Raw genomic sequence first — 226,582 nt, forward strand, 5'->3', positions numbered from 1 at the left:
AAATCAAGCTTTGGCTCTGCAGGAGCGGCTGGATCATTTCACGAATATCGAGGACTCGTTAAGCAAGACGATCATTGTCGCGCAGGAAGCGGCGGACGAAGTTCGCAACAACGCGAAGAAGGAAGCTCAGCTGATCTTGAAAGAAGCTGAGAAGAATGCCGACCGGATCATTAACGAATCGTTGACGCGTTCCCGTAAGGTCGCACTGGAGATCGAGGAGCTGAAGAAGCAAGCGTCGATCTACCGGACTCGCTTCCGGACGCTGCTGGAAGCTCAGCTGGAGCTGCTGAACAACGAAGGTTGGCAGAGCATGCAGTTCGACCAACAGAAGGAAGAAGCATAAGAAGATGGCGGTCCGGGCGGCTGTCGTATTGACTATGCCTACTGAATTCGTTATACTCCTGTTAAATGTATCTCAATAAAGCTATGACTGGAACGAGTAGGACGTGTGAGCAGTGTCAGCGAATTAGGGTTGTGGTGTGAGCCTAATCTCTGCAGCGTACCGAATATCCCCCAGGAGCGTCTCTTGAATGAAGTAGAGAGCAACGGGTCATGCCGTTACACATGATCGAGTGATTAAGCGAAGAGGATTGCGCCGCCGCGGGCAGCGTCCGTCCGATTGTTTAATAACGAGGGTGGTACCGCGAGCATAGTTTCTCGTCCCTTTGTGGGGATGAGAAGCTTTTTTTGTTTTCGGCCTCTTATATCCAAAGTTAAAGTCATTGAAGGTAAGAATGGAGTGGTTGGAATGGATTATGGCAAAACATTAAATTTATTGCAAACCGATTTTCCGATGCGAGGGAATCTTCCTCAGGCGGAGCCGAAAATTCAAGAGCGTTGGGAAGCCGAGGACATCTATGCCCAAGTGCAGGAGAGCCGCAAAGGCAGAACAAAGTTCATTCTGCATGACGGTCCTCCTTACGCCAACGGAGATATCCATATTGGACATGCGCTGAATAAAGTACTGAAAGATATCATCGTACGCTTCAAAACGCTGCAAGGCTATGATGCCCCGTATGTGCCGGGCTGGGATACGCACGGGCTGCCGATCGAGCAAGTGATCACCAACAGCGGGAAGGTCGACCGAAAGAAAATGACGGTGCCGGAATTCCGTGAGTATTGCAAAGAGTATGCGCTGCAATCGGTCGAGAAGCAAAAAAGCCAGTTCAAGCGTCTCGGTATTCGCGGCGACTGGAAAAACCCGTACATTACCCTGCAGCCGGAATATGAAGCCGGGCAAATTCGCGTCTTCGGGAAAATGGTGCAGAAGGGCTACGTCTACAAAGGGCTGAAGCCGGTTTATTGGTCTCCGTCTTCCGAGAGCGCGCTTGCCGAAGCGGAGATCGAGTATAAGGAGAAAACATCCTCGTCCATCTATGTCGCTTTCCCGGTCAAAGACGGTAAAGGCAAGCTTCCGCAAGATGCTGCCATCGTCATCTGGACGACAACGCCGTGGACGCTTCCCGCCAACCTGGGCATCTCCTTGCATCCGGAGTTCGACTATGTCGTCGTACAAGCCGGAGGCAAGAAATATGTGCTTGCCCAAGGCCTGCTGGCTGCGGCTGCCAAAGAAATCGGGTGGACGGATTATGAAGTGCTCTCCACCGTGAAAGGCAGTGAGCTGGAGTACGCAACGTGCCAGCATCCGTTCTATGACCGCGAGTCGCTCGTTATGGTAGGCGAGCATGTTACGCTCGAAGCCGGTACGGGCTGCGTACACACCGCGCCTGGACACGGGGAAGACGACTTCGCCATCGGCCAGCGCTACAATATCGGCGTGCTGTGCCCGGTGGACGATCAAGGTCATTTTACAGCGGAAGCTCCGGGCTTCGAAGGCTTGTTCTATGAGAAAGGCGGCAAGCTCGTCATCGAGAAGCTGCAGGAATTAGGCTTGCTGCTGAAAGCGGGCGAGATCCAGCACCAATACGCGCACGACTGGCGGACGAAGAAGCCTGTCATTTATCGCGCAACGGAGCAATGGTTCGCTTCGATCGATAAATTCAGACAAGAGATGCTGGATGAAATTAAGAAGGTCAAATGGACGCCGGAGTGGGGCGAAATCCGTTTGCACAACATGATCGCCGATCGCGGGGATTGGTGCATTTCGAGACAGCGCTCATGGGGCGTGCCGATTCCGATCTTCTACTGCCGCAGCTGCAATGAGCCGCTGGTCAATGAACAAACCATTGAGCACGTCGCCCAATTGTTCGAGCGCGAAGGCTCCAATGTATGGTTCATCCAAGATGAGAAGGACTTACTGCCGGCGGGAACTTCGTGCTCCAAATGCGGTCACGGTGAGTTCCGCAAAGAGACGGATATTATGGACGTGTGGTTCGATTCCGGCTCCAGCCATGTGGCGGTACTGGAATCCCGTCCCGAGCTGCAGTGGCCGGCTGATCTGTATCTGGAAGGCTCCGACCAATACCGCGGCTGGTTTAACTCCTCCTTGATTACAGGTGTCGCCACAAGAGAGCAATCGCCATACAAAGGCATTCTCAGTCACGGCTTCACACTCGACGGCGAAGGACGGAAAATGTCCAAGTCGATCGGGAATACGATTGATCCGAATGCAGTTTCCGGGAAACTGGGAGCGGATATTCTTCGTTTGTGGGTTTCCTCTGTGGATTATCAGTCCGATCACCGGATTTCGGACAATATTTTGAATCAGACAACGGAAGTGTACCGCAAGATTCGTAACACGCTGCGCTTCCTGCTCGGCAACTTAAGTCATTTCGATCCGGCTGCCGATCAAGTTGCCGCAGCGAATATGTCCGAGCTTGACCGTTACGCGCTGATTCGTTTGAACCGCATGATCGAGAAGGTCGTTAAAGCGTACGATGCGTATGAGTTCCACGTCGTGTACCAGACTATTCACCACTTCTGTGCGGTCGAGATGAGTTCGTTCTATTTGGATATCATCAAAGACCGACTGTATGCGAATGCGCCTCATGATGCCGCTCGCAAAGCTTCGCAAACCGTTCTGTACGCAACGTTAGTCGCCGTGACGAAATTGATTTCACCGATTCTCGCGCATACCACCGATGAAGTGTGGAAATACATTCCAGGAGTAGAGCTGAGCAGCGTTCAACTTGCCGAGCTTCCTGAAGCCAATACGAGCTTGTATAATGAGCAGTTGGAAACCAAATGGAACGGCTTCCTGGATATTCGTGACGAAGTGCTGAAAGCCCTTGAAGAGGCGCGTAAGGAGAAAGTCATCGGTAACTCGCTGGGTGCTGCCGTGCATCTGTATCCGAACGAAGCCGCATACAGCTTGCTGTCGCAGCTGGATCAGCTGGATCAGTTGTTCATTGTGTCCCAAGTCACCGTCCATCAGCCTGGAACAAGCGCACCGGAAGGAGCTTTCCAATCCAAGGATACGGCGATTGCCATCTCCGTGGCGGAAGGCGAGAAGTGCGAGCGCTGCTGGATAGTCACTCCAGAGGTTGGGCAAAGTAAAGAACATCCAACTCTGTGCGTCAGATGTAATGACGTGGTTACGGCTCACTACCACGAATAAAGAAAGAGCAAACGGGCTTTCGCTTTACAGCGGAGCTCGTTTGCCCTGTTTATTTTAGAGAGGCTCATCATCAAGATGGGAACGGTCATCCGGTTCGAGGAGCGGTTCGCCTTCATCGCTATGCATATAGTTCCGGTAGGCTTTGCTGCGTACGATCGTCACATGCTCGCCGTATAAATCGGTGGCAACGAAGCTTTCAAAGGACTCCACATAGCCTTCATGCTCATCGGCTTCGATGTACATCTCGTTGTAATTCTCAACGTTGGGATCTTCGGCGAAGGCCGGCGTATTGGATGTGCCCCAGCTTTCGACGATCTGCCATGCATCTTCACCGTCAAATTCAGTCTCGTCCTGACGTTCGTCCAAGCTCGTGCGACCAAACGGCGGATAAAGGACTCGTTCCTCCACAGGTCGGCGGATGGAGCGCTCCGGATCCGGGACATGCTCCAGGCAATAAAGGGTCGTCGGTATAGCCTGCAGCCGCTCGAACGGAATCGGGGTCTGGCAGAATACACAGTGGCCGTAATCCCCATTTTCCATATGGACCAAGGCTTCGTCTACTTGCTGCAAATGAAATTCGGCATGTTCATTCAGAGAGATATCTTTCTCACGTTCATAAATTTCGGTCGCCACATCCCCGGGATGATTATCGTACATCGAAAGTTCGCCTGTACCGTCCCTGAACGAATTGGCCAAGCCATAGTTGTCATTCGTGGCAAAATGTTTCTCGAGATCAACCTTTTCCTCCAACAGCTGCAAGTATAATTGTTTCAATTGTTGCTCGGTTAAATGACTCATCAGCTCAACAGCTCCCTTCTAACAGCTGATCCATACCGTTATAATGCCGTGAGGCTGCATTTTTTAGTGAGGTAATTCCTTGAAAATCAGGTACGCATAACTTTTAGGGGGAAAAGATTAATGAAATATTTGAAATACTACTTCTATGCGCTTATCGTTTTTATCTTGGATCAAGTGTCCAAATGGACGATTGTCAAACGGATTCCGCTAGGCGAGGAACGTTCCGTCATCGGGGAATTTTTCATGATCACTTCGCACAGGAACAAAGGTGCTGCCTTTGGCATTTTGCAAAACCAGCGCTGGTTCTTCATCATTATCACAACGTTCGTTCTGATTGGCATTGTCTGGTATATGCGCCGTACGGTACGTGAAAATAAAAAATTATTGACTTTTGCGCTCAGCTTGCTGCTTGGCGGTGCCATCGGCAATTTCGTTGACCGGGCATTATTCGGGGAAGTTGTGGATTTCCTTCAATTTACTTTCGATTTCAGCTTTTTCGGCAAAGATATTTATTACATCTATCCGATTTTCAATATTGCTGATTCCGCGATCGTGGTCGGGGTTATCCTGATTTTCCTGGATTCGCTCTTAGCTTGGAGACAAGAGAAAAAGGGAGGCGCCCATGAGCCTAAATCAGACCTCGTCTGAGCTATCATCCAATGAACCTGTCGAATGGACAGTTGAGAAGACGTACGCGGGAGAACGCATCGATAAATTCATCACGGAAGCCTTGGAGGAGGACGTATCCCGAACCTTGGTGCAGCAGTGGGTCAAAGACGGGCATGTTCAGGTGAACGGGAAAGGGATCAAGCCGAACTACAAGCTTGCCGAGCAGGACGTCATCACGCTGCAGATTCCCGATCCGCAAGGCGTTGAACTTCTCGCAGAGAACATCCCGCTGAACGTCGTATATGAGGATGCGGACGTCATCGTCATCAACAAGCCGCGGGGCTTGGTCGTGCATCCGGCTCCCGGACATTATTCGGGCACGCTGGTGAATGCGCTGATGTACCATTGCCGCGATTTGTCGGGAATCAACGGGGAGCTTCGGCCCGGAATCGTGCACCGGATCGATAAGGATACATCGGGACTCATTATGTCAGCCAAAAATGATAAAGCGCATGCCGGCTTGGCCGAGCAGTTGAAAGCTCATACGGTGAACCGCAAATATATCGCTTTGGTCCACGGGAAGCTCCAGCATGACCAAGGAACGATCGACGCACCGATCGGCCGGGACTCGCATGACCGCAAGATGTACACCGTAACGGAGAAAAACAGCAAGCATGCCGTGACGCATTTCGTCGTACTCGAACGGTTCGGCGATTTCACGCTGGTCGAGCTCAAGCTGGAAACGGGGAGAACGCATCAAATTCGCGTGCATATGAAATTCATCGGACACCCCTTGGTCGGCGACCCGATGTACGGCAAGAGCAAAGGCAATCTGATGGAAGGCCAGGCACTGCATGCCGCCATTCTGGGCTTCGAGCATCCGCGCACCGGAGAGTGGCTGCAGTTCGAAGCGCCGATTCCTGAAGATATGGCCAATTTGCTGCAGACGATTCGAACATCCTAGGATTCATTTGAGAGGGAGAGGAGTGAATCACTTGGAACATTTAATCAATCCACAAGTGAAAGATATACAGATTTCGGGCATCCGGAAAATTTCCAATCTGGTTGCCGCCATTCCAGGGGCGTTAACTTTGACGATCGGGCAGCCGGACTTCCCGACGCCGCGGCATATCATTGAAGCGGGGCAGAAGGCGCTGGATCAAAACAAAACCGTCTACACGCAAAATCCGGGCTTGTTGGAGCTGCGGGAGGCCGTTTCTCATTTTGTCAATGTGAAATATGGGCAAACGTACCGGGCGGCGGACGAAATTATCGTGACTGCCGGAGCCAGCCAGGCTGTCGACATCACGCTCCGTACGATTCTAACGCCGGGGGCGGAAGTGATACTGCCGGCTCCGATCTATCCGGGCTATGAGCCATTGATCCGGTTGGCGGGCGGAGTTCCTGTCTACGTGGACACGAGATCGAACGGTCTGAAATTAACCGCAGATTTGCTGGCACCCTATTTAACGGATAAGACGCGTTGTGTCATCTTATGTTATCCATCGAATCCTACAGGACAAGTTCTGACGCAGGAGGAGCTCACGGATCTGGCTCGCTTGTTGGAAGATCGGGAGCTGTTCGTGCTATCCGATGAAATCTACAGTGAGCTGGTCTATGGCGTCAAACATCACTCCATTGCGAACATGGGCAAGCTGCGGGAGCAAACGATCGTCATCAACGGATTATCCAAATCTCATGCCATGACAGGGTGGCGGATCGGCTTCACTATGGCGCCTGCGAGTATTACGCAGCATATGGTCAAGGTCCACCAATACAATGTGACCTGTGCCAGCTCTGTGAGCCAGTATGCAGCCTTGGAAGCTTTGACGGCCGGGATCGATGATGCGCTGCCGATGCGTAAAGAATATGAGGAGCGCCGCGACTACGTCTATAACCGATTGACGGCTATGGGCTTGGAGTTGGAAAAGCCTGACGGCGCATTCTATTTATTCCCGTCGATCGCCAAATTCGGCCTTCCGTCACAGGAGTTCGCCATGAGGCTGCTGGAGGAAGAACATGTTGCCGTAGTGCCAGGGGACGCCTTCACGTCCTATGGCGAAGGGTACATTCGAATTTCCTATGCGTATTCGCAAGAAGTGCTGGAAGAGTCGCTGAACCGGTTAGAACGTTTTATCGGCAAACTGGCATAAATGGTAAAAAACCTCCGAATCCACGTGGAACGTGGGATTGGAGGTTTTTTTGTTATTGATTCGATTTAAACGTCAGGTAATCAGTTATGGTATCGATAGCGACGTCAATGGCACGTTCATCCGGGTTCAGCTTCGCGTGGTGCAGGCCGTGAGGCGTATCGACGCCAAGCCAGAACATGAAGCCCGGAATCTGCTCCAAGAAGTAGCCGAAGTCTTCGCCGGTCATTGCTTCCGTGCACTCGACGAGCGTTACCTGATCCCGATCCTGCAGCCAGTCCATGAATTCGCGGGTCAATGCAGGCGTATTGAAGACCTGCATGTAATTCGAGCCGTAATCAATCGTGGCCTTGCAGTCAAATGAAGCCTCGATGCCGGCTGTGATCGCTTCGATCCGCTGCTTCACCTGCCGCATGGAGTCTGCGGACAAGGTGCGGATCGTGCCTTCCAGCCGCGCATTCTCCGCGATGATGTTCTGCTTCGTGCCGGCTTCCAGCTTGCCGATCGTGACGACGGCAGCGTCAAGCGGATTCACATTGCGCGAGACTATCGTCTGCAGCTGGCCGACCATTTGCGCCGCCGCGATGATCATATCGTTCGCGCGGTGCGGATACGCCGCGTGGCCACCCTTGCCGTGCAGATCGATGAATAGTTCGGACGTGTTCGCGAATAGAATCTCAGGCCGTGTCGCAATGGTGCCGACCGGGTATTCCGGGGCGATGTGCAGCGCCACCATCTGATCGGGCTTCCAGTCCTGGAATTCCTCGGCCCCGAGCATCGGCAGCGCGCCGCCGGGACCTTCCTCCGCAGGCTGAAACAACACAACCAGATCATCCTTCATCGGGTGATGAACAAAGTGCGATACGACGCCCATGCCGATCGCCATATGAAAATCATGCCCGCAGGCATGCATATAGCCGGGATGCTCGGAAGGAAACGGGAGTCCCGTATCCTCCGGAATCGGCAGCCCGTCCATATCAGCGCGGTAACCGAAGCGCTGCGAAGGATTCAAACCGCGGATATAGACAAGAATGCCGGTACGCCATGTGCGTATCGACATTCTATCTTGAGGCAACTTGCTTAACTCGTCAAGCAGCAGCTTCTGCGTTTTGAACTCCTGAAAGCCCGGCTCCGGGATTTGATGCAGCTTGCGCCGCAGTAGGGCAAAAGGGCTCAGCATCACGATCTCCTCCTGCGCCTCTTACAGCTTACGCAGATCCGCCAGGATTTCCGTTTTGGATTTTGTTTTGTCGTCGACTTTCTTAATTACACGGGCAGGAGCGCCTGCAACGACTGTGAAAGGCTCAACGTCTTGCGTTACGACAGCGCCTGCGGCAACGACGGAACCTTGTCCGATGCGTACGCCTTCGAGAACAACTGCATTCGCGCCGATAAGCACGTCATCTTCAACCACGCAAGGTTGAGCTGACGGAGGCTCGATAACGCCGGCAACAACTGCGCCTGCGCCGATGTGGCACATTTTGCCGATTTGGGCGCGGCCGCCAAGAACGGCGTTCATATCGATCATCGTGCCGTCGCCGACGGAAGCACCGATGTTGATGAGCGCACCCATCATGATGACGGCGTTATCGCCGATATGTACTTTATCACGAATAACGGCGCCCGGTTCGATACGCGCGTTGATCGGTTTCAGATCCAGCGTAGGGATTGCGGAGTTACGGCGGTCGGATTCAACGACATAATCAACCACTTTATCTTTATTCGCATCCAATACAGGCGCAATTTCGCTCCACTCGCCGAAAACGACGCCGCTTCCGCCGGAGATGAACGCTTGGCTGCCTTCGCCGAACGCAAGGCCGTCCAGGTTTCCTTTTACGTATACTTTGACAGGGGTTTTCTTTTTGCTGTCGCGGATAAATTGAATAATTTCCATCGTGTTCATTTCAGACATGGTGACATCTCCTTCAAAAATTTGATTGACTCTCCTATATTAGCAGAAAGCCAGCAGGAGAGCCAATATATTCACTACAAGTTTAGACAGCTTTCGTCGCAAATTGGCTGTTATACAGATCGGCGTAGAAGCCTCGCTGCTCCAGAAGCTGCTCATGCGTGCCCTGTTCGATGACGCTACCGTGATTCATCACCAGAATCAGATCGGCTTCCCGGATCGTCGAGAGGCGGTGCGCAATGACGAAGCTTGTGCGATTCTCCATCAAATGATTCATTGCACGCTGAATGGATACCTCAGTCCGCGTATCGACGGATGAGGTCGCTTCATCCAGAATGAGGATGGCCGGATCCGCCAGAATCGCCCTCGCGATAGTGAGCAGCTGCTTTTGGCCGTGGGATAGGTTGGAAGCTTCTTCATTCAAAATCGTATTGTAACCATCCGGCAGTGTGCGAATAAAATGGTCCGCATAAGCGGCGCGTGCCGCGTTCACGATCTCATCTTCCGTGGCGCCAGCACGACCGTAAGCAATATTGTCGCGAATCGTGCCATTGAACAGCCACGTATCTTGAAGCACCATGCCGAACAGCCCGCGGAGTTGACTCCGGGCCATGAGGCGCGAATCAATGCCGTCAATGGAAATGGTGCCTCCATTCAATTCATAGAAGCGCATCAGCAGGTTGACGATCGTTGTTTTGCCTGCGCCGGTCGGACCGACGATGGCAACCGTCTGCCCCGGCTTCACATCGATGTTCATATCCTCAATCAGCGGTGCGTCCGGCTTATAGGAGAAGGCGACATGGTCGAACCGCACATGTCCGCGAACCATTGCGGCGGGTTTCGCATGCGGCTCCTCCGGTACTTCTTCAGGCTCATCGAGCAGCTCGAAAATGCGTTCCGCTGCCGCGATGGTCGATTGAATGACGTTCGCAATGTTGGCCACCTGGGTAATCGGCATGCCGAACTGTCCGGAATATTGGATGAAAGCCAATATATCGCCGATTTTGATTGCGTTATGCGTGACCATGACCCCGCCGATCACACTGACCAGCACATACCCGATATTCCCGATGAAGGACATGAGGGGGAAGATCATGCCTGAGATGAACTGCGCTTTCCAGCCGGAATGATACAGCCGATCGTTGATTTCGTTGAATTTCTCGATGGATTGCTGCTCCCGGCCGAATGCCTTCACAATCGTGTGCCCGGTGTACATTTCCTCTACGTGGCCGTTCAATTCACCTAACGTTCTTTGTTGGCCGATGAAAAATTTCTGCGACTTGGAAGCGATCAGCTTCGTCCCCATGATGCTTAGCGGGAGAGTGATAATCGTAACCAGCGTTAGCAAAGGCGAGATCGTCAGCATCATGATAATGATCCCTACCAGAGTCACGATGGAGGTAATCAGCTGCGTCAAGCTCTGCTGCATGGTGGAGGAGATCGTGTCTACGTCGTTCGTAGCCCGGCTCATCGTGTCGCCGTGACTGCGGGCGTCGAAGAAAGATAAGGGTACCCGGGTCAACTTCTCGCTAATATCTTTGCGCAGATGGAAGACGATTTGCTGGGTTACGCCGACCATGATGCGCTGCTGGATGAACGTTAAGATGGAGCTGATCACATAGAGCGCAGCCAGGATCAGAACGATGTGAAGCAAAGCGTCGAAATCGATCTTGGCGCCGGGGATTCCTTTCAGCTTGGCCATGGAGCCTTCATAGAGCATGGTCGTTGCATTGCCCATGAGCTTCGGGCTGATGATACTGAATACGGTGCTTAACACGGCGGCGATAAATACCGACGTAATGGAAAATTTGTAAGGCTTCATGTAACCGGAGAGGCGGCGCAGTGTTCCTTTGAAATCTTTGGCTTTCTGGACGGGCATGCCCATAGCGCCCATGCCTCCGCGTCCGAAGTGCCCGGGGTTTACCCCTGGGGAGGAAGGCCGCTGGTTTCTGGATTGGTTGCTCATGCGATTTCCTCCTCTGACAGCTGGGAAGCTACGATTTCTTGATAAACGCTGCAAGATTGAAGCAGCTCCTCATGCGTGCCGATGCCGGCAATGCGGCCATCCTCGAGCACAATGATGCGGTTGGCATCAAGAATTGTACTGACGCGCTGCGCTACGATGATCTTCGTAGCTTGTTCCGTTTCGGCTTTCAAAGCCGCACGCAGCTTGGCGTCTGTTTTGAAATCAAGCGCGGAGAAGCTGTCATCGAAGACATAGATATCCGGTTTCCGTGCGAGCGCCCGGGCTATCGCCAACCGCTGCTTCTGGCCGCCGGATAAATTCGCTCCCCCTTGGCTGAGCACGGATTGATAGCCGTCTTTCAATTCGGCGATGAAGCCGGCGGCTTGTGCGGTCTCGGCGGCTTGCGCGATTTCGGCGTCCGTCGCCGACTCGCAGCCGAAACGGATGTTGTCGGCAACCGTGCCGGAGAATAGCGCCGCCTTCTGCGGCACATACCCGATGCGCTGCCGCAAGCTTTCGAGCGGCAGCTGCGGCAGCGGCTGCCCGTCGATCGTGATCGCACCTGTATCGACATCGTAGAAGCGAAGCAGCAGATGAATCAGCGTCGATTTGCCGGAGCCTGTGCCGCCGATAATGGCCGTCACCTCGCCAGGCTCGGCGCGGAACGAAATGTCGCGGATCGCCGGCTGCTCGGCGCCGGGGTAGCGGAAAGTAACATGATGAAACTCAATGGCTGCCGGTTGATGGAGAGCAGGACTTGGCGCGGCTTCCGCTTCAAGGATCGTAGATTGTAAGCCCAGAATCTCCAGAATACGAACCGAAGAAGCCGACGCTCTCGGAATCATCATGAAAATCATCGTCATCATGAACATAGAAAACATAATCTGCATCGCATACTGGATGAAGGCCATCAGGTCGCCGATCTGCATCTGATTCTGATCGATCCGTAACCCGCCGTACCATAGAATGACGACGATCCCCAGATTGAAAACGAGCATCATAATGGGCATCATCGTCGCCATCAGCGTATTCACTTTGATCGCCGTCTGCGTGTAATCCAGATTCGCTTTCTCGAACTTGCTTTTCTCATGACCTGAGCGGTTGAATGCCCGAATGACGCGAATGCCGGTCAAGTGCTCGCGAAGCACGAGATTGATGCCGTCGATTTTCACCTGCAAAACTTTAAATAAAGGAAGGCCTTTGCGCATAATGCCGATGATCGCAAGAATAAGGATAGGAATGACGGCGATCAGCACAAGCGCCAGATGGGTGTCCTTATAGGTCGCCATGATGACGCCGCCGATCAGCATCGTCGGTGCGCCGATGAACATCCGCATCATGACGATCACCTGCTGGACTTGCGCGATATCGTTCGTTGTCCTCGTGATGAGGGAGGAGGTGCCGAGCTTGTCAAACTCGTGGAGCGAGAAGCTTTCGACATGGCTGAACAGCTTGCGGCGCAGATCCCTGCCGAATCCTGTCGCTGTCTTGGCCAGCAAATAGCTGGCGACAATGACGCAGGCCATAGCGCCCATCGCTACGAGCAGCATGTATGCTCCATATAGGAGGATGTAGGGGACATCTCCTTTCAAGACACCGACATCGACGATGTCTGAGAGCAGCGTAGGGAGGTACAGCTGAGCCAGAGACTGTGCTAGCATTAGAACGATGATGGCTGCGACTGAGACTCTGTAAGGTTTCAATAGCCTGAAAAGTTTAAACATGAGTTCCTCCTTAGCGATTGTTGGGCAACAGGCTGCTTATTCTATTTATATGTAAATTATAACACATGGAAAAGTTTATACTCAAAAAATGTTGGAACTGATATTGACTTATCGTGTCGAAAATGGCATAATTCTTTTAATTACATATGTACCTTTAAAAACAGTCCAGAGAGGCTGGCAAGGTAGTCGATGAGTAAAGACGGGATACACAGGATCGCGGATTCAGTGTATGTACAAGTATAGGGGTGCGTGCATCCTTATGCCCCGCTTTGTATCTTCATGCACACTTAACTCCTTGCCGAATTTGGGCAAGGAGTTTTTTGGCTTCATACGACCAGCCGATGCTCACGCTGCAAGTTTTCCTACGAACAATTGTTAGGAGGCGAACCAATTGAACGAAACAGCCGAACACACGATTATCGACGAAATGGGAATTCGTCGGGCGCTAACGCGGATTGCGCATGAGATACTGGAAAAGAATAAGGGGGTAGAAAATTGTACCCTAATTGGGATTCGGACCCGCGGTATTTATTTGGCGAAACGTGTCGCCGAACGCATCAAGGAGATCGAGGGCGTGCCGGTTCCGGTCGGCGAGATCGACATTACCTCTTACCGGGATGACAGGGTAAAGGTGAAATCCGCGCTGAACGTTCAGGAAGGCGGACACATTCAGATTCAAGACCGCAAAATCATTCTTTTCGATGATGTGCTGTACACAGGGCGCACCGTGCGGGCTGCGATGGACGCTCTGATCGATCTGGGCAGACCGCAAATGATCCAGCTGGCCGTACTCGTAGACAGAGGGCATCGCGAGCTGCCGATCCGCCCCGACTATGTAGGCAAGAACGTGCCTACCTCCAAGAGCGAAAGCATTGAAGTGCTGCTAACGGAAATCGACAACAAGGACGGCGTCATTATACTTCAACAGAGGGGGAAACAGGAGTGAGCACAGTGAGTACACAAACGAAGCATTTTCTGGGATTGAAAGGTGTCAGCGCAGGGGAGATCACAAGCATTTTGGATCGGGCGGCCCACTGGGAGCAGTTTCCGACGAAGGTGACGAACCAGTTCCATGGCAAATTCGTGTCCAACCTGTTTTTTGAGAATAGTACAAGAACCCGGTTTTCCTTCGAACTGGCGCAAAAGCGTTTGGGAGCGGATGTGCTTAACTTCTCCGCTGCGGAGTCCAGCGTCCAGAAAGGCGAGTCCATCTACGACACGGTGCGGACGCTGGAATCGATGGGCATCGACGCAGGGGTCATCCGCCTGAAGCCGAACGGCGTTCTCCAGGAGCTCGCCGAGAAGATCCGCATCCCGCTCATCAACGCGGGCGACGGCAACAACGAGCATCCGACGCAAGCGCTGCTCGACTTCTATACGATGCGCAAGCAATTCGGCAGCATCAAAGGGCTGACAGTCTCCATCGTCGGAGACATCCTGCACAGCCGCGTGGCGCGCTCCAACCTGTGGGGACTGCTCACATTGGGAGCGAAAGTGCAGTTCTGCGCGCCAGCCAGCATGCAGGCTCCGGAACTGGCGGAGTTCGCGTCGTATGTCTCCTTCGACGAAGCGCTGAAAGCGGATGTCGTCATGATGCTGCGCGTGCAGCTTGAACGGCACGACACAGGCCTGCTTCGCTCAGCGGAAGAATACCGCGAGCAGTACGGTCTGACGGCGGAGCGGGCAAGCCGGATGGCGCCTCACGCGATCATCATGCACCCGGCGCCGGTTAACCGCAATGTCGAGCTCGATGACGAGCTGGTTGAACATGAGAAATCGAAAATTTTCACGCAAATCGCTCACGGTGTGCCGATTCGAATGGCCGTCATCGAACGAGCTCTATCATAGAACAGGGGGATTTCACCACAATGGGCATTTGGATTCTAAACGGACTTACCGTTGATGCAAATAACGTACAGGCCACAAAACACATTCTAGTTGAGAACGATAAAATCGCACAGGTTCTGGATGCTGCCGAAGTTGCGGCGCCGCAAACCGAAGGCCATGAAGTGATCGATGCGGCAGGCAAATTGGTAGCTCCGGGCTTCATCGATATGCATGTCCATTTGCGGGAGCCTGGCTTCGAACATAAAGAAAATATCGCGACGGGGACTCGCTCCGCGGCAAGAGGCGGTTTCACGACAATCGCCTGCATGCCGAATACGAGACCGGTAATCGATACGGTTGATACAGTGAATTACATATTGGATAAAGCGGCCACAGAAGGCGTGATCCGCGTACTGCCTTACGGCACGATCACGAAGAACGAGCTGGGCCGGGAATTGACGGACTTCGCCGGCCTGAAAGAAGCGGGCGTCATCGGCTACACGGATGACGGCGTCGGCGTACAAAGTGCGCAAATGATGAAGGATGCGATGGCGCTGGCTGCATCGATCGGCATGCCGATCATCGCGCACTGCGAGGATGATACGCTTGTCGTCGGAGCGCCGGTAACGGAAGGCTCCTTCTCCAAGAAGCATGGCTTGAAGGGGATCCCGAACGAGTCGGAGGCGATTCATGTTGGCCGCGACGTGCTGCTTGCGGAAGCGACGGGCGTTCATTACCATGTATGCCACGTCTCCACAGAGCAATCGGTGCGTCTGATCCGTCACGCGAAGCAGTTCGGAATTAAAGTGACCGCCGAGGTATGTCCGCACCATCTGGTGCTCTCGGACGAAGATATTCCAGGACTGGACGCGAACTGGAAGATGAACCCGCCGCTGCGCACGCCGCGCGATGTGCAAGCGGTCATCGAAGGACTGGAAGACGGCACGATCGACATCATCGTTACGGACCATGCCCCGCATTCGGAAGAAGAGAAGGCCAAAGGCATGATGCTTGCGCCATTCGGCATTCTCGGCTTCGAGACGGCTTTCTCCTTGCTGTACACGCAATTCGTGCTGACAGGCAAGTGGACGCTCGGATTCCTCGTTGACCGCATGACGAAGAAGCCGGCTGACGTATTCGGACTTCCATACGGAACTTTGGAGGTTGGCAGCGTTGCGGACATCACGATCGTCGATTTGGAGACGGAGCAAGAGGTTCGGAAAGAAGAGATCGTATCCCGCAGCAAAAATACGCCGTTCATCGGTTGGAAGCTGAAAGGCTGGCCGGTTGTCACGATCGCTTCGGGCAAGATCGTTTATTCATAAAATCGGCAAATCCAGTCTCTATACGGCGAGTGAATTTTCGTGTATATTTATACAAAAAGATAATTTTTTATGCAGTGCAAGTCTACAAATTGAGGACATGACACCTGCGGTTCGTGAGAATCGTTTGACAATAGTGAAGGAGCTGAACATACATGCAGGCAAGATTGTTGCTGGAAGACGGTACGCTTTTTACAGGAAAATCGTTCGGTAGTGAAGGAGAGTCCGTCGGCGAGGTCGTATTCAACACGGGGATTACAGGCTATCAGGAGGTTCTCTCGGATCCATCCTACTGCGGCCAAATCGTTACGATGACGTACCCGTTGGTGGGTAACTACGGTGTGATTCGGGACGATTTTGAATCCGTACGCCCATTCATTCATGGCTTCGTCGTGCGCGAGCATGAAGAAATCCCAAGTAACTGGAGAGCGCAATATACGCTGGGCTCCTTGCTGAAAGAATACGGCATCGTAGGTATCTCCGGGATTGACACGCGGATGCTGACTCGCAAAATCCGCCACCACGGCGTCATGAAAAGCTTGCTGACGACTTCCAATAAATCCGTTGCGGAATTGACGGAAATTTTGCGCGGCACGCCGCTTATGACAGACCAAGTTAGCCGCGTATCCACCAAAAGCGTGTACGGCGCGCCTGGACATAAAGAGCGCATCGTGCTCGTCGATTTCGGCGCGAAAAGCGGTATTATCCGCGATCTGAGCAAACGCGACTGCGACGTCGTCGTTGTGCCTCAAGATGCGACTGCGGAGCAAATCCGCCGCTTGGCACCGGACGGCGTGCTGCTGTCCAACGGCCCTGGGGATCCGAAAGACGTGCCTCACGCAGTTGAGATGATCAAAGGCCTGCTTGGCGACATCCCGTTGTTCGGGATTTGCTTGGGTCACCAGCTGTTCGCACTTGCTTGCGGCGCTGACACCGACAAATTGAAGTTCGGCCACCGCGGCGGCAATCACCCTGTGAAAGAACTGGCTACGGGCCGCTGCTACATCACCTCTCAGAACCATGGTTACACGGTGAAGGAAGAGTCCATCGTGGGTACCGAACTGGAAGTCACCCACATCAATAATAACGACCGTACCATCGAAGGCTTGAAACATAAGAAATTCCCTGCGTTCTCGGTTCAATACCATCCGGAAGCCGCGCCTGGACCTTTTGATTCCAGCTACTTGTTCGATGAATTCGTCGAGCTGATTCGTCAGCACAAACGCGATAACCCGCAGCAGCCGCGCCAAGCGCAAATGCTCGCTCAGTGGAAAGCGTCCACGGCAACGACATCTGTGAAGGAGGAACTGCTTTATGCCAAAAAATAATACACTCAAAAAGATCCTCGTTATCGGTTCCGGTCCGATCGTCATCGGGCAAGCCGCCGAATTCGACTACGCGGGAACACAAGCTTGCCAAGCATTGAAAGAAGAAGGCATGGAAGTCATCCTGATCAACTCCAACCCGGCGACGATCATGACGGACACGAACATGGCCGACAAAGTATATATCGAACCGATCACTCTTGAATTCGTAACACAAATCATTCGCCAAGAACGTCCTGACGGCTTGCTGCCGACACTAGGCGGTCAAACGGGTCTGAACATGGCTGTTGAGCTAGCGCGTGCAGGCGTGCTTGAAGCGGAGAACGTGAAGCTGCTGGGAACGCAGCTTACCGCGATCGAGAAAGCGGAAGACCGCGACCTGTTCAGAGATTTGATGAGAGAATTAGAACAGCCTGTGCCGGATAGCGTTATCGTCACGACGGTTGCTCAAGCGGTTGAATTCGCTAACGAAATCGGCTTCCCGATTATCGTTCGCCCGGCTTACACGCTCGGCGGTACTGGCGGCGGTATTTGTAACACTATGGAAGAGCTGACGGAAATCGTCGCTTCCGGACTTCGCTACAGCCCGATCGGACAATGTCTCGTTGAGCGCAGCATCGCCGGCATGAAAGAAGTCGAGTATGAGGTTATGCGTGACGCGAACGACAACTGTATCGTCGTGTGTAATATGGAGAACTTTGACCCGGTTGGCGTACATACGGGCGACAGTATCGTTGTAGCGCCGAGCCAAACGTTGTCGGACCGCGAGTATCAAATGCTGCGTTCCGCCTCCTTGAAAATCATTCGCGCCTTGAACATCGAAGGCGGTTGTAACGTACAATATGCGCTTGATCCGCACAGCTTCCAATACTATGTCATCGAGGTTAACCCGCGTGTAAGCCGCTCCTCGGCGCTTGCCTCCAAAGCGACGGGCTATCCGATTGCCAAAATGGCGGCTAAAATTGCCATCGGCTACACATTGGACGAAATCATGAATCCGGTAACCGGTCAAACGTATGCATGCTTCGAGCCTGCGCTTGATTATATCGTTTCGAAAATTCCGCGCTGGCCGTTCGATAAGTTTACAGCGGCTAACCGCAAGCTCGGCACACAAATGAAAGCGACTGGAGAAGTCATGGCGATCGGCCGTACGTTCGAAGAGTCCATTCATAAAGCGGTTCGTTCGTTGGAGATCGGCGTTCACCGTCTCTTCCTGAAAGAAACGGATCAGCTGGATAAAGAGACATTGGAACTGCGTCTGCAAAAGCCGGACGACGAGCGCCTGTTCTTGCTGGCTGAAGCGTACCGCAGAGGTTATACGGTAGAGCAGCTCCAGAGCTTGACGAAGATCGACTGGTGGTTCCTGAATAAGCTAGACGGCCTCATCAAGTTCGAGAAAGAGATTGCGGCTGGCGAACTGACTGCAGAACTGATCTTCGAGATTAAACGCAAAGGCTTTACAGACCGCGCCGTTGCCGAAATCCGCACACTTGCCGGATGCTCCAGCTTCATTAATGAAGCGGATGTCAGAGCGTTCCGTTTGAAACATAACATTAAGCCGGTTTACAAAATGGTTGATACTTGCGCAGCCGAATTCGAAGCCTCGACGCCGTACTACTACTCCACGTATGAGCAAGAAGATGAAGTAACGGAAACGACCAAAGAGAAAGTCGTCGTGCTCGGGTCCGGCCCGATCCGGATCGGACAAGGGATTGAATTCGACTACTCCACGGTGCACGCGGTATGGGCGATTCAGGCGGCAGGTTACGAAGCCGTTATTATCAACAACAACCCTGAAACTGTATCTACGGACTTCAACACATCCGACCGCTTGTATTTCGAGCCGCTCTTCTTCGAAGATGTGATGAACGTGATCGAACGCGAGAATCCGATTGGGGTTATCGTTCAGTTCGGCGGACAAACGGCGATTAACCTGGCAGCTCCGCTGGCCAAAGCCGGTGTTCGCATTCTGGGATCCGATCTGGAGAGCATCGATACGGCCGAGGATCGCAAGAAATTCGAAGCGCTGCTCAGCAAGCTGTCCATCGCTCAACCACCGGGCGGAACGGTAACATCGGTGAACGATGCTGTCGGAACAGCGGCCAAATTCGGCTATCCGGTTATCGTTCGTCCATCGTACGTCCTTGGCGGACGCGCAATGGAAATCGTCTACTCCGACCAAGAACTGCTTAGCTACATGGAGTATGCGGTCAAAATCAACCCGGAGCATCCGGTCCTCATTGACCGTTACATGCTGGGCAAAGAGGTAGAGGTTGACGCGATCTGTGACAAAGAAACCGTGCTGATTCCGGGCATCATGGAGCACGTTGAGCGTGCAGGGGTTCACTCCGGCGACTCCATCGCCGTCTACCCGCCGCAATCGATCTCCGATGCGATCAAAGCGCAAATCGTTGAAATCACAACGAAAATCGGTCTTGAACTGAACGTTGTGGGCTTGGTCAACATTCAGTTCGTTATTCATAACGATCAAGTGTACGTGATCGAGGTTAACCCGCGTTCTTCCCGTACAGTGCCGTTCTTGAGCAAAGTTACGAACATTCCGATGGCGAATGTGGCGACTCGCGTCATTATGGGGCAAAAGCTTGCCGACATGGGCTACCAAAGCGGTCTATGGCCGGAAGACAGCTATGTGTCGGTGAAAGTGCCGGTATTCTCCTTCGCGAAGCTGCGCCGCGTCGATACGACGCTTGGACCGGAAATGAAGTCGACGGGCGAGGTTATGGGCCGCGATACGAATTTCGCCAAGGCGCTCTACAAAGGTTTGATCGGTGCAGGCATGAAAATTCCTGCTGCAGGTTCCGTCGTCGTGACTGTGGCTGACAAAGATAAAGAAGAAGCGATTGAGATTCTCAAAGGCTTCTACCGTCTTGGATACAAAATTATCGCAACGGGCGGTACGGCGACAGCGATTCAAGAAGCTGGCCTGCCGGTAACCACGGTGCACAAGCTGAGCGAAGGTTCGCCGAACATTCTGGATCTGATCCGCAGCGGAGAAGCCCAGTTCGTCGTGAACACATTGACTAAAGGCAAAACGCCTGAACGCGACGGCTTCCGTATTCGCCGTGAAGCGGTGGAAAACGGTGTGGTATGTATGACATCGCTTGATACGGTAAGAGCGCTTGTGAATATGCTCGAAGCGATCAACTTCTCCTCCCGTGCAATGCCAGTACATGTCTAAGGAAGAGGTGACGGACTTGACAGTATTAACGCGTACGGATGTCGCCGGCCGTATCATGGTCGCGCTGGACTATGCGAATGCGGCAAGCGCCGAAGGGCTGCTCAAGCAGCTCGAGGGCATTCCTTGCTACGTGAAGGTGGGCATGCAGCTGTTCTATGCTGCAGGTCCCGGCTTCGTCTCCTCCCTGAAAGAGCGCGGCTATAAGGTGTTCCTGGACGTGAAGATGCATGACATCCCGAACACGGTCAAGGGCGGGGCGGAGAGCGTCACGCGCCTCGGTGTGGATCTGTTCAATGTCCATGCCGCCGGTGGCCAGGACATGATGGCTGCCGCCTTGGAAGGTGTGGACAAGGGGCTTGCCTCGGGCGCCGAACGCCCGATCGTTATCGGCGTGACACAGCTGACCAGCACGTCGCAGCAGGTGCTGAACGAAGAGATCGGCCTGACCGGAACGGTCGAGCAGGCCGTCCTTCGCTATGCCCGCCTGGCGCAAGCCGCGGGGCTGCAAGGCGTCGTCGCGTCACCGCTTGAGGTGACGGCGATCAAGGCGGCGTGCGGCGGCGCATTCGTCACCGTGACGCCGGGCATCCGTCCTGCGGGAGCGGATGTAGGCGACCAGTCGCGCATCATGACGCCTCCCGAGGCGTTCGCGCAGGGCACGGACTACGTCGTGATCGGGAGACCGATCACAGGCGCGGCAGATCCTAGAGCGGCGTTGGAATCGATTATCGATTCCGTCTTGTAGCGTCTTGTAGCACCTATCAAAGGAAGGAACGGTGGAAGTCTCATGAGTCAACAGCTTGAAACGATTGCGAAGCATGTGGCAGCTTCACTTTTAGATATCGGTGCGGTTGCGTTAAGACCGCAGCAGCCTTTTACTTGGACATCGGGCTTGAAATCTCCGATCTACTGCGATAACCGTCTGACGATGTCGCACCCTGCGATCCGCGAGGCGATTGCCGACGGTTTCGTCAGCCTGATTCAAGAGAAATTCCCGGATGCTGAAGTCGTTGCCGGCACGGCAACGGCAGGCATTCCTCATGCGGCTTGGGTGGCTCAGAAGCTGGGTCTGCCGATGATCTACATTCGCGACAAAGCGAAAGGCCACGGTAAAGAAAATCTGATCGAAGGCTCTGTGAAGCCGGGTCAGAAGGTTATCGTGATCGAAGATCTGATCTCGACAGGCGGCAGCTCTTTGAAAGCAGCCCTTGCTGTCAAAGAAGCCGGCGCCGCTGCGCTTGGCGTACTTGCGATTTTCTCTTATCAGCTGGATAAAGCAACGGATGCGTTTCAAGCGGCGGACATGCCGCTGCACACCCTCTCGAACTACTCCACATTGCTGGAAGTGGCGCTGGAGAAGGGGGCTATTCAGGAAGCGGATATGGCCTTGCTTCGTTCCTGGAGAGCGAATCCGGCCGAGTACGGCGTATAGGACTGAGCAGTCGATTCGTTGGTGTAGTCGAAGATTGACGAATCGTGCGGTATGAGCCTATACTGGTATTGTGCCAGGTGCAAACCTAACATCTGCGAACCGGCAAATGGCGCGAAAGCGGCAGACGCAAAGCTACAGGGGCTAACCGGCTTCGGCCGTATGCCAGCCAGCTACCGAACGATGAGGGGAGGAGCACGCGAATGAATATCAGCAGCAGCGTCTTCAACGCGATTAGCGGCGGAGATGCCTTGAAGCAAGCTGTTGGCATCCAACTGCTTAGCAAAATGAACGATATGCAGACTGCAGCAGTCAGTACGATGGTACAGGATTTTACCAAGTCCCAGCAGCTGGTTACCGCTTCAGCGGCGCCGCATTTGGGTGGCAACATCGACATCCGCATATAGATGGTTGAAAAGAAAGAAGCCCTACCTTTACGAGAAGGAGGGCTTCTTTTATTTGTGCAGCAGCGTCTTGGCGCAGCTGCGCAAGCAAGCTGTGCACCGGTTGGTTCATAGCGGTGCTTATGCCGGCTGCCGGCTAGCTCCGGCAAATACCCTCCGGGGTGGTTAAACATGCCGCCTCGCCGCTGCACGGTTAACCATGACGATGCAACAAACGGCCTACGGACCGCTGGCGATCCTCCGGCGGGCCGATGGCTACTCGTCTACGATATGACGAAAACCCTACGCCGGCAAACAACGAAATAATAACGAAATAACAACGAAGCAACCACGAGTCAATAACTACCCGCCGATGACCCGCCATCTCAGACGAGCTTAACTGGAAATTATCCCGTTAATTTCATCTTTTGAAAGCGGAATGCTGGAATAAAGGGATTTACTCCCTTTAAAATCTATGCTTGTCCATCAGGCCAGCGTTTTTGATGATAATTAACAGGAGAAATTCCAGTTACACTTCCACTTATAGGAGAAAGTATCGCCTAGCCGGCACTGCATCACTCAGGTCGGTTGCCAACGGTGTTGTAGCCATTCGAATGAGGAAATGGCGAGATGGAGGATGCATATCGTGTTCCGAGTGTGATTGTAAGCAGCTCCGGCTAATACCGACTAGTTTCAATAGCGTTCCGTCTAGCATCAAGTAGCACAAGTAGCTCCAATTAGTAGCATCTGGTTAGCACAATTATCACCATTTAGTATCAATTAGCGCCAAGTAGCATCATATACCACCAACCACCACCAACCAGCACCAACCCTCTCCGTGATACTGCCAATTCATCCCGCTAATGTTAGCTTCGGAAAGGGGAACACACGTATAAAGGGGAACTATTTTTCAGCGGAAGCCTAACGCTTTTCTTGCCTCCCGCTGCTAGGCTCACCTCAGCGCGGCGCTCTATTCACGCTGTCCTTGAGCCGCTGAATCTCAGACACGCCCTGCCGTCAGTAAGCCGATAAATGCCTGTAACGGCTGGGACATCCATTTCTTGGGATGGAGCAGCAGCTGAATGTCTAGTGACAATTGCTCATGCGTAAAAGAGAGCGAAGCCAGCTTGCCCAGCTCCAGCTCGGTTTGCACGGCAATTCTCGGCAGCAGCGCGAGACCTAGACCGTTCATCACGCAATGCTTGATCGTTTCCAGGTTGCCGAGCTCGAAACCGATGTGCAGCGGCACGCCGTGCTCTTTGAGCAGCTTCTCGAACATCCCCCGGTAAATACAGCTTTCTTCCGTAACGATAAATTCCGTTTGCTGAAGGTCACTTAAGCGGACTTGGTCCAGTTGGGTGAAAGGATGCTGCGTGGGTGCAACGAGGACCAGCGGTTCCTCGCGGATTTTCGTACAGGTCAGCAGGGGATCGGCGGGATAGCGGTCAAGGAGCAGCCCGATATCGTAATCGCCTTCTTTGACTTTCGAGATGAGAGACGACTCCGTATCTGGGTAGAGCTGGATGTTGAGGTGGGGATACTTTTGTTTCAAAGCTTGCAGAAAAGGGGGCAGGAAGTATGCTGCGAGCGAATTGATCGTCCCGATTGTCAATGTTCCGGCCGCTTGGCTTGTCAGCATTTCATGAGATTGATCGTACAAATCAAGCATTTGGGAAGCAAGCCTCAGCAGCGTTTCACCCGGTGCCGTCAGCCGCAGCTGGCGCCCATACCGCTCGAAGAGCGGAACGCCATACTCTCGCTCCAGCTTCTGGATCTGCATCGTTACGCTGGATTGTGCATAGCCCAGTTCTTCGCCGGCTTTGGTGAAGCTCTTTCTTCGGGCGACCTCTCGAAACGTTCGGAAATAGGTTAGATCCACCGGAGCCCCTCCGTTCATTATCAAAATTTTTGATGAGACTTATCATTTATTATAGCTAACTGTGATGTGATGTTCCATGCTAAAGTATGTTTACATCATATTTTTAACGGGGAGTGGGCGCATATGCTAAAAGAGCAAGATTTGCAAGGGATATATGTTCCGATTATTACACCATTTGATGAGGATGAAGAGGTGGATGCCGCTTCCTTTTATAATCATGCCTATCAATTGTTTCAAGATGAAGTTAATGGAATTGTGGTGAATGGCACGACTGGGGAATCGCCGACAATATCCAATGAAGAATTAGGAATCCTGTTCGCTTCTGCCCAGGCAGCCAGAGAAGCTGCACATGTGCAGGTGCCGCTCGTCGTAGGTACGGGGACGAATGAGACGCGCGGGACGGTGCGGAAGACCGAAGCGGCCGGCAAGCTGGGAGCAGATGCTGCTTTGGTGGTTGTGCCGTATTACAACAAGCCGAGCCAGCAGGGGGTCATCGAGCATTTTCGCCAGGTTGCTAGTGTGGGGGTGCCGGTTATTCTGTATGAGGTCCCGCATCGGACTGGAATAACCTTGGAGCTGGATACGGTTCGAGCGATCTTGGAGCTTGACGGCGTCATTGGGATGAAAGACAGCACGCCTAACACACATTTGGTAACCGAGCTTACCCGACTGGGATCCAAACCTGTACTTTGCGGGGAAGACTCGCTGCTGTATCCTGCGCTGCAATCCGGAGCCAAAGGCGCGATGAGCGCATCCGCCAACGTTGAGACGGAGCGGTTTGTCTCCTTGTACCGTCATTTTGTATCCGGTGAGTATGAGGAGAGCCGCCAACTATTTGAACAATTGCGACCGCTCGTTCGGCTGCTTTTCCAAGAGCCCAATCCGGCTCCGCTGAAATGGCTGCTCGAACAACAAGGCGTCATCGAATCCGCGGCGCTTCGGCTGCCTCTCCTGCCGGTGTCGCAAAGCTTACGCGAGAAGTTAGCCGACTTTGTCTAGAAGGGGGAAGTAGGAAGTATGACACGCACAAGAGTATATACGGGCTCGCCTTGGGAACCGCTCGTCGGTTACTGCAGGGCGATTCGAGTAGGGAACCGCATTGAGGTTGCCGGTACGACAGCTATGAAAGACGGCGAGGTTGTCGGGGTTGGGAATCCGTATGAACAAGCGCGGTTCGTTCTGCAGACGATTGAACAGGCGCTTCGGGAGCTTGGCGCCGGCATGTCGGATGTTATCCGCACGCGCATGTATGTCACGGATATTGCCTTATGGGAGGAGTTCGGCCGGGCACACGGCGAATTTTTCCGGGAGGTTCAGCCTGCGGCTACGATGGTCGAGGTGAAAGCTTTGATTGACCCGAGGTTGATGATCGAGATTGAGGCTGAGGCTCTGATAAGCGAATCATAAGCAAAAAGCGCTTCCCGCATGGACGCCGACAAACGTCGACCTCCAACTTGCGGAAAGCGCTTTTTGTTGTGAACAAGTTTAACCGACCCGTTTGCCGAGGATGATCAGATCGCGTTCGATCCCGTCCAGCTCGGCGATACCCGGCAGATGGGCCCAACTCTCGAAGCCGAACTTACGGAATAACGCCAGGCTCGGTTCATTGTGTCCGAATATAAATCCTAACAGCGTTTTGAGCCCAAGTCTAGGGCAAGCTTCAATAGCTCGCTCCATCAAATAGCGGCCGATGCCCTGTCCGCGGACGGACTCGTCGATATAAATGCTGACTTCCGCCGTGGCATTATAAGCCGGACGGCCATAGAACGATTGAAAGCTGAGCCACCCGCATATTCCGTTCTCATTCTCAAGCACCCATAGCGGTCTGAAATCCGCGGAATGCTCGTGAAACCAGTTTTCCCGGCTTCCCGCCGTCACCGGCTCCGTATCAGCGGTAACCATGCGTCCGGCGATCGTCGAATTATAAATGCGTACAATTTCCGCGAGGTCTTCCAAGCGCGCGTCGCGGAGCGTGAGCCGATCTGTGTTCATAGCGTTCAATCCATCCCCTTATGCTTGTTCATTCGATTCCGCGAGCTTCAGCCAGAAGCGGCAGATCGTTTCGGTTCCTTTATCCCAGTTGTCCAGATGGAAATGCTCGTTCGGCGCGTGGAGGTTTTCCCCTGGCAGACCGAAGCCCAGCAGAACGACGGGGGCATCGAGCACCCGGCCCAACACCTCAACGATCGGGATTGAACCACCGCTTCGGGTATAGACGGGCCAAGCTCCATATGTGTCTTCATAAGCGCTTGCGGCCGCGACCATCACCGGCTCGTCGATCGGAGTAATGAACGGATTGCCGCGGAGCTGGCGGTCCAGTGTTATTTTGACGCCCGGCAGCGATTGCGCATGGATATGCGCTTCGATCGCATCCATAATCTCATCGGGCTGCTGCGCTGCGACGAGGCGGCAGGCGATTTTGGCGGAGGCCCGGTTCGGAATGATCGGTTTGATGCCTTCCCCTTGAAATCCGCCGCTGACGGATGTAATTTCCAATGTCGGTCTGGACGTCGTCTGCTCATAGAACGAGAAGCCTTTCTCCCCGTATAAGACCGGCACGTCGAGATCGGCCCGCACTTTCTGCTCATCCGGCTCAACCTGTTTGAACGATTCGCGCTCTTTGTCGGAAAGCTCAATGACACGGTCGTAAAAGCCTTCGACCGCAACGCGGCCTTCGGCGTCGTGGAAAGAGCTCAGCAGCTTCGATAGGGCATGAATCGGATTCTGAACAGCGCCTCCGAACAAACCCGAATGCAGATCGCTGTTCGCGCCGTCAATCGTAATTTCAAAGGCGGCAAGCCCGCGCAGTCCGTACATCAACGCCGGTTTGCCAGGCCCATGCATCTGGGTATCGGACAGTGTGACCGCATCCGCTTTCAGCTTGTCTTGATATTTCTCGACGAAAGCGGGGAGGTGCTTGCTCGCGATTTCTTCTTCGCCCTCAATGCAGAACTTGACATTCACCGGCAAACTGCCGTGTGTACGCAGAAATGCTTCTACGGCTTTGACGTAAAGCAGCACTTGCCCTTTGTCGTCGGTGCTTCCTCTACCGAACAGCTTGCCGTCGCGAATCGTCGGTTCGAAGGGCGGCGTTTCCCAAAGCTCCAGAGGCTCCGGAGGCTGAACGTCATAATGCCCGTAGATGAGTACGGTCGGCTTTCCTTCCGCATGCAGCCAATCTCCGTAGACGACAGGGTGGCCTCCGGTCGGCATGATCTCAATATTTTCCAGACCTGCCGCTTTCATTGATGCTGCGACCCACTCCGCACAGCGCTCCATATCGGGCACGTGCTGCGTGACAGCGCTAATGCTCGGAATCCGCAGAAACTGCATGAGTTCCTCTATATGTTGATTCCTTTGCTTTTCCAAATAGCTTTTGACGGTATCGATCATATCTGTAATCTCCTTTTTTGCAGCCATCCTAAAAAAACTGCCATTCATAATTTCCCCAAAGTCCGGTAAATTCCTGCAATGAAATTAACAATTTGCGTGGAGTGAGTAGTTGCGGGTATGATGATGTAACGCTATATGTGAACATTGAAGGAAGCGAGGGAAGCTATCATGCAGGCGTTAATGAAGACGGACCGTATGTCGCTGCTGAAGTTCGACCGGTCCTCGGCTGGGCTCGTACTGGACTATGTGCTCCGCAATCGGGCTTTTCTGCAAGCATGGGAACCGGAGCGGAATGACGATTATTATACAGAAGAGTTTCAAGCGGATCTTTTGGACAAAGAATCCAAGCTCATCGTGGATGGACATTTATTCAAGGTGTGGATGCAATATGAGGGGGCGCTGATCGGCTCCATTGCCCTGAGCAATATTGTCCGCGGGGCGTTCCAATCCTGCCATCTGGGCTATCGGATGGACGAGCGGCTCGCGAATCGCGGTCTGATGACGGAAGGGGTAAGGGCTGTCATCTCCTATGCGTTCGACGTCATAAATTTGCACAGAATCGAAGCCAACATCATGCCTCGCAACGTCGCCTCGCTTATGGTTGTGAAGAAGCTGGGCTTCTACGAGGAAGGGCTGGCCTATAAATATTTGAAAATAAACGGCGTTTGGGAGGATCACCTTCATATGGTGCTTCGTAACGAGGCTATGGAATCGTAAGGGTAAGAGAACAGGACTGTCTTGGAAAGTCGGAAACGGCTTCCGGGATGGTCTTTTCTTTTTGGGAAAAATTAGGTAATAAGTTGGATGACACTATTTTACATTTAATAGTATATTTTAATAGATTCATGCAGAGATGTCTGGCTAAAAAACTTTCAGCAAATTTTCAGCTTCTTGTAACTTTTTTTGCAGATGCTCCGTCTTATTAATACAACATTCCATTATGGAAATGAAAGGAAGACTTGCCATATGGCGAAATGGTTTCGCAAACAAAGCCCTGCCGAAGGCGTAACGATCGAAGAGGAGCCGCCTGCTGCCGAGCAGTTTCCTTCGCGCTTTCCCTCGGATTCGCCACTGCTGACCGTTAAGGGCGTACATCGATCCTTCCAGGTTGGCGGTGAGCGGCTGGAGGTGCTGAAAGGCATCAACATGGAGCTAAGACCGCTTCAGCTCGTTATGCTCAAAGGGCGTTCAGGCTCAGGGAAAACGACGCTGTTGAATATGATCGGAGGACTTGATCAACCGAACGAAGGAGAGATCCAGTTCCTGAACCATGCGTTCCATCTGAACGGCGATGATGAGAGAACGCTTGTTCGGCGCAAGGAAATCGGGTTTATTTTTCAATCTTATGCGTTAATGCCGCTATTGTCCGCCTGGGAGAATGTGGAGCTTGCGCTTCGAATGGCCGGAGTTCCAAGATCCCAATGGAAAGAGCGGGTCGCGTACTGCCTTGATCTCGTGGGTTTAAGCAAGCGCATGCATCACCGTCCTTTCGAGCTGTCGGGAGGCGAGCAGCAGCGCGTAGCGATCGCGAAGGCGATTGCCCACAAGCCGGCTCTCATTCTGGCCGATGAGCCGACGGCTGAGCTGGACTCCCAGATGGGAGCGCAGATCATGTCCGTGTTCCGAAGTATGATCGCAACTGAGCAGGTTACGATCTGTATGACTACCCATGACCCTACAATTTTGGAGGTTGCCGATCATGTTTATGAAATGGTGGACGGTAAATTCGTCTCCTAGCTGGTTGAAACCAGCAGCTGCACTTATAGTATGTACAACTTTATTGTTCGCTACCGGCTGTTCACTGCTGCCCAAGGAGCAGGAGGAGGAGGCGCTTCCGACGATTAATCCGCCGAAGCTGTCCAAGAAGCCCGAATATACGGTCAAAACGGAAACGCTGGAAACGAAAGTGAGAGGAAGCGGGCGTTTGATGGCGCTGCAGGAAGAGAAGCTGTTTTTCTCGGAAGATATGAGTTCCAAGCGGATTAGCGCCATTCTGGTCAAGAACGGAGATGCCGTTGAGAAGGGGCAGCCTATTGCGGAACTGGACGTCTCGGACCTGGAGAGCGATTTGAAGCGTAAGAAGCTGGAGACGCGCAAGGATGAACTGACGATGATTGAGACGCTGCGCAAAGCTGACGAAATGACGCCGGAACAGGTGGAGCAGGCGAAGATTGATTTTGAACTGAAGCGGGAAGAGCTGACGAAGCTTGAGACGCAAGTCAGCAAATCGAAGCTTCTCGCCCCGTTCAGCGGAACGATCGTCAGCGTGACGGCGAAGAAGGGCGATACGGTGAAGACGGACGAATCCGTCGCAACATTAGCCGACCTGAACGAATTGACGGTAGCGGCAAGCATTTCCGCCGACGATGCGAAGAAGGTCGCCATCGGGATGGAGGCGCTCGTCGATATTAATTCTGCCGGACAGCACAAAGGGAAGGTCAAGCAGCTGCCTATCCCGCAAGCGGACGGCAACAATAACGGCGGTTTCCCGGGGGATGGACAAGGCGGGAGACAGGATTCGATCGATCAATATTTGGTCGTTCAGCTGGATGAGTTTCCCAAGGGGCTGAATCGAGGGACTCCGCTTAGCGTGACGATCATTACACAGCGCAAAGAGAATGCGACGACCATTCCGCTTGCGGCGCTGCGTTCGTACTCCGGCAGAAATTACGTGCAAGTCATCGACAATCAAGGCGTTAAGAAGGAAGTCGATGTGGAGATCGGCCAACAGACGTCCACGGATGTGGAGATTGTGAAGGGGCTTACCGCCGGGCAGAAAGTAGTTGGTCGCTGATGTCAATACCGATGCTTCGGTTTCTATTTCGGAAGATGTGGAATACACGCTGGCTGACGTTATCCACTTTGCTTGGTTTAATCATGGCGGTCGCCTTCACCACGAGCATCCCGATGTATGCGGACGGCTCCTTGAAGCGGGTCGTAGCCAAGTCGCTGGAAGAGAAGAGCAGCGGATTGCCGGCAGGCTCCTTGCTCATGAGGTACCAGGCAGTGGGGAACGAACGCGCAGGGTTGGAAGAGTTGAAGGACGTCAATGTCTACATAGGTGATGAAATTCCCAAGGAACTCGGCTTTCCCGTTCAAACTTATGCTCAAAGCTATACGATCAAGGGATCTCAGATGTCTCCTGCCGATCCGTCCAAGGTGGATCCCAGCAAACGGCGGCAGATGACCATCACGACATGGAGCGGGCTGAACGAGCATGTGGAATGGACTGTCGGCCAAATGGCCGGCAATCAAGTGCAAGGCGGCATCGTGGATACAGTCGTACTTGAAGAAGCCCTATACCGCAACGATTTGCATATCGGGGATGTATTCAACTATTCCGTTTCCGGCGCAGGAGGCAGCCAGCTGCTGAAGGTCAGGATCGTCGGCGCCTTCAAGCCGAAGGACGAAACGGACGCCTACTGGTTTCAAGGCTTCGAAGGGATGATTAATGCCCTTATCGTACCTGATGATGTTTTTATGAAAACCTTGTTGATGGAGAAGAAGATTCCGCTCCAGCTCGCCAACTGGTATTATGCCTTCGATTTGCGCAACATTCAAACGAGCCAATTGTCGCCGCTTGACCGTCAATTGGAGAGGCTGGATATCAATCTGTTCCAGAAGTTGAAAAATACGAAGGTCGATGTTTCCTTCAAGCCCATTTTGGCGGAATTTAAGGCGCAAAGCTTGCAGATGCAGATTTTGTTATTTACGCTGGCTGCGCCGATGATCGCCATGGTGTTCTACTACATCGTCATGAATGCCAGACAATCGCTCGACCGGCAGCGTGGCGTCATCGCTACGCTGCGAAGCAGGGGGGGAAGCACGAGGCAAATCATTGGGGTTTATTTCTTGGAAGGTCTGTTGCTGGGGATCGTCGCGCTCGTACTTGGACCGCTCTTGGGCTGGTTCATGGCGAAAAGTATCGGGTCGTCAAGCGGCTTCCTGACCTTCGTCGACCGCCAATCGATCCCGGTCGGCTTTACACCGGAAGCGATGCTCTACGGCGGGCTAGCCGTACTCATTGCCATACTGGCAAGTGTCATCCCGGCGATTCTGTTTGCCAAGTCGTCGATTGTTAACTATAAGCAGCTCCTGGCGCGCTCCGACCGGTCGCCGATTTGGCAGCGGTGGTTTCTCGACATTGTGCTGCTGGGAATCGTCGGCTACGGCTATTATTTATTCGATCAGCGTCAAATTCTGTCTGTGCAAACCGGTCTGACAACGGATCAGCTTCAAGTGCATCCGCTGCTGTTCTTCGTGCCGGCGCTCTCGATTTTCGCGCTCGGACTCTTTTTTCTGCGCGTTTTCCCTTGGCTGCTGCGTCTGTTCGGGTGGCTCGGCCGAAGATTCCTGCCTGTGCCGCTTTACTTGACGCTCGTGCAGCTATCTCGCTCGTCCAAGGCGTATTATCCCTTAATGCTGCTGCTTGTTCTCACTCTCGGACTCGGCGTCTATAATTCCTCGGCCGCACGCACGATTGATCTGAACTCGACGGAAAGGACGCTGTACCAATACGGAACCGATGTCGTCATGCAGACTGTCTGGGAGGGCTTCTCGGATGATTTGCCGAAAGATCCGAATGCAGGCGGCGGTACGCAGGGAGGAGGGAATCCCGGAGCAGGGGGGAATGGCGGAACCGGAAGTGGGCAAGGCGGTCAAGGCGGTCAAGGCGGTCAAGGTGGAGGCCAAGGCGGGGGAAATCCCGGCGAAGAGCCGCCTTCGAAGATCCGCTACGTCGAGCCGCCGTTCCAAATTTTCCGCGAGCTGGAAGGCGTTCAGGCGGCGGCCAGAGTGCTACAAACCAAAGGCAATGTCGTCGTTTCCGGCAAATCCACAGGCCAAGGCATGGTGATGGGAATCGACAATGTCGACTTTGCCCAAGTGGCCTGGTTCCGGCCGGATCTGTTCCCGGCGCAACCGCATCAATATTTGAATTTGCTGGGCAGCTATGAGCAAGCGGTTATTATTCCGGCCAATTATGCCAGCAAGTATGCGCTTAAGCCCGGAGATCTGCTGTCGATTACAATCAGTCAGCAGCCGGTGGAATTCGTCATCGTCGGCATATTGCCGTACTGGCCGAGTCAGTATCCCGATCAAATCCCTTTCTTCATTACGAATCTGGATTACGTGTACGATCAAGCCCCGATGGTTCCTTATGACGTATGGCTCAAAATGAAGCCGGACGCCAAGGTGGCACCGCTCATCACCGCTCTGCAAGCCAAAGGCATCGAGCTGGCTTCCGTGAAAGACGTACGGAACGAGCTTATCGTCCAGAAGAAGCTCCCGGCTAGGGGCGGGGTGTTCGGGATTCTTAGCTTGGGCTTTATCGTATCGGTCCTCGTTTCTTTGATCGGCTACATGCTGTATTGGTTCTTTAATTTATCAAGCCGTGTCGTCCAGTTCGGCGTGCTGCGCGCCATGGGGCTGTCCCGCAAACAGTTGACGGGAATGCTGCTGCTGGAGCAAATCTTTACCGCAGGCTTATCGATCGTATTAGGTATTGTCATCGGGAAGCTGACGAGTTACTTCTTCCTGCCTTTCCTGCAAACCTCGCAAAATGTGAAAACGCAGGTTCCGCCGTTCCGGGTCGTATTTGACTCCAAAGACACGTATCAGCTCTATTTCGTCGTAGCGTTCATGATGGCAACCGGGGCCTTACTGCTCTTTCTACATATTAGAAGGCTGCGCGTTCATCAAGCTGTGAAGCTCGGAGAGGAGAAATAGAATGATTACTTGCGAGGGTTTGGTCAAAATTTATAAATCCGACGAAGTCGAAGTTGTTGCTCTGCAAGGTCTCAACATTCAGGTCGATGCCGGTGAGCTGATGGCAATTATCGGGAATAGCGGAAGCGGCAAATCCACGCTGCTCAATATTCTCGGGGGGCTTGATCGTCCCTCCGCAGGACAGGTGCGTGTCGGTGATTGGGATTTGCTGAAAATTACCGATAAGCAATTGGTCGAATACAAGCGGAATACCGTAGGCTTTATCTGGCAGAATAACGCCCGCAATCTCGTCTCTTACTTGACGGCGCTGGAGAACGTGGAACTGCCGATGATGCTTAGCGGGAAATACGATCCCGCCTATGCCAAGCAGCTGCTGGAATGGGTCGGACTCGGCCACCGTCTGAATAATAAACTTCAAGAGCTGTCAGGCGGAGAGCAGCAGCGCGTGGCGATCGCCATCTCGCTTGCGAACCGGCCAAGGCTGCTCCTGGCGGACGAACCGACGGGTTCGGTTGATTCCAAAACAGCGGATATGATTCTCTCGATTTTCCAACGCTTGAACAAGGAATTAGGAGTAACGATCGTCATCGTTACGCATGATTTATCGATGGCCGGCAAAGTCGGCCGCGTGGTGGCCATCCGGGACGGCATGACAAGTTCCGAGTTCATCGCCAGAAGCCCGATGGCCGCCGGAAATGGTGGCAGCGACGGCGCAATGGCCCAAGAGGCGCATGAGGAATACGTTGTTCTGGATCGGGCCGGCCGTTTGCAAGTACCCAAAGCCTACCTGAACGCCTTGCAAATCGAAGACAAAGCTACAATGGAGTTTGACGGCGAGACCATCATGATCAGAGCGCCGAAAGTTCTGCCTGGGCATGAAGGAATGAAATTGAATTCACATGTTGATGGAGGTAAAACCAAATGAAATTAATTACACGTAAAATGCTGGCATCATCCCTGACGCTGGCGATGGTTGTGCCGCTGGCAGTGGCTTGTACGAAAAGCGAGAACACGGATGACAAACAGGAGCGGGTGTTGAAGATCGCGACCACGATGGGGTTCGGAGACGATGAATACTTCCGGCAGCAATTCACGGAAATCTTCGAATTCGCGAATCCGAACGTCAAGATCGAAGTGATTCCGACGATGGATGACAAATACCGGTACGGCGCTATGAAGGCGGGCGAGAAGATGCCGGATCCGATGGAGAAGCTGAAAGAGGTTATGCAGGGCGATAACCCGCCGGATGTCGTCATGGTCGGTTTCGAGCAGCTGCCGGATATTATTGAAAGCAACATGCTGACGCAATTGGATCCCATGATTACGAAAGATAAATTCGATACGACGGGCATCGTTCCGGCCGTTATCGACGGTCTTAAGAATGCGGGCGGCGGCAAGCTGTATGCGCTGGCACCTACATTCAGCTCATCTGCACTTATTTATAATAAGAAATTGTTCATGGATGCAGGCGTGGATTTCCCGAAGGACGGCATGACGTGGGATGAAGTTTTCGATCTGTCGAAACGGATTACGAAGGGGGAAGGCGACAGCCGGATTAACGGATTCTCGTTCTCCACGCAAGCGCAAGGCGATTTGTTCTATGGCATGCAGATGTATACGGCACCGCTCCAACTGAAAATGTATGACGATGCCGGCGAGAAGATGACGGTTGATACGGATCAATGGGAGAAGGTTTGGACGAGGATGGCTCAGCTCCAGAAAGATAATGTATTCCCGGAGCTTATCGATCCGCAAAAAGGGATGAACCGCAAGTTCGATCAAGAGAATCCTTTTGCCTATGACGATTTCATGTCCAGCCGTTTGGCCATGGGAATTATTAACTACGGCCAAATCCAGCAAATTACGAGCGCGAACAAGAACGCAGCCAGCTATAAAGGATACACGCCGATCGATTGGGATGTCGTAACAATTCCTTCCCATCCCGAGGCCAAAGGCGTTGGCGGATCCATTTATATGAACGGGATAATGGGGATTAATGCCAAAGCGCAGAACCCGGAAGACGCATGGAAATTTATCAAATTCATCAACGGTGACGATTGGGCCAAATTGAAATCACACAGCTCTTATAATTTGGTTGCACGGTCCAAGTATTTGAAGCCGAAAGACGGCGCGGAATTCCATATGGAAGCCTTCTATAACGTTACGCCTGTACCACCGGAAAATAATTTCAAGCTGTATCGCGATATGCCGAACATCTATCAGGTTCAAGAAATTGGCCGCCAGCAGTTCAACAATGTTCTCCAAGGCAAAACGACGGCCCGCGAAGCGCTCAAGCAATGGCAGACGCAGGGCGACGCGATGCTGAAACAAATGAAGGAAAATCCTGGCGAGCCGCCGAAACCGATGATGGAAGCTGTACCTGCCGGTTAAACGGTAACTTCCAGGCTAGTCACATTGATAAGGAGGCAATCTAGATCATGCACATCAAGTTCCGCAACAAATATGCAGCAACCGTTGCCTTATCCGCCACGCTGGCTTTCGGAGCCATAACCCCGGTCTGGGCTGACGGAAATCCGGTCGCTGTCACGCAGGCGATCGGCAAAGTGCCGATTACGAGCAGCAGTTATTTCGAACTGAAGCACATCCATGTCATGCCGGATCAAACAGGGAAAATCGCGACGTTCACGATAACGATTCATAACGAAGGCAGCAGCGAATTGCAGTTCATCGATTATTGGGCCAGACTGAGAAGCAAGTCGGGCAATCAATTCTCGGCACGCCTGCTTCCTGCCGACAAAGACAAGAACCGGGTCGCCCCCGGTTCTACGACAGATCTGACCTTCTATGCAACATTGAATGGCGACACGAAGCTGCAGGATCTTGTGGTACAGTTCATCAAATGGGACTTCAGCCAAACGAATTTCGAAAGAGTGCTTGGTGAAGTTGCCGTCCCGGACGACTTTACCGACGTCACGCCGGTAAACGGAGCGGCAGCCATTACCGTAGGCGGGGTGGATGTCCATGCATCCATTAAGAAATTCGTATCCAACAAAAATGAAAAATATCACGTTCCGACGGTGTACGTCACGCTGGAGAATGCCGGCAATCATACGGTTACCATACCGGCCTATTTGTTCTCGATACGAACACCGGAAGGATTGCTGTATCCCTTGGAAGCTAAGGGGCTGAAGGATTTGAAGATCAATCCGAAGGAGAGCAAGGAGATTCAGCTCTCCGGATCTATTCCGGTGGCGGTTGCCGCGGATGGTTGGCAGCTCGCGATCGCCGAGACGATCGCCGATCTGAAGCTGAATGTCGCTGTTGCCAACTTCCAGCTGCCGGCCGTTTCGTCACAGGATGGCGGATCGATCGGGAAGGAATACTCCTTCACGAACAAATCAGGGGTATACACAGCCCAGCTTGGCGGATTGCACCGGTTGCCTTGGGAGGATCAGGATCTGCTGACCGCTGATTTGGTCCTAAGCAACAAAGGTGACGAGTCGCTCCCGATTCCGAAATTGTCCGGCTATTTCTTGCTGGACGATGCGGTCAAAATCGATGCCAAGCTAATTCAAACCGCCAAGGTGATCGGATTAGGTGCGGGATCGAGTGTGAATTTGCAGCTCGCGGGCAAAGTGCCCTATACGTACGAATTTTCAGAAGTGAAGCTTGTCCTTCAGGAAAATGAGGGGGAAACGCCGACGACCGGAGAGACGGGAACGAGCGGAACGATGGCAACGGACGTACTGGAGTTCTCCTCACAGGCTGAGCTCCAATCGGTTCCTTTCGTCGGTCTCGGCCAGTCCTATTCCTCCACGGATGTCGGACGTAAAGCCAAGTATGCGATTCGCAGCGTATCCACTTATGAGGACAAAACAAGCGTCATGTACTCGGCCATGGTCGAGGTAACGAATCTCGAGAAGCGGTTTACGAATGCCGCCAAGCTTGTCGCGAATTTCCGTTCTGCAGACGGAACGGTATTTCCGGCTACGGTTGCAGAGGTGAAGAACAAGATCAGTCCGACAGGCAAGGCGCTGTTGAACGTCTGGGCTCCCGTACCGAAGGGGTTTTCCACGGAGAATTTGAATCTGCTCCTGGGCGAAGCGGTCACTGACGGCAAGCTGTCCGAAGGTGACAAGGCGGTCGCAGATTCTTATGTGAATCCAGTCGCTTACTGGCTGCCGAGCGAAAGCAAGAACGTGCTCACAACGTTGAAAAACGTGGAGCTGTTCCCCTACACGATCTCGATCGATAAAATCGGCACCAAAATTGAGGACGGCGTGTTCACGCTCAAGTTCAACTACGAGCTTACCAAAGAGAAGCTAACCGAAATCAATACGGAGGGCCATAATTTGCTGCTGGTATTCGAAGATGGCGGCGGCATCAAACGGTTCGAGAGAAAGTTCGATTTCAAAGACTTCGACGTCTATAACGGAGAGTCAACAGCCGACGAAGATACGAAAATCCGGCTAGGCCAGCGAGAAAACTTTAAAATTTCCATTTCGGATTCAGGACTTATTTTTCAATCCAAATTCCTTGAGAAATACACGTTAAGCATCTACGATGAGTTCCAGGGGCAGAGGAAGCTGCTTGCTTCCCAGAAGGCCGACTGGTTTATAACAACCGATTGATTCCACATCCGAGCGAAGGCATCTGCCTTCGCTTTTTTTGTTAGTAAAGTCACAGATAGTCATAACCATACAGATGCCGATATGACCAAAATATGACTGAAATATGACTTGATTCACCTGTTTTTATACACAGACCGATATATAATGAATCAGGGCCGAGAAAATACATAAAATTTTCAACGTTAGTTTATGTTTTGTTAAGAAATTCCAGTTATGATGGTTGAGGGCAGTAAGTTACAAGGTATTAAAGCTGGTGATAGGGGAGAAGTGAGAATGTCCAAGTTAACCGATTTTTCAATGAAAAATGTGGCAGCAATTTTCATCCTCATGCTGCTGTTAGTCGTGGGTGGGACGTATTCCACAACGACGCTCAAGGTAGAAAGTTTTCCAGATATTACTTTTCCGGTCGTCATTGTAAGTACTACATACGTAGCGCCTCCGAAGGATGTGCTGGAGGAAATTACGAAGCCGCTAGAGAAGGCTGTAGCCGGTCTAGACGGTCTTAAGACGCTAAGCTCGAGCTCCCAGGATAACTATTCGCAAATTGTTTTGGAGCTCGAGCAGGATAAGAAGCCTGAAGATGTGAAGAAAGACGTAGAGAGTTTGATCTCTAACGTCAAGCTCCCGCAGGGCTCTGAGAAGCCTAAGGTACTGACGGCGGGGTTCGCTTCCGAGCCGGTCTATTATTTGGCCGTATACGGGGATGAAGGCATGAATCAGGCGGAGCTCGACAACGCCTACAAGAACACAATTTTGCCGGGATTTAATGGGCTCAAAGGGGTTGACCATGTCGACTCCGTAGGTAATCAGGATGCAGTCCTTACGATTAAGCTGGATGCGCCTGCGATTAATAATTATGGCATGTCGCCGGCCGATGTCTCCCAATCGATTAAAGCTGCGCTTGTCTCCAGTCCTGCGGGTACGGTCGATTTCAACGGCAACTCGCAAATGGTTCGCGTAAAAGGCGAAATGGACACCATCTATAATTTGGACAATTTGAAAATTACGACACAAACGGGCGATACGCTGCTTCTCAAGCAAATCGCCAAGGTGGAAGCGATCAGCGAGTCGAAGTTTATTGCAAGGCTGGACGATAGACCGGCAATCGGCGTCCTGCTGTACAAAACGAAAGCGGCAAATGCCGTTGAATTCGCGGATAGCGCCGATGCGCTAATGGCCGAATGGTCGCAGTCGATGCCTGGCGTCAAATTCCACAAAATTTACAATTCCGCGAACGATATTAAAGATTCGATTCACGGCATGGTGCAAGAAGGCGGTTTGGGTGCCATTCTGGCATCTGTCATGATCCTGCTGTTCCTGCGTAATATTCGTATGACGTTGATCGTACTCGTGTCCATTCCATTATCCATCCTTGTCACCTTGTTGGTGATGGGGCCGCTCGGAATCTCCTTGAACATTATGACACTCGGCGGTATGGCGATTGCCGTCGGCCGGGTCGTAGACGATAGTATCGTCGTTATCGAGAACATATACAGCCAACTGCAAGTCGCACAGAAGCGCAACGAGTCGGTTATCAAATTGGCGACAAAGCAAGTTTCAAGCGCGATCACGTCCTCCACGATCACAACTGTCGGTGTATTCGGACCGATCGGTTTCGTAAGCGGGGTCGTAGGCGAAGTGTTCCGTCCTTTTGCCATTACGCTTGTCGTTGCCCTGCTTTCCTCCTTGATTGTTGCTTTAACTGTAATCCCGATGTTGGCGAAGCTGATGGTGCTTTCCAGCAAAAAGTTAACTCATCACGACGAGAATCATGTCGGACCGATGGGCGAGAGGTACAAAAAAGCGATCATTTGGTCTCTAAACAACCGCATCAAAACATTATTTATTGCAGCAGTAGCCCTTATTCTATCTATCGTTATCACTGTTCCGAACTTGGCGGTCGCGTTCATGCCGAACAGCGAATCCGTAAAGCAAGGCGCTATCGAAATCAAGATGCCGCGCGAAACATCGCTGGAAATGATGAACGAAAAGTCCAAAGAGCTCGAAAGAGAATTGAAAACCCATAAGGATGATAAAGGAAATCCGGCGTTCAAATATATTGAATCGTTAGTCGGATATAACCAAAGCAGTGACCGTTACGCGTACAGAGCGATGATGTTCTTCGAGCTTACCGAGGACACGAACGCGACGGAAGCCGTTAAGACGTATAAAGAAGATATGCTGAAATTAATGCCTCCCGGCTCCGAGGTCAACGTACAATTGTTCACCGGCGGACCTCCGACTTCAACGGGTGCGGACTTCTCCTACTCTTTGAAAGGCGACGATCAGCTCTATCTGAAGCAAGCCTCGCAGATGGTGAAAGAAAAGCTCAAAGAATTCCCTGAATTAACGGATATCAAAGACAGCTTGAGCGATTCGAAGACCGAAGTCGAGATTACCGTTGATCAAAATAAGGCGCGTTTGTACGCACTTTCCTCCGCGCAAATTTTGCAGGCCGTCAACTCCTGGATTGCCGAAGAAAAGCTGGGAGATTTGAAATTCAACAATGTGACCTATGCCACGAAGGTGATGCTGAACCCTATTTACAAAAACTCTGTAGATAAATTAGGCACCTTCCTGATCAAAACGCCGACAGGTCAAACCGTTCAATTAAACGAGATTGCCCGCATTCAACAAATCGAAGCACCGAACAGCATCAGCCGAGAGGACGAGGAGCAAATCGTCAGCGTCCGGGCCAAAATCGATAGCACGGATAAAGGCGGCGTGAGCCAAAAGGTTACAGCTGAGTTGGCGAAGCTGGAATTGCCGTCCGGCGTTTCCCGCGAAGTCAAAGGGGTTTCCGACGATATTAATAGAGGCTTCATGCAAATGTTCGTCGCTATCTTCGCTTCCATCTTTATCGTGTACATCGTCATGGTTATCGCCTTCGGGAACGCAAGAGCACCTCTTGCCATTCTATTCTCCCTGCCGCTTGCCGCAATCGGAGGCTTGCTGGGCTTGCTACTTACAGGAGAATCCATCAACGTTACCTCGCTCATCGGCTTCCTCATGCTGATCGGTATCGTCGTAACGAATGCGATCGTACTCGTAGACCGTGTGCAGCAGCTAAGGGAACAAAACTATTCGATCCGCGATGCGTTAATCGAGGCAGGGATTACCCGTCTACGACCGATTATTATGACGGCAGGCGCAACTATCATCGCGCTATTGCCATTAGGGCTCGGCTTATCCAAAGGCACCATTATCTCCAAAGGTTTGGCGGTCGTTGTTATCGGCGGTCTTACGACTTCAACTCTATTGACGCTCGTAATTGTGCCTATCATGTACGAAATCTTATTCAAGAAAAGAGAAGGCCGATGGTTCAAGCGAAAAGGCAAGTCGTCTTCCATCCAAACGGAAACGCCATCTGCGATTCAATAAGCTGAACAGGGGAAAAGGAGAAATCGAATATGAAACGTCAGTTGTTGACTATGAAGGAAAGTGCCAAATTCATCGGGATCGTCGCGCTTAGCGCGGCGATCGTCACCGGATGCACCGCATCTCCGGCAGCCAGCCCGTCGCCGACACCGGCCGCTGAGCAGGGCGTGAAAGTTGTGAAAACAGCGAAAATTGCAAAGCAAAAAATCGGTGAGCCTATCGAGCAGGTGGGGGATGTCGTATCGTCCGTCCTCCTGGACATCGTGCCGAAGACAGGCGGGGAAGTCATCGAAATCGTCAAGAAGCGCGGGGAGAAAGTAGAGAAGGGCGACGTCTTGTTCCGCTTGGATCCGACGGACGCACTGATTCAGAAGGACTTGAATGACGTGAGCATTCGAGGCGCGCAAAACGGTCTCAGCACGGCGAAACAAAATACGACCAACGGCATCGAGGATGCCAAAGACCGCGTTGCCAAAATGGAGACGGCCGTTAGCGATCTGGAGAAAGCCTACAATAAAGTGCGTAACGAGTATGATCTGGGTACGGCAACGAAATCGCAATTGGATCAAGCGGAGACGGCGCTTACGAATCAGAAGAAGGACCTGGCGAGTGCACAGAGATCGTTGAAAACATTGCAGGAAACAAACTCTTATGCCCAATTGGAAACGAGTCTGGAGTCGGCTCAAGTCAGCGCCCGCAATATTGAACGAACGTTAAGCAATTTGGAAGTAAAAGCTCCGGCGTCCGGCATTTTGACCGACTTGAATGTGACTGTCGGCCAGACGCTGGCACCAGGCGGCCGAGTAGGAGAAGTCCAGCAGACGAATCCTGTGAAAATCAAATCGCAATTGACGGAAGCTTCGGCCAGCCTGGTTCGCGGCAAAAGCGAATTAACGTTCTACATACCTGGGATGACGGACAAAGCTACCGCGAAAGTTACGTTTTTATCGGATGTCATCAACGGCCAATCCAAAGCTTACGACTTGGAGCTTGAAGTACCGAATCCGGATGGCAAGCTGAAGCCGGGCTCCAAAGCACAAGTTGAACTTACGAAAGACGATGAACAGATCGTTCCGGTTATTCCGAGTCTTAGTATCGTTCGCGAAGGCGGAGACAGCTATGTTTATATTGTTAACGGCGACACGGTTCAGAAGCGTAAGGTAGAGCTTGGAAGGTTAAATGAAACGAATCAGGAAGTCATCTCCGGGGTCAAAGAGGGCGAGATGCTCGTCATATCCGGACAGCACCAGCTGAAAGATCAAGACAAAATCAAGGTGAGCAACTAACACGAGCTCAAGGAGGCGTAAGACGTGAATAAGAAGATGAAGAAATCGTTGGCTACTATTGTACTATCCGCTGCACTTTTGACGACTGCCGCTATGCCGGCATGGGCCGCCGAAGATGTGAGTTCCGTTATTTCTACTGAAACAGCTGCGATACCCAGCTATTCGTTGACCAATCATGTTGAAGTGGAGATCAAAAGCATCCTAAACGATCATGAAACCGATACGACGAAGCTGGGGGCCGTCATCCGCGTTCGCAATACGAGCGGGAAAGTGACGCGAGTACCGGATTATGAATTGCGTGTTCGGATGAATGACGGGATTGAGTACACCTTGCAGCCAAGCGCCAAAAATCCGAAGTCGATCCAGCCCAAAAGCCAGCAGGAGCTGAGCTATATGACGACGGTTGAGCGCACCGATGACGCGGAATTAACGGATCTAAGCTTCGTTGATGTGGATTTAGAGGTTTATCCCAAGAAAGAAACGACGCTGTTAAGCGTTCCGGTTGACGCCGGACTGGTGTGGAGCGGCAGCGACAGTGAAATTACGAACTCATCCGCCTTGCTGAAATGGGGCGAGCCATTCAGCTTGCCGTCCTTGCATTCCCCACTAGGCTTCACTCCAGTCGATATCCACAAGGAAATTACCGCTAAAGGTGTTTCCAACGTTGTGCAAATTCAGGTCGTGAACCCGACCAAGGAACGTCAAACGGTTCCGAATTTCGGCATCGATGGTAAAACCGCAAGCTCCGTATATTCCGGCAGCCGCGCAGAAGCATCGGTTGTACTGGATCCGGGCGAGAAGAAGTACATCCATGTCGTCATCCCAACCGACCTCGAGACGGAATTCTCCAGCTTGAATGTGGTAACGCCGGAGAGCTTCTTCGCGGCAGGCCCGGACGGCAAGTTGTTTGAGGATACTTACCGGGTAGGGCGCATTAACATTCTGCTCCCGGCAGGTGCGGCAACACAGGGCGTCATCCCGGCGCCGGATTACACATTGGGTACGCCGGTCAAGCTTGATTCGACGAATAAATTCGTACCTTCGAATGTCGATGTATCGCTGGTCGAGCTGCATGTCACCAATAACGATGACGACGGTTTTAACACAGCAGTTGCGAAATTTAAATTGACGAACAACAGCGACCGCCCGATCCCGATCCCGGCGATCGCAACGGAGCTTGTGAGCAAAGACGGTTACGCGTATGGAGGCAGAAGACAGGCGTCAACAGCGCTCACCGTTGTTCCCAATGCTTCTTATATCGTGAGTTACTCCTACGCGCTTCCATCTTCGGAGACCGGAGAAGGCTTGAAAATGAACCTGTACAGCCAGCAAGCAAGCGGAGATACAACGTACAGATCGTTGCTGGCAACAGCGAAAGTACCGGTTCAGCCGAACGACTTCACAGCCAAAACCCTGAATGTGTACCCTTATGAGATTACGATCAAGAATTGGACGATTTCGGCGATATACATGGCTACACTGACCTATGATTATAAGCTGAAGCTGGATCTGGATATTAAGTCGGATAAGCAGGTGACGGCGGATAAGTACAACAGTAAGCTATCCTTCGAGCTGTTCGACAACATCGGCAATCCCGTCGGCAAAACGACGAGTGATCTATCCGGTGAGGGCCGATTGTACAACGGCACGAATACGATCGATCTTAATGCCAGAAGCGGCCAATTGGATTACCCGATCCAAATTAAGGTCTACGAGACTTTCACGAACGAGATGGGCGAGACCGTCAAACGCTTGCTGACAACGTTCAAACAATAAATCCATGAAGAAAGGAAGCCGCTTGGACCCGTGCCTGGAAGCACGGCCAGGCGGCTTCTTTACTTAGCTTTCGCGCATGACTCATAAGTCGGTTCTATTCTGGATAAGATAGGATTACCGATGTCAATATAAACGGAGTGATGGCAGTGAAATGGATATATTGGGCGAAATTATATGATTCCAAGTTTCAGGCGGGCTGTCTGGCGAAAAGGATGGAAGAAGATTGGTGGATCTATGGTTATGAATGCCCGCAGGAAGTGGAAGTATTCAAGTCCAAAAAAGGCCGTTTCGGCGTTCGTTACAACACGTAAGCAGCTGCAGCTGCACTAAAAATTAACGCTTGACTTACAGCTCGCCTCTAGTGTATATTTATTTTTGTCGCTGTTGAGCGGCAATGATGACGCGGGGTGGAGCAGCCCGGTAGCTCGTCGGGCTCATAACCCGAAGGCCGCAGGTTCAAATCCTGCCCCCGCAACCAAATTTTATTTGGGCCTATAGCTCAGTTGGTTAGAGCGGTCGGCTCATAACCGATTGGTCGGGGGTTCGAGTCCCTCTGGGCCCATAGTGTTGAAACCCTTGATAGGTAAGGGTTTTTTATTTTTAATTTACAATCCAACAAAGCCCCTCAACGACTCGGTGATTCCGAGCTGTTGAGGGGCTTTTTCGCGGATGATGGGGCGATTTCCATAGCGGGGGATTCAATGTATTCGCTTCGAGGTACACTACATTTGGATACGCAAATGAGTTGCAGCCCGTTTTAAGGAGGAACTAGATGATGGACGATAGCGAATTTAATCAAGTATTCGCTATAATGAAGGCGTCGTTTCCAGAAAGTGAACGTAGAACCTATACAGGGCAGAAGGAATTGTTATCTGAACCTTACTATCGACTTATTACTGAAAAAGACGGCAGCAACAAGATTATTGCTTTTGTGGCTGTATGGGAATTTCCTGCGTTTCGTTTTGTGGAGCATATTGCTGTTGATCCGGACGTACGGGGGAGCGGACTAGGAGGGCAATTAATGAAAGCGTTGCTCGAAGAGTCGCGGAAGCCTGTCCTATTGGAAGTAGAGCCGCCAGATACAGATTTGGCACAGCGGAGAGTGGACTTTTATAAACGATTGGGCTTTCAGTTGAATCATTTTGATTATGTGCAGCCGCCTCTGCAGACCGGTCAGCCGGATTTGCCGCTGAACATCATGAGCTACCCCGAACCTCTGACGGATGCGGTGTTCTCTGCATATAAAGATACTATGTATACGCATGTGTATAAGGTCAATTAACTGTATGCGGTTTGCCAGCAATTACAGTTCCGTGCTATGATTTCTTATAAATCATAACAACGTAAATTTGGAACATGTCCAAAAAGGAGCTTGCAATGTGCCGAAATATTAAGCCGCTTTTCAATTTCGATCCCGTTGTCACCGATGAGGAGATTCAAGCAGCCTCTTTGCAGTTCGTGCGTAAAATTTCAGGTTTCACCGCGCCGTCTAAAGTAAACGAGGAAGCATTCGATCTTGCGGTTCAAGAAATTACGCAGGCTGCCCGTAAGCTGATGGATTCCCTTGTGACGCCTGCGGAGCCGCGCAACCGGGAAGTGGAAATCGAGCGTGCGCGCGCAAGAAACGCCAAACGATTCGGGACCGTACAGAAGAAAAATTCGTAAGAGGATTGGCGCTTCCCTGCCTAGGTAAGCGCCTTTTTTAGTTACTATACATAAGTAATTAATCGGATGCAGTAGCGCTCTATTGTCTATGAGCATATGATGTATGAAACTAGTAGAAATTAGGTGATTGAAAGTGGCCAAAGGTTTTGATTGCTCAACGCCGTTAACAACTCAAACCGCTGCAGCTTTCGTCAGGGATGGCTACTTGTTTGTGGCCAGATATCTCGTTCCAAGCGGGTATAAGGCTTTAACGAAAGGCGAAGCGGAATTGATCAGCAACGCCGGATTACAGATCGTTTCGGTATACGAAACGACAGCGAACAGGGCGCTGGGCGGAAGGAGCGCAGGCTTGGCGGACGGGGCGGCGGCCGTTCAGGTAGCCCAACAAGTCGGCCAGCCGGAAGGCAGCTGTATTTATTTCGCTGTCGATTTTGACGCTACAAGCGCCCAGATGCCGACCGTTATCGCGTATATCCAGGCGGCCAGCGAAGCGACACCGCAATATACAACCGGCGTCTACGGATCGTATGCCGTGATGGAAGCTGTTAAGCAAGCGGGCGCATGCTCGCGCTTCTGGCAAACCTATGCGTGGAGCGGCGGTAAAAAATCTACATTCCTTAACCTTTATCAATATTTGAATGATGTCCCTGTCAACGGCATCCAGATCGATCATGATGAGTCGTATGGCAGTGAAGGCTGGTGGAATACGCTTGCGGCGCCAGAGCCTCCGACTTATGCATTGTCCGCTAAGGATGCCAATGCGATCATTCCGTTTCTGGCGGCAGGCTACGAAGCGACGTCGTCGGCTCCGGCCCGGGCGGAATTTCACCGGTTGGCCAACGAGCTTCGCAAATATTCCGGGCAGCCGGAACAATAAGAAAGCCCGGCAGCTCATCTCACTGAGCTGCCGGGCTTTCGTCATTGCAGTACCGCGCTGCGGATGTACCAGCGTGAATCGAGCGACGCTCGCTCAAGGCGGAACAGCACGCGCTTGACCTTGGCCGGCGTAGACGTCACGTCGACCGCGGTCTCGAGCTCCAGGAGCTGGGATACGTCCCGCTCCGGAAGCTTGGACAGGCGTCGCATGCTTCGCACATGCACCGCCTGCTCTTGCCCGGTGGTGACCTGCAGCAGCTGCAGGTCACCTTGGTTCGCCGCGCTGATCCAAACGTCGATCAGCGCCCAAGGCGAAAGCTTGCTGATGTAAGGCATCAGCAAGCCGGCGGCCCGGTGCACCATCACTTGGTGCGCCGGATCGGACGAGCGGGAGCCGTGCGTGACGCTCCCGAGGAAATGGATGCAGAAATGACCTTTGAAGTCATTCCCGGGAATACCGTCTCCGCCATGCGGCATACCGTGCATGGATCCTGCCAGCGTGCGGTCGCCGATCTTCACCAGGACCGCCTTGCGGTCCCAGCTCCAGGTACCGCCGTAGATGCTTTTGAGCGTCGCGGAATCCTCTTTGGTCAGCGGCTGCACATCCGCATGTGAGGAGCCTGCGCGGCGCTGGCCTTCGAAGCTAAGGCCGGATTCCACGTCGGTGATCGTGAATTTACTGTACTTGGGGATAACTTGACTCGCATCCTCCCATGGCAGTATTTCACCGTAATGCTTGGTTCGTATCGTTTGAACTTGCGCGCGCAGCGATTCCTGCATGCCGGTTGAAAGCGGTAGGAGCGACTTGGCCATAAGATCGACCAATTCCCCGTTGACGGTAACGCCATAGCGCAGCGTTTGGTCTTTATGCCGGTACACCAGCGTCGTATCCGGCGGCAGCGGGTCGGCATAAGGATAACCGGAGCGAGAATCTCTTTGAGCTTTCTCCAGCTCACGCTGCAATTTTTTATCTTCAAAAGCAGTTTCCGTTAGATAGGCGGCATGCGGGGAGGCTTTGACAATAAGCTGAAATGTGCTTGCCGGAACCGTCTCTTGATAAGCTTCCGCTCTCACCGATCGGCTTATGGAAGCGGACAACCCTGTCATCAGCAGGGTACTTACCAGGATAGCGGTCAATTTAAGGAGCAAGCGGGTAGATCGATTGTAGGGCATAGGCGAGCTTCCTCCTGAATGAATTTCAACTTGGGTTAGTTTACTTACCATAATCAAGTTTGTACTAATTGGGATAATTTTATGAACGTATTCGGAGGCATGCCGTCAAAGAACGATTGTGTTAAAATATAACAGGATAAGTAGAAGGAGGGACAGGGATGAGAGAACGTGCAGGCCAAGCATTCGAACTGAAGATCGGAGATGACCGAGTGATCCGGGGTGATTGGTACGAATCCGCCATTCAACCGGCTCGGGGGACCCTTGTGGTGTGTCATGGCTACAAAGGGTTTAAAAACTGGGGGATGTTCCCGCATGCGGCCCGCTCATTGGCAGAAAGCGTCGATGTAGTAGCGATCAATTTCTCACATAATGGCGTAGGCGCTGATTTGCTCGAATTTACGGAGCTGGAGAAGTTTGCCCGTGATACGTATTCCCGGGATCTTGAAGATTTGCAAACGGTCGTACAGGCAATTAGAAACCGGGAGGCGGGCGCAGAGAAACCAATATTGCTATTGGGTCACAGCCGGGGAGCGGGCGTATGTCTCATTCATGCACTTGACCATCCGGAACAAATCGCAGGTGTCATCTCGTGGAACGGCATTGCTTATGTCGATTTGCTGACGGAAGAGAATAAGGAAGAGATGCGCAGAACGGGAAGAACGTACACGCTGAATGGACGCACGAAGCAGAACATGCCGCTCAACCTGGAAATTCTTGAAGATATGGAGCATAACGGAGAGCGTTATGATATTGTCAACAGAATCAGCGGAGCAACGTTCCCGATTGCGCTTGTTCAAGGGACGGCGGACGGAGAACGGCTTATTCGCGGATCATCCGAACTGGTTCAGCGTAACCCCGATATCCGGTGGATTCGAATTCCGGATGGAAATCATACCTTTGGCGCCGTGCATCCATTTCAAGGTGAAACTTCGGCGCTTCAGCAAGCGATTCAAGAAACGCTTGGTGTAATACAGCAAATGTTGGGCCAAGGATAGCTGCTTGGCCATCTTATAGGGAAGGGGCGATTGACATGGCAACGACTTATTTTATTTCGGATCATCACTTTGGCCATAAGCATATCATTGACTTTGAGAACCGGCCGTTCGGGGATGCTGACGAGATGACGGCTGCGATGATCGCCAAATGGAATGCCGTCGTTCGTCCGGAGGACAAAGTGTTCCATCTGGGCGACTTTTCTTTCTTGAACAAAGAACGAACGCAAGCCATCGTATCCCAACTGAACGGATATAAAATCCTGATTCTTGGCAATCATGACCGCGGGAGGTCGCGAGCCTGGTGGCTGGATGCCGGATTCGACGAGGTCAGCGAATACCCGTTGATTTACAACCAATTTTTCATCCTCTCCCATGAGCCGATGTACATGAACAAACAGATGCCTTATGTCAACGTTCACGGCCATATTCATGGCCAGCGGTATGCAGGGATTCACTATTACAATGTTAGTGTCGAGCAACTGGATTACACGCCTATCTCGTTTGAGCAAATACGCGATTCGGTGGTGGCCGATGAGGAGCAGTCGTAATCCGATTCCTTATAGTAAGATAGCTGTTTTGTGAGAAGATTAACAACAAACTATATTTATCGGTAAGGAGAATTATTTAATGCCTCAGATGTCATCTTATAAGCTGCCGTGCGGATCCAAAAGTTTTTATCCTGAAAAGCTGGACTATTTAACGCGCAAAGGGAATTATATTTTGTTTGCCGCTTATTCATCCAAGAATAAGAAAGGTTATCTGATTTCTCCTAAGCAGAAAGGCGTTGAAATCGTTGTAGAAGGTCCGCCGCAGGATATTGTGAATCTATATGAGAGCCTTGGTCTTGAAGCAAATGAAATAAAAGAGGCGAATCACGTGTTTACTTATAAACAAGCGCAGTCGAAGGAAGAATTTGAACAAGCTTTTGAAAAGTTCGTTCGTTAAGAGTGAAGTAAAATCTAGGCCTGACTGTTAGCGTGCACCCCTTAGAATAGACATTGGAAAAACGACTGGTTAATCCAATGAATATATAAGGGGTTCTTTTTTCATGGGGATATTTGTTGTGTTAGATATGGAAATTTTGGAAACAATATTTTTATTGGTTGATAGAGGTGACATCGATGGATAATTATTCAAACAATAATAAATATCGACGCTACAAAGCACATGTCAGTACTTTCGGAACAACTCAGTTGCATTTTAAAAGCCCATATCTTGTTGCTTTTTGGTCAATAGCCTTCCCAGGTTTCGGGCACCTGCTGATGTCCAAATTTATTCGGGGAATGCTGTTATTTCTATGGGAACTTTATATTAATCAAACCACACATCTGAACGAAGCGATGGTCTATTCCTTTAATGGGGATATAGATTCAGCTAAAACCGTATTAAACTATTAGCTAATGTATTTATATATTCCTGTTTACCTCTTTGCTATTTTGGATAGTTATCGCACCGCGGTGGATACAAATAAAATTTATCTGCTGGCTAAAAGAGAAAACGCCCCGTTTAACACATATAGCATTGGAGCCCTAGAATATAATACCTGGATAAAAAGAACCCCCTGACCGCCTTATTAACTTCAATGACGATCCCAAGTATGGGACAACTGTATATGAACAGATTCATTATGGCTGCTTTTCATCTCGTGATGACCGTCATATTTATCCAGCAGTCGCATCTATTGGAGGGAGTTCACTATTTTAATTTTGGGTGATATTTCCAAATCTACAAGTGTATTAGACGCACAATGGTTTTTATATACGCCGTCCTTTTATTGTTTTGCCGTTTATGATGCTTATACGAACACAGTAGAAAATAACAAGCTATACGAAGATGAGCAAAGAAATTATTTGAGACAGCACTATCAACCAACGAACTTTAGGATCAAGGAAACAAGGTGAATTAGGTGCAGATCTTCGCGACTTTTGAGCATTCCACTTTCATTGAATTGGCGAGGGTTTATTCTGGAATGGGGGCCTATCTATTGGGGGCTGATAGGGGCAGGCTTCGTCGTCGGTATTCTAATTGACTTGTACATTTATAAAGTTTATAGAAAGAAGCAAAGAGTTTTAAAAGGTGAAAACTCAGAAGTCATCCTGATTATCAATTGCCATGAGAGTCAGGTGGAATGCATTGAAGGAATACTATGGGACCACTTGGCTCTTGGGTTAGCGAAAATAAAGCCATTCCATCCTCAACCGTCCTACCAAATGGAGTTTGAACAGAGGTATTTATTATAAGTATTGTTGAACATAAAGAAACCCGCAAAGCACAAGGCTTTGCGGGTTTCTCTGTGTTATGACCTGTAGTGGGCTCGAACCACTGACCCCCACCCTGTCAAGATGGTGCTCTCCCAGCTGAGCTAACAAGTCGTTTGGTGAAGATGTTTCTTAATATACCAAGTATTTTTGTGTTTGTCAACACATGCTTGCCATCTTTTTGTGGAGCTACTGACGCCAAAACCGGAAAATTTTAAAAATAAAATGAGGGGAACGGCGTCTCTTCTTGGATCTGGGGATGAAATCGTGTAAGCTCGAAGATGATTGTGCGTCCTCATTCCCTTTGCCTAGCAGCAGGGCGAGTTCTTCATTCGTTACACCTTGGGATATCATGCTAGCCGTCAACCTTTCTCGTTCAATCTTGAACCTACTATACCATAATCATCAACAGAGAGGATATAGGGCTTTCTTCTTATCCGGTTTTATGGTAACTTGATGTCATATGAGTTTGGGAGGATCAGAGCAATGACGAAACAACAGCATCGATGGAATTTACGTTTGAAAAGCAGCAATGTCTATTTAGGTACCGTCTATTTAGCGGACCCGCTTCCGGAAGTGGAAGATGTGATCATGATCGGAGATAAGAAATATACCATTCTCGAGTTGGGAAGCAATCGCGATGCCAGCGATGTGTTTGTCGAAGAGGTCAAGAAGAAATAGTGAAGAAAGCGCCAATTAGCGATCCTACCAGACCGCTAATGGCGCTTTTTTTGTTTCACGCGAGATGACGATTTTGAGAAAAGAAAAAGACTGATGCGCACTCTAAGGAGGATCGAGTGTCTCAGTCTTTTTGAGCTTGCTCCTACATCAAAGGATTAACGTTTGAAGCTGGAAAGTTGCTGTTCAGCGATTTGCACCAATCGCTTCGTGATGTTGCCGCCGATCGCGCCCGCATCACGCGTTGCCAAGTTACCGTTGTAACCAGTTGGGGAGAGAGGGACACCAATTTCCTGAGCGACTTCAAACTTCAGTTGATCCAATGCTGCTTTTGCTTGTTGCACGACTAAAGTGTTGTTTCTAGCCATTCAAAATCATCTCCTTTTTATTGGTACACCAGTATTATTTGAATGTTCAGATAATTTATGCATGCAATTAATTATTTTTTTTCAGGACAGGTTCATGCGAGAGTTCTCTCCTAAGCATGTTTTATTTTTCTATGAATATACATGAGGCGAAGCCATAAAAGCTCCTGATTGCTCAGCTGAGCTTGTGCTTGCCAGGTTTGACTTATGAAACTCTTAGGAGGAATCCGAATGAACCGGTCGGATGTGATTTTGGAACTGCAGCTCGTACCTGAATTGCTCAAACAAGCAGAGGCCATTTATGTGGATGCGGTATCCGAACTTAGCTGGGCTAAGCATCAACTGCTAGCCAAAGAATGCGAAGTTATTGGTGACGGTGTGGTCACAGGCAAAAACGAACAACAGCGTCAAGCGGAAATGTGGCCGTATACGAAAGAATTGCAGCAGCAAGTGCTGCGGATGGAAGACGCCGTCGAGCATGCTAAAGTTGAATTTCATTTTTACAAAAGGAAGCTGGAAAATCTGCAAATCATTGCGAAATTGATGACGATTCTATAAAGAGGGGTTGAACGCGATAAGAGTCTGCGATCGGAAGATTGCAGGCTTTTTGCTGTTTGTGTCCCCTACATGAAAAATTTGTTGAAATGATGCGGTTACAGTGAAGGCCAGTTGTGCATCCTAAGGGTAGATTATGTAAATGGGGGGACTACACCTAATGAAATCTTTAGCGATGGTAATGACGGTAAGTGTAGGAGTGTTCATGCTGACAGGCTGTCAAAGCGTGAAAAGCGCGGCAACGACGGAAGCGGCTGCACCTCCGGCACCACTTCAGGTGACTTTGATCGGATCCAATGGCCAAAATGTCGGAACAGCACAATTGACTTCTGTTCAGGAAGGGGTACAGATCGACCTGCAAGTAAGCGGGTTAGCTCCAGGCCCCCATGGTTTTCATATTCACGAGAAATCATTGTGCGAAGCGCCTACCTTCGAAACGGCAGGAGCTCATTTCAATCCTGTGAAAAGAGAGCACGGCTTCCTGAATCCGAAAGGCGCGCATGCCGGCGATTTGCCTAATCTGATCGTGGACGAGCAGGGGAACGGCCGACTGAGTACGGTCACCAAAGCGGTAACGCTTCTTCCAGACAAAATAAATTCGTTGTATAAACAGGGAGGCACTTCTCTGGTCATTCATGAGAAAGCGGATGACCTGAAGACAGATCCGTCCGGTAATTCTGGAAAACGAATTGCATGCGGTGTCGTGAAATAAAGGAAGGAGCATTCTTCACAACATGATCAAAACACAAGATCTCAAGCTGCAGATGGATGAACTTACGAAGCAAAATGATTTGATGCTTATCGAGCTCGAGCAGGTCAAGAAAATGTTGTTAAGCGGCACTCAGGGTTCGCAGCACGCGCAAGGCGGTCAGAGCCAGCAGCAGGATTCCGGTAACCAGCAGTCGCAGCAGGAGCAGCAGACGCAGGACCAACAGCCGCAGGCACATTCACAAAGCCAAGCGCAAGGCCAAGACCAGGGTCAAGGTCAGAGGCAAAGTCCGTCCCAAAGCGGGCCAAGCGGTCAGGCGGCTGGTCAAAGCGGCTCAGGCGGGCAGCAAGTATCGGATTTGGCGAATGAGCTGCTTAAGATCAAAGATCTCGTTGAAAAGCTGGAGCAGAAAACATCGCAATACGTCAGCAGTCAAACGAGCAACGGGACGTTGAATGAGAAGGATGCCGTCAACTTGGTTCTGACCTTGATGAATGGCATGGTGGATTGGGCCAGTGAATTCGTATCGTCCAAAGCCTCCTCCAATGGACAATTGCAATAAAAGCAAAAAGAGCTGCGCTATCGCAGCTCTTTTTATATTTTGTCGAAATTCGCACAGGAAAAAGCCAATTTAATGGGAATAGGTTTTATTGATTCTTTAGGGGATTCGACAATATGCACTTATTTACAGATGAAAGATAGACCGATAAAGTAAAGAGGAGCTTAACTTAAAGAGACAAACCGTGGATGAGGTGTAGGTGTTATGAGAGAAATCGATATTCACCACCTGTTGGATCAACTTGGTATCCCGCCGTACGAATGGCAGCGTTGTCTGGCTATGCCGTCTTCCCCTCTGACTATTTCACAATTCCCACACCTTCAAGCTTCATCTGAATGTTCACTCGAAATTCGAGTTCCGGATAGAGCCCCTGCCATGTCCGCCACTCCTCATCGACCGAGCCGAAATGATGCGCGCGATAATCCAGTCCGAAACCCATAGGATCGAGATTCGCTTTTTGGAATTTTTCCAAGAGGTGCTTGATTTTCGCTTCCGTGAATTCACTGACTTCTTTCTCGTAAGTCGCCACCTGATGGGGATCGAGCGAGCCTAATGCGGATTCCTCAATAACTCCTCTCAATCTGATGTTCATATCCACGTAAGGCGGTGCGTCCTTAGGGGTATAAACCCGAAATTTGGATTTGATGTTATCTACCGAAACGAAAAAATTCTCTTCGCCCCCAACAGATTCCAATTCTACCTTGTTGATCGTGGCATTCATAATATTGAACAGCCGGGACTCATCGGCGCTTATCGTCAGCTTAGCGTTCTCTTTATCAAATACAATCGCTTTGTTAATGATATATTGATTGGACGTTGATTGAACGATGGGTAGGATCGGGTCGAGACCCCATTCTTTTTTTTTGCGATAGAAATCAAATAAATACTCGGATACCACGTAACCGGACTCCACCCCCGTGTTGCCGAAGCTTAGAAGCAGGGAGTTACCCGGCAGGCGCTCATGAGAGATTTGGGTCGATAGCACATCTTTGGCCGAAGGCTGCCCGGCCGCTACCCAGGATACAAGCTGGATATCCCTGCGCCGGTTCAGCCAGTCCATTTGATTGATACCGTATTCCTTCAGGAACGACTGCCCGAAAATAATCACTTTGGCATGGCCGAAGTCGAGCTCTTTATCGACCTTTGATTTCAGGAAGCGTACGGCTTCCGTGATCGAATTGGCATCTTGCGAGATGACTTCGTACTTGGCTGATCCCAAATCGAGATTGTTCCCCGGGATAGCCAGCTTAAGCGTAATTTCGTATTTCATATCAGGCTGATTCGACTTGTCAATGCCGAGCGCAACGACGAAGAACCGCCTGTCGATATCTTTGAATCCGCAGCCGCCGCATAAGCAGATCACAATGAAGATACATAGCAATCTTGTCACATCGTTTTCCTCCTAGCGAGAATGAACATCGTCAGGACCAAGACGATTTCAGAGGCGAAACGCAGGTCTAAATAAAATGTCGCCATGTCGAATAAAGATTCGTCGTTGAATTTCAAGCCGAGCAGGAAGGTGGCCAAACCCATTACGGCGAGCGTCACCCAGGAAAATAACGTTTTCCTCTTTAGCCGCGGAAATAATTCCTTGCAGAATTCAAAGCCGACATGCCAATGAATGAACGCACCGGCTAAGGAGATATTCGTGTAAAGCAGGATGAAGATAAACAGTACTCTTTCTACTAATCCGAATTCAACGCGCATGGAATCCGAGGCAGATATCCAAGGGTACAGGTATGTATTCACCGCTATTGTGCCATGGTAGCCAATTGGGATTAGAAAGCTCGTCAGCAGAACGAAAGTGCCTATAATCGGGATTGACCACAGGAAAGGTATTTTTTTGTGTGGATGCAGCAGCCGGTTGAAAATAACCAGGTTCGTATATCCGGTGAAAATATATGTACCCGCCGAAAGAGTATCCCATGTGGGCATATTCCAAATGTGCGTGACGATTTCCATGCCGGCATCGTAATCCATATATGTGTTCGTAATCGCCTTATACAGGACCCAGCCGATAATGGGGACATTCGTCAAGATCAGAATCTCCATGCAGTATAGAACACTGTCTGAGCTCAAACGGGCAATGAGGCCGACGACAACGATGAAAGCAAACACGATATACATGGAGGAAACGTCGGGATTGATATATTTCTTCGTAATTTCGCTGAATGCAATGAGAGTTAATGCACCGGCGAGAAACCACATGTGGATGAAGTAGATCAAAATCGTGAGTCTTACCCAACCCGGCGCATGGTCTTTCAAAATTTCCGGCAAGCCTTGTTGGGGGAATTGGCGAATGGATTTAACGAAAACGTAAAGCAAGGTAAACCCGATCGGAACGGATAAGACGATCGACATCATGCTGCCTTCAAACCTGTGAGTAAGCAGTACGCGGGGGACGAAGATAACGATGTTAGCCAGCATATTGAGGAAAACCAAGTAATAAAAATACCGGACCACGCTGCAACCCCCTTGCTTCGAATCGACGACGACGCTACTTACGGTAAAAATAAAGACGCAAATAAGGAACTCCGAAGCTTCTTAGATGAGTCATGTAGGCAATCATGCTGATTAGCCCAAGAACGACACCGGTAATGCCGAGCACTGATGCCATCAGAATGAGCGGATACTTCATGATTCGCATAGCGAAGCTCATTGAATTAATCGGAACGACAAAGTTGGAGATCGCAACCGTGGACACGATGATAATCATGATGTTGGAGATCAACCCGGCTGAGGTCGCAGCCTGTCCCAGAATAAGGCCGCCGACGGTCGTAGCGGTCGAGCCGACGGACTTCGGGAGGCGGATGCTTGCTTCCAGAAGCAATTCCATCAAGATCAGCATGAGCAGTACTTCAACGTATGCAGGATAGGGTACGGATGCGCGGCTGCCTGCGATGGATAAGGCTAGCTGAACACGGAATATTTCCGGATTATAGGCGGTTAGCGCCACATAGGACGCAGGCAGCACAAGACTGAGAAAGAGTGCGAGATACCTTAAATACACGAGAAAATAGCTGACTAAAGACATCTGGTAATTATCATCCATCGACGAATAGAAGTCGAAGAAGACGACGGGCATGATGAGAACGAATGGCGTCCCTTCCAGCAGTAAGATAACTTTGCCTTGGGATAAATTCACAATGGTCCTGTCCGGACGTTCCGTGGACACGAAGATTGGGAAAATCGTGAATTTCTGTTTGGTCAGAAAAAGGTGAAGCTCATTCACGGACTGCAGCGTATCGACTTTAATCTCGTCGATGGTTTGCTTGATCCGCTCAAGCACCTCATGATCAACCTGCAGATCGTCGTACAGAAGACAGAGTCTCGTTTTGGACAAACGTCCGATTTCACGAGATTCCACCCGTAACGAGTTGGTTTGATAACGGACCCGGATCAGGTTGATATTCGTATCGATATGCTCGCTGAAGGAGGTTTGCGGTCCCTGAATCGTCGCTTCCACCTGCGCGTCGCTAAGGGCAGCGGCTTTGATCTGTGCGGCATGGAAGAGCACGAAACGGTCTTCGATCATGACGGCCACATAACCGGCTGTAATTTTGCTCAGCGCATCGACATTGGATGCCGGCTTGCCGCTGCGTGGAAAGGACAGCAAATAATTCTCATATTCGTGAAGACTTTTCATATGGAAGAAGGGACTTATAATTTCGTCGCGGATGATATTGTTGTCGCAAACATTGGATATGAATAAGATCTCAGCTTCCAGTTCAGCGGAACGCATCGTGCGATGCTCCAAATCATCGGAAGGACCTAATTTGTCGAGCAACCATTGTTTATTCCGGTTCATCGCATCCAAGGATATCCTTCCTTTCTAAGCAAAGTTTTCCTCTTAGTGTGTCACCGGAAACAGCGGGCTATCCATGATTTAGCAGAGTGGCGGTTAATTCTATACCGGATAGGGGTATGATTGGGAATGAACGGATTTTGTGAAAGACATTTATTTCCGGAAGGGGGTTATGACGAATCAAGAAGCGGGCGATCCGTTCCTTGGGGGAACGGACCCATACTTCCACGGTACGATCGATGGGATCGTATCGATAAGGATCGTCAATTTGCCGTAGGATTGAAGCGAATTCGCGAGGAATGCAGACGGAACCGCTGTTCTGGATAAAGTGGATGACAATTGGAATATGGCAAGTGTCTGGTCTATATGTTCGGGAGGCTTAGCACCTTCACGGCCGCTCTCCCGCCGCGGAGGGGGATTTGAAATTGATTTGCTTGGCGCAGTATTCAATGATTTCGCTTCTGCGGACGATGCCGATGAATTTATCGGAGTCGTCGACGATCGGCACGAAGTTTTGCACTTTGGCCAGATCAATGAGATCGACCATGTCCGCATGAATGTGAACGGGCTTGTTTCGAACGCGCAGCGGTACTTCCGACAGGAGGTGGCGATGGGCATTCTCGAAGGTCACGCCTGCGGCATTTTTCAGAAACCATAAGAGATCCCCTTCGGTCACCGTGCCGACATAATGGCCGTCGTCCGAAAGAATCGGCACTGCGGTATAGCGATGATATTCCATCCGTTCAAGTGTTTGGCGAAGCGTTGTTTGTAACGTGGTTGTAATAACCTCGGATTTGGGCAGTAAGAAAAAAGCGATATTCATGTATCGCACTCCTTTCGAAAAGCAACATCTCTATTGTATCAAAAATCGCGAATAGAATCTAAACCTATGAAGGATGCTACAGGTGAGGTGAGCGCGATGAATCGAGCTTTAACGACCGCTTTGTTAGGAATTGGCACGGCGCAAGTCATGAAAATTCCGCTTGGCTATATCACGACAAGGAAATGGGATTGGTCGCAAATGTTCCAAACCGGAGGCATGCCAAGCTCGCATTCGGCAGGCGTCTCGGCGCTTGCGACCTATATCGCCATGAGAAGAGGGCTGTCAGCCATCGATTTCGCCGTAAGCTCCGTCTTCGGCGCCGTTGTTATGTACGATGCGATGGGGATTCGACGGGCAGCAGGGGAAATTGCCGTAGAAGTGAACGATCTCGATGAGCAGGTCGAGCGTCTGGCGAAGCAGCATCCAGGTTTATACCATGCCCGGAGGCGCAAAGCGCTGAAGGAACGGCTGGGGCATTTGCCGCGGGAAGTAGCCGGTGGAGCACTGTTGGGGGTTGCGATTGGGGCTTGCAGCTACTGGTTGGAAAAACGGAAATGAACAATGGTTAATTGTGGACAACCTTTCTGGAATGCGTTAAGATCAAAGAATGGTCTTAGTAAGGGAGAAGGGAAGAAGTTCACATGGAAATCATTCGCGTTACGACAGCCGATCAGCTGCAAGATTGCTTCAAAGTTCGTTTCAACGTGTTCGTCGACGAGCAGCAGGTGCCAGAGCATTTGGAAATGGACGAGAAGGATGAATCTCCTGAAGCCTGTCATCATTTTCTCATTGTAGACGGAGATCAGCCGGTAGCTGCTGCCCGTTGGTACGAATACGAACCCCGCACCGCCAAAATGCAGCGTATTGCCGTGCTGAAATCATATAGAGGGCAGTCCCTCGGCAAGCAAATTTTGTTAGCTATGGAACAGCAGGCTCGCGAGTTGAACTGCACGTCTTCCGTGCTGGACGCGCAGTGTCACGCGGAAGGCTTTTATAACAAGTTAGGGTATCAGGTTATCTCCAAGGAACCGTTCTATGATGCCGGCATATTACACGTCAGAATGAAGAAGCCGCTGTAACCAGCGGCTTTTTTTTTTGCTATTGCGACATTTTATGACTGCTGCTCCACAGATAACGGGAAGGTCATGATGAACCGGGTGCCTGTGCCGAGCTCACTTTCGACTTCGAGCGTGCCCTGATGGTCTTGAACGATTTTATAGCATATGGATAGTCCGAGACCGGTTCCGGTCTCTTTGGTTGTGAAGAAGGGGTGAAATATTTTCTCCAGCTGATCGCTCGGAATGCCGGGGCCATTGTCGGCGATCACGATCGTCGCCCTTTTGGAATCGCTGCTTAACTGCATTTGGATGACCCCGTTTTCTTCCATGGCTTCGCAAGCGTTCTTGATTAAATTGAGCAGCAATTGAATCATCTTGTCCTGATCCATGAGCATATGGGCCCCGTCCCCGGAATCGACGTAATGGATCTGGTGCCCGAAACGGGTCGCTTCCGACTCCATCAGAGCTATGACCTTCAGCATGCATTCATGAAGCGAATGTATCCGGAAATCGATGCTGTGCGGCTTCGAGAACTGCAGGAATTCCGCGGTCAAGTCGCTCATTCGGTTGATTTCATCCATAATGAGGCCGTACCAGTTCTCGATATTGTAACCGTTTGCTTTGGAAATTTGTAGAAATCCTTTGACTGTCGTCAGGGGATTGCGGATTTCATGCGCCATGCCGGACGCCAGCTCGCCGATAACTTTCAGTTTATCCGACCGCAGCATATGCTCTTCGCGTTTCAGCCAAGACTCGCGTTTCTTGATGAATAAGTTATGTTCGGCCATCAGGATCAGATCGTCCTTGTTGAGACCGTCCAGCGGGTAAGTAGCGATGCCGTAGGTGATCTGGATGCCGGTCAGCTTCGGCAGGTCGGAATCCAGCTTCAGCCTTAACGAGGCTGTCAAGCTCTGTTCCTGCACGAGCGGCATGACAACTGCGAATTCATCCCCGCCGTAACGAGCGATAAATAACGCTTCTTTGAATAATATTTGCAGAAGTTCGGCCATCTGTTTCAAAATAAAATTACCGGCTTGAAACCCGCGGCTCGTATTCATCGCTTTCAGATCCGTGCAATCGATCAGGATGAGCACGAGGCTTTGTTTCTGGCGGATAAGCTGTTCGAGCCGTCGATGCGATTCTTCGTAGTTGAAAAGGCCTGTGAGGGAATCCTGCTGGGAAATCAAGTAGCGTTCTTTCTTTAACCGGTCAGCTTGCTGGAGCGTGGAGAATGTCGTTTTGGTCAGCAGGGCGACCGTTGTGAAGTGCAGGACACTCTCCACCATATAGACCCAGAGCAGGTCATAGAAGCCTTTGATCAGGAACACGTTGCCAATGAAAATGAATGCGTAGGATGCAGTGAGCACCCACGATTTCTTGCGGTTTTCTTCCGTATAAATATCGTAGAAAAGCGTTAGTATGTAGAGGGGAAGGAGATAGCTCAAATGCCCGACATAATGCATACAACCGATAAGGAGCAGACGCAGCCAAGGCAGTGCGTTATGCTTGAACGGCAATCTGAGACTGATAATATAAAGCGAAAGAATGAGGAGCTGTAAAGGAAGGCTGATGCCCGTGTGTAAAATGTTGATATAAAGCATATATACAATTGCATAGGCACTAAGAATCCAATTGATAACCACCATATCATCTCCTGCATGTACCGATGTCCGTTTATACACCTCTGTGACATGTTCTCTGTCCGTTTACCAAATCCTGCTGAAGCCCGAAAAGATTAGGAAATAATCGCGGATAATCGCGAAAAAGAACCTAAGGGACTAGTCCCGAAGGTTCTGATGAAGTAGTTATGATTCCGGAAGCTCAAGAACCTCGTGCTGGCGAATAAATGTCATCCTGCCGGTCTTGCCGATGAACTCGTTCATGTTGTCGCTGTAATGCATAAGATATATGCGCTCTTGGACATGTTCAGGCAGTGTCAGCAGTTCCTCGAGTGTCGCATGAATAAATCCTTTGCCGCTTAATTGACAATCGTGCAAAATCGTATGACAATTGCGGTTGTCGACAACTTCCTGAAGGAGCAGATCTCTGTTGAAGCGGGTATCTGCGCTGTAAAATATTCGGCCGTTAATGAAAAGCGAATAATTAGGTTTCTCGGGGATATGGAGTGTAGGTATGTATTCGATCGTGAGCCCCGGACCGATTTCGTAAGGCTTATTTTCTTCTATAATAAGAACATGGAAGTAATCTTCAAGGGAGTTGAATCCGTCCGCGGGGTTATACATGCCGCCCTTCAACGTGTTCTCCCACAAAATATCGGCAATGGCCTTCGGGAGAAAGAGCTTTGTTTTCTTCCGGTTGCTCTCATATAATAATCGAAAGGCGATTTCTTCGAGCCCGCCGACATGGTCGGCATGTATATGCGAGATGACGATGCCGTCGATGTCGTCGGGCTTTATCTGAAGGTCGTGAAGCGATTTGGGCGTGGTGACGCCGCAATCGATGAGAACGTTCAACCCGTTTGAACGGACCAATGCGCTTGTATTATAAAATGTTTTGGCAAAGGCACTGCCGGTTCCCAACATTTGAATTTGCAAACTCATTCATCCGCCTCCATTTTTCGACAAAAAACATCTTTTTCTAATGTAGCACGGGAGCTTACCCATTTCAACTAAGTTTTCGTGAATAATTATCCATATAAGGGAAAAAGTGGTGACAATTCTAATGATATGGCTTATTCTTGCGGGATTTCTCTTTCTGATTCTTATCCTGTTAATAGGAGTTTCGACCTATGTAGGTTGGCAGCTGACTCATCCGAAACGCAAGCTCGTCGATGAGTCTCCGGAAACCTACGGCTTACGAGGGGAGGATGTATCCTTCCCGAGCCAATCCGCGGATGTCACGCTGGACGGGTGGTTCTTCCGTTCACCGGGCGCACCTGCGGGCAAGTCTGCGACGACGGTCATCATGGCTCACGGCTATGCCGGTACCCGGCTGGAGAAGGGGCTGCCTGCGTTAGCTTTGGCGAAGGCGATCGTGGACGGGGGCTACCACGTGCTGATGTTTGATTTCCGCAACTCCGGGAAGTCGGAAGGCCGTGTGACGACGGTCGGATATTTGGAGAAGCAGGATGTTCTTGGCGCCATCGCATGGGTGCATGCGAATGTCCCAAGCAAAGTTTGCTTATTAGGCTTCTCCATGGGCGGCAGTACGTCGCTCTTGGCCGCAGCGGAAGAGTCCTCCGTCCGGGGCGTTATCACCGACAGCGCATTCAGCCAGCTGAGTCCCTATCTGGAAGATAATTTGCCGGTCTGGTCGAAGCTGCCGAGATTCCCGTTCACTCCGCTCATCTTGAACATTCTGCCGAGATTGATCGGCGTTAATCCGCGTCAGGTCGATGCGCTGGCCGCCGTCGATCACATTTATCCGAGACCGATCCTGTTCATTCACAGCGAGGATGACGAGGCCATCCCGTGGTCGAACAGCGAGGGGATGTGGCGCCGGCATCCGGACACCTTCGAGCTGTGGCTGACGAAGAAAGCGGGACATGTGGGATCCTATCATTTGCAGCCGGAAGCTTACAAGAAGCGTGTTCTAGCTTTTTTATCAAAATTATAATTTCGACGCAACTCTTCCTGACCTTCGGAGTATAAAGATGCAGACACAAAGATTACTAACGAGAGCTGGAGGTTAATGAAGATGAAAGTAGTACAGCGGATATTTGCGTTGATGCTGGTGTTTTTCGTACTTAGCACGGCTGCAGTGGTAGCCTCATCGATATGGGGGGATTATAAGGGGTATAATATCGCTCGTCTCGTAGTGAACGATACGACGCAGGAATTCGGCGATTCCGACGTTCCGCCGCTCATTATGGACGGCAGCACCGTTCTGCCGCTGCGCGCCGTCAGCGATGCGCTGCAAGCTTTGGTGAAATGGGATAACGCCAACAAGACGGCGTACTTGTACAAACCGAACGTGCATTTATTCTTTACGACCGAGGTGCGCAAAGATTCCGCCATCGTTCCGTTCGGCGTCGTAGAACGAGGGAAACAAGCTGATTTCATCGTATTCGCACAGGTGGACAACTTGAAAACAAGCATTGATTCCGTGAGAGTATCCATTATCTCGCCAAGCGGCAAAAGCGTAGTTACGCCGGTGGTGAAAGCCATTACCGAATCCAAAGAATCGTTCTGGCTGAAAGTGCCGTTGTATGGCGTTTCTTTCGATGAGGCTGGAACGTACGTCGTGAAGTTTGCAATGAAGGCTGCAGGATCTAGCGATTATTCCGTCGTTTCCGAGAAGCAGATTCAATCCGAATAGGGTGGAAAACACAGGATCCGGTTTGACCTCTTTATATGAAAATGTTAGGATAATGACGTAACTAATTATTCGACGAAATGAGGTTCTGCCTGTGAGCGATGAGAAGCATGATCATGTACACGGCCCGGACTGTGACCACGATCACGAGCATGGGGAAGATGTTTTTATCGTAACGGACGAGAACGGTGTAGAGCACGAGATGGTTATGGTATATACCTTCCAATCTCAAGAGCAAGCATATGCTGTATTGCTCGATCGCAATGATCCTGAAGCTGACGGTGTTATTTTCCGTGTTGAAGAAGAAGGCGACGACGCCTACCTGGTCAACATTGAGAATGAAGAGGAATGGGAACGCGTAGTGACTATTTACAACGAAATCGTAGCTCAAGAGGGCGAAGAATAAGCACTATACATAAGGAAGGGCTGCCCCTTTAGTAGAATTTCTACTAGGGGGCAGCCCTTCGCTATTTCATTCATTTGCGCGGATTGAAATACATGATTCTGCCGTTGAATAGATGAAGTTCGGCCTTCAGCAGCTTCCCGAGGTACTTGCAGAACTCGTTGCCCTTACTCTTGTCGCCATGGGTAGCGTCGTCGGGTAGAACGACTTGAACGTAGTGCCGCTCTTCGTCTTGATGCTTCTCCGTGCCAACGCCAATCACCATATATTTGTACAGGGGATTGATGCCTTTCAGGTAGAACCACTTGCCTTCGCCCTCGGCCTTCGTCTCAATCGTATAAGGGAATCCGGCTTCGTCATATTCCCAGCCAAGCTGCTTGGCTGTCAGACTGAGCTGTTCTCGGTAATGCAAAAGCTTCTCCTTGATTTCATTCAAGGTGAGTGCGGTTACTGCGGAGCCTGTTACGAATTTAATATAAGCGCTTTGAGCCATTGCTTGTTCACCTCATTCGCTAAACATCACCAACATCATAGCATCATGTAAACGGTTTTACAATATATGCCTGCACGAAAACGGTCTAGAAAATCGCTTGCGTCTCCACGATCACTTTGACATTCTGCACGCTGCGGTCTTCAGGTCCTTTCACTGGCAGACCAACCTCCACATGCTCGACAATGTAGTCGATGAGCTCCTGGGTAATGACTTCACCGGGGAGCAGAATCGGAATGCCCGGCGGATAGACGTAAATAAACTCGGCGATGATGCGGTCCGCAGATTCCTTGAAAGGCAGCACTTCGGTTTCCCCGTAGAAAGCGTCCCGTGGCGTCAGCGTCAATTGCGGGATGGCCGGAACTTTAATGACGACCTCTTTGACTTCAGCGACGTCGTCGTTGATGTGCGACAGCTCGCGCAGAGCCGTCAGCAGAGTTTCGATGTTTTCCGGCGTATCGCCCGGTGTGATGAGGCACAGGATGTTGTACATGTCGCTCATCTCAACTTCGATATTGTAATGTTCGCGAAGCCAGTTCTCGACTTCGAAGCCTGTGACGCCGAGCTTGCGCACATGTACGCAAATTTTGGTCGGATCATAAGTGAAGGTTGCTTCCTCGCCCAGGATCTCCTCCCCGAAGCAGTACAAATTCGGAATTTCATTAATCTGTTTCCTTGTATACTGCGCCAGCGCGATGGTGCGCTCAGCCATTTCGTACCCGTTCAAGGCAAGATGACGGCGTGCCGTATCCAGCGAAGCGAGCAAAATGTATGACGTAGAAGTCGTTGTGAGCATGGAGATGATCGTCTGAATCCGCTTCGGGTTCACGCGGCTGCCTTTCACGTTCAGCACGGAGCTCTGCGTCATGGAACCGCCAAGTTTATGTACGCTGGTGGCCGCCATATCGGCGCCTGCTTCCATCGCGGACATCGGCAGTTTATCATGGAAATGAATCAACACGCCATGCGCTTCATCGACGAGCACAGGCATGTTATAGCTGTGAACGAGGTCGACGATCTCTTTGAGATTGGTACATACGCCATAATACGTCGGATTGATGACGAGAACCGCTTTGGCGTCAGGGTGCTTCTCAAGCGCTCTGCGCACAGACCGTGTCGGAATGCCGTGATCGATCCCCAGGTTCTTGTCGCGGGCCGGTTGAATGAAAACAGGCTTGGCGCCGACGAAAATGATCGCGGCAAGCACGGACTTATGTACATTCCTCGGAACGATAATTTTATCGCCTTCCGAGCATACCGTCATAATCATCGTCATGATTGCTCCGCTTGTCCCTTGCACCGAGAAAAACGTATAATCGGCGCCATAGGCGTCCGCAGCGAGCTTCTGGGCTTCCTCGATGACGCCCATCGGTTGATGGAGATCATCCAGCGGTGCTATATTGATGAGATCGATGGACAGGGCGTTGTCCCCGATAAAGGAACGGAACTCCGGGTCCATGCCGACCCCTTTTTTATGGCCAGGAATGTGGAACTGAATCGGATTTCTTTCTGCATGCTTCTGCAATGCATCGAACAGGGGGGTACGGGTATGATCCACCTGATTATCGCTTCCCTTCTCTCGTGGATTGCTTGTCGAAAGTTGCAACAAACAAAATGAGTATATCAAACTAGAGATTTCATGCAAGTTAATTTTTTAAAAAATAGTTTGTGCCAATTGCGGCAAAACTAACAGTACTTGCTAAAAAATGCCCGAATAAGGAGCAATCTGATGAAATGGATGCATAAATGGCAGGGTCAACGGATGTTTTCTCCGTTCGTCATCGAGCTGCTGGTCATTATGTTCATCGTGGAATTCGTGAAAGGCGCGCTGCTGATCACGATCTTACCGGTCTATATGAAAACCGGGCTGGGCGCATCGGCTTTCATTATCGGCTGGACGCTTGCCGCTCAATATATAGGAGACAATGTGCTGCGAACGCCTGTCGGTTGGATCATTGATAAGTTGGGTTACCGGACGACGATGCTGACGGGGGTGCTTCTGACCTTCATCTCCGTCATCATCATGGCGACGGCTTCTCAATATATATGGATGATTGCCGGCTGCGCGCTGCTCGGCTTCGGCACGGCTCCGCTGTGGCCCTGCGTGATTACGGGAACGACGGAAGTGGCGGGCGAAGAGGGCAAAGCGACGATTATGAGCGTCGTCTATATGGCTTGGCTGTCCGGTGTCGGACTGGGGCCGGTAGCGATTAATTTTTTCGTCGGCGAGAATGCGTACGGCACCGCCTTTCGGTTATTGATCGTCTGCATGACCGTGGTCGTGCTCGTGGCCTTAATGCTGCCGAGGAAGAAGGCGGCCGAGAAGGCGGCGGTGCATGGCGCTGCCCATAAAGAGCCGCTGTTGAAGCGGGTCTCCACCTATCTCCATGAAGTCAAGCGCTCGATATCGGTAAGTCCGCTCATGTTCCCGGCGATGTTCGCACAGACCTTCGCTTTAGGCATTTTGACGCCCATTCTCACCTTATATGCGAAAGATGTGCTTAAGCTTTCATCCTTAGAATACAGCATGTTCCTGGTGGCGGGCGGCGCCGTAACGGTCATTTGCTTGATTCCGATGGGCAAAATGGTGGACAGGCTCGGCATACGCCCGTTTCTGATCGCCGGCTTCGCGATGAGTGCAGCCGCACTGCTGCTGTTTACCTATACGGCGAGTATGGCCATGCTGTATGTATGGGTTGCCTTGCTCGGTATCGGCTACGCGTTCATTATTCCATCCTGGAACGCCCTTATTGCATCGGCGATTCCGCCGGAGAAGAGGGGGGCGGTGTGGGGCTTTTTCTTGACGATCGAGGGACTTGGCATGATTATCGGGCCGATCGTATCCGGCAAATTGTGGGATGTATATGGGTATCATGCACCTTTCCTGATGAGCGGGGCCGTCTTGATCGGGCTGCTTGTTCTTCAAATGTTCATTTCCATCCCCAAAAAAGGTGTGGTACGATAAGGGAAAATGTTTGATTTGGAGGCTCGCAAGCATCATGAAAAAACAGATCGGGATCATCATGCTGTTATTGATGACCATTTTCGTTGGCTTCGGTATTATTATCCCCGTATTGCCCGAGGTGGTGAAAGGGGCCGGTTCCGAGTATCATAACGCTTTGCTGTTATCGGTCTACTCAGCGGCTTCTTTCCTTATGTCGCCGATATGGGGGGCTGTCTCGGACCGCATCGGACGCAGGCCGATTATCTTAATTGGACTACTCGGATTCAGCGTCAGCTTCCTCATTTTCGGCTTCGCTGACGGTCATCTCTGGATTATGTATGTGTCACGGATTCTTGGCGGGCTTTTCTCGGGTGCCGCAACCGCCTGTGCCGTCGCTTATGTCGCGGACATTACAACGGCTGAGAACCGCACGAAGGGCATGGGCATGGTCGGCATGTCCATTGGCTTGGGGTTCATCTTCGGCCCGGCCATTGGGGGCATTCTAAGCCGCTGGGGGACGTACTTACCGTTCTTCGCCGCCTCGGCGCTGGCTTTCGCTTCATTCCTGTTCGCTTTCGTCATCTTGAAGGAATCGTTAGCGCCGGAGAAGAGGTCTTCCGTGAAGGAGAAAGCCCCTTCGAGATGGACCGCTTTCTCCGGTGCATCCAAGTATTTGTACGTGCTTTCCTTCTTCGTCTCGTTCACGCTGGCCGGATTGGAAGCGACGCTGCAATACTATCAGATGGACAAGATCGGCGCAACGCCGTTTGATATCGGCATGATGTTCCTCGCCAGCGGCATCGTCGGCGCCCTCATCCAGGGCGGTGTCGTCCGCCGTCTGGTGAAGCAAGGCGCCGAGCAACGGGTGATCGGCATCGGGCTCGTGCTGTCGGCAGCAGGCTTCTTCCTGCTGCTGTACTCCAGCAGCGTGGTGACCGCTGCGATTTACTTGTCCGTGTTCGGCGCGGGCAACGCGCTGATTCGCCCTTGTGTGACGTCGCTGATTACTCAGCGGACGAAGGTCGGCCAGGGCGTGGCAACAGGCCTCAGCTCCTCCATGGACAGTCTGGGCCGCATCGCCGGCCCGCTGCTCGGAGGAGCGGTGTTCGCCATCGCGCATTCGCTGCCATTTATTATCGGCGGCGTGCTGTGCCTGGCCGCCATTCTGCTGCTGCAGCGCTTCGTACTCGTCGACCGCCAGACGCGGAGCCAGCAGCAAACGGCATAATAGAAAGCTGTACACGGATCTTTCCCAAGGGGAAGCCAAGTGTACAGCTTTTTTTTTTTGGCCTTTGCGCGGCCGCCGCACCGGTCCTACTCCCCCGGCGCCGAAACAACAAAAGACTGCCCCGCCGTCATCTCAGATGACAGCGGAGCAGTCTTTCGCGCAATTACTTCGCTTTCGCGTCTTTCTTGTGATCCACCCACTTCTCGATGGAAGGGGTTAGCTGATCTTTAATGGACGCGACAAGCTTGTCCTTGGAGATGCCTTTCGCTTGAGCGATTTCTGCCAGCGATTTGCCTGAGCGCAGCTGGGCGTGCAGCTCGTCCTTGCTTAAACCGAGCGTTTGGGCCAGCTTGTCGGTGTCCGGCTTCAAACCGAACCGGTGCCCTTTGCCTTTGGCATGGCCGTCGAGCAGATTCTTCTCGTTGAGGATGAATTTCAAGTGCTCGCCGAGCTTCTGCTTCATATGCTCGCCTTGGTCGGCCGTCAGCTTGCCGTCTTTCACGGCGGCATCGATCTTGCCGGTCCGGAGCTGCTGGAGCTTGGCCGTCAAATCCGCTTCGCTCACGCCTTTGTCAGCGGCCGCTTCCACGATGCTTTTGCCGCTCTTGAGCGATTTGACGAGCACATCCTTCTCCACGCCGATCACGGTGGCGGATTCCTCGATGATCGGCCATTTGCGGCCGTGATGGCCGCCGGCTTTCTCATCTCCTTGCTGGACGGAGACGATCTCCTCCGGATCGAGAGACGGCTCCTGCGCGGAGACGGATAGCGAAGGAAGCACGCTTGCGCCCAGAATGAACGAGAGGGCCGTCGTGGTTACGAGAAACTTTTTCATAGAAGACTGTTTCATCTAGGTAGGACCTCCTTTCCCGGTAAATGGGAATTACAGGATATAGTCTGCGCAGGAGGCCTTCATTTTAGTTTAAATAAAGCTTAGTTTTACATAAAAATTTCCTTAATTTTACTTAGGTTGCATCTACAGCCAGTTGATACAGCGGAATGAGCTTCTCGAAGGTTGTCTTGACCAATTCTTCGAACTCGGCGGGCTTAGCCAGTACCTTGTCTTGGACATACAAGTTGCGGCCGATCAACAGCTCCGCTTTCTTCACGTCGCGGAAACGGGTTAGCGCCTCCGTCCAGCCGGTAGTGTCCAATTCCGCCACAGGGGTGACGTCTTTCTTCATATGGTCGAACGAAAGGACGAAATCGGACGGAATCTCCTTCCGGATACGATCGATTTGATTCATGTAGGCGGTGGCGATATTGCTTTTGTTCGGAAGCTCGTAAATCAGAGCCAGCCAAACGAAGACGCGGTCATCGAACAGGCCGACCTGAAAGTGGGGAACTTGCTTGTAGCCCCGTTTGTTCGGGCAAATAGCCATCCACGTATCGACCGGCGGATTAATTTTGCGGCGCAAATGTTTGGCGATGTGCAAGAACATCTCGGTTCCGGTGTGAAGGGAGAGATCCTGGGTCAAGGAATCGCCCAGTGCTTTGAATTTAGGCTGGATGCGTTCGCGGATCGCTTCCATCCGGCCATCCAGACCTTCTATCGCAAAGGTATCGAAATCATGCTGGGTAAACCCGGTAAAACTCATGGTTAATATGCCTCATTTCACTTGCGTTTTTCAATTATTGTAGTTTAATTCAGTGATCCCTGCAACGATTTACAAGTTTCGCAGGAAAATAGTAGGAATAAGGTCTCATTTTGTCTAAAAAAGCAGGAAAAAATAGGACTTTGCCGAAATGAATGAACATGCAGATATAGAGAAGAGAGGAGAGATTCCGCATTGAAAATGAAAAAAGGGTTCAAAATCTCAATCCTGGGCGTTTTGATGGGTACCTGTTTTACAGCCGGCGTCTATGCGCAGGATGTGCTTGAACGCGTAGACGCCTATTTAAGAAAAGACTTTCATGTTGTCGTAGCGGGACAGCAGGTCAATCTGGCCAATCCGCCGCTCATCTACAACAATGCAAGCTATCTGCCGGTCAAAGAGCTGGGAACCTATCTGGGCGCCGTGGTGAATTGGCAGGACAGCACCAAAACGATTTATATCAATCCCCGCGTCAGTTCGCTGCAGCCTTCCGAAGGAAACGAAACGAATTACACGGACATTGTCTTTCAATATCCTTATGTGCAATATTTTGACTATCTCGGAGGCACGTATCCGGTCTTGACGAATTCGACGGAGACCACGTATTACAGGCTGGCGGATGTGGAGCGCATGGGCGTGAAGACGGCAGGCCTGCGCAAAGCGAAGGAGAAGTATACGGAGGAAGTTTACGTTAGCGAGGAAGAGTTGAAGAAGGTTTGGGGGAGCCAGCCGCCGCAACTGTCGTATTCGAATTACGGCACAGTTCCTGTGACTGGCGAGAAGGATCCTGCCATACTGAAAACACTTCAGAACTATGTCGAAGACTTCCGGTTCTATGAAATCGATAAAGTGCCGTATATGACAAGCCCGATTGTCATCGATGCGCTGCCAGAACTTCATACATATAGTTATTTGTTCGTTGAGAACGGGCATTATTACCGGACGACCCTGAGGCTGACCGAGGTCACCAACAACAATAACAGTAATAATGAGCCCACCTACGTTGTAGGAAGCTCATCCAAAGAGGATATTCAAGTAGAGAAAATCCGTAATTAACGAAGTCAGCTGCCTGAACGGGATTGTTTCTTCAGATAAAAAATGGCGATCTGCGTCCGGTCCCGCAAATTCAGCTTGCTCAAAATTTCGGTGATATAATTTTTAACCGTCCCTTCGCTCAGGAACAATTCCTGGGCGATTTCTTTGTTGGACAAGCCTTCGGCGATTTTCTCGACAACGGCTTGTTCGCTCGCCGTAAGCCCGTACTCGCGCAGAGGCGCCGGCGCCGGAACGTGGGGGGGAGGGCTTGGCGAGATGAAGGTTGTCAATTTCTTGGCGATGTCGGGATGGATGAGGAGATTGCCCTGATCGACGGTTTTGATGCCCTGAATAATCCGGTCCGGTGAAATGTTTTTCAGCAGATAACCGCTGGCTCCGGCCCGCAGTGCCTGGACGATAAACTCATCGTCGTCGAATGTAGTTAGGATCAGGATCGATACTTCAGGCTTCGCTTGTTTGATTTTCAGCGTACCCTGCACACCGTCGCAAACGGGCATGCGAATGTCCATGAGGACCACATCGACTTGCGCTCCGCTCTGTACATAGGCAAGGGCTTCATCGCCATGCGTGCAGGTGCCGACTACCGTGATCTCTTCGTCCAGTCCGATAATTAATTTCAAGCTTTCGCGAATGAATGGATCGTCGTCCGTAATCAGGACATGAATCATGCTGGTTCATTCCTCTCTGTTAATCGTTTAAGTTTGGCGGAAAGTCGGGAGAATCGTCGTCACGGTGAAAGGCAAGGAATTGCTGCTCACGAGCAGCTGACCGCCGATCACTTTGCTGCGCTCCTCCATGCCGCTCATGCCGAGTCCTTTGGCGGTTTGGCCGGAAGGGAGGCCGCCGTTGTTGGACACGCTCATCGTGACTTGCTTGCGTTCATAAGTTAATTGAATCCAGACGGTAGTCGCCCCGCCGTGACGAATCGCATTCGTGATGGCTTCTTGGGCGTTCCGGTAAAGAATGAAAGCGAGACTCGGGTACAGCACATAAGGCAAGCCTTGGACGTCAACCTCGACGGTAATGCCGTTATCCTTCGTCAATCCTTCGATCAGCCGGCTGAGGGTGAACGATTGCATCGAATCGTCGTCAGGCTTCAATTTGCGTACCGTCGCCCGCAGAAGCTCCATACTGTCGGTTAATTGATCCCGAACGGAGGTTAACATCTCCATACCTTTGTCCATCTGGGTCGGCATAATTCTCAGCCCGGCTTCCATCATCATTTTCAGCCGGATCAATTGATGCCCGAGATCGTCGTGAATGTCACGGGAGATACGGTTCCGCTCATCCATCTGCGCGATATTTTCCACCTGCTTGGCATAGTCGAGCAACTGCATGCGAGCTTCATCGAGCTCATAATGCTGTTTGCGAAGCTGGTCGTATAGAAGCTCGATATCGACTTTATTGCGCTCGATACGGTGCATATGAACGAGCAGCAAGGCGAGAGCCAGGAAGAAGAGATTCGCCATCACATAATCGGCGCCGGATTGACCTTGCAGGCTAAGGTTCAGCAGAACGAGCTGCAAGCCCATGAACGGTCTGCGGTAGCTGGGATGAGCAGCAGGTTGATAGGACAGAAGCGTAGAGAGAAAAGTAACGAACAGCAAGCCGTCGAACGTATAAGTCATCCAAGCGCCGTACCCGATTTCGATCAGCAGCATCCATACGGCCCTTCTCAGAATAGTTCTGCGCAGTTGAGCGATCCACAGGAACAGAAGCACATAGAACACGTAAGCCCCGACGGACGAATAATCTTCCAAATACATCGAGGCAATGCCTGGAACGATTATGAATAAGTAGCGGGTTATTGGAAGTAATTGGATCAAGGGTTTTCCATCCTTTGCTAGCTTGTATCCAAATTATAGCACAGCCTGCCGGCGGGTTTACATGCCCCAAATGACGTTATGACTTAAGTCACCTTGGCATCATGACGAAATCTACCTGCAGCGGCTGTTCGCCGGATGTACAATGAAGGTAATCGAACGTTCCAGCGTAAAGGAGAGAACCCAATGAGCTTCGTTCAAATCAAGAATGTAGTCAAAAAATACAGCAATCAAGTGTCTGTCGATCATTTGAATTTAACGATACAGGAAGGCGAAATATTCGGCTTGCTAGGTCCTAACGGTGCGGGGAAAAGCACGACGATCAAGATGCTGAGCGGACTGCTCAGAATGGATAGCGGCGAAATGACGGTAGACGGCCTGTCGGTGGCCAAAGATACGATTGAAGTGAAGCGGCTGATCGGTCTGGTGCCGCAAGATATCGCCATATTCGGCAATTTGAGCGCACGTGAGAATGTTACCTTTTTCGCCAAGCTTTATGGACTTAGAGGCAATCTGCTCCATAGCCGGGTGAAGGAGGCGCTGGATTTCGTCGGACTATCGGACCGGGCGCGCGATAAGCCGAGCTCCTTCTCCGGCGGCATGAAACGGAGGCTTAATATTGCCTGCGCCATTATGCATCATCCCAAACTGATCATCATGGATGAGCCAACGGTGGGCATTGATCCGCAATCCAGGAACCACATTCTGGAATCGGTAAGAGCTCTGAACCGGATGGGCTCCACGATCATTTATACTTCGCATTACATGGAGGAGGTGGCTGCAATCTCGACGCGGGTCGGCATTATGGACCGCGGCCATCTCATCGCATGCGGGACGCAGGAGGAATTGCGCGGCAAAGTGGCGCAAGATAACAAAATAATGCTGCAAGTCGCCAACTTGACCGAAGAAGCGGTGATAGAGCTGCGCGACCATCCGCGGATTAAGCAGGTCACGGCCGAAGATCAGGCGCTCGAGCTGTTGGTCGGCGCGTCTCAAGCGTATTTGCAGGACATTTTGTTCATTCTTTCCAAGCATCAGGTCAAAATCCAATCGCTCGTCCAGGTGGAGCCGGATTTGGAAGCTTTATTCCTGTCACTTACCGGCAGAACGCTGCGAGACTAGGGAGGTGGACACATGCAGATTTGGATCATTGCCAAATATGAAGTGATACGTATGATGCGCATGAAGTATGTTATGGCGATTCAGTTCGCCATGCCGCTGCTGCTTATCTTCATCCTGGGTTCAGCGTTGTCGGGTGCTTTCAAAGTGGAGGACCGCACGATTCAGCCGGTGAAAGTGGATCTCGTTCAAGGAGACTCCGGCGTGCTGAAGTCGGCGTTCGAGAGTTTCCTAAGCGCTCCTCAGGTAAGCCAGATGATTCATACGACGGAGGTTCGATCCCGCGACGAAGCGGTCAACAGGCTGCAAACGGGTGAATCCGAGTTTGCGCTGGTTATTCCCGCCAATTTCAGCTCGCAGGTGATTTCCGGGCAAGAAGCGGCGTGGGAAATGATTCTAGGCAATCAATACGAACAGAATTTGACGGCACAACTGGTGCTTCGGTCCTTCATAGACAATGTGAACCGTAAGCAAGCGGCTTCAATGACTTCAAGCCCGGAGGCACAGCAGTTAATTCAGAGCGAAGCCTCGCCGGCAAGCGGCTCCCATGTGCGGTTAGGCAAGCTTGCGTCAACCAATTCCAACTACACGGCCATGCAATATTATGCAGCTTCGATGCTGGTTATGTTTTTACTGTACTCCGGTTTGTCCACTGCGATGACGCTGCACGGCGAACGGGAGAATCATACGCTTTCCCGGTTGAATGCCATGCCGATGCAGCCCTACAACATCTTGCTGGGCAAAGTGCTCGGCAATGCCTTTATCGCAGGCTGCCAAGCAGCCATCATCGTGACGGCAACCGTTCTTTTCTATGATGTCGATTGGGGGGCGTCCTATCCGCTGCTGGCACTCGTTTGTTTCAGCGTTATCATTGCATCGATGTGTCTGGCCGTGCTCATCGCTACGTACGCCAGATCGTCTAAAGCGATCTCAACGATTTTCCAAATGTTAATTCTTGTGATGTCATTTCTCAGCGGAGGCTTCGCGCCGCTTCCCGAGGGACTGCTCAGCCGCCTGGGCGACTTCACGTTGAACTACTGGGCGATGCAAAGCATGCTTCGCATCATGCTGGGCAGTAATATGGCCGTTCTAATCCAGCACCTCTCGGTGATGGGTTGGATCAGCGCAGGGCTGCTGCTCGTTACGATTGCCGTTTACCGAAAGGCGGGTTACCATGAATAGTTTCATTATCGCTTATCATATGTTGAGAAGAACGCTCTTGCAGAAACGGGGCATATTGATGTATCTGATCATTCCGGCAGGTGTCGTATCGCTCATTATCGGCATCATGGGACAGCAGCAGGAGCACCGGGTAGATATCGCTTATGTGAATATGGATAAGGGGACGCTTGGCGCGCATCTGGTTCAAGAAATAACGATGCTGCCGGACTACAAGCTCAAGGTGACGGCTGCCGATGCGGAAGTGAAAGAAGCTGTGACGAGACAGCAGGTGAACGGCGCATTCGTCATACCGGAGAACTTCAGCGCAGTGCTGCTGCAAGGGGGATCGCCGGAGGTGGATATGTATCAATTAAGCGTCAGCGAAGCGACCGCAACGCTGCAGATCTCGCTGAACAGCCTTCTATCCGGGTATCAGGAAACAGTCGATTTGCACCGCAAGCTTGGATTGCAGGATCGGCCGTTAGAAGAGGCCGTCGTGCAGACGCTGCTCCAGACCGAGAAGCATCAAGTAAGAGCGAACGTGACGGACTACGACCTGTACGTGAATCCGAACATGCATATCGTGATCGGTTTTATGCTGATATTCATGATGGGGATTATTAACAATACCATCTCGGTAGTTATGGAAGACCGCCGCATGCATACGATGGCGAGGACATTCGCAGCGCCCGTGCGCTCCATTGAAATCGTGCTCGGCAATTTTATGGGAAGCTTCCTGGTCGGCACGCTGCAGGTGCTCGCCATTCTTCTGTTCACAAGATACGTGACTCATTATGATTACGGATTGCCTCTCATCTCCCAATTCATTATGCTGGAGTTTTTCTTATTGGCGAGCATGGGGATTGCCAGTGCCATTGCGGGTTTGGTGAAGAGCGCTACGAACATGGGGATGATCAACTCGCTTGTCGTCACCCCGACTTGCATGCTGGGGGGATGCTTTTGGCCGATAGCGCTTATGCCGGATTGGATGCAGAAAATCGCCCTTTTTGTCCCGCAAACTTGGGTGATCGATGCGATTCAGCGCATGGCCGCCGGACAGCACTTATCCCAGATGTGGATGCATATGGGGGTACTCGCCTTGTTCGCCCTCATTCTGCTGGGGCTCGGGGCGGCCATCTTGAAGCCGGAAGAAACGGAAACGGCGTAGAACGAATAAAGAGCTGCCGGCAAGTTGCCGGCAGCTCTTCCATATTTGAAGTGAATTAGATAACGAAAGCGCTAGATATAATAACCAACAAGATAAAGAGAACTAGAATTGCTGCTGCAGAGTTATAACCACCAGCTGCGTAACCCATGCGAAATCACCCTTTCGTTTATTAATTCTGTTCATTTGTCTTACAGAGATAGCATATGAGGCAGACCCGTGGATGGAATGGGCTGCAAGGCTTGTTCACCAGTGATTGTGCTCCTGTACCTATGTGCGAATGTTTGGCGCAAAATGTGATACAATGGGTGGATGCCGGTATGTCTGCACATGCAGGAGGAAATCAGGGGTTACGAAGGAGAGAGAGCGATGGCCGTTACGGCGAACGAAATTGCGGAATGGATGCTGGAGCAGTTGCAATCGGCCGGCATTTTGTATCAGAAGGAAGCGGTTGACTATATCCGGCGTCATTATGGGGAATCCTTCATCTATGTCGGGGAGAACGGGAACGAGTCGATCTCCAAAGAAGTCAAGAAATTGTTCAAGAAATTGCACGGCGGAAGAGCAGCTTGGGAGCGTGACGGTTTTTTCTGGGGATGGCATTAAGCGGGAATCGGGACAACCGCCGAAGCCTTCCGTATGCGCTTATGGGCCGGTGCCGCGGTCAAACAGGCATCGGCTTTTTTTGTACGTTTTTCCTTAAAAAAATGTCAATAATCCAAGTTGCTAAAACATAGAATTCATAATAAGATAAGGATAAGAAGATAAGTTGTCTGAATATTTAAACAAAATCAAAGCACCAATTATGGAGGGGATTGCCGTGAGTAAGAGTCATGAAGTGGAGTACTGCAACCTAGAGTTACGATTTGATCGCCGGCTAATCCGGAACTTCATTAAAGCGCTCATTCAGGAAGGTTATTCTCTGTATTGGAACGAAAGCGAGCTGCAGTTCATCATTTCCATACGTACCGGACGCAAGCTGATCAAGCTCAAATTCGAACGTATCGGTGAAAAGTATAAAATTGTGGGCAATTATTCCTTCAAGGACGAGAAGCTCGCGGAAATGATGGAGAAACTGATCGGCGACACACGCGGTCATGCCGTAGTGAAAAGATTCAAGGATCGGCAAATTCTCATTGAGAATATTATGTTCGGGGAAATTATCCGCATGGTCGAGATCAGCGGCATCGAACATAAAGTGCTGTATCAGAAGGAGCCTGCCGTGACAGTAGAAGAAGTCATGCAAGCGCTGCGATCCAAGCGAACCGATGAGCGAATTCCGATTTTGCGTATGGAGCTCGATTATGAGCTGGCCACCCTGCACGATGCAATCGCATCGGGGGATGCCAAGGCGATCATGGAATGCAAACAGAAGCTCATGGAAATGCGTCAAGAAATGCTCTTATTGGAGATGTGAGAATGAAAAGTGGATTTGACTGAGAAGAGAGCCTGTATGTAATACATACGGACTCTCTTTTGCATTTTAGTGGAAAGAATGGCCGCTCAGCCGCGGTGGGAATGAGAATTGCAAACTCGCACAAAAGACTATTGTTAACGTGTGCATCATTGTGATATGCTTCATTTAGAGGTGAAGGTATGAGCGTAACCATTAAGGACATAGCCAAGCTTGCAGGCGTATCTCATACGACCGTTTCCCGGGCGCTCAACAACAGTCCGCTTATTCAAGAGGAAACGAAGGAACGCATCCGTCAGATTGCCAAGCAGATGGATTATACGCCGAATTATAGTGCCAAGAGCTTAGTGCTCGACCGTTCGTATAATTTGGGGCTCTTCTTTACCACACTGAGTAAAGGTACTTCCGCGGGCTTCTTCTATGAAGCGATTCGCGGCGTCAACTCGGTGATCCAGGACAGATATCAGCTTATAGTCAAAGGGATTGACGACTACACGAGCTTCCAATCCATTACGCGCAAAAGCTTTGACGGTATTATCGTCGTTTCGCAAAGCGATGACGATCAGTCGATTATCGAGCATATTGCCGGTAAAGGGATTCCGCTTGTTGTGCTGAACAGGCCCGTATCCACAGCCGGGGTGCTGAACGTCCTTTCCGACGAAGAGCAGGGAGCTTTCCTGGCCAGCTCGTATTTAATCGAGCAAGGCCATAAACGCATCGCTTTGATCGAAGGGCGCAAGGGCTTTAAATCCGCCCAGAACCGCAAGGACGGCTTTGAACGCGCGATGCGGCACTACGGAGTGACGATACCGGAGTCATACCGGTTCCCGGGCTTGTACGACCTCGAGAGCGGCCATCATGCGATGCAGCAGTTTCTGAAGCTGGCCAAGCCGCCGACTGCGGTCTTCAGCTGCAACGACGAAATGGCGCTCGGCGCGATCAAAGCGATATCCGAAGCCGGCCTGCAGGTGCCCGCCGATATTTCGGTCGTAGGCTTCGACGACACGGTCTTCGCCGCTTATGTGACGCCTGCACTCACAACGGTGCGCAGGCCGATTGAACAAATTAGTAAAGAAGGCGCTATCCGGCTCCTCGACAACATCGAGAACAAACACCACGAAACCGAGCAGGTGCTCCTCAAGACGGAGCTAATCGTGCGGGAGTCCGTGAAGCAGCTGTCCATATAAAGAAAGAGGGAATAGTCGATGAGCATTTTGAGAGAGCTGTTAAATGATATTCCGATTCCGCAAATGGTCAAAATTCGCCAGAAATTCGACCGTACGATTCTGGAAAATCCGGAGCAGGAGCTGGCGGATAAGCTGGCCAGCAGCGGCGTCATGGAAACCATTCTTCCCGGCCAGCAGGTTGCCGTTGCCGTAGGAAGCCGCGGAATCGCCAACATCGCCGGATTCACCAAAACGACGATCGATGCGATCAAAGCCAGAGGCGCATTCCCATTCATCGTGCCTTGCATGGGAAGCCATGGCGGCGCTACGGCGGAAGGGCAAACGGAAGTGCTGCTGCACTTCGGTATTACGGAAGCGACGATGGGCGCACCGATCCGTTCTTCGATGGAAGTCGTGAAGATCGACGAGCTGCCGAACGGCTTGCCTGTGTATGTCGACCGCATCGCCTCCGAAGCGGATGCCATCGTTGTTATCAATCGCGTGAAGCCGCATACGGCATTCCGCGGACGCATCGAAAGCGGCATCATGAAAATGATCGCGATCGGGCTTGGCAAGCAGAAGGGCGCTGAAGCCTGCCATCAGTTGGGCTTCAAATATATGGCGGAGAACGTGCCGGCCATGGCGAATCTCATGATTAAGAAGCTGCCGATCGTATTCGGCGTAGCGCTGGTCGAGAATGCTTACGACGAGACGTGCCGCGTCGAAGTGCTGCCTGCAGCCGAGATCGAAGAGCGTGAGGAGCAGCTGCTGGTGGAGGCCAAAGCCCGCCTGCCGAAAATTTTGTTCGATGAGATCGACGTGCTTGTCATCGATTATATCGGCAAAAACATTAGCGGCGACGGCATGGATCCGAACGTGACGGGTCGTTACCCGACACCTTACGCGCATGGAGGTCCTGACGTCGCGAAGATGGTCGTTCTGGATTTGACTCCGGAAACGAAGGGGAATGCGAATGGCGTCGGTACCGCCGACTTCACAACGCAGCGCCTCGTGGACAAAACGAATCTGGAATTCACCTATGCCAACGGACTCACGTCTACGGTGTGTGCGCCTACGAAGATCGCGACGACGCTCGAGAACGATTTCTACGCGATCAAAGCCGCGGTGAAAACGTGCAACATTCTCGATTATACCAAATGCAAATTGGTTCGCATTCAAGATACGCTGCACCTTGGCGAAATCGAAATATCCATCAACTTATTGGACGCAGCGCGAGTTCATCCGGATATTGAAATTTTGTCAGAGCCTTATGATCTTTCATTTAACGCAGAGGGGAATATTAGCAAATGACCGACAAGTTAAGTGCCGTTAAGCCTTACATCGTTGCGGCTGACATCGGTACAACAAGCACGAAGACGCTCGTTATTTCGCGCGAAGGGAAAGTGGTGGCGTCTCATTCCATCGAGTATCCGCTCTTCACCCCCGCAGCGGATCGGGCCGAGCAGGACCCGCAAGAAATTCTTGACGCTGTCGTGCATGGCATCGGCGCGGTCGTAGCGAAGGCGGGCATCACCGCCGAGCAAGTGCTTTGCGTCTCGTTCAGCTCGGCTATGCACAGCCTGATCGCTGTCGACAGGGATGCGCGGCCGCTCACGGCTTGCATCACATGGGCGGATAACCGCAGCTCCAAATATGCGGATGAATTGAAGCGCAGCGGCCTCGGCCAGCAAATTTATTCGCGAACGGGCACTCCGATTCATCCGATGTCGCCGCTGCTGAAGCTGATGTGGTTCCGCGATAATGAGCCGCAACTGATGAAGGAAGCCTACAAGTTCGTTGGCATCAAGGAGTTCGTATTCGCCAAATTGTTCGGCCGCTTCGTGATCGATCATTCCTTGGCTAGTGCGACAGGCTTGTTCAATTTGGAGAACCTGAATTGGGACGAGGAAGCGCTCTTGCATGCAGGCGTTACGCCGGATCAGCTGTCCGAGCTTGTTCCTACTACATACCGCGTGGAAGGCCTGAGCGCCGATGATGCCGCTGCGATGGGCTTGGCCCAAGACACGCCGTTCATCGTCGGTGCGTCCGACGGCGTGCTCGCCAACCTGGGCGTCGGCGCTTTCGAGCCGGGCGTCGTGGCCGTCACGATCGGCACGAGCGGCGCGGTGCGCAGCGTTGTCGACAAGCCGCAGACGGACCCGGAAGGCAAGCTGTTCTGCTACGCGCTTACCGAGAAGTTCTGGGTGGTCGGCGGACCGATCAACAACGGCGGCATCGTCTTCCGTTGGGTTCGCGATCAGATCGCGACCGCGGAAGCCGAGGAAGCCCGCCAGAAAGGCATGGATCCCTATGACCATCTGACGGCCTTGGCTTCGGAAGTGAACGCAGGCTCGGACGGGCTGCTGTTTCTGCCGCTCTTATCCGGCGAGCGGGCGCCTTACTGGAACGCGAATGCGCGAGGCGTCTACTTCGGACTGTCGCTCAGCCACCAGAAGAAGCATATGATTCGCGCAGCGCTGGAAGGCGTCATGTTCTCCATTCAAGCCGTCGCTACATCGCTTGAGCGGATCATGGGGCCGGCGGAAGTGATTCGCGCCTCCGGCGGCTTCGCCAGAAGCGAGTTCTGGCGTCAAATGATGACGGATATGCTGGGCACTTCCGTTACCGTGCCGGACTCGATCGAAAGCTCCGGCATCGGGGCCGCATTGCTTGGTTTGCTGGCGATGGGCGAGATTGACGATTTGTCCCACGCGCACAATTGGATTCAGGTTGGAACGGCTCACGAGGTGAACGAAAGCAATTATCGCATCTATCAACAATTGACATCTATTTATACAAGCGTATATCATCAGTTAAAAGATCAATTCGATGCGATAACCGCCTTCCAAGGACAGCACCTTCGGAGCCCTCAATCATAAATTAGCTTTGGCGCCTTACGGCGTAAGTTCCGAGCACAAATGACAGAGGGGATGAAGACAATGAATTTATTCGATCTTACGGGGAAAACAGCAGTAATTATCGGCGGTAACAGCACACTGGGCGGCTCCATGGCGATTGCACTCGCAGGTCACGGAGCGAAGGTTGCCATTGTCGGCCGCAATCAGGAGAAAAGCGAACAAGTTCGCCGCGAAATCGAGGCGATTGGCGGCGAAGCGCAAACGTTCCAAGCCGACGCGACCAAACGCGAGGATTTGGAGCTAGTTCTGAAAGACGTGCTTGCTTGGTCTGGCAGCGCAGATATCCTGATGAACTGCCCGGGCAAAAATAGTGCGACTCCTTTCTTTGACATTTCCATGGAAGAATGGGATTCTATTATGGAGGTCAATCTGAAAAGCGTCGTGCTAGCCTGCCAAGTGTTCGGGAAGTATATGGTTGAGAGAGGCGAAGGCGGAAGCATTATCAATATTTCGTCCGTTTCGTCCGATCCGCCGCTTTCCCGTGTATTCACTTACTCCGCTTCGAAAGCGGCCGTCAATAACATCACACAGAACTTGGCGCGCGAATTCGCTCCGAGCCGAGTGCGTGTGAATGCGATCATCCCTGGATTTTTCCCGGCTGAGCAGAATCGTAAGATTTTGTCGCCTGAACGGATCGAGTCCATTATGCGTCATACGCCAATGAATCGGTTCGGTGAGGCATCCGAGCTTCAGGGGGCTGCTGTATTCCTTGCTTCGGAACAAGCATCCAGCTTTGTAACAGGTTCCGTTTTAAGAGTGGATGGCGGTTTCGGCGCGATGACGATTTAAATTATATATTAATCGGAAGGGTGTATGAGAGACGTGTCTAAACAACAAATTGGTGTAGTCGGACTTGCGGTTATGGGGAAAAACTTGGCATTGAACATCGAGAGCAGAGGTTTCACTGTATCCGTATTTAACCGTTCAGCCGAAAAAACAAAAGAGCTTCTGCAAGAAGCCCCAGGCAAAAATCTAGTAGGTACATACAGTGTGGAAGAATTCGTACAATCGCTTGAAGTTCCGCGCAAAATTTTGATCATGGTCAAAGCGGGCGGTCCAACGGACGATACGATCAACCAATTGCTGCCGTACCTTGAAAAAGGCGACATTCTGATCGACGGAGGCAACGCATACTTCCCTGATACGCAGCGCCGTAACAAAGAGCTGGAAGCTCACGGCATCCGCTTCGTAGGCACAGGCGTATCCGGCGGCGAAGAAGGCGCGCTGAAAGGCCCTTCGATTATGCCAGGCGGCCAAGAATCCGCTTATAAACTTGTGGAGCCGATCCTGACGGCGATCTCCGCCAAAGTCGGCGACGATGCATGCTGCACCTACATCGGACCGGACGGTGCCGGCCACTACGTCAAAATGGTGCACAACGGCATCGAGTACGGCGACATGCAGTTGATTTGCGAAGCTTACCAATTGCTGAAAGACGTTCTGAACGTCAGTACAGAAGAGCTTCATGAGATTTTCACCGAGTGGAATAACGGCGAGCTTGACAGCTACCTGATCGAGATTACGCGCGATATTTTCACGAAGTATGATGCAGAAACAGGCAAACCGATGGTTGACGTTATTCTGGATTCCGCCGGCCAAAAGGGCACAGGAAAATGGACCAGCCAAAGCGCTCTGGACCTCGGCGTACCGCTTTCCATCATTACGGAATCCGTATTCTCCCGTTTCATCTCCGCGATGAAGGAAGAACGCGTAGCGGCAAGCAAAGTGCTCAAAGGACCTGCTGCTCCAGCCTATACAGGCGATCGCAAAGCATTCATTGAAGCTGTTCGCCAAGCGCTGTATGCAAGCAAAATTTGCTCCTACGCACAAGGCTTCGCACAAATGAGAGCTGCATCTGACGAATACCAATGGGATCTGAAATACGGCAACATCGCGATGATCTTCCGCGGCGGCTGCATTATTCGTGCAAGATTCCTGCAAAATATTAAGGATGCGTATGACAGCAATCCGGGACTTAAAAACCTGCTGCTAGATTCTTACTTCCAGAGCGTTGTTGAAAACTATCAACAATCCTGGAGACAAGTCGTATCCGAAGCTGTTACACGCGGTATTGCAGTGCCAGCCTTCGCATCCGCGCTTGCCTACTACGACAGCTACCGTACGGAAAGATTGCCGGCTAACCTGCTGCAAGCGCAGCGCGATTATTTCGGCGCTCACACGTTCCAACGTGTGGACAAAGAAGGTTCCTTCCACTTCAACTGGATGGAAAACTAAGCGGACAGGGGCTTATGCCTCTTCCTGCAAACCGTATGCCGCTTCGCGCAGCCACATTTTCAGACGGTCGGCTTCCTGATCGAAGCCGCCCCGCCAATGGATGAGCATAAGCGAGACTTCGGCAAAATAACGGAAATTTTTCAACAATCGTGGTTGAGCAAGGCCCTGCATGCGCGGGTCTTCTTCAGCCACTTTTTTCTTAATAAACTCCAGAATCCATACAACGTCCTCTTTGCACAGGATATAACTAGGGTGTAAGATTTGCTCCAGCTTGCCCTGTGTGCGGTTGGAATAGGCAACAGTTGGGTTCAAAGCTTCATCTCTCCTTGTCGGCATAGGTTCTCTCTTAGAATCTTAACTGTTTGAGTTGGAATTTATTCACACTACTATATGATTTTTTGGCTGATTGTATTCATGGTGTAGCAGCTATGGTATGATGTTGGGAAAGTTTGTATGAACAGCATATGAGAAAAGGGGATTAAAGTGACAACAAGCAATCTTATACTTGTAGGCTTCATGGGAACGGGCAAGTCGACGGTCGGGAAGAAGCTCGCCGAGCGTTTGGGCTGGACCTTCTTGGATTCGGATGCCGTGCTTGAAGAAGAGCAGCGGACGAGCATCGCGGAGTTGTTCCGATTGCATGGGGAGGCGCATTTCCGGACTTTGGAGACGGAGACGCTGGAACGGGTGCTTCTGCAGACCGGACAGGTCGTTGCGACCGGCGGCGGGGCTGTGCTGGCGGAAGCGAACCGGAGCTGCATGCTGCGATGCGGCTACGTCGTTGCGCTGAAAGCAACGCCCGAGGCGATCATTCATCGCGTAAGCAGCGATACGAGCCGCCCGCTTTTGCAAGGCGATCTGGAAGAACGCGTTCACACGCTGCTTGAACAGCGGAAATCAGCTTATGATTTTGCGCATGCCGTCATCGACACGTCCGACTTGACTGCGGAAGAGATTGTGGAGCGGATCATGAAGGAAGCGGGTCTATAAGGGAGGGGACAAGCTTTAAGCTTAGTCCTCCCAATCGAGCATCCCGCCGGTCATGTTCTTGAGACCTGTGTAGCCCTGCGCCTCCAGGAAGCTTAGCGCACGTCCGCTGCGGTTGCCGCTGCGGCAAACCATGATGACTTCGCCTTCCTGCGGAATCTCGCTCATTCGCTCCGGCAATTGGCCAAGCGGGATATGAATGGCGCCCGGGATCATGCCGGCTGCGACTTCTTCATCTTCGCGAACGTCGATGATCGTCAGTTTCTCGCCGCTGCTTAGTCTTTCTTTGACGACGGATGGTAATATCGTATTCACGTGCAGACCTCCTAGTATGTAATAAACTGAGGGTAGAAGCCCCATTACCAATCATGATAGAAACATTAAGTCCGGATGTCAAACACGGTACGAAACAGGAGTTGGATTCAATGCTTTATATCGGCATAGCCGGGATATTCGGCGCGCTCGCCCGATTCGGAATATCGCTTATATGGAATCCGGTATCACCGGCGCTCTTTCCGTGGGGGACGCTGATCTGCAATCTGGCCGGTTGTTTCCTGCTCGGCTACTTGGCCTATACCAAGGGGTCCCTGCTGCCCGTGAAGCTGCAATTGCCGGTTACAACAGGGTTTATCGGGTCATTCACAACATTCTCAACGTTCAGTTATGAGACGATTGCCATGGTGAAGCACGGCTATTGGCTGCTAGCGTTCTTGTATGTGTTCGTGAGCCTATGGGCAGGCCTCGGTCTGACTTGGCTTGGCGTCCGGCTTGCCGAGGGGAATGGGAAGGGAGCTATGTCCTCATGACAGCTTGGTTAGGCCCCATGTGTCTCGTCGGTTTGGGAGGCTTCTTCGGAGCGGTCAGCCGTTACGGGATCGGCAGTTATATGTCCAAACGGTTCCCAAGTTCTATTCCGTATGGTACACTGACTATAAATCTTTTGGGTTGTTTTCTGCTAGGAATACTTATGAAATATCATGCTTTCGATAACTGGAAGCTGCTCATCGGCACAGGCTTCATGGGCGCATTCACGACATTCTCGACATTCAATCTGGAATGTGTGAAGCAGCTGCGCGCAGGGCAATGGCAAGCCTATCTCATCTATACCATGCTTAGTTACACCGGTGGAATTCTACTATGCTTCATCGGTTATTACATATAAACATTTGTGAAGGAGATATTAACCACATGAAAGCCATCGTGCAACCAACCTCCCGCCTACAAGGAGAAATCAACGCGCTATCCTCCAAAAACTACACAACCCGCTACTTGCTGATCGGGGCGCTTGCGAATGGGACAAGCACCATTTATTATCCCGCACACAGTGAAGATAGCGACGCTATGAGACGCTGCGTACGCGATCTGGGAGCCATTATCGAAGAGGACGATGAGAAAATTGTCATTACCGGATTCGGGAAACATCCGAAGCACGTTTCCGAATTAAACGTTGGCAATGCCGGCGCTGTCCTTCGCTTCTTGATGTCCACAGCCGCTTTCCTGCCGGAAGTCACCTTCGTCAATACGTATCCGGAGTCGCTGGGCAAGCGTCCGCATGACGATTTAATCGAAACTTTGGGACAAATGGGTGTCGAGGTACAACATTCTAACGGCCGTTTGCCGATAACTATTAAAGGCGGACAACCTCGCGGCGGCAAACTGACCGTATCGGGCAACGTGAGCTCCCAATTCTTGAGCTCCTTGTTATTCATGACGCCGCTGCTGGAAGAAGATACGGAGATTCAAGTATTGCACGATTTGAAATCCAAAATTATTGTAGGCCAGACGCTGGAAGTGTTGGAGCAAGCGGGCATCGTCGTGCATGCCAGCGAAGATTTGATGCATTACCGCATTCCAGGCGGCCAATCGTACCAAGCCAAGGAGTACGTTATCCAAGGGGATTACCCGGGCTCTGCGGCGATTCTTGCGGCTGCGGCTGTTACGAACTCCGATGTTCGCGTACTCCGCCTGGAAGAGAACAGCAAGCAGGGCGAGAAGGCCTGCGTGGATGTTCTGCGCGCGATGGGAGTTAATTTGACCCACGATAACGGTGTCGTTCACGTCAAAGGCAATCAGAAGCTGGTTGCCGGCGAATTCGACGGCGACCACTTCACGGACGCTGTGCTTGCCATGGTAGCGGCTGCCGTATTCGCGGAAGGAACTTCGCGCTTCTATAATGTCGAGAATTTACGCTACAAGGAATGCGACCGAATCACAGATTATTTGAACGAGCTGCGGAAAGCCGGCGCTGATGTGGAAGAGCGGCAAAGTGAAATCATTGTTCACGGCAAACCGAATGGTGTACCGGGCGGTGTCGAGATCAATGCGCACTTCGATCATCGTGTCATTATGGCTTTAACCGTCGTCGGTCTTCGCTCCGAGAAAGGTTTGACGATTCGCGATGCGCATCACGTCGCCAAATCTTACCCGCAGTATTTCGACCATTTGCGTTCGATCGGTGCCCAGGTTGAGCTTGTAGCGGAGTAGAACGGATCCAATACAACGATAACGAACGGGTGAGTCAGCATGAGGATTATTTGGCAGGGTTTAAAGGTGACGTTTGGATTATTCCTCGTTGCCGGTCTGGTGTTCGCAAGCTCCGTGTTCGCTGTATTGCTGTATGCCAAAGCGAGCGGCAAAGAGCCGGCTTTGTTCGCGGCACGCAGCAAGACTGTGTTGGCCCAGGAGGCGGAACCGGTACCAACAGCGGTGGTGGCTACGCCACAACCGACGATCCAGACAAAAAAATCGGCAATGATTGATGCACCCGTTTTTGCTCAGCTGCCCGAACTGCCGGCAGGCTGTGAAATTACGAGCTTAACGATGCTCTTGCATTATTACGGCATTGCCAAAACCAAGATGGAGCTTGTTGCCGAGATGCCTAAGGACACGACGCCGATCAAGCTGAATAGCGACGGGTCACCCGCCTTCTGGGGCAATCCGAACACGGGATTCGTCGGCGATGTGACGCGGAAGCTGAGGGGCTTCGGAATCTATCATGCGGGGTTATTTCCACTGCTGAAGTCCTATATTCCCGAAGCGATCGACATTACCGGTGAGGATTTCGAGCTGTTCGAACAACAAATTGCCAGGGGATTGCCTGTCATCGTTTGGACAACAATCGATTATAATATCCCTTATAAATGGGTTACATGGGATACCCCGATCGGTCCGATCCAAACGACCTATGCGGAGCATGCGGTATTAATGGTCGGATATGATGAGAATCATGTATACTTAAATGATCCGTTAAGCGGGAAAAAGCAAGTTCAGGTAAACAAAGCTCAGTTTATCGACAGCTGGTCCGCGATGGGGAAGCAAGGCCTCACATACTTGAACAAATAGGAGGTACGTCCATGACTTTTGAGAATCCGTCAAGAGAACACATCAAGGAACTATTGGCGAATGCAGGCAATATTGCCGTCGTAGGTTTGTCCGATAAGCCGGACCGCACGTCGTATATGGTGGCCGCCGCTATGCAGAGCCGAGGCTATCGAATTATTCCCGTCAATCCGAATGCGACGGAGATTCTGGGCGAGAAATGCTACGCCTCGTTATCGGATATTCCTGAACCTGTCGATATCGTCAATGTATTCCGGCGTGCAGACCAAGTGGTTCCTATCGCAGAGGAAGCCGTCAAAATTAAAGCGAAGGTGTTCTGGCTGCAATTGGATATCGTGAATGAAGAAGCAGGCCGCATCGCCAGCGAGGCAGGCTTGGAAGTCATCATGGATCGCTGCATCAAAGTGGAAGACGCCATCCTTAACCCTCGGAACAACTAAGTAACGGCATCGCAAAAACCGCTATTCCCTTGCCTTCACGGCTGGAGAATAGCGGTTTTTTTAATGAGGAAAGTGCGGATCGCGTTAAGCCTTCAATACGTCGTGATCGACATAACGCGCGCCATTCAACTCGCTGATCACATTAATGGCCACCTTGGCGCCGTCTCCGGCTGTGACAATGGTATGCATGGAAACCCCGGCAATCGTGCCCGCAGCCCATACGCCTTTAAGGCTTGTGTTGCCCTGTGCATCGGCATCGACGACGGTTTTGATGCGCGGCTCCGTGCCGGGTTTGGTTTGAATGCCCGAAGCCTCCGCCAAATCTGCGGATAAACCTGTTGCAAGGATGACATACTTACCTTCATATGTACCATTTTCCGCCGTCACTTGGAAACCGTCTCCGGCCTGGTCCAGCTTCGTAGCTCTGTCTTGAACGAATTCAGCGCCGAACTTTGTTGCTTGCTTCTTGCCGGTTTCGACCAAATCAGGACCGGTAATACCTTCCACTCCATAGTGGTTCTCTATCCATGCCCGCTTCGTAACGCTATGGTCACTGTCGATGACCAGCGTCTTTTTCCCTGCTTTGGCCGTGAATAAAGCCGCGCTTGCTCCTGCAGGACCTGCTCCGATAATAATGATATCATATGCCATTTCGGTGTTCCTCCTAGTAAGAGTATGGGTACCAGAAAATTATGGCATAACGGCTGTACTTAGTCAACTTATGTGTATAGAAAGTATGTTAAAGAAAAAATAATAAATTACGTTCAAGCGGAGAGAATAAAAGAGGCTCCAAAAGAAGCCCAACATAGAAAAACTTTGAAGGAGGATTTACACATGTATAACAGCTTCAACAACAATTACGGCGCATCTAACTTTAACAGCACTCCGAACACACAGACATCGCAATACCAAGCTCAGAAACAATTCCAACCATCAAGCTATGTACAATCTTTCTACAATCAGCCAAATCCAGCACAAAGCACGCAAAGCTTCAATCAAAGCTTCAATCAAGGAATGGCTTCGACAGAGTCCTATCATACTGCGAACTATCGCGGAAATCAGCCGGGACATGATGCATACTTGCGCAGTGACTCGACGACTCCGTCCGCATATCAACCATCCAGCTTCCAAAATGCTTACTCTACTTATAATAGCGGAAGAAGCAATCAATTCGCATCCACCCAATACCAACCAATCAGCTACACAGCTATGAATCAACAGCCTTTCTCCACAAGCCAATACAGCAGCTCCTCGGCGCAATCGTTCAATCAACAGCCTTTCGGACAAACGGCGGTTTCTCCAAATGCGTACCACACGGCTAACTACCGCGGCAATCAACCGGGACATGACGCTTATCTGCGCAGCGATTCCACAACGACTTCTCAACAATCGTTCCAGCCTAGCTATGCTTCCCAGCAAAGCGCGCAAGGAATGAGCAGCTACCAGCCGCAGCAAAGCTTCTATCAACAAAACGCTCAAGCTTCGAACCAAGGGTTCGGCAGCATGGGCATGGGTATGGGCCAGCAGTTCGGATATTCTTCTTCCCACTAATCCAAGCTCAATTAGCCGCTTAAATAAGCAGGTCGATCCTCGACCTGCTTATTTTGTTTTGACAAACCGGCGAACAAGCTATACGATTTGATAAGAGAAACTTTTAGGAGGTAGCATACGTTTGAACTGGATGGGGAACTTACAACAGCTCGGCCGCTCCTTGATGCTGCCCACCATTGCATTACCAATAGCTGCTGTGCTGCTTCGTCTAGGGGACCTGCCTTGGGATGCGATTCACGCATCCGGCTTTGGGGATATGCTGCTGTTAGCCGGGAATACGGTCTTTGACTATATACCCATCATCTTCGCTGTCGGTGTGGCACTGGGGCTTACGGAGAGTGCCGGTATCGCCGGACTGTCTGCCATGCTGGGCTATTTCATGTTCACACGGCTCATCGAGCATGCTTTGGGCGCACAGTTCCAACTCGGCGTACCCGGCGGAATATTAATCGGTTTGCTCGCTGCGATTATTTATCATCGATGCAAAGAGATCAAGCTGCCGGAATATATCCAATTTTTCGGTGGTCCGCGAATGGTGCCGCTCATCATGGGACTTTGTACGCTGGTCGTGTCCTATATCATGATCGGTATTGGCCCGTACTTGGAAGTAGCGATGGGCAAGCTGTCGAATTGGCTGCTCGGGATGGGCGGCTTCGGCACATTCGTATACGGCATCGCCCATCGGTTGCTTGTGCCGTCGGGCTTGCATCATATCTTAAATAACTTTTTCTGGTTCCAAGTTGGGGCCTACGAAACCTCCAAAGGCCATATGGTTTACGGTGATCTGCCGCGCTACTTCGCCGGTGATCCCACAGCAGGCATGTATATGGCCGGCTTGTATCCGATCATGATGTTCGCGCTGCCCGCCATCGCTTTTGCCATTATCGGCGAAGCTCGGGAAGATTTGAAGCCGAAGATAAGAGCCACCTTTCTGACCGCGGCATTGGCCTCGTTCTTGACAGGGGTAACGGAGCCTATAGAATTCGCCTTTCTGTTCGTCGCTCCTTATTTATTCATCATTCACGCCATCCTATCCGGTGCGGCCATGTGGCTGGCTTACGAACTGCATATCCAGCATGGCTTCTCGTATTCGGCTGGCGCTATCGATTATGTCATCAACTTGCATTTATCACATAACGGCCTGCTGCTCATTCCGATTGGACTTGTGTACGGCCTCGTGTACTATTTCATGTTCCGCTGGGCGATCAGGCGGTTCCGAATTCCTACGCCTGGGCGGGAAGAAGGCTCATCCCTTGAGGAGTGGGCCGGCGATATCCCGTACCGCTCGCCTTTGATTCTGCAAGCGCTTGGCGGGAAAGACAATATTAAGAAGATCGAAGCCTGCATTACCCGATTGCGACTTACGCTTGTTAATGATCGTTTGATAGACATCACGGCATTACGACACTTAGGAGCTGCAGGCGTCATCCGTCTTGGAGGAGGCAATGTTCAGGTCGTGTTCGGAACATTCTCAGAGCTGATACGCGAAGAAATTATGAAAGTACTGCGCAAAGATATCCATGTCGTACTGTTCCAATCGCCTATGCAGGGCCGTATGATCCCGATCGAGGAAGTGCCTGACCGGATTTTTGCATCCCGCCTGGTAGGGAACGGCGTGGCTTTTATCCCTGAGAAAGGGGAGCTGCTCTCCCCGGTTGCAGGTACGATCATGCACATCTATCCGACGATGCATGCGCTTGGTATTTTGATGGACGAGGGCTTGGAAGTCTTGCTGCATATCGGTATCGATACGTCGAGCTTGCCCGGCAAATGCTTTAATGCGGTGGTGAAAGAAGGCGACCGCGTCGAGCCCGGGCAGCTGCTCGTGAAATTTAACTATAATAAAGTGAAAAAGTTTGCTTCTTCTATGGCGACACCTATGATTATTACAAATCCGGATCTTGTTAAGTCTTGGAGCTTCGCTCCGTTCAAAGCAGTGAAAAAAGGCCAAGGTTCTGTGATGTCCGTCGTCTTAAAGCCTACTAAATCTTCGGGGGGGATGAACGGATGATCAGAGGGATAGGTGCGTCTTCAGGCATTGCGATGGGTCAGGCTTTTGTCATACCTACCTGGGAGTGGGATTTCCCTGAAAAAATGATCGATGTGACCGACCTGGCATATGAATTCGAACGCTTGTATGACGGTATCAGATCTTCCAAAGACGAGCTGGAATTGATCAAGCAGGAAATTAAAGAAGTGGTGGGGCAGGATCAAGCCTACATCTTTGATGCCCACCTGGCGATTCTGGAAGATCCGATTTTCATGAATGAAATTCAAGGCATTATCGAGCTTCAGTATAAGGCGGCCGAAGTGGCTGTCAAAGAAGTGATCGATAAGTTTGTCGGCATGTTCAATATGATCGACGATGAGTATATGAAGGAACGGGCGCTGGACATCAAGGATGTTGGCAACCGGCTGCTCAAGCACCTGCTGGGCGATACGAGCTCGACCGTTCCTCCGATCGACCATCCGTACATTCTCGTCGCCAAGGAGCTGACACCTTCGCAGCTGGCCCATCTGGACCCGTCCAAAGTGCTCGGCCTCCTGACGATTCTGGGCGGCACGCATTCCCATGTTTCGATCATGGCGAGAGCGATGTCCGTGCCTTACGTGCTGGGCTTGGAAGGGAAGCTTCTGCGTCCTATTCAGAATGGCGATTTCTTGATTATTGACGGGCAAGAGGGCACACTTTATATTAATCCGGACAAAACGACGATCGAGAGGTATCAAGCACGCAAGAAGAATTGGCTTGAGTTCAAGGAGAGTCTGCAGGAAATCGCAGATGTCGCTCCGGTCACATTGGACAACAGCATCGTAAATTTACATGCGAATATCAATTCGGTCATGGAAATCGATCAGGTCGTGCGCAATGGCGCATCCGGCGTAGGGCTGTTCCGAACCGAATATTTATACATGGATCGAGATTCGCTTCCCGGGGAGGACGAGCAATTCGAGGTGTATCGTCACGCCGCTATGCAGCTTAAGGGCCGCCCGATCGTGATTCGCACCTTGGACATCGGCGGAGATAAGAAGCTGGACTATATGCCGCTGCCCAAAGAGGATAATCCGTTCCTCGGCTACAGGGCGATCCGGATTTCGTTAGACCGGAAAGACCTCTTTCTGACGCAGCTCAAAGCGATTCTGAGGGCCAGCCATTACGGGAATGTGAAAATCATGTATCCGATGGTCAGCTCGCTTGCCGAGGTACGTCAAGCCAAGGCGATGCTGGAGAAGGCCAAAGCCGAATTGAGCGCGCAAGGCATTCCATACAATGCCAACATTGAAGTAGGCTTGACGATTGAAGTGCCTGCGGCGGCGCTCATAGCGGATGTGCTTGCCAGCGAAGTCAACTTCATGAGTATCGGGACCAACGATCTCGTGCAATATGTGCTTGCCGTAGACAGGATGAACGAAACCATCGCGCACTTATATAATCCCTATCATCCAGCTGTCATCCGGCTGCTCAAGCACGTGATCGACGCGGCCAAAGGCGTAGGCATCCCTGTCGGGGTCTGCGGCGAAATGGCGGGAGACGTCCGCGCATTGCCGATCTGGTTGGGACTCGGCATTGAAGAGCTGAGCATTTCCGTCCATACACTTCTCCAAGTGAAGCACCGCTTACTAAGTAGTGATGCGAGACAGTGCAAGCTGCTGCTGAATGAAATCCTTGCTTGCAAAACGAGTGATGAAATCATAGAGCTGCTCACGCAAACGGAACAAACCGAACAAACCGAATCCATTGTAGGAGGTAATTAACATGGAATTGCAAGGCACAAAAGTGTTAGCTTTCGTAGATGAAGAATTTGAAGATTTGGAGATGTGGTACCCGGTGCTGCGCTTGCGCGAAGCGGGAGCTGTCGTCGATATCGTAGGCCCCAAAGCCAAGACGGTATATCATGGCAAATACGGCGTGCCAATTACGACGGACTACGCATTTGACGAAGTGAAGTCATCCGATTATATCGGATTGTATGTGCCGGGCGGGTGGGCGCCCGACAAGCTGCGCCGGTATCCGGATGTGCTGCGCCTGACCAAGGAGTTCCATGAAGCCGTGAAGCCGATTGCACAAATCTGCCATGCCGGCTGGGTGCTGATCTCGGCCAAAATTGTGAACGGCTACACGATGACGTCAACGCCGGGGATTCGCGATGACCTTGAGAATGCAGGCGCAACATGGGTCGATGAAGAAGTTGTGGTCGATCGCAACATCGTTTCCGGACGCCGTCCGCCGGACCTTCCGGCTTTCTCCAAAGTATTCGCAGATGAGCTGATCAAGTTCAATTCCAGACAGGCAAAGTAATCGTACACTTCCAATCGTGGCAAAAACTACTACTCTTCATACGGCAGGAAATCGTTTAAAATCGTAGAATACCTAAGTACAAGTAATACATGTACATGCCGCCTGCCAGTGAAGGAGTGTTAGAATGCAAAAGTATTGTAAGTGCGGACGCACGATGAACCTTCGTCTGCGTACGGTTATTTATCAAAGTAAAGTGGATATTGAGAATGTACCGATTTATTCATGTGAAGCATGCGGGCGGAGTGAGGTTGTTCCTCATGTGAAACCCGAGCTTACCGGACTCATCGGCAAGCTGGGGAGCAAGCCTGAGAAGCAACAGCTGTTCTTCCACGAGTTGTCGGAAGTGGCGTTTCTGCTGCTGAAGGTAACGGAGAAAGAACATATGAACGATTCCATGGAAAAGATTGTAGAAGAGCGTATTAATGAGCTTCTGGACATCTTGCTGTTGGCGCAATCGCTAGGGGACGAGCCATGGGCGGAAGAAATTCGCAAACGGTTGTCCCAAATTACACAGAGCGCAATATCGACATAAGTTACATAGGGCCAATCCGTTTCGGATTGGCTTTTGTACATCCTGCGTACGCTTTTTGAAAACAAATTGAAATTATTTTCAAAGTATTTTCATTTTTCGTTGCAAGATGGATTAATTTGTCGTATCATAACGGTAATATACTAGGCTCGCAGAATACTTTTGAAAATGGAGAGAGTAACCGTGACCGTAACCATTTATGATGTAGCTAGAGAAGCAGGCGTATCCATGGCAACCGTTTCCAGGGTGGTTAACAACAATCCGAACGTCAAGCCGCAAACACGTAAGAAAGTTTTTGAAGCCATTGAAAGGCTCGGTTACCGGCCGAATGCCGTAGCGAGAGGCTTGGCTAGCAAGAAGACGACAACCGTCGGCGTCGTGATTCCCGACATTTCCAACTCTATCTTCGCGGAAGTGGCGCGCGGGATTGAAGATATTGCCAACATGTACCACTACAATATTATTCTAAGCAACGCCGACAAGAAGAAAGAGAAAGAAATCCGCGTGATTAACACGCTGCTGGAGAAGCAAGTCGACGGGCTGCTCTTCATGGGCGGAGTCGTTACGGAAGATCATATCCAAGCATTCCGCACCTCCTCCGTTCCTGTCGTCTTGTGCGGAACGAAGGATGAGAACCATACGATGGCTTCTGTCGACATCGATCATGAGAAAGCTGCATTCGATGCCGTCAACGTGCTGATCGAAGCGGGGCACCGCGATATCGCCATGATCTCGGGAACGCTGCAGGATCCGGCGAACGGATTCGCTCGTTACCAGGGCTACAAGAAGGCGCTGGAAGCAGCCGGTATCGAGGTTCGCGACGAATATGTCCGAATCGGCAACTATCGTTACGAGTCCAGCGTGGAAGCCGTGAAATACTTCCTGGAGCTTACGCCTCGTCCGACGGCCATCTTCTCGGCAACCGACGAGATGGCGATCGGCGCTATTCATACGATTCAAGATAACGGCTTGAAAGTGCCGCAGGACATTGCCGTCATCTCCGTAGACAATATCCGCATGGCTTCCATGGTCAGACCGACACTAACGACCGTAGCCCAACCGATGTATGATATCGGAGCGGTGTCGATGCGTTTGCTGACCAAGCTGATGAACAAAGAATCGACGGACAATATGCAAGTGATTTTGCCGCATGAAGTGATCTACCGCAATTCCGTCTCGCAATAAACTGAAGCCTCTAGATGAGCGCATTCCGGGCAGGAATGGCCTTATCTAGAGGTTTTCTCCTGTATATACCTATCGAAATGAGGATTGATAACATGACATGGAAGAAACTGGCACTTATCGGTGCGATGAATGAAGAGATCGAGCTTTTGGTGGCGCATATGTCCGATGTTCGCGAAACGGTTAAGGCCGGAATTACGTTTCGGGAGGGAACGTATTACGGGAAGGAAGTCGTCGTGTGCCGCACGGGCGTCGGTAAGGTGAATGCCGCTGTCACCACCCAAATTCTCGTGGACAAATTCGGCGTTGAAGCGGTGATCTTCACGGGCGTAGCGGGAGCGCTGGCTCCGGAGCTCAATATCGGGGACTTGGTCGTCTCCACGGAATGCATGCAGCATGACATGGATGTGACACCGCTCGGCTTCGCAAGAGGGGTCATTCCTTATGAAGCCAAGTCAGTCTTCGAAGCGAACGGCAAGCTTGTAGAGCTCGCTGCAGCTGCAGGGGAGAAGCTGTTCCCAGGCAAAGTGAAGCAGGGGAAAGTGCTGTCGGGCGATCAATTTATCGCCAACCGCGAGGCGGTTGCCGATCTTCACGAGTCGCTCGGAGGCGTCTGTGTTGAGATGGAAGGAGCTTCGGTTGCGCAGGTTTGTTCCATGAATGACGTTCCTTACGTCGTGCTGCGCTCGATGTCTGACAAGGCCGATGGATCGGCTCATGTGAACTTCGCGGAATTTACGGTGCAAGCCTCGGAGAATTCCTACAAAATGGTGGAAGAAATCGTAAAGCAGCTGTAAGCCCAACAGCCCCAAAAAGCTCAGAAAACGCCTTGATGGCGGGTTCTGAGCTTTTTGGGCGATGGCTTATTTCAAATACATCATGGCAAGCTCTTTGGTCTGCCGGTTCTTCTCTGTAATAATCTGGCGCCTCGGAATAGGCGTCCAGGCATCCGCAGGGTCCAGCCAGGTGTCCGCCAGCTGGACCGGGCTCTTGCTCTGCCAGGCGTCCAGCCACGCCTGGGGCAGCGACAGCTGCGGCTGCGCCGTCAGCTGGGACAACACCGCCTGCTCGCTCATGACGAGCCAGAGCAGGCTCCAAGCGCGCGGTACGACACGCCAGATGTCGTACCCGCCGCCCCCGAGCGCCACCCAGCGCCCTTCGCACCAGGTGTGCGCAAGGGAGTGGATCAGCTCGGGCATAGCCTTGTACACGCGCATGGAGCAGTGCACATGCGCGAGCGGGTCGAACGCATGGGCGTCGCATCCATGCTGCGAGACGATCACGTCCGGCTGGAAGCGGGCGATCGTCTCGGTCAGCACCTCGCCGAAGCATTCCAGCCACGACTCGTCCTCGGTGTAAGGCTCCACCGGGACGTTAATGCTTGTCCCGAACGCATCGCCTTCGCCGCGTTCGTTCACGGCGCCCGTGCCGGGGAACAAATATTTCCCCGTCTCATGAATGGACAGCGTGCATACCTGGGGATCGGCGTAGAAGCTCCACTGTACGCCATCCCCATGATGCACATCCGTATCGACGTACAGCACTTTCGCGCCGTACGTCTCCTTGATATGCGCAATCGCCGCCGAAGCGTCGTTGTAGACGCAGAAGCCGGCGCCCTTGCTCTGCAGGGCGTGGTGCAGCCCGCCGCCGAGATGGAGCGCATGCGGGGCTTGGCCGGACATCACGAGGTCCGCTGCCGTGATGGAGCCCCCCACAATCTTCGCCGTGATGTCGTGCATCCCGGGGAAGAAGGGCGTGTCGTCGGTGTCGAGGCCGAAGCGCGCCGCTTCCTTGATCCAGCGCTCCTCCGGCACGTCTTGGCTAAGCGCTTTCACCGCTTCGATGTAAGCGGGTGCGTGGACCCGCAGCAGCTCGCGCTCCGCAGCCGGGCGAGGCGCTCGAAGCATGCTGTCATCCAGCGCTCCGGCTTTACGCAGCAGATCGACGGTCATGACCAGCCGATCCTGATTAAAAGGGTGCTGTTCATTAAATTTATACTGAATTTCTTCATCGTCATAGATGAAGACAGGACTCGCTGCTTGCTTGTTCATATCCCACATTCCCCCGAATGGGCTAACCCTCTTGCCTGAAGCCCTAGAAATCCTTTCGCCGCAGCGAACTTAGTACATGAAGCGCTGTTGAAACCGAATGCGGTCAAACTGCTCGACGGAAGCTAACGGCACTTGTTTGCCGATTCGCACCATAAGACAATTGGCCGGATGCGAGCAGATTTCCGGATCGTCGGTAGCGAACCAGATCATATCGACGCTTTTCATCAGTTTCTCCATCATTTGACGGTATTCCCAGACCGTGAGCTTGCTGTTCTCCAAGTCCCAGTGCCAGTAATACTCCGTGCTGAAGCAGATGACATTTTCCATTTGCTCCTCTTCAAAGGCGAGACGAATCATTTTCTTCCCCAGTCCCATCGAGCGATAATCATCCGCAACTTCAATCGCTCCGAGCTCGATCAAATCCTGCATGCGGCCTTGCGACCACCGCTCGATTTCATCGGGGTAATGAAAGGTGACATATCCGACGATCGTCGAACCGTCTCTGGCAATGATAATGCGGCCTTCCGGCAGCTCCGCAATTTCCACCAAGGCTTCATGCTGCTCCTTAGGTCTGCGGAAGGCGTCCAATTTGTGGTGCATGGTGAGAGCGCGCAGGCTCTCGGCTGAAACAGGACCTTCGACTATAAGTTCTGGCTGATCGGGAGCTCTCTGCAAGCGAATGGCGTGATAAATTTTGATATGCTGCATAGCCTTAGCTCTCCTTTTGAAAAACAGCATGATGAGTGATTCCTTCTTCGTTCGGTCATAGTCCCTTTATATCAAATTTTATTTGGAAATAAAAGCCGAACTAAACGTAGGCGAAAAAAATTCTGTGTGTTATAATAGAATGTGTCAAAAATCGATCACATTTTGCTCAAATACATCAGTAAAATGAAAGCGGTTTATCACGTGAGGAGGGTTTTACGAACATGGATCAAATGAAAGTTGAACTCGTTGAAGCTGTTGCTGCTAATCCTAACATGAAAAATTACGAAGAAACTCATGCAAACTTCGACTGGAAAGAAATCGAAAAGAACTTTTCGTGGTATGAAACGGGGAAGGTGAACATGGCTTATGAAGCCATCGACCGTCATGCCGAATCCGCTAAGAAGGATAAAATTGCCCTTTACTATAGCGACAATCAAAGAGAAGAAGCGATTACATATGGCGAAATGAAAGCGAAATCAAACCAATTCGGGAATGTGCTGCGCAATCTTGGCATCGGCAAAGGGGAGCGCGTGTTTATTTTCATGCCGCGTACGCCTGAGCTGTACTATGCCTTGTTGGGCACACTCAAAGTGGGCGCGGTCGTCGGTCCGCTGTTCGAAGCCTTCATGGAGACCGCTGTCAAAGACCGCTTGGAAGACAGTGCAGCCGTCGCGATTATTACAACGCCTAGCCTGCTGTCCCGCATTCCGGCGAGTGAGCTTCCGAACCTGAAGCACATTATCGTCGTAGGGGACAATGTGGAGCCTGCCGCAGGGCATGTCGATTACTACCAAGAGATGGAGAAAGCGTCCACCGATTTGGAGATTGAGTGGCTGGACCGCGAAGACGGGCTTATCATTCACTACACTTCGGGTTCCACGGGCAAGCCCAAAGGCGTGTTCCACGTGCAGAACGCGATGCTGCAGCATTACTATACAGGCAAAATTGTACTGGATCTGCAAGAGGACGATATTTATTGGTGTACGGCAGACCCGGGTTGGGTAACGGGTACCTCTTACGGCATCTTCGCCCCGTGGCTGAACGGAGCGACGAATGTCATCCGCGGAGGGCGCTTCAGTCCGCAAGATTGGTACAATACGCTGCAGAAATACAAAGTAACCGTATGGTACAGCGCACCGACTGCGTTCCGTATGCTGATGGGCGCCGGTGACGATGTGGTTGCCGGTTATGACCTGTCTTCGCTGCGCCATGTGCTCAGCGTAGGCGAGCCGTTGAATCCGGAAGTTGTTCGTTGGGGACTTAAAGTGTACAACCAGCGTATCCATGATACTTGGTGGATGACGGAAACGGGCGGACAGCTGATCTGTAACTATCCTTCCATGACGATCAAACCGGGATCCATGGGCCGTCCGATTCCGGGCGTGGAAGCTGCCATCATCGACGATGCGGGCAATGTGCTGCCTCCGAACCGGATGGGCAACTTGGCCATTAAGACGCCTTGGCCATCCATGATGCGCAAAATTTGGAACAATCCTGCCAAATATGAAGAGTACTTCCGTTTGACCGGCTGGTATGTATCCGGCGACTCGGCTTACATGGACGAAGAAGGCTACTTCTGGTTCCAGGGGCGCGTGGATGACGTCATTAACACCGCAGGCGAGCGGGTCGGCCCTTTCGAGGTGGAGAGCAAGCTGGTTGAGCACCCGGCAGTGGCGGAAGCAGGCGTCATCGGGAAGCCGGATCCGATGCGCGGCGAGATTATCAAAGCATTCATCGCCTTGCGTGAAGGGTTCACGCCATCGGACGAATTGAAGGCCGACATTTCCAAGTTTGTCAAAGAAGGGCTGTCCGCGCATGCGGCGCCGCGCGAAATTGAATTCAAAGACAAGCTGCCCAAAACGCGCAGCGGCAAAATCATGCGCCGCGTGCTTAAGGCTTGGGAGCTCAATTTGCCGACAGGCGATTTATCGACAATTGAAGATTAATGAGAAGAACCTAGCGGTGCGAACACCGCTAGGTTCTTTTTTTAATCGTTATAAGCAATAGCCGCAGAAGGTTTGGACTCGCCGGAATCGTTGACAGCCGTTACCTTGTAGTAACCGTTGTAGGCCGCTGCGTAGTAATGGAACTCTGCCGCGTTGTCGACGGTACCGAGCTTCGTATAGGTGCCTTTCTCTTTGCTGCTATAGTAGACATTGTATTTCTTGACTTTATCTTTGGACGCATTCGCTTTCCAAGTGAGCGTAATGCCTGCGCCATCCGCTTTGGCTTTGAGGCCGGTTGGCGCGGCCGGAGCGTCCTTGGCTGCCGTGCCCGGAGACTCTGACGGTCCGGCAGGCTCCTTCGTCGATTCCGGTACCGGTGTGCCTTCGCCGGAAGGGACGAACAAGGAGTCTAGCGAGCTGCCGTCTGTGTAGGAGGAACGGCTTGGTGCCGATTCTTTGCCGGCTACGTCGACGGCGGTTACATAGTAGCCCATCAAGCTTGCGGCTGGAATCGTATCGTTGAATTTCGCTTCGTCACCTGCCAGGACGACCTTGCCGCCCATCAGCTGGAACTTGCCGCGATTGTCGGAACGATAGATGCGGTAACCGACGAGATCCGCGCCGCTGCTTGGCTGGAAGGTGATCGTCACGTGCTCGCCGTTCTTCGAGACGGCGACGTTCGTAGGTGCCGCCGGCTCTTTGCCGTCGTCAGCCCGCGGGTCCATTTCGGACGGCGCATCGTCGTCATAGTCCGTCGGCTTGTAGTTGTCGATCGGCTTGCGGCTCTTCTCCGGAAGCTTGCTCATCGCATCCTGAATTTCTTTGAGCAGCTGGGAGATCGACTTCTGACGTTTGATGACCGTTTTCTCTTGGACGAAATCCGCCGGCGTGCCATCCTGCGCGATGTAATTCAATCCGTTATAAGAACTGATTTTCATAGGGACCAACACGTTGTCGACTTCCGTCGGCACATACTTCTTGTTGAAGATATCGGTCACTTGCAGGTTGGAGCTTGCCGTCAGCTCGCTCGGCAGCTTGCCGGACAAGCTGGAGACGGTGGCGGAGACGATTCCATCCGGCTTCGTGAACGTTTTGGCAGGGAAAAGCTCCGGCTTCTGCTCAATGGTCTTGTTCATGATCAAAGCCCAAATATCTTTGGCATGGTTCGTTTGCAGCGTCTTGGACGATAGCTTGTTAATCGGCTGATCGTAGCCGATCCAGACGCCGACCGTAATGTCAGGACTGAAGCCCATGAACCAGGCATCCGCATCATCCTGCGTGGAACCGGTTTTGCCGGAAATCTCGATCTTGCCGTATGATTTGTATTTCTTCATCAGATCCGTGGCCGTACCTTGGCTGATGACCGTTTTCATCATATCGGTAATCAGATAGGCGCTTTGCGGCGAGAAGACCTGGGTCGGCTTCTGATCGTGGGCATAGATCGTCTGGCCGTTCGAGTCTTTAATTTCGCGAATCATGAAGGTTTCGTTAAACACGCCCTTGTTCGGGATGGCTGCATACGCTCCGGTCAGCTCTCTGACGGACGTACCGCGGCTTAACCCGCCGATAACCCCTGTTTGTGCGTAGTAATCTTCTTTCTGAATCGATGTGATGCCGAGCTGTTTGGCGAAATCCCAAGCATCGTTGATTCCCACCTTATTCAAGAAGATATCAATGGCAGGAATATTGTAGGACTGGTTCAAAGCTTTTCGCGCGGTCATCAAGCCATGGAACTTGTGATCCCAGTTCTCCGGCAGGTGGAAGCCTTTGACGCCGTCTTTCAAAATGATCGGGATATCGTCCACGATGCTTGCCGGCTGAATGGCGCCTTTCTCAAGAGCCGGAATGTAGGCGGCGATCGGCTTCATGGTCGAGCCCGGCTGTCTGTACGCTTGCGTCGCATGGTTCAGCTGCTCCTTGAAGAAGTCGCGGCCTTCGATCATGCCTTTGATAGCGCCGGTCTTGGAATCGATCATGATCGCTCCGACCTGTTCGATCCCTTTCTTCGGATCGTCCGGTGCGAAATTCTTGTCGTTGTTCGAAATTTCGTGCATGGAATCGTAGATCGTCTTGTCGATCGTCGTATAGATCTGGTACCCGCCGCGCAGAAGCTGCGTATGTATACTTTTCAAAGCTTCGTTATATGCGGCTTGATTCTTCACCGGATCAAGTTCGGGCTTCTGAATTTTGAGTAAAATTTCAGCGGCTTCTTTCTCCGTTTCGATCATCAAATACGGGTAAGTCGTGTAGGCCTTCTGAGCGGCAGGCGGCATCGACGCTTTTAGATCGAATTTGAGTGCATCTTGATATTGTTCATTCGTTATTTTTTGTTCTTCCAACATTCGCTTCAGTACGAGCTGCTGACGGGTGACGGCTTTCTTGAAGCCTTCCTCATCGAACGCCGGCTTGCTTGTAAAGGCCGAATATTGCGAAGGGGATTGCGGCAGACCGGCCAGATAGGCGGCTTGGGCAACATTCAATTTGCTCAGATCGTCAATATCGAACAGCCCTTTGGCTGCGGCTTTGATGCCGTACAGGTTGTAGCCTGTCGCGCCGTTGCCGTAAGGAATTTTGTTGAGATAAGCGAGCAAAATTTCATCCTTCGACATGAGCCGCTCCATTCGGAGTGCAAGCAGCAATTCTCTTGCCTTGCGGCCGTCATCGCGGTCGAGGGTCAGGAATACCCGTCTGGCCAGCTGTTGGGTAATCGTGCTTCCGCCGGTTTGAACTTCTTCGTTCAGCAGCTTCTGCGTGACTGCGCGGTATAATCCGCGGAAATCGATCCCGTGATGTTTGTTGAAGTCCTTGTCTTCAATCGACAGAACGGCATCCAACAGCACTTGCGGGATGTCATCGAGCTGGGCAAGACGCCTGTCTTCTTCGGTTCTTAATTGTCCAATGACCGTATCGTCATTGAAGTAAGCGAATCCGGTGATGGCATTTTCCTGCATCTGCTGGCGAATCTCTTCTTCACTGCGAACCGGGTCTTTCTTGACGAGAGCGCTGACATATCCGAATGCGGCGAATCCACCTACAAGACCTGCCAGAAATGCGGAAATCAGCGTCCATTTTAGCGTAATCCATGTTACTTTGAGTGTTGTTCTCACCCATGGGCGATTCCATTTAGCGAAAAAATTGCGCATAAGTTCAGATATCCTCCTTACATGAACGCTAATAGTATACCATAATTGCCCTTCCTGCGGTAATGATGAACGAAGAATCCGTGCTTGCACCGTTTGACAATTCGCAGAAATTTGTGATATATATGGAATCAAATGCGGAGATGGATCAGCAGTAGGTAGCTTGCGGATGCTTTCAGAGAGCCGGTGGAAGGTGCGAACCGGTACCTGCAGGTTAGTGAATTACGGTCAGGAGCAGTAAGTGGGAATTTGCAGCCGAACGAGCTGCATTAGTAGTATTTACCGGTTAAGCCCCGTTATAGGCCACAGAGTGAAAATAGTCAGCCGTACAGATCCGATCTTCGGATATAGAGGTACGTAACTGCTGTTTTAATTAGGGTGGTACCGCGAGTCAAGTCTTCTCGTCCCTTGTGGATGAAAGGCTTTTTTGCGTTTACACGAGACAAGGAGATGGATGGACATGTCGATTTTGAAAGATTTGGAGTTTCGCGGCTTGCTGCATCAAATTACGGACCGCGAAGGTTTAGACAAGAAGCTTAGCGAAGAGCGGGTCGTGCTGTACTGCGGGTTCGATCCGACGGCGGACAGCCTGCATATCGGCAGCTTGCTGCCTATATTGACGCTGAGACGGTTTCAACAGGCCGGACATATTCCGCTGGCGCTCGTTGGGGGCGGCACAGGTCTGATTGGCGATCCGAGCGGCAAAGCGAACGAGCGAACGCTGAACGGTCCAGAGACGGTGCAAGCTTGGTCGCAAAGCATCAAAGAGCAGCTATCGCGCTTCCTGGACTTCTCGCCGGAGCTCGACAACAGCGCAGAGCTGGTGAATAACTACGATTGGCTCGGCTCGCTCAATGTGATCGAATTCCTGCGCGATGTAGGCAAAAACTTCACAGTGAACTACATGCTCGCCAAAGATTCGGTGGATTCCCGGATTTCCAAAGGAATATCGTTCACAGAATTCAGCTATATGATTCTGCAATCGTACGATTTCTTGAAGCTGAATGAAACGAAGAATTGCTCTCTGCAAATTGGTGGAAGCGATCAATGGGGCAATATTACCGCCGGTCTAGAGCTCATCGGCAAGACGACCGAGAACCGGGCTTACGGCGTCACGCTGCCTCTCGTTACCAAAAGCGACGGGCAAAAGTTCGGCAAAACGGAAGGCGGAGCGATCTGGCTCGATGCGAACAAAACGTCCCCTTATCAGTTCTACCAGTTCTGGTTGGGTACGGCGGATGCCGACGTTATTCGTTTCTTGAAGTATTTCACCTTCATCAGCCATGAAGAGATCGAGCGTCTGGAAACTGAAGTGCAGACACAGCCGGAGAAGCGGGAAGCGCAGAAGCTGCTTGCCCGTGAAGTGACGAAGCTGGTGCACGGCGGTGAGGCGCTGGAGAGCGCGCTGAACATTACGGCCGCCCTGTTCAGCGGTAATATTCAGGAGCTGTCCCGTCAAGAGATCGAGGAAGCTTTCAAAGATGTGCCTTCCTCGGTGATTGAGCAGGAGGATATCGCATTGGTGGATCTGCTTATTGCCGTCGGTGCAGCGCCATCCAAGCGTCAAGCCCGTCAAGATATCGAGAGCGGCGCGGTGACCGTCAACGGCGTCAAGGTAACGTCGCTTGAAGCGGCAGCCCAAGATCTAGGCAGGCTGGGGGAGACGTATCTCGTCATTCGCCGCGGCAAAAAGAACTATTACCTGGCGCAATTCAAATAGATACAAAAAAATAAACCCCTCAGGGAAATCCCTAAGGGGTTTGCTTTTATTAACGGCTGTAGAACTCGACGATTTGTTTCTCGTCAATTTCTTGTGGAAGCTCAGCGCGCTCTGGCAAACGGATGTATTTGCCTTCTACAGCTGCATCGTTGAACTCCAGGTAAGCTGGCAGGTGGTTACGGTTAGCAAGAGCTTCTTTCACTGCGGAAAGACCTTTGCTTCTTTCGCGAAGTGCAATCACGTCGCCAGTGGAAACGATGTAGGAAGCGATATCCACTTTCTTGCCGTTCACAGTCACGTGACCGTGGGAAACAAGTTGACGTGCGCCTGCACGGGAGTTGGAAAGACCAAGACGGTAAACCAGGTTGTCCAAACGGCTCTCAAGCAGAACCATGAAGTTTTCACCGGCAATACCTTTCAATTTGGAAGCTTTGTCGAACAAGTTGCGGAATTGCTTCTCGTTCAAACCGTACATGTGGCGAAGTTTTTGTTTTTCGTTTAATTGAACGCCATAGCCGCTCATTTTTTTGCGTTGTCCTGGGCCGTGTTGACCTGGAGGGAATGGGCGTTTCATGTCTTTGCCGTTACCGCTCAAGGAAATACCTACGCGGCGGCTTAATTTGAACTTAGGTCCTGTATAACGTGACATTTAGGAAAAACTCCTTCTTTTTACAAATAGTTTAGTAGAAAGCATCTAGATGTCAGGGTGAAGACAAGTGCCTGATTTTGCTAACGAATCATCATGTGTAATTCCCTGTCAAGAGTAGTTCAGCCGCTGTCTTGGCAGGAGCAAAAGCAGTGAGGGTGATCACAAATGGCATTCACCGTAATCTTGGTGTTACTCGACTTCTTATTTTATTAAAAACGACGGCAAGTGTCAAGTCTGAATCCATCGTCTGGAATTGAAAATGTCGTGCAATGCGGGCAGAAAAATAGTATGATTACGAAGTATACATTTTGTACTGGATCAATAGGACTACGTTTGGTAGTGAGGAGAGCCTATGAGTGAATCACTTCGTAGTATGAAACAGCATAGCCCGGCAGAGCACTTCGAAGCATTTATTCGGCAAGGACTTGTTCTTTCTAGCAACTTTTCCTATGAAGAATGGCATTGCCATCAAGCGCTTCAAGACGCCTTCGAGTATTGGATCTATGAGTTCGGACAAGCCATGCTTCCGCCGCGAACCGCGTTCTTAAGCGCAGGCAGCGATCTCCGCGTGATGAATGCCTGCTCGCATGATACCCCGTTCTTGGACGATTTATTGCAAACGGGTACATCATGGAGCTTCACGGACCGATTGGATAATCCGATTGCCCGCAGCGCTGAGATGCGGAGCCTGCAGACGATGTCCGGCGCGCAAATGGGATCCTCCCAGCTGCTGACAACGCAGGGAGCGGCCATACCGATCCTGAATCCGCATGGAAAGCCAATCGCTTTTTTGGGACTATTTTCCCAATTGCACGATGATATAGATGAGCTCGCTCAATTATTATATACATTATCCATTTCGTTTCACAGCTGTGTGCAGAGCATTGAAGACCGCCGCAGATACGATCTGCTGCTGCTCCAGCATCAACAGCGCGAGCTGGATTTCAAGAAGCACGATATTTTGTTCGAAGCTTCCAAGAAGCTTCATGCGAAGATTGACGTCGATTCCGTTTTGACGGAAGCCATCGAATGCTTATACCGGGTATACCCGCTTATGCAGGTGGATTTGCTGCTGTCACAAGATAATGACTCGACGAATTTGTCCGTGAAGCCGTTGAATTTTCAGAGTATTGAGAACGATATCTGTACCCGGGCTTTTATGGAAAGCACCGTGATCTTCGAGCCGACACCCGGCAGCGAAGGTCCCAGCACGGGCAAGGTAGCCGCTCCGTTATCGGGCAAACAAGGCGTTTACGGCGTGCTCTACATGCAATTCGAGCACGATCTGATCCATGCTTCCGATCTGCAATTCATCTCTTTGCTTGCGGATACGGCCGGCTCAGCCTTCGAGAATGCGAAGCTGTACGAGCAATCCAATCTGATGATCAACGAGCTGCGTTTAATTAACGAGATTACGAAGCAGCTGAATCAGAGCCTCAGGTTGAACGAAATTTTCAGCTCGGCCTCTGCGGAGCTGTTACACATTTTCGGTGCCGATTACAGCTGCATTCTGCAAACGAACAAAGATCAGAAGGACAAGCTGATCGTTCAAGCGACGAATTTGCCGGCTATTATTCATGAGTCCTTCGCTATGGATCAAGGCTTTTCCGGTCTGATCTACCGTACGAAAGAACCGGTTATCATCTCGGATTATTGGTCGAACAACAAAGTGAAGTCCAGGCTGATGCAGCTGACGAATTCGAGATCCTTGATCGGTTCGCCGATTCTGGTGAACGGAGAGGTGCAAGGTGTCATCCTCGTCGTCCACAGCAAGCCGAATTTCTTCTCCTACGATAATTACAAGCTGCTGCAGGTGCTTTCCGGGCATATCGGTCTGGCCATGACGAATGCGTCGCTGCATGCGGAAGTGAAGCGCATGGTTATTACGGATAATTTGACGGGGCTGTATGCCCGCCATTACTTGGATGAACAGGCTAATGCCCTGCAGAAGAAAGATTTCTGCGGCTCCCTGATTGTGGTGGATATCGATAATTTCAAACGGATCAACGATACGCACGGCCATCAGATCGGTGATGAAATCTTGATTCAGGTCTCCCAGATTATTAAGACCAGCATTCGGGACAGCGATATCGCGGCGAGATGGGGCGGAGAGGAGTTAGCCGTGTACTTGCCTCAAGTCGCCAAGGATCAGACCATTCGCATTGCCGAACGGATTCGCACGCGGGTGATGGAAGAGACCGACCCGCATGTGACGGTCTCCTGCGGTGTCTCCGATTGGAATTGGGAAGAGGACAAGATCAGCGTAGAATCCTTGTTCTACCGCGCCGATATGGCGCTATATCAAGCGAAGAATAATGGCCGTAACCAGATTCAGGTCGGTTAATAACGCATATAACCATTTGCCGGCAGGCAGGTGGTTTTTATTTTTCATATTTCGGAGGAAAGAGGGCATGCTAGATGCAGGTTCGTGCTACTTTTCTCTTCCTGTACTAACGGTAACATGTTACAATAGTTGGGTTAAGGGAAGGATGGTCGAAATTTGTCAGTGGTCAGAAAAAAGCGGATTCTCTCAATTTTATGTGTTCTTGTTTTACTTGCTGGGTTGATTTATTTCTTCTTCTATAACCCTATCGGCATTAAGCTGGCTCACAGCAATATGCGTCAACTGGCTGATCACTTGAGGGATCTGGGTTGGACAGGTAAAATCATCGGGATGGCCTTAATTTTCGGCCAAACGTTTTTTCCTTTTATCCCGTTTGTTCTTGTCGCAGGAACGAATGTCGCCATTTTCGGGATAGAGGTTGGATTTCTCGTGAATTATGTGATGTCCGTTCTGGGAGCCGTCGCTTCGTTTTATTTCGCCCGTTATTACGGACATGCCTGGGTCGAGAAGAAGCTGGAACGATTCCCGCTCGTTACGCAGTTCAGCCGCCGGATGGAACGCCGGGGATTCCTGTATGTGCTGTTAGGCAGGCTCATTCCGGTATTGCCTTCTTCGGCGATTAATTTCGCTGCAGGGCTGACGAGAATCAGGTTTACGCATTTCCTGTGGGGAACGGTGCTGGGGAAACTGCCGATTGTGTTCCTGGAGTCATTGATCGCCCATGATTTGTTTCATTTCCATAAGTACAAAGGGCGGCTGCTCATCCTCTTGGGCATTTTGATCGTGTTGATTTTCATTGGAAACGGGGTAAAGCGGGCGCTGGCGCCAAAGACCAAATAAAGCGCTCTCTTATTGGAGAATGAAGGAAATTTTCTAGTTGCGCTTTATCACCTATCCAAGTTATCATATAGAAAGCAAGGCGACTAACTCATATGCAAATAAATGGAGGAATGAAATATGCCAAGTGCTAACAATGCAGCAATTGTTGAAATTTCACAAACAGCTAATAAATTTAGATCATCCATCGTTCTCCAATACGATAATAAGTATATCGACGTGAAGAGTATCTTAGGCTTGTTCACAACGCTTTTGAGCTCAAGTACATATGATTTGCACGTTCATGGGCCGGATGCACAAGAAGCGAAAATCGCAATGGCTGAAGTTTTTGCTAAACACGAACTCGGGGTTAACGTTGTAGAAGACTAGTCCAACCTCCGGATGAAGGTACTCTCAGAATCTCTGAGGGTACCTTCTCTTGTATATTGGCGCAATTTCGCTTAATATAGATCATATAAGGACGGATGACTATGCGTATAGGGGGAAGTGGAATGTCTTCATCTGATCTATTGCTGGACATGAATCAAAAGGCGCTAAATCTTCTTCAAGAAGATGCAGATAAAATCGAGAAGCTGATCGAAGTACAGATGGAAAACTTGACGACGCGTCAATGCCCGCTGTATGAAGAAGTTCTAGATACGCAAATGTACGGTCTGTCTAGAGAGATTGATTTTGCCATTCGGGCGGGGCTCATCTCCGAGCTGCCGGGCAAACAAATCCTCAGCAAGCTTGAACGTAATCTTGCTCAGCTATATGAAGCGCTTAATAACAAAAAGTAACCCATCGCTGGGTTACTTTTTTTTGTGGATTGAAACGCTAGACGAGGAAGAACACGACGCCCAGGATGATGTAGACGACGAGCAGCAGCAGTCCTTCGTACCAATTCGTCGAACCGTCCTGCGTAATGGACTTCGTTATAAAGACGGCAACCCCGATTGCGGCGAGCTCGTATGTAGTGAAGACGATGTTCATCGGCGTGCCGCTGATGAAGAAGCTGGCAATGACCAGCACGGGAGCTACGAACAGCGCGATTTGCAGGGAGCTTCCGATGGCGATCTCGACGGCAGCGCCCATTTTGTTCTTCATGGCCATCATGACGGCAGCGCTGTGTTCGGCCGCGTTGCCGATGATCGCCACAAGGAAGGCCCCGACGAACAGCTCGGAGAATCCGAACTTATGCGTGACTTCCTCTAAGGTGCCGACCAGCCATTCGCTCGTAAAAGCCACCATCACCGTAGCCAGCACCAAGAACAGAATCGAAGTCGTTTTGGACCAGGCCGCTTCCCCGTGTTCGATGGCTTCATCGGACAGAATGCTTTTGTGCGTAATCATGGAGAAGATCAGCCATAGGATGTAGGCGGCTATGAGCAGAATGGCGACGATCATGCTCATGCTCGAAGTTTCTTTGGTCGTCAAACCCCCGGTGAAGATAGCGGGAATGAAGAGCGCAACGACACCGAGAATCATCAGGGAAGAGTTATGGGAAGCGAGCTTCACATTGAATGACTGCTCCTTGAACTTCAGTCCGCCTGCAAAAATACTGAGTCCCAGCACAAGCAGCAGGTTCCCGATGATCGCGCCGGTAAGGCTGGCTTTGACGATGTCATACAAGCCGTCCTTCACCAGGAAGAAGGCGATGATGAGCTCGGCTGCGTTGCCGAACGTGGCGTTCAGGAAGCCGCCTACACGCTCGCCTGCATAATGAGCTACGCTTTCCGTCGCTTTGCCCAAGAAGCCGGCAACAAATATAATCGCGATACAGGCAATGACGAATTGCCAGGTCGTGTTCACATGCATGTAATGCGCAATGGCCGTTGCCACAAAAGAAATGATTAAACCTGCGTAAAACAATTTACCCTTCAATGTACACCCTCCGACTCCTAAAGTATGGAAACCTTTTAACTTCTTCTTACTATACCCAGTTTGGCTTTTAAAGTAAATTCGATTTGGGCATTTCTTGCTTTCATGTATTGAACTTATTACAATAGATTTATACCTGAGCGGAGAGGCTTTGGGGCCCCGTTCAATGATCCTACGTTAGGAGTTGATACATATGGCTGAAGACAATCAAACCGGCTTAATTCGTATTTCTGATGATGTTGTATCCACCATAGCAGGTCTTGCAGCTCTGGAAACACCTGGCATCGCCGGTATGTCCGGCGGCATCTCCGAAGGCTTGGCGAAGCGTCTGAGCGGTAAGAACGTACAGCGCGGCGTCTCCGTCGAGGTGGGTCAAGTCGAAGCGGCGATCGATCTGCGCGTCATCGTAAACTACGGTTCACGCATTCAGGACGTTTGCAGGGATCTCCAGGAGAACGTGCGGGAAGCCGTTGAGAATATGACCGGATTAACGGTGGTCGAAGTGAATGTGAAGGTGGAAGGCGTTGCCTTCAAAGAAGACAACAACACCGAAGTGGACGATCCTCATCGCGTCAAATAAAAAAAAGACCCAATCGAATGCGAAGTCGATTAGGGTCTTTTTTTGGCAGGAGGCGCTTCTTTCTGCGATTGCTCCCGCGATATGCTGAGGATGACGCCCATGCTGATAAGCGATACCATCATGGAGGAACCGCCGGCCGATATGAAGGGCAGGGTTACCCCGGTAAGCGGGATCGTCCCTGTAACACCGCCGATGTTAATGAACGCCTGGAAAGCGAACATCACCATGATGCCGACGCCGGAGAGCATACCGAACATATCGGGGCAGCGCACCGCGATCAGAATTCCCCGCCAGATGAAGAAAATAAAGACCAGAATGAATAGGGAACTTCCGATGAAGCCTAACTCCTCGCCGATAATGGCGAAAATGAAGTCGTTGTGCGCTTCAGGCAAGTAATGCAGCTTCTGAATGCCTTGTCCGAAGCCTGCGCCGGTCAAGCCGCCGTGCCCGAACGCATACAGCGATTGCACCACCTGGTGCCCCGAGCCTTGCGGGTCCGAGAAAGGATCCATGAACGAGGTCAGCCGGTTAATCCGGTAGTTCGTGCTGTCCGATCCGCCCTTTAACATATAAAGGGACAGTCCGACGGCGGCCAGCGTAATTAGGCTTGTCCCCAGCAGGAAGATGTGCTTCAGATTCGAGCCTCCGACCATAATGACGATGGCGGAGCAAACGAATAGAATCATGCAGGAGCCTAAGTCCGGCTGGAGCATGATCAAGAAGCATACGAAGCCGACAATGATCAAAGCGGGAAGCAGTCCCTTTTTGAAATTGCGAAACTTCTCATCTTTGTTGCTGATGAGGGAAGCCAGATAGAGAATCACGATCAGCTTGGCAAATTCCGTTGGCTGGATGCCGAATTTGCCAAGTGTGAACCAGCTGGATGCTCCGTTCGCTTCGCTCGTAAAAATAACGAAGATCAAACCAAGCACGACAAGGAAGAAAGCAGGAATCACGAGCTTCTTCAGCTTCGTGTAATGGAGGTTCATGCAAAAGAACATGCCGACCGTTCCAATGAACACCGCGATGAGCTGCTTTTTCGTGAAGGCCCACGGATCTCCGTAATAGGCGCTTGTCATTGAACTTGCGCTGAAAACCATAGCGAGTCCGAAGCAAACAAGTGCAAAGGTTAGTAGAAGCAGCAGAAAATCCGGCGTTCCTCTTCGAGGTGGATTCATGCTGTATCCTCGCCTATTCGGCTAACGCTTGCTTCAATTGATCTAGTTTTTGTTTGGATAGTTTCATGACAGCATCCGGAACAGGGGAATTGTAATCCAACCCGTGCGGGAATGTTTCTCTTCCTATGTAAGCATCTTCTACAAACAAAATCGCATAAGGAGATTCCAGTTTGCCGCTTTCGACACGTGTGTTGACACGCAAGAAGTAGACGGATTTGCTTGCTTTATCTTCCATTTTGAAATCATAAGTAGCACGAGTGTATTCCCATTGCCAACGAACAAAACCGAGTTTCGTCGTTACTTCATCCAGATGAGCCAGATCGCTTTTCAAGCCTTTTAAGCCAGTTGCTTCAATAATCACTTATAACGCCTCCATATTGTACGTATGCATTCTTTATTCATGATAGTATGTTTCCAAAAGTTGTGCAAGTCGAGAAGGACTTCTAATTTCTAATATTTGATGGCACTTTGGAGATGAAACGGCAGCATTAATTTGGTAGAATAGGTTCAATAACCAAAGCAAGAACCAACAACGGGCGGAGGATTTACCATATGAACGAAATTCAAACGGACTTGCAAGCCATTTATGAAGAGATGGTCGCCTGGAGGCGCTACTTGCACCAGAACCCCGAGCTCTCCTTTCACGAATACCGGACGGCTGAATTCGTCGCGAATCATTTGCGCAGTTGGAATATTGAAGTTCGCACGGGCGTAGGCGGCAACGGTGTCGTAGGGCTGCTGCGCGGCAGCGGTGACGGACCTACGGTTGCGCTCCGGGCCGACATGGACGCTCTGCCGATCCAGGATGAGAAGAATTGCGCCTATGCGTCCAAGACCGCAGGCATTATGCATGCTTGCGGGCATGACGCCCACACATCGACACTGCTGGGCATTGCCAAGGTGGCAAGCCGGCACCGGACCAAGCTGAAAGGGAATTTGGTGTTTCTCTTCCAACATGCCGAAGAAATCACTCCGGGCGGCGCGGATGCCATGATTCAGAACGGGGCTCTGGAAGGTGTCGACGCTGTGTTTGGCGTACACCTGTGGACGCCGTTCCCGGTTGGCCATGTGTATGGCAGACCAGGTCCTTTCATGGCCGCTCCGGACGAGTTCTCGATTCAGATCCAAGGTAAAGGCGGTCACGGCGGCTTGCCCCACCAAACCGTTGACAGCATTTATGTCGCTTCGCAATTGGTTGTCAATCTGCAGTCCATCGTGAGCAGGCAAGTAGATCCGATTGAGCCGTGCGTCGTAAGCGTCGGTTCCTTCCACGCAGGCTCCAGCTTTAATGTCATAGCAGAGACGAGCGTGTTGAACGGCACGGTCCGAACGTTCAACGCCGAATTGCGGCAGGATGTGAAGCAGCGGTTCGAACGCATTGTACAAGCTACATGCGAGATGTACGGGGCTTCGTACCAATTGGATTATAAGCTGGGCTATCCCACTGTCGTGAACGACGCCCATGAAGCCGAGCGCTTTTTCAAAGTAGGCACTGCCTTGTTCGGCGCGGAAGCAACCCATGAATCTCCGCTTATTATGGCCGGAGAGGACTTCGCTTATTATTTGCATCATCGTCCGGGCTGCTATATGTTCGTTGGCGCCGGCAATGAGGAAGCGGGTATTATTTATCCTCATCACCATCCCAAATTCGATATCGATGAACGTTCGATGTTGAATGCCGCGAGATTGCTGCTCGGTATGGCTTTGGATTATATGGAATGAATGCCGTCCCTCCAATGGAGAATGCTAACCCTGTAACACAACTTCAAGGAGGGATTATGGACATGGCAGGCAAAACGGTTAGAGACATCATGAGCAAAGATTGTGTGACTGTCACGCTGCAGGATAACGTCTACGAGATCGCGGTCAAAATGAAACAGCACGACATCGGCTTCGTGGCTGTGGTTGAGGGCAAGAAGCTCATCGGGGTTGTAACCGACCGTGACCTCGTCGTCCGCGGCTATGCGGAGAAGCACTCGGGTTCAACGGCAGTGGATCAGGTGATTACGAAGGACATTGCCACCATTGATCCGAACACTTCGATTGAAGAAGCGGCTAAAATCATGGCGAAAGAACAGATCCGTCGATTGCCGGTCGTTGAGAACGGCGAGCTCGTCGGCATTGTCGCAATCGGCGACTTGGCGGTGCGCGGCAGCTTTGAGGACGAAGCCGGGGAAGCCTTGAGTAAGATATCGTCGGACAGAACGCCGGTCGGCGTCAGCTAGGGTTCCGTACTAAGGAGCTCTTGAGCCAGCCTTATAGCAAACAGCCCGTTGACATGATCAACGGGCTGTTTTGACGTTCTCTACTTTTTGGACGAGACAGCATTCATAATAAGCTCGGAGTAAGCCTCGGCCCCCTTGGTTGTTAAATGAACGCCATCATTCGCAAACCATTCCGATTGCTTCTCACTGTAAGAATACCAATCAACGAGTTTGACATTCGGATATGTTTTGCTTGCTTCAACCAACATGTTGTTTACTGCACTTTGCCATTTGCGGGGAACGCGCGTATTGATCAGAATGATATTTCGCTTCTCTCCGATTGCCGCAATCAGTTGTTCCAACTGACTGGACGTAAAGGATCCGTTCGTTCCGAGGTGAATGACGACAACGCCGCCAAGTTTCTTATTGGTTTTGATTTCTTCAACCAAATCGGCAGCTTGAGACATTTGTCTGCCCAATTTCCCGTCTACGAATATCCCGGCAATCTTTTTTTCCAGTACGGTTGCAGCACCAAGCATAACCGAATCGCCGATCGCTGTCACAGTTGGATTTAGCGTTCCTAATTTGCTCTCCGATGATGTTTTCGATGTGGCTATTGTTTTCTCATTATTGGTGAGATTGACATCTTTTGAAGCACCACCACCTGGAGCATTCTCATTCTCGGACTCAGCCGGTTGTATTACCTTTGGATCAGCTGTCTGGACAGCACTTGTCGAATCCGGCGGCAGCGTAACACCCGGCGTAGACGTTGGGACGGGACTTGTCGAGGCGGCGGAACGCTTAGCTTCAGGGGGTGGTGTCGGACTTGGTGCATTCAAGTCAGGTTGTGCTATAGGATTATGGGTGGTAACTTTATTGGCGAAATGAGCCGTTTGTGAAATAGTAGCTTCGGGCGAACTAACGGCAGGGCTGATGTTCTCTGGCTTTTTGGCAGAGGCGAGCGTTGTCGTCTCGACGGAAATTGCCGATTCTTTGGATAGAGCGGCTTCCTCCGTTGTAAACCTCGTGTATGTAATGGAGGCGCAGATAAGCATGAGAACGAGTAGCGCTAATCTAGCCCAGGGATGTCGAAACCATTGGGTCCATATGCGCCAGTTCCCGCTTCTGAAAGGAGTTTCGATTAGCGAATAGGACATCGCAGCAAGCAAAATACTAAGCGTCAATTGTAGAAATTGGAGCGTATAGTTACTAGGCGTATTAGGATCAACAGGATTCGTTAAAAGAATCACCGGAAAGTGCCAAAGATAGATGGAATAAGACCGTCTGCCGATCCAGAGCAAAGGTCTGAATCTCAATATTTTGCTCACGACGCCAGTTGGCCGGGCTGCTGCCATAATGACGAAGGCAGATATAATTGAAATCAGCAGCATGCCGCCGTAGTATAGCGATCGATCATATTCTTCTACCCAAATAAACATATAAATGAGGGCCATCAGTCCAATTGTGCCAGTTAGGTCTATCCATATTTGATTCCGTTTCTTCAATGAAGCAATTCCAGCGCTTGGGAATAGGATGGCGAGAGACACACCGATCAAGAGACCGAATGCTCTTGTGTCTGTCCCCAAATATACCCGGCTGGGGTCAGTGCCCGGCTCGTAAATCAGGACCATCGCGATAAAAGAGAGAATAGCGCCAACCAACGTTATGGAAAGAAGCTTTCCGCGGGTTGGGTTAATCAGCTTGCTCAAGATGACGAGTAATAGAGGCCACACGAGATAGAATTGCTCTTCAATCGCAAGTGACCAAAGATGTCCTAACGGGGACGGGGGGCCAAAGCTTTCGAAATATGAAACTTGATGAAAAATGTTATACCAATTGCTTGTATAGGTTATTGCTGCACCGAATTCTCCTAGATGGGCCTGTAACCGATGAAAGTCCGTAATCCCAAGATAGATGGCGGCAGCGGCTATCATCGACAACATGGCTGGGAGCAATCGCCGGGTTCGGCGTATCCAAAACCGGCCTAAACGGATTCTTTTGTGCTTTCTACGCTCTTCCAACAACATATCCATGATCAGGTAGCCAGATAGCACAAAAAATACGCTTACCCCCAAGAAACCTCCTGATGCCCACTCCCAGTTCAGATGGTAGCCGATGACGGCAAGAACCGCCAGTGCTCTTATTCCATCCAATCCATGCATATAATACCTTTGCTTATTGCTTTCCTGCATACTTCTTAGCTCCCCCGGTTGGTCTGTTCGAATTTGAACACTTTTTTAGACGCACCTGTATCTTGAGCAGTTCAAAACCTTTTGTTGAATTTTGGCGAAGCTTATCGTATGCGTAAAGTTGGTCCGTCAAAGCCTTCCCAGCTTTGCAATAATTGACGTTCCTCAAGGGCATATTGAATATCAGAGTAAGGTTGGGGGCAGCACGATACTGCTGATCGAACGGCCAGCCTTGGGCGAGTAGAACGGGACCGGGAAGCCGGTCCTTTACTTCGCTCACAGTTTGGCAACTGTCAAACTTCGCAATAAGGTGGTCAATCTGCGACAAGATGCGCAGCATGAAATATGCTACATTGGTAACGTGTTCAATAATTGTGAATCTGACAAGAAAAAGGTGAGGTTACATATGGAGAAAGTTAGAATCGGTATTATCGGCTTGGGCAATATGGGAACCGGACATGCCAAATACTTGGTGAACAACGAAGTAAAAGGCGGCCAGTTAACGGCAATTTGTGAATTTCGGGCAGACCGTTTGGAATGGGCGAAAGAAAACCTGGGCGAAGGGATTCAGCTGTTCGACGATCTTGATGCCTTCTTGAATTCAGGTGTCATTGACGCCGTATTGATTGCGACTCCTCACTATGATCACCCTGAAGTAGCGATCAAAGCATTCAAGGCTGGGCTTCACGTATTGTGCGAGAAACCGGCAGGCGTATACACGAAGCAAGTTCGTCAAATGAATGAGGCTGGCAAAGCATCCGGCAAAGTATTCAGTATGATGTATAATCAGCGTACGAATCCTTTATATAAAAAGCTGAAAGATCTTGTGGAATCCGGAGAGCTCGGCGAAATCCGCAGAACCAACTGGATCATTACGAACTGGTACAGATCCCAAAGCTACTACGATTCCGGCGGCTGGCGCGCAACATGGGCAGGCGAAGGCGGCGGTGTTTTGATCAACCAGGACCCGCATCAGCTTGACTTGTGGCAGTGGACGATCGATATGATGCCTAAGCGCGTTCGCGCCTTCTGTTATTTCGGTAAACACCGCAATATCGAAGTGGAGAACGATGTAACGGCATTCGTCGAGTATGAGAATGGCGCCACAGGCCTGTTCGTAACTTCCACAGCGGAAGCTCCGGGAACGAACCGTTTCGAAATCTCGGGGGATCGCGGTAAAGTCGTCATCGAGGACGGCAAATTGACTTTCTGGCGCCTGCGCGTTTCCGAGACGGAGTTCAACGAAACGTTTAAAGGCGGATTCGGGCAACCGGAATGCTGGAAAATTGAAATCCCGGTCGAGGGCAAGGAAACCGGCCACATGGGAATTACGCAAAACTTCGTCGATGCGATTCTGCACGGCAAGCCGCTTGTTGCTCCAGGTGAAGAAGGGATCAAAGGATTGATGCTGTCCAATGCCATGTTGTTATCCACATGGACTGACAATTGGGTGGATCTGCCGATTGACGAGGATCTGTTCGAGCAGCATTTGCAGGATCAAATCAAAAATTCCAAAGTGAATAAAGAAAATACTTTCCAAACCTTCGATGTTTCGACTTCAAGATAAGACGCTATAACTAAATGGACCCTTGTAACTGGCATGGGCAGGATGATGGAGGAATTCGGAAATGCAAAAAAGCGATGGTATGAATTATGCGCCAAAAGGGAAGCCGAACATCGTGGTGCAAAAAGGGGAATTCGTTTTCGCGGCGATTGCTCTGGACCACGGGCACATCTACGGGATGTGCAACGGATTGCTGGAAGCCGGCGCGGAGCTGAAGTGGGTATACGACCAGGATCCGGCGAAGGTTGCGGCATTCCTTGCGAAATACCCGCAAGCGAAGGCGGCCTCTTCGGAACAAGAAATTTTCGATGATGCGGAAGTCAAACTTATCGCGGCAGCCGCTGTTCCTTCCGAACGCGCAGCGCTTGGCATCCGGGCCATGGAGCATGGGAAAGATTACTTTACCGATAAAACGCCTTTCACTTCCTTGGACCAGCTTGCCGCTGCCAAAGCGAAAGTAAAGGAGACAGGCCGTAAATACGCCGTCTATTTCAGTGAGCGTCTGCACGTGGAGAGCGCCGTGTTCGCGGGGCAGCTGATCGAGGAAGGCGCGATCGGCCGCGTCGTTCAAGTGATCGGACTTGGGCCGCATCGCTTGGGGGCGGCAGGACGTCCGGACTGGTTCTTCAAGAAAGAGAAATACGGCGGTATTCTCTGCGATATCGGTTCTCATCAGATTGAACAGTTTCTGTTCTATACGGGCTGCAAGGACGCTACCGTTATGAGCAGCAAGGTAGCGAATTACCATGCGAAGGATTATCCGGAGCTGGAAGATTTCGGTGACGCTACATTGGTCGGCGACAACGGAGCGACGAACTACTTCCGTGTGGACTGGTTGACACCGGACGGCTTGGGAACTTGGGGCGACGGCCGCACGTTGATTCTTGGAACCGAAGGCTATATCGAGCTTCGGAAGTACATCGACATCGCGCGCGACCCGCAAGGCGACCAGCTGTATCTGGTGAATCAGCAGGGCGAGAAGCATTACAGCCTTCACGGGCAAGTGGGCTTCCCTTTCTTCGGCCAATTGATTCTGGATTGCATCAACCGGACGGAGAACGCCATGACGCAAGAGCATGCGTTCAAAGCGGCAGAACTGTGCCTGCTTGCTCAAGAAAAAGCAGTGCGCGTAGAATAATATTCGGGCAGTCCGGCGGTTATCGCCGGGCTGCCCGTTTTGCATTTCGCCCAAGGCATAACCGATTGATGCAGGTTTAAATACAGGCCTTTCCTTTCATACTAGTGTAAAGGAGGTGGCACGCCAATGAATATGGACCCAACCCGTCCGCTGATCGTTCAGAGCGATTCGTCGATACTGCTTGAAACGCATCATCCTGAATTTGAGTCCGTTCGCGGGATGTTATCCCGGTTCGCGGACCTGGTCAAAAGTCCGGAACACCTGCATACATACCGGATCACGCCGCTATCCCTATGGAATGCGGCTGCGGCCGGCATGCCGGTCGAGCAAATGACGGCATGTCTGCAGACCCATGCGAAATTCGGTGTTCCTCCATCCGTACTAGGCGGGATTCGCAAATACGCCGGGCGGTATGGGATGTTGAGTATGCGGAACGTCGGCGACGAACTGCATCTGGTTAGCGACGATACGGTTGTGCTGAATGAGATTCGGGCCTACGATTCCCTGAAAAAATATTTGACGGACACCCGCGGCGAGCGGGCTATTGCCATTTCACCGGCTAAGCGCGGATTGCTGAAGCAGGAGTTGACCAAGCTCGGTTATCCCGTTGAAGATTTGGCCGCTTACCGGAGCGGCGAGTTTCTGCCGATCCGCCTCCGGGATGAAGAAGCGGTGGATGAACCGTTTCAGCTGCGGGACTACCAGAAGAGCGCTGTGGATGCGTTTCACCGCATCGGGAACGGAGGCAGCGGAGTGCTGGTGCTTCCTTGCGGAGCCGGTAAGACGGTGATCGGCATCGCCGCGATGGCCAAGTGCAGCTGCGCCACCTTGATCCTGACATCCAATGTCACATCAGTAAAGCAGTGGAAGCGGGAAATTTTGAGTAAAACAGGGCTTGGCGAAGACCAAGTCGGCGAATATAGCGGCACGACCAAGGAGGTACGGCCCATCACGATAGCGACTTATCAGATCTTGACGCACCGCGGGAAGAAAGAAGACGAATTCGCGCATATGCGGCTGTTCAGTGAAAGAGAGTGGGGCCTCATCATTTATGATGAGGTGCATCTGCTCCCCGCTCCCGTCTTCCGGGCTACCGCCGACATTCAAGCGACCCGCAGGCTTGGCTTGACTGCGACCTTAATTCGCGAGGACGGCCGGGAGGACGACGTATTTTCACTGGTCGGACCGAAGAAATTCGATATGGCTTGGAAGGAGCTCGAGTCGCAGGGTTGGATCGCCAAGGTAACTTGCCAGGAAATACGGGTTCCGCTGTCGGAGAGCGATCGCGACCTGTACGGAGCTTCCGGGGCGAGGCAGCAGTTCCGCATTGCCGGAGAGAACGAAGGCAAGCTGGAAGTGATCGATCACCTGCGGCGCCTGCATGCGGGGGAACAGACGTTAATTATCGGCCAATATATCGACCAATTGGAGCGGATTGCTGCGCATACCGGGGCGCCGATGATCAGCGGCGGCATGCCGTACGAGCAGCGCGAAGAGCTGTATGCACAGTTCAAGAAGGGGCAGCTGCCGCTTCTCATCGTCTCTAAGGTGGCCAACTTCGCTGTCGATTTACCGGATGCCGCGGTGGCCATACAGGTGTCGGGCAGCTATGGCTCGCGCCAGGAAGAAGCACAGCGGTTAGGGCGCATTCTGCGTCCGAAAAGCAGCGGTGCCAATAGCGCCGTCTTTTATACGATCATTACGGAGGATACGAAGGAGCAGGATTTTGCCATGAAGCGGCAGTTGTTTCTGGTTGAACAAGGCTACGCATACCGGATCACACATTGGTGTTCGAACGACGCGGAGCGGGAGGGTGACTTGAATGAGGTATGAACAAATATGGGCGAAGATGCCGGAAAGCATGAAGCAGCAAATTTCGAGCCAGCCTTGGTGCGCCGCTTTCACCAAAGATGGTGTTCAGCTGGACGATTTGTTGACGGACCGCAGCTATTTGATTCATCTGCTTGCCCAGCTCTCCCAGAATGAGAGAAATACGCTCCGCCTGATCTTGTCTGTCTTCGGCTGTGAATCGTTCACGGCCGATGCGCTCGAGAGGCAGGCGAGCCTTCAGATGGCCGGCGCACAGGCGGCCGTCGGCTTGGTCGGTTTGCGAAGAGCCGGCGTCATTGCCGCATTTCGCAAATCGTGGGGGGAACAGCTGTATGCGCTGCCGGAGGATGCTTTCGACGTCTGGCAGGGGCTGTTATTTCCTTCCGTGAAGCTTCGCTCCAGGGATGAACGAGACGCTGGCGAGCTGGAGGAGCTGCTTGGCGGTGTTCATCTAACGCCTGCCGCCGATGATGAGCAGGAGAGAGCCGGTGCCGGCGCCGGCGCTCACCCGAGAGGGCTTGCGCAGCTCTTGTTCCATTTCCTCGTCGCCTGCTCGCAGCAGCCGTCTTTGCCGTTAACGAACAAGGGGACGCTCCATAAGAAGCAGCTGCTGAAGCTGACGGGGCATTTGAACCTCCCGCGGGACCTGCTGCGCAGCGCAGGAATCGCGTATGCGTTCAGAGACCAGTATGATGACGGGACGGCGCTTATGCTGGAGCTCGCGATCCGGATGGGCTTCTTAACAGGGAGCGGAGAGCGGCTCTATCTCCATGAAGAGGCGGTCAAGGCATGGCTTCGGCAAGATTACGCTACGCAGCAAAGCGATCTCTACACCATCTGGTGCCAGCTGCTCCTTCCGGCGCCGGTCTGGCTGCAGCATGCCATCGCTTGGGCGGAGAAAGCGGAGGGCGGCGCTTGGTATGAAGCGGACAGCATCGTTCGCTCGGTTGGGGAGTGCTGTTCCCGGAAAGAAGGGACGAACGCATATCCGTCTATTTATCAAGCGGTAATGATAACATACTTAGCGCCTTTATCCATTTTCCGGTTTCTTGAGCTTGCAAAGGACCGGGAGGAGAAGGTGTGGTTCCGATGGCTCATTACGCCGCGGAATGCCGGGAAGACTTCGATTGCTCAAGAGAAGCCCGGAGCCTCGTCGATTTATGTACAACCGGATTACGAAGTGCTGCTTCCGCCGGACGTACCGTTAAGCTTGGAGTGGGAGATCGCAGCGTTCGCCGATTTGAAGATGTCCGAGCAGATGCGTACGTACCGCATTTCCAAAGAAAGCTTTTACCGCGCCTGGGAAAACGGACGAAACACGGAAGAGATCATCCGATTGCTGCAGGAGCATGTGTATTACGATGTCCCCGAACCCGTGATTCTTACGCTGCGGCAATGGGGGGAACAGGCGGGCAAAGTGCGGATGGAAGATGTGACGCTGCTGCGCTGCAGGTCTGCGGATATTGCAGACGCGCTGCTCCGGAACGAGAAGTGTCGGCCGTTCTTAGGTGAACGCATCGGCGCAGCGGAATTCATCGTCCCGAAAGATCGGCTTGCCCAGCTCTCCAAGCATTTGGAACATATGGGCTACCATCCGAACGGCAGCCGCAGAAACAAAGAGGAGGAGTCGTCCGCCGCGGCCGGTCCTGCCTTGGCCTTGCAAACGCCGGGAATATGCTATACCCGAGACACGCTGCAGCTGTATGAGCTGGAGACGGAATTGCCGGAGCGCAGCGATGTGTATCCCGATATGGGATCGATCCCGGGTGCCTGGCTTCATGATTTCAGAGCGTACCACGGCTCTACGCGCAAAGAAATGATCCGCAAGGCGATCGAATGGAAGAGCTGTCTGCAGCTGAACAAGGAAGGCGAGAGCCGCCTTATCATTCCGCGCGGCCTTCGGGAGGAACGGTCGGGCTGGGTTCTGGACGGCTTGGAGGACTACCAAGAGATCTCCTTATCCGGCGAAGACTGGCAGGAAATGAAGCTGATTTTACCCGGGATTAACGATGAGGCGTAGCGGAAAGAGAAAAGGAAGAAACTCTCGAGGAACTGTGGTATAGTAGAGATGTTAGACGCACTCTTAGAGAGAAAGGATGTTGGACATAGGTATGTTACAGACAATGGATGCAGAAACAATCGATATGTCGGCCGTTCTTATGCAGGCCTATGACATGGGAGACATGATTAATTCCTCTGCTGAAGTGGCAGATTATTTATATTGGAAGAACGTTGTGGATAACAGCGCGGAAGTGAAACAGTTGAAGGCGGTCTTTGCCAGAAAGAAAGAAGCTTTCGAGGAATGCGAGCGCTTCGGGCATTATCACCCAAGCTATCACGAGGCGTTGGCTGCCGTGAACGAAATTCAGGACAAGCTGCATGCGGTTGAGGCCGTACGCAGATTCAAGGAAGCGGAGGAGCGGCTGGACGATCTCTTGTTCACCGTGTCGACGACGATCGCGCACGCCGTATCCGAGACGATCAAAGTGCCGAGCAATAACCCGCTTCCCACCGGAAAAGGCTGCTCGTCCGGCGGAAGCTGCAGCGGGAATTGCGGTTAATCGCCGCTATAACTGGAAATCGGGGCGGATGATTCCGACCTCGGTTCCTTGCCAGTTATGCACGGTTGGTGTGTGAAAGGAAGCCAGCAGGGCGGTTTCGGCGGCTGACAGCAGGTCCAACTGCTTCAGCGCTTCCACGACTGCGGGGTACAGCGCACGTTGGTTGCCGTCTTCGATCTTCAGCACGAAGCCTAAGTTCATCGCTGGAACGGTCAATGCGAATATGCCTTCGGCGCCCATTTTGCCGATGATCCGGCCATTCGTGACCTCGATTAATCGCGTGTCGAAGCGATCGCTTCCTGCGAGGAATTGAGGGTATTGGCGCACCGCGGCGACGATTCTCCGGCAAGCGTTTGCACGCGCTTCGGGCAGCGCTTCCGGGCTTCCGAGCCGGGCGTAAGCCAACGCGAGACGATCGATCTCCATGCCGAATACCGGCACGCCGCATCCGTCGACTCCGAGCTCCATGTCCGCTTTCGGGACGCCCGACATGGCGCAGACAGCCTCCAGCATGAGCTGCTGCACGGGATGGTGAATGCTCATGTATGTCTCCGGCTGTGCGCCCAGATGGGCGCACAGCGCCAGCATACCGGAGTGCTTGCCGGAGCAGTTGTTGTGCAGCGTCGTCGGGGCTTCGCCCCGCTCGCGCATCGCCTGGGCGGTAGGCGCGTGATAAGGCTCATGCGCACCGCACTGCAGGTGCGCATGGTGAAACCCGAGCTTGCCCAGAATGCCTTGGGCAGCGCTCACATGCTCGGCTTCCCCGTTGTGGGAAGCGCAGCATAACGCAATTTCGGCATCCCCGAGGCCGTAATGGTCCGCTGCGCCGGACTCGATGACCGGCAGCGCTTGAATCGGCTTCGCCGTCGAACGGGCGAAGGTTAGCAGCTTCGGGTCGCCTGCTGCGTGCAGCAGCGAGCCTCCGGTATTTACGACCGCGAGATGAACGCGGTGAATGCTTTCGGTAATGTTTCCGCGGAATACGCGGACGATGGTGTCAGAAGGCTTCATGCAGAGAGATCACTCCATACTAGGATTATTGAAAAGAGGTAGCAAGCATGATGATGATTGAGCGTAGCGGGTTAATCGTTTGGGTCAGCGACACGAAAGCCGCCAGAAACTTGGAGCGGTTCGGTTCTCTTCACTACATATCCAAGAAAATGAATTATGCAGTTCTTTATATACATGCCAGCAAAGTGGAAGAAACGACCCGCAGCTTGATGAAGCTTCCCTACGTGAAGAAAGTGGAGAAGTCGTACCGCAATGAAATCAAAACGGAATACAGTAGCAATATACCGGACAAAACTAGATTTTACACCCTTTGAGGCTGTAGTGCAAAACAAAGCTTCGCAAGAAGCTTTTTTTATTTTTTGAATTTTTAGAAAATAAGCATCTTTTTACGATCTCACAAATATTTATTAATAATTTTATATATTCTTCCAAAGGAAAAAAAGTTATAATCAAGTAAACTATAACTTACATACAGGTAGGGAATAGGTACACGGTCTCATTTTAGTAGGAGAGGGGTTGTGATCATGAAAGACAAGGTAATGGGGAGATGGAGTACTTATGAACCATTCTACGTACAGCTGGGCGATAAGAAAGTAGCGGATGTCGTGATCACGAATCATGCGAAGCTGAGATGGAGCGATCGTGTTTCCAGCGAAAACAATTCACTCGAGGAAATCTGTGCTTTTCTGTGGGAAAAGCTTAAAAACGGTAGCATCGTCCCCTATTATCGCAACGAGGAAGACGTCTATCTAATTGATGACGATTTGGTCGTCGTAGCCGAGTTTGCTCACTTGGAACATGAGACGGATCTGGTGGGCAATCCGCTGCATAAGATGATCATCGTCACTTTCCTCGGGAGAATGTCAGAGACGATGGAACTTCGCGATCTGAAATCGTATTATTCCTGGCTCAGACATTCGCGGCGGATGACGCTCATCAAGAACAGCCGCAAGCGTCGCTAAACCGGATAAGGGTATGGGAAGAGCGTGTCGACCTACGGCATGCTCTTTTTTAATGGCCGAATGGACTGTCTGCGTCCAATTTCATATAATGGAAGCAAAGAGAGGCGGGTATACATGGCACTTAATTTTCATCAACTCCACATTTTTTATACCGTTGCGGAGAAAGGCAGCTTCTCTCACGCAGCAGGAGCCCTTCATATGACGCAGCCTGCGGTCACGATGCAGGTCCAGTCCCTGGAGGATTATTTCGGTGTGAAGCTGTTTCACCGCAGCACCAAGAAGATCGAGCTGTCCGAAGCGGGACGGGCACTCTTGCCGTTCGCCAAGAACAGCATAGAGCTTATTCGGGAAACGGATGTCGCGATGTCCAAGTTTACCAAAATGATCGAAGGCCGGCTGCAGCTTGGGGCCAGTCTGACGATGGGCGAATACATTTTGCCCCGCCTTCTGGGGCCCTTCAGCAAGGACTATCCGAATATCTCCGTATCCATGAAGGTGATGAACACGACGCAAATTCTCGATGAGGTTCTTGGCCATCAGCTGAACTTCGGGCTTGTCGAGGCGCCGATTCACCATCCGGATGTTCATACGGAAGCGATTCTGAGCGATGAACTGAAGCTGATCGTTCCCGCGAATCACCCGTTAGCCGATCTGGACGTCGTCTCGTTGGACGAAGTGTTGAAATATCCTTTCGTGCTTCGCGAGCAGGGCTCGGGGACAAGACGAGTCATGGAAGAAGAGTTTGCCCGCTGCAATATGGACTGCTCCTCGATGAAGATCGTGATGGAGCTCGGTTCCACAGGGGCGATCAAATCGGCCGTTGAAGCGGGGCTCGGCATCTCGATCCTGTCGCAATCATCGGTTAAACACGAAGTGACTTTAGGACTGTTTAAAGTGAAGACGATCGAGAACATCAGATTCGAGCGCAGCTTCTATGCCATCTATTTGAATTCTACGCTGCTGCCGATCTCGGCGGTAAGTTTTATGACCTTTTTGCGGCAAGAGGATTTGGGCCGTTTTCTTTAATATGAGGTGAAGAAGGGGGAACAAGCATGGCAGTCAGAATGGAAGCGGACTTGCATACGCATACGACGGCTTCGGACGGGACGCAGCGTCCTGCTGCTAACGTCCGGATGGCTTACGAGGCGGGTCTGGGAGCAATTGCGATAACCGATCACGACACGGTCTCCGGGGTAGCGGAGGCGCTGGCGGAAGGCTTGAAGCTCGGGATCGAAGTCGTGCCCGGGGTTGAGATATCGACGGTTGGGGGCGGTCAGGACATCCATGTGCTGGGGTACTACATTCGCATCGATGACGAGCTGTTTCTTCAGCGGCTGGAATCGCTGCGGGATACGAGAAACACGCGCAACGAAATGATCATTGAGCGCCTGCGGCAGCTGGGGATAGAGATCACGATGGAGGAAGTGCTGAAGGAGGTTGCCAATGTCAAGAGCAAAGGCGACACCGTAGGACGACCGCATATCGCTTCGGTGCTCCTGAACAAAGGGTACGTAGCTTCGATCAGTGAGGCATTCGACAAGTATTTGGCGACGGGGGCGGCTGCTTATGCCAATCCGCCGCGGATTAAGCCGGAAACGGCCATTCAGTGGATTCATGACGCAGGAGGCAAGGCGGTTCTGGCCCATCCCGGCATTTATCACAACGATGCGCTCGTAGAGGAGATCGCCGGACAAGGCTTGGACGGCATTGAGGTGTATCATTCCGACCATACGCCGGACGATGAGGCCAGGTACCTGTTGCTAGCTGAGCGCTCCGGCCTTCTCATCACGGCCGGCTCGGATTTCCACGGCGAACGGGGCGGAGTTGTCTTCCACGCGCCGATTGGCGCTAGGCGAATCGGGACCGATGTCTTGGCTGCCCTGAAGAAAGAGGAGGAGCAGCGCCCTTGAGACACATTCGCAAAGCAATTATTCCGGCTGCCGGGCTAGGTACACGGTTCCTGCCGGCTACGAAAGCGCAGCCCAAAGAAATGCTGCCCATCGTCGATAAACCGGCGATTCAATATATCGTCGAAGAAGCCATCGAATCCGGTATTGAGGATATCATCATTGTCACGGGCCGCAACAAACGGGCGATCGAAGATCATTTCGACAAATCCGTTGAGCTGGAGATGATGCTCGAGGAGAAAGGCAGCACGCAGCTGCTCGAAATCGTGCAGTCGGTCTCGAATTTGGCCGACGTGCATTACATTCGGCAGAAGCAGCCCTTAGGGCTGGGTCACGCCATCCTGTGCGCCCGCAAATTTATCGGCGATGAGCCGTTCGCGGTGCTGCTCGGGGACGACATTCTGCAATCGTCCCCGCCGGGACTGCGGCAGATGATGGACATCTACGAACAGACCGAATCGTCCGTTATCGCCGTGCAGGAAGTCCCGTGGGAGGACGTCAGCAAGTACGGGATCGTCTCACCGGCTACGAGCCGCGGCAGCTACCGCTTGATTGAAGATCTGGTGGAGAAGCCCGACCGCGATCAAGCGCCTTCGAACTTGGCCGTTATCGGACGCTACATCATCATGCCGGAGATTTTCGGCATTTTGGAACGTCAGGAGCCCGGCCGCGGCGGCGAAATCCAGTTGACGGACGCGCTTCGCGTACTGAACCGGGAGCAGCAAATGGCCGCCTATCTGATGCAGGCGAACCGTTACGATGTCGGCGATAAGCTGGGCTACATCGAAGCGACGATCGAGCTCGCCTTGCAGCGTCCCGATTTGCAGCACCAAGTGAAAGAGTACTTGTTAGCGCTAGTTCGCAAGCTGGAAGCGGGCGAATGAAAGAAGAACCTGGTCCCCCTATGGAGGGGGCCAGGTTCTTTGGTTTATTTGATCGTTACTTTCATCTGTTTGATTTCGTGCTCGTCCGGCGTCACGAACAACGTCTTCTGATTGACATAAATCACGAAGCCGGGCTTGGAGCCGTTCGGTTTATGGACGTGCTTAATCGCGGTGTAATCGACGGGCACTTGACTGGAATGCTTCGCCTGACTGAAGTACGCGGCCAATTGGGCGGCTTCGAGCAGTGTGGTCTCGGTGTAGCCGTCGCCCCGAATCACGACATGGGAGCCGGGAATATCTTTCGTATGCAGCCAGGTGTCGGAGGCGGAGGCGAGCCGGTTCGTCAAGTATTCGTTTTGCGTATTATTTTTGCCGACATAGATCGGAATTTGTTCGCTGGACATATAACAGGCTAGCAATGGCTTATCTTTTTTCTTCTTCTTGCGCTGTTTCTTGTTACGGTCGCGGATGTAGCCCTGTTCCATAAGCTCGTCGCGGATCTCTTCGATATCGGGCAACGAGGCGACGCTCAGCTGCTGCAGGAGGGCGTTCAAATAAGCGATTTCCTGATGCGTCTGCGCGATCTGCTCTTCGACGATGGCCGTGCTGTTTTTCATTTTCGTATACTTTTTGAAATAGCGCTGCGCATTCTCCGAAGGATTCAGGAGAGGGTCCAGCGCGATGGTGATCGGAGCCTGCTCTTCATCGTAGTAATTGATCGTTTGGATTTCGCGGTCGCCTTTTTTGATAGCATGGAGGGAGGCTGTCAGCAGTTCGCCGAGAATCCGGTATTTATCGGCATCTTTGGATTCGCGGGCGGTTTCTTCCAGCTTCTCCAGTTTCTTGATATTTTTGTTAAGCTCGTTCTGCAGGAAACGGAGCAAATCCGCCACCCGCTGCTTGACGGTGTCTCTCTCGGCCTTATCGCCATAGAACATCTCCAGACAGGCGCTCGGCGTCGGGTACGAGGTCGTCTGACCCTTCATGTGGGTGAGCGGCGTCATGGCAAAAAATAATTTGCCCGTCCCATCCTGCTCGATAATAACGGGCTCGTACCGATGGAGGCGGATCGCCGTCATGACGCCTTCGAAAGCACCCCACAAAGCTTGCAGATCCGCATCGTGTCCGGCTGCTTCCAGGCGGCTCCGGTGGACGATTTCCTTGGCGATGAGGGGGCTTAGTCCGCTGAAGGCTGCGACAAGCTTCTGCTCGGGCTTCTCCGCCGGGACATCGCCGGATTCGTTCTCCATCGCCGCCCGGAACGCCATTTCGTCCGCTTCCAGCGGATTTTGCTTGTCTTGCGCAGGCGGCGCGACATATTTACTTCCCGGCATTACAATCCGGTACGAGGAAATCGCCGGGGTTACATGATGAATCCCGTCCAGAATCGTATCCGTCGCCGGATCGAGCAGAATGATATTGCTGTGTCTACCCATAATTTCCACAATAATCTGCTTGAGGCTCATATCGCCCAATTCATCGCGATGGCGAATATGCAAGCGAATCATCCGCTCCATGCCGATTTGCTCTACGGCTTCGATCACCCCGTTCTCACAGTGCTTGCGAAGCAGCATGCAGAACATGGGGGCGTCGAGCGGGTTGAGCGAGGCTTGCTCGGTGAGCTGCACGCGGGGATACGTAGGATTCGCAGAGAGCAGCAGCTTAACATTTTGCCCTTGTGCGCGGATTTGAAAAATAACGTCATTCTCGCTTGGTTGATGAATTTTATTAATGCGGCCTCCCACGCACGCTTGCAATTCATGAACGACAGCATGCAGGACCAGTCCGTCTAAAGCCATGATTATGACAACTCCATTCTAGGTTGAAAACTTTGCTAATCTCTATGATGCCATACTTTTCATAAAAACTTAAGCGTTAGTCGGCGGGAAAGATGATTTCAGGGATATTTTCCGGCTTGTCTGAATACATTTACGTATGAGTGGGAGGTAAGATCAAGTGGAAGCGGGAGGGAGAAGGGCGGATGAGTCAGAAGAAGTGGTACCAGTTGTCATCGGAAGAAGTCTTGCAGCAACAGCAGGTGGACATGCAGCAAGGATTGCCCTGGGAAGAAGCCTGGAAGCGGCAGGGAGAAGCAGGTCGCAATGAACTAACGGAAGGGAATCGCGTTTCTCCGATTACACTGCTATTAAATCAATTTAAGGATTTCATGGTGCTGGTCTTGTTGGGGGCTACCCTCATTTCCGGCTTGCTGGGCGAATATTTAGATGCGATTACGATTGTGATCATCATCTTGATGAACGGCATCCTCGGTTTTACCCAGGAATTCCGCGCCGAGCGCTCTCTGCGCGCGCTGAAGGAGCTGTCGGCCCCGAATGCGAACGTATGGAGAGAGGGGGCCATTCATCAAATACCTGCCCGCGATTTGGTGCCGGGCGACATTATTGCACTGGAGAGCGGCGACCGCGTGCCGGCCGATGTCCGCTTCCTCGAAACCAATGGCCTCTATGTGGAAGAGTCCGCCTTGACGGGCGAGTCCGTACCTGTCGGCAAGCTAACGTCGGTCATTCCGCATGACGAGGTGCCGCTCGGGGATCAGCGCAATATCGGCTTCATGGGCACGATGGTTTCGCAAGGGACGGCCAAAGCCGTCGTCGTACGGATCGGGATGGACACCGAGATGGGCAAAATCGCCGATTTGATTCAAAATACGGAATCGATGGAAACGCCGCTGCAGCACCGTTTGGAGCAGCTTGGGAAGATTTTGATTATCGTCGCTATCGCCTTGACCGTTCTCGTCGTCGTCGCCGGCATTATGCATGGACAACCGCCTTATGCGATGTTCCTCGCCGGTGTCAGCCTGGCCGTCGCAGCGATTCCCGAAGGCCTGCCGGCCATCGTGACGATCGCGCTTGCGCTCGGTGTGCAGCGAATGATCAAACGCAAGGCAATCGTCAGGAAGCTGCCTTCTGTCGAGACGTTAGGCTGCGCCTCGGTCATATGCTCGGACAAGACAGGCACGCTCACGCAAAACAAAATGACCGTAACCCACCTCTGGGTCGGCGGCGACGTGCTCGAAGTGACGGGGGACGGCTATGTCCCGGTCGGGGATATCCAGATCGGCGGACAAAGCACGGATCCGCTCAAAAACCCTTCACTAACGAGACTGCTGCAAGTGTCGGTGCTGTGCAATAACGCAACGCTGTACGAGGAAATACAGGAAACGAAACGGAAGAAGGGCAAAGAAGCCAAGGACAGCGCCGCTTCCGTCTGGAACATTAAAGGGGATCCGACCGAGGGAGCTCTGGTCGTGCTCAGTGCGAAGAGCGGGATTACGCATGAGTCGCTGAGTGATAAATACAAGCGAATCGCGGAATTTCCATTTGACTCCGATCGCAAGCGGATGTCCGTGCTCGTGGCCACGGAGAACGGGCGCATGGCCTGCACGAAGGGAGCCCCGGACGTGCTGCTGGAGCACTGCAGCTATATTCTCTGGGACGGCAAGGTGATTCCGTTCACATCAACGTTGAAGCAGAAGGTGCTGGCGGCCAACGAAGGAATGGCCAGATCCGCGCTTCGGGTGCTCGGTATCGCTTATAAGGAGCTGAAAAGCACCGACCGGTACGAAGGCCATGAAGATGTGGAAACGGGGCTAATCTTCATCGGGTTGACCGGCATGATCGATCCGCCTCGCAAAGAAGTGCGCGAAGCTATTACGAAATGCCGCAAAGCAGGCATCAAAACCGTCATGATCACGGGCGACCATCAGACGACCGCGGAAGCGATCGCCAAGCAGCTTGGCATGATTCCCGGCACGGGGGCGAGCCTCAGCGGGCAGCAGCTCGGCGCGATGTCGGACGAGGAGCTCGATGCCAAGGTTAACGATACGTACGTCTATGCCCGTGTGTCACCGGAACATAAGCTGCGCATTGTCAAGGCGCTTCAGCGCAAGGGACATGTCGTTGCGATGACGGGCGACGGGGTGAACGATGCCCCTGCGATTAAAGCGGCGGATATCGGCATCGCCATGGGCATTACGGGGACCGACGTCTCCAAGGAGGCTTCATCGTTGATTCTTAGCGATGACAATTTCTCCACGATCGTTGCGGCGATCGAAGAGGGCCGGGGAATTTATGAGAACATCCGCAAATTCATCCGTTATTTGCTGGCTTCCAATGTCGGGGAGATTATGACGATGTTTATCGCGATGATGGCGGGACTGCCGCTGCCGCTTGTGCCGATCCAGATCCTGTGGGTCAACCTGGTCACCGACGGTCTGCCTGCCATGGCGCTCGGTGTAGATCAGGCGGAGAAGGATTTGATGCAGCATAAGCCGCGTTCGGCCAAAGAGAACATTTTCGCAAGACGGCTCGGCTGGAAAATCATCTCCCGGGGCATTCTCATCGGCGTGTGCACGTTGGCCGCGTTCTGGCTCGTCCTGCGCAACGATCCGTCGGATGCCGCTACCTTGCTTAAGGCGCAGAGCGTAGCGTTCGCTACACTCGTTATGGCACAGCTCATCCACGTGTTCGACTGCCGCAGCTCGCGTTCGATCTTCCACCGCAATCCGCTGCAAAACAAATACCTTGTTCTAGCGGTGCTGTCCTCGCTCGTGCTGATGCTGGCCGTTATGTACGTGGAAGCTCTGCAGCCGATCTTCAAGACAGTTCCTCTCGGCTGGAAGGATTGGATTCTCGTGCTCGTCGCAGCGGGCATCCCGACCTTCTTCATGGGGCTGGGCTCTGTGCTCTCGCCGAAGCGTACGAAAGGTTCAGGTTCAGGGGCCCGTCCTGTTTCTTATTCATCGAAAGCCAGTTTCAGATAAGTTTGGAGCATAGGGCTGTCCTTACAGGTCTGTTCGACCTGGGGACGGCCTTTTGTTCTGTTTGGGGAAATGGAGTATGCTATTTAGCCTTGATTCAGTTACTTTGGGGGTTGGAGGGAAATAGGATACGCTATTTTGCCGAATTTAGACAGAATAAAAGCAGCGTAGGAGGAATAAAGCACTGTATTTCCGTTTGGGTTCTGAATTGGACTCATTTAGCTTAAATAGCGCACCTCATTTCCGCTTCATGTTTTGCAATTGCTCGATGGACCGGAGCAGCTGTTTGCGGCTTGTTTCTATAAGCACTCTCCCATTGGTTCAGGAAATGCTGCAGGCCAAATGAGTGGGTTCGTTAAGGGCCTCGGCGGCAGCCTCCAAATAAGGCGATAATCGGTGATCGACGCAAAGAACAGGCGAAAGGGCTATGCATTCGCGCATTTTTACGCTATGATAATGGCTAAAACACACATTTGGAGTGCTGAAAACAATGAAATTTACGAAATTGCATGGTCTAGGCAACGATTTTATTGTGATTGCCGGCGAACAAGAGCTGCCGGCCGGTGTGGATCAGCTTGCGATCCGGCTGTGCAATCGCTTTTTCGGCATCGGCGCCGACGGCTTAGTATATATTCTTCCATCCGAGCAAGCCGATTTCAAAATGCGCATCATTAACTCCGACGGGTCCGAGGCTGAGCAGTGCGGCAATGCGATCCGCTGCGTATCCAAATATGTCTACGATCACAAGCTGACAGATCAGACCGAAATTACCGTCGAGACGCTCGGTGCCGGCGTGCAGAAAGTGCAGCTGAACGTGCAGGACGGCAAAGTCGCCACGGTGCGTGTCGATATGGGGCAGCCCATTTTACGCGGTCTCGAGGTTCCTACGACGATAGACGAAGATCAAGTAATCAACCATCCGATCGAAGTGGATGGGCAAGAGTTCCGCTTCACGGCCGTTTCCATGGGGAACCCGCACTGCGTCATTTATGTGGACGATGCCGTCAATTTCGATTTGGCGGTATGGGGACCGAAGCTGGAAGTGCATCCGATGTTTCCGCGCAAAATCAATGTGGAGTTCGCCACGGTGAACGGCCGCACGCATACCGATATGCGCGTGTGGGAGCGGGGGGCGGGTCCGACGCTGGCTTGCGGAACAGGCGCTTGCGCTACGCTCGTATCCTCCGTCTTGAACGGGCTTACCGACCGTCAGGCGACGGTTTCGCTGAAGGGCGGGGATCTGTTCATCGAATGGAACGAACAAGATAACCACGTCTATATGACGGGGCCGGCGGAAGAAGTGTATCAGGGGACATTTTAATAGAGTCTATCAAAATTTTTGATAAACGGTTTCTTAATATCTCCCTTCATTTGTGATACAGTATAACTACATTTTGGAGTAAACGGGGAGATAACGATGAAACTGGATCTTCGAGCGGCGCTGCAGCGGGAAATTATAACCGGTGACGGCGCGATGGGGACTTATTTATATCAAATGGGCTTTCCGGTCGGCATTTCATATGAAGAGCTGAATTTGCTCAGACCGGAAACGGTTGCTGACGTGCACCGCCGTTATTATGAGGCCGGTGCTCGTCTTATTGAAACGAACACGTTTTCGGCCAATCGCGAGAAATTGTCGAAATACGGGCTCGAAGGCGATGTCGAAGCGATTAACCGCGCAGGCGTAGAGCTTGCCCGCAAGGCTGTCGGCGACGGCGCTTATGTCGTTGGAGCGATCGGCTCGATTCGTGCCGGCAAGCGCAAGAACGTGCGCACCGCTGATGTCGAAGCGTCGCTGCGGGAGCAGATTGGCATCCTGCTGGATTCGCCCGTGGACGGATTGTTGCTGGAGACGTTCTACGATCTGGAGGAGCTGCAGCTGGCGCTGCGCATCATTCGCAGCATGAGCGGGCTGCCGGTCATCTGCCAGTTCGCGAACGAAGGGACAGGCAGCACGCAGGACGGCGTGCCGCTGCAGGAAGCGTTCCTGCGGCTGCAGGATGACGGCGCCGACGTCATCGGCTTCAACTGCCGCGTCGGCCCGAACGGGATTCTCCGCTCGATGGAGAAGCTGACGCCGCTCGCCGGCGTGCCGTTCTCGGCGTTCCCCAACGCCGGGCTGCCCGACTACGTCGACGGGCAGTATACGTATGCGGCGACGCCGCAGTATTTCGCCGAAAGCGCGCTGCGCTTCGCCGATCTGGGCGCGCGCATCATCGGCGGCTGCTGCGGCACGACGCCGGAGCACATCGCCGCCGTCGCGCAGGCGCTGCAGGGCTACGTGCCGGCAGAGCCCGGCACAGCGGCACCCGCGCGTGCGCGCGTGCTCGAGCCGGCTCCGGCCAAGCCTGCGCCGCCGGCCGGCAAACCTTCGCTGCTGGAGATTGTGAAGCAGCGCAAAACCGTCATCGTCGAGCTGGATCCCCCACGGGATCTCGACATCGAGAAATTCCTGCAGGGCTCGAAGGCCCTGCAAGACGCGCATGTCGACGCCATTACGATGGCCGACAATTCGCTCGCGGTGACACGCATGAGCAACCTGGCGCTCGGGTACCTGGTTCAGGATAAGCTTGGCGCGCGTCCGCTCATTCACATCGCGTGCCGCGACCGCAACATGATCGGGACGCAGTCCCATCTCATGGGGCTTCACGCACTGGGCATCGACCATGTGCTGGCCGTGACCGGCGATCCCGCCAAATTCGGCGATCTTCCGGGGTCCAGCTCGGTGTACGATTTGACCTCATTCGAAATTATCCGGATGATCAAACAGCTGAACGAAGGCATCGCGTTCTCCGGCAAGCCGCTGAAGCAGAAGGCGAACTTCGTGGTCGGAGCTGCGTTCAATCCGAATGTCAAGCATTTGGATAAAGCGGTTCAACGGCTGGAACGCAAAATCGAAGCCGGCGCCGATTACATCATGACTCAGCCGGTTTACGATGCTAAACTGATCGAACAAATTTATGAAGCGACCAAGCATCTGGATATACCGGTCTTTATCGGTATTGCGCCTTTGGCCAGCGGCGGGAACGCGGAGTATTTGCATAATGAAGTTCCGGGAATCCGGCTGTCCGACGAAGTGCGGGCGCGCATGAACGGCTTGAAGGGGCCGGAAGGCCGGGCGATGGGCGTGGAAATCGCCAAGGAGCTGCTGGATGCGGCGATGCCTTACTTCAACGGCATCTATCTCATGACGCCTTTCTTGGCGTACGAAATGTGCGTAGACCTGACAAAGTATGTGTGGGAAAAGTCGAATCGCCATGATTTCCACTTGTACCCACTTTCAAAATGAATTAAAATAGGGTAATGGATGTGATAAGGATGATTTGCAGTATGACCGGATTCGGACAAGCGAATCGTTCTTTTGCCGGGTACAATGTGTTTATCGATGTGAAATCGGTCAATCATAGGTATAGTGAAGTGTCGATTCGAATGCCCAAGGAATGGGCGGTCTTTGAAGACGCTTTGAAGAAAACGGTGCTGCAAGCTGTGAGAAGAGGACGCGTGGACGTCTTCGTCACAGCGGAACGTGAAGCGGCTTCCGCCAAGAGCGTGACGGTGGATTTTGCTATGGCAGATGCGTATTTGCAGGCTGCGGAGCAATTGAAGGAACGCTACGGGTACGCCGAGCAGATCGGGCTCAAAGATTTATTGACGCTTCCTGATCTCGTTCAAATGAAAGAATTACGCAAGGAGCCTGATGAAGCGATTCAGCAGGAATTGTGCGCCTGCTTGCAGGAGGCCGTTGGCCAATTATCCGATATGCGGCTGCGCGAAGGCGCGTTTCTGGAGCAAGACATTCGCGAGCGTTTGACCGAGCTGAAGAGGCTCCATACGGAACTGGAAGCTTTGGCTCCCGGTGTCGTTCTGGAGTATGCCGCGAAGCTGACGGCCCGGATTCAGTCGCTTCTGCAGGAGCAAGCGCCTGTGGATGAGCAGCGACTTGCCTCAGAGATTGCGATTTTCGCAGACCGTTCCAATGTGGATGAAGAACTGACTCGTCTTAAGAGTCATTTCGGGCAATGCCATCAAGTGCTTGCAGAGAAAGAGCCTGTCGGACGAAAGCTGGACTTCCTGATTCAAGAGATGAACCGCGAAGTGAACACGATCGGATCCAAATCGAATCACTCGGAGCTGACGGCTAGAGTGATCACGATGAAAGCAGAGCTTGAGAAGATGCGCGAACAAATACAGAATATCGAGTGAAGCGGCATGGAGCTTCGCGAGGAGGAAGCCCTTAATGGCTATCAAATTAATTAACATCGGGTTCGGCAACATCGTATCGGCGAACCGCATTATCTCGATTGTGAGTCCGGAGTCGGCTCCGATCAAGAGGATCATTCAAGAGGCACGTGACCGTCACATGCTGATTGACGCTACGTACGGCAGAAGAACCCGTGCCGTTATTATTACGGATAGCGATCACGTGATTTTATCGGCAGTACAGCCAGAGACGGTAGCACATAGACTTTCCAACAAGGACGATGATCATGACGAGTAATACGAACACTCTTGAGCGCGAGAGAGGTATTCTGATTGTTTTATCCGGTCCTTCCGGCGTCGGCAAGGGGACTGTGTGCGCTGCGCTGCGCAAGTGCGCGCCGGAGATCGTGTATTCCGTTTCGGCTACAACCCGCTCTCCTCGTCAAGGGGAAGTTGAGGGCGTGAACTACTTCTTCAAAACGCGCGAGCAATTCCAGCAGATGATTGACACGGATGAAGTGCTGGAGTGGGCGGAATACGTAGGGAATTTCTACGGGACGCCCAGACGTTTTGTGGAGGAGACGCTGCGCTCCGGCCAAGACGTGATCTTGGAGATTGAAGTGCAGGGTGCTTTGCAAGTGAAACAAAAGTTTTCCGAAGGTGTGTTTATTTTCTTGCTGCCGCCTTCGCTGGATGAGCTGGAGAACCGGATTGTCACGCGTGGTACGGAGACGGATGAAGTGATTCGCAGCCGCATGTCGGTGGCGATTGACGAAATCCGCTTGATGGAACACTATGATTATGCTATTGTGAACGATCATGTGGAAACGGCATGCTCCAAGATTCAAGCGATTTTGACGGCAGAGCACTGCAAGAAAGAACGCATGTATCCCAAAATCGTACAATGGATAGATGAGGTGAAATAAAATGTTATATCCTTCAATCGATAAACTTCTGGATATCGTTGACAGCAAGTATTCTTTGGTTGTCGCTGCTTCCAAAAGAGCAAGATCGCTGCGCGACGGCGCGAAGTCGGATTTGAAAGGCCAGAAAGCTCATAAACATGTGGGTTTGGCACTGGAAGAGCTATATGGCCACTACATCGGCTACGAGAAGATCGAGCCAGCCGAACTTGAGAAAAAGAAAGAGACAGAAACAGAGTCGGAGATATAAAATGCTTACCCAACAACCCTTTGTGGTTGTTATTTTTTTCTCGGCATAGGTGCTGGAAAGGGGGATTGCTCATGAGTGCTTTAAAGGGTAAAACGATTGTACTGGGCGTATGCGGGGGGATCGCCGCTTACAAGGCCGCTGCGCTGACGAGCAAGCTGACGCAGGCCGGCGCGACCGTGCGCGTCATTATGACGGCTTCCGCCGTTCAATTCGTAGCGCCGTTAACGTTCCAAACGCTGTCGCGCCATCATGTATTCGTGGATACGTTCGATGAGAAAGATCCGTCCGTTGTGTCCCATATCAACTTGGCGGACAGCGCCGACCTGGTGCTGATCGCTCCGGCAACGGCCAACACGCTCGGCAAGCTGGCGCTGGGACTCGGTGACGACATGCTCAGCACGACGCTGCTCGCAACGACGGCGCCGATCTGGGTTGCCCCGGCGATGAACGTCCATATGTACGAGAATCCGGCCGTGCAGCATAATTTGCAGACGCTGCTTAACCGAGGCGTGCGTTTCATTGAGCCTGGCGAAGGCCAATTGGCTTGCGGCTATGTCGGGAAAGGCCGGCTGGCTGAGCCTGAGGAGATATTGGCTGCGGTGGAGCGCCATTTCCAGGGAGAGCCAGGCCGTCTCGCCGGCAAGCGGGTGCTCGTGACCGCCGGAGGCACTGTCGAGCGAATCGACCCGGTCCGCTATATTACGAACGATTCTTCGGGCAAAATGGGCTATGCCATCGCCGAGGAGGCTGCCCGTATGGGGGCGGCCGTTACGCTCGTGTCGGGACCTAGCGCTCTGCCTGTTCCTTGCGGCGTAGAACGCGTTTCCGTACAGTCCGCGCTGGATATGCGCGAGGCGGTGCTGGCCCGTTTCGACCAAAGCGAGCTTGTGATCAAAGCGGCAGCGGTCGCCGACTACCGTCCGGCCGCTCCGTCTGAACAGAAGATCAAGAAGAAGTCCGACTCGCTCACGCTGGAGCTGATCAAAAATCCGGATATTTTACAGGAGCTCGGCACGCTCAAAAAACATCAGCTCGTCATCGGCTTTGCTGCGGAAACGGAGCGCCTGGACGAGTATGCGCTGGAGAAACTAATCCGCAAAAACGCCGATCTCATCGTCGGCAACGACGTGTCCCAGGAAGGGGCGGGCTTTAGCGGCGATACGAATGCCGTGCGTATTTTTGACCGCCATGGCTTGGTAGAAGCGCTGCCTGTTCAGAGCAAGAGAGATGTGGCGCGCAGGCTGCTCGAGCTGGCGGCGGACCGGATGCAGGCAGCAGCGAGGGAGTCCTGATGTACGCCAAGGTCATTGTCGATGTCCCTGCGAAGCAAACGAACCGGGCGTTCGACTATGAAGTTCCTCCGGCTCTAAGGAAGTGGGTGGAGGTTGGCAGCCGTGTCGGCGTGCCTTTCGGCCCGCGGGTGCTGCAAGGTTTCGTTGTCGAATTGCATGAGAATACGCAGCTCGATGCCAAACGGGTTAAGCCGATTCAGAATGTCATGGATCTCGTGCCGCCTCTGACGGAGGAGCTTGTGAAGCTGGGCAGATGGATAAGCGCCATGTACCTGTGTCACGAAGTCACGGCGATTCAGGCGATGCTGCCGGCTGCGCTCAAAGCGAAGTACGAGCGGGCGATCGAGGTTGCGGATGAACCCGGGGACCAGTCGCTGCTGGATATGCCGGATCTCCAGTCGATTCTCTCCTTTGTCCGAAGCAAAGGGACGGTCCCCATGGAAGCCCTGATGGAGCGCTTCGCTGCCGATGGAGCGCTGATCAAGCAGCTGCTGAGCGCGGGCATTTTAACGGAGGTACAAGTCGTCAAAGACCGCATGAGCACGAAGAAGGCGCTGACGGTCTTTCCTCCTCCGGGAGGCGAGGGGCTGGAGCAAGCGTTGTCCGAGCTGCCGGCGCGGGCTCATAAACAGCAGGATGTGCTGCGGTATTTGCTGGAGCATCCCCATGCCATCCGGCTGACCGAGCTGATGGAAGCGGTGGAAGTCGGTGCCTCGACGGTCAAAAGCTTGGCCGACCGCGGGTGGATCCAGCTGCGCGAAGTCGAAGTGATGCGCGACCCCTATGCGGGTCGTGCTTTTGTGAAGACGCAGCCGCTGCCTCTGACGGAGGAACAGAGCGGGGTTTTCGCGGAAATCCGGGGTGCTGTCGCAGACAGCCGGCACGAGGTGTTTCTGCTGCACGGTGTGACGGGGAGCGGGAAAACCGAAGTCTATTTGCAATCCATTCAACAATGTCTCGATATGGGGAAGGAAGCGATCGTCCTCGTTCCGGAGATTTCGTTGACGCCGCAAATGGTGGAGCGGTTCAAAGGGCGTTTCGGCGATCAGGTGGCCGTTCTGCACAGCCGGCTGTCGAACGGAGAGCGTTACGACGAGTGGCGTAAAATTACACGCAAGCAAGTGAAGGTTGTCATCGGCGCGCGTTCGGCGATTTTTGCTCCTTTTACACAAATCGGACTTATCATTATTGATGAAGAGCATGAATCCTCCTACAAACAGGAAGAAAGTCCCAAATATCATACGCGTGACGTAGCGGTGAAGCGTGCGAGCATGCAGGGGGCCGTCGTCGTGCTCGGTTCCGCAACGCCGTCGCTGGAGAGTCTGGAACGAACGAGAAGACGCCGCGACCGTCCTGTCCCCCCTTACAAACTGCTTACGATGAAGGAACGCGTGGCCAGCAGGCCGATGCCGCCGGTTGCGATTGTCGACATGCGGGAGGAGCTGAAGAGCGGCAATCGCTCGATGTTCAGCACTGCGCTGTATAAAGCGATTGAAGATCGGTTACACAAGAAAGAACAGATTGTTTTGCTGCTGAACCGACGCGGGTACGCAACGTTCGTCATGTGCCGTACGTGCGGCTACGTGGCGGCATGCCCGCATTGCGACATCTCGCTCACGTATCACCAAAGCTCGCGCATGCTGCGCTGTCATTATTGCGGCTATGCGGAGCGCGAGGTGACCGAGTGCCCCAGCTGCCAGTCCAAGCATATTCGTCATTTCGGAACGGGCACGCAGCGCGTGGAGGAAGAGCTGGGCAAAATTTTCCCCGGCATCCGCGTCATTCGGATGGATGTGGATACGACGACGGAGAAAGGCTCGCATGAGAAATGGCTGACGATGTTTCGCGAGAAGCAGGCGGACGTGCTGCTCGGCACGCAGATGGTGGCCAAAGGGCTTGATTTTCCCGACGTGACATTGGTCGGGGTGATCGCAGCGGATACGGTGCTGAATATCCCGGATTTCCGCTCGGCGGAACGGACGTTTCAGCTGCTGACCCAAGTGGCCGGAAGGGCCGGACGGCACGAGAAGCAGGGGGAAGTGTATGTCCAGACGTATACGCCCGAGCATTACAGCGTGCAGTATGCGAGCCACCACGACTACATCGCCTTCGCCAATCATGAGCTTGATGTGCGGGCCAATTTGGGCTATCCGCCGTACCAACGGCTCATTTTGGTTACTTTCTCCCATGAGCAGGTGCCGCTTCTGGTTCGTTTCGCGGAAGCCTTCGTCACCAGGCTCAAAGAAATTGCACAAGAATATGCTATGAAGGAAATGGACCTGTTCGCGGACGCGGTTTCCATGAACAACGACTTCCAGATGGACGTGCTGGGCCCTGTGGCATCGCCTATTTCCCGAATCAAAGATAGATATCGATTCCAATGCGTGGTAAAATATCGGGGGGAAGATCAGGCGGCAGACATTGTCCGGCGAACGGTAGCGTGGTTCGAAGAGCGCTCGGCGAAAGAGAAACTGCAGATCAGCGTCGATGTTGATCCGCAATATTTGATGTAAGTACCCAAATAGAGAAGACTTCAAAAGGTAGGTGCACGTTATGGCTATTCGTATTATTGTGAAAGATCCAGACCCTGTGCTGCGCGAGAAAGCGATCACAGTTACCAAATTCAATTCCAATCTGCATAAATTGCTTGACGATATGGCAGACACGATGTATGAGGCTGAGGGCGTTGGCCTGGCTGCTCCGCAAATCGGTATTTTGAAGCGGGTCATCGTGATGGACTGCGGCGAAGAACACGGCGGTCTGATCGAAATGGTCAATCCGGAAATCGTCACTTCGAGCGGCGAACAAACAGGACCGGAAGGCTGTCTGAGCATTCCGGGGCTTCGCGGCGATGTGACGCGTCCGATGCATGTGACCGCCAAAGGGCAGGACCGTAACGGCAATCCGATCGAGGTGACGGGCACCGAGCTGCTGGCTCGCTGCATTTTCCATGAAATCGACCATTTGAACGGGATTCTGTTTACGGATTTGGCTACCAAAACCTACACTAGCGATGAAGAGGAAGATTCGGAGTGAACATCATTTTCATGGGCACACCGGATTTTGCCGTACCTTCCTTACGAGCGCTGCTGGAGGAGGGCTATAACGTGACGACCGTCGTCACGCAGCCGGACCGGCCGAAAGGCCGCAAGCGCGTGCTGACGCCTCCGCCGGTGAAGGTGGAAGCCGAGAAGCACGGCATTCCGGTGCTGCAGCCGGAGAAGCTGCGTCAGGCGGATTCCGTCGAGGTGCTGCGCGGACTGCAGCCGGACTTGATCGTGACGGCCGCTTACGGCCAGATTCTACCGAAGGCTGTGCTGGATTTGCCGGCGCATGGCTGCATTAACATCCATGCGTCTCTGCTGCCCAAGTACCGCGGCGGCGCTCCGATTCATCACGCCGTGCTGCGCGGTGAATCGGTAACGGGCGTCACCATTATGTACATGGCCACAGGCTTGGATACGGGCGACATGATCTCCAAAGTCGAGCTTCCGATTGAGGATACCGATACGACAGGCACGCTGTTCGAGAAGCTGAGCATTGCGGGCGCCGACCTGCTGAAGCGCACGCTGCCGGATCTGCTGGCAGGGCGTATTCAGGCGGTTCCGCAAAATGAAGCCGAGGCGATCTATTCGCCGAATATTCGCCGGGAGGACGAGCTGATCGATTGGTCGCGTTCGGCCGTCGAGATTTGGAACCAAGTTCGCGGCTTGAATCCGTTCCCTGGCGCTTATACGCTGTGGAACGGCGAAGTCATGAAGGTTTGGGCCAGCGCCAATCCGCGGCATACGGCCGAACCGAGAAGCCGCAGCTTCGCCGGGTCTCCCGCTCCGGGAACGGTGCTGGGCAGCAGCGAGCAAGGTATTGAGGTTATGACTGGTGAAGGTACGCTGTGGCTGACGGAAATTCAGCCTGCCGGCAAGAAAGCGATGCCTGTCTCCGAGTTTGTTCGCGGGGTGCAGATTGCGCCCGGCACGGCATTCGGCAGTGCGAAGGAAGCCACTACTTAACATAAATGAGGTATTCGATTTGTCAACGCACAAACCAACACGTCCTAAGCAAGGACCTGCTAAAGTACAGAGGGCCGGTAAGCCCTCCTCATCCCAACCATCCGGAGGCGCTGCGAAGAGCAGCGCCGTTAAGCTTTCCGCCCGCGATGCGGCGCTGGACGTCCTGATTCGGGTCGAAGAGAATCAAGCGTACAGCAATTTGCTGCTCAATCAGGTCTTGCAGAAGCATGCGCTTGAACGGGCCGATGCGGGCCTGGCTACGGAGCTTGTGTACGGTACGATCGGACGCTTAAATACGATCGATTTCTTTCTCGAGCGCTTCGTCAGCAAGGGGCTTGCGAAGCTGGAGCCATGGGTCCGATGCTTGCTGCGGTTGAGCTTCTACCAGCTGCATTATTTGGACCGTATCCCGGATCACGCCGTCGTGAGCGAAGCGGTGAACATCGCGAAGCGCCGCGGCCATCAAGGGATCTCGGGCATGGTTAACGGCGTGCTGCGCGCCATCCTACGCAGCAAAGCGGAGCTGCAGCTTCCGGCTGCGCTCGGCGACGTGAAGCGCATCGCGCTGGGCCACTCCCATCCGGAGTGGCTCGTGCGCAGGTGGATCCGCCAGCTCGGCCCGGAGCTGACGGAACAGATCTGTGCGGCGAACAATAGGCCGCCGCACGTGAGCATTCGCGCGAACGCGAGGCGGCGCAGCCGTCTGGAGCTGCTGGAGCAGCTCCAGGGCAGCGGTCTCAGCGCGGAAGCGTCGAAGCTGGCCCCGGCCGGCATCGTGGTGCAGGGGGCCGGGAATATGGCGTTGTCCCCCGGCTTTATGGCGGGGGACTTCTCGATTCAAGACGAGAGCTCGATGCTCGTCGCCGAAGCTTTGGAGCCGCGTCCGGGCATGAGCGTGCTGGACTGCTGCGCCGCCCCCGGCGGCAAGACGGCTCACATCGCCGAGAAGATGGACGATACGGGCCGCATCTGGGCGTGCGATCTGCACGAGCACAAGCAGCAGCTGATCGCAGATCAGGCGCAGCGGCTGGGACTGTCGTCCATTCAGACGCTGGTCATGGACGCTGCGAAGCTGGACGAGCACTTCGCGGCGGAGTCGTTCGACCGCATTCTGCTGGATGCGCCGTGCTCGGGCCTCGGGGTTATTCGCCGCAAGCCCGATCTGAAGTGGGCGAAGCAGGAAGCGGAGATCGAGGCGATCAGCGAGCTGCAGTATGCGATTCTCAGCCGGGTGCACCGGCTGCTGAAGCCAGGGGGCGTGCTGGTTTACAGCACGTGCACGATTGAGCATGCCGAGAACGCCGGCATGGTCGAGCGCTTCCTCGCGGAGCACAGCGAGTTCGCGCTTGAGCCGCTGCCGGCGGATGCTTTCGCGAGCGTGGATCCCGCTGCGGCGCTATCCGGCATGGTGCAAATACTGCCGCAGCAGTTTCACTCGGACGGATTCTTCATCGCCCGGCTGCGCAAACGCGGTTAGCGGCGCGTATTCTTGGCGAAGCTCTAACCGAGGGGGATGTGTGTTCGGCCCCGCTTTGTGCTAAAATAGATAAGATTAGCTGAAAATATCGATTAAATAACAACAGGTTGTGATAAAACGTGTCTAATAAGCCTTACTTGAAAGACAAACCATTTGTATATGATTTGAATTGGGACGAGTGGCAGACTTGGGTCAAAGAGAACGGCGAGTCCTCGTTCCGGGCCGGCCAAATTTTTGACTGGCTGTACATCAAGCGCGTATTCAGCTTCGATGAGATGACCAATCTGCCGAAGGCGCTTCGCGACAAGCTCAAAAGCCAGTTCGAGTTCGTCACGCTGTCCGAGATTGCCAAGTACCAGTCGCAGGACGGAACGGTCAAGTTTCTGTTCGAACTCGAGGACAAGAATGCGATCGAAACGGTTGTCATGAAGCATAACTACGGCAACAGTATCTGTGTCACAACACAGGTCGGCTGCCGTGTGGGCTGCACATTTTGCGCCTCCACACTCGGCGGGTTGAAGCGGGATCTGCGTCCCGGGGAAATTGTCGCTCAGGTCGTCAAAGCCCAGAAGCTGCTGGATGAGACGGAGGAGCGCATTTCTTCGATCGTCATCATGGGCATCGGCGAGCCGTTCGAGAATTATGAAGCGACGATGAATTTCTTGCGCGTCATGATTCATCCGAAGGGGCTTAACATCGGCCAGCGTCATATTACCGTATCGACGAGCGGCATTGTGCCGAACATTTATAAGTTTGCCGATGAGAATTTGCAGGTGAATTTGGCTATTTCGATTCATGCGCCGAACGATACGCTGCGCTCGAAGCTGATGCCGGTCAATCGCAGATTCCCTTTTGCCGATTTGATCGAAGCTTGCAAATATTACATTGCCAAAACCGGCAGACGCATCACGTTCGAATACGCCCTTATGGGGGAAGTGAACGATCAGGCCGAGCATGCGGAAGAGTTGGCGAAAGTGCTGAAAGACATGCCTCTTAGCCACGTAAACCTGATTCCTGTGAATTTCGTTGCCGAACGGGATTTCAAACGTACGCCAAGAGATGATATTTTCACCTTCCAACGTATTCTTGAGAAGGCCAAAATCAATGCTACCATACGCCGTGAACAAGGCAGCGACATTGCTGCCGCCTGCGGACAACTGCGCGCGAAGCATATGGAGAGCAAGTCATGAGGTGAATCAGGATGAAGATGGTAAGCCGCACCGATATCGGTAAAGTCCGCCAAGTGAACGAGGATCGCGCCGCCATTTGGCACGAGCTGAACGGCCTCTTTCTAGCTATTGTGGCCGACGGCATGGGAGGCCATCAAGCCGGCGATATTGCCAGCCAAATGGCTGTCGATATCGTCGGCAGTGAGCTCCAATCCATCCATTGGGGAATGCCTGTGGAGGCTTGCAAGCAGGTGCTGAAGGAAGCGATCGAGAAGGCGAACGAGCAAATTTACGCGTTTGCCTCCGAGAAGGAGAATTATCACGGCATGGGAACGACCGTTGTTGCTGTGATTGCCTCCCAAGAGCTTCTGATCATCGGTCATATCGGCGACAGCCGGGCTTATAAAATTGCCGGGGAGTCGATCACCCAGCTGACGGAAGATCATTCGCTCGTTTATGAGCTTGTGAAGACCGGGCAAATTACGCTGGAAGAGGCCGAACATCACCCGCGGCGCAATTGGATTACGCGTGCACTCGGAACGGAACCGGGCGTCGAGGTGGACTTGTATGAGTATGCTTGGCGGCCCGGAGACACCATTCTTATTTGCACCGACGGTTTAAGCGGACTGGTGGACTCCGGCGACATTCTGCGCATCATCAAATCGTATGATGAGCTGGAAAGCGCGGCGGAGAAGCTCATCCAAAGCGCGCTGGATAAGGGCGGAGACGATAACGTTACGGTCGTTTTACTTGGGCACGATTCGGATTCGGACGAGAAAAGGGGTGATGGGAATTGATCGGTAGGAAGCTTGGAGGCCGCTATGAAATCTTGGAGCGCATAGGCGGAGGCGGCATGGCTTTAGTTTATAAAGGGCATGATCTTTTATTGAATCGTAAAGTGGCTGTGAAGGTGCTGCGCTCGCAGTACGTGCATGACGAAGAGTTCATTCGTCGTTTCCGCAGAGAAGCTCAATCAGCCGCTTCACTTTCTCATCCTAATGTCGTCAGTATTTATGACGTGGGACAAGAAGAAGACGTGCACTATATCGTAATGGAATACATAGAAGGCACTACGTTGAATGATTTGATCAAGGAGAGGGCGCCTCTGCAGGTGGAGGATGCGGTTCATTACGCCAGTCAGATTGCGGACGCGCTCGATCATGCGCACCACAATGAAATCATTCACCGCGATATTAAGCCGCACAACATACTGATCGGCAAAAACGGGCGCGTGAAAGTGACCGATTTCGGCATTGCCCGCGCCGCGACCTCTTCGACCATTACGCAAACGGGCTCCGTTGTCGGTTCCGTGCATTATTTCTCGCCGGAGCATGCCAAAGGAACGAATACGGGCGAGAAGTCGGACTTGTACTCCTTGGGCATCGTCATGTACCAAATGCTGACGGCCCGCTTGCCTTTCCTCGGCGAAAGCCCGATATCCGTAGCGCTCAAGCATTTGCAGGAAGACGTGGAAGAGCCGCGCAAGGTCAATCCGCTCATCCCGCAGAGTGTCGAGAACATCATCCTGAAAGCAATGCGCAAAAAGCCCGAGGAACGCTACCAGTCCGCGAAGCAAATGATGGCGGATCTCGATACGTGCCTGAATCCCGACCGCAGGAACGAGGCTAAGGTAGCCTTCTGGGATGCCGACGGGATGGACGAAGAGCGCACCTTGGTGATGCCGGCCATTCGGGCGGACCAATTGAGCGCGAAGTTCGACGACGATGAGGATGAGCCCGAGAAGCCGGCGTGGCGCGAGGAGCCTGCTCCCAAGAAGAAGGGCTGGGTGAAGCCGGTCGTATGGATCGTTATTTTGCTGATCGTTCTGGGCTTCATGTGGTACCTGGTCGGTTATGTGAAAAGCATGTTCGCCGTCGAAACGGTCGAGGTTCCCGATGTCGTGAACATGACGCTGACGGATGCGCAGGCTAAGCTGACGGCTGCCAAGCTGGGCTATACGGTAGAAATCGATGCCGAAAGCAAGGCGCCTAAGGATCAGGTCATTCGTCAGAATCCCAGCGGAATGCGGATGAACGTCGGTACGAAGGTGACGCTGTACGTCAGCAAGGGCGCTCCCAAAATCAAGATGGAGAGCTATATCGGACAACAGCTGAAGGACGCCAAGCTGAAGCTGCAGGCACTCGGCATCAATGAAACGCAGATTACGATTACGCAGGAGACGACGGATGATCCGCCGGATACGATTCTGAAGCAGACGCCTTTAGTCGGCGAAGAATTCGAAGCCGAGAAGGCGGCGATTACGTTCACCGTGAGCAAGGCGAAAGAAACGTTCAAGATGCCGGATCTCGTCGGCTTGACGGAAGCGGAAGCGAAGACGCAGATTACGAAGCTGAATCTGAAGATTCCTGCGAACGGGATTACGCGTGAGAGAAGCTACAAGGTGGCCAAAGGGAAGGTCATCAAGCAGTTTCCTTATGACAAAAATACCGATGTATCCGTCGGATCGGAGATTTCCTTGATCATCAGCGACGGCTTGCCGGAAGATGCCGGTCAAATGACGGTGACCATTCCTGTGAAGCCGACGGTAGAAGGTAAGGATTCCGAGTTCAAGATTATCGTCAGCGATGCCCAGTACGAAAATTTCGAATACAAAACGGAGAAAGTCACGAAACCGCAAAATCTGGATGTGAAGGTCATCGTCTCTCCGGATAAGAAAGCAGTTATCTTGATCAAAGAAGGGGATAACTTGGTTAACTCCATTACGCGCACGTATCAGGATTATTTGGATCAGAAGAACGGGAAGGTATCGCCAAGTCCTTCCGTATCGCCTTCTGCATCGCCTAAACAACAGAACACCGGACCGGCGATTCCGGTCGGAGGCAATGGCAACGGGCAAGCCGGCGGGGCCGCCTCGAAGCCGCCAAGTGGAGGCACAAATTAATGCCGCAAGGAACGATAGTTAAAGCATTGAGCGGATATTACTATGTGCTGCCTGAAGGGGCGGAGCTTCAAGAGGCGAATATGGTTACTTGCCGCGGCAGGGGCGTGTTCAAGAACAGGAAGATCACTCCCCTCGTCGGGGACCGGGTCATGTATGAGGAGACGGAGAACGGCGAAGGGACGGTGACCGAAATCATGCCCCGTACTTCGGAGCTGATTCGTCCGCCTATTGCGAATGTGAATGTTGTTGTACTCGTATTCTCGGTGACAGAGCCCGTCTTGAATTTGCAGCTCATGGATAAGTTTCTTGTTCATATCGAGCATACAGGCATTGACGTGCTGCTGTGCTTCACCAAGAGCGACCTGCTGACGGAAAGCAGTGATGCACCGGGGGCCAAAGAGATGACCGTTTCGGAGCTGGACCGTATTCAGACGCTGTACGAGAATATCGGCTATACCGTGCTGAAGACGAGCTCTAGGCGTCAGGAGGGCGTGGAAGTGATTGCGCAGCATCTTGAGGGTACGGTCAGCGTGTTCGCCGGGCAGTCCGGCGTCGGCAAGTCTTCCTTGCTCAACGAAATGATCAGCGGCCGCAATCTGGAGACGAACGAGATTTCCCATCGTCTGGGCCGCGGCAAGCATACGACGCGCCATGTCGAGCTGCTGCCGCTCCATAACGGCGGTCTCGTCGCCGATACGCCGGGCTTCAGCCAGCTGGACTTCATGGAAGTTGAAGCGGAGGGGCTGAGCGCCTGCTTCAGGGAGTTCGCCGCTGTAGCCGAGGGCTGCAAGTTCAGAGGCTGTCTGCATCTGCATGAGCCGAATTGCAAGGTGCGCGATGCGGTTGCCGAAGGCACCATCGCCGCGTCGCGTTATGATCACTATTTGTTATTTTTGGGGGAAATCAAGGATCGGAAGAGGAGGTATTAGAGAACGAATGGTATACGTAGCACCTTCTATTTTATCAGCCAACTTCGCACAGCTCGGCGAAGAGATCAAAGATGTCGAGCGGGGCGGAGCGGATTGGATCCATGTCGATGTCATGGACGGCCATTTCGTGCCGAATATCACAATTGGTCCGCTAGTCGTTGAAGCGATACGTCCGGTGACGAAACTGCCGCTGGACGTTCATTTGATGATCGAGCAGCCTGACCGCTATATCCCGGAATTCGCCAAAGCGGGGGCGGATCTGATCTCCGTCCATGTAGAGGCTTGCACGCATCTGCATCGGACTCTTGATCTCATCAAGCAGAGCGGCGTCAAAGCAGGAGTTGTCCTTAACCCGGCAACTCCGATCTCTTTGATCGAGCATGTGCTGGATGAGCATCTGGATTTGGTACTGATCATGACCGTCAATCCCGGCTTCGGGGGACAAGCCTTCATTCCCGGCATGCTGAGCAAGATTCGCGCCTTGCGCGAGCAGGCGAACGCGAAGGGATTAACCGGGCTGCATATCGAAGTGGACGGCGGCATTAACGAAGTGACGGCTCGTCAAGTGATGGAAGCCGGCGCCGACGTGCTGGTTGCAGGCAATGCCGTATTCGGGCAAGCCGACCGCGCTGACGCCATCCGCCGCATTCGCGGATAAGGGGAGCGGGACATGAGAATTCTCTGGCTGTTCACGTACAGTATCGTGTGTGCCCTGCTGCTGACGTTTTTCTCCAATATTCATGATTTCACGAAGTATATTTTCTCACTCGGGGCGCTGTACTTGGGGATGCGTTTCTTCCGCAGGTTTGAGGGAATCGGGTTCCGCATTTGGTTCATTGCGATTGCGGTGGTCTTATATTTCATTTTCAGCTTAATTTACGCCCTCTACACACAGATGGGTATAACCGCACCCTAGGTGCATACATATAGTTACAAGAGCATTGCGCTCTTGTAGCTTTTTTTGCTTTCTGGAAGCAATCGATGAGAAAGTAAAATAGAAGGCACTTTTTCACGGGCGGGGCATATACTGTTGTAATGATGTTAGTGCTCACGAAGTCGAAGTCAGTCTTCGGGGATACGTCCGTCTACTGACCAAACTCTAAGGAGGGGTAGAGAATGAAGTTCTACACAATCAAGCTACCGAAATTTTTGGGTGGATTCGTGAAGGCTGTACTGAATACGTTCAGTAAAAACTAGTAAAGCAAACATACGAAGTCCATATCCCAGAAATGCAAAAAAAGCACCGGTAAGGTGCTTTTTGTCTGTGTACATAGAAAAGAATAAGTATCCGAAATTAAACGCGAGCCACTTTACCGGATTTCAACGCACGAGCACTTACGTAAACCCGTTTTGGTTTGCCATCAACGAGGATGCGAACCTTTTGAACGTTAACTCCCCAAGTACGCTTGTTTTTATTGTTAGCGTGGGACACGTGATTTCCTGATTTAGGACTTTTACCTGTAACGAAACATTTGCGGGACATGTTTGACACCTCCTTCGGCAGTATACAAAGCAGCCTGGGTGGCAAGCCTAAGCTTGACATAATATAGACTTTGCTTCTTGCGTTTCTTGTATTAACCAGCAAAAACACACTTAGATATAATAGCATAGCGTAAGCAGCAGAGTCAACGAATTACCTTCTTTTTTGCCGTTTATTTATTTATTATGTTATAGTACAATGAAGATTAGCCCACATTCCAAATACATAGTAAGTGACGACTGAAGTCGACTTGAAGGAGTTGTTAGATGATGCCAATTGAACTCACAACCGAGTATGGAAAAGTGTATATTACGAATGAAGTGATTTCAACACTGGCGGGATCCGCTGCATTAGATTGTTATGGACTTGTTGGCATGGCAACGAGAAAACAATTGAAAGACGGAATAGCCGAGCTGTTGGGCCGGGACAATTTGAGCCGCGGTGTCGAGGTTCGTCGCGAGAACGGACGTCTCGAAATTGATCTTTATATTATTGTCAGCTATGGAACCAAAATATCCGTGGTTGCAGGTAATGTCCAAACGAAAGTCAAATATGTGTTAAACGAAGTCGTAGGACTTCAAGTCGACGATGTGAACATCTTTGTTCAAGGCGTTCGAGTAGCCAAATAAGAGCCTGATATCCAGGAAGGGGAATCACTTTGAGTAAGCGCTTTATTTCAATAAATGGAAATGACTTCACTGCCATGGTCTTGGCGGGTGCGGATAACCTTCGCAGAAATGTAGACAAGGTTAATGGATTGAACGTTTTCCCTGTACCCGACGGAGATACTGGCACCAACATGAATTTAACACTCACCGCAGGTTGTGAGGAACTGAAAAAGAAGCCATCCTCTCATATTGGGAAAGCAGCTGATGCATTGTCCAAAGGGCTACTGATGGGCGCCAGGGGCAACTCTGGGGTTATTCTGTCCCAGCTGTTCCGCGGTTTCGCGAAGCATGTGCACGATTTCGAGCAGGTGAATGCGCAGCAATTCGCGGCTGCGCTGCAGCAAGGGGTAGAGACAGCGTACAAAGCTGTCGTGAAACCGGTCGAAGGCACGATCCTGACGGTATCGAAAGAAGCGGCCAAACACGCGGTGCAGTACAGACGCGGAGGCGACCTGCTTGATCTTATGCAGGAGGTTCTGGGTAAAGCGAAGGAAGCGCTCGCCAGAACGCCTGAGCAGCTTGCTGTGCTGAAGCAGGTAGGCGTGGTCGATGCGGGCGGACAAGGGCTTGTCTGTGTGTACGAAGGCTTTGTGGCGGCGCTAAGCGGAGGTCTGGTGCAAGTGGAAGACGACTATGCCACGATGGATACAAGACTGGATACGGTCTCCGTCGTTCCGGGCATGAATCTGGCCAAAGAAGTGCACGCCCATCTCCCGGCACAGGCGCATATCGCGACGGAAGATATCGAATTCGGCTATTGCACGGAATTTATGCTGACCATTCAGCCTGGCAAGGTGAAGGGCCAGGTGTTCGACGAGAGCAAGTTCCGCGAGCAGCTCGGCAAGCTGGGGGATTCCCTGTTGGTCGTTGCCGATGACGAACTGGTGAAAGTGCATATTCATGCCGAATACCCTGGGGAAGTCATGAACCAAGCGATGAATTACGGCGCTCTGAGCCGGATCAAAATTGAAAATATGCGCGATCAGCATTCACATATATTGGAAGATATGACGGTGGAAGGTTTTGAAGCGGCTGCTCCCGATGCAGCTGCCGCTGCACCGGTTCCGAGTAAGCCGTACGGCTTCGTAGCGGTCGCTCTGGGCGACGGGATTACAGACATTTTGTCGAGCGTAGGCGTTGATGTCGTCCTATCCGGCGGACAGACGATGAATCCGAGCACGGAAGATATCGTGAATGCGGTGAATCGTATCGAGGCCGAGACGATCTATGTGCTGCCGAATAACTCTAACATCATTTTGGCCGCGCAGCAGGCCGCTGATCTGGTCGACAAGACCTTGATTGTCATTCCGTCGAAGTCGATTCCGCAAGGACTTGCCGCCATTCTGGCCTTCCAGGAGAAAGCGGATGCCAAGACGAACACGGAAGCGATGAACGAATCCCTCCGCCGTGTGAAATCCGGCCAAGTGACTTACGCTGTGCGGGATACGAGCATGGACGGCATCGACATCAAGCAGGGGCATTTTATCGGTATCCAGGATGGCCGGATCGTGTCTTCCCAGCCGAGTCTGATGGATGCGTGCAAGAAGCTGCTCGAAGAAATGATCGACGAAAGCAGCGAAATCGTCACGATCCTGACCGGCGAGGATGCCAAAGAGGAAGAAACGGAGGAGCTGGAGGCATTCATCCAGGCGATCTATCCCCAGATTGAAGTAGAGCTTCATCCGGGCGGACAGCCATTATATGCGTACCTGTTCTCCGTCGAATAAATCATCCCGCAGTGAATTCTAAACGGGAATTGGAGTGAGCCCTGTTGACAAACATTCGTATTGTAACGGACAGCACGGCCGACATACCGGCGGCACTTCGCCAAGAATTGAATATTGAGATGGTGCCGCTCAAGATTCATTTTGGCGATGAGCAATTTCTAGATGCGGTGACGATGCGGTCCGAAGATTTCTATGGGAAGCTGACCTCGTCGCCGCACTTCCCCCGAACCTCGCAGCCGTCTCCTGCTGAGTTTCTGGAATTGTATCAAGGCTTGCTCGAAGAGCCCGATACCGAAATCATTTCGATTCATTTATCCTCCGCTCTCAGCGGAACGTATCAGTCGGCCCTGCTGGCCTCCACGATGCTGGAGGAGCATGCGGGCAAGGTGCATGTGTACGACTCCCGATCGGCGTCCTACGGCATCGGTGCGCTGGTTGCTGCGGCTGCGAAAGCGGCCAAAGCCGGCCACAGCGCAGCTGAGATCATCGAGCTCGTACGAACGATGAGAGAGAACTTTTACATATACTTCCTTGTGGATACACTCGAATTTCTGCAAAAAGGCGGAAGAATCGGCAAAGCGTCGGCACTCTTCGGATCGCTGCTGAATATCAAGCCTATTCTCTCGATCGATGGAGAAGGGGAGGTAGCCGCCGTCGATAAGGTTCGAGGGCAGAAGAAAGCGATCGCCCGCATTCTGGAGCTGCTGGCGGCGGATGTGCCGGATCGGACCATCCCGCAGCTACACATTGCACATGCAAACAATTTGGAAGGCGCGGAGCTGCTGCGAGAAGCCATTATGCAGCAATTTAATGTGCAGCAGGTGGACTATATTATACTGGGGCCCGTTATCGGCGCACACGCCGGACCTGGCACCATCGCAGCGTTCGTCAGTACGGTATAAGCGATGGATCTGAATCAAGTTTTAGTACGCGAAGTCCATGGAGTTGGCGCTCAGAAGGCACTTGAGCTTAACGCCATGGGCATTTTTACGGTTATGGATTTGCTGGAATATGTGCCGTTCCGGTATGAGGATTATACCGTTCGTGATATCGCCAGCGTGAAGGACGGCGACCGCGTTACGGTGAAGGGCTTCATCATCGGGGAGCCGGTGCTGCAGCGCTACAGCGGCAAATCGCGGCTATCCTGCAAGGTGATGGTCGACGATTTTCTGCTGACGGCGGTGTGGTTTAACCGCCACTTTTTGAAGGACCGCTTGCGGCCGCAGCAGGAGATCATATTGACCGGCAAATGGGACGCCAAGCGGAGGCAAATGAGCGTGTCCGACTCGGAGTTCCCCGGACAAGGGGATTCCAATACCGGCACCATCCAGCCGGTTTATTCGGTTGCAGGCACCCTTACGCAGAAGTGGATGCGTAAGGTTATCCAGCAGGCGCTGACGCAGTACGGCGCCATGATCAGTGAAGTGCTGCCGGCTTCGCTGACCGGCAAGTACGGGTTTATGCCGCGCAGCAAGGCGCTAGCCATTATCCACACGCCGAGCGGCGTGGAGGAAGGCAAGCAGGCGCGCAGGCGCATGGTTTACGAGGAGCTGTTCTTGTTCCAGCTCAAGCTGCAGGCTTACCGCGCCGTGACGCGCAGCCGCGCGGACGGGGTGAAACAGCAGGTGGACCTGCCTGCTGTACGCGCCTTCGTGCGCGCTCTGCCCTTCCAGCTGACGGAGTCGCAGAAGAAGGTCGTAGGCGAGATCCTGCACGATATGCAGGAGCCGTACAGCATGAACCGGCTGCTGCAGGGAGACGTCGGTGCAGGGAAGACCGTCGTCGCGGCCATCGGCCTGTATGCGACGGTCAAGGCCGGCTACCAAGGCGCGCTGATGGTGCCGACGGAAATCTTGGCCGAGCAGCACAAGCGCTCGCTCGACAAGCTCTTTGAGCCCTACGGGCTGCAGGTTGCGCTGCTGACCGGCAGCTCGACGGACCGCCAGCGGCGGGACCTGCTCGCGTCCTTGCAGATGGGGCTGATTGACGTGCTTGTCGGCACGCATGCCCTCATCCAGGAGGACGTCTTCTTCCGCCAGCTGGGGCTCGTCGTGACGGATGAGCAGCACCGCTTCGGGGTGAACCAGCGCAGCATATTGCGGCGCAAGGGCATGAACCCCGATGTGCTGACGATGACGGCGACGCCGATCCCGCGAACGCTGGCGATTACAGCCTTCGGCGACATGGATGTTTCAACGCTGCGCGAGCTGCCCAAAGGCCGGAAGCCGATCAAGACGTACGCCGTCCAGCACGCCATGCTGGAGCGTGTGCTCGGCTTCATCCAGCGCGAGGTTGCCGCAGGGCGGCAGGCGTACGTCATCTGTCCGCTCATCGAAGAGTCGGACAAGCTGGACGTGCAGAATGCCATCGACGTCCACATTCAGCTGCAGCAGCATTTTCCGCAGATGCGGATCGGCCTGCTGCACGGAAGGATGAGCGCGCAGGAGAAGGAAGCGGTCATGCTCGCCTTCAAAGAAGGGAACGTGGATACGCTCGTATCGACCACGGTCATCGAGGTTGGCGTGGACGTGCCGAACGCCACGCTGATGGTCATCTACGACGCCGACCGCTTCGGGCTGTCGCAGCTGCACCAGCTGCGCGGACGCGTCGGGCGCGGCGAGCATCAGTCCTTCTGCGTGCTGATCGCCGACCCGAAGACCGAGGTCGGCAAGGAGCGCATGAAGGCGATGACCGACACGGTCGACGGCTTCGAAATCGCCCGGCGCGATCTGGAGCTGCGCGGGCCGGGGGACTTCTTCGGCACGAAGCAGAGCGGGCTCCCGGAGTTTCGCATCGCCGATATGATGGCGGACTTCGAGGTCATGGAGGAGGCCCGCGACGATGCCGCCGAGCTCGTGGGCGACTCTTCGTTCTGGACCGGCGCTTCTTTCATGCCGCTGCGGACCTTTTTGCAGAGCGCCCATATTTTTGATAGCGAAGTGTTGGATTAGCAGCGTGTATCCTTGGAAACGAGGTGGTCTCATTTGACATATTTTTTAATTTATTTATTGCTGATGAACATCGTCACCTTCATCGAAATGGGGCACGACAAGGGGCAAGCCAAGAAAGGCGGCCGCAGAGTGCCTGAGAAGCGTTTGTTTCTGTTTGCCGCACTGGGCGGCGGAATCGGCGGATGGCTCGGCATGCGGGTATGGCGGCATAAGACGAAGCACACGTCCTTTGTGATCGGCATGCCGCTGCTTGTCGCGCTGAATTGCATTTGCGTCATTCTCATCGCCATTTATATGTAGTCAAGATTGTGTTCGTTCCCTCATAGGATAGAAGCATGACGGGATATCGGAGGTACGAACATGAGCTATCAGCACTATCAGTACTATGGCATCGATCCTGCGCTCGTTGAGCGAGTTAAGTTCAAATTGAAAAATCCGCAGGTCAAGGAGCGCATCAAAATGCTGCTGCAGGGCGTGACGAAGGCTGATTTGCAAAATCGCGCCAAAGTAACGCGCCTTATCGGGCTGGCAGCCGGAATTTTCGGCGAGAAGCTGACCGGAAGTCAAACGAATCAAATTTTGGAATTCATTCTATCCCAAAAAATCGATCCTTCCAATACCTTTCATTTGATCAAACTATGGTCCATGTTTCGATAAGCCAGTCTCCCAAAGCACCGCTAGCAGGGTTAAACAACCCGGTTAGGTGGTGTTTTTTATTTCCAGAAAAAATTGCTTGCATAACGAATACATGTTCGGTATATAATAAATAACACGAATATATGTTCGCATATGGTGGTGACAAATATGAGTGCTCATGCAAGAGTCGAGACAGAAGAGGATGTTCAAATCATCAAGGAATACACGCTGCTGCCCATTTTGCTCGATATGCTGGCAAGAGATATGGAGGAGCTCAAGGTTTATAAGGACAAAATTGTGTATAATCATATTCTTTTTTACCTCAGAGAGGTGGAGAACGCCATTTACCCTCAATTACAACACATCAAGAGCATGATGAAGAAAAGGGATATTAAAGTGATTCATACCGAAACGAATGCATTAGGTATTAACGTTGAGTATAAAGTCCGAGGCTATATCCATCATTTCACGATGCTGCGCAGCTTGGTCAAGGCCGAACTGATGACTATGCTGATGAATATGCGGGGGGGATTACGGTGAGCAAAGGAAAGGAGCGAACGATACTCCTGGCGGACTGTCAGAGCTTCTACGCAAGCGTAGAGAAGGCCGATCATCCGGGTTGTAGGGATAAGCCGGTGGCGGTCGCAGGCGACCCTGCCATGAGATCTGGCATCATTCTAGCTGCTTGTCCCATTGCCAAATCGTATGGAGTTTCCACGGCCGAACGGCTGGGTGAGGCGCTGAAGAAGTGCCCGGATCTGGTTGTGATGCGTCCGCGGATGCAGCATTATATTGACGTTTCACTTATGATTACCAAAATATACGAAGAATTTACCGATCTCGTCGAAGTTTTCAGTATCGATGAGCAATTTCTTGACGTTACGGCTAGCCTGCCTATATTCGGAGATCCGGATACGATAGCCCAAACCATTCAGCGCAAGGTGCTGCAGCAAACGGGCGTGAAGGTACGCATCGGCATCAGCTCCAATAAAATACTGGCCAAAATCGCCACCGACATCTGGGCCAAGAAAAACGCTACCGGCATATATACGCTGCGCCCTCCGGCCGTAGAAGCGAACATGTGGGAGCAGCCTGTAAGCAAAATGTTCGGCGTCGGTTCGCGAATGACCGCACATTTCGCCAGACTGGGCATGTACACGATCGGCGATGTGGCAAGAACGCCGCTTCCGGTGCTCAAGGATAAGTTCCGCGCGCGCTTCGGCAAACAGTCGGATATACATGCCGAGGTGATGTGGCGTACGGCGAACGGCTTGGACGATAGTCCGGTCACGCCCGGCACGTTCGATACGCCTCCGAAGTCCATCGGTCATATGATGACGCTGCCGAGGGACTACGCGGAGTCTTCCGAGGTAGATACGATCCTTCTCGAGCTAACCGAGGAAGTTTGCCGGGACTGCCGGCGCAAGGGATACATGGCGTCGATCGTTACCGTCAGCTGCATGTGCAGCCCGTTTGACGCCCCGACAGGCTTCTCGCGGCAGATGAAGATGCCGGATCCGACGAATCATACCGGCACCGTATTTCAAGCCGTCAAGAAGCTTTTCTACAAATTCTGGGACACGATGCCTGTCCGCCGCGCCGGTGTGATGCTAAGTCAGTTCGTCAACGACGATACGTATCAGCTTACGCTTTTTGAGGATCAGATTAAGGCGCGGGCGCTTGAGAAGGTAACGGACAGCATCAAGGACCGATTCGGGAATTCGGCGATTGTCCGCGCCTCCTCGCTCACAGCAGCCGGTCAGGCACAGAACAGAGCGCTCAAAATCGGGGGGCACTATAAATGAGCAAGAAACTGGAAAAGAACGGCTTGTGGGAATCAAGCAGGATGATGCTGCCCCAGCACCGCGAAGCGCTGCAAAACCAGCGCAGCGACCGTCATGCTCCGGCGAATCGTCCTACGGCGGAGGATATTGGCATTATGCGCGATTATGTACTGCTGCCCTTCATGCACGGGATGATCAAAAGAAAAGCCGATGAGATCGGGCGATCCGCCGAAACGCTCAGACAGCTGTATTCGCGTGTCACTTACCTGCTCGCAGCCCAAATTCAAGCCGATTTCAGCGAAACGAAAACGAAAATGATGCAAAGAAGCATTCAATTATTCGAAGAGGAGAAGAATGACCGCGCCATTCACTACCGGTACATTTGTCGCGGACACGAAGACGCGCTGATCATTGCCAAAGATTACATGCGCGCCGAAATGAGCGTGCGAACGGCCCGCTATATCGATCAACTAGTCGCTAGCGTGTACAAAAAGACAGACAATCCCGTCACGTAGACCGCAATAGGATCAGGAACAAACAGATGTTGCAGCCGGCAGCCCGATGGAGACCTCCATCGGGCTGTGCGAATTGACGGGAGTATTACTTTTTCTCATAATGGAGGAGAGAGTTACAAGTGGACTTAAAGAACTATCAGGCAGAGGATGTGCGGCCATGTGCGGACGTTATACCATAACCGTAACGTTAGAGGAGCTAATGCTGCGGTATGATACTTATTACAAATATCCAGCGAGATACAGTCCCAAATACAACGTGGCGCCTGGGCAGCAGGTCATGGCTATCGTCCATGACGGAGAGAAGAACAAGCTGGGCGAGCTGCGCTGGGGGCTTGTTCCAGAATGGGCGAAAGACGAGAAGCTGGGCTACCAGATGCTGAATGCGCGGGCCGAAACAATTGCGGACAAGCCGGCTTTCCGCAAGCCGTTTGAGCGCAAGCGCTGTCTCATTCCGGCAGACTCCTTCTACGATTGGAAAGGAACAGGCAAGCATAAGCAGCCGATGCGCATCATGCTGCGCAGCAAGGAAGTTTTTAGCATGGCGGGGTTGTACGATACATGGACCTCTCCGGAGGGCAAGCGCATATCGACATGTACGGTGATTACGACGGCAGCCAATGAAATGATGGCGGATATTCATGAGCGGATGCCGGTTATTTTGCCGAGGGAAGCGGAATCGGTTTGGCTCGACCGCAGCATAACGAATCCGGAGACGCTGCTTCCGCTGCTGAAGCCGTATTCTTCCGATGAAATGTTCGCCTACCCCGTTTCGAGCCGGGTAGGCAATGTGCGCAACGACGATGAATTGTGCATCGAGCCGCTAAGTCTGCTGCTGTAGGCGGAATCGTAACAAAGAATAGGAGATTGACATGAGCATACGCGCGCTTCTTAGCATCACACTTATACTGGCCATTGTACTCGGCCTCAACGGTTACATTGGCTGGCACGGTCAAGTTTTTCTGTCGAATCAACTCGGTCATTTCTTTCATGCCGGATGGTATTGGCCTGTTTTCTGGGTCGTTGCCTTATCGTATTTGCTGGCATGGGCAGGCTCCAAAGCGCTGCCGGCGGCCGCATCCAGAGTATTGAAAATAATCGGTTCCTATTGGTTCGCCATTATGCAGTTCGGTTTTTTGCTGCTGCCATTAACTGACCTGGCGGCAGGAGTGCTCCATCTGGCAGGCGTGTCATCTCAGACCTACATTCCGTTCCTGGGATGGTTGGCCATAGCAATTATGGTACTTCTCATGCTGCGAGGTTCTTACAATGCACGGAGTCCTATCCTGAGGAAGTATGAGATTACCGTTCCCAAACAAGCGGGAGACTGGAACCAACTGCGTGTCGCCGTTGCATCGGACATCCACTTGGGTTCCATAGTCGGCAACCGCCATCTGCGCAAATTAGTAAAGCATGTGAACAGCTTAAAGCCCGATTTAATTCTTCTGCCTGGGGATGTCATTGATGATGATATTAGGCCGTTTATCCGTTATGATATGGGTACGACCATGCGGGAGCTTCAAGCTCCGCTTGGCATTTATGCCGTACTCGGCAATCATGAATACATAGGCGGCCACATACCTGCTTTTGTGGAACAAATGAACCGAATCGGCATACGCGTGCTCATGGACGAAGTCGTCCATATTCAGGATCGGATGTACATCGCCGGCCGAAAAGACAAGGCGTCCGAGCGAATGGCCGGAGGACGTAAAGAACTGAAGGAACTGCTGACGGGAACAGACCCGGATCAGCCTATTATTGTGCTGGACCATCAACCTTACCATTTGGATAAGGCGGAACAAGCCGGAGCGGATGTCATGCTGTCAGGGCACACCCATCGAGGGCAAATCGCGCCGAACCATTTTATAACAGGAAGGCTTTTTGAGCTTGATTGGGGTTACCTGCGCAAGGGGAGGCTGCATGCGATCGTCTCCTCCGGCTTCGGTACGTGGGGGCCACCGATCCGGCTAGGCAGCCGTTCGGAAATTATTGAGTTAGTCATTCATTTCAAAAGCAACGAGAAAGAAGAGGAGTAGTCGACATGCAAGAAGCAGACAAAAAAACAATTACCCCAACAGAACTGGCAGCCGCCATGCTGCAGTTTACGATGAAAAGCATTGAAAATAGCTGGGATACAATGAAGCCGGCCGCTGCCGCCTATTTGGAAGACCCTGTACTTACGCAGGAAAAAGAAGATGAGCTTATCAAAGAGATTTACATAGCGGCTTTAGCCTTGGAAATTTACTGCATCCCGTATGCATTCGACGAAGGCATCGCTCGCCTCGTAAGCCTGGGGATGGGGGAGGTTATGGCTTCAAGCAACTTGTCCGAGCATCGCTTATCGGAATCCGTCAGTCAACACTATCTTCCGCGCTTGGAAACCGTAAGCTTATCGTCTCCTGCCGATCTCGCTTTAGCCCTGGCCCAAGAAGCGGCAAGTATTTTGTATGACCGATTAGAGCTTCCGCTCAAACCGGCGGAACCGACGAACAGCTTGCTGTGGGTGAAGCTATTTCCTTTTCTCGTTCAGCACGTCGGGAAATGGCCGATTCTATCCACCAATTTCGAAGTTACGACAGAGCGGAGGTAGAGACATTTGGTTGCAACTAAAAGAGTTACCGTGTATATATTATCCGGCTTCCTCGGCAGCGGTAAAACGACCTTATTAACAAGAGCGATCGACCACTTCACCGAAGCGGGACGCAAGCCCGCCGTCATCATGAATGAAATCGGCGAGGTGAATTTGGACGGTCAGCTGCTGGCCGGTGAAGTACCGATGTCTGAGCTGCTGGGTGGCTGCATTTGCTGCTCGAGCCGGGGCGATTTGGCGACAGCTCTCAATGAGCTAGTAACCGAAGAGCGGCCCGACATAATTTTCATCGAGTCTACGGGCATCGCGAACCCGATGGAAATTATCGATGAAGTGACAGACGCTTCCCTGATCATACCTGTAGAGCTCAGAGCGCTTATCACCGTAGTCGATGCCCCTCACCTGCTGGAGCTAAGCCGGACTAGCCGAGGCAAGACTTACCGCCTCATGCAAGACCAAATCCGTACAGCCAACCTGCTGCTCCTGAACAAAACGGATTTGCTGGACAGCCAAGCACTTCAGGAAGTGGATGCCCTTGTGCGTGAGTGGAATCCGTATGCGACCGTTAACTTTACAGTCTTTAGTCAAATCGAAATGAGCCTGCTTGAAGAACTGGAGAACGAGACGATCCCTGCTCCTTCTGATCGACAGTCAACAGTCGATGCAGAGCATGCGCACGATCACGGCCACGGTCACGACCATACCCACGATGACCATAGCCATGACCATGACCATGACCATGACCATGACCATAACCATAACCATAATAACGACCACGACCACGACCATAATCATCACCACCACCAGTCCCACAGTCATGTAATGGCGTATACGCACTTTTTTGAACGGGCTGTAGATAGCAATGCCTTCGAGGAGTTTGTCAGCAAGCTTCCTCAAGAAGTATACCGCGCAAAAGGTATTCTCAGCTTTACCGATACGTCAAGCCGCTTCCTATTCCAATATGCGTACAAGGAAATGGATTTCGTTAAAATTACACCTAAGGGCGAGGTACCTGACGTCGCCGTATTCATTGGAGAAAATTTCTCCAAGGACGCCGTACGCTCAGCATTGCTCCAATTGGAAGCTATGACAGAAACGGCTGCCCAATAAATATTCAAATGAATCCCGGCTTGAAGCCGTGGATTCTTTTTGATTTGCTGCTAAGGAGGTCTCCGCTTGACGTCATGTAACCTCCGGTTCTTCGGCCTTCAGGGCACTATCCCGATGACTCAGAATGAGAGCAGGCGTACCAGAGGTATAGAGCAGACGTACCAGAGGTAGAGAGCTAATGCATCAGAGGCAGAAAGCTGACGTACCGGAGGTTGAGAGCTAACGCACCAGAAGCAGAGAGCTGACGCACTAGAGGCGTAGAAGTGAAATGCAGACCGAATCTTCTTAGCACAAAAATATTGTGTGAATTGCGAGCTGCCTTGGTCGCTACGAAGTAGCATGCTATACCGACATGGAAGGTATGTTTCAGGTCAAAGTAAAGTACACAAAACAGGTTGGAGACTTAGTCTGGTAATGGCAAAGAGGCAAAGAGACGTACTTCTCATGAAAGCGGCGGTGACGGCTGGAAAGGCTGGGGCAGTCCGCTGGAGAGGGCGGGTTTGAGCGCCACCATGTTTTGCGCTACAACGCGTCCAGGATTCGCGCATAAGCGGGTCAAGTGCTGAAAGATGGGAAGATGCTGCAAGGAGAGATTGATTTTGAAGCAGAATTCATCCAAATACAGTTGGAGATGTTTCCTGCCGATACCATGAAAAGTGTCATTAATGAACTTACCTGCCTGAGCAGCATATGCAAGGAGATGTCTGAAACGCTTGGGGTGAAAACGCCCGGTAACAAACTCTACGTTAGCTGCAGTTGACTCGATATGTTGTTTGGAGAAAGCTGTGGCTGCGGCTCGTTGAAGCATTTTGTTACGAACATGCAAAGTGGATACGAGTTTGATTTTGAGATAGGAGGTTTCGCCTTGATCGTTAAGTGAGGAGCCTGCCAAGAGGAAGTGTTGGCTGGGATGGTTGCGAAAATAAGGATTATAGGGTCTTCCGTAGACTGCCGTATTTACTTGGGTGGTACCGGAAAGTAAAATGCTTTGGTCCGCTATATGAATGGCTTGACGAATTTTGTGCAGGATGAGCCAGGCCGTTTTGTACGTCACACGAATGATCCGGGAGAGTGCGACGGCGTTAATGCCTTGTTCTGTTCGAGATACCAAGAAAATAGCCGTTAGCCATTTATGTAAAGAAGTGCGACTTCCTGCCATGATGGTGCCGGCGGTTAGAGAGGTTTGATGGCGGCAACGAAGACACTCGAAAAGAGGAAGCCGACGCGTACGAATCAAATACTCTTGTGTATGAGAGCAATGAGGACAAACGAACCCTGAAGGCCATTTCATATGGTAGAAGAAATCGATGCAAGATTCTTCGGTGGGGAATTGCTGCTGAAGCTGCTCAAGGGTACAAATGGAAGAAAGTTGGAATAGATTGTCCAAGAAGACACCTCCTGGAAGGAACGTTTGTTCTTGTTTATAGTATATCGAACATGTGTTCCTTGTGCAACTGTTTTTTTGTGACAGAGTGGAGCGGAGAAGGCTTGGAAGATGCATGGCGGAGTCTGTACATAGTGACTGAGCTAAAGGGATAGTGCTAAGAAGGGGGACTGAAAGAGATTATGCTCCCGCTCGACTACACCAATTTATGTAAAAAATGATAATAAATAGTTAAAATTCAAGTGAGAAGCGTGGCTCGCCACTTGACGCAGGTGGTCGATTTGCTGCACTATGAGAGTAGAACATTTTATGACAGAGGGGTAATGCAAGTGGGCACTCATACGCACACGATTGACGAGATGCTAAAGGCCATGGCCCAGCAAGGCTGGAGAATTACCGAGCAGCGCAGAAGTTTGGCGACATTATTCGCGGAATCCGGAAGTTATTTATCGCCGAAAGACGTTTATGAATACATGAAAGTCAAATATCCGGGTGTGAGTTTTGATACGGTTTATCGGAACCTTCGTTTGTTGAGTGAAATGGGCGTTCTTGAACAGTTTCATTTGGCAGATGGTTTGAAGTTCAAAGCCAGCTGTTTAAACCATCATCATCATCATATGATCTGTGTGAGCTGCGAGAAGACGGTGACTTTCGAGTTTTGCCCGATGAAGATGGTCAAGGATTTGCCGGAGAGCTTTGAGATTCAGAGCCACCGTTTCGAAATATTCGGCTATTGTGCTGACTGCAAGAAGTCCGCGTCAACTGAGCCGCTACAACATTAAGAAGTCGTGGAACTTTAGGTTCCGCGGCTTTTTTAATTGGCAAAACGATAAAATGAATATAATCATTCGTTCCATTGCGATAAAGATCCGAGGTGTTATAATGGAACCATCATCTTGAAGAATTCGGAGGTATCCTTAGACGATGTGGATCATGTAGCCTAACTCTTCTGCTCTAACGAAAATATTTTCGTTTACAAGCAGACTCTACGTGCATTTGGGTAGAGCGAGTGGGATACGTATGTCTAAAGGATAAGACTCCATCCGGAGGCTTCTTTGCGCATACTTTATTCATGACTTGTTCTTCCTGACCGTAGGCTCTGGCTTACGGTTTTTTTTTGATTTGTGTAAAAAAAGGAGAGATGAGTCTATGACTTTACTTATAAAAGCAATGAATGTGAAGAAGGAGTTTGCCGGGAGGCTCTTATTTGAAGATGTGGGCTTTGAAGTGAGTGCCGGCGAACGAATAACGATTTATGGGCGCAACGGTGTGGGCAAAACGACTCTGCTTCGCGTACTGGCCGGCAAGCTGGAACCCGAGAAAGGAAACGTGGAACGGAGGCTGCCACTGGAGCAGTGGGGAAGGATGGGCCAACTGTCGGAGGAGGATGAGGAGAAGATCACCCTTGTTTATGTGGAGGAGGGCAGTCCGGAGCATAGCGCGGCGAAACGCAGATTGAAGGAGCTGGAGACATGCATGCAGGATGTATCGGCTGCGGAAATGGAAGACGTGTTCGCTGCCTATGAAGAGGCGGCGGAGCGGTATATGCAGCTGGACGGCTACCGCTGGGAAGTTCAGGTGGAACGCAAGCTGTTGGAGCTCGGACTCGGCCGTGAGCTGTGGGAACAGCCGCTTGGCCAGTTGAGCGGCGGACAGAAGACGCGCACTCAACTGGCTCGTCTGATGGTGCTGGAGCCGCAGCTGCTACTGCTCGACGAGCCGACGAATCATCTCGACGCGGCCTCGCTGGAATGGCTCGAGGCCTGGCTCCGCGCCTATCCAGGTACGGTCGTCTTCGTTTCGCATGACCGCCACTTCATGGACCGGGTGGCGACCTCTCTTGTTGAGCTGACGTCAACCGGCAGTCGTAAGTTCCGGGGCGGGTACACGGATTATACCCGCCAGAAAGAGCTGGAGCTGCGAACGCAGGAGCAGCTTTACAGGAAGCAGCAGCGCATGTGCGAGCAGCTGGAGGAGAGCATACGCACGTATCGGCAGTGGTTTCACAAAGGCGAGAAAAGCGCCAGCAAGGCGGAAGTGCCGATACAGCGCGTTTATTTCCAAGCCCGGGCGGGCACGCATGTTTCGCGAATGAACGCGAAAATGAAGGAGCTCGAGCGCTTGGAAGCGGACCGCGTGGAGAAGCCGCGGGAAGCGGCCCAGCTGAAAGTGAAGCTGGGGGCAAGTGAATTCGCGGCGCACTCCCTAGTGCGCCTGGAGCGGGTCGCTTTCGGTTACGGCGACCGCGAGCTGTTCGCTGAGCTGAACCTCAGCGTTGATCGTGGTGACCGTTTGGCCGTGCTCGGCCCGAACGGTACCGGCAAAACGACGCTGCTGAAGCTGCTCGTCGGCGAGCTGCAGCCCGCTGCCGGTCAGGTGCGGCAGCATCCGCAAGCGTCAATCGGTTACTTCTCGCAAGAGCTCGAGCATCTCGATGACGGAGTAACCTTGCTGGACAGCATGTTGGCGCTGCCAGGCATGACGCAAACCGAGGCCCGCACGATTCTGGGCTGCTTCCTCTTCTCCGGTGAGGAGGTGCGCAAGCGCATCGGTGATCTGAGCATGGGCGAGCGCTGCCGGCTCGCCTTCCTCAAGCTGCTCTTCAGCGGCGCCAACTTGCTGGTGCTGGATGAGCCGACGAATTATTTGGATATCGATTCGCGGGAACGAATTGAACAGGCGCTACTGAACTACTCCGGCGCCATGGTCATTGTCTCGCACGACCGCTACTTCATTCGCAAGGTGGCGGCGAAGCTCCTGTGGCTAAGTGCGGAGCGCAGCCCGACGTTCTTCGACGGCACTTACGATGAGTATGCGGAAGCGAGTCAGCGAAGCGAACGCACGCCGGAGCAGCTTGCGCGGGCGAACGAAAGGCGGCAGCTGGAACTGACGCTCGCTCAGCTAATAAGTGAGGGCGAATGGAGCGCTGAGCAGGCAGCCGCTCAATTGCAGCAAATCCGAGTGATCAAGTCCAAGCTCGCGGAGCTGCAAGAATAAGCAAATAAGCCGGGGCGTACCAAGGGTACGCTTCCGGCTTATTTGCTTTTGGCTACATGCAGCAGTTCAGGCACGGTGACGAACGTGTAGCCGGCTGCTTTGAGCTTGGCGATCATTGGGGCGATGGCCTGCACGGTACCCGACAAATCCTGACTCTCCGCTCCTCCGGAGTGCTGCAGGATAATCGAACCCGGCTTCGTTTGCTGCATGATGTTCTGCAGCACCTGATCGGCATTCAGCGACTTCCAATCGAGTGAATCGACATTCCAATTCACGATCAAATAATGATGATCAGCCACCCATCTGACTTGCTCCTCATTGATAGCGCCGTAGGGCGGACGAATTAATTTGGGGGCATAGCCGATGAGGCCCTGCAGTACATTCTCGGTATTCATAATTTGGCCTTGAAACTTGTCCACAGAGAGTGTCGGCAAATTGGCATGGCTGTAGGAGTGATTGCCAATGACATGGCCTTCCCGGGCTATGCGTCTCACGACATCCGGATGAGTGTTGGCTTGGGACCCCAGAACAAAAAATGTCGCTTTCACTTGGCTTGCTTTCAGCGCATCAAGCACCTTGGGAGTGAAACGGGTATCCGGTCCGTCATCGAAAGTAAGGGCAACCTTCTTCTCTTGGCTGGAGCCGCGCAGTTTGAAGGTGTCCGGGTATTTCGCAACCAATTGTGAAAGGGTCAGCTTTTTCTGAGATATGCGGACTTGGCCTTGATTTTTTTGGACGGGTACAGACGGTTTCTTGGATGATTCGGGATGCGCTGATTTCTTAGATGCTTTGGGCGTCGGACTTGGTGTAGCTGCCGTCGGCGCTGATTTTGGCAAGGCTGTTGCCGCAGGTGAAAGTGTTAATGTCGGTATAAGTGTTGGCACGGGTGTTTCTGATGGACTTGCCGGCGGTTCTGTGTCAAAGACGCTTTCATCGTTGCTTGACGATGCAGATAGCTCTTGATCATCTGCATGTGTGTGCTGTACAGAATGCTGATCGTGATATGGCTTGCTTTTGGGCACAGCGCAGCCGGCCGTTAGCAGGCATGCGATGGCAGCAGACCAAACCCATTTGGTCATGGCAATTCCCCTCCGAGCATTGTGAATATGCTCTATTTTCTGTTAAGAAGGGGCATCCTATCCTGTGAAATAAAGGAAAGCTAGGCTTGGCATGAACTATTTCGTGCCGCCGACCGTCATTACATATACCAAAAGCCGACAGGAAAGGGGTGAGGATATGATTACGCTGTTGAACAACAGAAAGCTGGTGATTATGATCATCGTGTTACTGTGTGCAGGCTGCTTTCATGAAACATCCTCAACACCTTCACCAGGCGGCAAGAAATCGCTGCAAGACAAACAAGCAACGGAGTTTGCGGTCGTTCCAGGAGAAACCATACAAATTCATGATAAAAACGGATCACAAAGAACCGCTACAAGCGCTCCAGCTAAAGGAATTGTTTTCGTTGATGAACTCCATGGTTACGGATGGGGTTCCCCGGAAAATGGGACATCGCCGTTCATGCGGACGAGCGATGGCGGAATGAATTGGTTGCATGAGCGTGGGGTGCCGGATGCAAAGTCAACCGCGTCGATTAGTTTTCTGGACGCGCGAATCGGTTGGATGCTCACCAGCGAGTTCGCGGGTATGCAATCGGAACTTCGTTTAACGGCCGACGGCGGCCGGACTTGGGAAGTGATCGCTAAGAATTTGCCGGGTTTAGAGGGAAGTACAAATACGGCATTTTTTCGTTTTTTTGATCGTCAGAAGGGATTGATTGCTGTACAGAGCGATAAAGGGGTTGTGTTGCTCCGTACCCAAGATGGAGGAATTACTTGGCTGGCGTCAAATCGCATTGCGCTCCCCGGAGAGGGTTTGATGACGTTCCTTTCACCCAATGAGGGGTGGTTGATTAGTAAGCGCAAAGAGTTGGCGACGCTTTATCATATGCGGGATGGAGAAACGTGGGAGGAAGCGGGGGGAATCTCCACCGCCTTGGCTCCACAGGCCATCTCGTTCGCAGATGCCGAACACGGATTCATGATCCTGCAATCGAATCTGGTGAGCCCTGAGAAGCCGTGGGAGAGGCTGCTGCTTCGTACGGTGGATGGCGGCATAACGTGGAGCCAGCATGCTTTCCCCGCCGCGTTCCTTCCGGCCGATGCTGGTGTACAGCTCAGTTTTCTTACCTCTTCGATCGGATGGCTCTGGGATGCAAAGCATGTGTGGCGATCGAAAGACGGAGGTTTGAGCTGGCAGATGCTCGAGCCTTAACTAAGAAATGATTTTCTGATAGGTGACAATATCGAGAAACTTGCCCCATTTGAAGCCGACCTCGCGGAAATGCGCGCATTGACTATAGCCATTCTTGGAGAACATATGAATACTCGGCTTGTTTTCCGCGCAAATTGTTGAGATGAGAGAGTGGAAGCCGTGCTCCTTGGCAAATGCTTCAATAAACTGGATGGCGGCTGAGCCGACACCTCTGCCAACGCAAGACGGCTGCAAATAAATGGTTACTTCGCCGGTAGTCGAATAAGCTTGCTTTTTCTTATGCGGCATCACTTGCACGTAACCTTGCAGCTCGTCGTCGTCGTCCAAAGTAATGACGTAGGTTTGAAACCGAGGATTTGTGTGGACAACGCTTTCCGTGAATTCGCTAAGCTCAACGGGTTCGGTGTGGAATGAAGCGGTGGAGTTCATCACGAAATAGTTATATATGTCCATTAAGGCAGGAATATCGGAAGATTCCAACGGTTTAAAATGAATGGTAGACATGATAGACTCCTTCTCTTTGGATTTCAAATAGACATCTAGCGGCTTTCCATGTATCTTAAATATAATATCTTAGTATGAATAGAAGATAAAGTGTGATGAAGCACAGGAAATTAGGGGGAGTCGCATGTCGGGCAATTCAAGCTACATCCTGGTAATCGTCGTCGGCATTATTTTACTCGCGGGACTCACATTCATGAATCTACGCAAAATTAGCAAATCTACTGCCGATTTGACACAACTGAAAAGAAGAACGCTGCTATGGAGCGAAATCTCACTCGCGCTGTTCGTCATGCAGTTCTTTTTCCGCGATCGGCAGGGTGGTTTCCTGATCTTCTTCGGGATTCTGACGCTCTTCACAGGCGCTCACTATCTCGGGGTTTTGTATTATTCGAAGAAAAGAAAAAATGATTAAGCGAAGAGACTTCCTCTCTCAGCGGTTCGTTCATTCGAATGCTGGACGGAAGTCTCTTTTGTATTTGGGCTTAGTCGTTGTTCCAACTGGTTGGTTGTGTTTTGGGCGCTCTTAGCTTGTGGTACCATTTTCTCTTCTTCTTCTGTTCAAGTAAAGTCTTCAGCTGGATCATAAGAAGTTTGGCTCTGTCCTCGTCGGCGTATTTGCCGCGCAGGCGTTCATAAATCGTAGGATCTTGCATCGGAATTTCATACCTTCTTTTCTGACTGTAAGATGAATGTGAATAAAAAAAAGGGAATGTATGTTCTTGTCTGCTAGTATAACACACTTAACAATGAGATGCGAATAAAAATATTCCTGTTTTCGGTAAGCGCTTGGATCCGTCCCTTGGGATTATGCAAGATATCGGATTTCGCGTAGTGTATCAAAGAAATACCTCAAGCATTAGCGGCGTCGTGCTGCGGCAGCGCAATCGTTAATAATGCTTACTCAGGATAAATTTGATTCTTCTCAAATAAATTCCGAACCTGATCGGCCATAAATTGTGTGGAATGCGGCATTTGATGACGGATCCACCACTCCACAATGCCAATGAAAGCGGAGGCCATGAATTGAGCTTTTAACTCACTGTCGACATCGGGCTTGTTGTCGTGTCTTTTCATTTTCATCATCAGGTTGACGGAGATAAAATTGAGCAATTGTTCCCGGAATAGAAAGACTCTTTGATTGGAAAACATAGCAGAGAAAAATGGGAAATTGTCGCGAAAAAAATCAAAAACCGGTTTGGGGTCATGGACCATCCCTTGACTAACCGTATCAGTCTCCCGATTCTTGCACAATGAGATCAACTCATTGATGTGATCTTCAATACATGTGTCCAAGAGGTCATATTTGTCTTTGTAATGCAGATAAACGGTGCCGCGGTTCACATTGGCACGCTCGGCAATCTCATTGATGGTGATTTGCTCAAAATCCTTTTCCGAAAAAAGCGCTAGAAACGCCTTCGTAATAGATTGCTTGGTTCGCAGAATGCGGCGGTCGGTTTTAACAATGCTGTCCATTCCTTCAATACCTATCAAAGGCGTTCTATACGGCATCGCCGCGGTACTGCCAACCATGCGGGAGCAGCAGTCCGGTCACATCATTAACCTGTCCTCTACATCGGGTTATCAGGTGTCACCGACATCCGCCGTATACGCGGCCACCAAATTCGCAGTTAGAGCCATCTCGGAAGGATTGCGTCTGGAAGAGTCTGCGACCTCGGGTATCCGATCTACTGTGATTGCTCCAGGTTTGACGAACACCGAAATTTTTGACAGCATAACCAGCCCGGAAGTGCAGACAATAGCCAGTCAGCTAAGCGGCAAAGGGATTTCTCCTTTCAGTATAGCTAGAGCTATCGCGTTTGCTATTAATGAACCTGATGACACGTTAATCAGCGAGATTATGGTTAGGCCGGCTGCTTTGTAAGTATTTATAAAACAAAACAGAAGAGTGTAAATGCCTAAAGAGTCGCGTAATGCGGCTCTTTTGTAAGTGATGAGAAGTCTTTTGGAAAGTGTGCAAGCGATCTCTAAAGGACTTTTAAAATCATGTGAAGAATAGAAATATTTGTAACTATAAATTGAACGAGGTGGTTTGGTGGAATTAATTGTGATGGTTATCATTATGTTTGTTATTTTTTCTTTAATCGGTATGTACAGCAAGGATAAACGCAGAAGAAGTCATTATAGCCATCATCACAATGATAGCTCCAATTTCCTTCAGAATTCTTCGGATGATTCGAACCGACATCAACAACATCATCATCATAACCAACATCATAACCATCATGATCATAACCATCACAGCAGCCCCCATGATCATCATGGCAATGATTCCTCCAGTGGGGGCGGGAGTGATAGCGGGAGCGGCAGCAGCGATTAAACATGTGAGCCAATCTGGCTCTCTTTTCTATTTGATTTGTGGAAAGTTCAATCTAACGGCCATTTTCAACAATTAATTACCATCCAAATCCGCGCGGCATGTCTCTGGTGTTGTATCTACCTTAATACGGTCATTGAAATCTTTAACTTCATCAGTAATTGCTAAAGTATCCTTCGTTGTATGCTGATTAAGCTCATTGGTTATATCCATAGATGTTTGCTTGTCCGATTGAGTCATCTTGTTCACATCTCCGACCTTTTGATATTTGGCATAAAACCGTTGAAAACCTTTTAGCTGCTGACCAGCTATTTGTCCAATTTTCTGATACCGCCACCAAGAGACTGCATTGCATGTAGCGAGATTTCTATTTCTGGCTGTAAAGGTATTACTGTTTGCCATCTTGGTGTAGTCCTATCGTGTGGAGTGAACGGGATTCTTATGTATTTAAAATATTGCACTGTAATAGCTAACACTAAAGCGAACAGTGAAAAAACTTGGCTGCAAGTATGGTGCTGCTTGAGTGAATAATGGAAAGGAGACGTACGACATATTCGCACGCCTCCGTATAAACTATTTGTGATTATATCCTCCTTGCCAGTTACCATGATGCCCTTGGTGGTAGTGACCATGCGAGCCTCCGCCATGGTGGCCATGCCACTGACCACCATGCCAACCGTGATATGGGTAGTGGTGCGGGTGGTATTGCGGATATGGAATGGGATAAATGATAACTGGCTGATGGTGCATATGCGGATGATACATGTGCGGATGTTGATGATAAGGATTATAATTATAGCTTTGGTTGTAACTCATTGAATAATCTCCTCCTAATTCTGATACATCAACCTATGCGGAGTTTTTATAATCGGATGCTTGACTTTAACTCTTTGGGCGTGGCAAATCGAAAAGCCTATTGTTTCAGTTGTTCGGAAATATGAAACCTTTTGGCGGACGTTATCCTGGTATGGAATAAGGCTAAATAGCAAATCGCCAAACATTTTATGTTTGACGATTCTCTTAAAGATATTACATACTGCTTGTCCAAGGGGACATATGATTGGTTATTGAAAATGAAAAGACCAATTTTACTCTATAACTTCGGAGCAATATGCAAAAACTTTTGACATGACATCTCTTTCATATTCATTTTTTACATAAAAGCAGTGACGTTTCCAATCTAGAAGTCGGAGAGCTCCGTCAATATCACCAGCCATTGTATCATTAAACGCGGCCTCAACCTGTTCCATAGAAGGTACTCGTTGATGTTTACGGTAAAAACCAATAATTTTTGACAATTCACTGCTCTTGAACTTCATCGATTAAAAAGTATGCCTCCATATTTCTGTCAAAAACAACGATTTGGTCATTTATATCATAATCCATATCATTCACTTCTAAATGACTCAACGTTTTTTCTTCGCTTGTCTCCTTATGTCTAACTCTGTATTCCATAAATGTCACCACCCCTAAATGATAAATTCCTCAAAAACTGGAAGCCGCATGGTACCAGAGCTATACCAATCCCTGAATTTAACCTTGCACCTCACCACTGGCTTGATAAAAACGTATTCTTTGCTCTCACCGCATTTAAAAGAATGAAATATGGGCATCATGGATTCCCGGGCAGACTGGGTTATTCCAAGCTCCATGGTGCCGATCTGGCGAATACGTTCACCCTCTGGATAGCCGAGCAGCCATGAACTTTCTTTCTTGCTGTAACCGGTTATGTATACCACTTCTTTTTGGTAGTTAATAACCTTCTGCCATGACCAGGATCGTACGCCCTTCTCATATTTCGAGTCTTTTTTCTTTATCACAATACCTTCAAGTCCATGCTGACATACGATTTTGAAAAATTCCTTTGCACTTCCTTTAATGGGCCGAACAATTCTATAATGTTCCGTCTCTTGAAGTGTCTCTTCAAGCAGCTGCTTGCGCCGAATTAATGGTAATCCAGTTACGTCTATGCCTCGGTGGTATAGAATGTCAAAAGCCATGAATACAACTGGTTTGCGCTTCTTGCTCGACCGGAAGCCTGAATTTGTTGCTTCGAAGTCCGCTCTTCCATGTTCATCCAGTACAACAATCTCTCCATCGAGAATAGTCCCTTTAGGAATCGGCGGATGATGGAGCTCCGGATATTTTGCAGTTGCATTCGTGTTCTTTGTGTAAAGGTTAAACTCATCCATATTCGATACAATCAATCGAATGCCATCCCACTTCAATTCGGCGAAAGTGGAACTACCATCAAACGGATCGTTGTTCTTGGCATATTGGAGAAGCATTGGAGGAATAAACATTTTCTTCATCACCTAAAATAATGGTACCACCCCAGAACTAATTGTGACTATTGGGATTTAAAGGGAAGTCTTTTGCGCCAACAATGATCGATTCCAGAACAATTATTGATAAAACAATCGTTGATAGGGTAAGAAGAGAATACGAGGGAGTTGTATTTCAAACAGAAATAAAGCGAAGAAATAGAATCAAGGAGTTTTCTATTACAGGCATACAGGAATACAGTAATACGGATACATCGGCACTTAGGAATTATAGAAATTTTGTCGAGGAGCTGGAGCGGCGTGTCCAAGCGTGATGCGATTGATCAGTTATTAGGAAAACGGTGTAGTCAAGGAATACAGGAAACTGTAAATACAGGAATACAGAAACCTGTGAATAAGAAAAAAGCAACATTTGATTTCAACGATCACGGTCGAATAGGCCTGTGGGGATTTGTTCATTTTAGCGGACACCGGGCGCAATCTTAATGCTCTTTCTAAAACCAATCCCCATAAGTTACTCCTCCGATATTTATTAATGATATATAAAAGTTAGTAAACCAATGCAGGGTACGATGAGCATATTATACCATCGTACTAGGTCTAAAGATACAAAATATTACTTTAAAGGTCGAATTTAGTATGATAGAATGTACATCTAATACAAAATAGGTGGGGGCTTCCATGTCACAACAGAAATGGTATCAAACAACTTGGTTTTTAGTTTTATTATGCTTAATTGCACCATACATCGGAATTTTCATTCTGATGAAGAGAACAAAGAACAAACTCCTTCTTGGCTGTGTAACTGTCTGGGCCTTAATTATTATCATTAGTACTTTTACTAATAAGAAAGAGGAGATTAAGCCTTTAACTGCAAGTACTACAGTCCTGGAGTCATCTGATGCGAAAAAGAAAGATGAATTAATAGCAAAGCAAGCTGCAGAAATTGCAGCCTTAAAAAAAGCTAAAGAGAGTCCTGCTACACAAGCAGCAACTACTATACAGCCAGCCGCCTCCCCAGCAGCAGAAACGAATAAATACATAACTGCAAAAGTGACAAAGGTTGTAGATGGAGACACAATTGATGTATTGATTGGGGACAAAAAGGAAACAGTTCGTTTTGTCTTAGTAGATACACCTGAAACTAAGCATCCCTCTAAACCAGTGGAACCTTTTGGTCCGGAGGCATCCAAGTTTACAACCGAATTACTTGATGGTAGAGAGGTTAAGCTTGAGAAAGATGTTTCAGAACGTGATACTTTTGGCCGTTTGCTAATGTATGTTTGGCTAGATGATAAGATGGTAAATGAGTTGCTTTTAGAGAAAGGATTAGCTCGAGTAGCAGTTTATCAACCAGATGTGAAGTACATAGACCACTTTAGGGAGATTCAAAAAAAAGCACAGCAAGCAGGGATTGGTATATGGAGTATAGAAAACTACGCCAAAGATGATGGATATCACCCAGAAGTAGTTAAGAAAGCAGAAGAACCTGTGAAGGAAGCACCAAAAGAAACACAGCCTACAAAAGCACCAGCAACTAACTCAAATGTGAGTTATCCTAACTGCTCCGCAGTTAAAGCGGCAGGCAAAGCCCCACTTCATCGCGGTGACCCTGGGTACAGCAGTAAGTTAGACCGAGATAATGACGGCGTGGCATGTGAATAGGATAGCAACATAAAAGGGGAATATTGTATGGGGAAATTTTCGAAATTTATATTAAGTTTAATCATTACAACATTGCTAGTATCTCCTTCTAAGTCTTTTGCTGCTGAGGAACCAGTAAGTGTTTTCGTCAATGGAGTTCAAATGAATTTCAATCAATTGCCGGTAGTTGATGAAGGAACAACACTTGTACAATTACGTCCAATATTTGAGAAAATAGGACTTACGATTGGATGGGATGAAAGCACACAAACAATAACTGGAACGGCTCAAGGGATAAAAATCGTTTTAAAGATTGATGACACCAATGCAATTGTGAATGAGAAAAATACTGTATTAGAAAAGACCGCAAGAATTATCAATGGAGATACTTTTGTTCCACTTCGATTTATAGGTGAAAGTTGCAATGGGGTTGTAACGTGGGATGAGAAAACAAATCGAGTAAACATTGTCATGGATAAAATTATGACACTTACAGACCCTTTTAAAGAATATCTCTGGGGTACTTCTATTGAAACAATAAAATCCAAAAACAGTCATTTAGAAATGTTAGTAGATTTTGATTATGTTGTAGGTTACGAAAATTATTCATTGTTTGATTTACCTGCAACTGTTTATTATCACTTTAAAGATGGAAAGCTCTGGCAGATTGCTTATAGGATTACTGACAAGGAATCGTCTTTTGAGTACTTTACAAAATTAAGACAAGAATTAGGTCAAGCTTATGGCAATCCTAAGTCAGAAGGATCTGCATTTACGAGTGAGAAAGCAGGACAGGCAATCAGCGAACAATTAAAAGGAAAGAGTAAGGATGAAGCTAATCAAATTATTTACAATGGAATAACTAATGGTGATATGTTTATAGGGGCAGATTGGGTAAGAGATGATTATATAGTTAATATGATGCTAAGTAATAGTGGGACAACTAAGAAGGATAAAACATTTATAGATATTTCAATTCGTAAGAATGGCATAGAATTTACTGGTTCTAAATAAATAAAAAGCCGCGAAAAGTGCGGCTTTTTTTCATTCTTTATATCACCATAAACTCACAATTCTCCTACCCTCCAGCCATTTTCACACATATCTCACAATGAGATTCAATGCCCCCACCTTCAAATATCTGTTCAAGGATCCCTTTAGTATTTCTTTGGTTAATGAAAGTTACCTTTTGGTGAATTTTCGTAAAGATCTGCTTCAACTTGAATCTTTTCAGACAATGTTTTATCCGTGACAAATTCTAACCCAATAATAGAGCTAGGCAGCATCTAAACAATGATCGTAAATCCAGTTAGTTAACCATTATAAAAAATATTAAAATGAATCTCTTCTTCATCGCGTTTTCTGAGTTCGTTAATAACTGAACTGACAGTATTAATCTCGGTTTCCCCGAACCCACTTTCAATCAACGAACCTATGTTTTTTAGAAATAATTCCACTTCACTGGCTTCTAGGCGGATCGACGCAACCCAATTCTCATCAAATTCATTGTGATTTCCATTTAACAAACTAGGTTGGGAATATCACTTTAAGGAATAAGGCCTATTTGGACTGCTATTCTATCTATTGCTTCTTGTACGGTAGACGGAGGAGGGGCTACCCAATTTGCTGGATTGCCAGGTGTATATGCTAATCTGAAAGCGTCATCCACTCTAATTAAAGTTGTACCAGTTTATCTGTTTGGATATAACATTTCTAACCTTTGTGCAGAATGGGCAAAAGAGAAACCAAATGACCATGAACAGCGTCAAAATGAATACTTAGTTACTTGTACATTTCTTTTATTTTTTTGAAAAACCAGAGATAGAACCAATATGAAATTAAAAGTGTGAAGGTTATAGAGATGAAACTCAAATACCATGTCCAATTTACATATTTAATTAATTCTGTGTGCTTTTCTAGAACGACTTCAATTATTGTTATCACCGTTGGGAAGCTTAATGTGTATATGGATTTAACTAACCATGACTTTTGTTTAGGGAAATGCACATTAAAAATAGCGCTCACAGCAGGGAAGATAAAAAACTCAAATGTAAAACTTGCTTTGTAGGCCATTTCTAGAATACCGACTGGGTATTCGATTAGCCCACCTTGAACAACTAAGGCTCCAAATAACCAGGTTGGTACTTGCATAAATAAAAAACTTAGAATTGCTTGTAGCAGGGTTTTCCGGTTAATAAATATTATCAGTAGAATGGCAGTAACGATCCATGCAGACCAAAGTATTATCATATCCATGAGAATGACCATCCATATTTTTAATACATTCATTATTATCCGAAATACAAAACTTTAATCCAGCACATTGAGGGACATAAAGAGTAGGCACAGTTTTAAAATAAAAAGATCCCCCGACTCCTAGCCAGAATCACGGGATATCAAACATATGTTCCTGTCACTTATATTAACACACTATGGAGGTGTGAGGGAATGGGACGAAATGATTTATCTGATGCTTACAAACAAACGGCCGCCATGCTGAGAAAGTTATCTGCAGAGAAAACAAATAAGATTAAAGAAATTGAGCAGCAAGAGGATATTCTTATTAAACAAGATGAGCTTTCAATACTACAGGCTGACAGGCGGGTAATTAATGAAATGGTATCTGATTGTGAGTGGACGATCGAGTGGCTAGAGACTGGGCGTCAGCCCGGTAATAAAAGAGGGATTGAGCGGCGATCAGCGTGAGAAGTTAATGGATCCAGTCCGAATGCAGGCTTACACAACGCAGAGTTCTGCAGGCAGTCCGGTCAACCTTTCTAACTGGCAGAGGTTTCAGATTGAGGATGCGTTATCTAGGTTAAGTGCTATGTGCTAGCTCATGGGGAGTGCTTCTCGTTCAGTGAGATTGCTGGGATGATTGGAATTAGTAAGGGAAGTGTGGAGGTTTATGTGACACGGGCTCAGAAGAAAATTTCAGACGATTTAAATAACAGCCTATTCCTTGTGGGATAGGCTGTTATTTATTCCATTGGTCCGCAGTGATATGACAATCGTTAAGGGTGAGAAGCGCTGGTGAGCAGCTAAGGAGGCAGGATTCACTGAACTTACCTGTGTCATTGTAGAATCAAGCGATGAAGAGGCTAAGCTCCCAAGCTTGCAGATGTTCAGAAGCTCATGGATGGCGTCAAAGCGGCGCTTGTTGTTACTGACCCGCCGTATAATGTGGCGGTGGAAAGTGACTCGGCCAAGTTGGCCGCAGATGGTCGAGGTACAATTATGAATGACGATATGCCCGCTGAGGAGTTTGCGGGCTTTTTAAATTCTGTATTTAATTGCTATGCCTCAGTTATGGACCCGAAGGCAGCTATCTATGTGTTCCATCCTTCTTCCTATCAAAGGGAGTTTGAAAACGCGATGAATGCGGCCGGCATCGTTGTTAGGTCCCAATATATTTGGTCAAAGAACGCTGCTTCCTTTGGTTGGTCACAGTATCATGAGTTAACAGGGATAGAGCCAATTCTTTTAGTTCGAGCAGAAGCTGCATAATTTTCGTGCTAATCATTGGATTAACGGGTAGAGTGTGCTGACAACTGGGGCTGTATGGGTGTTTTAAGATATACCGTCGGATTCCATCGACCGGCTATGAGCTATATTTGAAGCGAAACGACTATGTAAACAACATATGGAATAATGGATAATAAATAATAAAAATGCCGGGGAGCCCCCGGCATTCATTTATCCGATAACTACAAACGAAGAGACACCGGCGGGTACGAACCGGACCCGGAATAATGTTCCGTCGTTTCTGAAAATTCGGAGGATAAAAGGCCTGTTGGTCGGTGTGCGAACGGCAAAGAAAACCGCTGTGCCAAAACGATCGAAATTGACCGCTTGAACGAAAGTTCCATTCGTACGCCGGAGTACTGCAAAAAATCCGGTCGTATTAAAAGGTACTCCATTGAAGTTAGCCCAAATGACTGTAAACCGGGTGAGAGTTTGAGTAGGTTTCACAGAGCGGAATCTCGTGAGAGGCACTTTTTTGTAATTCCCCTTCAATGTTTGGGGAGGACGTATTGCCATTTTGAATCAACCCCTTCGTTATGATTAGATATTTAATGCAAGTAGGGGAGATTAGGACAGTGCGAATGCCTATTAAATTTGGCGGTCTTTTTTATTCTTAATCAATGCAAAAAAGGAGGATTCGCTAACGTCCTCCTCTGCCACCGGACAAAAGTCTGCTGCAAACGGCTCCCTTTTTCCTATGAAATATGCTTCTTTGATTTTGGTGATTTTGGAAAAATAAAGGTTAGTGGGGACTAATAGTAAAATAGTCCCAAAATCAACAAGAAGGGGCAAATTGATTTGGACCTTGCTAGCTTGACAGAAGAAATTGAGACACTTAGACAACAATTGGTTCATATGTATTTGGAGGGTATCTCAATGAATAGTGATGTAATCGTATGCAAGTCACAGGAGCTCGATATACTATTAAATGAGTTTCGTAGTAGATTTAAATAAACAAATTCTATAAAAATTTGATTAAGTGTTCTTAGTACTATTTTCGTTCGCATACACTTCTGTCTATAATACATGTAGACAAAGGAGGGCGATTTATAACTATGAATTGCTATTTCTGTGTTCAATGTAAACAAATTCATATTAATAATTATTCCGATCAAGAGATGATCTTTAAATCGGGCTTCCACTACGTGAATTCAAATTTATATTATGCTGGCTTTTGTAATAATCAAATTACCTTTTCTGTCCATATCATACAAGAACAATTGAGAAGCAACTCATTCCATTCGGGGTGAGTTTTTTTATTTAAAAAAGAAGGCCGCGCAAACGTCCTTCTCCCACATTGGAACACTCCAAGTGAGATCATATATGTTTTCTATGATATAAATAAGAGGCGGTATTATGAGTGGACTAGGGTTGAGCCGGTTCTTTTAGTTCGATCTGAGGCTGCGTAATGTTGCGCAAACATTAAACTAGTGAGCGTGATGGATTGTATAATTTTCATAAATAATGGAATACCAAATAAAGGGGTGAAGTCATGACAAGTATTCTAAAAGCTGTAAATAGTCTAATTAAAACATTTATTGATGATGAGCCAAAACCACCGTTACATGTAGGTGAGGTTATGGACCTTTGGAAATACCTTGTGTTTATCGAGGAAGCAATTGTTCTTGAACAAATTGGAAGGAATACTACAACCGACTCAGATTTGATTTCTTTACTTACTGATGCCATTGATATGTGCAGCACACATTCCAACCGGATTAAGAAATTTATGGAGGAAGAGGGAGTGCCAATACCTCCTTTACCTGAAGATAAAACGAAATCAAGCCCAAATGCTGTCCCAATGGGTGCGAAAATGACTGATGATGAAATAGCGAATATTCTTTCGGCAAAATTGCTTTTGGCATTTAAAGAATGTGCAAGAAGCATGACTGAAACATATCGGAATGATATAGGACTTAAGTGGGCTGGTTTTATGCTCGAACATGCGAAGTTTGGTGCGGAATTGAAAACAACAATGAGGAAGCGAGGTTGGATTAAGGTCCCACCTCAATATTTTCCGCCAGGGCTACCTACAGAAATTAATTAGATACAAAGTAAGCCTTATACGTTTTAGTTAAAGAGGAAAGCTGTTCATTAATAATATAAGTCGCCTATTTGGCGGTTTTTTTGATGTCATAAATAAAAGAAGGACGCGCTAACGTTTTTCTAGTCCCCGGAATATTCCCAGTGAGATCCTGTATTCTGTGATGTTATTAAGAAGAGATTTTATGAGTGGTCTGGTATAGAGTCGGTGCTTCTAGTTCGAGCGGAGGCTGCGTAGTTTTCGTGCTACCAAAGAATAAATAAATTTTGTCCTAAACGCATAGTCCGTACTTGTCTGTTCAACATATGATGGCAAGAATAACTATGATGATTAGAAGGAAGAGTGACCAGTATGAAAACTTTACATCGGTCCAAAAGTAAACACAGACGCGTGGATAAAGGACCAAAAGCATTATTTGGTGCGTCGGCTACTATTTCAGCACAAGCACAAGCTAACTTAGGAACACCGGTATACGTAGTCCTTAAAGATGGGTCTTTCTATTATGGCATTCTGAAAGAAATTGGAGCCGATCAAGTCATTCTTCAAGGATTCAAAGGAAATCAAAAGATTTCTAAGAAAAAAAGGAATTCTAAGGTGCATATCTCTGGTTTAGGTGGCTTGGGTAACATGCTTGGGCTGTTAGGTGGCGGGGGGCTTGGAGGATTGCTTGGAGGAGGTTTATCTGGTGGATTGTTTGGTGGGCTTGGTCAAGGTGCAGCTACTAACACTGCTGGGGTAGGCGGTTTATTTAGCAACTTGGGCAGCTTTATGAAGCTTGGGATGGGTGTCATTTCGTTTATCACGCCATTAATGAAAAATTTCTCAATTTAAGTGCTTAGCTGCTACCTGAATTTAGGAATCGCTTTTTTTATGCGATTACATTCTCTCAGATGTAAAAAGCATAAATTACGATACATTTTTGTGTTCCTCAGCGCTTACCTTCGATGGTATACGTCCATCATCACATCAGCTTTTGTATGGTAATTCCTTAATTCCATAAAAAGAACAACGAGAAAAAACGGCCGCAAAGTAAAATACGGGCAGTTTTTTCTCGTTGTTCTTACTATAAAAGAAGTCACCCTTAATCTTAATCTCAGGGTGACTTCTTTATGGTAATTGAAGGTGACACATGACATGAGTAGCCTGCTGGGGCTCAATATATAAGATTCAAGTTTTAAAATAATGCGTGGGCACATAACGGGAATTTGCGGTAATTATTTTTGGGTGTTATAAAAAGGTATTTAACCCGGTATTGAATGAGCCGAACACTGTTCGATTTAATTGCTCGGGTATTTTGAAAAATGCAGATCGGGTATCCAGTGGTACAAATTCATAAGCACATACATAGCTGCCGTCACCGACTTCCGAATTCTTTATTATAAATGCTGGCCATCTAAACACTCAATATGGTACATTCGTCCAATCACTCACTAGTTAAAGAACATAATCTATACCGTAATGAAAAATCACGACCGAGGGGAATGAGTACACATGGGAGCAGTAGGTTATGGTGGTAGTTGTGCAGGTTATGGTAATAACGCAGCAGCTATTTTGGTTCTTTTTATTCTTTTAGTTATCATCACATCAGCTTTTGTATGGTAATTTCTTAATCTAACTGAGAACAACAAAAACGGTCCTATCGCGAACAGATGCGAACACAGGCCGTTTTTTCTCGTTGATAATCCTTAATATTAACGGGCTGCAGAGAAAATGGGGTAACTTCCTTTGTGTTCGCTAACGCTGAATGTTAGTTAAATAACATGCATAAAGGAAGCCTCTTTGCGTAACAGCGCAAAAATCATTGCAGTGAAGGTACACTTTTTTTCGTTTTTCTAATTTTTCAATTGTAATAATATATATAACACATTACTGATTAATTTAGGGGGAAAAGTCAATTGTAAACTTCGCTGACCTACAACATTTCTTTAATATCCGATGATCGCCAGGGCTAAATCGAGAGGTGATTATGTTGAAAACAACAGGAATTGTACGCAAAATAGACCAATTAGGACGTATTGTTTTGCCGATTGAACTAAGGAAAATAATGAATATTGATAATAATGATTTATTAGATGTTTTTCATGATGAGAAAGAATAACAATAAAGCGATATGCCCCAGCTTGTGCATTTTGTGATAGTACTAACGAGAATGTTTATTTCAAAGGGAAATTTCAACCAAGGGACGCAGAACGTTAGCGTTCAATAAATGCAGCGGAGTGAATTTGGCGTTTTTTTATTCTTAACCATAGCAAAAAAGAAGGACGAACTAACGTCCTCCATAGCTACCGGAACACTCCCGGTGAGATCATGTAGTTTTCTATGATATTCTAAATAAGAAGTGGTACTTTGAGTGGACTGGGGTTGAGCCGGTTCTTTTAGTTCGGGTAGAGACTGCATAAATTTGTTGCTAAACCATTGAACGAACGGAAGCTTATAAAGTCATGTATAAATACAGTGTATTTTTGGAAACATATGTCTCAAAAAGGTTTGTAATGGTGGATAGATGAACAACTATACAAATGACAATACTGCTAGAAGATATAAGGCGCATGTTAGTGTCATGGGAACAACTCAACTACATTTAAGAAATCCTTATATTATTGCCTGGTGGTCCGCAGCGTTTCCGGGATTCGGGCACATGTTATTATCAAAGTATCTTAGGGGGTATGCATTATTTATTTGGGAAGTTGCTGTTAACATCAATGCTCATGTAAACTCATCAATGATTTATTCATTTCAAGGAAATATACACATGGCTAAAGAGGTATTAAATACAAGGTGGCTTATTATGTATATTCCTGTTTACCTTTTTGCTATATGGGACAGTTATCGGACTACAGTAGATATGAACAGGGTTTATATTTTAGCCGAACGCGAGGAACATCGTTATAATTCATTTTCATTAGGCGCTTTAGAAATTAACTACTTGGACAAAAGAAATCCGCTTGTTTCTGTTATGTGGTCAATGTTTATCCCAGGCTTAGGACAGCTCTACATTCATAGGATTTTAACTGCTCTTTTTGTCATTGCTTGGTTAGTTGCATTTTTTTATTACTCGCATATTCAGGAAGCTATTGTACTCCTGTTTTTAGGAAAAGTTCAAGATGCTACTTCTGTTTTAAATCCAGAATGGCTCCTTTTTATTCCTTCGCACTACGGATTCGCTATTTATGATGCATACATGAATACTGTTGAGAATAACAAACTTTTCGAGAAAGACATAAGGAATCATTTAACCGAAAATTATCATTCCAAGAATTTCAAAATACTAAAAAGACAAAAAGTGAAGTGATATCTTTGCAACTGTTTTCAACCTTTGAAACCCATGGATTTTTAGAATTGGCAGTTTTAACGTTAGAAAAGAAAGGGATTCCAAAAGAAAGTATTTTTGCTGTTCCCCTGGATAATAGAGCAGAAGACCGTAAAATTTTTGATACCCTTCATCGCTCAGATGGTACAAGCCTTGTTGACATCGGCATGGGGTTAGCTACTGCATTTTCAGTCATTGGAGCGAGTATTGGATTTAAATTGGCGTGGGGACCAATCTATTGGGGACTGATCGGTGCGTTTGTTGGATTTGTTCTTGGTTTTGCTATTCGTCTGTCTATGGAACTGGTGATAAAGAAAAAGAGAAGACTTCTAAAGGACAAACATTCTGAAATCATTTTAATTATTGATTGTGAAGACACACAAGCTGAATTAATTGAGAATATCCTTTGGAGTCACTTTGCCTTAGGAGTAGCGAAAGTACAAGTTTAATAGAACACAGGCTTGAAATTTACAAGATAAATAAACAGGGCTAAGTGTATTCCGCTCACTTGGTACGATTTTGTCTAGGGACGTTAGCTCAATAACAAATATGAGAACGCCTTTTGTTTTATTTAAGTTCATAAATAAAAGAAGGACGCTCTAACGTCCTCCTTAGGTACCGGAACACTCCCGGTGAGATCATGTTTGCCGTTGCAGAAGGTGCCATCTATGAGAACTGGCGTGAAGAAGAGTTTGAGTGGCGTGACATTGCGAAGCTGCCAGGTTATAAAGCCATATTTGGTCTGGATTTTGGTTACACGAATGATCCGAGCGCTTTTGCCTTGGTCCATAAGGACTTGAAGCGAATCTATATCTTTGATGAACACTACGAGGGGGCTCTGACCAATGACAAGATCGCAGAGATCATCAAGAAGAAAGGCTTCTCGAAAGAAAAGATTATTGCGGATTCTTCGGAGCCTAAGTCCATCGACGAGATTAGGGGTTATGGGATTAATCGGATCCGGGCTGCTGAGAAGGGACCGGACAGTGTGATAAACGGTATTTCGTATCTTCAGCAGTATGAGATTATTGTGCACAAATTTAAATGTCCAAATGTCAGTGTGGAACTGTCCAGTTATGTTTGGGACCAGGACAAGACCGGGCGCTTCTTAAACAGGCCGATTGATGATTTTAACCATGCTATGGATGCTCTGCGCTATGCCATGGAACAGATCCGAAAAGGATCGGGTATTTCTTTTGATTAATTATAGCGAAGTGAGTGAGAATTGACTCCAGAAATGCAGACTATTGCAGCCATTCTCCGAGCCGGCGCCGCGTCTGCCATGAGTATTGAGGAAATTATCCATCAGGAAGTCAGCGATTGGCAGAGAGATCCGTTACGAAAGTTGATGTTAATCGGCCAGCAATACTACGGATTGGATAACGAAGTATTAAAATATAAATGACCATCGGGGAAGGCGGCGCCTCAATCGAAGCCAACAACCTGGCTAACAATAAACTACCGCACGGGTTCATTCGAAAGCTCGTTGATCAGAAGGTAGGCTATCTGCTTAGTAAGGCACTCAGCATTCAAACTGAAAATACAGCCTATGAAGACTTGTTAAAGGATTTCTTTAATAAGTCTTTTTTGCGCCTATTGCAGTCTGTTGGCCGTGAGGCAATAAACAAAGGAAAAGCTTGGGTTCATATCTACTATAGTCCAACCGGCAAGCTATCTCTTAAAAGAATTCCTTCTGAGGAGTGTATTCCTCTCTGGCGCGATGCTGCACATACGGAGCTCGATGCACTTATACGTGTTTATGAGGTTGAAGTGTACGAAGGTAAAACCAAGAAGGTCATCAAGAAGATTGAGTTTTGGGACACAGCAGGCGTGAAGAGATTCGTTCTTGATGGGGTAGGCATGACACCTGATATTGAAGCCGGCGATAGTGGTACCCACTTCACACTCGTTGAAGGAGAAGACAAACAAGTTCCTTTGAATTGGGAAAGGGTGCCATTTGTCTGCTTCAAATATCATGAGGACGAGCTAACGCTAGTGAAATTCGTTCAGGCTTTGGTGGATGACTACGATCGAAAGAAAAGTGATAATTCCAATAATCTAGACGACTTACCAAACAGTGTCTATGTTATCAAGAACTATGATGGACAGGATCTAGGCGAGTTCCGGCGTAATCTTTCGGTGTTTCGTGCGGTTAAGGTAATGGATGATGGCGCCGTAGAAACACAATCTTTAGACATCGATACCGAAGCCTACAAGACTCATCAAGAAATGAACCGTAAGGATATTTACGAATTCGGACGCGGCGTCGATACGCAGTCTGACAAGTTTGGAAACAGCCCTAGTGGAATTGCCTTAAAGTTTCTTTATCAGGATTTGGACCTGGACGCTAACGATATTGAAACGGAATTTCAGGCGAGCCTCGAGCAGCTGCGATGGTTTATTGACACTCACCTTGCTAATAGTGGTTTGGGGGACTTCTCCGAGGAGTCGGTTGATTTCATTTTAAACCGTGACATTCTCATCAATGAAATGGATACCATCACTAATGCGAAGAACAGCGTAGGTGTGATTTCAGAAGAGACCATTGTAGCTAATCATCCATGGGTGACGAATGCTCAGGACGAAATGAAGAGATTGGAATCCGATCGGATGAAAGCAATGGATGATCTTGCCTATGAAGCAGTTCAAGACGGTATTCTCCGATGGTCTAGAGCATAAGAACGCCTTGATTGGGCGATTTTGGGCAATGAAGGCTGCCGTACTAGCAGCATCGTCTATTGAGGAAGTTGAGGGGATTGTATGGTGAATTTACAACCATGTGATGTGATATTCGTCAAACGTCGTCGTGATCCAACTTTAGAAGATAGATTAATCGGTAAGCTTGTCAAATGGGCTACGAAGAGTGAATACTCTCACGTAGCCTATTTAGTTTGTCCGGGCGTCACTTTTGAAGTTAACCCATGTCAGCGTGCAGGTTATGGTTCGCTTTATGAGTATGCAGAATTCGAAGTAAAACGACTTATGTTTAGCCAGGCAGTACGAGATAGAATTTTCTCAGAAGAATCCGAGAAACCGAAGGAAGTAAATATGAATGGGGAGAGGTGTTCGCGCTTCTGTTAAGAAAGAGGCTAGGGATACCGGTATTTTACGATAAATTCAAAAACATTCGAATGTGCTGAGGAATTATCTAAAGCGGTCTACGAAGAAACTGGTATCCGAATAATTGATCAATCAACAGGGGACTGAGTCCTCAGGATTTATGGGATTCGCTGTTTTTAGAAAAAGTGAGAAGTGAGTTGGAGGTAGTAAGTACAGAGAATTGATACACCCGACATCCAGATTTACATCAAACTAGCTTATTGAAGATAGAAAGAGGGTAAATATATGTCTATTAAATTTATTCTAACCAATATTACATCTGCAGCATTTGGTGCAACCGGTAAGGAATCAGTTTTTGGGAGTGTTGTTGCCGCCGCTGGTACGTTTATTGCTGCTGCAATGGGGGGGGGGGATATTGCGATCCACCTCCTCGTTTATTTAATGATTGCTGATTATGTGTCCGGGGTTCTGGGAGCTATTAAAGGAAAAAAAGTTAACAGCGATATCATGTTTTGGGGGGGGGCGTAAAGGGATTGTTCTGCTTGTTGTATTTTTAGTAGTACTGCTAGATCAGTTTATTGGTGGAGATGCACCGATTTTCAGAACTTTGGCCATTTATTTTTATGCTGGTCGTGAAAGGTTATCTCTTATTGAGAACTTTGGTACACTAGGTGTTCCATGGCCGCCAGCTTTCCAAAACATGCTTGAGCAATTAAAACAGAAAGGCGATGGTCAGAAATGACCAAACAAAGTTTTATTGAGCAAATTGCACCTGCAGCAGTTGAAGACATGATAAAAACTGGTGTACTTGCAAGTATTACTATTGCACAAGCTTGCCTGGAAAGTGCATGGGGCCAATCGGCCCCTGGCAATAATTTGTTTGGAATTAAGGGCAGTGGCACTACTCAAACCACACAAGAGTTTATTAATGGCAAATGGGTTAGCATTGAGACTGGTTTCCGTGTATACAATGACTGGATTGGTAGCATAGAAGATCATTCTGAATTTCTCTTGCAAAATTCTCGATATCGGAAGTCGGGTTTCTTCGATTGTTGTACTAAAGGCGATTATGCCGAGGCGGCACGTGCATTACAGTCTGCTGGATATGCCACTGATCCGCAGTATGCAGTGAAATTAATCAGGATTATTGAGGGTAACAACCTTAACAATTACGATCAGGAGGCTGATTCTATGTTAGAAATTATTAAAGGGCTACAAGATCAAATTTTAGACTTGCAAGGCCAATGCCTAACGCTTTTAAATACGGCTGAAGCACATATCGAAAAAATCAACGTTCTCGAGGATCAACATTGCATGCCGGTTCCAGACTGGGTAAAGCCTGCCGTTGATGCCGCTGTAAGATGCAACTTAATTGATTCTCCGGACGGTCGGAGCCACGATTTTTATAGCCTTCTGACCGTGTTCCACCGCAAAGGAATTATCTAAAATAAGCCCTCGTTCCAATTACAGGAGCGAGGACTTAATTTCTACTACAACCATTAGTGTCCCAATGTAACCCTCGGGACACCATCCATTTCATTCCTTGTTATTAAACTCATAGTGACATGGGATATTTTACCCAAAATGGGCAAACTATATAGAAATCAAGTTCACTTCATGTCAGGGGGGATTCATTCATGATTCAAAAGAATTTGCCCTTTGCGCTCGTCATGATGACTTTATTGATGTCAGTCGGTCTAATGAATCACGTTCAAATGGTCCCTTTAATATTGGAGACGGTACAAAGGGACGCTTGGATCAGTATCGTAATATTGACTGTACCCATCTGCTTATTCATGATTCCGGTTTACTATATCTGTAAAAAAACAAGCGGACGTAACATACAAGACTGGATTAAGGTCAACTACGGCTTCATACCGTCCCTTCTTTTTCGGAGTTCATGGATTGTATATTTTACTTTTTTTGTCTTCGTCGCGGCCAAAGATACGGTCATGTGGACGCATGTCTCCTACTTACCACACACCCCTGTGCTTGTTATCGCACTATTCTTATGTGGTGTATCCGCGATTGTCAGCGTTTTTGGTGTACGCATTATTATGATTGCATGTGGCATTTTTTTGCCGACCGTGTCTTTGCTTGGTTTCTACATTTCCTTTGCGAACATTCCGCATAAGGATTACTCCAGTATTTTTCCCGTCCTTGAAAATGGTTGGAGTCCTATTCTGAAAGGGCTGATTTATGTAGGCGGCGGATTGTCGGAGTTGGTCATCATCATATTTCTAAATCAGCAAGCTTCAAAAAAATCATTTTTTTATTATTTTTTACTTGCTCTTCTGTTAGTCTGCCTGGCTTTTGGTCCGACTTTAGGCTCGATCAGTGAGTTTGGTCCATTGGAGGCTGCCAAACAACGATATCCATCTTTTGAAGAATGGCGCCTTCTACGTATTGGGCATTTTATCGAGCATATGGATTACTTGTCTATTTATCAATGGATCACTGGCGCATCCGTTCGAATTTCACTTGGCATCTGTCTAATCCTCGATCTTGCTAATTTGAATAAACGGCAAACTCGAGCATTAGCCGCTTCATTGATTGGTATAGGATTCATATTGGCTAACCTACTACATATCAGTGATTATGAATTTTTGTTATTTTTACGGCATTGGTATTTTCCAGCGGTATTACTATTCCATTTGCTGATCGTCGTGATACTGCTCGGTCTTATCGCTCTACGGAGACAAAAGAACGTAACAACATAGTCTAAAAAAGGTGGTACACCTATGCTGAAGTCAGACAAGATCACCATCGGTTCTTTAGAAGAGTACTCCATCAGGCAGCTGTTCAAAAACAGCCACGATGTTCAAATCGATAACGTACTGATGAATTTTCGTCATTCATCGCATAGCGTGATTTTAATCTACTGCAACGGCATAGCTGATTCCAAGCAAATCAATAATTATGTCCTGCTTCATCTGGAGGGCATGATAGAACTTCATCCGGACGAACAATCTCTCGAGTGCTTCGGTCCTTTACGATTGAAAAAGCTGAATGGGAATGACAACGTTGATACCCTAACAGCTGATGTTTTTACTGGAACCTTAATTATTTATTTAGAAAAATCACAAACCTTTTATTCTCTGGAAATCGCCAATGCTCCGAAACGTAATCCTGAGGAATCCGCATCCGAGGTTTCAGTAAAAGGGCCGCGTGACGGTTTTACAGAAGACTTGGCAACCAACGTCGCCTTGGTTCGACGCAGAATTAAATCAGCCACAATGTGTGTTGAATATTTCACTGTCGGCAGAAGAAGTCAAACCAAAGTGGCATTACTGTATGTAAATGATATTGCAAATGCCGATTTAATCCAAGAAGCTAAAGAACGTCTTTGTAAAATTGATGTGGATGTGCTGCATAATAGCAGTCAATTGGAGGTCATGCTTGCTGATAGTTCGATTTCTTTATTTCCGCTAATCGACTACATCGGGCGTCCGGATTATGTTACTGAAAACTTAATGGTCGGTCGGTTTGTTTTTTTAGCTGATGGCTCCCCTAACGCCATCATTGCTCCTGTCACGTTTACCGAGATTCTCAAAACGCCAGAGGATCTCTATTTACCTTTTCAATTTGTTACCCTTGAAAGACTCCTTAGAATATTTGGTTTTTTTATAGGTACACTATTGCCGGGCTTCTGGATCGCATTGTCCGCCTTCAATATCGACCAGATCCCTTTCTCCCTAGTGGCTTCAGCAAAAATAAACAGGACTGGTCTTCCTATGCCATCCACGCTTGAAGCGTTTCTAGTGGTTAGCATTTTTGAAGTGTTCCGGGAAGCAGGCATTCGTTTACCTAAATCGGTCGGTCAGACGGTTGCCGTTGTCGGCGGGTTGATCATTGGGGACATGTCTGTAAAAGCCGGTCTTACCTCTCCAATCATGATCGTGGTCATATCGATATCTACCGTTGCATCGTTTATGCTGATCAACCAAAACTTAAATGGGACTGCCACCATTTTTAGATTTTATGTTCTTCTCATGTCCAGCTTTTTTGGCATATTTGGGTTTATCCTTTCCTTTATCTGCATTGTCTTTTATATGTCCGCCTTGGAGTCCTTCGGCATCCCTTACTTGTCACCATTGTCTCCACCGCTTTGGAAGGAATTGATTCCTGCTTTAGCGAGAAAACCACTATCTCAAATGAAAAAGAGACCAAGTTTTCTGCAACCAAAAGATTCCAACCGTCAAGGAGATGATGCTTCTTGAACTTCAGACGTATCGTTGTGTTGATTCTAGGCTGCAGCCTGATCCTCACCGGTTGTTGGGATCGAAGAGAGCTTCAAGATACCGTGTTCGTAGCTGCAATTGGCGTTGATTATAAAGACGGACAATATCTCGTATCTACCCAATTAATTAATTTCAGTGGGGTTGCCAAGCGTGGGACGGGAAAAAATGCTGGAGAAAGCACATGGATAGGTACGGCATCCGGTAGTAATCCCTTTATCGCTTTTCAAAATTTAAATCAAATGACATCCCAGCAACAGTTATATTTAGGACAGGTGACAGCTCTTGTCTTAACCGGCCGTGCGCTTAAACAAGATGTAGAGGGCATTCTGGAAGCATTATATCGTTATCGGGAGCTTCGTTATACTGTCTGGTTATTTGGGACCGAGGAGCCCATCACGCCATTGTTTGGTTCAGATGCTCTACTTGGGCTCTCGCCTGAGCTGACCGTCATCCATAATCCTAAACCCGCTGCCGCCAAAGTAGCACGAACTCGGCCGGTTTCTGTGAGACAATTCCTTAAGGCTTATAGAGAGCCTGGGGAAACGGCGTTTATTCCCTCTCTATCAATACATAACAAGTGGGAGACAAAAGAAAAACCGATACCTGTAGCCTATATCGATGGACTCTATGCTTTTTATCAAAAAAAGTTCAAAAGTAAATTTCTGCTTTCTGATGTAGAAGGAATTCGTTGGATGAACAAACCTTCAGATGAGGTCCTGCTGCAGGTGAATGGACAGAAATTTCAAGCGACGTGTATGGTGAGAAGTATTCATCATAGCGTGAAGTGGATTTATGCGGAAGGAGAGCTTCAATTTATTCTGGATTTAAAAATAAAAGCCAGCATGGAAATGGGTAATGGTCAGTTCTCCAGAGAAGAACTGAGGGCGGCTGCTGACAAAACGATACGAAATGAAATCATGGAAACCTTTCAACTGGGTAAAATATCCAACACTGATTTGCTGAATTTGGGGAAGGAAATGTATAAATACGATCTTCGCCTATGGCGAGAAGTTTACCGTTCACCAGAAGTCAAACCTGCATTGAAGGTGAATATCCAATTGTTCCTAGAGCATTCGGGAACTTATAAGGCGGGATAATATGGTAAATCGTACAAATTGACAATATCCAGCCAGGTTGGATAAGTGAAAACGACTTTAAGCAAAACTAGGGACGTTATCCAGTAAACAAGGAGCAGACAGCCAAGGAGGTAGAGACCTGGATTTAGAAAATGATTGGCAATGGAAGCTACTTGGAAATGCTTTGGATAGTCTTTATAGAAAGGGATTGATCTCAGATTACTTATTGGCTGAAAAAGCATATACTCGGAGGTTGGCACATTCTTAGCTTACTTGGTTAAATACAGTTGTATTCGCACGACAAGATTGTATTGAAGTGTAGTGATAAAAAGCCTTCCGTCTTAAGACGGAAGGCTTTTATTGTATTCTTAAGCTATTCTGCTCTAAGTACCGCTAGTTCGAAAGACTTGTCTGAATATAAGTTCTAGTTGTTGATCTATTGGTTGTCATACACCATGAACACGCGGTTCAACATGCGTTACTTCTAAAACTTCTCCAGTTTCAATGTTAATAACAGCCTTATACCCGGTCCACTCTTCAATTATTTCAAGGTACTTTGTTTTTGGAGTCTCCGCAAGATTGAAATTATCAACTCTAAAGGCAGTTTTGACTGTGTAATCTTTTATGAAAGTATTCCTAGTAAGTGCTCCCCAATAATGGATCCCGGTATCCAGGAAAACAATTTCTACGTTTGCATCAAATTCCAAGTCATCATTTGGTGTAACTTCACCACTTAAGAATACACGATATTCATCAAAGCTAATTTTAGAAATTTTAAATAAAGCGTCGTAGCGATCATATTTAAATTCTAATGGTTTTGATAATGTTATTTCTCTCTTTTCTAGCATCTCTAGCTTCGGTAAAGTTGTTTTTGTAGGTGTAGGTTCAAGTGGAAAAGATTGATATTTTTGATCAATTGATCTACGGTAATCAAATCTATCTGGAATACCTGGTGCATAATTTGAGAGGCTAATAACTTTAATTATGTAAGAACCATAATTAATTTCTTTTTCTAATTTTTCTGGAGTATCAGCAAAGCCCTGTTGGTAAACCATCCTATAGTCTCCCATTGCCGCCTCGTGCCGATCACTTCCCTCGATTTTAAAATAAAGAAATTCTTTTCCGACTGTTCCAACTCTATTTAGGCGATCGCCCAAAAGAGTTACTTTTAATTCAGGAGTTTCATAAACGATGACATTTCGTTTATTATATATATCCAATTCAATTGAAACGGAGTAATCATTCGCGTTCCAACCAACATTTGCACCAAATGCTTCACTCACAAAGCGTAGTGGTACATATGTAGAATCATTAATGATTTGTGGCGCAACTTCTAACTCGTATTTATTTCCATTAACTAAAGCCAAGTTTTGTCCAATTTTCAACTCTACTTTTACGCTTTTATCTACATTAAATGCTGAGACCTCTTGTGTTTCACCGTTCCAAGAAACTTCAGCTAAGAGAGCCTCAAAGATACTTCGTAATGGAATTAAAGTGTTTCCATCCTGAAATTCCTCAAAGACCGGCAGTATCTCTCGATTAATATTTTATTAATTGGCTGGACATCCTTTATATAGGGAGTGTGAAAATTCACATGAAACTTAAACTGATCATATGCCTACTAACAATGATTGTGTTTACAGGGTGCAATCAAATAAAAATGCAAGAGTCTCCAACGCAAAAAGATGACGAAGATGTTCGAAATACCCCAAAACCTACTTCGTCAAAAGAAAGATCATCATCAGAAGATTCGGGAAATACATCAACCAAAGATGATTCTACACCTGAAGCTCCTTCATCTGAACCAGATTCAGATTCACCTTATCCAAAGCCCTGGTAACAACCCAGGTAATAATGGCTCAGTCAAGCTTAGTTAAAGTTAATTATGTTAATTCACAATTTTGATACTCGTCTGTACCAACAAGGCAAAAACGACTGACCATTTATGCATAATGTCGCCCACGATACTTGTGAATCATTATGGAAATAAATAGAAAAATTGGAAGTATAAAAGCAATTGCAACTTCCGTATATCCAAATATACTTAACCATTTTTCCAGTTTATCGAGTGTGGAAGGTAGGACGATTAGAACCGTTAAAGCGAGAAGTCCTAATAGAAGCATAGGCCATCGGATCTTATTGGAAGTTGGCAAAAGCCATTTCATGGTTTCAACGGCAGACCAGCTGTATAGAACACTTGTGATGAGAACACGAAATAAAATTAGCGTATAGACAAGGTCATCAATTCGTTTTACAAACGGAAGCTCTACGTACGATAGTAAATTAAGAACTGGATACTTTAAATGTTGCAGTTGATGGAAACTAAAAAAACTAAAGCAAATGAGAGCAACTAAAATATAAGAAAAGGTAGTAATTGCATTCCCAATGAAATAAGCACGCATTAAGTGAGTTTTTTTATTAACATAAGGAAAAAGAAGTAAACATAGTTCATAACCTAGAAAAGCTACATATATATCAAGACAACCTTTGAAGGAGTGATCGGCTTCTTTAAACCAAAAAGTTGTCATTCTCGAGATATCTAGATATTGAGCGTTAAAAGTAATGAGTGTGACATTAACAGCAATAGTAACAGCAAGTGGGAGAATAACAAAATTTGAGATGCTAAGTATACCCTTGAGGATCAATAAGAAAGCAAGGAATTCAAAAACCAGATATAGATAGGCTGTATGAATTACCGGAAAGGTTAGTGATTGAAGAATTAGAATATACTCTTTGCTTATCATGCAGCCCAGTCCCCCCAAAATCAGGACTAGCGCAGTAAACAAGGGAACTAGAATAAATTTAGGGAAAGTCGATTGTGCAATTTCAAATAACGAGAGGCATTGGCTATTGCGATGTACAATGGCGATCAAAAGTAAGTTGAGCATGGAAATACCAGAACAAATCAGCAAGGCGGCCCAGCCATTAGTACCAATGTTCTCGGAAAGAAGGCGCGGTAGGCTGAAAGCGATCACACCTGTTTGAGTGAAGGAAGCCATCCAGATTGTCTGAAAATAAGGTAGCTTTCCAGTCATGGTGATTTTTCTCTCCTCTATGATTGAATTTTTTGGAAACTGTTTTTTGAATTTAGATAATCCATTGACACGCGCTCGGATGATCAAATCTAAACAATTACTGGACTTGACATGTGCATTAGGGAGGAGATCATGGTTCGTATGTAATGTCCGACATTTATGAAGGGACTATAATGTTTATTTGCACAGAATGTTAAAAGGTATTATGCAGTTTTTGCCAATCAACTATTCACTTTTGGTAAACAATGTTATCTTAAACGTAAACTAACACCTTGTCATTTATGTCATACATATGACACATGCTATCACTGCAAGATTCTAGTCTAAGCCCTTTACCAAGATCAACCACTGAAAAATTAAATTCCAATATGTGATGAATCATTATGCAGAAGAGGTGGGTTGGTTGAGGGAAGTTGTTAGGAAATGCACGAACCTAACGAAAGCCCGACGGCATCCTCGGGCTTTAATTTTTATTTTATATAATGAAAGCAAAATTTTAATAGCTCAAAGAAGTCATCGGATAAGCTAGCTGGTATGTAGGAATTTCCAGGAGGGTAATTGGAGTCAGGCGAATCTTTAGAAGAGTGACGTAGGAGACTTGTTTGGTGAAAGTACATATCATTATGAAATCATGACGATATAAGATGGGTAACAACTGACGAATTGAAAAGTTTTGATTTTGCTACTGCAGATGTACCTTTCGTAAACAAATTAATGAGTTTGAAGTAGAAGCAGTAAAAAGAAACTTCATGGTAGAAAAATTTAAGTTTCAAGTTTGCGTTCGTATTTTGTTCGCATATAATATCCTCGAGGTGAAATTTATGCTTCCAGATATAGAACGAAAAGTTTTAGCCATACTTAGAAATTTCACCGCCATGCAAAGACGTCTTCCTACATTTAAAGAACTAAGTGTTAAAACAGGTAAGCATGAAAGTGAAATACGGTACATTCTTAACCAGTTGCAAGTATCCGGGTATATTGAATGGGATGGAGTTGGTGCTCGCAGTATTCTTATCCTTAAGGGATGGGTTGACCCACCGCCTTCAAATAATGGTTCCTTTATTGGGAAGTATTAAGATGTTTTATTTGAGTGATAAAAAACGGAAAAATAAAAAGACTTCATTGCACCATAAGGAGGATAGGTGACTAGAAGTCTTTTTTGCAAGTTTGCTTCTACATACTAAGATTAGCGTTGAAAGCCTTGGAGTTGCTGCTCAGCCATTTGCACTAATCTTTTTGTGATACCGCCACCAATAGAGCCTGCATCGCGTGTAGCGAGATTTCCATTGTATCCTTGTTGTAAAGGTATTCCCAACTGTTGAGCTACTTCAAATTTCATTTGATTTAAAGCTGCTTTTGCCTGAGGAACAACTAATGTGTTACTGTTTGCCATGGAAAATATCACTCCTTTTCTTGGTGTAAATATATCATGTGGAATGGAAGGAATTCTTATGCATTTAAAACCTCGAAATGATTAACGGCTAGGTTTGAATATAATCTTTATCATAATTTCAATTGTGAAGTTTTGACTTTAAGACGATTTTTTTTGTCTTGTTTTAATTTATTTGGTCAGCAAATGGTCACCAAGTGCAAAAATAGCTTGCTGTACTACATAGTTTTTACCCTCTGTTATACTCATTCAAACCCTTACCAGACAAGAATTACACGAAACTGTCCCATAAAATAATAACGACGGCCCTTTTACGGGCCGTCTCATGGGAGAAGAGAGCAAGAGCTTTTGTAATGTCCTGTTATAGTCCGGAAAAGCCTCGATACATAAGGGTTTTCGAAAATGGAGTAGGAATCAAAATGATGAATTTGGGGACGAAATGAAAAATTTCGTCCCCAAACCGTCCCCAACTTTTTGGGTTTCCAAACTGTACTAATCGCTGTTTTTATCAGTAAAGAATGAATCGAATTTGCTTGCCGCGGCTTGATCTGCAGACTGTATTGCATGTCCATAAACATTCATGGTTGTTGAAATATTGGAGTGGCCGAGCCGGTTGGAAATGATCTTGGCATGAACGCCTTGGTTAATAAGAAGAGTAGCAGAAGTATGGCGAAGGTCATGGAATCTTATGTATTTCATTTGGGGATACTTTCTAATAAAGCGACGCCACATATCTCCAGGAGTCTTCGTGTAAAATGGCTTACCATTCCAGCTGCTAAAAACAAAGAAGTGAGTACCGGCTGCCCATTGTTCTTCAAGTGCATCTCGATCGTTTTTACTTTGATCATAAAAACTTTTTAGTTCTTGAACTACAAAACTGGGTACCGAGACTTTCCGTATTGAATTTTTAGTTTTCGGCTCTTTGATGATTGGTTGTCCGTCTTTAAACATTGGAATCGATTGCTTAACATCGATAATGCCGTTTTCTAAATCTACATGCTTCCACTCAAGCCCCAAAAGTTCGCCGCAGCGTAGACCGGTTGTAAGTGCAAGGAGGATCAAAACCCGGAATAAAAGTTTTTCATCCGACAAGGCCTGAATTAACCATCGAACTTCCTCATCGTTGTAAACGTCCATCTCCTTTGATTTCTCTTTTGGCTTAGTTACTCCTTTGATTGGATTATCCTTAATAACTTTCCAATCAACTGCCTTTGAAAAAATGCTGCGGATAACACGGTAATTATAAACGATCGTGGAAGAGGAAAGAGTACCTTCGCCTTTAATGCGGTTCTCTGAATGTAATTTTTCTAAGTAATCGATGATGTGCATCGTTTTAATCTTGTTCATATGCAACTTTCCAAAATAGGGAAGAATCCGCTTATTGACATGGTAAAGATAATTCATGACTGTTTTTGCTTCTAAGTTCTTTTCGACGAACTTTGTTTTCCATTCTTGGACGAAAGACTCGAATGTTTGTTTCTCGGGGGCAATATACTCGCCAACTTCAAATTCAATTTGAAACTTGGCAAGCTCTGCTTTAGCTTCTTTCAAAGTAGAGACTCTTACCGTCTTGGATTTTTTAATTCGATTACCTAAAGAATCATAGCCGGCTTCAATAATTAATCGAAATGCATTTTTCCCTCGCTTCTCAATACTAGGCATGTCCTACCTCCATTCATAAAAAGGCTTTACATCCATTTGCATGATTTCTTCAATATCCCCCATTTGAATGATAAATTGCTCAATATCACTGTACTCGAACGTCAACCCCTCTTGATATTTCATCTTCTCTAAACGACGAACAACACTATGTATGTCTATCCCGAACTGATTAGGGCGCTCAGGATTCATCATTAGATCCTCTAAAAGAATAGAGACGCTCATTATATCCTCCGAGTAATCATCGGCTATCTTAGGACGAAATGGAGCTTCTAAAGGGATGAAGAGCTGGTTCTTATGCCAGGCTATTTTACCTTGGCCAAAAAAGATATTTAATTTATCTGGTACTGGGTGAAAATCTTCGGGATGTTCTGAATAATAAACCGATAACTTTGCCACTTTTATGCTCCTTCTAGTTGTTTTGGACCAAGCTCTGCCATTACACGCCTAACGTGGTCATCATCAATTGTAATTTTCATGTTAAGGCGACGAAGTAATGCTTCTTCATATTGTGCATTTTGTACTCGCATTTGAATTTGTGTTAATCGATTTTGAACAAATCTCTCGGAGAGACAGAACTCTTCTGCCATTACTTTTACAAGGAAAGACGGAGAGACATTCTTGAATTCTTCTAGTAGGTAGGATGGCATAGCTGCATAATGTTGAAAATGTTTAGCCTGAATTTCCTGGAGCTCTATAAATGATTTGGGCATAATTTCTTGTCGGCCGACATGCTGCAGCGGATGGCAAAGCTCGTGGAAAAACACTTCACGTCTCTGCATTTGATCCAGGAATCCATTTAGAAAGATGAAGGAGTACTCATCTTCTTTCCATTCTGCGAACGAAGGTCCGGAATAGGTTCGAATTTCTACATCAAAAATGGATGCTATGAGATCCAAATCCATATCAGAAGCGTACTCAATACCGATATTACGATACTCTTTTTCAAGCCATTTTTCGAGTTCAGTTGGTTTGTAAAGTGATAAGTCCATAAGCTACCTCCCATAGGTAGATGGTATCATGTTTCGTCATAAATAGGAATATATGTTCGTGAAATTGTCGAAAAAAGCAGAATTGCGAGTATTAATTAATGTTAATTCCCAATAAAAAAACTACTTCTAAAATTGAAGTAGTTTTTTTATTGGGAGTTACTAAGAGATTAATGAGAAAAGATATTCAGTTTTCTTCTTAAGATGAGCCGGAAGTGAATCTAAGAAGAATTTAGTGGCAGCGTTGTTTCCTATATTAGTTAGACTTTTTACTATTTCCTCTAATAGTTTATTTTGCTCATTATCTCTTGACCATAGTAAGCATATAGCGGCTTTTATTTATTTCATTTATCGTTAAGAAGTTACACTACTCTAAACTCACAATTCTCCTTCAAAAAATATCCTCCAGCCATCTTTACTGAAATCTCACAATGAGATTCAATGACCCCACCTTCAAATATTTGTTCAAGCTTCCCATTAACATTCCTTTGCTAAACAGCTACTTACGCTCTGTTATGTATTACAGCATCTAGGTGAGCATCGGTTGAAAGATGAAAACCAGCTTTGAACATAAAATACCCTCCATTTTAATCTTTGTTGTATTTTACTAATGAGTTTTCTTTTGGATAGTAAACATAGACAGGGAATGTAACAGATTTACGGTCAACAGGGAACTTAGACAAAATGTGTCGTTCACTATCAAACATATAGATGAAAAACAGGTCTTTAAGTTCTTCTTCAATAAGGATGACGGGTATTTTCTCGATTTTATAGGCCGGTATTCGTGGTCCATTAAACAACCTATATAAGAATCTATATATGTAAAATAAGAATACATAAAATACAAATAGTGCACCTAAAATGATAAGCAAATTTGAATATTGCTTTGTAACAAATAAGTTAACTAAATACTTTTGGCTTAAAGTTGTATTCAGTAAAGAAAGTAACATTAATGAAGCTAAATTTGCGAATAGAACAAAATTAATTATTTTTAATTGTATTCGTTTACCGAAAAGTGAAAATACCCAACATCCCAGGATGAACAAACTTGTAACTAACAGAAATGTAAAGTCCAGAATAATTAGCCAATTTTGAACGACAATTGATATTACTGAATAATCAATAATTAGGTTTAGAATATTTAAAGCAAAGACAAGGATTAATGAGACTGAAATGATCTCCAAGAAGTCATCCCAATCTCTATTGTTTTTCGGTGTTAGTAATATATCTATTACTGATTTGTTTGTTGTTGTAATGTTGAACCTTATTAATACTAGAATGACGGTGATTAGTGGGGCAACTTTCAATAAAATTTCAATTATACCTGACATATGAACTCTACTCCTATTATGGATATATTTGCCTTATTAGTTTAATATACCACAAGTCCTAGTTCTGAAGATACAAATTTTGTATATTCAGGTCGAATTTTCTGTGATAAAATTAATGGAATAAAAGTCCAGGAGATGTTAAATAGATGAATCGTGAAATTGAAAAAGCTATTGAAAATGACAAAATAATCTTTTTTATCGGATCAGGTTGTTCAAAAGTATTTGATTTTCCTGATTGGAAAGGGTTAGTGAAAAATATTCTTTTAGAATTAAGAAACGATAATCATCAGTATTATGATAGTTTGATAGCCGTACTTGAAAGTGGTGTTCTTAGTGAAATAGAGATTCTAGAGAAGATTAAAGCTGAAAAGCGACTAATATATGAAATTCTGGAAGATACATTCAAGAGCGATCGAATTGATGAGTCCAAATTAACTACACATAGAAAAATAGGTTCAATCACAAGTAAGATCATTACAACGAATTATGATGAGGCTTTAGAGATATCCACTAACTATAAAAAAATTGTATATGATAGCGAATATTTCGTTGCAAACATAGCTAATAAATCAGAATATATTTTAAAACTTCATGGTTGTATATCGCATGACCCAACAAATTGCATACTTTTTGAGGAAGATTACAAAGAATTATATGATTCCCCAAATGCAGCTGTTGAAAAATTGAGAACATTTATCGCAGATAAAACAATTATTTTTCTGGGGTTTAGTTTAAATGATCCTTATGTTAAGAAGCAATTTGAATTTATCCATAAAGTTTATAATGGTTTAAGTGGAAACCACTTTCTAATTTCAACAGATAATATCGATGAAAAACAAATAGGTGTTAAAGCTTTAAAAATTTCTGATTGGGGGGATGGTCTTAATTATTTATTAGATGAGATGATAGCAATAAAAGAAAAAAGTAGGGCATCTCAAGAAATAGTATCTACAATACAGACAGCGGAAATCCCAATTGTGAGTGAAGTGTTACATGTTGAGATAATAACTACACGAATAGCAGTATTATTTCCAGACCCAATAGATAGAGAAATTAATATAAACCTAGCAAAGGAACTAAAAGCCTTTCGCAATTTTGAGATAGATGTGGAGGTTCTTTATTTAAATTTGGAAAATCTTCGTTCATTAGAAGGTTTTAATTATATTTTTATTTTTACAAATACTATTTCCGGAAAATTAATCATAGAGGATCAATATTTAAAGACTAGACAAATGACACTTCAAGATCTCCAATCTCAAATTGGACAAAATGAAGTCAGTGGAATTTTTATTTTTACAGATAAACATGTGAAAAGTGAAGGTCTAAACACAGACTTCCCGATCATAGTAGTTAATAATTATGATCATGATATAAGTGCGTTCCTTTTTAAGGTATTTCAAAAGAAAAAATTTTCTGATACGAATTTTAGTGTGATTAATGAGGGGAATTTCAACTTAAATGGTTTAAAAAAGGGGAGACTTGCTGGTAAAATAAACGTCATTGATAATATCTCTGACTTTATTGATCCTAGAAGATTAACGAATTTTGTAGGTAGAAAGATAGATATTGAAGATATCGTAAGAAAGATTATTGATAATAATAATGAAGTTTTGACTGTAAAAGGTTCTGGGGGAATTGGTAAAACTACATTAATTAAAAAGATTTCATATGAGCTGCATTGCAGAAGGCTATTTCCAGATGGTGTCAATTTCATTGATTGTGAGTTTATTGAAGATTATCAAACATTTGAATATAAGGTTGCACAATGCTTTTTTATAGAGAGTACATTAGATTTGCAAGAACATATTAGACTTAACGAAATGTATAAACAATCTTTGATAATTTTTGATAATTTTGAAACCCTACTGTATAAAATAGAAACCGAACAAATGAAAGAGTTGGTATCTTTTATCTCTAATTACTCAAAAGTGATTATTACCTCTCGTGAATGGATCGATTTTGAATTTGAAATAAAGCACGAATTAAGATCGTTTACAACAGATGAGGCTATTGAACTTTTCAAGATTTACTTTAGCGGTACAGTAAAACAAAAGGAAGAGAAAATTCTAAGGGAAGAAATACTGGAGAAGTTACTAAATAATAATCCGCTAGCAATAAAATTAATTGCTAAGAATATGATTAAATCTAAAAACATGGAAGAAATTAAAGATGATCTTGAGAGAGATTTTTTTTATTTACTTAGTACAGGTGATAATGAGATATTCGAGAGTCCATCGGATAGAAATATAGAGAGATCAAAATCCTTATACCAATCTATATTTTACTCATATAATAAACTGAGTAGTAGTGAAAAATTAATTTTTGAATTACTATCACTTTTTCCTGATGGGATTCATTTGAAAAATTTGATGGTGTTTTTAAAGGAACCAAAAGTAAAAAAAGACTTAAATAGAATGAATGAGAGAGACGTTATTTCATTAGAAAATAAATCCCTTATAGAAATTAATGGTGGTTTTATTAAGTTGCAATCTATTATTGGTAAATTTGCCTCACATCAACTTAATAAGAGAACTGATGATGATTTGTCTAAGTATTACGAAAGAGCTTACGAGTTTAATGATTTTACTCTAGAAATACATTTTGAACTAAAGAAAAGATTACCCCAATCAAAGTTCATTGAAATTGTTGATGGTATGTCAGAAAACTACTCTGTCAGTTTGGAATATATCGACAAATTTGATGGTGATAAGGTTGATAAGATAATGTACTTAAGTTATTTATCAAGTTGTTTTATTTCAATTGAAAAGTATAAAAAATACATTGGCAGATTAAGCAATTTGAGAGAATATTTTAAAGATACGAAGAATGGTGAATTATTTATAGAAGTTCTATTAAATAAATTAAAATATTATGATGGAGACTTTAAGAATTCTTTTAAAAGGATACAAGAATTATTACCAATGAACGAATTGAGCAAGCTTGATTTAAATTCAAATGTCGATTGCGAAATCATTGATGATGCATTGGATATCTATGAAATGGAAGGATATGAGCTTCAAAGTAGTCAATTTGTTCTGGATAATTACCCCTTATATAAGAGTATTGATATTACACCAGCATTATTTAAATTAGGTGAGTTTAGGGCTTGTACTGAAATTTTCAATGATAGTATCCTGACTTTTTTCGATTTGGAAATAAAATACAACTTAAATCAATTATCTGAAGATGAATTAATTAATCATATCAATAAACAATATAAAAAAGAGTTTATAGAAATTGTGCAAAATAACTATATACTTTCTAAAATGGGTAAAAACAAACTTCAGAATATAAATAAATTAGTAGTTACAAATCCCTACACATATGGATTAAAAAAGCTAATGTTGGCTTTTGTTGAGGAGAACAATAGGAAAGCAAATGAATTATATCTTGAAGCAATAAATAGTTTGAAGCATATAAAATATTATTATCTTGAAGCTATATATTTTTATTGTAAGTTTTTAAAAAGTGAGGATATGACTGAATACGAATCCTGGATAGATCTAGGATATGATGAAGTAAAGAAACGAGGATACAAATTTTTAGTACACCAATATAAAAACTTAATTGATAATATAAATGAGGTTTATACAGAGAGTGACGTTTTACTTAGTACGGACTTTGATTATATATCCAAAGTCAGAATGTATGCAAAGAAAAAAAACTAAATATCGGTGCTATATAAATAAGACGACACTCAAAAAAGTGTCGTTTTAATTGTATTTCTTTCTCTCTAATCCCTTACTATAAGCCTCAACAGCAACCTGTGCTGCGGCAAGGCTAATTCCAGTTCTTCCTTAGTATTAAGTAATATCAATTATTAAAAGGTGATTCATTAAGTTATGTAGGTACAAGAGGAGTATGGTATATGATAAATCATTATAATCCATTTGAAGAAATGACATTTACATTTGACCGTTGTTTTTTATGTGGAACCTATCTAAAAGAAGATAATAGCACAGAAGAGCACGTATTTCCTAAATGGCTACAAAGAGAGTTTAATTTATGGAATAACACTCTCATGTTATTAAATAGGACACACATTCCTTATCGAAACTTAGTCGTGCCTTGTTGCAAAATATGTAATAACGAGCATCTTAATAAAAAAATAGAGAAGAAAGTAGAAATCGCTGTCAAAGGAGGCTATAAAAACTTTATTCAATTGGATGAAGAAGTCATTTTTAAATGGTTAGTAAAGTTATCATATGGAATGTTATTTAAAGAGTTGTCCTTAAGACAAGATTTGACGAATTATCAAAGTAGAAAGATCATTGAGCCGGATGAGCTAAAAAATTTTCGTTTGCTCTTCACTTTTTTACAGTCTATTAGATTTGAAACTGAATTTATTAATAAGGTTCCATGGAGCATTCTTATATTCAAGATTAAGAATTCTGACAACAAGCGTTTGTACAATGGGCAGGATTTAATCATGACTAATAATTATTTCTTACAAATGAACGATATTGGTATTATTTCTCATCTTCAAGATAATGGTCTTATGAAGGAACATTTTTTAGAATACCGGAGTGACTTTTTAGATATGGAACTACACCCAATTCAATTTAGAGAACTTTGTACTGAATTTCAATACAAGAGTTATTTGTTGAATAAGGCTCCTTTTTATACAATTTCATTACCTAAAGATGGGGAAGGAAAGATGCAAATTATTTCACATGATTTGTATGGAGATAGTTTATTTGACGATTGGGATATGAAGGAATTTTGCCAGTTGCTTGAGTACAATTGGAAACCCTGGGGAATAGAATTTAATGATATATATATCGATGATGAACATAAAATTACTTTCTTAAGAAATGAAGATGGTTCATTAAAATTCTTTTAGCAGGCAGGATTCGAACAAAAAGGATAATTTATTAACAATAAAAAATAACGACACAAGTCAATGTGTCGTTTATTTCTTCTTATTCAAACCTTTCCTATAAGCCTCTACAGCAGCCTGTGCCGCGGCGCGGGCTATCTCCAGTTCTTCCTCGGTGTAATGATCGGCACCACCGAAGAATGCGCGGCCAACACCTTCACTTGTTGTCGTTTCTGATCTTCCGAGTAGGTAATCAACACTTACTTCGAAGAAATCAGCAATTTTTTGTAGCGTTTCCATATCAGGGGTGCGGTTACTATTCTCATATCCAGAAATAGATACTTTGGTTACATTGATTTTTTGACCAAGTTGCTCTTGTGTCATGTTTTTTTGATTTCTTAAATATTTCAAGCGATTGGAAAACTCCATCACCATTACTCCTTTGTTGTTAACTAATTCAATTATAGGTTAGCTAATGGTTAACGTAAACTTAGTTAACTAATTAGGGATTTATCTCTTGACAGTTAACTAATAGTTAATTAATATAGAGTTAACAGTTAGTTAACTAGTGTGATTACTGAAAGGGGAGGGTGGAAATGCAAAGTAATACTTTAAAGCAATTAAGAGTAGAAAATGCTTTAACTTTACAGGATATGGCCACGAAAGTTGCTGTAAGTAAGCCTTATTATTGGCAAATAGAGAATGGTAAGCGTAGGCTATCATATGAACTAGCTGTTAAAATATCTGCAGTTCTAGGTAAGAAGCCAGATGAAATTTTTTTGGAATCAAAGTTAACTAAATCGGAACAAAAATCAACAAGTGCATAGTGGAATTAATACTTCCAAGAGTGAGGAGGTGATTATATGGACCAACAAGTCGAACGTAAAACCTTAACCGTTGACGAAATCGCTTCTTATTTAGGAGTGCACCGCGATTCCGTCTACACAATGGTTCGTAAAAAAGAAATTCCACACTTTAAAGTAGGAGCGCGCATCCTATTCCGAATGGAGACAATCGAGAGCTGGATGAAGCAGCAAGAAAGCCAAAATCATCGTTTCGCTCAATAAAACAAAATTCTTTGACCAAGAACGTTGTCAGTGACTACAGAGGAGAGGGGATGTTGCCGTAATAACCCTTTAATTTCATCTTAATTCGCTTATGTGCCACAATACCATACAATTTATGTGCTGATTTGCCACATTTATACGAAAGGTGGTGATAACAATCGCAATTGGAAAAGCAATTCAAGCGTTTCGAAGAGAAAAGAATTTAACTCAAGAAGAACTTGCAAATCAAATTCCAATTGATCGTACAACTCTTGCTCGCATTGAGAATGGAGAACGCCCATTACCAAGCAGCTTCGATACTGTTGTATCTGGTCTATCTTGGAAGTTGGCTCTTGAGATTGCTGATGAGCGAACGGGTGGATACATCTCCAATATCTTAGAGGATGTCCCAAATCTGGATTTGCATCCTGCTGCTCTTAAAGACTTGTTACTAAAGCAACTTGCAGAAGCAGGGACAGCATTGGAGAGGTTATCGATGTCAAAACACATTTCACCTGAAAAACGAAAAGAGAGTGCTGAAAGAGTTTGGCAAGAAATTAGAGACGTTATTGAGACTGCAAATGTCATGCAAGGAGTGCTTGAAGATGAGTTTGGCTTAGACCGCAAGCGCCTAATTCAAAAGCATGAAATGGAAATCAAAAAAGGTGCACGATGAACAGGAGGGGATAGATTGTCATTTATTCTTGTAAGTAAAAATGTTGGTACATATGCACATCTCAGCAAGTTGTATTCTTACCTTGAGGTGATGCAAATTCATCCGGGTTACTTCCATAAAGAAATAAGGCCGGCAGCTGAAGATTGGCTGCGTGGAGAGATCGAAGATATCGAGAAGGAGCTTTATGGAACAAAAGAAAAAGTAGCCACCGGCCAGGGTGACTACTCCAAAGTTACTTTTGAAAACAACATTGCTTTCAGTATACCTACTGAAGAGTTCCAATTCAAGGACTCATTTTTATAATCTATTAAACATTGTGAGGAGAAGTATTGAATGTTGAAAGCAACAGGAATTGTAAGAAGAGTAGATGAGCTTGGTCGTGTGGTAATTCCCATTGAGCTGCGACGGAATCTTGGAGTTGAGATTAAAGACCCGATTGAAATTTTCACGAACGGTGACAGCATCATTCTAAAGAAATATGCACCAGGTTGTGTGCTATGTACAAATATGGAGAACGTGAAGCCAGGTCCAGGCGGGAAGTTAATTTGCGCGAGCTGCATTAGAGAAATCCAATCTATCTAAATTACTGGAGGTTATTCAATTGAATAAACAATCGATCATTGAGCGTCTACTGGTGTTGCCGGAGCTGATTGCTGCCGCGGAGATTACGTTGATTGGAGCACAAAATAATCTAAATTCTGCTCGTAATGCACTAACGCACAGAGAGGATGGCCTTTACCTTGGAGTTTTTGAAGATGAGGGAATGGTCATCGATGGGAAAAATGCCGAGATTCGTAGTGCTCAGCTTCGTAGATTTTCTGTAATTGAGCGAAATGAGGTTGTCCGTACGGAGCATTTGGTTATGGAATCACGGTACCAACTGGATAAGCTGAAAACCGAGCTTAAGGCCCTGCAATCCATTGTGGATCTGCTAAAGGGGGCGGCTTAATTTGAACGAAGTCACTGTCATTCAGCCACAAACTACTGGTGGACACGCCGGTGGTGGGGCAATTATCGATTATGAATTCGGAAGCGCAACGGACTTACGGAAGAAGTTGGCCGATATGAAGCAAAAACTTAATCTAACTAAGGAATTTTTCCGTGAAGTCATGCAGGAGGGCGTTGACTATGGAATCATTCCTGGAACGGACAAGCCTACCTTGTTGAAACCTGGCGCTGAGGGGTTGTGTGAGTTCTATAACTTTGCTCCGACGATCGCAAGCAAAGTTGAAGATAAAAACTTTGAGACAGGTTATTACGGAGTGGATATTACAATTCGCTTAATCCACCGCGGTTCAGGTGCAATCATTGGTGAAGGCGTTGGTCATGCTAATACATTTGAAAGCCGGTACCGCTGGCGCTGGGTGTCGGAGAAAGATCTTCTTAGAGGTACAGAAAAGGAGGACCTGGTTAGCAAAGAACGATCGGGTAAATACGGCAAGTATCAATCTTACCGAATTGAAAATGATGATATGCATTCTATCTGGAACACAGTCCTTAAGATGGCTAAGAAACGTGCTCTTGTGGATGCTACTCTTGCAGCAACGCGGTCCAGCGGGATCTTCACACAAACGGAACAGGAGCTGGAAGCGTATTTGGCTGGCGAGGACCCGGAAGCTGAGGGTGATGCTCAATCACAGTTTAAGGCTCAGCAGCAGAATCAGCAGAATGGCAGCCGACAAGCAAGTAGCCGAGGCGGCTCCGGACAGGCAGGAAATGTTGTTCAAAAGAATCGAGTCCTGGATCTCATGAAGAAAGCTTCGCTAGATTGGAACGCTCTCGCAAAAGAAGCCTCAATCGCATTGAACAGAGACATTAAGAAGGTTGTTTCAGATATTCAATCAGATACGGACTGGAAAGCGGTTGGTGATCATCTTGAGTTCCTTATCGCTGCAGGCCAGTCCGATCAAAAAGAAATGAACTTCGATATTCCAGATAACTTGTGAGGTGAAACACTTTGAAAATAGCCCATGTTGCAGATAGTCATTGGGGACTCGGTTATCCGGGTCCAGACCCTTATGCTCGGTTCCAGGATATAACCAGAGTCATGGATTGGGTAGCTGATCGGATAATTGAAGAGGGTTGCGAGGTTGTGCTTTTTGCAGGTGATGCATTTAAAGATGCCCGCGTGTTCATAGATCGTGCAACCATCGAAATTGCTGCATTTACTCAATGGTTAAGGCGATTAAGTAACGCCGGCTGTAAGGTGGTTGTGATTAGCGGTACACCTTCACATGATGCTGTGTCTGCTTACGAGATCATCAAGGAAATGAAAATTCCTAACGTTACCATCTTCACTACTCCAGGAGGAATCGTTCTAGGTGCTCAGGAAAACGAATTATCGATAAGTTGCCTGCCGGGGATGAATCGTAGCCAGTTTGCTACTCAAGAGGAGTTCAAAGATCTGCCCCCTAACGAGTTTCATCAAAAGATGACGGAATGGATTTATGAAAAGTGTTCCGAGTTAGTTTCATATAGCAAAGGGACTAAGCTCCTGATGTCTCATTTAACGTTTGATCTGGCCGACACAGGCTTTGAAGATGTTCTGCTTATGAACGAACCAATTCTAACCGACGAGGCTGCGAGATTGTTCGATCTGGTTGCTCTGGGCCATATTCATCGGCCGCAGCAGGCTGGACTGAATGTCTTTTACAGTGGCGCCCCTGAGCGGCACAATTTCGGGGATGAAAAAACGAAGCCGGGCTTTTGGATTCATGAATTAACTAACGAACAAACATTCGCATCAACGTTTATGGAGACACCAGCGCGTCGATTTAAAACCATTGATTGGTGCGACATGGATATTGAAGCCTGGCTGGATGGTCAAGTAGATGAATTTTCAGCCGCTAAGGATGCTATCGTCCGGGTGCGATATACCTGCAGCGAAGACCTTCAGAAGCGATTCGATCGTAGAACCTTAGAAAAGTCTCTGTACGATGCTGGTGCTTTTTATGTCCATGAGATTAAAGCAGAGGTTGAACGGTCGGATCGGCTTCGAGATGTTGAGGTGACTGAAAGTCTTGGCCCACAGGTGGCTCTCTCTAAATGGGGACAGAACCAATCCATCGATGCTGCAGAAATAAGTGAGCTGCAGGCTTTAACTGCTGAATTACTGGAGGCGATCGCATGAATCCCCTAACACTTGAATTAATGAATTTTCGCGCTATTCCATATGCCAACATTGATCTTGAGGATGTTACGATCGCTGCGATTTGTGGAAGGAATGGTGCCGGTAAGAGCTCAGGCTTCACCATGGCGCCAAGATTTGCCTTGTTTGGAGATGTGATTGAGGGAGTAAGTATGGACGATCTCGTAAGGCGAGGCACGCAGGAAATGGCCGTGACATTTACTTTTGAACATCAAGGAAGCATCTACCGGGTTATTCGGACTCGATCACTAAAGGGAAACGGTAAGAGCACCTTAGAGTTTCAACAAAGAGTTCGAGACCGGTGGGAGAGTAAGTCTGCAGAGAAGATCAAGGATACAGAAGCTGTCATCCGCAACCTTCTGAATCTTGATGATGAAACATTTACTGCGTCCAGTATGATCATGCAAAGTAAAGCGAACGAGTTCACTGCTAAATCTGCCGGGAAACGAAAAGAGACCCTACAGCAGATACTTGGGCTTAATGTTTATGATCGTCTGCAGGATGCTGCGAGACAGAGGGCGGCTGGGCTCAATTTGGAGATTGAGAAGGCTAAAGATAAACTTGCCGACTTCGATGAACGCTTGAAACAGAAACTTCCTAAAACCGAGTTGTTGGAAAGTTTGAATCAAGAAGCCGAAGCGATGAAAGCATTCATACTCGCTAAAGAAAATGAGCTGAGGCAACAGGAAGAAAAGATTCGAGAGCTCCAGACCAAAGCTGAGAAGGCAGCGGAGCTAAGTATGCAGTTGAATTCAATTTCCAAGGAAATCGCGCCGATCGACACTGAAAAAGAAGGTCTTGTCGCAAAACTAGGGCGTGCGGAGAAGATACTTGCAAAAGAATCGGAGATTTTAGCGAACACCGCTGAGTTTTACCGAATTAAAGAGCAGATAACAATGCTGGAGGCTCGCCAGTCGGAGCAGGAACGATTAATTTCTGAGCTAGAAAGCATAGAAGTATCTGCTGCAAAAATTAAAAATGAGACTGCTCCATTTGATCACAGAATTAGGAACTTGCAGCAGCTGCTGCAGAGCCGCGAGCTGTTTATAGCAAAGGCGGATGAATATACGGCCGCTACTTTACAACTTAAGCAACTGGAGATGCTTGCAGAACAATGGGATTCCAGTGAAAAAGAAATCATGGATGTTCGAGCTCGTTACAACGAGGAGCAGGTTCGGGTCAACACTTTAAAAAGCTTACTTGAATCTGAGATTCACATGCTTGAGTCCAAGATTTCTATGTTAGCAGATTCGAATTGCATTGATGTTTCTAAGGCTTCCTGCTTGTTTCTGTCAGATGCCAAGGAAGCAAAGCAAGTGTTAACCAGAAAATATGAAGAATTGAACAGTATCGATTTATCTAAGTTAACGACATTAAATGAATCAATGACCAGGCTGACGGAGAAACAACAAGCAATTGGTTATGATTTTGCTGCTCATCGAGCATTAAGGGTACGCATTGAAGAACTTAGACCAATTGCAGAAGAGGCTAGTCAGATGCAAGCAAAGGAGGAGCTGCTTAATAGCCTGCAGGAGCAATACAACCGGTTAACTGGTCAAATGGATGAGTTAACACAGAAGCAGACGAATGTTCAACAAGAGCTCAATTCGTTACATGAAGCGCTAGCACCTTTACCAGTGCTTCGTAGAAGCTTGGATAACCTTCAAGCCTGGGCAAATTTGAAAGACCAAATTAGTGCTGCACATGAAGCCAAAAAGAGTTCAGCTTCTCGTATTACGGCCATAGATATGGAGCTGCAGTCAAAGACATCACGCATCAGAGCGATTGAAGAAGAGAGAGCATTGCTTCTCCTGGATGCTCAGTCACTGGATTCCGCGGTGACTGGGCTGCCTACAATTCAACGTGAGCTGCAGTACTTGCGAGATCGACAACATAGTTTGGCCGAACAGATAGGTGGCTTAAAGACCGAACTGTCTGCTCTCTCAAAGGATGAACAAGACCGGCAGCAGTTTGCTGATGAGTTAGAGCCGAAAGCCAGAAAGTGGAGCAGGTATCAAACGTTAATTCGTGCCTTTGGCCGCGATGGAATTCCTGCATTAATCATCGAGAATGCTGTTCCAAAGCTCGAGCATATTGCTAATGAGATTCTCGGCAAGATGTCAAAAGGTAAGCATTACATTCGGTTTGAGACACAGCGTGAACTTAAAAGCCGGGAGGGAGTCCAGGAGACATTAGATATCATGATAGGTGATTGGACGTCTGAACGACCGTACGAGACTTTCTCAGGTGGTGAGCAGCTCCGGATCGACTACGCCATCCGATTCGCCCTGGCTGAGCTTCTAGCGCAACGTGCCGGCAGTAAAGTGGAGTGGTTAACGATTGATGAGGGATTAGGTTCCCAGGACGCTGAGCACCGCGGACTCGTACTTGAATCCATTAAAGCTGTTGCGGAACGTTTCAAGAAAGTTCTTGTTATCACACATATTGAAGAAGCACAGGCTGTATTTGAACAGCAGATTTTCTTTGAGAATACAGAAGCCGGCGTTGATGTCAAAGTGGCATGAACGAACTTGAGGGTGGGCCACCACTCATGAGGTCGGGCGTTAGCAAACGGATTTGGGAATTGCTTGATAAGGATCCCGACACATTTAAAAAAGAGGTAGTTGCTTACTTCGCAGTTGCCTATCCTGGATTCACAGTTGTACGGGCAAAGTTCCCGGACATCTACTTAAGAGACGATCGGAGGAAAGCATTTTGAAGAATGGAAAAAAGCCTACTCGACAGCAGCAAGTTGCTATTATTGCAGCTAATCTTAATCCTAATGAATGGCTGATCATGAAGAACTTATCTAGTGAATTACATATCCTGCATCGAGACAACAAGGAGTCGAAAGTAATACCTGCTTAGTCGTACAACGATAGTTATCAGTGGAGCCCGCGGGAGGGGATGACACATGAATGCCTGACAACCACATAATTCCTATCTCCAGCGGGCTTTTTGAACATCGTGATCGTATTGGTCCGGCTATTTGGGAATTCCTTTGGTGTATTGACGCCATAACCGCTGAAGAAACAGATGGTGATGGAGCTCGCTGGGGGCTTGTACATGGCGGCGCCCCGGTGAAGCATGAGAGGATTGCTCAAGAAATTGGTTCCAGCCAGGTCACGGTTCAAAGAAACATGGCTAGTTTGAAGAGTCGAGGTTACATAAATTCAGTCAGAACAGCCCGCGGCGAAATCATAAAAGTTGCCAAAAATAAGAAAGAGAATTACCAAAAGAGATACGTCAAAAATGATAGATCACTCGAAAGTGATACATCAAAAATGATAGATCACAACGAAAGTGATACGTCAAAAATGATAGATCACAGCGAGAGATACATCAAAAATGATAGATCAGATGAGAGTGATCTATCAAAAATGATAGATCTAAAAGACTTTAAAGATCTTAATACTATTACTACTATTACTTATCCAGAATTTGAACCTGAAAAGAAAAGTCCGTTAATCCAATTGCTGGATGCTTATTGCCAGCTTAACCACAAGTTTGACATTCACGTTAAACCGAAAGAGCGCGAAGCCATGGGTAAGATGGTCGCCGGAGGTATGCCTAACCCTTTTACCATCCGAACTATGGAGCTCCTCCTTGAGGACAAGCGCAAACGTGAAGGGAATAGCTTCAAGCTCCCAACCAGTTTTCTGTACTACGAGAACGGAATTTGGGATGCCTGGAGAAATGAGAATGCCCAAACTATCCCTGTGTCGTCAGGTGAAGTCGCCCCGGGCAAGGCTCATAAAACCAAGCAAGAACAAGCTTTTAGCATGCTAGATCAAATCGCAAGGGAGGAACTAGAGCGTGAACAGAGCGGAGGTCACGCAGTTGCTCAAGAAAATTAAGGGGAAGTACCCTGGGTTCCAAATTCCGAATGATTTGCCGTCGCTGCAGACCATGGTGGATGAATGGCTGGAGGATCTGGAAAGCACGCCTTTCGAGGTGGCAGCTGAGAACTTGCGCCGGCATTCGGACAGTGCTGAGCAGTGGCCACCAAGCATCGGCAAGCTGAAGCAGCCCTTGAAGACCGAAGAGGAGCTGTATCACGAATCCATGAAGCGATCTGCGCAAGAGTTCTTAGCACAACGAGATGAATGGGCAAAGACTTCAGTCGGTCCTCCAGATCACATCAAGGCTCTGATGAATTTACCATACGAGCAGAGGTTGGAGGCGATTCGAGCATATGCAGCACGAAATGAACGATGACTTGAGCGCTGAGCAGGCTGTTCTTGGTGCTATATTCACCGAGAACGAGACAATGTCGGTCGTTTTAGAACGGCTTCTGCCAGAGGACTTCCTTGAGCCCAAGCACCGGGTCATATTCGAGTCAATGATTGAACTTTATGACGCTGCAGAGACGGACACACCGGTCGATCTCCTAACCGTCACCAAGCACCTGCAGCGGCGTCAGCAACTCGAACATGTCGGTGGTGTCGGGTACCTATCGGAACTGACAACTGCAGTCCCCACGGTGGCTAACGTTGATTACTACGCCAAGATCGTGCTTGAGTCAGCACTTGAGCGAAAGACTCGATCGGGGATGCAGAAGATTTTCCAAAACCGTGACCTGACGGCCGAAGAAATGGCAGCCCAGGCGCAGGCTGTAGCAGAGGAAGTCGCGGAGCGGTCTGCTAACAAGAAAGGCGGATTTAAAAAGATTGATGAAGTCAGTATGCAGGTGTTCGAACAGATCGAGAAGAACAATGCGAATCCGAATCCTGGAGGCATCACAGGCATTTCATCTGGTTTTATTGACCTGGATAAACAGACTTCAGGATTCCAACGGCAGGACTTGATCATTATTGGAGCTCGACCGTCAGTCGGTAAGACAGCGTTAGCCTTGAACGTTGCACAAAGCGCCGGCACGACAAGCGGTGAAACAATTGCAGTCTTCAGTCTAGAGATGGGCGCAGCACAACTGGTTCAGCGGATGCTCTCTTCGGAAGGCCGGATCGATGCCAGCCGCATGCGCAGTGGAATCATGGAAGGTGACGATTGGGAGAAGCTGACCATGGCTATAAGCGAGCTGTCGAGGTCAAATGTCTACATCGACGACAGTCCTTCGATCACGGTGAACGAAATCCGTACTAAATGTCGCCAGCTCAAAAAGGACACTGGTTCACTCGGACTCATACTCATTGATTATCTTCAGCTGATCAGTGGATCCGGTCGTAGCGAGAACCGGCAGCAGGAGATCTCCAAGATCTCACGTACGCTCAAGCAAATAGCCCGGGAGTTGGATGTTCCGATTATTGCGCTATCGCAGCTCAGTCGTGGCGTAGAGCAGCGGCAAGATAAACGTCCGATGATGTCCGATCTCAGGGAGTCCGGTTCAATCGAGCAGGATGCAGATATTGTGGCTTTCCTTTACCGGGATGACTATTACGACAAGGAATCTGAGAAGAAAAACATTATCGAAATCATTATAGCGAAGCAGCGTAATGGCCCGGTGGGAACGGTAGAGCTGGCCTTCCAGAAGAGTTATAACAAATTCGTTAATTTGGATAGATCGCATGAAAGTGTGCTTGATAAACCAAAAATGCAAACAGCATCAATTAATAACAAACGACGCTGGGCATGAGTGCGAGAGGAGCGATTTAACATGCGGGATCCGCTATTCGAGAATAAGTACCGGTACTTGGTCCTTCAAGGGAAAAAGATAATCGGAGAGATTTACGTGATGGATGAAAAGTACATCGCCATCCTCAAGAAAGTTCGCAACGGGCTAAGCTGCAGAAAGGCTGGCTGAACAATGGCACGGTATGTAGGTATTGATACGTCCACGAAGACGGGGTTTGTTGCGTTAGATGAGTACGGGGATGTCTGGGACGCACAGGAAGTTGAGGTTGCAGGTAAGGACCCGGAACGAATGGTTAAGCTCATTGATCGTATTGTTCAGCTAGTGTCCCCGGATGATGTTGTCTGCATTGAAGACTTTGCATACGCACAGGCCAACCGTATGTCAATGCTTGGCGGGATTGGCTGGGGTGTTCGGATGGAGCTTTTTAAGAAAGGTGTATCTTACTTGGAGGTTGCTACAGGGCAGCTTAAGAACTTCGCCGGCTGCAAAGGGAACTGTTCCAAAGAAGATTTAATTATACCGATCTACGAGCTCTGGGGATTTAGAAATGGCAGCGATAACGTCCGGGACGCGTTTATCCTGGCGCAAATAGCGAGGGCCATTAAAGAGTCAGTAAAGCTGAAAGCTTTTCAAAGAGATGTCATTAAGAAAGTGAGAGGAAGATAGCACATGGCCTACATCGAAGCTGAAGGAGTTCTTGTGAATGCAAATATGAAGAAAGGTGGAAAGCTTCTCATTCAAATTGAGGTAACCGAGGATCTGGAGAATAGAGAAGATTATTTTCATCTGCGTAAGATGATCGAGAAGAACGTACGGTTTTCATTGGATAGCCTGGTTGTAGAGTACAACGTGACGCTCAATGCCAGGACGAACAAGCCGGTTCGTGAATACAAAGTTGATGTAAGTGGAGTTGTATCGGAAGTGAAAGCAGAAGGTGGGCAGGCTGAGATGGATATTGGACTTCCAGCTGAGAAAGTACCGACGAAAGAAGAAACAGAAGAAGCTGATCGTAAACTAATCGATGAGTTTATCTGCAGCGGACTAGCTCCGCAGCATGAGGATTTAGGATTAGACTTTGCTTCTATCCTTAACCGTTTTTACGACGGTACAGGGTATGCAAAGATTGCTGCTGATTTAAATATTACACTGGGTGAGCTCTCAGTCATGTTGGATGAGTACCGTATGAGAGTAGCACCGCTTGCTAAGAAGTGGGACGACTGGAGGCAGGGGCAGACTGAGACTTCAGTGGAGAAGTCAGAGGATAAAGCTGCAGATACCTCTAAAGGTGAAGAAGTTGAGTATACTGAGCCAAAGAACGATGAATATCAAGAATCTGCTTCCGGCAATGAAGAAAAGGGTAAGCAAATAGGAAAAGAAGAGCTAGAGGACTTCATTTTAAGTGGCTATGGTCCAACGTTTGAAGATCTACCATATGACTTCAAAGAGCTACTCACTCGCAAGCGTAATGGTGAGACCTGGATGGAGATTGCACAGTCATTGAAAGTAAGCTCCAGTAAGTTATCAGCTGATTATAGCGAGTACAAGAAACGTATTAAATCTGTTTTAGATGGCGAGAACGGGGCCGCATAATAAGGGAGGGATTAGCATGGTTTGGAAACAAGAGCTTTTGTGGGTTAAACGAAATGAACATGGAGTTGCACTAAGGGTTGAAGAAGAGCGGCCGGCAGGTGTTCCGGATACTGAGCTGGAGAGCGGCTCGATAGAAGATGATCAGACGATCAAACCGGTAGATAGTATGGCAGCATTTGCTTCACTTAATCGCTACTTTGCACTTATTCAAAATACTAAACCAACTCAAGAGCAAGCAGAAGAGGCAGTTAAAACACTGTGTCAAGTATACGGTGCTGCTAATGAAGAAGTACTGTTAGAACGCGGTGATGCAGATTTGATTGAAACGTACAATCAGTTGAAAAATAAAATTATGATGAATGTGTGAAACCGAACTTTCAATTAATAATTAAAAGCAATAACAAAAATTAATATTAAAGCAATGATAATTAAAATTGCACCCATTACTTTGGTCCTCAACAGGTCTCCAATTTTAGGATCTCTAACTTTTGTAGAAGTTACAAAACCACGCTTCCAAACCCAGTTTGGATTCACAATTGCAGTAATTCCATATGCGATTACTGCGAGGAAAAAAATTATTAGAAATAAGATAGCTGGCATTTCGTCTCCGACCTCTCTCGACCAGAAGAATGTTTATACATCAACAATTTTAAGCAAACCATTATAAACAATAAAGATCAAGTGCTAATAAAAAAGATCCCCCGACTCCTAGCAAGAATCACGGGGGAATCAAACATACGTTCCTGTTGCCTATATTAACACACTTCGGAGGTGTGAGGGAATGGGATACAATGATTTATCTGATGGATACAAACAAACGGCTGCCATGTTGAGAAAGTTATCTGCAGAGAAAACAAATAAGATTAAAGAAATTGAGCAGCAAGAGGATATTCTTATTAAACAAGATGAGCTTTCAATACTACAGGCTGACAGGCGGGTAATTAATGAAATGGTATCTGATTGTGAGTGGACGATCGAGTGGCTAGAAACTGGGCGTCGGCCCGGTAATAAAAGAGGGATTGAGCGGCGAGCAGCGTATCAGCGTGAGAAGTTAATGGATCCAGTCCGAATGCAGGCTTACATCACGCAGAGTTCTGCAGGCAGTCCGGCCAACCTTTCTGACTGGCAGAGGTTCCAGATTGAAGATGCATTGTCTAGGCTTAGCGAACGGGAAAGAGAGTGCTATGTGCTGGTACATGGGGAGTGTTTTTCGTTTAGTGGGATTGCTGGGATGCTTGGAATAAGTAAAGGCAGTGTGGAGGTTTATGTTTCAAGAGCGCAAAAGAAAATATCGGATGATTTACAAAATAGCCTATTCCTTGTGGGGTAGGTTTTTATTTATATAAAATTAACTAATATAATTTTCAGTAAATATACATCGATAAGTCAAATTACAATAAACTAGTCATCTTTTTGCGTTAATAGTAGTAGGGAATAATTTACGATTCGACATTCTATTACAAAATAATCCTCTTGAAGAAGGTTTTCCCTAAGCTTTTGTTGAATTAATTTCGGTCAGTTCATTGAGGGGAGCATAAAAAATTGAAAAAGTTACGCAAGTTAACGACACTATTAGTGTCAATGAGTTTCCTAACAACTAGCTTATTCGGAAACTACACTTATGTATTTGCAAAAAATGAATTATCTCAAGAATTATCTTCAAACATTATTTCTCTTCAAAAAAAGGTTCAGGATCAAGATTTAAAGAAACCGTTATCACAAACAGTATTTAACAATGTATACAATGTGACTACCGAAAATAAGACAGACAAAAAAGTTGTCCAAAAAGAAAGAAAAGAAATTCTTATTAAATACAAGGATGAAACTAAAGCCGAAAAGGTAAAAGAAGGAATTAAAAGTAAACTTAAGTTGTCAAAATTAAACATAAAGAATAAAGTCAAAAATACTAAGACTGAGCTATTAGAAATCGATGATAACGACGATGTCGATAAGTTTATTGAAGAATTAAAGATGAACCCCAATGTGCAGTACGTTTAGAAAAACTATAAACTTTTTTCCACTGAAAATCCTTCCGATCAAAGGTTTAATGAGCAGTGGGGGTTACTAAATATTGGACAAGTAATTTCAGGTCAGCCTGGAAGCACAGGCATTGATATTGATGCATCTAAAGCTTGGAATGTAACATTTGGGAACCCAGATGTACTTGTCGGCGTTCTTGACACAGGAATTGATATTAACCACAGTGATTTAAAAAACAACATTTACAGAAGCACTCGAGAATTGGCTGGAAACGGAATTGATGATGATGGGAACGGATATATAGATGATGTCTCTGGATTCGATTTTGTGAATCATGATAGTACCGTCTTTGACGGAAGCAACTCTGATACTCACGGCACGCATGTTGCGGGAATTATCGCTGCTGCAGCAAATAATGAAGGAATTATAGGGGTTGCTCCTCACGTAAAAATTCTTCCTTTAAAATTCATACAAGGAAACTACGGTTATACTTCCGACGCAATCGAGGCAATTGAATACGCTAAGTCAATTGGTGTGAAAATAATCAACTGCAGCTGGGGAGGAAGCGAAATTAACCCAGCTTTGAAAGATGCAATGGAAAATTCGGGGATCTTGTTCATAAGTGCCTCAGGTAATAATGGTTCTGATACTGCGAAGCAACCAATTTACCCAGCTGCTTTTGGCTTACCAAATGTCGTGTCTGTTACAGCAGTAGACAATGTGGGGAACCTTGCTCCCTTCTCAAATTATGGAAATACAGTAGACCTTGCTGCTCCTGGTGTAAATGTTTTAAGTACATTACCGGAAAATAACTATGGTATGATGAGCGGTACGTCCATGGCCGCGCCGTATGGAACTGGAGTGGCGGCATTATTGTTTTCGTTAAATCCTAGTATTTCAGCTCAAGAAGTAAAAGAAAAACTCAAAAACAACATTACAACGATTCCGCAACTTGTAGGCAAAGTTTATTCAGGGGGCATGTTGAATGCTTACAAAGCGTTAACTGCAAACGCTCAGTCCCCATGGACTCCGCCATCAACAACTCAACCAAGCACTCCCTCTTCAGGAGAGAGTTTAACGACATATCCGTTTGCTTTTAAATCAAATATTGAAAACGGAAGATCGGTTGTTACAAAATTCGATCTATTAGATTCGGCTTCGCCATATAATAAGGTGCAATTGATCGTAAGTGAAGTTGGTAATAAAACTCCTATTTTTAATGGTTACATCGACAACAATCAGAAAGAAATCCAATTGGGCTATTTGGCAGTAGATTCGCATTATTCCTTCAATGTGAAAATCGTTAAAGGCGACATAGTGGAATCGTATGTCGGACAGCTAAAAATCAATCTCAAAAATGATCCTATAACGAATGTTCCTCTTGCAGTGCAGCCGAACGTTTCGGTGTATAAAAGTCCTATCTTTATGCCCCTCTCAGTTACGCAGACTGTATACGGTACAACAACACAGTCAGTCTCGTCATCCGTCTATAGTAATGTATACGGTAATTCAGGTAACAATAGTATTTTGTCCATTCGATATGAAATAGAACCTGATAACAGCTTCAGTCAAGCAATGTTAATATACGATGATGATGATGTTTACGGAGTTATAGGTTCTACGACAGATGAGGACTATTATAAAGTGATGTTCTCAAATAATGGTAATGCCAACTTTTGGCTCGGAGGAATACCATATAACCGCGACTATGAGTTAAAAATATATGATGATAGTTACGCACAGATTTACAATTCATCAAACTCTGGTACTTCAGATGAGTTGATTTCAAATGTTCTTATACAAGCAAATCGTTGGTATTATATCAAGGTTTACGGATTCAATGGAAGCAACGATCCCGGAACAAACTACCACGTAAGAGTGAAAAATTATGTGGGAGCAAGCCCAGGAGATAGCTACGAGTTAAATAATTCCTTCTCACAAGCAGCCAACAGGGGTAGTAACTCTACAACATATGCCAACATTCACGACAGCTCGGATATAGATTACTATCAATTCAGTCTGTTCACGAAATCAAACGTTACAATAAATTTAAACAGTATTCCTACAAATGCAGATTATGATATTAAGCTTTACAATAGTTCACAAACGCAGCTTTACTCTTCAACAAACAGTGGGATGAGTAATGAAAATATCTCATTAGTATTAGACGCGGGAACTTACTATATTAAAGTTTATCCTTATAGTGGATATTCTACGAGCAACTATAGGTTGGATATCTCTTCAACCGCAGCTTTAAACCCGCCTAGTGTTAGTTTGAATGCCCCGTCTAACGGTACAAGTTATACACTAGGACAAACAGTTAATATATCTGCAATTGGGGTAAATACTCATCATATTGCTGCCTTTGTAAAAGGGCCTAACGATGCAGATTATGTATGGATAGCTAATCAAACTGGAACTCAATTTTCGTATGATTATACACCACCGATCACAGGAAGCTATAGTATTTTGGTTAAGGCCAGAAACGGTGTGGATGGCGACGATAGCACGACCTTAGTGACTTCTTCTTCTGTTTCCATCAATGTTGTCGGATCTCAGTCAGAAGGATCACTGGATTGGATTACTAGTAACATAATTGCGGGATGGGCATGGCAACCTTCGAGACCCAATGATGCGATTGATGTACATATCTATATCAATGGGCAGATTAAGGCAGTGGTCAAGGCAAATCAGTATCGATCAGATTTAGTAACCGCGGGTAAGGGTAACGGTTACCATGGTTTTAGCTATCAGATAGATTGGTCTGGATATGCACCTGGAACGTATCAGGTTGTCGCGTATGCCGTTGATGGTTCGGGTAATAACCCAAGCTTAGGTGGATCTCCCAAATCATGGACTGTTACTCCTCAATCAGAAGGATCACTGGATTGGATTACTAGTAACATAATTGCGGGATGGGCATGGCAACCTTCGAGACCCAATGATGCGATTGATGTACATATCTA

223 protein-coding genes, 3 tRNA genes, 4 pseudogenes, 1 riboswitch and 2 other annotated features (1 of these 233 only partly in view) are annotated in these 226,582 nt (G+C 49.1%); of the genes and pseudogenes, 172 read left to right on the top strand and 58 right to left on the bottom strand.

Features of this window, described 5'->3' with window-relative positions; all coding sequences use genetic code 11:
• Nucleotides 1-343: the 3' portion of a DivIVA domain-containing protein gene (locus J2X61_RS09525; RefSeq protein WP_274471016.1), read on the top strand. Its footprint begins 140 nt before the window's first position; 343 of the gene's 483 nt are visible here — the last part of the coding sequence; the start codon falls outside the window, past its left edge; the stop codon is at nucleotides 341-343.
• Nucleotides 344-417: 74 nt separating this feature from the next.
• Nucleotides 418-668 (top strand) — a binding site (T-box leader).
• 80 nt (nucleotides 669-748) lie between these two features.
• Complete coding sequence (ileS, locus tag J2X61_RS09530; protein WP_310187532.1) at nucleotides 749-3,517, top strand: isoleucine--tRNA ligase; 2,769 nt, start codon at nucleotides 749-751, stop codon at nucleotides 3,515-3,517.
• Nucleotides 3,518-3,571: 54 nt separating this feature from the next.
• On the opposite strand, the gene J2X61_RS09535 is transcribed toward ileS, so the two are convergent.
• A complete protein-coding gene (locus tag J2X61_RS09535) occupies nucleotides 3,572-4,315 on the bottom strand; it encodes a TraR/DksA C4-type zinc finger protein (protein WP_274471019.1) in 744 nt (247 codons plus the stop codon).
• Between the two features lie 120 nt (nucleotides 4,316-4,435).
• Here J2X61_RS09535 and lspA point away from each other — a divergent pair, with 120 nt between their 5' ends.
• The 3 genes from lspA to J2X61_RS09550 are packed head-to-tail and all read left to right on the top strand — an operon-like array spanning nucleotide 4,436 to nucleotide 7,077.
• Complete coding sequence (gene lspA, locus J2X61_RS09540) at nucleotides 4,436-4,963, top strand: signal peptidase II (RefSeq protein WP_396135423.1); 528 nt, start codon at nucleotides 4,436-4,438, stop codon at nucleotides 4,961-4,963.
• Nucleotides 4,938-5,888: an RluA family pseudouridine synthase gene (locus J2X61_RS09545; protein ID WP_274471021.1), complete on the top strand. Its 951-nt coding sequence runs from the start codon at nucleotides 4,938-4,940 to the stop codon at nucleotides 5,886-5,888. Before lspA ends, J2X61_RS09545 begins: the two co-directional genes overlap by 26 nt.
• Nucleotides 5,889-5,919: 31 nt before the next feature.
• On the top strand, nucleotides 5,920-7,077 hold the full coding sequence (locus J2X61_RS09550) for an aminotransferase A (protein WP_310187533.1): 1,158 nt from the start codon (nucleotides 5,920-5,922) through the stop codon (nucleotides 7,075-7,077).
• Nucleotides 7,078-7,129: 52 nt separating this feature from the next.
• On the opposite strand, the gene J2X61_RS09555 is transcribed toward J2X61_RS09550, so the two are convergent.
• The 4 genes from J2X61_RS09555 to J2X61_RS09570 all read right to left on the bottom strand — a co-directional run bounded on the left by J2X61_RS09555 (nucleotide 7,130) and on the right by J2X61_RS09570 (nucleotide 12,673).
• Nucleotides 7,130-8,254, bottom strand: a complete 1,125-nt coding sequence (locus J2X61_RS09555; protein WP_274471024.1) for an N-acetyldiaminopimelate deacetylase — start codon at nucleotides 8,252-8,254, stop codon at nucleotides 7,130-7,132.
• A 21-nt stretch (nucleotides 8,255-8,275) separates the two neighbouring features.
• Nucleotides 8,276-8,986, bottom strand: coding sequence for a 2,3,4,5-tetrahydropyridine-2,6-dicarboxylate N-acetyltransferase (gene dapD / locus J2X61_RS09560; protein ID WP_310187535.1), 711 nt, complete (start codon nucleotides 8,984-8,986; stop codon nucleotides 8,276-8,278).
• An 82-nt stretch (nucleotides 8,987-9,068) separates the two neighbouring features.
• Entirely contained in the window at nucleotides 9,069-10,949 is a 1,881-nt protein-coding gene (locus tag J2X61_RS09565; protein ID WP_310187537.1) for an ABC transporter ATP-binding protein, read from the bottom strand.
• On the bottom strand, nucleotides 10,946-12,673 hold the full coding sequence (locus J2X61_RS09570; protein ID WP_274471029.1) for an ABC transporter ATP-binding protein: 1,728 nt from the start codon (nucleotides 12,671-12,673) through the stop codon (nucleotides 10,946-10,948). The genes J2X61_RS09565 and J2X61_RS09570 overlap by 4 nt, the downstream gene beginning before the upstream one ends.
• 427 nt (nucleotides 12,674-13,100) lie before the next feature.
• Between J2X61_RS09570 and pyrR the strand changes: the two genes are divergently transcribed.
• From pyrR to J2X61_RS09610, 8 genes are all read left to right on the top strand, one after another.
• A complete protein-coding gene (gene pyrR, locus J2X61_RS09575) occupies nucleotides 13,101-13,619 on the top strand; it encodes a bifunctional pyr operon transcriptional regulator/uracil phosphoribosyltransferase PyrR (protein ID WP_379240623.1) in 519 nt (172 codons plus the stop codon).
• A 5-nt stretch (nucleotides 13,620-13,624) separates the two neighbouring features.
• The gene (locus tag J2X61_RS09580) at nucleotides 13,625-14,521 is read left to right on the top strand and encodes an aspartate carbamoyltransferase catalytic subunit (RefSeq protein WP_396135424.1); all 897 of its coding nucleotides are present in this window, start codon (nucleotides 13,625-13,627) and stop codon (nucleotides 14,519-14,521) included.
• Between the two features lie 20 nt (nucleotides 14,522-14,541).
• Nucleotides 14,542-15,825, top strand: coding sequence for a dihydroorotase (locus tag J2X61_RS09585; RefSeq protein WP_310187542.1), 1,284 nt, complete (start codon nucleotides 14,542-14,544; stop codon nucleotides 15,823-15,825).
• Between the two features lie 152 nt (nucleotides 15,826-15,977).
• On the top strand, nucleotides 15,978-17,150 hold the full coding sequence (carA, locus tag J2X61_RS09590; RefSeq protein WP_274471039.1) for a glutamine-hydrolyzing carbamoyl-phosphate synthase small subunit: 1,173 nt from the start codon (nucleotides 15,978-15,980) through the stop codon (nucleotides 17,148-17,150).
• Nucleotides 17,137-20,346: a carbamoyl-phosphate synthase large subunit gene (carB, locus tag J2X61_RS09595; RefSeq protein WP_274471040.1), complete on the top strand. Its 3,210-nt coding sequence runs from the start codon at nucleotides 17,137-17,139 to the stop codon at nucleotides 20,344-20,346. Before carA ends, carB begins: the two co-directional genes overlap by 14 nt.
• Nucleotides 20,347-20,401: 55 nt before the next feature.
• Nucleotides 20,402-21,091 carry an orotidine-5'-phosphate decarboxylase gene (gene pyrF, locus J2X61_RS09600; RefSeq protein WP_310187740.1) on the top strand — a complete coding sequence of 230 codons (690 nt, stop codon included), beginning with the start codon at nucleotides 20,402-20,404 and terminating at the stop codon, nucleotides 21,089-21,091.
• A gap of 42 nt (nucleotides 21,092-21,133) precedes the next feature.
• On the top strand, nucleotides 21,134-21,778 hold the full coding sequence (pyrE, locus tag J2X61_RS09605; RefSeq protein ID WP_274471041.1) for an orotate phosphoribosyltransferase: 645 nt from the start codon (nucleotides 21,134-21,136) through the stop codon (nucleotides 21,776-21,778).
• A gap of 91 nt (nucleotides 21,779-21,869) precedes the next feature.
• Nucleotides 21,870-21,956, top strand: a riboswitch (cyclic di-GMP riboswitch).
• Between the two features lie 22 nt (nucleotides 21,957-21,978).
• Nucleotides 21,979-22,182 carry a putative motility protein gene (locus J2X61_RS09610; protein WP_274471042.1) on the top strand — a complete coding sequence of 68 codons (204 nt, stop codon included), beginning with the start codon at nucleotides 21,979-21,981 and terminating at the stop codon, nucleotides 22,180-22,182.
• 976 nt (nucleotides 22,183-23,158) lie between these two features.
• Here J2X61_RS09610 and J2X61_RS09615 read toward each other — a convergent pair.
• A complete protein-coding gene (locus J2X61_RS09615) occupies nucleotides 23,159-24,037 on the bottom strand; it encodes a LysR family transcriptional regulator (RefSeq protein ID WP_310187544.1) in 879 nt (292 codons plus the stop codon).
• Nucleotides 24,038-24,160: 123 nt separating this feature from the next.
• Between J2X61_RS09615 and dapA the strand changes: the two genes are divergently transcribed.
• Nucleotides 24,161-25,036 carry a 4-hydroxy-tetrahydrodipicolinate synthase gene (gene dapA, locus J2X61_RS09620; RefSeq protein ID WP_310187545.1) on the top strand — a complete coding sequence of 292 codons (876 nt, stop codon included), beginning with the start codon at nucleotides 24,161-24,163 and terminating at the stop codon, nucleotides 25,034-25,036.
• 18 nt (nucleotides 25,037-25,054) lie between these two features.
• Entirely contained in the window at nucleotides 25,055-25,444 is a 390-nt protein-coding gene (locus J2X61_RS09625; protein ID WP_274471046.1) for a RidA family protein, read from the top strand.
• Nucleotides 25,445-25,522: 78 nt separating this feature from the next.
• On the opposite strand, the gene J2X61_RS09630 is transcribed toward J2X61_RS09625, so the two are convergent.
• Both J2X61_RS09630 and J2X61_RS09635 read right to left on the bottom strand, forming a co-directional pair.
• Nucleotides 25,523-26,029: a GNAT family N-acetyltransferase gene (locus tag J2X61_RS09630; protein ID WP_274471047.1), complete on the bottom strand. Its 507-nt coding sequence runs from the start codon at nucleotides 26,027-26,029 to the stop codon at nucleotides 25,523-25,525.
• 18 nt (nucleotides 26,030-26,047) lie between these two features.
• On the bottom strand, nucleotides 26,048-27,457 hold the full coding sequence (locus J2X61_RS09635; RefSeq protein ID WP_310187546.1) for a dipeptidase: 1,410 nt from the start codon (nucleotides 27,455-27,457) through the stop codon (nucleotides 26,048-26,050).
• 117 nt (nucleotides 27,458-27,574) lie between these two features.
• On the opposite strand from J2X61_RS09635, the gene J2X61_RS09640 reads away from it, so the two are divergent.
• The 16 genes from J2X61_RS09640 (at nucleotide 27,575) to J2X61_RS09715 (ending at nucleotide 46,731) form a co-directional block, all read left to right on the top strand.
• Nucleotides 27,575-28,147 (top strand): GNAT family N-acetyltransferase, encoded by a 573-nt coding sequence (locus J2X61_RS09640; protein ID WP_310187547.1) that lies wholly within the window; start codon nucleotides 27,575-27,577, stop codon nucleotides 28,145-28,147.
• Between the two features lie 249 nt (nucleotides 28,148-28,396).
• On the top strand, nucleotides 28,397-29,167 hold the full coding sequence (locus J2X61_RS09645) for an ABC transporter ATP-binding protein (RefSeq protein WP_274471051.1): 771 nt from the start codon (nucleotides 28,397-28,399) through the stop codon (nucleotides 29,165-29,167).
• Complete coding sequence (locus J2X61_RS09650) at nucleotides 29,130-30,224, top strand: permuted SH3 domain-containing protein (RefSeq protein ID WP_274471052.1); 1,095 nt, start codon at nucleotides 29,130-29,132, stop codon at nucleotides 30,222-30,224. The genes J2X61_RS09645 and J2X61_RS09650 overlap by 38 nt, the downstream gene beginning before the upstream one ends.
• Nucleotides 30,224-33,157: an ABC transporter permease gene (locus tag J2X61_RS09655; RefSeq protein ID WP_310187548.1), complete on the top strand. Its 2,934-nt coding sequence runs from the start codon at nucleotides 30,224-30,226 to the stop codon at nucleotides 33,155-33,157. The genes J2X61_RS09650 and J2X61_RS09655 overlap by 1 nt, the downstream gene beginning before the upstream one ends.
• 1 nt (nucleotide 33,158) lies before the next feature.
• Nucleotides 33,159-34,082: an ABC transporter ATP-binding protein gene (locus J2X61_RS09660; RefSeq protein ID WP_310187549.1), complete on the top strand. Its 924-nt coding sequence runs from the start codon at nucleotides 33,159-33,161 to the stop codon at nucleotides 34,080-34,082.
• On the top strand, nucleotides 34,079-35,548 hold the full coding sequence (locus J2X61_RS09665; protein WP_274471055.1) for an ABC transporter substrate-binding protein: 1,470 nt from the start codon (nucleotides 34,079-34,081) through the stop codon (nucleotides 35,546-35,548). The genes J2X61_RS09660 and J2X61_RS09665 overlap by 4 nt, the downstream gene beginning before the upstream one ends.
• 47 nt (nucleotides 35,549-35,595) lie before the next feature.
• Nucleotides 35,596-37,749 (top strand): hypothetical protein, encoded by a 2,154-nt coding sequence (locus J2X61_RS09670; RefSeq protein ID WP_310187550.1) that lies wholly within the window; start codon nucleotides 35,596-35,598, stop codon nucleotides 37,747-37,749.
• A gap of 273 nt (nucleotides 37,750-38,022) precedes the next feature.
• A complete protein-coding gene (locus tag J2X61_RS09675; protein ID WP_310187551.1) occupies nucleotides 38,023-41,130 on the top strand; it encodes an efflux RND transporter permease subunit in 3,108 nt (1,035 codons plus the stop codon).
• A 29-nt stretch (nucleotides 41,131-41,159) separates the two neighbouring features.
• Nucleotides 41,160-42,413 carry an efflux RND transporter periplasmic adaptor subunit gene (locus J2X61_RS09680; protein ID WP_310187553.1) on the top strand — a complete coding sequence of 418 codons (1,254 nt, stop codon included), beginning with the start codon at nucleotides 41,160-41,162 and terminating at the stop codon, nucleotides 42,411-42,413.
• 24 nt (nucleotides 42,414-42,437) lie between these two features.
• Nucleotides 42,438-44,189, top strand: a complete 1,752-nt coding sequence (locus J2X61_RS09685) for a hypothetical protein (RefSeq protein WP_310187554.1) — start codon at nucleotides 42,438-42,440, stop codon at nucleotides 44,187-44,189.
• A gap of 140 nt (nucleotides 44,190-44,329) precedes the next feature.
• Nucleotides 44,330-44,500 carry a hypothetical protein gene (locus J2X61_RS09690; RefSeq protein WP_310187746.1) on the top strand — a complete coding sequence of 57 codons (171 nt, stop codon included), beginning with the start codon at nucleotides 44,330-44,332 and terminating at the stop codon, nucleotides 44,498-44,500.
• A gap of 90 nt (nucleotides 44,501-44,590) precedes the next feature.
• A tRNA-Met gene (locus tag J2X61_RS09695) sits at nucleotides 44,591-44,667 on the top strand.
• 10 nt (nucleotides 44,668-44,677) lie between these two features.
• A tRNA-Ile gene (locus J2X61_RS09700) sits at nucleotides 44,678-44,751 on the top strand.
• A 213-nt stretch (nucleotides 44,752-44,964) separates the two neighbouring features.
• Complete coding sequence (locus tag J2X61_RS09705; protein WP_274471657.1) at nucleotides 44,965-45,471, top strand: GNAT family N-acetyltransferase; 507 nt, start codon at nucleotides 44,965-44,967, stop codon at nucleotides 45,469-45,471.
• Between the two features lie 95 nt (nucleotides 45,472-45,566).
• Nucleotides 45,567-45,854, top strand: a complete 288-nt coding sequence (locus J2X61_RS09710) for a DUF2277 domain-containing protein (protein ID WP_310187556.1) — start codon at nucleotides 45,567-45,569, stop codon at nucleotides 45,852-45,854.
• A gap of 133 nt (nucleotides 45,855-45,987) precedes the next feature.
• The gene (locus J2X61_RS09715) at nucleotides 45,988-46,731 is read left to right on the top strand and encodes a glycoside hydrolase domain-containing protein (protein ID WP_274471063.1); all 744 of its coding nucleotides are present in this window, start codon (nucleotides 45,988-45,990) and stop codon (nucleotides 46,729-46,731) included.
• A 41-nt stretch (nucleotides 46,732-46,772) separates the two neighbouring features.
• Here the strand turns inward: J2X61_RS09715 and J2X61_RS09720 are convergent, their stop codons facing one another.
• Complete coding sequence (locus J2X61_RS09720; protein WP_310187558.1) at nucleotides 46,773-47,903, bottom strand: hypothetical protein; 1,131 nt, start codon at nucleotides 47,901-47,903, stop codon at nucleotides 46,773-46,775.
• 158 nt (nucleotides 47,904-48,061) lie between these two features.
• Here J2X61_RS09720 and J2X61_RS09725 point away from each other — a divergent pair, with 158 nt between their 5' ends.
• The 4 genes from J2X61_RS09725 to J2X61_RS09740 all read left to right on the top strand — a co-directional run bounded on the left by J2X61_RS09725 (nucleotide 48,062) and on the right by J2X61_RS09740 (nucleotide 50,295).
• Nucleotides 48,062-48,898 carry an alpha/beta hydrolase family protein gene (locus J2X61_RS09725; RefSeq protein ID WP_310187559.1) on the top strand — a complete coding sequence of 279 codons (837 nt, stop codon included), beginning with the start codon at nucleotides 48,062-48,064 and terminating at the stop codon, nucleotides 48,896-48,898.
• A 35-nt stretch (nucleotides 48,899-48,933) separates the two neighbouring features.
• A complete protein-coding gene (locus J2X61_RS09730; RefSeq protein WP_274471066.1) occupies nucleotides 48,934-49,446 on the top strand; it encodes a metallophosphoesterase in 513 nt (170 codons plus the stop codon).
• Nucleotides 49,447-49,525: 79 nt separating this feature from the next.
• Nucleotides 49,526-49,843, top strand: coding sequence for a hypothetical protein (locus J2X61_RS09735; RefSeq protein WP_274471067.1), 318 nt, complete (start codon nucleotides 49,526-49,528; stop codon nucleotides 49,841-49,843).
• Between the two features lie 176 nt (nucleotides 49,844-50,019).
• Nucleotides 50,020-50,295, top strand: a complete 276-nt coding sequence (locus tag J2X61_RS09740; RefSeq protein WP_310187561.1) for a hypothetical protein — start codon at nucleotides 50,020-50,022, stop codon at nucleotides 50,293-50,295.
• A 902-nt stretch (nucleotides 50,296-51,197) separates the two neighbouring features.
• Here the strand turns inward: J2X61_RS09740 and J2X61_RS09745 are convergent.
• Nucleotides 51,198-51,270, bottom strand: a tRNA-Val gene (locus tag J2X61_RS09745).
• A gap of 372 nt (nucleotides 51,271-51,642) precedes the next feature.
• Between J2X61_RS09745 and J2X61_RS09750 the strand changes: the two genes are divergently transcribed.
• Entirely contained in the window at nucleotides 51,643-51,837 is a 195-nt protein-coding gene (locus J2X61_RS09750) for a hypothetical protein (RefSeq protein ID WP_274471068.1), read from the top strand.
• A 155-nt stretch (nucleotides 51,838-51,992) separates the two neighbouring features.
• Here the strand turns inward: J2X61_RS09750 and J2X61_RS09755 are convergent, their stop codons facing one another.
• Nucleotides 51,993-52,202, bottom strand: coding sequence for an alpha/beta-type small acid-soluble spore protein (locus tag J2X61_RS09755; RefSeq protein WP_167063890.1), 210 nt, complete (start codon nucleotides 52,200-52,202; stop codon nucleotides 51,993-51,995).
• A 228-nt stretch (nucleotides 52,203-52,430) separates the two neighbouring features.
• Here J2X61_RS09755 and J2X61_RS09760 point away from each other — a divergent pair, with 228 nt between their 5' ends.
• The 3 genes from J2X61_RS09760 to J2X61_RS09770 all read left to right on the top strand — a co-directional run bounded on the left by J2X61_RS09760 (nucleotide 52,431) and on the right by J2X61_RS09770 (nucleotide 54,025).
• Entirely contained in the window at nucleotides 52,431-52,757 is a 327-nt protein-coding gene (locus J2X61_RS09760) for a hypothetical protein (protein WP_274471071.1), read from the top strand.
• Nucleotides 52,758-52,914: 157 nt separating this feature from the next.
• Complete coding sequence (locus tag J2X61_RS09765; protein ID WP_274471072.1) at nucleotides 52,915-53,466, top strand: superoxide dismutase family protein; 552 nt, start codon at nucleotides 52,915-52,917, stop codon at nucleotides 53,464-53,466.
• 22 nt (nucleotides 53,467-53,488) lie between these two features.
• Complete coding sequence (locus J2X61_RS09770) at nucleotides 53,489-54,025, top strand: hypothetical protein (RefSeq protein WP_274471074.1); 537 nt, start codon at nucleotides 53,489-53,491, stop codon at nucleotides 54,023-54,025.
• Between the two features lie 295 nt (nucleotides 54,026-54,320).
• Here the strand turns inward: J2X61_RS09770 and J2X61_RS09775 are convergent, their stop codons facing one another.
• From J2X61_RS09775 to J2X61_RS09790, 4 genes are all read right to left on the bottom strand, one after another.
• On the bottom strand, nucleotides 54,321-55,412 hold the full coding sequence (locus J2X61_RS09775) for a Ger(x)C family spore germination protein (RefSeq protein WP_274471076.1): 1,092 nt from the start codon (nucleotides 55,410-55,412) through the stop codon (nucleotides 54,321-54,323).
• Nucleotides 55,409-56,485, bottom strand: coding sequence for a GerAB/ArcD/ProY family transporter (locus J2X61_RS09780; protein WP_274471077.1), 1,077 nt, complete (start codon nucleotides 56,483-56,485; stop codon nucleotides 55,409-55,411). The genes J2X61_RS09775 and J2X61_RS09780 overlap by 4 nt, the downstream gene beginning before the upstream one ends.
• 34 nt (nucleotides 56,486-56,519) lie before the next feature.
• Nucleotides 56,520-57,830: a spore germination protein gene (locus tag J2X61_RS09785; protein WP_274471079.1), complete on the bottom strand. Its 1,311-nt coding sequence runs from the start codon at nucleotides 57,828-57,830 to the stop codon at nucleotides 56,520-56,522.
• A 385-nt stretch (nucleotides 57,831-58,215) separates the two neighbouring features.
• A complete protein-coding gene (locus J2X61_RS09790; protein WP_274471080.1) occupies nucleotides 58,216-58,650 on the bottom strand; it encodes a CBS domain-containing protein in 435 nt (144 codons plus the stop codon).
• 96 nt (nucleotides 58,651-58,746) lie between these two features.
• Here J2X61_RS09790 and J2X61_RS09795 point away from each other — a divergent pair, with 96 nt between their 5' ends.
• Together J2X61_RS09795 and J2X61_RS09800 are read left to right on the top strand one after the other, a co-directional pair.
• The gene (locus J2X61_RS09795; protein WP_274471081.1) at nucleotides 58,747-59,208 is read left to right on the top strand and encodes a divergent PAP2 family protein; all 462 of its coding nucleotides are present in this window, start codon (nucleotides 58,747-58,749) and stop codon (nucleotides 59,206-59,208) included.
• 83 nt (nucleotides 59,209-59,291) lie between these two features.
• Nucleotides 59,292-59,729, top strand: coding sequence for a GNAT family N-acetyltransferase (locus tag J2X61_RS09800; protein WP_274471083.1), 438 nt, complete (start codon nucleotides 59,292-59,294; stop codon nucleotides 59,727-59,729).
• Between the two features lie 32 nt (nucleotides 59,730-59,761).
• Here the strand turns inward: J2X61_RS09800 and J2X61_RS09805 are convergent, their stop codons facing one another.
• Together J2X61_RS09805 and J2X61_RS09810 are read right to left on the bottom strand one after the other, a co-directional pair.
• Nucleotides 59,762-61,354 carry an ATP-binding protein gene (locus J2X61_RS09805; RefSeq protein WP_396135425.1) on the bottom strand — a complete coding sequence of 531 codons (1,593 nt, stop codon included), beginning with the start codon at nucleotides 61,352-61,354 and terminating at the stop codon, nucleotides 59,762-59,764.
• A 159-nt stretch (nucleotides 61,355-61,513) separates the two neighbouring features.
• Entirely contained in the window at nucleotides 61,514-62,269 is a 756-nt protein-coding gene (locus J2X61_RS09810; protein ID WP_310187564.1) for an MBL fold metallo-hydrolase, read from the bottom strand.
• A gap of 121 nt (nucleotides 62,270-62,390) precedes the next feature.
• Between J2X61_RS09810 and J2X61_RS09815 the strand changes: the two genes are divergently transcribed.
• The 3 genes from J2X61_RS09815 to J2X61_RS09825 all read left to right on the top strand — a co-directional run bounded on the left by J2X61_RS09815 (nucleotide 62,391) and on the right by J2X61_RS09825 (nucleotide 64,389).
• Nucleotides 62,391-63,284, top strand: coding sequence for an alpha/beta hydrolase (locus J2X61_RS09815; protein WP_310187565.1), 894 nt, complete (start codon nucleotides 62,391-62,393; stop codon nucleotides 63,282-63,284).
• Nucleotides 63,285-63,365: 81 nt separating this feature from the next.
• Nucleotides 63,366-63,986, top strand: a complete 621-nt coding sequence (locus J2X61_RS09820; protein ID WP_274471088.1) for a stalk domain-containing protein — start codon at nucleotides 63,366-63,368, stop codon at nucleotides 63,984-63,986.
• Between the two features lie 91 nt (nucleotides 63,987-64,077).
• Nucleotides 64,078-64,389, top strand: coding sequence for a DUF1292 domain-containing protein (locus J2X61_RS09825; RefSeq protein WP_274471089.1), 312 nt, complete (start codon nucleotides 64,078-64,080; stop codon nucleotides 64,387-64,389).
• Between the two features lie 70 nt (nucleotides 64,390-64,459).
• Here J2X61_RS09825 and J2X61_RS09830 read toward each other — a convergent pair whose 3' ends face one another.
• Together J2X61_RS09830 and J2X61_RS09835 are read right to left on the bottom strand one after the other, a co-directional pair.
• On the bottom strand, nucleotides 64,460-64,879 hold the full coding sequence (locus J2X61_RS09830) for a DUF1885 family protein (RefSeq protein WP_274471090.1): 420 nt from the start codon (nucleotides 64,877-64,879) through the stop codon (nucleotides 64,460-64,462).
• An 85-nt stretch (nucleotides 64,880-64,964) separates the two neighbouring features.
• Nucleotides 64,965-66,434, bottom strand: coding sequence for an aminotransferase class I/II-fold pyridoxal phosphate-dependent enzyme (locus J2X61_RS09835; RefSeq protein ID WP_274471092.1), 1,470 nt, complete (start codon nucleotides 66,432-66,434; stop codon nucleotides 64,965-64,967).
• A gap of 171 nt (nucleotides 66,435-66,605) precedes the next feature.
• Here J2X61_RS09835 and J2X61_RS09840 point away from each other — a divergent pair, with 171 nt between their 5' ends.
• The gene (locus J2X61_RS09840) at nucleotides 66,606-67,841 is read left to right on the top strand and encodes an MFS transporter (protein WP_310187569.1); all 1,236 of its coding nucleotides are present in this window, start codon (nucleotides 66,606-66,608) and stop codon (nucleotides 67,839-67,841) included.
• A 34-nt stretch (nucleotides 67,842-67,875) separates the two neighbouring features.
• Nucleotides 67,876-69,048 carry an MFS transporter gene (locus J2X61_RS09845; RefSeq protein WP_274471094.1) on the top strand — a complete coding sequence of 391 codons (1,173 nt, stop codon included), beginning with the start codon at nucleotides 67,876-67,878 and terminating at the stop codon, nucleotides 69,046-69,048.
• A gap of 163 nt (nucleotides 69,049-69,211) precedes the next feature.
• Here J2X61_RS09845 and J2X61_RS09850 read toward each other — a convergent pair whose 3' ends face one another.
• Nucleotides 69,212-69,898 carry a hypothetical protein gene (locus J2X61_RS09850; protein WP_274471096.1) on the bottom strand — a complete coding sequence of 229 codons (687 nt, stop codon included), beginning with the start codon at nucleotides 69,896-69,898 and terminating at the stop codon, nucleotides 69,212-69,214.
• A gap of 115 nt (nucleotides 69,899-70,013) precedes the next feature.
• Complete coding sequence (locus tag J2X61_RS09855) at nucleotides 70,014-70,646, bottom strand: YktB family protein (protein WP_274471097.1); 633 nt, start codon at nucleotides 70,644-70,646, stop codon at nucleotides 70,014-70,016.
• Nucleotides 70,647-70,844: 198 nt separating this feature from the next.
• Between J2X61_RS09855 and J2X61_RS09860 the strand changes: the two genes are divergently transcribed.
• Nucleotides 70,845-71,699, top strand: a complete 855-nt coding sequence (locus J2X61_RS09860; protein WP_310187741.1) for a stalk domain-containing protein — start codon at nucleotides 70,845-70,847, stop codon at nucleotides 71,697-71,699.
• A gap of 5 nt (nucleotides 71,700-71,704) precedes the next feature.
• Here the strand turns inward: J2X61_RS09860 and J2X61_RS09865 are convergent, their stop codons facing one another.
• On the bottom strand, nucleotides 71,705-72,367 hold the full coding sequence (locus tag J2X61_RS09865; RefSeq protein ID WP_310187572.1) for a response regulator transcription factor: 663 nt from the start codon (nucleotides 72,365-72,367) through the stop codon (nucleotides 71,705-71,707).
• A gap of 27 nt (nucleotides 72,368-72,394) precedes the next feature.
• Nucleotides 72,395-73,525: a sensor histidine kinase gene (locus J2X61_RS09870; protein ID WP_310187574.1), complete on the bottom strand. Its 1,131-nt coding sequence runs from the start codon at nucleotides 73,523-73,525 to the stop codon at nucleotides 72,395-72,397.
• Between the two features lie 183 nt (nucleotides 73,526-73,708).
• Between J2X61_RS09870 and J2X61_RS09875 the strand changes: the two genes are divergently transcribed.
• From J2X61_RS09875 to J2X61_RS09885, 3 genes are read left to right on the top strand one after another with little or no spacing between them, the layout of a single operon-like run.
• The gene (locus J2X61_RS09875; RefSeq protein ID WP_274471101.1) at nucleotides 73,709-74,644 is read left to right on the top strand and encodes an ABC transporter ATP-binding protein; all 936 of its coding nucleotides are present in this window, start codon (nucleotides 73,709-73,711) and stop codon (nucleotides 74,642-74,644) included.
• A gap of 12 nt (nucleotides 74,645-74,656) precedes the next feature.
• Nucleotides 74,657-75,823, top strand: a complete 1,167-nt coding sequence (locus J2X61_RS09880; RefSeq protein WP_310187576.1) for an ABC transporter permease — start codon at nucleotides 74,657-74,659, stop codon at nucleotides 75,821-75,823.
• Complete coding sequence (locus J2X61_RS09885) at nucleotides 75,816-76,970, top strand: ABC transporter permease (protein WP_310187577.1); 1,155 nt, start codon at nucleotides 75,816-75,818, stop codon at nucleotides 76,968-76,970. Before J2X61_RS09880 ends, J2X61_RS09885 begins: the two co-directional genes overlap by 8 nt.
• A 55-nt stretch (nucleotides 76,971-77,025) precedes the next feature.
• On the opposite strand, the gene J2X61_RS09890 is transcribed toward J2X61_RS09885, so the two are convergent.
• Entirely contained in the window at nucleotides 77,026-77,118 is a 93-nt protein-coding gene (locus J2X61_RS09890; protein ID WP_274471104.1) for a YjcZ family sporulation protein, read from the bottom strand.
• Between the two features lie 218 nt (nucleotides 77,119-77,336).
• Here J2X61_RS09890 and J2X61_RS09895 point away from each other — a divergent pair, with 218 nt between their 5' ends.
• The 7 genes from J2X61_RS09895 (at nucleotide 77,337) to gndA (ending at nucleotide 84,700) form a co-directional block, all read left to right on the top strand.
• Nucleotides 77,337-77,573, top strand: a complete 237-nt coding sequence (locus J2X61_RS09895; protein ID WP_274471659.1) for a DUF6953 family protein — start codon at nucleotides 77,337-77,339, stop codon at nucleotides 77,571-77,573.
• Between the two features lie 214 nt (nucleotides 77,574-77,787).
• Nucleotides 77,788-78,384 carry a hypothetical protein gene (locus J2X61_RS09900; RefSeq protein WP_274471105.1) on the top strand — a complete coding sequence of 199 codons (597 nt, stop codon included), beginning with the start codon at nucleotides 77,788-77,790 and terminating at the stop codon, nucleotides 78,382-78,384.
• Nucleotides 78,385-78,563: 179 nt separating this feature from the next.
• Nucleotides 78,564-79,568 carry a LacI family DNA-binding transcriptional regulator gene (locus J2X61_RS09905; RefSeq protein ID WP_310187580.1) on the top strand — a complete coding sequence of 335 codons (1,005 nt, stop codon included), beginning with the start codon at nucleotides 78,564-78,566 and terminating at the stop codon, nucleotides 79,566-79,568.
• An 18-nt stretch (nucleotides 79,569-79,586) separates the two neighbouring features.
• The gene (locus tag J2X61_RS09910; protein WP_274471108.1) at nucleotides 79,587-80,858 is read left to right on the top strand and encodes a nickel pincer cofactor-dependent isomerase, group 22; all 1,272 of its coding nucleotides are present in this window, start codon (nucleotides 79,587-79,589) and stop codon (nucleotides 80,856-80,858) included.
• Entirely contained in the window at nucleotides 80,855-82,426 is a 1,572-nt protein-coding gene (gene gntK / locus J2X61_RS09915) for a gluconokinase (protein WP_310187583.1), read from the top strand. Before J2X61_RS09910 ends, gntK begins: the two co-directional genes overlap by 4 nt.
• Before the next feature lie 60 nt (nucleotides 82,427-82,486).
• The gene (locus J2X61_RS09920) at nucleotides 82,487-83,254 is read left to right on the top strand and encodes an SDR family oxidoreductase (protein WP_274471112.1); all 768 of its coding nucleotides are present in this window, start codon (nucleotides 82,487-82,489) and stop codon (nucleotides 83,252-83,254) included.
• Nucleotides 83,255-83,287: 33 nt separating this feature from the next.
• Nucleotides 83,288-84,700 carry an NADP-dependent phosphogluconate dehydrogenase gene (gene gndA / locus J2X61_RS09925; protein ID WP_310187586.1) on the top strand — a complete coding sequence of 471 codons (1,413 nt, stop codon included), beginning with the start codon at nucleotides 83,288-83,290 and terminating at the stop codon, nucleotides 84,698-84,700.
• A gap of 12 nt (nucleotides 84,701-84,712) precedes the next feature.
• Here gndA and J2X61_RS09930 read toward each other — a convergent pair whose 3' ends face one another.
• Nucleotides 84,713-85,012: a hypothetical protein gene (locus tag J2X61_RS09930; protein ID WP_274471114.1), complete on the bottom strand. Its 300-nt coding sequence runs from the start codon at nucleotides 85,010-85,012 to the stop codon at nucleotides 84,713-84,715.
• A 171-nt stretch (nucleotides 85,013-85,183) separates the two neighbouring features.
• On the opposite strand from J2X61_RS09930, the gene J2X61_RS09935 reads away from it, so the two are divergent.
• The gene (locus J2X61_RS09935) at nucleotides 85,184-85,690 is read left to right on the top strand and encodes a shikimate kinase (protein ID WP_274471115.1); all 507 of its coding nucleotides are present in this window, start codon (nucleotides 85,184-85,186) and stop codon (nucleotides 85,688-85,690) included.
• Nucleotides 85,691-85,711: 21 nt separating this feature from the next.
• Here J2X61_RS09935 and J2X61_RS09940 read toward each other — a convergent pair whose 3' ends face one another.
• The gene (locus J2X61_RS09940; protein WP_274471116.1) at nucleotides 85,712-86,002 is read right to left on the bottom strand and encodes a rhodanese-like domain-containing protein; all 291 of its coding nucleotides are present in this window, start codon (nucleotides 86,000-86,002) and stop codon (nucleotides 85,712-85,714) included.
• A 53-nt stretch (nucleotides 86,003-86,055) separates the two neighbouring features.
• Here J2X61_RS09940 and crcB (J2X61_RS09945) point away from each other — a divergent pair, with 53 nt between their 5' ends.
• The 5 genes from crcB (J2X61_RS09945) (at nucleotide 86,056) to J2X61_RS09965 (ending at nucleotide 89,466) form a co-directional block, all read left to right on the top strand.
• The gene (gene crcB / locus J2X61_RS09945) at nucleotides 86,056-86,493 is read left to right on the top strand and encodes a fluoride efflux transporter CrcB (protein ID WP_274471117.1); all 438 of its coding nucleotides are present in this window, start codon (nucleotides 86,056-86,058) and stop codon (nucleotides 86,491-86,493) included.
• Entirely contained in the window at nucleotides 86,490-86,849 is a 360-nt protein-coding gene (crcB, locus tag J2X61_RS09950; RefSeq protein ID WP_274471118.1) for a fluoride efflux transporter CrcB, read from the top strand. Before crcB (J2X61_RS09945) ends, crcB (J2X61_RS09950) begins: the two co-directional genes overlap by 4 nt.
• Before the next feature lie 26 nt (nucleotides 86,850-86,875).
• Nucleotides 86,876-88,171 (top strand): 3-phosphoshikimate 1-carboxyvinyltransferase, encoded by a 1,296-nt coding sequence (gene aroA / locus J2X61_RS09955; protein ID WP_274471119.1) that lies wholly within the window; start codon nucleotides 86,876-86,878, stop codon nucleotides 88,169-88,171.
• A 66-nt stretch (nucleotides 88,172-88,237) separates the two neighbouring features.
• On the top strand, nucleotides 88,238-89,029 hold the full coding sequence (locus J2X61_RS09960; protein WP_310187589.1) for a C39 family peptidase: 792 nt from the start codon (nucleotides 88,238-88,240) through the stop codon (nucleotides 89,027-89,029).
• Nucleotides 89,030-89,040: 11 nt separating this feature from the next.
• Nucleotides 89,041-89,466, top strand: a complete 426-nt coding sequence (locus J2X61_RS09965) for a CoA-binding protein (protein WP_310187590.1) — start codon at nucleotides 89,041-89,043, stop codon at nucleotides 89,464-89,466.
• Nucleotides 89,467-89,550: 84 nt separating this feature from the next.
• Here the strand turns inward: J2X61_RS09965 and J2X61_RS09970 are convergent, their stop codons facing one another.
• On the bottom strand, nucleotides 89,551-90,117 hold the full coding sequence (locus J2X61_RS09970; protein ID WP_310187591.1) for an FAD-dependent oxidoreductase: 567 nt from the start codon (nucleotides 90,115-90,117) through the stop codon (nucleotides 89,551-89,553).
• Between the two features lie 183 nt (nucleotides 90,118-90,300).
• Here J2X61_RS09970 and J2X61_RS09975 point away from each other — a divergent pair, with 183 nt between their 5' ends.
• The 7 genes from J2X61_RS09975 (at nucleotide 90,301) to J2X61_RS10005 (ending at nucleotide 97,825) form a co-directional block, all read left to right on the top strand.
• A complete protein-coding gene (locus tag J2X61_RS09975; protein ID WP_310187593.1) occupies nucleotides 90,301-91,017 on the top strand; it encodes a hypothetical protein in 717 nt (238 codons plus the stop codon).
• A gap of 121 nt (nucleotides 91,018-91,138) precedes the next feature.
• Complete coding sequence (locus J2X61_RS09980) at nucleotides 91,139-93,028, top strand: glucose PTS transporter subunit IIA (RefSeq protein ID WP_274471126.1); 1,890 nt, start codon at nucleotides 91,139-91,141, stop codon at nucleotides 93,026-93,028.
• A complete protein-coding gene (gene ptsP / locus J2X61_RS09985) occupies nucleotides 93,025-94,773 on the top strand; it encodes a phosphoenolpyruvate--protein phosphotransferase (RefSeq protein WP_310187595.1) in 1,749 nt (582 codons plus the stop codon). The genes J2X61_RS09980 and ptsP overlap by 4 nt, the downstream gene beginning before the upstream one ends.
• 1 nt (nucleotide 94,774) lies before the next feature.
• A complete protein-coding gene (locus tag J2X61_RS09990) occupies nucleotides 94,775-95,317 on the top strand; it encodes a type 1 glutamine amidotransferase domain-containing protein (RefSeq protein ID WP_274471128.1) in 543 nt (180 codons plus the stop codon).
• 124 nt (nucleotides 95,318-95,441) lie between these two features.
• Nucleotides 95,442-95,849, top strand: a complete 408-nt coding sequence (locus J2X61_RS09995; RefSeq protein WP_274471129.1) for a hypothetical protein — start codon at nucleotides 95,442-95,444, stop codon at nucleotides 95,847-95,849.
• Nucleotides 95,850-96,029: 180 nt separating this feature from the next.
• Nucleotides 96,030-97,031: a catabolite control protein A gene (gene ccpA, locus J2X61_RS10000; RefSeq protein ID WP_310187598.1), complete on the top strand. Its 1,002-nt coding sequence runs from the start codon at nucleotides 96,030-96,032 to the stop codon at nucleotides 97,029-97,031.
• A 92-nt stretch (nucleotides 97,032-97,123) separates the two neighbouring features.
• On the top strand, nucleotides 97,124-97,825 hold the full coding sequence (locus J2X61_RS10005) for a 5'-methylthioadenosine/adenosylhomocysteine nucleosidase (protein WP_274471132.1): 702 nt from the start codon (nucleotides 97,124-97,126) through the stop codon (nucleotides 97,823-97,825).
• A 66-nt stretch (nucleotides 97,826-97,891) separates the two neighbouring features.
• Here J2X61_RS10005 and J2X61_RS10010 read toward each other — a convergent pair whose 3' ends face one another.
• Entirely contained in the window at nucleotides 97,892-99,079 is a 1,188-nt protein-coding gene (locus J2X61_RS10010) for an acetoin utilization protein AcuC (RefSeq protein ID WP_274471133.1), read from the bottom strand.
• 69 nt (nucleotides 99,080-99,148) lie between these two features.
• Complete coding sequence (locus J2X61_RS10015) at nucleotides 99,149-99,787, bottom strand: GNAT family N-acetyltransferase (RefSeq protein ID WP_274471134.1); 639 nt, start codon at nucleotides 99,785-99,787, stop codon at nucleotides 99,149-99,151.
• Between the two features lie 221 nt (nucleotides 99,788-100,008).
• On the opposite strand from J2X61_RS10015, the gene acsA reads away from it, so the two are divergent.
• Nucleotides 100,009-101,733, top strand: a complete 1,725-nt coding sequence (gene acsA / locus J2X61_RS10020) for an acetate--CoA ligase (RefSeq protein ID WP_274471136.1) — start codon at nucleotides 100,009-100,011, stop codon at nucleotides 101,731-101,733.
• A 41-nt stretch (nucleotides 101,734-101,774) separates the two neighbouring features.
• Here acsA and J2X61_RS10025 read toward each other — a convergent pair whose 3' ends face one another.
• Nucleotides 101,775-104,876: a transglycosylase domain-containing protein gene (locus tag J2X61_RS10025; protein ID WP_310187601.1), complete on the bottom strand. Its 3,102-nt coding sequence runs from the start codon at nucleotides 104,874-104,876 to the stop codon at nucleotides 101,775-101,777.
• 128 nt (nucleotides 104,877-105,004) lie between these two features.
• Nucleotides 105,005-105,285: a binding site (T-box leader), on the top strand.
• Nucleotides 105,286-105,333: 48 nt separating this feature from the next.
• Here J2X61_RS10025 and tyrS point away from each other — a divergent pair.
• Complete coding sequence (tyrS, locus tag J2X61_RS10030) at nucleotides 105,334-106,593, top strand: tyrosine--tRNA ligase (protein WP_310187602.1); 1,260 nt, start codon at nucleotides 105,334-105,336, stop codon at nucleotides 106,591-106,593.
• Between the two features lie 49 nt (nucleotides 106,594-106,642).
• Here the strand turns inward: tyrS and rpsD are convergent, their stop codons facing one another.
• Entirely contained in the window at nucleotides 106,643-107,242 is a 600-nt protein-coding gene (rpsD, locus tag J2X61_RS10035; protein WP_274471140.1) for a 30S ribosomal protein S4, read from the bottom strand.
• A 373-nt stretch (nucleotides 107,243-107,615) separates the two neighbouring features.
• Between rpsD and J2X61_RS10040 the strand changes: the two genes are divergently transcribed.
• The 4 genes from J2X61_RS10040 to J2X61_RS10055 all read left to right on the top strand — a co-directional run bounded on the left by J2X61_RS10040 (nucleotide 107,616) and on the right by J2X61_RS10055 (nucleotide 111,202).
• A complete protein-coding gene (locus J2X61_RS10040; RefSeq protein WP_310187604.1) occupies nucleotides 107,616-109,586 on the top strand; it encodes a sensor domain-containing diguanylate cyclase in 1,971 nt (656 codons plus the stop codon).
• Between the two features lie 162 nt (nucleotides 109,587-109,748).
• Nucleotides 109,749-110,426, top strand: a complete 678-nt coding sequence (locus J2X61_RS10045; protein WP_274471660.1) for a TVP38/TMEM64 family protein — start codon at nucleotides 109,749-109,751, stop codon at nucleotides 110,424-110,426.
• 117 nt (nucleotides 110,427-110,543) lie between these two features.
• Entirely contained in the window at nucleotides 110,544-110,792 is a 249-nt protein-coding gene (locus J2X61_RS10050) for an HPr family phosphocarrier protein (RefSeq protein ID WP_274471142.1), read from the top strand.
• A gap of 122 nt (nucleotides 110,793-110,914) precedes the next feature.
• The gene (locus J2X61_RS10055) at nucleotides 110,915-111,202 is read left to right on the top strand and encodes an Fpa/YlaN family protein (RefSeq protein WP_167064061.1); all 288 of its coding nucleotides are present in this window, start codon (nucleotides 110,915-110,917) and stop codon (nucleotides 111,200-111,202) included.
• 37 nt (nucleotides 111,203-111,239) lie between these two features.
• Here the strand turns inward: J2X61_RS10055 and cax are convergent, their stop codons facing one another.
• Nucleotides 111,240-112,286, bottom strand: coding sequence for a calcium/proton exchanger (gene cax, locus J2X61_RS10060; protein WP_274471144.1), 1,047 nt, complete (start codon nucleotides 112,284-112,286; stop codon nucleotides 111,240-111,242).
• Nucleotides 112,287-112,476: 190 nt separating this feature from the next.
• On the opposite strand from cax, the gene J2X61_RS10065 reads away from it, so the two are divergent.
• Complete coding sequence (locus tag J2X61_RS10065) at nucleotides 112,477-112,863, top strand: Asp23/Gls24 family envelope stress response protein (protein ID WP_274471145.1); 387 nt, start codon at nucleotides 112,477-112,479, stop codon at nucleotides 112,861-112,863.
• 29 nt (nucleotides 112,864-112,892) lie between these two features.
• Here J2X61_RS10065 and ftsW read toward each other — a convergent pair whose 3' ends face one another.
• A complete protein-coding gene (gene ftsW, locus J2X61_RS10070; RefSeq protein ID WP_274471146.1) occupies nucleotides 112,893-114,041 on the bottom strand; it encodes a putative lipid II flippase FtsW in 1,149 nt (382 codons plus the stop codon).
• A 13-nt stretch (nucleotides 114,042-114,054) separates the two neighbouring features.
• A complete protein-coding gene (locus tag J2X61_RS10075) occupies nucleotides 114,055-114,402 on the bottom strand; it encodes a YugN family protein (protein WP_274471148.1) in 348 nt (115 codons plus the stop codon).
• A gap of 191 nt (nucleotides 114,403-114,593) precedes the next feature.
• On the opposite strand from J2X61_RS10075, the gene J2X61_RS10080 reads away from it, so the two are divergent.
• Both J2X61_RS10080 and J2X61_RS10085 read left to right on the top strand, forming a co-directional pair.
• Nucleotides 114,594-115,763 (top strand): M20 family metallopeptidase, encoded by a 1,170-nt coding sequence (locus tag J2X61_RS10080; RefSeq protein ID WP_274471149.1) that lies wholly within the window; start codon nucleotides 114,594-114,596, stop codon nucleotides 115,761-115,763.
• Between the two features lie 62 nt (nucleotides 115,764-115,825).
• Complete coding sequence (locus J2X61_RS10085) at nucleotides 115,826-116,266, top strand: CBS domain-containing protein (protein WP_274471150.1); 441 nt, start codon at nucleotides 115,826-115,828, stop codon at nucleotides 116,264-116,266.
• A gap of 80 nt (nucleotides 116,267-116,346) precedes the next feature.
• Here J2X61_RS10085 and J2X61_RS10090 read toward each other — a convergent pair whose 3' ends face one another.
• Nucleotides 116,347-118,437, bottom strand: a complete 2,091-nt coding sequence (locus J2X61_RS10090; protein ID WP_310187607.1) for an acyltransferase family protein — start codon at nucleotides 118,435-118,437, stop codon at nucleotides 116,347-116,349.
• A 403-nt stretch (nucleotides 118,438-118,840) separates the two neighbouring features.
• Here J2X61_RS10090 and J2X61_RS10095 point away from each other — a divergent pair, with 403 nt between their 5' ends.
• The 5 genes from J2X61_RS10095 (at nucleotide 118,841) to J2X61_RS10115 (ending at nucleotide 125,527) form a co-directional block, all read left to right on the top strand.
• On the top strand, nucleotides 118,841-120,001 hold the full coding sequence (locus J2X61_RS10095) for a Gfo/Idh/MocA family protein (protein ID WP_274471154.1): 1,161 nt from the start codon (nucleotides 118,841-118,843) through the stop codon (nucleotides 119,999-120,001).
• Between the two features lie 61 nt (nucleotides 120,002-120,062).
• Nucleotides 120,063-121,136 carry a Gfo/Idh/MocA family protein gene (locus J2X61_RS10100; protein ID WP_274471156.1) on the top strand — a complete coding sequence of 358 codons (1,074 nt, stop codon included), beginning with the start codon at nucleotides 120,063-120,065 and terminating at the stop codon, nucleotides 121,134-121,136.
• A 126-nt stretch (nucleotides 121,137-121,262) separates the two neighbouring features.
• Nucleotides 121,263-122,969 carry a DNA repair helicase XPB gene (locus J2X61_RS10105; RefSeq protein ID WP_274471158.1) on the top strand — a complete coding sequence of 569 codons (1,707 nt, stop codon included), beginning with the start codon at nucleotides 121,263-121,265 and terminating at the stop codon, nucleotides 122,967-122,969.
• The gene (locus J2X61_RS10110) at nucleotides 122,959-124,986 is read left to right on the top strand and encodes a helicase-associated domain-containing protein (protein WP_310187609.1); all 2,028 of its coding nucleotides are present in this window, start codon (nucleotides 122,959-122,961) and stop codon (nucleotides 124,984-124,986) included. Before J2X61_RS10105 ends, J2X61_RS10110 begins: the two co-directional genes overlap by 11 nt.
• A gap of 103 nt (nucleotides 124,987-125,089) precedes the next feature.
• A complete protein-coding gene (locus J2X61_RS10115; RefSeq protein ID WP_310187610.1) occupies nucleotides 125,090-125,527 on the top strand; it encodes a YlbF/YmcA family competence regulator in 438 nt (145 codons plus the stop codon).
• Nucleotides 125,528-125,533: 6 nt separating this feature from the next.
• Here the strand turns inward: J2X61_RS10115 and J2X61_RS10120 are convergent, their stop codons facing one another.
• On the bottom strand, nucleotides 125,534-126,538 hold the full coding sequence (locus J2X61_RS10120; protein ID WP_310187612.1) for an asparaginase: 1,005 nt from the start codon (nucleotides 126,536-126,538) through the stop codon (nucleotides 125,534-125,536).
• A 50-nt stretch (nucleotides 126,539-126,588) separates the two neighbouring features.
• On the opposite strand from J2X61_RS10120, the gene J2X61_RS10125 reads away from it, so the two are divergent.
• The 5 genes from J2X61_RS10125 to galU all read left to right on the top strand — a co-directional run bounded on the left by J2X61_RS10125 (nucleotide 126,589) and on the right by galU (nucleotide 130,291).
• Nucleotides 126,589-126,852 (top strand): YlbG family protein, encoded by a 264-nt coding sequence (locus J2X61_RS10125; protein ID WP_274471661.1) that lies wholly within the window; start codon nucleotides 126,589-126,591, stop codon nucleotides 126,850-126,852.
• A 210-nt stretch (nucleotides 126,853-127,062) separates the two neighbouring features.
• On the top strand, nucleotides 127,063-127,500 hold the full coding sequence (locus J2X61_RS10130; protein ID WP_310187615.1) for a hypothetical protein: 438 nt from the start codon (nucleotides 127,063-127,065) through the stop codon (nucleotides 127,498-127,500).
• 114 nt (nucleotides 127,501-127,614) lie between these two features.
• On the top strand, nucleotides 127,615-128,526 hold the full coding sequence (locus J2X61_RS10135) for a selenium metabolism-associated LysR family transcriptional regulator (RefSeq protein WP_274471167.1): 912 nt from the start codon (nucleotides 127,615-127,617) through the stop codon (nucleotides 128,524-128,526).
• Nucleotides 128,527-128,552: 26 nt separating this feature from the next.
• Nucleotides 128,553-129,410 carry a PHP domain-containing protein gene (locus J2X61_RS10140; protein WP_310187617.1) on the top strand — a complete coding sequence of 286 codons (858 nt, stop codon included), beginning with the start codon at nucleotides 128,553-128,555 and terminating at the stop codon, nucleotides 129,408-129,410.
• On the top strand, nucleotides 129,407-130,291 hold the full coding sequence (gene galU / locus J2X61_RS10145; protein WP_310187619.1) for a UTP--glucose-1-phosphate uridylyltransferase GalU: 885 nt from the start codon (nucleotides 129,407-129,409) through the stop codon (nucleotides 130,289-130,291). Before J2X61_RS10140 ends, galU begins: the two co-directional genes overlap by 4 nt.
• Before the next feature lie 44 nt (nucleotides 130,292-130,335).
• Here galU and J2X61_RS10150 read toward each other — a convergent pair whose 3' ends face one another.
• On the bottom strand, nucleotides 130,336-132,090 hold the full coding sequence (locus J2X61_RS10150; protein WP_310187621.1) for an Rqc2 family fibronectin-binding protein: 1,755 nt from the start codon (nucleotides 132,088-132,090) through the stop codon (nucleotides 130,336-130,338).
• Nucleotides 132,091-132,272: 182 nt separating this feature from the next.
• Between J2X61_RS10150 and J2X61_RS10155 the strand changes: the two genes are divergently transcribed.
• From J2X61_RS10155 to spoVM, 19 genes are all read left to right on the top strand, one after another.
• A complete protein-coding gene (locus J2X61_RS10155) occupies nucleotides 132,273-135,074 on the top strand; it encodes a calcium-translocating P-type ATPase, SERCA-type (protein WP_310187622.1) in 2,802 nt (933 codons plus the stop codon).
• 487 nt (nucleotides 135,075-135,561) lie between these two features.
• Nucleotides 135,562-136,392 carry a diaminopimelate epimerase gene (gene dapF / locus J2X61_RS10160; RefSeq protein WP_274471176.1) on the top strand — a complete coding sequence of 277 codons (831 nt, stop codon included), beginning with the start codon at nucleotides 135,562-135,564 and terminating at the stop codon, nucleotides 136,390-136,392.
• A 96-nt stretch (nucleotides 136,393-136,488) separates the two neighbouring features.
• Nucleotides 136,489-138,360: a bifunctional homocysteine S-methyltransferase/methylenetetrahydrofolate reductase gene (locus tag J2X61_RS10165; protein WP_274471177.1), complete on the top strand. Its 1,872-nt coding sequence runs from the start codon at nucleotides 136,489-136,491 to the stop codon at nucleotides 138,358-138,360.
• Nucleotides 138,361-138,401: 41 nt separating this feature from the next.
• Nucleotides 138,402-139,274 carry a YicC/YloC family endoribonuclease gene (locus J2X61_RS10170; RefSeq protein ID WP_310187624.1) on the top strand — a complete coding sequence of 291 codons (873 nt, stop codon included), beginning with the start codon at nucleotides 138,402-138,404 and terminating at the stop codon, nucleotides 139,272-139,274.
• A gap of 34 nt (nucleotides 139,275-139,308) precedes the next feature.
• Entirely contained in the window at nucleotides 139,309-139,569 is a 261-nt protein-coding gene (gene remA / locus J2X61_RS10175) for an extracellular matrix/biofilm regulator RemA (protein ID WP_009672664.1), read from the top strand.
• Nucleotides 139,559-140,197 carry a guanylate kinase gene (gene gmk, locus J2X61_RS10180; RefSeq protein WP_274471181.1) on the top strand — a complete coding sequence of 213 codons (639 nt, stop codon included), beginning with the start codon at nucleotides 139,559-139,561 and terminating at the stop codon, nucleotides 140,195-140,197. The genes remA and gmk overlap by 11 nt, the downstream gene beginning before the upstream one ends.
• 1 nt (nucleotide 140,198) lies before the next feature.
• Nucleotides 140,199-140,444 carry a DNA-directed RNA polymerase subunit omega gene (rpoZ, locus tag J2X61_RS10185; RefSeq protein ID WP_274471182.1) on the top strand — a complete coding sequence of 82 codons (246 nt, stop codon included), beginning with the start codon at nucleotides 140,199-140,201 and terminating at the stop codon, nucleotides 140,442-140,444.
• Between the two features lie 71 nt (nucleotides 140,445-140,515).
• The gene (gene coaBC, locus J2X61_RS10190) at nucleotides 140,516-141,736 is read left to right on the top strand and encodes a bifunctional phosphopantothenoylcysteine decarboxylase/phosphopantothenate--cysteine ligase CoaBC (RefSeq protein WP_310187626.1); all 1,221 of its coding nucleotides are present in this window, start codon (nucleotides 140,516-140,518) and stop codon (nucleotides 141,734-141,736) included.
• Entirely contained in the window at nucleotides 141,736-144,249 is a 2,514-nt protein-coding gene (priA, locus tag J2X61_RS10195; RefSeq protein ID WP_310187627.1) for a primosomal protein N', read from the top strand. Before coaBC ends, priA begins: the two co-directional genes overlap by 1 nt.
• 40 nt (nucleotides 144,250-144,289) lie before the next feature.
• Nucleotides 144,290-144,772, top strand: coding sequence for a peptide deformylase (def, locus tag J2X61_RS10200; RefSeq protein ID WP_274471189.1), 483 nt, complete (start codon nucleotides 144,290-144,292; stop codon nucleotides 144,770-144,772).
• Nucleotides 144,769-145,746, top strand: a complete 978-nt coding sequence (fmt, locus tag J2X61_RS10205; RefSeq protein WP_274471190.1) for a methionyl-tRNA formyltransferase — start codon at nucleotides 144,769-144,771, stop codon at nucleotides 145,744-145,746. Before def ends, fmt begins: the two co-directional genes overlap by 4 nt.
• A 19-nt stretch (nucleotides 145,747-145,765) precedes the next feature.
• Entirely contained in the window at nucleotides 145,766-147,223 is a 1,458-nt protein-coding gene (gene rsmB / locus J2X61_RS10210; protein WP_310187629.1) for a 16S rRNA (cytosine(967)-C(5))-methyltransferase RsmB, read from the top strand.
• Nucleotides 147,224-147,342: 119 nt separating this feature from the next.
• Complete coding sequence (gene rlmN, locus J2X61_RS10215; protein WP_274471194.1) at nucleotides 147,343-148,413, top strand: dual-specificity RNA methyltransferase RlmN; 1,071 nt, start codon at nucleotides 147,343-147,345, stop codon at nucleotides 148,411-148,413.
• An 11-nt stretch (nucleotides 148,414-148,424) separates the two neighbouring features.
• Nucleotides 148,425-149,189, top strand: a complete 765-nt coding sequence (locus J2X61_RS10220) for a Stp1/IreP family PP2C-type Ser/Thr phosphatase (protein ID WP_310187632.1) — start codon at nucleotides 148,425-148,427, stop codon at nucleotides 149,187-149,189.
• Nucleotides 149,186-151,294, top strand: coding sequence for a Stk1 family PASTA domain-containing Ser/Thr kinase (pknB, locus tag J2X61_RS10225; protein ID WP_274471197.1), 2,109 nt, complete (start codon nucleotides 149,186-149,188; stop codon nucleotides 151,292-151,294). The genes J2X61_RS10220 and pknB overlap by 4 nt, the downstream gene beginning before the upstream one ends.
• Complete coding sequence (rsgA, locus tag J2X61_RS10230) at nucleotides 151,294-152,223, top strand: ribosome small subunit-dependent GTPase A (protein WP_274471199.1); 930 nt, start codon at nucleotides 151,294-151,296, stop codon at nucleotides 152,221-152,223. Before pknB ends, rsgA begins: the two co-directional genes overlap by 1 nt.
• Before the next feature lie 7 nt (nucleotides 152,224-152,230).
• A complete protein-coding gene (gene rpe / locus J2X61_RS10235) occupies nucleotides 152,231-152,881 on the top strand; it encodes a ribulose-phosphate 3-epimerase (RefSeq protein ID WP_274471200.1) in 651 nt (216 codons plus the stop codon).
• Between the two features lie 12 nt (nucleotides 152,882-152,893).
• The gene (locus J2X61_RS10240) at nucleotides 152,894-153,139 is read left to right on the top strand and encodes a hypothetical protein (protein WP_274471201.1); all 246 of its coding nucleotides are present in this window, start codon (nucleotides 152,894-152,896) and stop codon (nucleotides 153,137-153,139) included.
• Between the two features lie 200 nt (nucleotides 153,140-153,339).
• Nucleotides 153,340-153,420, top strand: a complete 81-nt coding sequence (gene spoVM / locus J2X61_RS10245; RefSeq protein ID WP_014652194.1) for a stage V sporulation protein SpoVM — start codon at nucleotides 153,340-153,342, stop codon at nucleotides 153,418-153,420.
• Nucleotides 153,421-153,517: 97 nt separating this feature from the next.
• On the opposite strand, the gene rpmB is transcribed toward spoVM, so the two are convergent.
• Entirely contained in the window at nucleotides 153,518-153,706 is a 189-nt protein-coding gene (gene rpmB / locus J2X61_RS10250) for a 50S ribosomal protein L28 (RefSeq protein WP_127452218.1), read from the bottom strand.
• Nucleotides 153,707-153,972: 266 nt separating this feature from the next.
• Here rpmB and J2X61_RS10255 point away from each other — a divergent pair, with 266 nt between their 5' ends.
• The 13 genes from J2X61_RS10255 (at nucleotide 153,973) to J2X61_RS10315 (ending at nucleotide 165,681) form a co-directional block, all read left to right on the top strand.
• Nucleotides 153,973-154,332 (top strand): Asp23/Gls24 family envelope stress response protein, encoded by a 360-nt coding sequence (locus tag J2X61_RS10255; RefSeq protein ID WP_274471662.1) that lies wholly within the window; start codon nucleotides 153,973-153,975, stop codon nucleotides 154,330-154,332.
• A gap of 29 nt (nucleotides 154,333-154,361) precedes the next feature.
• Nucleotides 154,362-156,098, top strand: coding sequence for a DAK2 domain-containing protein (locus tag J2X61_RS10260; RefSeq protein ID WP_379240488.1), 1,737 nt, complete (start codon nucleotides 154,362-154,364; stop codon nucleotides 156,096-156,098).
• 44 nt (nucleotides 156,099-156,142) lie between these two features.
• Nucleotides 156,143-157,000 carry a DegV family protein gene (locus J2X61_RS10265; protein ID WP_310187635.1) on the top strand — a complete coding sequence of 286 codons (858 nt, stop codon included), beginning with the start codon at nucleotides 156,143-156,145 and terminating at the stop codon, nucleotides 156,998-157,000.
• 3 nt (nucleotides 157,001-157,003) lie between these two features.
• Nucleotides 157,004-159,049 carry an ATP-dependent DNA helicase RecG gene (gene recG, locus J2X61_RS10270; protein ID WP_274471204.1) on the top strand — a complete coding sequence of 682 codons (2,046 nt, stop codon included), beginning with the start codon at nucleotides 157,004-157,006 and terminating at the stop codon, nucleotides 159,047-159,049.
• Nucleotides 159,050-159,082: 33 nt separating this feature from the next.
• Nucleotides 159,083-159,349: a DUF1294 domain-containing protein gene (locus J2X61_RS10275; RefSeq protein WP_274471206.1), complete on the top strand. Its 267-nt coding sequence runs from the start codon at nucleotides 159,083-159,085 to the stop codon at nucleotides 159,347-159,349.
• A gap of 60 nt (nucleotides 159,350-159,409) precedes the next feature.
• Entirely contained in the window at nucleotides 159,410-159,706 is a 297-nt protein-coding gene (locus J2X61_RS10280; RefSeq protein WP_274471207.1) for a stage VI sporulation protein F, read from the top strand.
• 147 nt (nucleotides 159,707-159,853) lie between these two features.
• Nucleotides 159,854-160,225, top strand: coding sequence for a YhjD family protein (locus tag J2X61_RS10285; protein ID WP_274471208.1), 372 nt, complete (start codon nucleotides 159,854-159,856; stop codon nucleotides 160,223-160,225).
• Nucleotides 160,222-161,490 (top strand): DNA polymerase IV, encoded by a 1,269-nt coding sequence (locus tag J2X61_RS10290; RefSeq protein WP_310187637.1) that lies wholly within the window; start codon nucleotides 160,222-160,224, stop codon nucleotides 161,488-161,490. Before J2X61_RS10285 ends, J2X61_RS10290 begins: the two co-directional genes overlap by 4 nt.
• Nucleotides 161,487-161,984 (top strand): YhjD family protein, encoded by a 498-nt coding sequence (locus tag J2X61_RS10295; RefSeq protein ID WP_310187638.1) that lies wholly within the window; start codon nucleotides 161,487-161,489, stop codon nucleotides 161,982-161,984. Before J2X61_RS10290 ends, J2X61_RS10295 begins: the two co-directional genes overlap by 4 nt.
• 157 nt (nucleotides 161,985-162,141) lie before the next feature.
• A complete protein-coding gene (locus J2X61_RS10300; RefSeq protein WP_310187640.1) occupies nucleotides 162,142-162,822 on the top strand; it encodes an SOS response-associated peptidase in 681 nt (226 codons plus the stop codon).
• A gap of 31 nt (nucleotides 162,823-162,853) precedes the next feature.
• On the top strand, nucleotides 162,854-164,017 hold the full coding sequence (locus J2X61_RS10305) for a metallophosphoesterase (protein ID WP_310187642.1): 1,164 nt from the start codon (nucleotides 162,854-162,856) through the stop codon (nucleotides 164,015-164,017).
• Between the two features lie 5 nt (nucleotides 164,018-164,022).
• Nucleotides 164,023-164,571: a hypothetical protein gene (locus tag J2X61_RS10310; RefSeq protein ID WP_274471214.1), complete on the top strand. Its 549-nt coding sequence runs from the start codon at nucleotides 164,023-164,025 to the stop codon at nucleotides 164,569-164,571.
• 6 nt (nucleotides 164,572-164,577) lie between these two features.
• Nucleotides 164,578-165,681, top strand: a complete 1,104-nt coding sequence (locus J2X61_RS10315; RefSeq protein ID WP_310187645.1) for a CobW family GTP-binding protein — start codon at nucleotides 164,578-164,580, stop codon at nucleotides 165,679-165,681.
• Between the two features lie 442 nt (nucleotides 165,682-166,123).
• Here the strand turns inward: J2X61_RS10315 and J2X61_RS10320 are convergent, their stop codons facing one another.
• Nucleotides 166,124-167,068, bottom strand: coding sequence for a transposase (locus tag J2X61_RS10320; protein ID WP_274471216.1), 945 nt, complete (start codon nucleotides 167,066-167,068; stop codon nucleotides 166,124-166,126).
• A gap of 320 nt (nucleotides 167,069-167,388) precedes the next feature.
• Here J2X61_RS10320 and J2X61_RS10325 point away from each other — a divergent pair, with 320 nt between their 5' ends.
• Nucleotides 167,389-167,847 carry a Fur family transcriptional regulator gene (locus tag J2X61_RS10325; RefSeq protein WP_274471218.1) on the top strand — a complete coding sequence of 153 codons (459 nt, stop codon included), beginning with the start codon at nucleotides 167,389-167,391 and terminating at the stop codon, nucleotides 167,845-167,847.
• Nucleotides 167,848-168,214: 367 nt separating this feature from the next.
• On the top strand, nucleotides 168,215-170,062 hold the full coding sequence (gene abc-f / locus J2X61_RS10330; RefSeq protein ID WP_310187647.1) for a ribosomal protection-like ABC-F family protein: 1,848 nt from the start codon (nucleotides 168,215-168,217) through the stop codon (nucleotides 170,060-170,062).
• Between the two features lie 38 nt (nucleotides 170,063-170,100).
• Here abc-f and J2X61_RS10335 read toward each other — a convergent pair whose 3' ends face one another.
• Entirely contained in the window at nucleotides 170,101-171,141 is a 1,041-nt protein-coding gene (locus J2X61_RS10335; protein WP_310187649.1) for a polysaccharide deacetylase family protein, read from the bottom strand.
• Nucleotides 171,142-171,232: 91 nt separating this feature from the next.
• On the opposite strand from J2X61_RS10335, the gene J2X61_RS10340 reads away from it, so the two are divergent.
• Nucleotides 171,233-172,336: a WD40/YVTN/BNR-like repeat-containing protein gene (locus J2X61_RS10340; RefSeq protein WP_310187651.1), complete on the top strand. Its 1,104-nt coding sequence runs from the start codon at nucleotides 171,233-171,235 to the stop codon at nucleotides 172,334-172,336.
• Here J2X61_RS10340 and J2X61_RS10345 read toward each other — a convergent pair whose 3' ends face one another.
• A complete protein-coding gene (locus J2X61_RS10345; protein ID WP_274471222.1) occupies nucleotides 172,337-172,840 on the bottom strand; it encodes a GNAT family N-acetyltransferase in 504 nt (167 codons plus the stop codon). It abuts the gene before it with no gap.
• Between the two features lie 124 nt (nucleotides 172,841-172,964).
• Between J2X61_RS10345 and J2X61_RS10350 the strand changes: the two genes are divergently transcribed.
• Nucleotides 172,965-173,252: a hypothetical protein gene (locus J2X61_RS10350; RefSeq protein WP_274471224.1), complete on the top strand. Its 288-nt coding sequence runs from the start codon at nucleotides 172,965-172,967 to the stop codon at nucleotides 173,250-173,252.
• 70 nt (nucleotides 173,253-173,322) lie between these two features.
• On the opposite strand, the gene J2X61_RS10355 is transcribed toward J2X61_RS10350, so the two are convergent.
• Nucleotides 173,323-173,493 (bottom strand): hypothetical protein, encoded by a 171-nt coding sequence (locus tag J2X61_RS10355; RefSeq protein ID WP_274471225.1) that lies wholly within the window; start codon nucleotides 173,491-173,493, stop codon nucleotides 173,323-173,325.
• A 244-nt stretch (nucleotides 173,494-173,737) separates the two neighbouring features.
• Nucleotides 173,738-174,313 carry a TetR/AcrR family transcriptional regulator gene (locus J2X61_RS10360; protein WP_310187654.1) on the bottom strand — a complete coding sequence of 192 codons (576 nt, stop codon included), beginning with the start codon at nucleotides 174,311-174,313 and terminating at the stop codon, nucleotides 173,738-173,740.
• On the opposite strand from J2X61_RS10360, the gene J2X61_RS10365 reads away from it, so the two are divergent.
• Together J2X61_RS10365 and J2X61_RS10370 are read left to right on the top strand one after the other, a co-directional pair.
• Nucleotides 174,303-174,722, top strand: a complete 420-nt coding sequence (locus tag J2X61_RS10365; protein ID WP_310187656.1) for an SDR family oxidoreductase — start codon at nucleotides 174,303-174,305, stop codon at nucleotides 174,720-174,722. The two genes, J2X61_RS10360 and J2X61_RS10365, sit on opposite strands and share 11 nt — an antisense overlap.
• Nucleotides 174,723-175,029: 307 nt before the next feature.
• Entirely contained in the window at nucleotides 175,030-175,254 is a 225-nt protein-coding gene (locus tag J2X61_RS10370; protein WP_310187658.1) for a hypothetical protein, read from the top strand.
• Here J2X61_RS10370 and J2X61_RS10375 read toward each other — a convergent pair.
• From J2X61_RS10375 to J2X61_RS10390, 4 genes are all read right to left on the bottom strand, one after another.
• Nucleotides 175,251-175,577, bottom strand: a complete 327-nt coding sequence (locus tag J2X61_RS10375; protein ID WP_310187659.1) for a hypothetical protein — start codon at nucleotides 175,575-175,577, stop codon at nucleotides 175,251-175,253. The two genes, J2X61_RS10370 and J2X61_RS10375, sit on opposite strands and share 4 nt — an antisense overlap.
• A 171-nt stretch (nucleotides 175,578-175,748) precedes the next feature.
• Entirely contained in the window at nucleotides 175,749-175,991 is a 243-nt protein-coding gene (locus J2X61_RS10380) for a hypothetical protein (RefSeq protein ID WP_274471231.1), read from the bottom strand.
• A gap of 483 nt (nucleotides 175,992-176,474) precedes the next feature.
• Nucleotides 176,475-176,630 carry a hypothetical protein gene (locus tag J2X61_RS10385; RefSeq protein WP_274471233.1) on the bottom strand — a complete coding sequence of 52 codons (156 nt, stop codon included), beginning with the start codon at nucleotides 176,628-176,630 and terminating at the stop codon, nucleotides 176,475-176,477.
• Nucleotides 176,631-176,644: 14 nt separating this feature from the next.
• Complete coding sequence (locus J2X61_RS10390) at nucleotides 176,645-177,487, bottom strand: ATP-dependent DNA ligase (protein WP_310187661.1); 843 nt, start codon at nucleotides 177,485-177,487, stop codon at nucleotides 176,645-176,647.
• 273 nt (nucleotides 177,488-177,760) lie between these two features.
• Here J2X61_RS10390 and J2X61_RS10395 point away from each other — a divergent pair, with 273 nt between their 5' ends.
• From J2X61_RS10395 to J2X61_RS10405, 3 genes are all read left to right on the top strand, one after another.
• Nucleotides 177,761-177,946: a hypothetical protein gene (locus J2X61_RS10395; RefSeq protein ID WP_274471235.1), complete on the top strand. Its 186-nt coding sequence runs from the start codon at nucleotides 177,761-177,763 to the stop codon at nucleotides 177,944-177,946.
• Between the two features lie 195 nt (nucleotides 177,947-178,141).
• Nucleotides 178,142-179,125: a thermonuclease family protein gene (locus J2X61_RS10400; protein ID WP_310187662.1), complete on the top strand. Its 984-nt coding sequence runs from the start codon at nucleotides 178,142-178,144 to the stop codon at nucleotides 179,123-179,125.
• Nucleotides 179,126-179,152: 27 nt separating this feature from the next.
• Entirely contained in the window at nucleotides 179,153-180,118 is a 966-nt protein-coding gene (locus J2X61_RS10405; RefSeq protein ID WP_310187663.1) for a copper amine oxidase N-terminal domain-containing protein, read from the top strand.
• Nucleotides 180,119-180,650: 532 nt separating this feature from the next.
• Here the strand turns inward: J2X61_RS10405 and J2X61_RS10410 are convergent.
• Nucleotides 180,651-180,794 (bottom strand): annotated as a pseudogene (locus J2X61_RS10410) (exosporium leader peptide); the annotation flags it as partial.
• Nucleotides 180,795-180,886: 92 nt separating this feature from the next.
• Nucleotides 180,887-181,360: a CBO0543 family protein gene (locus J2X61_RS10415; RefSeq protein ID WP_274471238.1), complete on the bottom strand. Its 474-nt coding sequence runs from the start codon at nucleotides 181,358-181,360 to the stop codon at nucleotides 180,887-180,889.
• A gap of 192 nt (nucleotides 181,361-181,552) precedes the next feature.
• Between J2X61_RS10415 and J2X61_RS10420 the strand changes: the two genes are divergently transcribed.
• The 18 genes and pseudogenes from J2X61_RS10420 (at nucleotide 181,553) to J2X61_RS10500 (ending at nucleotide 196,381) form a co-directional block, all read left to right on the top strand.
• Entirely contained in the window at nucleotides 181,553-181,810 is a 258-nt protein-coding gene (locus J2X61_RS10420) for a hypothetical protein (RefSeq protein WP_310187664.1), read from the top strand.
• Nucleotides 181,811-181,933: 123 nt separating this feature from the next.
• Nucleotides 181,934-182,077 carry a sigma factor-like helix-turn-helix DNA-binding protein gene (locus J2X61_RS10425; RefSeq protein ID WP_310187665.1) on the top strand — a complete coding sequence of 48 codons (144 nt, stop codon included), beginning with the start codon at nucleotides 181,934-181,936 and terminating at the stop codon, nucleotides 182,075-182,077.
• Between the two features lie 147 nt (nucleotides 182,078-182,224).
• Nucleotides 182,225-182,557 (top strand): annotated as a pseudogene (locus J2X61_RS10430) (DNA methyltransferase); the annotation flags it as partial.
• Nucleotides 182,558-183,442: 885 nt separating this feature from the next.
• Complete coding sequence (locus J2X61_RS36325; RefSeq protein WP_396135426.1) at nucleotides 183,443-183,583, top strand: aspartyl-phosphate phosphatase Spo0E family protein; 141 nt, start codon at nucleotides 183,443-183,445, stop codon at nucleotides 183,581-183,583.
• A 538-nt stretch (nucleotides 183,584-184,121) separates the two neighbouring features.
• Nucleotides 184,122-184,676 carry a DUF3231 family protein gene (locus J2X61_RS10435; RefSeq protein WP_274471241.1) on the top strand — a complete coding sequence of 185 codons (555 nt, stop codon included), beginning with the start codon at nucleotides 184,122-184,124 and terminating at the stop codon, nucleotides 184,674-184,676.
• A 348-nt stretch (nucleotides 184,677-185,024) separates the two neighbouring features.
• The gene (locus J2X61_RS10440; protein ID WP_310187666.1) at nucleotides 185,025-185,504 is read left to right on the top strand and encodes an LSm family protein; all 480 of its coding nucleotides are present in this window, start codon (nucleotides 185,025-185,027) and stop codon (nucleotides 185,502-185,504) included.
• Between the two features lie 660 nt (nucleotides 185,505-186,164).
• Entirely contained in the window at nucleotides 186,165-186,275 is a 111-nt protein-coding gene (locus J2X61_RS10445) for a YjcZ family sporulation protein (protein WP_127455728.1), read from the top strand.
• Between the two features lie 364 nt (nucleotides 186,276-186,639).
• Nucleotides 186,640-186,869: pseudogene (locus J2X61_RS10450) on the top strand (AbrB/MazE/SpoVT family DNA-binding domain-containing protein).
• A gap of 307 nt (nucleotides 186,870-187,176) precedes the next feature.
• The gene (locus J2X61_RS10455; RefSeq protein ID WP_310187668.1) at nucleotides 187,177-187,965 is read left to right on the top strand and encodes a hypothetical protein; all 789 of its coding nucleotides are present in this window, start codon (nucleotides 187,177-187,179) and stop codon (nucleotides 187,963-187,965) included.
• Nucleotides 187,966-187,970: 5 nt separating this feature from the next.
• Nucleotides 187,971-188,432: a hypothetical protein gene (locus J2X61_RS10460; RefSeq protein ID WP_274471244.1), complete on the top strand. Its 462-nt coding sequence runs from the start codon at nucleotides 187,971-187,973 to the stop codon at nucleotides 188,430-188,432.
• Nucleotides 188,433-188,623: 191 nt separating this feature from the next.
• Nucleotides 188,624-189,187 (top strand): PBSX family phage terminase large subunit, encoded by a 564-nt coding sequence (locus J2X61_RS10465; RefSeq protein ID WP_274471245.1) that lies wholly within the window; start codon nucleotides 188,624-188,626, stop codon nucleotides 189,185-189,187.
• A 197-nt stretch (nucleotides 189,188-189,384) separates the two neighbouring features.
• Nucleotides 189,385-190,662 (top strand): phage portal protein, encoded by a 1,278-nt coding sequence (locus J2X61_RS10470; protein ID WP_310187670.1) that lies wholly within the window; start codon nucleotides 189,385-189,387, stop codon nucleotides 190,660-190,662.
• Between the two features lie 84 nt (nucleotides 190,663-190,746).
• The gene (locus J2X61_RS10475; RefSeq protein ID WP_310187672.1) at nucleotides 190,747-191,064 is read left to right on the top strand and encodes a hypothetical protein; all 318 of its coding nucleotides are present in this window, start codon (nucleotides 190,747-190,749) and stop codon (nucleotides 191,062-191,064) included.
• A gap of 420 nt (nucleotides 191,065-191,484) precedes the next feature.
• Nucleotides 191,485-191,785: pseudogene (locus tag J2X61_RS36335) on the top strand (phage holin family protein).
• Nucleotides 191,782-192,489: a glycoside hydrolase family 73 protein gene (locus tag J2X61_RS10485; protein WP_310187676.1), complete on the top strand. Its 708-nt coding sequence runs from the start codon at nucleotides 191,782-191,784 to the stop codon at nucleotides 192,487-192,489. Before J2X61_RS36335 ends, J2X61_RS10485 begins: the two are co-directional and overlap by 4 nt.
• A gap of 191 nt (nucleotides 192,490-192,680) precedes the next feature.
• Nucleotides 192,681-193,763, top strand: a complete 1,083-nt coding sequence (locus J2X61_RS10490; RefSeq protein ID WP_310187678.1) for an endospore germination permease — start codon at nucleotides 192,681-192,683, stop codon at nucleotides 193,761-193,763.
• Between the two features lie 21 nt (nucleotides 193,764-193,784).
• Entirely contained in the window at nucleotides 193,785-195,263 is a 1,479-nt protein-coding gene (locus J2X61_RS10495) for a spore germination protein (protein WP_310187680.1), read from the top strand.
• A complete protein-coding gene (locus tag J2X61_RS10500) occupies nucleotides 195,260-196,381 on the top strand; it encodes a Ger(x)C family spore germination protein (RefSeq protein WP_310187682.1) in 1,122 nt (373 codons plus the stop codon). The genes J2X61_RS10495 and J2X61_RS10500 overlap by 4 nt, the downstream gene beginning before the upstream one ends.
• Nucleotides 196,382-196,806: 425 nt before the next feature.
• Here the strand turns inward: J2X61_RS10500 and J2X61_RS10505 are convergent, their stop codons facing one another.
• Nucleotides 196,807-197,904 carry a copper amine oxidase N-terminal domain-containing protein gene (locus J2X61_RS10505; RefSeq protein WP_310187743.1) on the bottom strand — a complete coding sequence of 366 codons (1,098 nt, stop codon included), beginning with the start codon at nucleotides 197,902-197,904 and terminating at the stop codon, nucleotides 196,807-196,809.
• A 50-nt stretch (nucleotides 197,905-197,954) separates the two neighbouring features.
• Between J2X61_RS10505 and J2X61_RS10510 the strand changes: the two genes are divergently transcribed.
• Complete coding sequence (locus J2X61_RS10510) at nucleotides 197,955-198,200, top strand: hypothetical protein (RefSeq protein WP_310187683.1); 246 nt, start codon at nucleotides 197,955-197,957, stop codon at nucleotides 198,198-198,200.
• Between the two features lie 103 nt (nucleotides 198,201-198,303).
• On the opposite strand, the gene J2X61_RS10515 is transcribed toward J2X61_RS10510, so the two are convergent.
• A complete protein-coding gene (locus tag J2X61_RS10515; RefSeq protein ID WP_310187685.1) occupies nucleotides 198,304-199,395 on the bottom strand; it encodes a GerAB/ArcD/ProY family transporter in 1,092 nt (363 codons plus the stop codon).
• A gap of 821 nt (nucleotides 199,396-200,216) precedes the next feature.
• On the opposite strand from J2X61_RS10515, the gene J2X61_RS10520 reads away from it, so the two are divergent.
• Nucleotides 200,217-200,471, top strand: coding sequence for a helix-turn-helix domain-containing protein (locus tag J2X61_RS10520; protein WP_310187687.1), 255 nt, complete (start codon nucleotides 200,217-200,219; stop codon nucleotides 200,469-200,471).
• Nucleotides 200,472-200,581: 110 nt separating this feature from the next.
• On the opposite strand, the gene J2X61_RS10525 is transcribed toward J2X61_RS10520, so the two are convergent.
• The 5 genes from J2X61_RS10525 to J2X61_RS10545 all read right to left on the bottom strand — a co-directional run bounded on the left by J2X61_RS10525 (nucleotide 200,582) and on the right by J2X61_RS10545 (nucleotide 204,764).
• Nucleotides 200,582-200,788 (bottom strand): alpha/beta-type small acid-soluble spore protein, encoded by a 207-nt coding sequence (locus J2X61_RS10525; protein ID WP_310187688.1) that lies wholly within the window; start codon nucleotides 200,786-200,788, stop codon nucleotides 200,582-200,584.
• Between the two features lie 489 nt (nucleotides 200,789-201,277).
• The gene (locus tag J2X61_RS10530) at nucleotides 201,278-202,447 is read right to left on the bottom strand and encodes a tyrosine-type recombinase/integrase (RefSeq protein WP_310187689.1); all 1,170 of its coding nucleotides are present in this window, start codon (nucleotides 202,445-202,447) and stop codon (nucleotides 201,278-201,280) included.
• Between the two features lie 3 nt (nucleotides 202,448-202,450).
• Nucleotides 202,451-202,843 carry a hypothetical protein gene (locus J2X61_RS10535; RefSeq protein WP_310187691.1) on the bottom strand — a complete coding sequence of 131 codons (393 nt, stop codon included), beginning with the start codon at nucleotides 202,841-202,843 and terminating at the stop codon, nucleotides 202,451-202,453.
• Nucleotides 202,844-202,845: 2 nt separating this feature from the next.
• Nucleotides 202,846-203,436 carry an ImmA/IrrE family metallo-endopeptidase gene (locus tag J2X61_RS10540; RefSeq protein WP_310187693.1) on the bottom strand — a complete coding sequence of 197 codons (591 nt, stop codon included), beginning with the start codon at nucleotides 203,434-203,436 and terminating at the stop codon, nucleotides 202,846-202,848.
• 584 nt (nucleotides 203,437-204,020) lie between these two features.
• Nucleotides 204,021-204,764: a hypothetical protein gene (locus tag J2X61_RS10545; RefSeq protein ID WP_310187694.1), complete on the bottom strand. Its 744-nt coding sequence runs from the start codon at nucleotides 204,762-204,764 to the stop codon at nucleotides 204,021-204,023.
• A 146-nt stretch (nucleotides 204,765-204,910) separates the two neighbouring features.
• Between J2X61_RS10545 and J2X61_RS10550 the strand changes: the two genes are divergently transcribed.
• Entirely contained in the window at nucleotides 204,911-208,432 is a 3,522-nt protein-coding gene (locus J2X61_RS10550; RefSeq protein ID WP_310187696.1) for an SIR2 family protein, read from the top strand.
• A gap of 200 nt (nucleotides 208,433-208,632) precedes the next feature.
• The gene (locus J2X61_RS10555) at nucleotides 208,633-209,607 is read left to right on the top strand and encodes a hypothetical protein (RefSeq protein ID WP_310187698.1); all 975 of its coding nucleotides are present in this window, start codon (nucleotides 208,633-208,635) and stop codon (nucleotides 209,605-209,607) included.
• 69 nt (nucleotides 209,608-209,676) lie between these two features.
• Here J2X61_RS10555 and J2X61_RS10560 read toward each other — a convergent pair whose 3' ends face one another.
• Nucleotides 209,677-210,012 carry a helix-turn-helix domain-containing protein gene (locus J2X61_RS10560; protein ID WP_310187699.1) on the bottom strand — a complete coding sequence of 112 codons (336 nt, stop codon included), beginning with the start codon at nucleotides 210,010-210,012 and terminating at the stop codon, nucleotides 209,677-209,679.
• A gap of 167 nt (nucleotides 210,013-210,179) precedes the next feature.
• On the opposite strand from J2X61_RS10560, the gene J2X61_RS10565 reads away from it, so the two are divergent.
• From J2X61_RS10565 to J2X61_RS10645, 17 genes are all read left to right on the top strand, one after another.
• Nucleotides 210,180-210,410 (top strand): helix-turn-helix transcriptional regulator, encoded by a 231-nt coding sequence (locus J2X61_RS10565; RefSeq protein ID WP_310187701.1) that lies wholly within the window; start codon nucleotides 210,180-210,182, stop codon nucleotides 210,408-210,410.
• Nucleotides 210,411-210,446: 36 nt separating this feature from the next.
• Nucleotides 210,447-210,650: a helix-turn-helix domain-containing protein gene (locus J2X61_RS10570; protein ID WP_310187702.1), complete on the top strand. Its 204-nt coding sequence runs from the start codon at nucleotides 210,447-210,449 to the stop codon at nucleotides 210,648-210,650.
• A gap of 145 nt (nucleotides 210,651-210,795) precedes the next feature.
• Nucleotides 210,796-211,305 carry a helix-turn-helix domain-containing protein gene (locus J2X61_RS10575; protein ID WP_310187703.1) on the top strand — a complete coding sequence of 170 codons (510 nt, stop codon included), beginning with the start codon at nucleotides 210,796-210,798 and terminating at the stop codon, nucleotides 211,303-211,305.
• A 15-nt stretch (nucleotides 211,306-211,320) separates the two neighbouring features.
• Nucleotides 211,321-211,608, top strand: a complete 288-nt coding sequence (locus J2X61_RS10580) for a hypothetical protein (protein ID WP_310187704.1) — start codon at nucleotides 211,321-211,323, stop codon at nucleotides 211,606-211,608.
• 30 nt (nucleotides 211,609-211,638) lie between these two features.
• Complete coding sequence (locus J2X61_RS10585; RefSeq protein ID WP_310187706.1) at nucleotides 211,639-211,887, top strand: AbrB/MazE/SpoVT family DNA-binding domain-containing protein; 249 nt, start codon at nucleotides 211,639-211,641, stop codon at nucleotides 211,885-211,887.
• A 19-nt stretch (nucleotides 211,888-211,906) separates the two neighbouring features.
• Complete coding sequence (locus J2X61_RS10590; RefSeq protein ID WP_310187707.1) at nucleotides 211,907-212,254, top strand: hypothetical protein; 348 nt, start codon at nucleotides 211,907-211,909, stop codon at nucleotides 212,252-212,254.
• 1 nt (nucleotide 212,255) lies between these two features.
• Nucleotides 212,256-213,251: a hypothetical protein gene (locus J2X61_RS10595; protein WP_310187708.1), complete on the top strand. Its 996-nt coding sequence runs from the start codon at nucleotides 212,256-212,258 to the stop codon at nucleotides 213,249-213,251.
• A gap of 11 nt (nucleotides 213,252-213,262) precedes the next feature.
• A complete protein-coding gene (locus J2X61_RS10600) occupies nucleotides 213,263-214,435 on the top strand; it encodes a metallophosphoesterase family protein (protein WP_310187710.1) in 1,173 nt (390 codons plus the stop codon).
• Complete coding sequence (locus J2X61_RS10605) at nucleotides 214,432-216,978, top strand: sbcc family protein (RefSeq protein WP_310187713.1); 2,547 nt, start codon at nucleotides 214,432-214,434, stop codon at nucleotides 216,976-216,978. The genes J2X61_RS10600 and J2X61_RS10605 overlap by 4 nt, the downstream gene beginning before the upstream one ends.
• Before the next feature lie 190 nt (nucleotides 216,979-217,168).
• A complete protein-coding gene (locus tag J2X61_RS10610) occupies nucleotides 217,169-217,321 on the top strand; it encodes a DUF6906 family protein (RefSeq protein ID WP_310187715.1) in 153 nt (50 codons plus the stop codon).
• A 50-nt stretch (nucleotides 217,322-217,371) separates the two neighbouring features.
• Nucleotides 217,372-218,310, top strand: a complete 939-nt coding sequence (locus J2X61_RS10615; RefSeq protein ID WP_310187716.1) for a helix-turn-helix domain-containing protein — start codon at nucleotides 217,372-217,374, stop codon at nucleotides 218,308-218,310.
• A complete protein-coding gene (locus tag J2X61_RS10620) occupies nucleotides 218,270-218,671 on the top strand; it encodes a replicative helicase loader/inhibitor (protein WP_310187718.1) in 402 nt (133 codons plus the stop codon). The genes J2X61_RS10615 and J2X61_RS10620 overlap by 41 nt, the downstream gene beginning before the upstream one ends.
• Complete coding sequence (gene dnaB, locus J2X61_RS10625) at nucleotides 218,649-220,046, top strand: replicative DNA helicase (RefSeq protein WP_310187720.1); 1,398 nt, start codon at nucleotides 218,649-218,651, stop codon at nucleotides 220,044-220,046. The genes J2X61_RS10620 and dnaB overlap by 23 nt, the downstream gene beginning before the upstream one ends.
• Nucleotides 220,047-220,067: 21 nt before the next feature.
• Nucleotides 220,068-220,214: a hypothetical protein gene (locus tag J2X61_RS10630; protein ID WP_310187721.1), complete on the top strand. Its 147-nt coding sequence runs from the start codon at nucleotides 220,068-220,070 to the stop codon at nucleotides 220,212-220,214.
• Between the two features lie 3 nt (nucleotides 220,215-220,217).
• Nucleotides 220,218-220,712: a hypothetical protein gene (locus J2X61_RS10635; RefSeq protein ID WP_310187723.1), complete on the top strand. Its 495-nt coding sequence runs from the start codon at nucleotides 220,218-220,220 to the stop codon at nucleotides 220,710-220,712.
• Between the two features lie 3 nt (nucleotides 220,713-220,715).
• Complete coding sequence (locus J2X61_RS10640) at nucleotides 220,716-221,636, top strand: 2-methylcitrate dehydratase (protein WP_310187725.1); 921 nt, start codon at nucleotides 220,716-220,718, stop codon at nucleotides 221,634-221,636.
• A 16-nt stretch (nucleotides 221,637-221,652) separates the two neighbouring features.
• Nucleotides 221,653-222,003 carry a hypothetical protein gene (locus J2X61_RS10645; protein WP_310187727.1) on the top strand — a complete coding sequence of 117 codons (351 nt, stop codon included), beginning with the start codon at nucleotides 221,653-221,655 and terminating at the stop codon, nucleotides 222,001-222,003.
• Between the two features lie 14 nt (nucleotides 222,004-222,017).
• Here J2X61_RS10645 and J2X61_RS10650 read toward each other — a convergent pair whose 3' ends face one another.
• A complete protein-coding gene (locus J2X61_RS10650) occupies nucleotides 222,018-222,236 on the bottom strand; it encodes a DUF6199 family natural product biosynthesis protein (RefSeq protein ID WP_310187729.1) in 219 nt (72 codons plus the stop codon).
• 181 nt (nucleotides 222,237-222,417) lie between these two features.
• Here J2X61_RS10650 and J2X61_RS10655 point away from each other — a divergent pair, with 181 nt between their 5' ends.
• The 3 genes from J2X61_RS10655 to J2X61_RS10665 form a co-directional block, all read left to right on the top strand.
• The gene (locus J2X61_RS10655) at nucleotides 222,418-222,966 is read left to right on the top strand and encodes a sigma factor-like helix-turn-helix DNA-binding protein (RefSeq protein ID WP_310187731.1); all 549 of its coding nucleotides are present in this window, start codon (nucleotides 222,418-222,420) and stop codon (nucleotides 222,964-222,966) included.
• A gap of 212 nt (nucleotides 222,967-223,178) precedes the next feature.
• On the top strand, nucleotides 223,179-223,634 hold the full coding sequence (locus tag J2X61_RS10660) for a S8 family serine peptidase (RefSeq protein ID WP_310187733.1): 456 nt from the start codon (nucleotides 223,179-223,181) through the stop codon (nucleotides 223,632-223,634).
• 195 nt (nucleotides 223,635-223,829) lie between these two features.
• The coding region (locus J2X61_RS10665) for a S8 family serine peptidase (RefSeq protein WP_310187745.1) at nucleotides 223,830-226,582 on the top strand (2,753 nt) is incomplete at its 3' end.

The organism is Bacillus sp. 3255 (assembly GCF_031456485.1).
Taxonomy (GTDB): Bacteria; Bacillota; Bacilli; order Paenibacillales; family NBRC-103111; genus Paenibacillus_E.

Bases quoted from the DNA above. Each gene is read 5' to 3' on its own strand.
- ileS (WP_310187532.1), top strand. From the start codon at position 749: ATGGATTATGGCAAAACATTAAATTTATTGCAAACCGATTTTCCGATG.
- J2X61_RS09535 (WP_274471019.1), bottom strand. From the start codon at position 4,315: ATGAGTCATTTAACCGAGCAACAATTGAAACAATTATACTTGCAGCTG.
- lspA (WP_396135423.1), top strand. From the start codon at position 4,436: ATGAAATATTTGAAATACTACTTCTATGCGCTTATCGTTTTTATCTTG.
- J2X61_RS09545 (WP_274471021.1), top strand. From the start codon at position 4,938: ATGAGCCTAAATCAGACCTCGTCTGAGCTATCATCCAATGAACCTGTC.
- J2X61_RS09555 (WP_274471024.1), bottom strand. From the start codon at position 8,254: ATGCTGAGCCCTTTTGCCCTACTGCGGCGCAAGCTGCATCAAATCCCG.
- dapD (WP_310187535.1), bottom strand. From the start codon at position 8,986: ATGTCTGAAATGAACACGATGGAAATTATTCAATTTATCCGCGACAGC.
- J2X61_RS09565 (WP_310187537.1), bottom strand. From the start codon at position 10,949: ATGAGCAACCAATCCAGAAACCAGCGGCCTTCCTCCCCAGGGGTAAAC.
- J2X61_RS09570 (WP_274471029.1), bottom strand. From the start codon at position 12,673: ATGTTTAAACTTTTCAGGCTATTGAAACCTTACAGAGTCTCAGTCGCA.
- pyrR (WP_379240623.1), top strand. From the start codon at position 13,101: ATGGGAATTCGTCGGGCGCTAACGCGGATTGCGCATGAGATACTGGAA.
- J2X61_RS09585 (WP_310187542.1), top strand. From the start codon at position 14,542: ATGGGCATTTGGATTCTAAACGGACTTACCGTTGATGCAAATAACGTA.
- carA (WP_274471039.1), top strand. From the start codon at position 15,978: ATGCAGGCAAGATTGTTGCTGGAAGACGGTACGCTTTTTACAGGAAAA.
- carB (WP_274471040.1), top strand. From the start codon at position 17,137: ATGCCAAAAAATAATACACTCAAAAAGATCCTCGTTATCGGTTCCGGT.
- pyrF (WP_310187740.1), top strand. From the start codon at position 20,402: ATGGTCGCGCTGGACTATGCGAATGCGGCAAGCGCCGAAGGGCTGCTC.
- pyrE (WP_274471041.1), top strand. From the start codon at position 21,134: ATGAGTCAACAGCTTGAAACGATTGCGAAGCATGTGGCAGCTTCACTT.
- J2X61_RS09610 (WP_274471042.1), top strand. From the start codon at position 21,979: ATGAATATCAGCAGCAGCGTCTTCAACGCGATTAGCGGCGGAGATGCC.
- dapA (WP_310187545.1), top strand. From the start codon at position 24,161: ATGCTAAAAGAGCAAGATTTGCAAGGGATATATGTTCCGATTATTACA.
- J2X61_RS09625 (WP_274471046.1), top strand. From the start codon at position 25,055: ATGACACGCACAAGAGTATATACGGGCTCGCCTTGGGAACCGCTCGTC.
- J2X61_RS09630 (WP_274471047.1), bottom strand. From the start codon at position 26,029: ATGAACACAGATCGGCTCACGCTCCGCGACGCGCGCTTGGAAGACCTC.
- J2X61_RS09635 (WP_310187546.1), bottom strand. From the start codon at position 27,457: ATGGCTGCAAAAAAGGAGATTACAGATATGATCGATACCGTCAAAAGC.
- J2X61_RS09645 (WP_274471051.1), top strand. From the start codon at position 28,397: ATGGCGAAATGGTTTCGCAAACAAAGCCCTGCCGAAGGCGTAACGATC.
- J2X61_RS09650 (WP_274471052.1), top strand. From the start codon at position 29,130: ATGTTTATGAAATGGTGGACGGTAAATTCGTCTCCTAGCTGGTTGAAA.
- J2X61_RS09655 (WP_310187548.1), top strand. From the start codon at position 30,224: ATGTCAATACCGATGCTTCGGTTTCTATTTCGGAAGATGTGGAATACA.
- J2X61_RS09660 (WP_310187549.1), top strand. From the start codon at position 33,159: ATGATTACTTGCGAGGGTTTGGTCAAAATTTATAAATCCGACGAAGTC.
- J2X61_RS09665 (WP_274471055.1), top strand. From the start codon at position 34,079: ATGAAATTAATTACACGTAAAATGCTGGCATCATCCCTGACGCTGGCG.
- J2X61_RS09670 (WP_310187550.1), top strand. From the start codon at position 35,596: ATGCACATCAAGTTCCGCAACAAATATGCAGCAACCGTTGCCTTATCC.
- J2X61_RS09675 (WP_310187551.1), top strand. From the start codon at position 38,023: ATGTCCAAGTTAACCGATTTTTCAATGAAAAATGTGGCAGCAATTTTC.
- J2X61_RS09680 (WP_310187553.1), top strand. From the start codon at position 41,160: ATGAAACGTCAGTTGTTGACTATGAAGGAAAGTGCCAAATTCATCGGG.
- J2X61_RS09690 (WP_310187746.1), top strand. From the start codon at position 44,330: ATGGCAGTGAAATGGATATATTGGGCGAAATTATATGATTCCAAGTTT.
- J2X61_RS09705 (WP_274471657.1), top strand. From the start codon at position 44,965: ATGGACGATAGCGAATTTAATCAAGTATTCGCTATAATGAAGGCGTCG.
- J2X61_RS09710 (WP_310187556.1), top strand. From the start codon at position 45,567: ATGTGCCGAAATATTAAGCCGCTTTTCAATTTCGATCCCGTTGTCACC.
- J2X61_RS09720 (WP_310187558.1), bottom strand. From the start codon at position 47,903: ATGCCCTACAATCGATCTACCCGCTTGCTCCTTAAATTGACCGCTATC.
- J2X61_RS09725 (WP_310187559.1), top strand. From the start codon at position 48,062: ATGAGAGAACGTGCAGGCCAAGCATTCGAACTGAAGATCGGAGATGAC.
- J2X61_RS09730 (WP_274471066.1), top strand. From the start codon at position 48,934: ATGGCAACGACTTATTTTATTTCGGATCATCACTTTGGCCATAAGCAT.
- J2X61_RS09735 (WP_274471067.1), top strand. From the start codon at position 49,526: ATGCCTCAGATGTCATCTTATAAGCTGCCGTGCGGATCCAAAAGTTTT.
- J2X61_RS09740 (WP_310187561.1), top strand. From the start codon at position 50,020: ATGGATAATTATTCAAACAATAATAAATATCGACGCTACAAAGCACAT.
- J2X61_RS09750 (WP_274471068.1), top strand. From the start codon at position 51,643: ATGACGAAACAACAGCATCGATGGAATTTACGTTTGAAAAGCAGCAAT.
- J2X61_RS09755 (WP_167063890.1), bottom strand. From the start codon at position 52,202: ATGGCTAGAAACAACACTTTAGTCGTGCAACAAGCAAAAGCAGCATTG.
- J2X61_RS09760 (WP_274471071.1), top strand. From the start codon at position 52,431: ATGAACCGGTCGGATGTGATTTTGGAACTGCAGCTCGTACCTGAATTG.
- J2X61_RS09765 (WP_274471072.1), top strand. From the start codon at position 52,915: ATGAAATCTTTAGCGATGGTAATGACGGTAAGTGTAGGAGTGTTCATG.
- J2X61_RS09770 (WP_274471074.1), top strand. From the start codon at position 53,489: ATGATCAAAACACAAGATCTCAAGCTGCAGATGGATGAACTTACGAAG.
- J2X61_RS09785 (WP_274471079.1), bottom strand. From the start codon at position 57,830: ATGAACCGGAATAAACAATGGTTGCTCGACAAATTAGGTCCTTCCGAT.
- J2X61_RS09790 (WP_274471080.1), bottom strand. From the start codon at position 58,650: ATGAATATCGCTTTTTTCTTACTGCCCAAATCCGAGGTTATTACAACC.
- J2X61_RS09795 (WP_274471081.1), top strand. From the start codon at position 58,747: ATGAATCGAGCTTTAACGACCGCTTTGTTAGGAATTGGCACGGCGCAA.
- J2X61_RS09800 (WP_274471083.1), top strand. From the start codon at position 59,292: ATGGAAATCATTCGCGTTACGACAGCCGATCAGCTGCAAGATTGCTTC.
- J2X61_RS09805 (WP_396135425.1), bottom strand. From the start codon at position 61,354: ATGGTGGTTATCAATTGGATTCTTAGTGCCTATGCAATTGTATATATG.
- J2X61_RS09810 (WP_310187564.1), bottom strand. From the start codon at position 62,269: ATGAGTTTGCAAATTCAAATGTTGGGAACCGGCAGTGCCTTTGCCAAA.
- J2X61_RS09815 (WP_310187565.1), top strand. From the start codon at position 62,391: ATGATATGGCTTATTCTTGCGGGATTTCTCTTTCTGATTCTTATCCTG.
- J2X61_RS09820 (WP_274471088.1), top strand. From the start codon at position 63,366: ATGAAAGTAGTACAGCGGATATTTGCGTTGATGCTGGTGTTTTTCGTA.
- J2X61_RS09830 (WP_274471090.1), bottom strand. From the start codon at position 64,879: ATGGCTCAAAGCGCTTATATTAAATTCGTAACAGGCTCCGCAGTAACC.
- J2X61_RS09840 (WP_310187569.1), top strand. From the start codon at position 66,606: ATGAAATGGATGCATAAATGGCAGGGTCAACGGATGTTTTCTCCGTTC.
- J2X61_RS09845 (WP_274471094.1), top strand. From the start codon at position 67,876: ATGAAAAAACAGATCGGGATCATCATGCTGTTATTGATGACCATTTTC.
- J2X61_RS09850 (WP_274471096.1), bottom strand. From the start codon at position 69,898: ATGAAACAGTCTTCTATGAAAAAGTTTCTCGTAACCACGACGGCCCTC.
- J2X61_RS09855 (WP_274471097.1), bottom strand. From the start codon at position 70,646: ATGAGTTTTACCGGGTTTACCCAGCATGATTTCGATACCTTTGCGATA.
- J2X61_RS09860 (WP_310187741.1), top strand. From the start codon at position 70,845: ATGAAAAAAGGGTTCAAAATCTCAATCCTGGGCGTTTTGATGGGTACC.
- J2X61_RS09865 (WP_310187572.1), bottom strand. From the start codon at position 72,367: ATGATTCATGTCCTGATTACGGACGACGATCCATTCATTCGCGAAAGC.
- J2X61_RS09875 (WP_274471101.1), top strand. From the start codon at position 73,709: ATGAGCTTCGTTCAAATCAAGAATGTAGTCAAAAAATACAGCAATCAA.
- J2X61_RS09880 (WP_310187576.1), top strand. From the start codon at position 74,657: ATGCAGATTTGGATCATTGCCAAATATGAAGTGATACGTATGATGCGC.
- J2X61_RS09885 (WP_310187577.1), top strand. From the start codon at position 75,816: ATGAATAGTTTCATTATCGCTTATCATATGTTGAGAAGAACGCTCTTG.
- J2X61_RS09890 (WP_274471104.1), bottom strand. From the start codon at position 77,118: ATGGGTTACGCAGCTGGTGGTTATAACTCTGCAGCAGCAATTCTAGTT.
- J2X61_RS09895 (WP_274471659.1), top strand. From the start codon at position 77,337: ATGGCCGTTACGGCGAACGAAATTGCGGAATGGATGCTGGAGCAGTTG.
- J2X61_RS09905 (WP_310187580.1), top strand. From the start codon at position 78,564: ATGAGCGTAACCATTAAGGACATAGCCAAGCTTGCAGGCGTATCTCAT.
- J2X61_RS09910 (WP_274471108.1), top strand. From the start codon at position 79,587: ATGAGCATTTTGAGAGAGCTGTTAAATGATATTCCGATTCCGCAAATG.
- gntK (WP_310187583.1), top strand. From the start codon at position 80,855: ATGACCGACAAGTTAAGTGCCGTTAAGCCTTACATCGTTGCGGCTGAC.
- J2X61_RS09920 (WP_274471112.1), top strand. From the start codon at position 82,487: ATGAATTTATTCGATCTTACGGGGAAAACAGCAGTAATTATCGGCGGT.
- crcB (WP_274471117.1), top strand. From the start codon at position 86,056: ATGATAGAAACATTAAGTCCGGATGTCAAACACGGTACGAAACAGGAG.
- crcB (WP_274471118.1), top strand. From the start codon at position 86,490: ATGACAGCTTGGTTAGGCCCCATGTGTCTCGTCGGTTTGGGAGGCTTC.
- aroA (WP_274471119.1), top strand. From the start codon at position 86,876: ATGAAAGCCATCGTGCAACCAACCTCCCGCCTACAAGGAGAAATCAAC.
- J2X61_RS09965 (WP_310187590.1), top strand. From the start codon at position 89,041: ATGACTTTTGAGAATCCGTCAAGAGAACACATCAAGGAACTATTGGCG.
- J2X61_RS09970 (WP_310187591.1), bottom strand. From the start codon at position 90,117: ATGGCATATGATATCATTATTATCGGAGCAGGTCCTGCAGGAGCAAGC.
- J2X61_RS09975 (WP_310187593.1), top strand. From the start codon at position 90,301: ATGTATAACAGCTTCAACAACAATTACGGCGCATCTAACTTTAACAGC.
- ptsP (WP_310187595.1), top strand. From the start codon at position 93,025: ATGATCAGAGGGATAGGTGCGTCTTCAGGCATTGCGATGGGTCAGGCT.
- J2X61_RS09990 (WP_274471128.1), top strand. From the start codon at position 94,775: ATGGAATTGCAAGGCACAAAAGTGTTAGCTTTCGTAGATGAAGAATTT.
- J2X61_RS09995 (WP_274471129.1), top strand. From the start codon at position 95,442: ATGCAAAAGTATTGTAAGTGCGGACGCACGATGAACCTTCGTCTGCGT.
- J2X61_RS10005 (WP_274471132.1), top strand. From the start codon at position 97,124: ATGACATGGAAGAAACTGGCACTTATCGGTGCGATGAATGAAGAGATC.
- J2X61_RS10010 (WP_274471133.1), bottom strand. From the start codon at position 99,079: ATGAACAAGCAAGCAGCGAGTCCTGTCTTCATCTATGACGATGAAGAA.
- J2X61_RS10015 (WP_274471134.1), bottom strand. From the start codon at position 99,787: ATGCAGCATATCAAAATTTATCACGCCATTCGCTTGCAGAGAGCTCCC.
- acsA (WP_274471136.1), top strand. From the start codon at position 100,009: ATGGATCAAATGAAAGTTGAACTCGTTGAAGCTGTTGCTGCTAATCCT.
- J2X61_RS10025 (WP_310187601.1), bottom strand. From the start codon at position 104,876: ATGCGCAATTTTTTCGCTAAATGGAATCGCCCATGGGTGAGAACAACA.
- tyrS (WP_310187602.1), top strand. From the start codon at position 105,334: ATGTCGATTTTGAAAGATTTGGAGTTTCGCGGCTTGCTGCATCAAATT.
- rpsD (WP_274471140.1), bottom strand. From the start codon at position 107,242: ATGTCACGTTATACAGGACCTAAGTTCAAATTAAGCCGCCGCGTAGGT.
- J2X61_RS10040 (WP_310187604.1), top strand. From the start codon at position 107,616: ATGAAACAGCATAGCCCGGCAGAGCACTTCGAAGCATTTATTCGGCAA.
- J2X61_RS10050 (WP_274471142.1), top strand. From the start codon at position 110,544: ATGCCAAGTGCTAACAATGCAGCAATTGTTGAAATTTCACAAACAGCT.
- J2X61_RS10055 (WP_167064061.1), top strand. From the start codon at position 110,915: ATGTCTTCATCTGATCTATTGCTGGACATGAATCAAAAGGCGCTAAAT.
- J2X61_RS10065 (WP_274471145.1), top strand. From the start codon at position 112,477: ATGGCTGAAGACAATCAAACCGGCTTAATTCGTATTTCTGATGATGTT.
- ftsW (WP_274471146.1), bottom strand. From the start codon at position 114,041: ATGAATCCACCTCGAAGAGGAACGCCGGATTTTCTGCTGCTTCTACTA.
- J2X61_RS10080 (WP_274471149.1), top strand. From the start codon at position 114,594: ATGAACGAAATTCAAACGGACTTGCAAGCCATTTATGAAGAGATGGTC.
- J2X61_RS10085 (WP_274471150.1), top strand. From the start codon at position 115,826: ATGGCAGGCAAAACGGTTAGAGACATCATGAGCAAAGATTGTGTGACT.
- J2X61_RS10090 (WP_310187607.1), bottom strand. From the start codon at position 118,437: ATGCAGGAAAGCAATAAGCAAAGGTATTATATGCATGGATTGGATGGA.
- J2X61_RS10095 (WP_274471154.1), top strand. From the start codon at position 118,841: ATGGAGAAAGTTAGAATCGGTATTATCGGCTTGGGCAATATGGGAACC.
- J2X61_RS10100 (WP_274471156.1), top strand. From the start codon at position 120,063: ATGCAAAAAAGCGATGGTATGAATTATGCGCCAAAAGGGAAGCCGAAC.
- J2X61_RS10105 (WP_274471158.1), top strand. From the start codon at position 121,263: ATGAATATGGACCCAACCCGTCCGCTGATCGTTCAGAGCGATTCGTCG.
- J2X61_RS10110 (WP_310187609.1), top strand. From the start codon at position 122,959: ATGAGGTATGAACAAATATGGGCGAAGATGCCGGAAAGCATGAAGCAG.
- J2X61_RS10115 (WP_310187610.1), top strand. From the start codon at position 125,090: ATGGATGCAGAAACAATCGATATGTCGGCCGTTCTTATGCAGGCCTAT.
- J2X61_RS10120 (WP_310187612.1), bottom strand. From the start codon at position 126,538: ATGAAGCCTTCTGACACCATCGTCCGCGTATTCCGCGGAAACATTACC.
- J2X61_RS10125 (WP_274471661.1), top strand. From the start codon at position 126,589: ATGATGATTGAGCGTAGCGGGTTAATCGTTTGGGTCAGCGACACGAAA.
- J2X61_RS10130 (WP_310187615.1), top strand. From the start codon at position 127,063: ATGAAAGACAAGGTAATGGGGAGATGGAGTACTTATGAACCATTCTAC.
- J2X61_RS10135 (WP_274471167.1), top strand. From the start codon at position 127,615: ATGGCACTTAATTTTCATCAACTCCACATTTTTTATACCGTTGCGGAG.
- J2X61_RS10140 (WP_310187617.1), top strand. From the start codon at position 128,553: ATGGCAGTCAGAATGGAAGCGGACTTGCATACGCATACGACGGCTTCG.
- J2X61_RS10150 (WP_310187621.1), bottom strand. From the start codon at position 132,090: ATGGCTTTAGACGGACTGGTCCTGCATGCTGTCGTTCATGAATTGCAA.
- J2X61_RS10155 (WP_310187622.1), top strand. From the start codon at position 132,273: ATGAGTCAGAAGAAGTGGTACCAGTTGTCATCGGAAGAAGTCTTGCAG.
- dapF (WP_274471176.1), top strand. From the start codon at position 135,562: ATGAAATTTACGAAATTGCATGGTCTAGGCAACGATTTTATTGTGATT.
- J2X61_RS10165 (WP_274471177.1), top strand. From the start codon at position 136,489: ATGAAACTGGATCTTCGAGCGGCGCTGCAGCGGGAAATTATAACCGGT.
- J2X61_RS10170 (WP_310187624.1), top strand. From the start codon at position 138,402: ATGACCGGATTCGGACAAGCGAATCGTTCTTTTGCCGGGTACAATGTG.
- remA (WP_009672664.1), top strand. From the start codon at position 139,309: ATGGCTATCAAATTAATTAACATCGGGTTCGGCAACATCGTATCGGCG.
- gmk (WP_274471181.1), top strand. From the start codon at position 139,559: ATGACGAGTAATACGAACACTCTTGAGCGCGAGAGAGGTATTCTGATT.
- rpoZ (WP_274471182.1), top strand. From the start codon at position 140,199: ATGTTATATCCTTCAATCGATAAACTTCTGGATATCGTTGACAGCAAG.
- coaBC (WP_310187626.1), top strand. From the start codon at position 140,516: ATGAGTGCTTTAAAGGGTAAAACGATTGTACTGGGCGTATGCGGGGGG.
- priA (WP_310187627.1), top strand. From the start codon at position 141,736: ATGTACGCCAAGGTCATTGTCGATGTCCCTGCGAAGCAAACGAACCGG.
- def (WP_274471189.1), top strand. From the start codon at position 144,290: ATGGCTATTCGTATTATTGTGAAAGATCCAGACCCTGTGCTGCGCGAG.
- J2X61_RS10220 (WP_310187632.1), top strand. From the start codon at position 148,425: ATGAAGATGGTAAGCCGCACCGATATCGGTAAAGTCCGCCAAGTGAAC.
- rsgA (WP_274471199.1), top strand. From the start codon at position 151,294: ATGCCGCAAGGAACGATAGTTAAAGCATTGAGCGGATATTACTATGTG.
- rpe (WP_274471200.1), top strand. From the start codon at position 152,231: ATGGTATACGTAGCACCTTCTATTTTATCAGCCAACTTCGCACAGCTC.
- J2X61_RS10240 (WP_274471201.1), top strand. From the start codon at position 152,894: ATGAGAATTCTCTGGCTGTTCACGTACAGTATCGTGTGTGCCCTGCTG.
- spoVM (WP_014652194.1), top strand. From the start codon at position 153,340: ATGAAGTTCTACACAATCAAGCTACCGAAATTTTTGGGTGGATTCGTG.
- rpmB (WP_127452218.1), bottom strand. From the start codon at position 153,706: ATGTCCCGCAAATGTTTCGTTACAGGTAAAAGTCCTAAATCAGGAAAT.
- J2X61_RS10255 (WP_274471662.1), top strand. From the start codon at position 153,973: ATGCCAATTGAACTCACAACCGAGTATGGAAAAGTGTATATTACGAAT.
- recG (WP_274471204.1), top strand. From the start codon at position 157,004: ATGGATCTGAATCAAGTTTTAGTACGCGAAGTCCATGGAGTTGGCGCT.
- J2X61_RS10280 (WP_274471207.1), top strand. From the start codon at position 159,410: ATGAGCTATCAGCACTATCAGTACTATGGCATCGATCCTGCGCTCGTT.
- J2X61_RS10285 (WP_274471208.1), top strand. From the start codon at position 159,854: ATGAGTGCTCATGCAAGAGTCGAGACAGAAGAGGATGTTCAAATCATC.
- J2X61_RS10295 (WP_310187638.1), top strand. From the start codon at position 161,487: ATGAGCAAGAAACTGGAAAAGAACGGCTTGTGGGAATCAAGCAGGATG.
- J2X61_RS10300 (WP_310187640.1), top strand. From the start codon at position 162,142: ATGTGCGGACGTTATACCATAACCGTAACGTTAGAGGAGCTAATGCTG.
- J2X61_RS10305 (WP_310187642.1), top strand. From the start codon at position 162,854: ATGAGCATACGCGCGCTTCTTAGCATCACACTTATACTGGCCATTGTA.
- J2X61_RS10310 (WP_274471214.1), top strand. From the start codon at position 164,023: ATGCAAGAAGCAGACAAAAAAACAATTACCCCAACAGAACTGGCAGCC.
- J2X61_RS10325 (WP_274471218.1), top strand. From the start codon at position 167,389: ATGCAAGTGGGCACTCATACGCACACGATTGACGAGATGCTAAAGGCC.
- abc-f (WP_310187647.1), top strand. From the start codon at position 168,215: ATGACTTTACTTATAAAAGCAATGAATGTGAAGAAGGAGTTTGCCGGG.
- J2X61_RS10335 (WP_310187649.1), bottom strand. From the start codon at position 171,141: ATGACCAAATGGGTTTGGTCTGCTGCCATCGCATGCCTGCTAACGGCC.
- J2X61_RS10340 (WP_310187651.1), top strand. From the start codon at position 171,233: ATGAACTATTTCGTGCCGCCGACCGTCATTACATATACCAAAAGCCGA.
- J2X61_RS10345 (WP_274471222.1), bottom strand. From the start codon at position 172,840: ATGTCTACCATTCATTTTAAACCGTTGGAATCTTCCGATATTCCTGCC.
- J2X61_RS10350 (WP_274471224.1), top strand. From the start codon at position 172,965: ATGTCGGGCAATTCAAGCTACATCCTGGTAATCGTCGTCGGCATTATT.
- J2X61_RS10355 (WP_274471225.1), bottom strand. From the start codon at position 173,493: ATGCAAGATCCTACGATTTATGAACGCCTGCGCGGCAAATACGCCGAC.
- J2X61_RS10365 (WP_310187656.1), top strand. From the start codon at position 174,303: ATGCTGTCCATTCCTTCAATACCTATCAAAGGCGTTCTATACGGCATC.
- J2X61_RS10360 (WP_310187654.1), bottom strand. From the start codon at position 174,313: ATGGACAGCATTGTTAAAACCGACCGCCGCATTCTGCGAACCAAGCAA.
- J2X61_RS10370 (WP_310187658.1), top strand. From the start codon at position 175,030: ATGATTCGAACCGACATCAACAACATCATCATCATAACCAACATCATA.
- J2X61_RS10375 (WP_310187659.1), bottom strand. From the start codon at position 175,577: ATGGCAAACAGTAATACCTTTACAGCCAGAAATAGAAATCTCGCTACA.
- J2X61_RS10380 (WP_274471231.1), bottom strand. From the start codon at position 175,991: ATGAGTTACAACCAAAGCTATAATTATAATCCTTATCATCAACATCCG.
- J2X61_RS10385 (WP_274471233.1), bottom strand. From the start codon at position 176,630: ATGGAATACAGAGTTAGACATAAGGAGACAAGCGAAGAAAAAACGTTG.
- J2X61_RS10390 (WP_310187661.1), bottom strand. From the start codon at position 177,487: ATGAAGAAAATGTTTATTCCTCCAATGCTTCTCCAATATGCCAAGAAC.
- J2X61_RS10400 (WP_310187662.1), top strand. From the start codon at position 178,142: ATGTCACAACAGAAATGGTATCAAACAACTTGGTTTTTAGTTTTATTA.
- J2X61_RS10405 (WP_310187663.1), top strand. From the start codon at position 179,153: ATGGGGAAATTTTCGAAATTTATATTAAGTTTAATCATTACAACATTG.
- J2X61_RS10415 (WP_274471238.1), bottom strand. From the start codon at position 181,360: ATGGATATGATAATACTTTGGTCTGCATGGATCGTTACTGCCATTCTA.
- J2X61_RS10420 (WP_310187664.1), top strand. From the start codon at position 181,553: ATGGGACGAAATGATTTATCTGATGCTTACAAACAAACGGCCGCCATG.
- J2X61_RS10435 (WP_274471241.1), top strand. From the start codon at position 184,122: ATGACAAGTATTCTAAAAGCTGTAAATAGTCTAATTAAAACATTTATT.
- J2X61_RS10440 (WP_310187666.1), top strand. From the start codon at position 185,025: ATGAAAACTTTACATCGGTCCAAAAGTAAACACAGACGCGTGGATAAA.
- J2X61_RS10445 (WP_127455728.1), top strand. From the start codon at position 186,165: ATGGGAGCAGTAGGTTATGGTGGTAGTTGTGCAGGTTATGGTAATAAC.
- J2X61_RS10455 (WP_310187668.1), top strand. From the start codon at position 187,177: ATGAACAACTATACAAATGACAATACTGCTAGAAGATATAAGGCGCAT.
- J2X61_RS10465 (WP_274471245.1), top strand. From the start codon at position 188,624: ATGTTTGCCGTTGCAGAAGGTGCCATCTATGAGAACTGGCGTGAAGAA.
- J2X61_RS10470 (WP_310187670.1), top strand. From the start codon at position 189,385: ATGACCATCGGGGAAGGCGGCGCCTCAATCGAAGCCAACAACCTGGCT.
- J2X61_RS10485 (WP_310187676.1), top strand. From the start codon at position 191,782: ATGACCAAACAAAGTTTTATTGAGCAAATTGCACCTGCAGCAGTTGAA.
- J2X61_RS10490 (WP_310187678.1), top strand. From the start codon at position 192,681: ATGATTCAAAAGAATTTGCCCTTTGCGCTCGTCATGATGACTTTATTG.
- J2X61_RS10495 (WP_310187680.1), top strand. From the start codon at position 193,785: ATGCTGAAGTCAGACAAGATCACCATCGGTTCTTTAGAAGAGTACTCC.
- J2X61_RS10510 (WP_310187683.1), top strand. From the start codon at position 197,955: ATGAAACTTAAACTGATCATATGCCTACTAACAATGATTGTGTTTACA.
- J2X61_RS10515 (WP_310187685.1), bottom strand. From the start codon at position 199,395: ATGACTGGAAAGCTACCTTATTTTCAGACAATCTGGATGGCTTCCTTC.
- J2X61_RS10520 (WP_310187687.1), top strand. From the start codon at position 200,217: ATGCTTCCAGATATAGAACGAAAAGTTTTAGCCATACTTAGAAATTTC.
- J2X61_RS10525 (WP_310187688.1), bottom strand. From the start codon at position 200,788: ATGGCAAACAGTAACACATTAGTTGTTCCTCAGGCAAAAGCAGCTTTA.
- J2X61_RS10530 (WP_310187689.1), bottom strand. From the start codon at position 202,447: ATGCCTAGTATTGAGAAGCGAGGGAAAAATGCATTTCGATTAATTATT.
- J2X61_RS10540 (WP_310187693.1), bottom strand. From the start codon at position 203,436: ATGGACTTATCACTTTACAAACCAACTGAACTCGAAAAATGGCTTGAA.
- J2X61_RS10545 (WP_310187694.1), bottom strand. From the start codon at position 204,764: ATGTCAGGTATAATTGAAATTTTATTGAAAGTTGCCCCACTAATCACC.
- J2X61_RS10550 (WP_310187696.1), top strand. From the start codon at position 204,911: ATGAATCGTGAAATTGAAAAAGCTATTGAAAATGACAAAATAATCTTT.
- J2X61_RS10555 (WP_310187698.1), top strand. From the start codon at position 208,633: ATGATAAATCATTATAATCCATTTGAAGAAATGACATTTACATTTGAC.
- J2X61_RS10560 (WP_310187699.1), bottom strand. From the start codon at position 210,012: ATGGAGTTTTCCAATCGCTTGAAATATTTAAGAAATCAAAAAAACATG.
- J2X61_RS10565 (WP_310187701.1), top strand. From the start codon at position 210,180: ATGCAAAGTAATACTTTAAAGCAATTAAGAGTAGAAAATGCTTTAACT.
- J2X61_RS10570 (WP_310187702.1), top strand. From the start codon at position 210,447: ATGGACCAACAAGTCGAACGTAAAACCTTAACCGTTGACGAAATCGCT.
- J2X61_RS10585 (WP_310187706.1), top strand. From the start codon at position 211,639: ATGTTGAAAGCAACAGGAATTGTAAGAAGAGTAGATGAGCTTGGTCGT.
- J2X61_RS10605 (WP_310187713.1), top strand. From the start codon at position 214,432: ATGAATCCCCTAACACTTGAATTAATGAATTTTCGCGCTATTCCATAT.
- J2X61_RS10615 (WP_310187716.1), top strand. From the start codon at position 217,372: ATGCCTGACAACCACATAATTCCTATCTCCAGCGGGCTTTTTGAACAT.
- dnaB (WP_310187720.1), top strand. From the start codon at position 218,649: ATGCAGCACGAAATGAACGATGACTTGAGCGCTGAGCAGGCTGTTCTT.
- J2X61_RS10630 (WP_310187721.1), top strand. From the start codon at position 220,068: ATGCGGGATCCGCTATTCGAGAATAAGTACCGGTACTTGGTCCTTCAA.
- J2X61_RS10635 (WP_310187723.1), top strand. From the start codon at position 220,218: ATGGCACGGTATGTAGGTATTGATACGTCCACGAAGACGGGGTTTGTT.
- J2X61_RS10640 (WP_310187725.1), top strand. From the start codon at position 220,716: ATGGCCTACATCGAAGCTGAAGGAGTTCTTGTGAATGCAAATATGAAG.
- J2X61_RS10645 (WP_310187727.1), top strand. From the start codon at position 221,653: ATGGTTTGGAAACAAGAGCTTTTGTGGGTTAAACGAAATGAACATGGA.
- J2X61_RS10650 (WP_310187729.1), bottom strand. From the start codon at position 222,236: ATGCCAGCTATCTTATTTCTAATAATTTTTTTCCTCGCAGTAATCGCA.
- J2X61_RS10655 (WP_310187731.1), top strand. From the start codon at position 222,418: ATGGGATACAATGATTTATCTGATGGATACAAACAAACGGCTGCCATG.